The 225,823-nt window shown below is 71.9% G+C and carries 213 protein-coding genes, 2 tRNA genes and 1 pseudogene (2 of these 216 running past the window's edge); 109 read left to right on the top strand and 107 right to left on the bottom strand.

Annotated elements, in window-relative coordinates:
- The 9 genes from Aau02nite_RS26550 to Aau02nite_RS26510 all read right to left on the bottom strand — a co-directional run.
- Nucleotides 1-34: the 5' portion of a phosphotransferase family protein gene (locus Aau02nite_RS26550; RefSeq protein WP_212991266.1), read on the bottom strand. 965 nt of this gene lie to the left of the window's left edge; only the first 34 of its 999 coding nucleotides appear in the window; the start codon lies at nt 32-34; the stop codon falls past the left edge of the window.
- Nucleotides 31-801 (bottom strand): SDR family oxidoreductase, encoded by a 771-nt coding sequence (locus tag Aau02nite_RS26545; RefSeq protein WP_307857957.1) that lies wholly within the window; start codon nt 799-801, stop codon nt 31-33. The genes Aau02nite_RS26550 and Aau02nite_RS26545 overlap by 4 nt, the downstream gene beginning before the upstream one ends.
- A 2-nt stretch (nt 802-803) precedes the next feature.
- Entirely contained in the window at nt 804-1,559 is a 756-nt protein-coding gene (locus Aau02nite_RS26540; RefSeq protein WP_212991264.1) for an SDR family oxidoreductase, read from the bottom strand.
- An 89-nt stretch (nt 1,560-1,648) separates the two neighbouring features.
- Nucleotides 1,649-2,923, bottom strand: a complete 1,275-nt coding sequence (locus Aau02nite_RS26535) for an ABC transporter substrate-binding protein (RefSeq protein WP_212991263.1) — start codon at nt 2,921-2,923, stop codon at nt 1,649-1,651.
- On the bottom strand, nt 2,920-3,966 hold the full coding sequence (locus tag Aau02nite_RS26530) for a branched-chain amino acid ABC transporter permease (RefSeq protein ID WP_212991262.1): 1,047 nt from the start codon (nt 3,964-3,966) through the stop codon (nt 2,920-2,922). Before Aau02nite_RS26530 ends, Aau02nite_RS26535 begins: the two co-directional genes overlap by 4 nt.
- The gene (locus Aau02nite_RS26525; protein WP_212991261.1) at nt 3,963-4,841 is read right to left on the bottom strand and encodes a branched-chain amino acid ABC transporter permease; all 879 of its coding nucleotides are present in this window, start codon (nt 4,839-4,841) and stop codon (nt 3,963-3,965) included. Before Aau02nite_RS26525 ends, Aau02nite_RS26530 begins: the two co-directional genes overlap by 4 nt.
- A 13-nt stretch (nt 4,842-4,854) precedes the next feature.
- Nucleotides 4,855-5,571 (bottom strand): ABC transporter ATP-binding protein, encoded by a 717-nt coding sequence (locus Aau02nite_RS26520; protein ID WP_212991260.1) that lies wholly within the window; start codon nt 5,569-5,571, stop codon nt 4,855-4,857.
- The gene (locus Aau02nite_RS26515; protein ID WP_212991259.1) at nt 5,568-6,293 is read right to left on the bottom strand and encodes an ABC transporter ATP-binding protein; all 726 of its coding nucleotides are present in this window, start codon (nt 6,291-6,293) and stop codon (nt 5,568-5,570) included. Before Aau02nite_RS26515 ends, Aau02nite_RS26520 begins: the two co-directional genes overlap by 4 nt.
- A gap of 160 nt (nt 6,294-6,453) precedes the next feature.
- The gene (locus tag Aau02nite_RS26510) at nt 6,454-7,068 is read right to left on the bottom strand and encodes an alpha-ketoglutarate-dependent dioxygenase AlkB (RefSeq protein WP_212991303.1); all 615 of its coding nucleotides are present in this window, start codon (nt 7,066-7,068) and stop codon (nt 6,454-6,456) included.
- Between the two features lie 100 nt (nt 7,069-7,168).
- Here Aau02nite_RS26510 and Aau02nite_RS26505 point away from each other — a divergent pair, with 100 nt between their 5' ends.
- Nucleotides 7,169-8,005 (top strand): alpha/beta fold hydrolase, encoded by an 837-nt coding sequence (locus Aau02nite_RS26505; RefSeq protein WP_212991258.1) that lies wholly within the window; start codon nt 7,169-7,171, stop codon nt 8,003-8,005.
- A gap of 39 nt (nt 8,006-8,044) precedes the next feature.
- On the opposite strand, the gene Aau02nite_RS26500 is transcribed toward Aau02nite_RS26505, so the two are convergent.
- The 6 genes from Aau02nite_RS26500 to Aau02nite_RS26475 all read right to left on the bottom strand — a co-directional run bounded on the left by Aau02nite_RS26500 (nt 8,045) and on the right by Aau02nite_RS26475 (nt 16,095).
- Complete coding sequence (locus tag Aau02nite_RS26500) at nt 8,045-9,079, bottom strand: succinate dehydrogenase/fumarate reductase iron-sulfur subunit (RefSeq protein WP_212991257.1); 1,035 nt, start codon at nt 9,077-9,079, stop codon at nt 8,045-8,047.
- Nucleotides 9,079-10,968 (bottom strand): fumarate reductase/succinate dehydrogenase flavoprotein subunit, encoded by a 1,890-nt coding sequence (locus tag Aau02nite_RS26495; protein WP_212991256.1) that lies wholly within the window; start codon nt 10,966-10,968, stop codon nt 9,079-9,081. Before Aau02nite_RS26495 ends, Aau02nite_RS26500 begins: the two co-directional genes overlap by 1 nt.
- Before the next feature lie 9 nt (nt 10,969-10,977).
- Nucleotides 10,978-11,784 carry a succinate dehydrogenase subunit SdhC gene (gene sdhC, locus Aau02nite_RS26490; RefSeq protein WP_212991255.1) on the bottom strand — a complete coding sequence of 269 codons (807 nt, stop codon included), beginning with the start codon at nt 11,782-11,784 and terminating at the stop codon, nt 10,978-10,980.
- Between the two features lie 159 nt (nt 11,785-11,943).
- Nucleotides 11,944-12,861, bottom strand: coding sequence for a hypothetical protein (locus tag Aau02nite_RS26485; protein WP_212991254.1), 918 nt, complete (start codon nt 12,859-12,861; stop codon nt 11,944-11,946).
- 427 nt (nt 12,862-13,288) lie between these two features.
- Nucleotides 13,289-14,662, bottom strand: a complete 1,374-nt coding sequence (locus Aau02nite_RS26480) for a TldD/PmbA family protein (protein WP_212991253.1) — start codon at nt 14,660-14,662, stop codon at nt 13,289-13,291.
- Nucleotides 14,659-16,095 carry a TldD/PmbA family protein gene (locus tag Aau02nite_RS26475; protein ID WP_438841174.1) on the bottom strand — a complete coding sequence of 479 codons (1,437 nt, stop codon included), beginning with the start codon at nt 16,093-16,095 and terminating at the stop codon, nt 14,659-14,661. The genes Aau02nite_RS26480 and Aau02nite_RS26475 overlap by 4 nt, the downstream gene beginning before the upstream one ends.
- Before the next feature lie 117 nt (nt 16,096-16,212).
- Between Aau02nite_RS26475 and Aau02nite_RS26470 the strand changes: the two genes are divergently transcribed.
- Together Aau02nite_RS26470 and Aau02nite_RS26465 are read left to right on the top strand one after the other, a co-directional pair.
- The gene (locus Aau02nite_RS26470; protein ID WP_212991251.1) at nt 16,213-17,763 is read left to right on the top strand and encodes a GGDEF domain-containing protein; all 1,551 of its coding nucleotides are present in this window, start codon (nt 16,213-16,215) and stop codon (nt 17,761-17,763) included.
- A 39-nt stretch (nt 17,764-17,802) separates the two neighbouring features.
- Nucleotides 17,803-18,765, top strand: coding sequence for a helix-turn-helix transcriptional regulator (locus Aau02nite_RS26465; protein ID WP_212991250.1), 963 nt, complete (start codon nt 17,803-17,805; stop codon nt 18,763-18,765).
- Here the strand turns inward: Aau02nite_RS26465 and Aau02nite_RS26460 are convergent.
- Nucleotides 18,756-19,673 carry an SDR family oxidoreductase gene (locus Aau02nite_RS26460; RefSeq protein WP_212991249.1) on the bottom strand — a complete coding sequence of 306 codons (918 nt, stop codon included), beginning with the start codon at nt 19,671-19,673 and terminating at the stop codon, nt 18,756-18,758. The genes Aau02nite_RS26465 and Aau02nite_RS26460 overlap by 10 nt on opposite strands.
- A 94-nt stretch (nt 19,674-19,767) precedes the next feature.
- Here Aau02nite_RS26460 and Aau02nite_RS26455 point away from each other — a divergent pair, with 94 nt between their 5' ends.
- Entirely contained in the window at nt 19,768-20,286 is a 519-nt protein-coding gene (locus tag Aau02nite_RS26455; protein WP_212991248.1) for a helix-turn-helix domain-containing protein, read from the top strand.
- Entirely contained in the window at nt 20,283-20,825 is a 543-nt protein-coding gene (locus Aau02nite_RS26450; RefSeq protein WP_212991247.1) for a DUF6036 family nucleotidyltransferase, read from the top strand. The genes Aau02nite_RS26455 and Aau02nite_RS26450 overlap by 4 nt, the downstream gene beginning before the upstream one ends.
- A 63-nt stretch (nt 20,826-20,888) precedes the next feature.
- On the opposite strand, the gene Aau02nite_RS26445 is transcribed toward Aau02nite_RS26450, so the two are convergent.
- Genes Aau02nite_RS26445 through Aau02nite_RS26435 form a run of 3 tightly spaced genes read right to left on the bottom strand, consistent with a single transcriptional unit; the run spans nt 20,889 to nt 23,453 of the window.
- Entirely contained in the window at nt 20,889-21,155 is a 267-nt protein-coding gene (locus tag Aau02nite_RS26445) for a hypothetical protein (RefSeq protein ID WP_212991246.1), read from the bottom strand.
- 25 nt (nt 21,156-21,180) lie between these two features.
- On the bottom strand, nt 21,181-21,699 hold the full coding sequence (locus Aau02nite_RS26440) for a Uma2 family endonuclease (RefSeq protein ID WP_212991245.1): 519 nt from the start codon (nt 21,697-21,699) through the stop codon (nt 21,181-21,183).
- A complete protein-coding gene (locus tag Aau02nite_RS26435) occupies nt 21,696-23,453 on the bottom strand; it encodes a prolyl oligopeptidase family serine peptidase (RefSeq protein ID WP_438841172.1) in 1,758 nt (585 codons plus the stop codon). Before Aau02nite_RS26435 ends, Aau02nite_RS26440 begins: the two co-directional genes overlap by 4 nt.
- A gap of 106 nt (nt 23,454-23,559) precedes the next feature.
- Here Aau02nite_RS26435 and mshB point away from each other — a divergent pair, with 106 nt between their 5' ends.
- From mshB to Aau02nite_RS26415, 4 genes are read left to right on the top strand one after another with little or no spacing between them, the layout of a single operon-like run.
- Nucleotides 23,560-24,408: an N-acetyl-1-D-myo-inositol-2-amino-2-deoxy-alpha-D-glucopyranoside deacetylase gene (gene mshB / locus Aau02nite_RS26430; protein ID WP_212991302.1), complete on the top strand. Its 849-nt coding sequence runs from the start codon at nt 23,560-23,562 to the stop codon at nt 24,406-24,408.
- On the top strand, nt 24,405-24,854 hold the full coding sequence (locus tag Aau02nite_RS26425) for a hypothetical protein (RefSeq protein WP_246595446.1): 450 nt from the start codon (nt 24,405-24,407) through the stop codon (nt 24,852-24,854). Before mshB ends, Aau02nite_RS26425 begins: the two co-directional genes overlap by 4 nt.
- A 52-nt stretch (nt 24,855-24,906) precedes the next feature.
- Nucleotides 24,907-26,640 carry a VanW family protein gene (locus Aau02nite_RS26420; RefSeq protein WP_246595445.1) on the top strand — a complete coding sequence of 578 codons (1,734 nt, stop codon included), beginning with the start codon at nt 24,907-24,909 and terminating at the stop codon, nt 26,638-26,640.
- 19 nt (nt 26,641-26,659) lie between these two features.
- On the top strand, nt 26,660-27,124 hold the full coding sequence (locus Aau02nite_RS26415) for a hypothetical protein (protein ID WP_212991243.1): 465 nt from the start codon (nt 26,660-26,662) through the stop codon (nt 27,122-27,124).
- Here Aau02nite_RS26415 and Aau02nite_RS26410 read toward each other — a convergent pair.
- A complete protein-coding gene (locus Aau02nite_RS26410) occupies nt 27,121-28,101 on the bottom strand; it encodes a GNAT family N-acetyltransferase (protein WP_212991242.1) in 981 nt (326 codons plus the stop codon). The genes Aau02nite_RS26415 and Aau02nite_RS26410 overlap by 4 nt on opposite strands.
- A gap of 82 nt (nt 28,102-28,183) precedes the next feature.
- Here Aau02nite_RS26410 and fdxA point away from each other — a divergent pair, with 82 nt between their 5' ends.
- From fdxA to Aau02nite_RS26380, 6 genes are all read left to right on the top strand, one after another.
- Nucleotides 28,184-28,510, top strand: a complete 327-nt coding sequence (fdxA, locus tag Aau02nite_RS26405) for a ferredoxin (protein WP_125804627.1) — start codon at nt 28,184-28,186, stop codon at nt 28,508-28,510.
- Entirely contained in the window at nt 28,507-29,604 is a 1,098-nt protein-coding gene (dapC, locus tag Aau02nite_RS26400; protein ID WP_212991299.1) for a succinyldiaminopimelate transaminase, read from the top strand. Before fdxA ends, dapC begins: the two co-directional genes overlap by 4 nt.
- A 195-nt stretch (nt 29,605-29,799) precedes the next feature.
- Nucleotides 29,800-30,222, top strand: coding sequence for a hypothetical protein (locus Aau02nite_RS26395; protein WP_212991241.1), 423 nt, complete (start codon nt 29,800-29,802; stop codon nt 30,220-30,222).
- Nucleotides 30,219-31,736: a hypothetical protein gene (locus Aau02nite_RS26390; RefSeq protein ID WP_212991240.1), complete on the top strand. Its 1,518-nt coding sequence runs from the start codon at nt 30,219-30,221 to the stop codon at nt 31,734-31,736. The genes Aau02nite_RS26395 and Aau02nite_RS26390 overlap by 4 nt, the downstream gene beginning before the upstream one ends.
- A gap of 122 nt (nt 31,737-31,858) precedes the next feature.
- Complete coding sequence (locus Aau02nite_RS26385; protein ID WP_212991239.1) at nt 31,859-32,890, top strand: S8 family serine peptidase; 1,032 nt, start codon at nt 31,859-31,861, stop codon at nt 32,888-32,890.
- 126 nt (nt 32,891-33,016) lie between these two features.
- The gene (locus Aau02nite_RS26380; protein ID WP_212991238.1) at nt 33,017-33,664 is read left to right on the top strand and encodes an SIMPL domain-containing protein; all 648 of its coding nucleotides are present in this window, start codon (nt 33,017-33,019) and stop codon (nt 33,662-33,664) included.
- A gap of 131 nt (nt 33,665-33,795) precedes the next feature.
- Here Aau02nite_RS26380 and Aau02nite_RS26375 read toward each other — a convergent pair whose 3' ends face one another.
- Nucleotides 33,796-34,650, bottom strand: a complete 855-nt coding sequence (locus Aau02nite_RS26375) for an aldo/keto reductase (RefSeq protein ID WP_212991237.1) — start codon at nt 34,648-34,650, stop codon at nt 33,796-33,798.
- A gap of 111 nt (nt 34,651-34,761) precedes the next feature.
- Between Aau02nite_RS26375 and Aau02nite_RS26370 the strand changes: the two genes are divergently transcribed.
- Nucleotides 34,762-36,042, top strand: coding sequence for a DUF4407 domain-containing protein (locus Aau02nite_RS26370; protein WP_212991236.1), 1,281 nt, complete (start codon nt 34,762-34,764; stop codon nt 36,040-36,042).
- A gap of 155 nt (nt 36,043-36,197) precedes the next feature.
- Nucleotides 36,198-36,680 carry a 2'-5' RNA ligase family protein gene (locus Aau02nite_RS26365; RefSeq protein WP_212991235.1) on the top strand — a complete coding sequence of 161 codons (483 nt, stop codon included), beginning with the start codon at nt 36,198-36,200 and terminating at the stop codon, nt 36,678-36,680.
- Here the strand turns inward: Aau02nite_RS26365 and Aau02nite_RS26360 are convergent.
- The 4 genes from Aau02nite_RS26360 to Aau02nite_RS26345 form a co-directional block, all read right to left on the bottom strand.
- Entirely contained in the window at nt 36,673-37,368 is a 696-nt protein-coding gene (locus tag Aau02nite_RS26360) for a hypothetical protein (protein WP_246595444.1), read from the bottom strand. The two genes, Aau02nite_RS26365 and Aau02nite_RS26360, sit on opposite strands and share 8 nt — an antisense overlap.
- A gap of 536 nt (nt 37,369-37,904) precedes the next feature.
- Entirely contained in the window at nt 37,905-38,564 is a 660-nt protein-coding gene (locus Aau02nite_RS26355) for a hypothetical protein (protein ID WP_212991234.1), read from the bottom strand.
- A complete protein-coding gene (locus tag Aau02nite_RS26350) occupies nt 38,561-39,007 on the bottom strand; it encodes a hypothetical protein (protein WP_212991233.1) in 447 nt (148 codons plus the stop codon). The genes Aau02nite_RS26355 and Aau02nite_RS26350 overlap by 4 nt, the downstream gene beginning before the upstream one ends.
- 99 nt (nt 39,008-39,106) lie before the next feature.
- Nucleotides 39,107-39,853, bottom strand: a complete 747-nt coding sequence (locus Aau02nite_RS26345; RefSeq protein ID WP_212991232.1) for a hypothetical protein — start codon at nt 39,851-39,853, stop codon at nt 39,107-39,109.
- Between the two features lie 673 nt (nt 39,854-40,526).
- Here Aau02nite_RS26345 and Aau02nite_RS26340 point away from each other — a divergent pair.
- From Aau02nite_RS26340 to Aau02nite_RS26300, 9 genes are all read left to right on the top strand, one after another.
- Nucleotides 40,527-42,029 (top strand): GMC family oxidoreductase, encoded by a 1,503-nt coding sequence (locus Aau02nite_RS26340; RefSeq protein WP_212991231.1) that lies wholly within the window; start codon nt 40,527-40,529, stop codon nt 42,027-42,029.
- A 15-nt stretch (nt 42,030-42,044) separates the two neighbouring features.
- Nucleotides 42,045-43,079, top strand: a complete 1,035-nt coding sequence (locus Aau02nite_RS26335; RefSeq protein WP_212991230.1) for a quaternary amine ABC transporter ATP-binding protein — start codon at nt 42,045-42,047, stop codon at nt 43,077-43,079.
- Nucleotides 43,076-45,064, top strand: a complete 1,989-nt coding sequence (locus tag Aau02nite_RS26330) for an ABC transporter permease (protein WP_212991229.1) — start codon at nt 43,076-43,078, stop codon at nt 45,062-45,064. The genes Aau02nite_RS26335 and Aau02nite_RS26330 overlap by 4 nt, the downstream gene beginning before the upstream one ends.
- Before the next feature lie 58 nt (nt 45,065-45,122).
- Entirely contained in the window at nt 45,123-46,094 is a 972-nt protein-coding gene (locus Aau02nite_RS26325) for an ABC transporter substrate-binding protein (RefSeq protein WP_212991228.1), read from the top strand.
- A gap of 384 nt (nt 46,095-46,478) precedes the next feature.
- Nucleotides 46,479-48,977 carry a sensor histidine kinase gene (locus tag Aau02nite_RS26320; RefSeq protein WP_212991227.1) on the top strand — a complete coding sequence of 833 codons (2,499 nt, stop codon included), beginning with the start codon at nt 46,479-46,481 and terminating at the stop codon, nt 48,975-48,977.
- 45 nt (nt 48,978-49,022) lie between these two features.
- Nucleotides 49,023-49,448 carry a roadblock/LC7 domain-containing protein gene (locus tag Aau02nite_RS26315; protein ID WP_212991226.1) on the top strand — a complete coding sequence of 142 codons (426 nt, stop codon included), beginning with the start codon at nt 49,023-49,025 and terminating at the stop codon, nt 49,446-49,448.
- Between the two features lie 32 nt (nt 49,449-49,480).
- Nucleotides 49,481-49,885 carry a DUF742 domain-containing protein gene (locus tag Aau02nite_RS26310; RefSeq protein WP_246595443.1) on the top strand — a complete coding sequence of 135 codons (405 nt, stop codon included), beginning with the start codon at nt 49,481-49,483 and terminating at the stop codon, nt 49,883-49,885.
- Nucleotides 49,866-50,471, top strand: a complete 606-nt coding sequence (locus Aau02nite_RS26305) for a GTP-binding protein (RefSeq protein ID WP_212991297.1) — start codon at nt 49,866-49,868, stop codon at nt 50,469-50,471. Before Aau02nite_RS26310 ends, Aau02nite_RS26305 begins: the two co-directional genes overlap by 20 nt.
- A gap of 29 nt (nt 50,472-50,500) precedes the next feature.
- Nucleotides 50,501-51,454, top strand: coding sequence for an ABC transporter substrate-binding protein (locus tag Aau02nite_RS26300; protein ID WP_212991224.1), 954 nt, complete (start codon nt 50,501-50,503; stop codon nt 51,452-51,454).
- A gap of 25 nt (nt 51,455-51,479) precedes the next feature.
- Here the strand turns inward: Aau02nite_RS26300 and Aau02nite_RS26295 are convergent, their stop codons facing one another.
- Complete coding sequence (locus tag Aau02nite_RS26295) at nt 51,480-52,220, bottom strand: class I SAM-dependent methyltransferase (protein WP_212991223.1); 741 nt, start codon at nt 52,218-52,220, stop codon at nt 51,480-51,482.
- Between the two features lie 40 nt (nt 52,221-52,260).
- Nucleotides 52,261-52,443, bottom strand: coding sequence for a hypothetical protein (locus tag Aau02nite_RS26290; protein WP_212991222.1), 183 nt, complete (start codon nt 52,441-52,443; stop codon nt 52,261-52,263).
- 120 nt (nt 52,444-52,563) lie between these two features.
- Between Aau02nite_RS26290 and Aau02nite_RS26285 the strand changes: the two genes are divergently transcribed.
- Complete coding sequence (locus tag Aau02nite_RS26285; protein ID WP_212991221.1) at nt 52,564-53,529, top strand: RNA polymerase subunit sigma-70; 966 nt, start codon at nt 52,564-52,566, stop codon at nt 53,527-53,529.
- Nucleotides 53,530-53,553: 24 nt separating this feature from the next.
- Nucleotides 53,554-54,300, top strand: coding sequence for an SDR family oxidoreductase (locus tag Aau02nite_RS26280; RefSeq protein WP_212991220.1), 747 nt, complete (start codon nt 53,554-53,556; stop codon nt 54,298-54,300).
- A gap of 10 nt (nt 54,301-54,310) precedes the next feature.
- Here Aau02nite_RS26280 and egtD read toward each other — a convergent pair whose 3' ends face one another.
- The 5 genes from egtD to Aau02nite_RS26255 form a co-directional block, all read right to left on the bottom strand.
- Nucleotides 54,311-55,276, bottom strand: a complete 966-nt coding sequence (gene egtD, locus Aau02nite_RS26275; protein WP_212991219.1) for an L-histidine N(alpha)-methyltransferase — start codon at nt 55,274-55,276, stop codon at nt 54,311-54,313.
- On the bottom strand, nt 55,273-56,022 hold the full coding sequence (gene egtC, locus Aau02nite_RS26270) for an ergothioneine biosynthesis protein EgtC (protein ID WP_212991218.1): 750 nt from the start codon (nt 56,020-56,022) through the stop codon (nt 55,273-55,275). The genes egtD and egtC overlap by 4 nt, the downstream gene beginning before the upstream one ends.
- Nucleotides 56,022-57,329: an ergothioneine biosynthesis protein EgtB gene (gene egtB, locus Aau02nite_RS26265; RefSeq protein ID WP_212991217.1), complete on the bottom strand. Its 1,308-nt coding sequence runs from the start codon at nt 57,327-57,329 to the stop codon at nt 56,022-56,024. The genes egtC and egtB overlap by 1 nt, the downstream gene beginning before the upstream one ends.
- Nucleotides 57,326-58,564, bottom strand: coding sequence for an ergothioneine biosynthesis glutamate--cysteine ligase EgtA (gene egtA / locus Aau02nite_RS26260; protein ID WP_212991216.1), 1,239 nt, complete (start codon nt 58,562-58,564; stop codon nt 57,326-57,328). The genes egtB and egtA overlap by 4 nt, the downstream gene beginning before the upstream one ends.
- An 87-nt stretch (nt 58,565-58,651) precedes the next feature.
- On the bottom strand, nt 58,652-59,392 hold the full coding sequence (locus Aau02nite_RS26255) for a class I SAM-dependent methyltransferase (protein ID WP_212991215.1): 741 nt from the start codon (nt 59,390-59,392) through the stop codon (nt 58,652-58,654).
- On the opposite strand from Aau02nite_RS26255, the gene Aau02nite_RS26250 reads away from it, so the two are divergent.
- Nucleotides 59,391-60,371 carry a hypothetical protein gene (locus Aau02nite_RS26250; RefSeq protein WP_212991214.1) on the top strand — a complete coding sequence of 327 codons (981 nt, stop codon included), beginning with the start codon at nt 59,391-59,393 and terminating at the stop codon, nt 60,369-60,371. The two genes, Aau02nite_RS26255 and Aau02nite_RS26250, sit on opposite strands and share 2 nt — an antisense overlap.
- 96 nt (nt 60,372-60,467) lie before the next feature.
- Here the strand turns inward: Aau02nite_RS26250 and Aau02nite_RS26245 are convergent, their stop codons facing one another.
- From Aau02nite_RS26245 to Aau02nite_RS26225, 5 genes are all read right to left on the bottom strand, one after another.
- Nucleotides 60,468-60,857 carry an SRPBCC family protein gene (locus tag Aau02nite_RS26245; protein WP_212991213.1) on the bottom strand — a complete coding sequence of 130 codons (390 nt, stop codon included), beginning with the start codon at nt 60,855-60,857 and terminating at the stop codon, nt 60,468-60,470.
- The gene (locus Aau02nite_RS26240; protein WP_212991212.1) at nt 60,854-61,174 is read right to left on the bottom strand and encodes an ArsR/SmtB family transcription factor; all 321 of its coding nucleotides are present in this window, start codon (nt 61,172-61,174) and stop codon (nt 60,854-60,856) included. Before Aau02nite_RS26240 ends, Aau02nite_RS26245 begins: the two co-directional genes overlap by 4 nt.
- A gap of 65 nt (nt 61,175-61,239) precedes the next feature.
- The gene (locus Aau02nite_RS26235; RefSeq protein WP_212991211.1) at nt 61,240-62,094 is read right to left on the bottom strand and encodes an oxidoreductase; all 855 of its coding nucleotides are present in this window, start codon (nt 62,092-62,094) and stop codon (nt 61,240-61,242) included.
- 63 nt (nt 62,095-62,157) lie between these two features.
- Nucleotides 62,158-63,222 carry a threonine aldolase family protein gene (locus Aau02nite_RS26230; RefSeq protein ID WP_212991210.1) on the bottom strand — a complete coding sequence of 355 codons (1,065 nt, stop codon included), beginning with the start codon at nt 63,220-63,222 and terminating at the stop codon, nt 62,158-62,160.
- A gap of 40 nt (nt 63,223-63,262) precedes the next feature.
- Nucleotides 63,263-64,306, bottom strand: a complete 1,044-nt coding sequence (locus Aau02nite_RS26225) for a DNA polymerase III subunit beta family protein (protein ID WP_212991296.1) — start codon at nt 64,304-64,306, stop codon at nt 63,263-63,265.
- 75 nt (nt 64,307-64,381) lie between these two features.
- On the opposite strand from Aau02nite_RS26225, the gene Aau02nite_RS26220 reads away from it, so the two are divergent.
- The 3 genes from Aau02nite_RS26220 to Aau02nite_RS26210 are packed head-to-tail and all read left to right on the top strand — an operon-like array spanning nt 64,382 to nt 65,719.
- On the top strand, nt 64,382-64,903 hold the full coding sequence (locus Aau02nite_RS26220) for a P-loop nucleotide/nucleoside kinase family protein (protein WP_212991209.1): 522 nt from the start codon (nt 64,382-64,384) through the stop codon (nt 64,901-64,903).
- 26 nt (nt 64,904-64,929) lie between these two features.
- Complete coding sequence (locus Aau02nite_RS26215; protein ID WP_212991295.1) at nt 64,930-65,304, top strand: helix-turn-helix transcriptional regulator; 375 nt, start codon at nt 64,930-64,932, stop codon at nt 65,302-65,304.
- A gap of 10 nt (nt 65,305-65,314) precedes the next feature.
- Entirely contained in the window at nt 65,315-65,719 is a 405-nt protein-coding gene (locus Aau02nite_RS26210) for a VOC family protein (RefSeq protein WP_212991208.1), read from the top strand.
- Between the two features lie 11 nt (nt 65,720-65,730).
- Here the strand turns inward: Aau02nite_RS26210 and Aau02nite_RS26205 are convergent, their stop codons facing one another.
- Together Aau02nite_RS26205 and Aau02nite_RS26200 are read right to left on the bottom strand one after the other, a co-directional pair.
- Nucleotides 65,731-68,415 carry an alpha/beta hydrolase family protein gene (locus tag Aau02nite_RS26205; RefSeq protein ID WP_212991207.1) on the bottom strand — a complete coding sequence of 895 codons (2,685 nt, stop codon included), beginning with the start codon at nt 68,413-68,415 and terminating at the stop codon, nt 65,731-65,733.
- A gap of 42 nt (nt 68,416-68,457) precedes the next feature.
- Entirely contained in the window at nt 68,458-69,051 is a 594-nt protein-coding gene (locus Aau02nite_RS26200) for a LysE/ArgO family amino acid transporter (RefSeq protein ID WP_212991206.1), read from the bottom strand.
- Nucleotides 69,052-69,123: 72 nt separating this feature from the next.
- On the opposite strand from Aau02nite_RS26200, the gene Aau02nite_RS26195 reads away from it, so the two are divergent.
- Complete coding sequence (locus tag Aau02nite_RS26195; protein WP_212991205.1) at nt 69,124-69,978, top strand: LysR family transcriptional regulator ArgP; 855 nt, start codon at nt 69,124-69,126, stop codon at nt 69,976-69,978.
- On the opposite strand, the gene dapD is transcribed toward Aau02nite_RS26195, so the two are convergent.
- Nucleotides 69,975-70,922: a 2,3,4,5-tetrahydropyridine-2,6-dicarboxylate N-succinyltransferase gene (dapD, locus tag Aau02nite_RS26190; RefSeq protein ID WP_212991204.1), complete on the bottom strand. Its 948-nt coding sequence runs from the start codon at nt 70,920-70,922 to the stop codon at nt 69,975-69,977. The genes Aau02nite_RS26195 and dapD overlap by 4 nt on opposite strands.
- 60 nt (nt 70,923-70,982) lie before the next feature.
- Here dapD and Aau02nite_RS26185 point away from each other — a divergent pair, with 60 nt between their 5' ends.
- Nucleotides 70,983-71,420, top strand: a complete 438-nt coding sequence (locus Aau02nite_RS26185) for a protease inhibitor I42 family protein (protein WP_212991203.1) — start codon at nt 70,983-70,985, stop codon at nt 71,418-71,420.
- Here Aau02nite_RS26185 and Aau02nite_RS26180 read toward each other — a convergent pair.
- The 3 genes from Aau02nite_RS26180 to Aau02nite_RS26170 are packed head-to-tail and all read right to left on the bottom strand — an operon-like array spanning nt 71,407 to nt 73,612.
- Complete coding sequence (locus tag Aau02nite_RS26180; protein ID WP_212991202.1) at nt 71,407-71,766, bottom strand: hypothetical protein; 360 nt, start codon at nt 71,764-71,766, stop codon at nt 71,407-71,409. The two genes, Aau02nite_RS26185 and Aau02nite_RS26180, sit on opposite strands and share 14 nt — an antisense overlap.
- Entirely contained in the window at nt 71,766-73,316 is a 1,551-nt protein-coding gene (locus Aau02nite_RS26175; protein WP_212991201.1) for a WXG100 family type VII secretion target, read from the bottom strand. Before Aau02nite_RS26175 ends, Aau02nite_RS26180 begins: the two co-directional genes overlap by 1 nt.
- Nucleotides 73,313-73,612, bottom strand: coding sequence for a type VII secretion target (locus Aau02nite_RS26170; RefSeq protein ID WP_212991200.1), 300 nt, complete (start codon nt 73,610-73,612; stop codon nt 73,313-73,315). Before Aau02nite_RS26170 ends, Aau02nite_RS26175 begins: the two co-directional genes overlap by 4 nt.
- A gap of 122 nt (nt 73,613-73,734) precedes the next feature.
- Here Aau02nite_RS26170 and dapE point away from each other — a divergent pair, with 122 nt between their 5' ends.
- The gene (gene dapE, locus Aau02nite_RS26165) at nt 73,735-74,811 is read left to right on the top strand and encodes a succinyl-diaminopimelate desuccinylase (protein WP_212991199.1); all 1,077 of its coding nucleotides are present in this window, start codon (nt 73,735-73,737) and stop codon (nt 74,809-74,811) included.
- Nucleotides 74,812-74,814: 3 nt separating this feature from the next.
- Here dapE and Aau02nite_RS26160 read toward each other — a convergent pair whose 3' ends face one another.
- A complete protein-coding gene (locus Aau02nite_RS26160) occupies nt 74,815-74,982 on the bottom strand; it encodes a hypothetical protein (RefSeq protein WP_212991198.1) in 168 nt (55 codons plus the stop codon).
- Between the two features lie 201 nt (nt 74,983-75,183).
- On the opposite strand from Aau02nite_RS26160, the gene Aau02nite_RS26155 reads away from it, so the two are divergent.
- The 5 genes from Aau02nite_RS26155 to Aau02nite_RS26135 all read left to right on the top strand — a co-directional run bounded on the left by Aau02nite_RS26155 (nt 75,184) and on the right by Aau02nite_RS26135 (nt 85,440).
- A complete protein-coding gene (locus Aau02nite_RS26155) occupies nt 75,184-75,960 on the top strand; it encodes an LOG family protein (protein ID WP_212991197.1) in 777 nt (258 codons plus the stop codon).
- A 1-nt stretch (nt 75,961) separates the two neighbouring features.
- Nucleotides 75,962-76,510: an LOG family protein gene (locus Aau02nite_RS26150; protein ID WP_212991196.1), complete on the top strand. Its 549-nt coding sequence runs from the start codon at nt 75,962-75,964 to the stop codon at nt 76,508-76,510.
- 311 nt (nt 76,511-76,821) lie between these two features.
- Nucleotides 76,822-77,841 (top strand): LacI family DNA-binding transcriptional regulator, encoded by a 1,020-nt coding sequence (locus Aau02nite_RS26145; protein ID WP_212991195.1) that lies wholly within the window; start codon nt 76,822-76,824, stop codon nt 77,839-77,841.
- A gap of 37 nt (nt 77,842-77,878) precedes the next feature.
- A complete protein-coding gene (locus Aau02nite_RS26140) occupies nt 77,879-81,898 on the top strand; it encodes an ATP-dependent helicase (protein WP_212991194.1) in 4,020 nt (1,339 codons plus the stop codon).
- A complete protein-coding gene (locus tag Aau02nite_RS26135; RefSeq protein WP_212991193.1) occupies nt 81,895-85,440 on the top strand; it encodes an ATP-dependent helicase in 3,546 nt (1,181 codons plus the stop codon). Before Aau02nite_RS26140 ends, Aau02nite_RS26135 begins: the two co-directional genes overlap by 4 nt.
- A gap of 8 nt (nt 85,441-85,448) precedes the next feature.
- Here the strand turns inward: Aau02nite_RS26135 and Aau02nite_RS26130 are convergent, their stop codons facing one another.
- Nucleotides 85,449-85,856: a pilus assembly protein CpaE gene (locus Aau02nite_RS26130; protein ID WP_212991192.1), complete on the bottom strand. Its 408-nt coding sequence runs from the start codon at nt 85,854-85,856 to the stop codon at nt 85,449-85,451.
- Between the two features lie 223 nt (nt 85,857-86,079).
- On the opposite strand from Aau02nite_RS26130, the gene cspE reads away from it, so the two are divergent.
- On the top strand, nt 86,080-86,283 hold the full coding sequence (cspE, locus tag Aau02nite_RS26125; RefSeq protein ID WP_015625344.1) for a transcription antiterminator/RNA stability regulator CspE: 204 nt from the start codon (nt 86,080-86,082) through the stop codon (nt 86,281-86,283).
- A gap of 80 nt (nt 86,284-86,363) precedes the next feature.
- On the opposite strand, the gene Aau02nite_RS26120 is transcribed toward cspE, so the two are convergent.
- Nucleotides 86,364-87,095 (bottom strand): lysophospholipid acyltransferase family protein, encoded by a 732-nt coding sequence (locus Aau02nite_RS26120; protein WP_212991191.1) that lies wholly within the window; start codon nt 87,093-87,095, stop codon nt 86,364-86,366.
- 128 nt (nt 87,096-87,223) lie between these two features.
- Here Aau02nite_RS26120 and Aau02nite_RS26115 point away from each other — a divergent pair, with 128 nt between their 5' ends.
- On the top strand, nt 87,224-87,403 hold the full coding sequence (locus Aau02nite_RS26115) for a hypothetical protein (protein WP_212991190.1): 180 nt from the start codon (nt 87,224-87,226) through the stop codon (nt 87,401-87,403).
- Between the two features lie 34 nt (nt 87,404-87,437).
- The gene (locus Aau02nite_RS26110; protein WP_212991189.1) at nt 87,438-88,325 is read left to right on the top strand and encodes a hypothetical protein; all 888 of its coding nucleotides are present in this window, start codon (nt 87,438-87,440) and stop codon (nt 88,323-88,325) included.
- A 37-nt stretch (nt 88,326-88,362) separates the two neighbouring features.
- Here Aau02nite_RS26110 and Aau02nite_RS26105 read toward each other — a convergent pair whose 3' ends face one another.
- The 4 genes from Aau02nite_RS26105 to Aau02nite_RS26090 are packed head-to-tail and all read right to left on the bottom strand — an operon-like array spanning nt 88,363 to nt 91,577.
- Entirely contained in the window at nt 88,363-89,256 is an 894-nt protein-coding gene (locus tag Aau02nite_RS26105) for an ABC transporter permease (protein WP_212991188.1), read from the bottom strand.
- Entirely contained in the window at nt 89,246-90,028 is a 783-nt protein-coding gene (locus tag Aau02nite_RS26100) for an ABC transporter ATP-binding protein (protein ID WP_212991187.1), read from the bottom strand. Before Aau02nite_RS26100 ends, Aau02nite_RS26105 begins: the two co-directional genes overlap by 11 nt.
- 57 nt (nt 90,029-90,085) lie before the next feature.
- Nucleotides 90,086-91,147 (bottom strand): ABC transporter substrate-binding protein, encoded by a 1,062-nt coding sequence (locus Aau02nite_RS26095; RefSeq protein WP_212991186.1) that lies wholly within the window; start codon nt 91,145-91,147, stop codon nt 90,086-90,088.
- Between the two features lie 19 nt (nt 91,148-91,166).
- Nucleotides 91,167-91,577, bottom strand: a complete 411-nt coding sequence (locus Aau02nite_RS26090; RefSeq protein WP_212991185.1) for an RrF2 family transcriptional regulator — start codon at nt 91,575-91,577, stop codon at nt 91,167-91,169.
- Nucleotides 91,578-91,780: 203 nt separating this feature from the next.
- Between Aau02nite_RS26090 and Aau02nite_RS26085 the strand changes: the two genes are divergently transcribed.
- Nucleotides 91,781-92,998: a radical SAM protein gene (locus Aau02nite_RS26085; RefSeq protein ID WP_212991184.1), complete on the top strand. Its 1,218-nt coding sequence runs from the start codon at nt 91,781-91,783 to the stop codon at nt 92,996-92,998.
- On the opposite strand, the gene Aau02nite_RS26080 is transcribed toward Aau02nite_RS26085, so the two are convergent.
- Genes Aau02nite_RS26080 through Aau02nite_RS26065 form a run of 4 tightly spaced genes read right to left on the bottom strand, consistent with a single transcriptional unit; the run spans nt 92,979 to nt 97,124 of the window.
- A complete protein-coding gene (locus tag Aau02nite_RS26080; protein WP_212991183.1) occupies nt 92,979-93,365 on the bottom strand; it encodes a hypothetical protein in 387 nt (128 codons plus the stop codon). The two genes, Aau02nite_RS26085 and Aau02nite_RS26080, sit on opposite strands and share 20 nt — an antisense overlap.
- Nucleotides 93,366-93,422: 57 nt before the next feature.
- Nucleotides 93,423-95,498: an SIR2 family protein gene (locus Aau02nite_RS26075; RefSeq protein ID WP_212991182.1), complete on the bottom strand. Its 2,076-nt coding sequence runs from the start codon at nt 95,496-95,498 to the stop codon at nt 93,423-93,425.
- The gene (locus Aau02nite_RS26070; RefSeq protein WP_212991181.1) at nt 95,495-96,766 is read right to left on the bottom strand and encodes a YqgE/AlgH family protein; all 1,272 of its coding nucleotides are present in this window, start codon (nt 96,764-96,766) and stop codon (nt 95,495-95,497) included. The genes Aau02nite_RS26075 and Aau02nite_RS26070 overlap by 4 nt, the downstream gene beginning before the upstream one ends.
- A 4-nt stretch (nt 96,767-96,770) precedes the next feature.
- A complete protein-coding gene (locus Aau02nite_RS26065; RefSeq protein ID WP_212991180.1) occupies nt 96,771-97,124 on the bottom strand; it encodes an effector-associated constant component EACC1 in 354 nt (117 codons plus the stop codon).
- A gap of 170 nt (nt 97,125-97,294) precedes the next feature.
- On the opposite strand from Aau02nite_RS26065, the gene Aau02nite_RS26060 reads away from it, so the two are divergent.
- The 4 genes from Aau02nite_RS26060 (at nt 97,295) to Aau02nite_RS26045 (ending at nt 101,887) form a co-directional block, all read left to right on the top strand.
- Nucleotides 97,295-98,590 carry a M16 family metallopeptidase gene (locus Aau02nite_RS26060; protein ID WP_212991294.1) on the top strand — a complete coding sequence of 432 codons (1,296 nt, stop codon included), beginning with the start codon at nt 97,295-97,297 and terminating at the stop codon, nt 98,588-98,590.
- Nucleotides 98,587-99,906 (top strand): M16 family metallopeptidase, encoded by a 1,320-nt coding sequence (locus Aau02nite_RS26055; protein WP_212991179.1) that lies wholly within the window; start codon nt 98,587-98,589, stop codon nt 99,904-99,906. Before Aau02nite_RS26060 ends, Aau02nite_RS26055 begins: the two co-directional genes overlap by 4 nt.
- Nucleotides 99,903-100,901 carry an NAD(+) diphosphatase gene (nudC, locus tag Aau02nite_RS26050; RefSeq protein ID WP_438841171.1) on the top strand — a complete coding sequence of 333 codons (999 nt, stop codon included), beginning with the start codon at nt 99,903-99,905 and terminating at the stop codon, nt 100,899-100,901. Before Aau02nite_RS26055 ends, nudC begins: the two co-directional genes overlap by 4 nt.
- A 104-nt stretch (nt 100,902-101,005) precedes the next feature.
- Nucleotides 101,006-101,887: a phytanoyl-CoA dioxygenase family protein gene (locus Aau02nite_RS26045; RefSeq protein WP_212991178.1), complete on the top strand. Its 882-nt coding sequence runs from the start codon at nt 101,006-101,008 to the stop codon at nt 101,885-101,887.
- Nucleotides 101,888-101,928: 41 nt separating this feature from the next.
- On the opposite strand, the gene Aau02nite_RS26040 is transcribed toward Aau02nite_RS26045, so the two are convergent.
- Entirely contained in the window at nt 101,929-102,171 is a 243-nt protein-coding gene (locus Aau02nite_RS26040) for a mycoredoxin (protein ID WP_212991177.1), read from the bottom strand.
- Between the two features lie 81 nt (nt 102,172-102,252).
- Between Aau02nite_RS26040 and Aau02nite_RS26035 the strand changes: the two genes are divergently transcribed.
- From Aau02nite_RS26035 to Aau02nite_RS26025, 3 genes are all read left to right on the top strand, one after another.
- Nucleotides 102,253-104,397 carry an ATP-dependent DNA helicase UvrD2 gene (locus Aau02nite_RS26035; protein WP_212991176.1) on the top strand — a complete coding sequence of 715 codons (2,145 nt, stop codon included), beginning with the start codon at nt 102,253-102,255 and terminating at the stop codon, nt 104,395-104,397.
- A gap of 137 nt (nt 104,398-104,534) precedes the next feature.
- Entirely contained in the window at nt 104,535-104,816 is a 282-nt protein-coding gene (locus Aau02nite_RS26030; protein WP_246595442.1) for a hypothetical protein, read from the top strand.
- 139 nt (nt 104,817-104,955) lie between these two features.
- Complete coding sequence (locus Aau02nite_RS26025) at nt 104,956-105,318, top strand: WhiB family transcriptional regulator (RefSeq protein ID WP_125807464.1); 363 nt, start codon at nt 104,956-104,958, stop codon at nt 105,316-105,318.
- Between the two features lie 297 nt (nt 105,319-105,615).
- Here Aau02nite_RS26025 and Aau02nite_RS26020 read toward each other — a convergent pair whose 3' ends face one another.
- The 3 genes from Aau02nite_RS26020 to Aau02nite_RS26010 all read right to left on the bottom strand — a co-directional run bounded on the left by Aau02nite_RS26020 (nt 105,616) and on the right by Aau02nite_RS26010 (nt 108,558).
- Complete coding sequence (locus Aau02nite_RS26020; protein WP_212991174.1) at nt 105,616-106,962, bottom strand: ABC1 kinase family protein; 1,347 nt, start codon at nt 106,960-106,962, stop codon at nt 105,616-105,618.
- A gap of 166 nt (nt 106,963-107,128) precedes the next feature.
- Nucleotides 107,129-108,157, bottom strand: a complete 1,029-nt coding sequence (locus Aau02nite_RS26015; protein ID WP_212991173.1) for a ThiF family adenylyltransferase — start codon at nt 108,155-108,157, stop codon at nt 107,129-107,131.
- A 239-nt stretch (nt 108,158-108,396) separates the two neighbouring features.
- The gene (locus Aau02nite_RS26010) at nt 108,397-108,558 is read right to left on the bottom strand and encodes a DUF5679 domain-containing protein (RefSeq protein WP_015625326.1); all 162 of its coding nucleotides are present in this window, start codon (nt 108,556-108,558) and stop codon (nt 108,397-108,399) included.
- A gap of 474 nt (nt 108,559-109,032) precedes the next feature.
- On the opposite strand from Aau02nite_RS26010, the gene Aau02nite_RS26005 reads away from it, so the two are divergent.
- Nucleotides 109,033-109,566 (top strand): M48 metallopeptidase family protein, encoded by a 534-nt coding sequence (locus Aau02nite_RS26005; protein WP_212991172.1) that lies wholly within the window; start codon nt 109,033-109,035, stop codon nt 109,564-109,566.
- Nucleotides 109,567-109,653: 87 nt separating this feature from the next.
- Nucleotides 109,654-110,250, top strand: a complete 597-nt coding sequence (locus Aau02nite_RS26000; protein WP_212991171.1) for a hypothetical protein — start codon at nt 109,654-109,656, stop codon at nt 110,248-110,250.
- Nucleotides 110,251-110,420: 170 nt separating this feature from the next.
- Here the strand turns inward: Aau02nite_RS26000 and Aau02nite_RS25995 are convergent, their stop codons facing one another.
- Nucleotides 110,421-111,689 carry a zinc-dependent metalloprotease gene (locus Aau02nite_RS25995; RefSeq protein WP_212991170.1) on the bottom strand — a complete coding sequence of 423 codons (1,269 nt, stop codon included), beginning with the start codon at nt 111,687-111,689 and terminating at the stop codon, nt 110,421-110,423.
- A gap of 89 nt (nt 111,690-111,778) precedes the next feature.
- On the opposite strand from Aau02nite_RS25995, the gene Aau02nite_RS25990 reads away from it, so the two are divergent.
- The 3 genes from Aau02nite_RS25990 (at nt 111,779) to Aau02nite_RS25980 (ending at nt 116,094) form a co-directional block, all read left to right on the top strand.
- Complete coding sequence (locus Aau02nite_RS25990) at nt 111,779-112,807, top strand: YlbL family protein (protein ID WP_212991169.1); 1,029 nt, start codon at nt 111,779-111,781, stop codon at nt 112,805-112,807.
- Nucleotides 112,808-112,914: 107 nt separating this feature from the next.
- Complete coding sequence (locus Aau02nite_RS25985) at nt 112,915-115,902, top strand: UPF0182 family membrane protein (RefSeq protein ID WP_212991168.1); 2,988 nt, start codon at nt 112,915-112,917, stop codon at nt 115,900-115,902.
- Between the two features lie 118 nt (nt 115,903-116,020).
- Nucleotides 116,021-116,094: transfer RNA gene (locus Aau02nite_RS25980), tRNA-Met, on the top strand.
- 558 nt (nt 116,095-116,652) lie between these two features.
- Here Aau02nite_RS25980 and Aau02nite_RS25975 read toward each other — a convergent pair.
- From Aau02nite_RS25975 to Aau02nite_RS25960, 4 genes are all read right to left on the bottom strand, one after another.
- Complete coding sequence (locus Aau02nite_RS25975) at nt 116,653-117,543, bottom strand: alpha/beta fold hydrolase (protein WP_212991167.1); 891 nt, start codon at nt 117,541-117,543, stop codon at nt 116,653-116,655.
- A gap of 65 nt (nt 117,544-117,608) precedes the next feature.
- Nucleotides 117,609-117,682: transfer RNA gene (locus Aau02nite_RS25970), tRNA-Met, on the bottom strand.
- A gap of 32 nt (nt 117,683-117,714) precedes the next feature.
- On the bottom strand, nt 117,715-118,605 hold the full coding sequence (locus Aau02nite_RS25965) for a DUF2199 domain-containing protein (RefSeq protein ID WP_212991166.1): 891 nt from the start codon (nt 118,603-118,605) through the stop codon (nt 117,715-117,717).
- 67 nt (nt 118,606-118,672) lie between these two features.
- On the bottom strand, nt 118,673-119,851 hold the full coding sequence (locus Aau02nite_RS25960; protein WP_246595441.1) for a lamin tail domain-containing protein: 1,179 nt from the start codon (nt 119,849-119,851) through the stop codon (nt 118,673-118,675).
- Nucleotides 119,852-120,060: 209 nt separating this feature from the next.
- Between Aau02nite_RS25960 and Aau02nite_RS25955 the strand changes: the two genes are divergently transcribed.
- Nucleotides 120,061-120,837: a pentapeptide repeat-containing protein gene (locus tag Aau02nite_RS25955; RefSeq protein ID WP_246595440.1), complete on the top strand. Its 777-nt coding sequence runs from the start codon at nt 120,061-120,063 to the stop codon at nt 120,835-120,837.
- Nucleotides 120,838-120,903: 66 nt separating this feature from the next.
- A pseudogene (locus Aau02nite_RS25950) lies at nt 120,904-121,884 on the top strand (TerC family protein); the annotation flags it as partial.
- Between the two features lie 211 nt (nt 121,885-122,095).
- Here Aau02nite_RS25950 and Aau02nite_RS25945 read toward each other — a convergent pair.
- The 3 genes from Aau02nite_RS25945 to Aau02nite_RS25935 form a co-directional block, all read right to left on the bottom strand.
- Complete coding sequence (locus tag Aau02nite_RS25945; RefSeq protein WP_212991163.1) at nt 122,096-124,288, bottom strand: MMPL family transporter; 2,193 nt, start codon at nt 124,286-124,288, stop codon at nt 122,096-122,098.
- Between the two features lie 84 nt (nt 124,289-124,372).
- On the bottom strand, nt 124,373-125,575 hold the full coding sequence (locus Aau02nite_RS25940; RefSeq protein ID WP_212991162.1) for a translation initiation factor 2: 1,203 nt from the start codon (nt 125,573-125,575) through the stop codon (nt 124,373-124,375).
- Between the two features lie 127 nt (nt 125,576-125,702).
- On the bottom strand, nt 125,703-126,554 hold the full coding sequence (locus tag Aau02nite_RS25935; protein ID WP_212991161.1) for a spermidine synthase: 852 nt from the start codon (nt 126,552-126,554) through the stop codon (nt 125,703-125,705).
- A gap of 81 nt (nt 126,555-126,635) precedes the next feature.
- Here Aau02nite_RS25935 and Aau02nite_RS25930 point away from each other — a divergent pair, with 81 nt between their 5' ends.
- On the top strand, nt 126,636-128,078 hold the full coding sequence (locus Aau02nite_RS25930; protein ID WP_212991160.1) for a DUF1800 domain-containing protein: 1,443 nt from the start codon (nt 126,636-126,638) through the stop codon (nt 128,076-128,078).
- A gap of 2 nt (nt 128,079-128,080) precedes the next feature.
- Nucleotides 128,081-129,337, top strand: a complete 1,257-nt coding sequence (locus tag Aau02nite_RS25925; protein ID WP_212991159.1) for a DUF1501 domain-containing protein — start codon at nt 128,081-128,083, stop codon at nt 129,335-129,337.
- On the opposite strand, the gene Aau02nite_RS25920 is transcribed toward Aau02nite_RS25925, so the two are convergent.
- Nucleotides 129,324-132,428: a KR domain-containing protein gene (locus Aau02nite_RS25920; protein ID WP_212991158.1), complete on the bottom strand. Its 3,105-nt coding sequence runs from the start codon at nt 132,426-132,428 to the stop codon at nt 129,324-129,326. The two genes, Aau02nite_RS25925 and Aau02nite_RS25920, sit on opposite strands and share 14 nt — an antisense overlap.
- A gap of 90 nt (nt 132,429-132,518) precedes the next feature.
- Nucleotides 132,519-133,472 carry an anti-sigma factor RsbA family regulatory protein gene (locus Aau02nite_RS25915; RefSeq protein ID WP_212991157.1) on the bottom strand — a complete coding sequence of 318 codons (954 nt, stop codon included), beginning with the start codon at nt 133,470-133,472 and terminating at the stop codon, nt 132,519-132,521.
- A 181-nt stretch (nt 133,473-133,653) separates the two neighbouring features.
- Here Aau02nite_RS25915 and Aau02nite_RS25910 point away from each other — a divergent pair, with 181 nt between their 5' ends.
- Entirely contained in the window at nt 133,654-134,040 is a 387-nt protein-coding gene (locus tag Aau02nite_RS25910) for a hypothetical protein (protein WP_246595439.1), read from the top strand.
- Nucleotides 134,041-134,067: 27 nt separating this feature from the next.
- Here the strand turns inward: Aau02nite_RS25910 and Aau02nite_RS25905 are convergent, their stop codons facing one another.
- The 3 genes from Aau02nite_RS25905 to malQ are packed head-to-tail and all read right to left on the bottom strand — an operon-like array spanning nt 134,068 to nt 136,421.
- A complete protein-coding gene (locus Aau02nite_RS25905) occupies nt 134,068-134,250 on the bottom strand; it encodes an antitoxin (RefSeq protein ID WP_212991156.1) in 183 nt (60 codons plus the stop codon).
- A gap of 54 nt (nt 134,251-134,304) precedes the next feature.
- On the bottom strand, nt 134,305-134,484 hold the full coding sequence (locus Aau02nite_RS25900) for an antitoxin (RefSeq protein WP_212991155.1): 180 nt from the start codon (nt 134,482-134,484) through the stop codon (nt 134,305-134,307).
- Nucleotides 134,481-136,421 carry a 4-alpha-glucanotransferase gene (malQ, locus tag Aau02nite_RS25895; RefSeq protein WP_212991154.1) on the bottom strand — a complete coding sequence of 647 codons (1,941 nt, stop codon included), beginning with the start codon at nt 136,419-136,421 and terminating at the stop codon, nt 134,481-134,483. The genes Aau02nite_RS25900 and malQ overlap by 4 nt, the downstream gene beginning before the upstream one ends.
- Nucleotides 136,422-136,517: 96 nt before the next feature.
- Between malQ and Aau02nite_RS25890 the strand changes: the two genes are divergently transcribed.
- Nucleotides 136,518-136,772, top strand: a complete 255-nt coding sequence (locus Aau02nite_RS25890; RefSeq protein WP_212991153.1) for a hypothetical protein — start codon at nt 136,518-136,520, stop codon at nt 136,770-136,772.
- A gap of 23 nt (nt 136,773-136,795) precedes the next feature.
- On the top strand, nt 136,796-138,031 hold the full coding sequence (locus Aau02nite_RS47470) for a chitosanase (protein WP_281421028.1): 1,236 nt from the start codon (nt 136,796-136,798) through the stop codon (nt 138,029-138,031).
- Here the strand turns inward: Aau02nite_RS47470 and Aau02nite_RS25880 are convergent, their stop codons facing one another.
- From Aau02nite_RS25880 to Aau02nite_RS25865, 4 genes are all read right to left on the bottom strand, one after another.
- Nucleotides 138,032-140,386, bottom strand: coding sequence for a transglycosylase domain-containing protein (locus Aau02nite_RS25880; RefSeq protein ID WP_212991152.1), 2,355 nt, complete (start codon nt 140,384-140,386; stop codon nt 138,032-138,034).
- A 93-nt stretch (nt 140,387-140,479) separates the two neighbouring features.
- Nucleotides 140,480-141,724 carry a family 16 glycosylhydrolase gene (locus Aau02nite_RS25875; protein WP_212991151.1) on the bottom strand — a complete coding sequence of 415 codons (1,245 nt, stop codon included), beginning with the start codon at nt 141,722-141,724 and terminating at the stop codon, nt 140,480-140,482.
- Nucleotides 141,725-141,840: 116 nt separating this feature from the next.
- Nucleotides 141,841-142,899 (bottom strand): carbohydrate-binding protein, encoded by a 1,059-nt coding sequence (locus Aau02nite_RS25870; RefSeq protein ID WP_212991150.1) that lies wholly within the window; start codon nt 142,897-142,899, stop codon nt 141,841-141,843.
- Nucleotides 142,900-142,999: 100 nt separating this feature from the next.
- The gene (locus tag Aau02nite_RS25865; protein ID WP_212991289.1) at nt 143,000-143,392 is read right to left on the bottom strand and encodes an ATP-binding protein; all 393 of its coding nucleotides are present in this window, start codon (nt 143,390-143,392) and stop codon (nt 143,000-143,002) included.
- A 64-nt stretch (nt 143,393-143,456) separates the two neighbouring features.
- On the opposite strand from Aau02nite_RS25865, the gene macS reads away from it, so the two are divergent.
- Complete coding sequence (macS, locus tag Aau02nite_RS25860; protein WP_212991149.1) at nt 143,457-144,587, top strand: MacS family sensor histidine kinase; 1,131 nt, start codon at nt 143,457-143,459, stop codon at nt 144,585-144,587.
- A gap of 31 nt (nt 144,588-144,618) precedes the next feature.
- Nucleotides 144,619-145,248: a response regulator gene (locus Aau02nite_RS25855; RefSeq protein WP_212991288.1), complete on the top strand. Its 630-nt coding sequence runs from the start codon at nt 144,619-144,621 to the stop codon at nt 145,246-145,248.
- On the opposite strand, the gene Aau02nite_RS25850 is transcribed toward Aau02nite_RS25855, so the two are convergent.
- The 6 genes from Aau02nite_RS25850 to aroA all read right to left on the bottom strand — a co-directional run bounded on the left by Aau02nite_RS25850 (nt 145,245) and on the right by aroA (nt 150,904).
- On the bottom strand, nt 145,245-145,802 hold the full coding sequence (locus Aau02nite_RS25850; RefSeq protein ID WP_212991148.1) for a DUF5709 domain-containing protein: 558 nt from the start codon (nt 145,800-145,802) through the stop codon (nt 145,245-145,247). The two genes, Aau02nite_RS25855 and Aau02nite_RS25850, sit on opposite strands and share 4 nt — an antisense overlap.
- 10 nt (nt 145,803-145,812) lie before the next feature.
- Nucleotides 145,813-146,583 carry an ATP-binding protein gene (locus tag Aau02nite_RS25845; RefSeq protein WP_212991147.1) on the bottom strand — a complete coding sequence of 257 codons (771 nt, stop codon included), beginning with the start codon at nt 146,581-146,583 and terminating at the stop codon, nt 145,813-145,815.
- Nucleotides 146,584-146,728: 145 nt separating this feature from the next.
- On the bottom strand, nt 146,729-147,595 hold the full coding sequence (locus tag Aau02nite_RS25840) for a hypothetical protein (RefSeq protein WP_212991287.1): 867 nt from the start codon (nt 147,593-147,595) through the stop codon (nt 146,729-146,731).
- Nucleotides 147,596-147,665: 70 nt separating this feature from the next.
- Nucleotides 147,666-148,481, bottom strand: a complete 816-nt coding sequence (gene hisN / locus Aau02nite_RS25835; RefSeq protein ID WP_212991146.1) for a histidinol-phosphatase — start codon at nt 148,479-148,481, stop codon at nt 147,666-147,668.
- 75 nt (nt 148,482-148,556) lie between these two features.
- Nucleotides 148,557-149,609 (bottom strand): ribosome small subunit-dependent GTPase A, encoded by a 1,053-nt coding sequence (rsgA, locus tag Aau02nite_RS25830; protein WP_438841173.1) that lies wholly within the window; start codon nt 149,607-149,609, stop codon nt 148,557-148,559.
- Nucleotides 149,610-149,611: 2 nt separating this feature from the next.
- Nucleotides 149,612-150,904, bottom strand: a complete 1,293-nt coding sequence (gene aroA / locus Aau02nite_RS25825) for a 3-phosphoshikimate 1-carboxyvinyltransferase (RefSeq protein ID WP_212991145.1) — start codon at nt 150,902-150,904, stop codon at nt 149,612-149,614.
- 68 nt (nt 150,905-150,972) lie between these two features.
- Here aroA and Aau02nite_RS25820 point away from each other — a divergent pair, with 68 nt between their 5' ends.
- The 5 genes from Aau02nite_RS25820 to rsrA all read left to right on the top strand — a co-directional run bounded on the left by Aau02nite_RS25820 (nt 150,973) and on the right by rsrA (nt 154,088).
- Nucleotides 150,973-151,662 (top strand): SOS response-associated peptidase, encoded by a 690-nt coding sequence (locus tag Aau02nite_RS25820; RefSeq protein ID WP_212991144.1) that lies wholly within the window; start codon nt 150,973-150,975, stop codon nt 151,660-151,662.
- 231 nt (nt 151,663-151,893) lie between these two features.
- A complete protein-coding gene (locus Aau02nite_RS25815; protein ID WP_212991143.1) occupies nt 151,894-152,289 on the top strand; it encodes a WhiB family transcriptional regulator in 396 nt (131 codons plus the stop codon).
- 11 nt (nt 152,290-152,300) lie between these two features.
- Nucleotides 152,301-152,900: an alpha/beta hydrolase family protein gene (locus Aau02nite_RS25810; protein WP_212991142.1), complete on the top strand. Its 600-nt coding sequence runs from the start codon at nt 152,301-152,303 to the stop codon at nt 152,898-152,900.
- A 70-nt stretch (nt 152,901-152,970) separates the two neighbouring features.
- Nucleotides 152,971-153,804 (top strand): sigma-70 family RNA polymerase sigma factor, encoded by an 834-nt coding sequence (locus tag Aau02nite_RS25805; RefSeq protein WP_281421027.1) that lies wholly within the window; start codon nt 152,971-152,973, stop codon nt 153,802-153,804.
- Nucleotides 153,801-154,088, top strand: coding sequence for a mycothiol system anti-sigma-R factor (gene rsrA / locus Aau02nite_RS25800; protein WP_433721836.1), 288 nt, complete (start codon nt 153,801-153,803; stop codon nt 154,086-154,088). The genes Aau02nite_RS25805 and rsrA overlap by 4 nt, the downstream gene beginning before the upstream one ends.
- Nucleotides 154,089-154,157: 69 nt before the next feature.
- Here rsrA and Aau02nite_RS48110 read toward each other — a convergent pair whose 3' ends face one another.
- Entirely contained in the window at nt 154,158-154,232 is a 75-nt protein-coding gene (locus Aau02nite_RS48110) for a 50S ribosomal protein bL37 (RefSeq protein WP_372433306.1), read from the bottom strand.
- Nucleotides 154,233-154,366: 134 nt separating this feature from the next.
- Here Aau02nite_RS48110 and Aau02nite_RS25795 point away from each other — a divergent pair, with 134 nt between their 5' ends.
- The gene (locus Aau02nite_RS25795) at nt 154,367-154,582 is read left to right on the top strand and encodes a biotin/lipoyl-binding carrier protein (protein ID WP_212991140.1); all 216 of its coding nucleotides are present in this window, start codon (nt 154,367-154,369) and stop codon (nt 154,580-154,582) included.
- Here the strand turns inward: Aau02nite_RS25795 and Aau02nite_RS25790 are convergent.
- Nucleotides 154,572-156,200: a tetratricopeptide repeat protein gene (locus Aau02nite_RS25790; RefSeq protein ID WP_212991139.1), complete on the bottom strand. Its 1,629-nt coding sequence runs from the start codon at nt 156,198-156,200 to the stop codon at nt 154,572-154,574. The two genes, Aau02nite_RS25795 and Aau02nite_RS25790, sit on opposite strands and share 11 nt — an antisense overlap.
- 197 nt (nt 156,201-156,397) lie before the next feature.
- On the opposite strand from Aau02nite_RS25790, the gene Aau02nite_RS25785 reads away from it, so the two are divergent.
- The 5 genes from Aau02nite_RS25785 to Aau02nite_RS25765 all read left to right on the top strand — a co-directional run bounded on the left by Aau02nite_RS25785 (nt 156,398) and on the right by Aau02nite_RS25765 (nt 162,688).
- A complete protein-coding gene (locus Aau02nite_RS25785) occupies nt 156,398-157,432 on the top strand; it encodes an SIS domain-containing protein (protein ID WP_212991138.1) in 1,035 nt (344 codons plus the stop codon).
- A 39-nt stretch (nt 157,433-157,471) separates the two neighbouring features.
- Entirely contained in the window at nt 157,472-159,019 is a 1,548-nt protein-coding gene (locus Aau02nite_RS25780) for a sensor histidine kinase (protein ID WP_212991137.1), read from the top strand.
- Nucleotides 159,020-159,334: 315 nt separating this feature from the next.
- Nucleotides 159,335-161,029, top strand: coding sequence for a nitrite/sulfite reductase (locus Aau02nite_RS25775; RefSeq protein ID WP_212991136.1), 1,695 nt, complete (start codon nt 159,335-159,337; stop codon nt 161,027-161,029).
- Nucleotides 161,030-161,180: 151 nt separating this feature from the next.
- Complete coding sequence (locus Aau02nite_RS25770) at nt 161,181-161,945, top strand: phosphoadenylyl-sulfate reductase (RefSeq protein ID WP_212991135.1); 765 nt, start codon at nt 161,181-161,183, stop codon at nt 161,943-161,945.
- The gene (locus Aau02nite_RS25765; RefSeq protein WP_212991134.1) at nt 161,927-162,688 is read left to right on the top strand and encodes a sirohydrochlorin chelatase; all 762 of its coding nucleotides are present in this window, start codon (nt 161,927-161,929) and stop codon (nt 162,686-162,688) included. The genes Aau02nite_RS25770 and Aau02nite_RS25765 overlap by 19 nt, the downstream gene beginning before the upstream one ends.
- A 967-nt stretch (nt 162,689-163,655) precedes the next feature.
- Here the strand turns inward: Aau02nite_RS25765 and Aau02nite_RS25760 are convergent.
- Nucleotides 163,656-163,910 carry a WhiB family transcriptional regulator gene (locus tag Aau02nite_RS25760; protein ID WP_203769420.1) on the bottom strand — a complete coding sequence of 85 codons (255 nt, stop codon included), beginning with the start codon at nt 163,908-163,910 and terminating at the stop codon, nt 163,656-163,658.
- A 411-nt stretch (nt 163,911-164,321) separates the two neighbouring features.
- Nucleotides 164,322-165,272, bottom strand: a complete 951-nt coding sequence (locus tag Aau02nite_RS25755) for a diacylglycerol/lipid kinase family protein (RefSeq protein ID WP_212991133.1) — start codon at nt 165,270-165,272, stop codon at nt 164,322-164,324.
- 53 nt (nt 165,273-165,325) lie between these two features.
- Here Aau02nite_RS25755 and Aau02nite_RS25750 point away from each other — a divergent pair, with 53 nt between their 5' ends.
- Nucleotides 165,326-165,715 (top strand): hypothetical protein, encoded by a 390-nt coding sequence (locus tag Aau02nite_RS25750; protein ID WP_212991132.1) that lies wholly within the window; start codon nt 165,326-165,328, stop codon nt 165,713-165,715.
- 65 nt (nt 165,716-165,780) lie between these two features.
- Nucleotides 165,781-166,476, top strand: a complete 696-nt coding sequence (locus tag Aau02nite_RS25745; RefSeq protein ID WP_212991131.1) for a FadR/GntR family transcriptional regulator — start codon at nt 165,781-165,783, stop codon at nt 166,474-166,476.
- A gap of 20 nt (nt 166,477-166,496) precedes the next feature.
- Here Aau02nite_RS25745 and Aau02nite_RS25740 read toward each other — a convergent pair whose 3' ends face one another.
- Genes Aau02nite_RS25740 through sodN form a run of 3 tightly spaced genes read right to left on the bottom strand, consistent with a single transcriptional unit; the run spans nt 166,497 to nt 167,841 of the window.
- A complete protein-coding gene (locus tag Aau02nite_RS25740) occupies nt 166,497-166,910 on the bottom strand; it encodes an ATP-binding protein (RefSeq protein ID WP_377882631.1) in 414 nt (137 codons plus the stop codon).
- A gap of 29 nt (nt 166,911-166,939) precedes the next feature.
- Nucleotides 166,940-167,383, bottom strand: coding sequence for a GNAT family N-acetyltransferase (locus Aau02nite_RS25735; RefSeq protein WP_212991284.1), 444 nt, complete (start codon nt 167,381-167,383; stop codon nt 166,940-166,942).
- Between the two features lie 53 nt (nt 167,384-167,436).
- On the bottom strand, nt 167,437-167,841 hold the full coding sequence (sodN, locus tag Aau02nite_RS25730) for a superoxide dismutase, Ni (RefSeq protein ID WP_203769414.1): 405 nt from the start codon (nt 167,839-167,841) through the stop codon (nt 167,437-167,439).
- 84 nt (nt 167,842-167,925) lie between these two features.
- Here sodN and Aau02nite_RS25725 point away from each other — a divergent pair, with 84 nt between their 5' ends.
- The 3 genes from Aau02nite_RS25725 (at nt 167,926) to Aau02nite_RS25715 (ending at nt 170,639) form a co-directional block, all read left to right on the top strand.
- Nucleotides 167,926-168,234: a S26 family signal peptidase gene (locus Aau02nite_RS25725; RefSeq protein WP_212991130.1), complete on the top strand. Its 309-nt coding sequence runs from the start codon at nt 167,926-167,928 to the stop codon at nt 168,232-168,234.
- 210 nt (nt 168,235-168,444) lie between these two features.
- Nucleotides 168,445-169,596 carry an NAD(P)-dependent malic enzyme gene (locus tag Aau02nite_RS25720; protein WP_246595448.1) on the top strand — a complete coding sequence of 384 codons (1,152 nt, stop codon included), beginning with the start codon at nt 168,445-168,447 and terminating at the stop codon, nt 169,594-169,596.
- A 92-nt stretch (nt 169,597-169,688) separates the two neighbouring features.
- Nucleotides 169,689-170,639, top strand: coding sequence for a zinc-binding dehydrogenase (locus Aau02nite_RS25715; RefSeq protein ID WP_438841170.1), 951 nt, complete (start codon nt 169,689-169,691; stop codon nt 170,637-170,639).
- On the opposite strand, the gene Aau02nite_RS25710 is transcribed toward Aau02nite_RS25715, so the two are convergent.
- On the bottom strand, nt 170,636-171,562 hold the full coding sequence (locus Aau02nite_RS25710) for an alpha/beta hydrolase family protein (protein ID WP_212991128.1): 927 nt from the start codon (nt 171,560-171,562) through the stop codon (nt 170,636-170,638). The genes Aau02nite_RS25715 and Aau02nite_RS25710 overlap by 4 nt on opposite strands.
- 158 nt (nt 171,563-171,720) lie before the next feature.
- Here Aau02nite_RS25710 and Aau02nite_RS25705 point away from each other — a divergent pair, with 158 nt between their 5' ends.
- The gene (locus Aau02nite_RS25705; RefSeq protein WP_212991127.1) at nt 171,721-171,888 is read left to right on the top strand and encodes a hypothetical protein; all 168 of its coding nucleotides are present in this window, start codon (nt 171,721-171,723) and stop codon (nt 171,886-171,888) included.
- Between the two features lie 106 nt (nt 171,889-171,994).
- On the opposite strand, the gene Aau02nite_RS25700 is transcribed toward Aau02nite_RS25705, so the two are convergent.
- Both Aau02nite_RS25700 and pta read right to left on the bottom strand, forming a co-directional pair.
- Entirely contained in the window at nt 171,995-173,101 is a 1,107-nt protein-coding gene (locus tag Aau02nite_RS25700; RefSeq protein ID WP_212991126.1) for an acetate/propionate family kinase, read from the bottom strand.
- On the bottom strand, nt 173,098-175,170 hold the full coding sequence (gene pta, locus Aau02nite_RS25695; protein ID WP_212991125.1) for a phosphate acetyltransferase: 2,073 nt from the start codon (nt 175,168-175,170) through the stop codon (nt 173,098-173,100). Before pta ends, Aau02nite_RS25700 begins: the two co-directional genes overlap by 4 nt.
- Nucleotides 175,171-175,344: 174 nt before the next feature.
- Between pta and Aau02nite_RS25690 the strand changes: the two genes are divergently transcribed.
- The gene (locus tag Aau02nite_RS25690; RefSeq protein ID WP_212991124.1) at nt 175,345-177,288 is read left to right on the top strand and encodes an ABC transporter ATP-binding protein; all 1,944 of its coding nucleotides are present in this window, start codon (nt 175,345-175,347) and stop codon (nt 177,286-177,288) included.
- A complete protein-coding gene (locus Aau02nite_RS25685; protein WP_212991123.1) occupies nt 177,281-179,068 on the top strand; it encodes an ABC transporter ATP-binding protein in 1,788 nt (595 codons plus the stop codon). The genes Aau02nite_RS25690 and Aau02nite_RS25685 overlap by 8 nt, the downstream gene beginning before the upstream one ends.
- Here the strand turns inward: Aau02nite_RS25685 and Aau02nite_RS25680 are convergent.
- The 5 genes from Aau02nite_RS25680 to Aau02nite_RS25660 form a co-directional block, all read right to left on the bottom strand.
- Nucleotides 179,040-179,786, bottom strand: a complete 747-nt coding sequence (locus tag Aau02nite_RS25680) for an AAA family ATPase (protein ID WP_212991122.1) — start codon at nt 179,784-179,786, stop codon at nt 179,040-179,042. The genes Aau02nite_RS25685 and Aau02nite_RS25680 overlap by 29 nt on opposite strands.
- Nucleotides 179,787-179,868: 82 nt before the next feature.
- Complete coding sequence (locus tag Aau02nite_RS25675; protein ID WP_212991121.1) at nt 179,869-180,048, bottom strand: DUF6104 family protein; 180 nt, start codon at nt 180,046-180,048, stop codon at nt 179,869-179,871.
- A gap of 59 nt (nt 180,049-180,107) precedes the next feature.
- Nucleotides 180,108-183,866 (bottom strand): multifunctional oxoglutarate decarboxylase/oxoglutarate dehydrogenase thiamine pyrophosphate-binding subunit/dihydrolipoyllysine-residue succinyltransferase subunit, encoded by a 3,759-nt coding sequence (locus Aau02nite_RS25670; RefSeq protein WP_212991120.1) that lies wholly within the window; start codon nt 183,864-183,866, stop codon nt 180,108-180,110.
- A 150-nt stretch (nt 183,867-184,016) separates the two neighbouring features.
- The gene (locus tag Aau02nite_RS25665; protein WP_212991119.1) at nt 184,017-184,844 is read right to left on the bottom strand and encodes a DUF2705 family protein; all 828 of its coding nucleotides are present in this window, start codon (nt 184,842-184,844) and stop codon (nt 184,017-184,019) included.
- Entirely contained in the window at nt 184,841-185,761 is a 921-nt protein-coding gene (locus tag Aau02nite_RS25660) for an ABC transporter ATP-binding protein (protein ID WP_212991282.1), read from the bottom strand. Before Aau02nite_RS25660 ends, Aau02nite_RS25665 begins: the two co-directional genes overlap by 4 nt.
- Nucleotides 185,762-185,916: 155 nt before the next feature.
- On the opposite strand from Aau02nite_RS25660, the gene Aau02nite_RS25655 reads away from it, so the two are divergent.
- From Aau02nite_RS25655 to Aau02nite_RS25615, 9 genes are all read left to right on the top strand, one after another.
- Nucleotides 185,917-186,681 carry a GNAT family N-acetyltransferase gene (locus tag Aau02nite_RS25655; protein ID WP_212991118.1) on the top strand — a complete coding sequence of 255 codons (765 nt, stop codon included), beginning with the start codon at nt 185,917-185,919 and terminating at the stop codon, nt 186,679-186,681.
- 104 nt (nt 186,682-186,785) lie between these two features.
- Entirely contained in the window at nt 186,786-187,493 is a 708-nt protein-coding gene (locus Aau02nite_RS25650; RefSeq protein WP_246595435.1) for a lysophospholipid acyltransferase family protein, read from the top strand.
- 67 nt (nt 187,494-187,560) lie between these two features.
- Nucleotides 187,561-188,277: a response regulator transcription factor gene (locus tag Aau02nite_RS25645; RefSeq protein WP_023562178.1), complete on the top strand. Its 717-nt coding sequence runs from the start codon at nt 187,561-187,563 to the stop codon at nt 188,275-188,277.
- A 13-nt stretch (nt 188,278-188,290) separates the two neighbouring features.
- Nucleotides 188,291-189,847 (top strand): sensor histidine kinase, encoded by a 1,557-nt coding sequence (locus Aau02nite_RS25640; protein WP_212991281.1) that lies wholly within the window; start codon nt 188,291-188,293, stop codon nt 189,845-189,847.
- Nucleotides 189,848-190,226: 379 nt separating this feature from the next.
- A complete protein-coding gene (locus Aau02nite_RS25635; protein WP_246595434.1) occupies nt 190,227-191,594 on the top strand; it encodes a S1C family serine protease in 1,368 nt (455 codons plus the stop codon).
- A 274-nt stretch (nt 191,595-191,868) separates the two neighbouring features.
- The gene (locus tag Aau02nite_RS25630) at nt 191,869-195,021 is read left to right on the top strand and encodes a M50 family metallopeptidase (protein WP_212991116.1); all 3,153 of its coding nucleotides are present in this window, start codon (nt 191,869-191,871) and stop codon (nt 195,019-195,021) included.
- 306 nt (nt 195,022-195,327) lie between these two features.
- Nucleotides 195,328-196,179: a hypothetical protein gene (locus Aau02nite_RS25625; RefSeq protein ID WP_212991115.1), complete on the top strand. Its 852-nt coding sequence runs from the start codon at nt 195,328-195,330 to the stop codon at nt 196,177-196,179.
- Nucleotides 196,180-196,232: 53 nt separating this feature from the next.
- A complete protein-coding gene (locus Aau02nite_RS25620; protein WP_212991114.1) occupies nt 196,233-197,432 on the top strand; it encodes an ABC transporter ATP-binding protein in 1,200 nt (399 codons plus the stop codon).
- A gap of 82 nt (nt 197,433-197,514) precedes the next feature.
- Entirely contained in the window at nt 197,515-198,906 is a 1,392-nt protein-coding gene (locus Aau02nite_RS25615) for a chitinase (protein ID WP_212991113.1), read from the top strand.
- Between the two features lie 48 nt (nt 198,907-198,954).
- Here Aau02nite_RS25615 and Aau02nite_RS25610 read toward each other — a convergent pair whose 3' ends face one another.
- Nucleotides 198,955-200,283, bottom strand: coding sequence for a serine hydrolase domain-containing protein (locus Aau02nite_RS25610; protein ID WP_246595433.1), 1,329 nt, complete (start codon nt 200,281-200,283; stop codon nt 198,955-198,957).
- Between the two features lie 184 nt (nt 200,284-200,467).
- On the opposite strand from Aau02nite_RS25610, the gene Aau02nite_RS25605 reads away from it, so the two are divergent.
- Together Aau02nite_RS25605 and Aau02nite_RS25600 are read left to right on the top strand one after the other, a co-directional pair.
- Nucleotides 200,468-201,310 (top strand): patatin-like phospholipase family protein, encoded by an 843-nt coding sequence (locus Aau02nite_RS25605; protein WP_212991111.1) that lies wholly within the window; start codon nt 200,468-200,470, stop codon nt 201,308-201,310.
- Nucleotides 201,307-202,365 (top strand): 1-acyl-sn-glycerol-3-phosphate acyltransferase, encoded by a 1,059-nt coding sequence (locus Aau02nite_RS25600; RefSeq protein ID WP_212991280.1) that lies wholly within the window; start codon nt 201,307-201,309, stop codon nt 202,363-202,365. Before Aau02nite_RS25605 ends, Aau02nite_RS25600 begins: the two co-directional genes overlap by 4 nt.
- 55 nt (nt 202,366-202,420) lie before the next feature.
- Here the strand turns inward: Aau02nite_RS25600 and Aau02nite_RS25595 are convergent, their stop codons facing one another.
- Nucleotides 202,421-203,230 (bottom strand): hypothetical protein, encoded by an 810-nt coding sequence (locus Aau02nite_RS25595; protein ID WP_212991110.1) that lies wholly within the window; start codon nt 203,228-203,230, stop codon nt 202,421-202,423.
- A 130-nt stretch (nt 203,231-203,360) separates the two neighbouring features.
- Nucleotides 203,361-204,173: an SCO4651 family lipoprotein gene (locus Aau02nite_RS25590; protein ID WP_212991109.1), complete on the bottom strand. Its 813-nt coding sequence runs from the start codon at nt 204,171-204,173 to the stop codon at nt 203,361-203,363.
- 135 nt (nt 204,174-204,308) lie between these two features.
- Between Aau02nite_RS25590 and Aau02nite_RS25585 the strand changes: the two genes are divergently transcribed.
- Both Aau02nite_RS25585 and Aau02nite_RS25580 read left to right on the top strand, forming a co-directional pair.
- Nucleotides 204,309-204,602 (top strand): 4a-hydroxytetrahydrobiopterin dehydratase, encoded by a 294-nt coding sequence (locus Aau02nite_RS25585; RefSeq protein WP_212991108.1) that lies wholly within the window; start codon nt 204,309-204,311, stop codon nt 204,600-204,602.
- 115 nt (nt 204,603-204,717) lie between these two features.
- Complete coding sequence (locus Aau02nite_RS25580) at nt 204,718-205,863, top strand: FHA domain-containing protein (protein WP_212991107.1); 1,146 nt, start codon at nt 204,718-204,720, stop codon at nt 205,861-205,863.
- Nucleotides 205,864-205,895: 32 nt separating this feature from the next.
- On the opposite strand, the gene rocD is transcribed toward Aau02nite_RS25580, so the two are convergent.
- The 4 genes from rocD to Aau02nite_RS25560 form a co-directional block, all read right to left on the bottom strand.
- Nucleotides 205,896-207,107 carry an ornithine--oxo-acid transaminase gene (rocD, locus tag Aau02nite_RS25575; RefSeq protein ID WP_212991106.1) on the bottom strand — a complete coding sequence of 404 codons (1,212 nt, stop codon included), beginning with the start codon at nt 207,105-207,107 and terminating at the stop codon, nt 205,896-205,898.
- On the bottom strand, nt 207,100-207,912 hold the full coding sequence (ddaH, locus tag Aau02nite_RS25570; RefSeq protein WP_212991105.1) for a dimethylargininase: 813 nt from the start codon (nt 207,910-207,912) through the stop codon (nt 207,100-207,102). The genes rocD and ddaH overlap by 8 nt, the downstream gene beginning before the upstream one ends.
- 302 nt (nt 207,913-208,214) lie before the next feature.
- On the bottom strand, nt 208,215-208,868 hold the full coding sequence (locus Aau02nite_RS25565) for a hypothetical protein (RefSeq protein WP_212991104.1): 654 nt from the start codon (nt 208,866-208,868) through the stop codon (nt 208,215-208,217).
- Between the two features lie 118 nt (nt 208,869-208,986).
- Nucleotides 208,987-209,595 (bottom strand): ATP-dependent Clp protease proteolytic subunit, encoded by a 609-nt coding sequence (locus tag Aau02nite_RS25560; protein ID WP_212991103.1) that lies wholly within the window; start codon nt 209,593-209,595, stop codon nt 208,987-208,989.
- A 146-nt stretch (nt 209,596-209,741) separates the two neighbouring features.
- Between Aau02nite_RS25560 and Aau02nite_RS25555 the strand changes: the two genes are divergently transcribed.
- Nucleotides 209,742-210,557 carry an Fpg/Nei family DNA glycosylase gene (locus Aau02nite_RS25555; protein WP_212991102.1) on the top strand — a complete coding sequence of 272 codons (816 nt, stop codon included), beginning with the start codon at nt 209,742-209,744 and terminating at the stop codon, nt 210,555-210,557.
- Here the strand turns inward: Aau02nite_RS25555 and Aau02nite_RS25550 are convergent.
- The 3 genes from Aau02nite_RS25550 to Aau02nite_RS25540 all read right to left on the bottom strand — a co-directional run bounded on the left by Aau02nite_RS25550 (nt 210,546) and on the right by Aau02nite_RS25540 (nt 214,660).
- On the bottom strand, nt 210,546-212,033 hold the full coding sequence (locus Aau02nite_RS25550) for a polysaccharide deacetylase family protein (protein ID WP_212991101.1): 1,488 nt from the start codon (nt 212,031-212,033) through the stop codon (nt 210,546-210,548). The two genes, Aau02nite_RS25555 and Aau02nite_RS25550, sit on opposite strands and share 12 nt — an antisense overlap.
- A gap of 132 nt (nt 212,034-212,165) precedes the next feature.
- Nucleotides 212,166-213,545: an FAD-dependent oxidoreductase gene (locus tag Aau02nite_RS25545; RefSeq protein ID WP_212991100.1), complete on the bottom strand. Its 1,380-nt coding sequence runs from the start codon at nt 213,543-213,545 to the stop codon at nt 212,166-212,168.
- On the bottom strand, nt 213,542-214,660 hold the full coding sequence (locus Aau02nite_RS25540) for a carboxylate-amine ligase (protein WP_212991279.1): 1,119 nt from the start codon (nt 214,658-214,660) through the stop codon (nt 213,542-213,544). Before Aau02nite_RS25540 ends, Aau02nite_RS25545 begins: the two co-directional genes overlap by 4 nt.
- Before the next feature lie 116 nt (nt 214,661-214,776).
- Here Aau02nite_RS25540 and Aau02nite_RS25535 point away from each other — a divergent pair, with 116 nt between their 5' ends.
- From Aau02nite_RS25535 to Aau02nite_RS25515, 5 genes are all read left to right on the top strand, one after another.
- Nucleotides 214,777-215,064 (top strand): DUF6412 domain-containing protein, encoded by a 288-nt coding sequence (locus tag Aau02nite_RS25535; protein ID WP_212991099.1) that lies wholly within the window; start codon nt 214,777-214,779, stop codon nt 215,062-215,064.
- 63 nt (nt 215,065-215,127) lie between these two features.
- The gene (locus tag Aau02nite_RS25530; protein ID WP_212991098.1) at nt 215,128-215,838 is read left to right on the top strand and encodes a YidC/Oxa1 family membrane protein insertase; all 711 of its coding nucleotides are present in this window, start codon (nt 215,128-215,130) and stop codon (nt 215,836-215,838) included.
- A gap of 90 nt (nt 215,839-215,928) precedes the next feature.
- A complete protein-coding gene (locus tag Aau02nite_RS25525; RefSeq protein WP_212991097.1) occupies nt 215,929-217,323 on the top strand; it encodes a carbohydrate-binding protein in 1,395 nt (464 codons plus the stop codon).
- A 158-nt stretch (nt 217,324-217,481) separates the two neighbouring features.
- The gene (locus Aau02nite_RS25520) at nt 217,482-218,732 is read left to right on the top strand and encodes a chitinase (RefSeq protein ID WP_212991096.1); all 1,251 of its coding nucleotides are present in this window, start codon (nt 217,482-217,484) and stop codon (nt 218,730-218,732) included.
- A gap of 29 nt (nt 218,733-218,761) precedes the next feature.
- Nucleotides 218,762-219,964 carry a carbohydrate-binding protein gene (locus Aau02nite_RS25515; RefSeq protein ID WP_212991095.1) on the top strand — a complete coding sequence of 401 codons (1,203 nt, stop codon included), beginning with the start codon at nt 218,762-218,764 and terminating at the stop codon, nt 219,962-219,964.
- A 40-nt stretch (nt 219,965-220,004) separates the two neighbouring features.
- Here Aau02nite_RS25515 and Aau02nite_RS25510 read toward each other — a convergent pair whose 3' ends face one another.
- The gene (locus tag Aau02nite_RS25510; protein ID WP_212991094.1) at nt 220,005-220,670 is read right to left on the bottom strand and encodes a DedA family protein; all 666 of its coding nucleotides are present in this window, start codon (nt 220,668-220,670) and stop codon (nt 220,005-220,007) included.
- Between the two features lie 94 nt (nt 220,671-220,764).
- On the opposite strand from Aau02nite_RS25510, the gene Aau02nite_RS25505 reads away from it, so the two are divergent.
- The 6 genes from Aau02nite_RS25505 to Aau02nite_RS25480 form a co-directional block, all read left to right on the top strand.
- Complete coding sequence (locus Aau02nite_RS25505; RefSeq protein ID WP_212991093.1) at nt 220,765-221,109, top strand: PadR family transcriptional regulator; 345 nt, start codon at nt 220,765-220,767, stop codon at nt 221,107-221,109.
- Nucleotides 221,106-222,122 (top strand): hypothetical protein, encoded by a 1,017-nt coding sequence (locus tag Aau02nite_RS25500; protein ID WP_212991092.1) that lies wholly within the window; start codon nt 221,106-221,108, stop codon nt 222,120-222,122. The genes Aau02nite_RS25505 and Aau02nite_RS25500 overlap by 4 nt, the downstream gene beginning before the upstream one ends.
- Entirely contained in the window at nt 222,119-223,120 is a 1,002-nt protein-coding gene (locus Aau02nite_RS25495) for a hypothetical protein (protein WP_212991091.1), read from the top strand. The genes Aau02nite_RS25500 and Aau02nite_RS25495 overlap by 4 nt, the downstream gene beginning before the upstream one ends.
- Before the next feature lie 91 nt (nt 223,121-223,211).
- Entirely contained in the window at nt 223,212-223,622 is a 411-nt protein-coding gene (locus Aau02nite_RS25490; protein WP_307857956.1) for a hypothetical protein, read from the top strand.
- Entirely contained in the window at nt 223,619-224,491 is an 873-nt protein-coding gene (locus Aau02nite_RS25485) for an MFS transporter permease (protein WP_246595432.1), read from the top strand. Before Aau02nite_RS25490 ends, Aau02nite_RS25485 begins: the two co-directional genes overlap by 4 nt.
- Nucleotides 224,472-225,823 carry the 5' portion of an alpha-amylase family protein gene (locus Aau02nite_RS25480; protein WP_212991090.1) on the top strand. 295 nt of this gene lie beyond the right edge of the window, so the window shows 1,352 of its 1,647 coding nt (coding positions 1-1,352); its start codon is at nt 224,472-224,474; the stop codon falls past the right edge of the window. The genes Aau02nite_RS25485 and Aau02nite_RS25480 overlap by 20 nt, the downstream gene beginning before the upstream one ends.

Genomic DNA, 225,823 nt, shown 5'->3' with positions numbered 1-225,823 from the left:
GCCTGTCCAGGTCGAGTCCGCGGAGGCCGGTCATGCGGTGGCCGCCGTGTCGAAGCCGCGCTGGATCTTGTTCATCCCGCCCAGCCAGCGGTCGGTGTCGGTGGCGCGGCGCCGGTAGTACTCGGCGACCTCGGGGTGCGGCAGCACCAGAAAGCTGTCGCCCTCCAGGGCCTTGGCGACCACGGCGGCGACCTCGGCCGGATCCATCGCGGTCGCGGCGAGCTGGGCCCGGCTGGCGCTGTCCGAGCCGCTGCCGAGCATGTCGGTGCGGACGCCCTGCGGGCACAGCGCCTGGACGGTGATGCCGCGGTGGGCGTACGTGGCGCGCAGCCACTCGGCGAAGCCCAGCGCGGCGTGCTTGGTGACCGAGTACGGCGCACTGCCGAGCAGGGTCAGCAGCCCGGCCGCGGAGACGGTGAACAGCAGCCGCCCGCCACCGTTCTCCAGCCAGCGGGGAAGCACCGCGCGGGCCACGTACACGTGCGACATGACGTTGATCTGCCAGGCCCGTTGCCAGGCGGCGTCGGGTGCCTCGGCCGACCCGGCGGTCAGGATGCCGGCGTTGGCGCAGAACAGGTCCACGCCGCCGAGCTCGGACCACGCCGTGTCGACGAGCCGGCGCACGTCGTCCTCGCTGCCCGCGTCGCCCGGGACGGCCACGCCACCGATCTCGGCGGCCACGGCTTCGGCGGCGGCCGGGTCCAGGTCGTTCACGACCACCCGGGCGCCGTCGGCCGCGAACCGGCGGGCCAGGGCCGCGCCGATGCCGCTGCCGGCGCCGGTGACCACCACTCGCCGCAGGCTCACTGCACCGCACCCGTCAGGGTGACGCCGCCGTCGATGACCACGGTCTGGCCGGTGATCCAGGCGGCGTCGGCGGAGCAGAGGAACGCGACCGTGCCGGCCACGTCCTCGGGCACGCCGAGCCGGCCCAGCGGATACGTGGCGGCGACCTGTTCCTCGCGGCCCTCGTACAGCGCGGTGGCGAAGCGGGTCTTGATCACGGCGGGAGCGACCGCATTGACCCGGATCTTCGGGGCCAGCTCGACGGCGAGCTCCTCGGTGAGGTGGATCAGGGCGGCCTTGGTCACGCCGTAGAACGCGATGCCGGGGGCCGGGCGTACGCCGGAGACCGAGGAGATGTTGACGATCGAGCCGCCCTGCTCGGCCAGCCCGCCGCGCAGCGCCTCCTGCACCCAGCCCAGCGTGCCGAGCACGTTGACGTCGATCATCTTGCGGGCCGCCCCCAGGTCGAGGGAGCCCAGCGGCCCGTACGCCGGATTGATGCCGATGTTGTTCACCAGCAGGGTGACCGGCCCGAACGCGCCGAGCACGGTGTCGATGACGGCGGCCCGGTGGCCGGCGTCGTCGCCCTTGCCCGCGACGCCGATCGCGACGTCGGGCCCGCCCAGGTCCTTCACCGCGTTCTCCAGGGCGCCGGCGTCGCGTCCGGTGATGCACACCTTGGCACCCTCGGCGACGAAACGCTGGGCGATGGCGAACCCGATTCCCCGGCTGGCCCCGGTCACGACGGCCACGGCGCCGTTGAGCTTCGTCATCCGGCAGAACCTCCTACTAGTGAGTAACTTTCTCGCCGCCAACCCTGCCCGGGCCGGCGGCGAGTCGCAACCGCTCCGACACAGGCAGGCTAGGAGGCCGCCGGGATCCCGTTCGCGGGCGGGGCTGCCGGCGGTGTCGTGTACGCCGACACCGGGCCGTCCCCCTCGTCCGTCTCGAACGGCTGGCCGAAGTAGGTCTGCTTGCCACCTTCGACCCTGGAGAGCTGCATGCCGCCGTACCCGGAATGGTCGTCGGCCGAGAAGCGCAGCGGCGCGAGGCCCGGTCCCTGGAAGCCGTTCTTCTCGATCGCCGAGATCAGCCCTTCGCGGGTCAGGTCCTTGCCCGCGGCCTGCAGGCTCTGCACGAAGAGATAGCCGACGGACATGCCGTAGACGATGTTGTTGTCGAACTCGGCGTTGCCGTTGTGCGCCGCGTTGACCTTCTTGTAGAGCTGGATCCACGGGTTGGCTTCGTCGTTGCTCAGCGGCAGGTAGTTGTCCGAGATCAGGCCCTCGGTCAGCGGTGCCGCCGCGCCCAGCTGCTTGGTCAGGGTGCCGAGGTCGGCGCCGACCTGGGAGACCACGAACTGCGGCTTGAAGGCGATCTTGGCCGCGGTGCCCAGGCTGAGCGCGGTGAAGCCCGGCACGGTCGCCAGCATGACGACCTGGCAGCCGGCCTGCTTGAGCGCGCCCATCTGCGGGCCGACGTTCGGGTTGCTGGTGACGTACGACTGCTTGGCGGCCACCGGGCCGAGGATCTTCTCGATGCCGGCCAGGGCGTCCCGGCCGAAGTCGTCGTCCTGGCCGAGGAAGCAGACCTTCTTGCCGGCCATGGTGGTCTTGACGTGGGTGGCCAGGATCTTGCCCTCGACGGTGTAGTCGACGTTGAAGCCGAAGGTGCCCGGATACTTGTCGGGCTGGTCCCAGCTGCGGCTGCCGGACGCCACGAACAGGTCGGGGACCCGGTTGGTCTTGAGGAAGTCCAGCACGCCGGTGTGCGTCGGGGTGCCCAGCCCGTTCAGGATCGCGAAGACCTTGTCCTGCAGCACCAGCTCGCGGACCACCTGCTGGGTCGTCGCCGGGTTGTAGGTGTCGTCCATGATCTTGTAGGTGATCTTGCGGCCGTGCACGCCGCCGCTCGCGTTGACGTAGTCGAAGTAGGCCTTGGTGGCCGGGGCGATCTTCGAGTAGCCGGCCGCGGCCGGGCCGGTCAGCGGCATGTGCGTGCCGACCAGGATGTCGGTGGCGGTCACGCCGGGAACGCTGCCGCCCCCGCCGCTGCCTCCGCCCCCGTCGTCACCGCTGCAACCGGCGGCGGCAGCGACCAGGGCCGTCACGGCGAGCGCGGACCATATGCGTCTCATGCCTTTCTCCTTCTGAGTCGTAGTGAGGCGATACCGCCGGGTGCGGCGAGCATGACGACGATCAACGTGATGCCGAACAGGGCCAGCGGCAGGTTTCCCTCCAGCCGCTGGGCGACCGCGGGCGACACGTCGATCAGTTCGGTGAGCGAGTGGGTCAGGGCGGGCAGGGCCACCAGCAGGACCGCGCCCCAGACCGCGCCGGCCAGGCTGCCCAGGCCGCCGATCACGATGGCCATCACCAGGAACAGCGACAGCGAGATCGGGAAGGCGCCGGGGGAGACGCTCTGGGCGAGCACGGCGAACAGCGCGCCGCCGAGGCCGGCGCAGGCCGCGCTGACCACGAAAGCCAGGACCTGGGTACGGGCGACGTTCACCCCGGCGATGCGGGCGGCGGCCTCGTCATCGCGTACGGCCCGCAGCGCCCGGCCGAACCGCCCCCGGACCAGCGTCGCCAGCAGGAACACGGTGAGCAGCGCGCCGGCCCAGGCCAGCCACGCCTGCCAGCGCTCGTACGGGAACGTCGCGCCCAGCGCCAGCGGCGGCGGATCGACGTACACGGACAGGCCCTGGTCGCTGTTGAAGGTCTTGTCGAAGGTGCTCGCGATCGCCGGCACCACCACGGCGACCGCGAGCGTGAGGCCGGCCAGGTACGGTCCGCGCAACCGGGCCGCCGCCAGCCCGACGATCCCGCCGGCCACCGTGGCCACGGCGATCCCGGCCAGCACGGCGACCAGCAGCGTCCACTGGCCCCGCCCGGCCAGCTTCTCCTGGACCATCGCGACCGTGTAGGCGCCGGTGGCCATCAGCGCGCCGTGCCCGAGCGACAGCTGCCCGTTGAGCCCGGTGAGGACGGTGAGCCCGGCCGTGACGCACAGGTACGCCCCCACGGTCGCGAGCTGATAGTTGCGGAACGGCGGCAGCGCATAGGTCAGCGCCACGATGAGCACGGCCGCGACGACCGCCCACACCAGGTAGCGGTGCTTGCGGGGCGCGGCGGGGACCCGGGTGCCCGCGTCCACCTTCGGAGCCAGCGTGACGCTCATACGGCTCTCGCCGCCGATCGGGAGAACAGCCCGCCGGGCCGGCCCAGCAGCACCACGACCAACAGGAGCAGGACGGCGATCGGGGCCACCGTGGCACCCAGGTAGCCGCTGACGTAGGAGAGCAGCAGCCCGACGATCAGGCCGCCGGCGACCGCGCCGACCGCGCTGTCCAGGCCGCCGACCACCGCCGCGGTGAACGACGACACGAACACGATGTCCATGGCGTTGGGGTGCAGCCCCAGTTCCGTCGGCAGGACCAGCATGCCGGCCAGCGAGCCGACCGCGGCCGCCAGCGCCCAGCCGAGCGTCAGCATCCCGCCGACGTTCACCCCGAGCAGCCGGGACACGTCGGGCGCGAACGCCGAGGCCCGCATCCGCAGCCCCACCGACGTCCGGGTGAACAGCACCACCAGCAGCGCCACCACCAGGAAGACCGCGCCGAAGACGAACAGGTCGAAGCGGGACAGCAGCGCGATCCCGCCGACGGTGAACGCCTCGCGGCTGAACGGCGCCTCGGCCGGACGGAACTCGTTGCCGTAGATCATGCCGAGCACGCCCTGGATGACGAGCACCAGGCCGAGTGCCACGACCACGCCGTTGAGGTGCGACGAGTGGTCGACTAAACGCATCACCACCCGCTCGGTCACGGCGCCCAGCAGCAGCCCGCCGAGCACCGCCACGGCGAACCCCAGCCAGTACGAGCCGGTCGCCGCCGACACCGAGTAGCCGACGTAGGCGGTCGCGACCGCCATCGCGCCCTGGGCGAAGTTGACGATCCGGGTGGCTCGCCAGATCAGGACCAGGGCCAGGGCGAACGCGGCGTACACCGCACCCCGGCTCAGGCCGTCGAACGTCAGGAACACGAACCGGTCCATCGCCCTCCTTCCGCTAGAAACCGAGGTATGCGTGCCGCATGTCCTCGTCGTCGCGCAGGGTGGCGGCGTCCGCGTTGGCGACCACCCGGCCCAGCGACATCACGATTCCCGTGTCGGCGACCGACAGGGCACTGCGCACGTTCTGCTCGACGAGCAGCACGGTCAGCCCGGTGCGGTCCCGCAGGGTGCGCAGCAGGCCCATGATCTGGGCGGTCACCTTGGGCGCCAGGCCCAGCGACGGCTCGTCCAGCAGCAGCAGGCGCGGCCGGCCGACCAGGGCCCGGCCGAGCGCGAGCATCTGCCGCTCCCCGCCGGAGAGCTGGTGGCCGGGGAAGCGGCGACGACGGGCGAGCGGCTCGAACAGGTCGTACACCTCGTCCAGGGCGCGCTTGGCGTCCACCCGGTCGCGGCGCCACAGGCCGCCGAGCCGCAGGTTCTCGTCCACGGTCAGCTCGGTGACCACGCCGCGGCCCTCGGGCACGTGGGCCACGCCCCGGCGCACCATCTGCTCGACCTTCACCCCGCGCAGGTCCTGCCCGTCGAGCACGACCCGGCCGGTGGCCGGACGGAGCAGACCCGAGAGGGTACGCAGCAGCGTCGTCTTGCCGGCACCGTTGGCCCCGAGAACGGCGGTGATCGAACCCTGGGCCACCGTCAGATCCACGCTGTGCAGCACGGGCGCGGCGCCGTACCCGACGGTGAGCTGCTCGGCCTCGAGCAGCGCGGTCATGCCGCAGCCCCGAGGTAGGCGTCCACGACTGCCTGGTCCGTGCGGATCTCAGCCGGGGTCCCGTGCGCGACCGGCTTGCCGAAGTCCAGCACCAGGATCTCGTCGCAGACCGCCATGACCAGGTCCATGTGGTGCTCGACCAGCAGCACCGCGCAGGGCAGGCCGGTGATCAGCTCGCCCAGCTCGGCGATCTCGTCGGCACCGAGGCCGCCGGCCGGCTCGTCCAGCAGCAGCAGGCGGGGCTGGGCGACGAGGGCGCGGGCCAGGGCGACCCGTTTGCGGACCGCGTACGGCAGGCCGCCGGGCAGTGCGTGCGCCTGCGGGGTCACCCCGCAGCGCTCCAGCGCTTCCCACGCGCTCTCGGGTCGCCGGCCCGCGTGCTCGGCGCCGACCATGACGTTCTCCAGGACCGTCAGGCCGCCGAAGAGGCCGACACCCTGCAGCGTGCGGGCGATGCCGAGCCGCGCCAGCCGGTGCGGGCGGGGCCGCAGCGCCCGGCCGTCCAGCGTGATGGTGCCGGTGGTCGGGGTGACAAAACCGCAGACCACGTTGAAGAGGGTGGTCTTGCCCGCGCCGTTGGGGCCGATGACACCGACCGTACGGCCGGGTGGCACCCGCAGTGAGACGTCGTCGAGAGCGACCAGGCCGCCGAACCGGACGCCGATCCGGTGCAGAGAGAGGCCATCGGAATCGGGGTCGGTGGCGGGCGCGGGTCGGGTCATCGTCACCTCGGCACTGAGGAGCGCCGCACCGTCCTCGATGGAGGATCATGCGGTCGGCAGTTATTACACTTGGAGTGTAAGTTCTTGAGACGCCATGTCAATGCCCGGGAAACATTACCGAAGGTCGATGGTTTGGCAACTATCCGTGGCCGGTCTGCAACTAAGCCACGTTGATCGGGCGGAACTGGACACTGATCCGGGGACCGACCGGCTTGGCCGTCTTCGGGATCGCGTGCTCCCAGGTGCGCTGGCAGGAGCCACCCATCACGATCAGGTCGCCGTGGCCCAGCGGGAACCGCCGCGACTCCGCCCCGCCTGCCCGGGGGCGCAGCATCAGATTGCGCGGGGACCCGAAGGACACGATCGCCACCATCGTGTCCTCCCGCGACGAGCGGCCCAGGGTGTCGCCGTGCCAGGCGACGCTGTCGCGGCCGTCGCGGTAGAGGCACATGCCCGCCGTCACGAAACCCTCACCGAGCTCCGGCTCGTAGTGCGCGGAGAGCTGGTCGCGGGCCTGCGTCAACAGCGGATGCGGGAGGGCCTCGCCGCGGCCGTACCAGCGCAGCAGGCGGGGGACGTCGACCACGCCGTCGTACATCGCGCGGCGCTCGGCCCGCCAGTCGACCTCGGTCAGCAGGGTCTCGAAGACCGGGTCGGAGCCCCGCACCCAGCCGGGGAACACGTCGACCCAGGCGCCCGCGGTCAGCGTGTGCCGGACCAGGCGGCCGGGCAGCGGCTGCAGGGAGGCGGACGGGCCGGCCATGAGGTCGAGCATCGACGGCTGGTAAGCACTCACCCCGGCCACTCTACGCCGACTTCGTACGTGCGTACTAAATCGCTTCCGGGTGGTCGGTGGCGCTGTCAGGCTGCGCGTCATGCCCACCTTCTCAGCGCCGGACGGCACCAGGCTCGCGTACCGCACAGCCGGGGAGGGTGACCCGCTGGTCTGCCTGCCGGGGCCGATGGAGGACTCCGCGTACCTCGGGGATCTCGGCGGCCTGGCCCGGCACCACCGGCTGGTGCTGCTCGATCCGCGCGGCACCGGGGAGTCCGCGACCCCCGCGGACACCGGGTCGTACCGCTGCGACCGCCAGGTCGGCGACGTGGCGGCTCTGCGCGAGCACCTCGGCCTGGACCGGATGGACCTGCTCGGCCACTCCGCCGGCGGCAACGTGGCGGTGCAGTACGCGACCCGTCACCCGGACGCGGTCAGCAAGCTGGTCCTGATCACCCCCAGCCTGGTCGGCGTCGGCATCCCGGTCCCCGCCGAGATGCGCCGCGCGACCGCTCAGCTCCGCAAGAACGAGCCCTGGTATCCGGCTGCCGCCGCGGCTCTGGCCGCGATCGGGGCGGGCAGGGGCACGGACGCCGATTGGGAGGCCCTCGCCCCGCTGCGGTACGGCCGCTGGGACGCGGCGGCGCAGCGGCAGCACGCCGAGTCGAGCAAACGGATGAACCCGGCCATCGCCGAGGCTTTCGCGGCGGACGGCGCGTTCACGCCGGAGGCGACCCGGGCCGCCCTGGCCACCTTCGCGGCCCCGGTGCTGCTGCTGGCCGGCGAGGTCGACCTGAACAGCCCGCCGCCCGCGGTCACCGACTACGCCGCGCTCTTCCCGGACGCCACCCTGGTCGTGCAGCCGGGAGCGGGCCACCAGCCGTGGCTCGACGACCCCGAGCGTTTCGTGGCCGCCGTCGCGACGTTCCTGCAATAGCAGGAACGGCCCGCCGCGGCGGGCCGTTCCCGGTGTTGCTCAGTCCTTGCCCGGCTCCGGATGCCGGTAGCTGATCCCGTCCTGGCGCAGCGGGAACTCCTGGTCGTCGCCGAACGGCGACGGCCCGCCGGCCTGGTGCGACAGCAGCTCGGCCACGTCCAGCCGGCCCTCGGCGTTGACGGCCGGCCCTTCCGGCAGCCGCGAGCCGGAGCTGCCGAGCCCGGACGCCACCCCGGTGACACCCTCGGTGTTGCTGGGTGCCATCGAGTCCCCGCTGGAGCTGCCGGAGCTGCGGCTACCACCGGCGTGGGCCGGGGTGCTCTCCAGCTGGTCCCGGCGGAAGATCTTGCGGCCCAGCCAGACCAGCGGGTCGTAGCGGTTGTCCACGACCCGTTCCTTCATCGGGATGATCGCGTTGTCCGTGATCTTGATGTGCTCGGGGCAGACCTCGGTGCAGCACTTGGTGATGTTGCAGTAGCCCAGGCCCTGGTGCTCCTGGGAGTAGTTCTTGCGGTCCGTCCGGTCGTCGAGCGGGTGCATGTCCAGCTCGGCGGCGCGGATGAAGTAGCGCGGACCGGAGAACGCGGGCTTGTTCTCCTCGTGGTCGCGGACCACGTGGCAGGTGTTCTGGCACAGGAAGCACTCGATGCACTTGCGGAACTCCTGCGAGCGTTCCACGTCGATCTGCTTCATCCGGTAGTCGCCCGGCTTGACCCCGGGCGGCGGCGCGAACGCCGGCGTCTCGCGGGCCTTCTCGTAGTTGAACGAGACGTCGGTGACCAGGTCCCGGATGATCGGGAAGGCCCGCAGCGGCGTGATCGTGACGGTCTCGTCCTCGGTGAAGGTGGACATCCGCGTCATGCAGCCCAGCCGGGGCTTGCCGTTGATCTCCATCGAGCAGGACCCGCACTTGCCGGCCTTGCAGTTCCAGCGGCAGGCCAGGTCCGGGGTCTCGGTGGCCTGCAGCCGGTGGATGACGTCGAGGACGACCTCGCCCTCGTTCACCTCGACGTCGAACTCCTGGAGGTCACCGCCCGAAGCGTCGCCCCGCCACACCCGAAAGTGACGCTTCATCACTCCACCTCCGTGAGCTCTTCGTCGGTCATGTACTTGCTCAGCTCGGTGCGCTCGAAGAGCTGGATCAGCTCCGTGCGCATCGCCGGCACCGGTTTGCGTTCCAGGTGCACGTCGCCCGCCTCGTCCAGCGAGCAGACCAGGTTGACCAGGCGCCACTGCGGACTCATCTTCGGGAAGTCCTCCCGGGTGTGCCCGCCACGCGACTCCTCACGCTCCAGCGCCGCCTTCGCGGTGCACTCGGAGACGATGAGCATGTTGCGCAGGTCCAGCGCGAGGTGCCAGCCCGGGTTGTACCGGCGCCCGCCGGCCGCGCCGACGTTGGCCACCCGCAGCTTCAGCTCCTGGAGCCGCTTGAGCGCGTCGGTCAGCTCACCCTCGCGGCGGATGATGCCGACCAGGTCGCCCATCACGGCCTGCAGATCCTGCTGCAACGTGTACGGGTTCTCGCCGTTCTCCCGGCTCAGCGGGGCCAGCGCGGCGTCCACGGCCCTCTCCACGTCACCGGTGGTGACCTTGGGCCGCTTGCCGAGCGCGTCGGCGTACGCGGCCGCGTGCTCGCCGGCCCGCTTGCCGAACACCAGCAGGTCGGAGAGCGAGTTGCCGCCGAGCCGGTTGGAGCCGTGCATGCCGCCGGAGACCTCACCAGCCGCGAACAGGCCCTCGACCCGGCCGAACGCCGCCGCCGAGTCGGGGTCCACCTCGACGCCGCCCATCACGTAGTGACAGGTCGGGCCGACCTCCATCGGCTCCTTGGTGATGTCGACGTCCGCCAGCTCCTTGAACTGGTGGTACATCGAGGGCGGCCGCCGCTGGACCTCCTCGGCCGGGAGCCGGCTGGCGATGTCGAGCAGGACGCCGCCGGCCTTCGTACCCCGGCCGGCCTTGACCTCGCTGTTGATCGCCCGGGCGACCTCGTCGCGGGGCAGCAGCTCGGGCGGGCGCCGGTTGTTGTCCGGGTCCTTGTACCAGCGGTCCGCCTCCTCCTCGGTCTCCGCGTACTGCTTGCGGAAGACGTCGGGGACGTAGTTGAACATGAACCGCTTGCCGTCGGTGTTCTTGAGCACGCCGCCGTCACCGCGGACCGACTCGGTGACCAGGATGCCCTTGACGCTGGGCGGCCACACCATGCCGGTCGGGTGGAACTGCAGGAACTCCATGTTGATCAGCGTGGCGCCGGACCGCAGGGCCAGGGCGTGCCCGTCACCGGTGTACTCCCACGAGTTCGAGGTCACCTTGTACGAGCGGCCGACGCCGCCGGTGGCCAGCACGACCGCGGGCGCCTCGAGCAGGATGAACTCACCCGACTCGCGGTAGTAGCCGAACGCCCCGGCGATCCGGTCGCCCTCGAGCAGCAGCTCGGTGATCGTGGTCTCGGAGAAGACCCGGATCTTGGCGTCGTAGTTGCCGGTCTCGGCGAAGTCCTCCTGCTGCAGCGAGACGATCTTCTGCTGCAGGGTGCGGATCAGTTCCAGGCCGGTCCGGTCGCCGACGTGCGCGAGCCGCGGGTACTCGTGGCCGCCGAAGTTGCGCTGGGAGATCTTGCCGTCCTTGGTGCGGTCGAACAGCGCACCGTAGGTCTCCAGCTCCCAGATCCGCTCCGGCGCCTCCTTGGCGTGCAGCTCGGCCATCCGGAAGTTGTTCAGGAACTTGCCGCCGCGCATGGTGTCGCGGAAGTGCACCATCCAGTTGTCGCGGCTGTTCACGTTGCCCATGGCCGCGGCCGCGCCACCCTCGGCCATGACCGTGTGCGCCTTGCCGAACAGCGACTTGCTGATGATCGCGGTGCGCTTGCCGGCGAGCCGGGCCTCGATGGCGGCCCGCAGCCCGGCGCCGCCGGCGCCGATCACGACGACGTCGTAGTGGTGTCGTTCGATTCGGGTTGTCATGGGGGCCCTCTAGTTGATGAAGCGCAGGTCGGGCCACCAGCCGGCCGCGAGCGCCATGATGTAGAAGTCGGTCAGGGCGAGGGTGCCGAGCGTGATCCACGCCAGCTGCATGTGCTTGGCGTTGAGCTTCGACACGAAGACCCAGAAGCGGTAGCGCACCGGGTGCTTGGAGAAGTGCTTCAACCGGCCGGCGACGATGTGCCGGCAGGAGTGGCAGGACAACGTGTACGCCCACAGCATCACCACGTTGCCGACCAGGATCACGTTGCCCAGCCCGAAGCCGAACTCGTCACCGGAGCGGAACGCGATGACGGCGTCCCAGGTGTTGATGACCGAGATGATGGCGGCGGCGTAGAACGCGTACCGGTGCAGGTTCTGGAAGACCAGCGGGAACCGCGTCTCACCGGTGTACTTCTCGTGCGCGTCGGGCACGGCGCAGGCCGGCGGCGACAGCCAGAAGGCCCGGTAGTAGGCCTTGCGGTAGTAGTAACAGGTGAGGCGGAAGAGCAGCAGGAACGGCAGGGTGAGCGCCGCTTCCGGGAGGAGCCAGAAGCTCGGCAGCGGGGTGCCGAACAGGGCCGACCCCTCGACGCACCGGTCGGTCAGACACGGTGAGTAGAACGGGGTGAGGTAGTGGTACTCCTCGATGAAGTACCACTTGTGCATGAACACGCGGACGGTGGCGTAGATCACCCACGCCGACAACCCCACGAAGGTGATCAGCGGTGGAAACCACCACCGGTCCGTACGCAACGTCTTCGCCGCGATCGCAGCGCGCGAACGCCCCGGATCCGACCTCGTTGCCGTCGTCGTCATTGACGTCTCCCTGACGGTGCTGACAGTGGCCTGCATCTGCCGGCGGGCGCGCCTGTTTGGGGTGTGCGTCCGCAATGTGTGGCACACGTTACAACGAAGGTCAGCTTCCTGCCGTGTAAGGGAAGGCTTACCGCTCGCGACGAGTCGGACGCCACCCCGCTACAGGTCGGGCGCGGCCAGCCGGCGGATCGGCCCGGCGCAGGCGGCGGGCGACCATCGGGCCAGCTGATCGGCCAGCGCGACCCCGTCGCGGGGCGCGGGAGCGACAAAAAACGCGGGGGCACGGGACTTGGCCTGCGCATCGAGCGCCTCGGCGAAGGCGGTACGCGCATCGAGCAACTCCCGCCACCCGTCACTGCTCCGCTGATCGCCCAATCGGCCCACGTAGATCCGGGTGGCGGCGTTCTCGTCCCGGACGGCGACGGCCCGCGCCTGCGGCGTGGTGGTGGCCCCGGGCGGAACGAGCCGGTTGAGCCGGCCCTCGAGCTCGAGACAGGCCCCGTCCCGCAACCGCCGATCCTCCCGCGCATCGGCGGCGTCATCCTGGAAGCCGGAGACGGCACGCAGCACAGCGAGCCCACCGGCACAGAGCGCAATGACGACAAGGGCGGCGGCCACGGCGATCCCGGCGACGATCAGCCGGCGCTTGCGCCGCTTCTTGACCTCGGCCTCGGCCTCGGTGGACTGCGCGGCGCCGGGACGGGTCCCTGATGTCCGCGTCCTGGCGCGGGGCCTGACCCCGAAGCCGGGCCGGCTGTCCCGCCCGGACGAGGCAGTCCCCGGGCCGGCGTCGTCGTCCCCGCCGGGATCGGATGGTTCGGCCCCGCCCGCCCCGCTTCCGGGCCGGGTCTCAGCCCGCGCTCCTGGCCCGCTCCCGGCTCCCGTTCCTGATCCGGTCCGGGCTCGGGCCCCCGGCCCGCTCCCGGCTCTGGACCCTGCACCGCCCCCGGCCCGGGTCTCAGCCGTCGCGTCGGCGTCGAAGGCGGACGCGGACACAGCACCGGCGGGCGGGCCGGTGGTCGGCTCGTCGCCCGTCCGGTAGCCGTCGGACTCCTGGTCACGCGGCCCGTCACTCATCGATCCAGCGCTCACCGGCCCAGTGAAACACGCCGGTCAATGCCCCGCCCAGTAACGCGAGGCGTCCGTGCCCGGGAGACCCACCAGGCCGTCTGCTTCGCGCGAGGCGCATCCTCACTGGAGTTCGACAGCGAGCGGAGCGCTGCGTCTTGTCGGTCGACTCCTTCTGCGCTCGGTCCACAGGAGAGCAGGCAGGCCCAGCGTGACCGCGCCCGCCCGGCAGGTAGGCCGCCGCCTGCGTGGCCGCGCCTGCCCGCCCGGCCGGCAGGCCACCGCCCGCCCGCCCGGCCGCCGCCCGCCCGGCCGCCGCCTGCGTGCCCGGCCGCCGCGTGGCAACCCGGCCGTTGTGCCCCACCAGCCGCACCCGCCACCCACCGGGCACGGCACGGCACGGGCACGGCTCCGACCAATCCCGCCCGGCGCCGGATCAGCCAGAAGCGTTCCCGGTCAGATTCCACGACTGCAGGTGCAGGGCCGGAGCCGTGTACCGCACCCCCGTCCACCGGTCCGGCAGCGTCTCTATCTCCGTGCCCACCCCGAGCACCGCTCCCGGTCCCAGGGCCTGCGGGTACGACTGCGTGAACCGCATGTTTCCCACCGCCGCCGTCACCTCCCCGTCCTCGACCAGCCAGACGCCGTTCCGGGTCAGGCCGGTGATGACCAGGCTCTTCTGGTCGAGCACCCGGGTGTACCAGAAGTCGGTGATGAGCAGGCCCCGCCGCATGCCGCTGACCAGGGCCCGAGCCGACGCCGCCGTCGGGCCCTCGCCGGTCACCGGAGTAATGGCGTCGCGGCCCGGGGCCAGCGCCAGGTTCGAGGCGATCGGTCCCCAGGAACGGGATGCCGCGCCGGCGTGGCCGGTGGAGGTCGCGCCCGCTTCGGCGGCTGAGGTGCGGTCGTGGCTGACCGCCGTGGTGGTGCCCTGCTGGACCAGGGTCAGGGTGCCGCGGGGGGTGCCTTCCTGGTCGAACGGCAGGGTCGCGCCCAGCGGTTCGTCGCGGATGGTCACCGCCTGGTCGAACTGCTGGGCGCCCAGCTCGGCGAAGGACTGGTGCTGGGCGAAGGCCTTGCCGTTGAAGCCGAAGGTGGCCAGGTTGTCGAGGATGTCGGCGACCGCGGTGGGCTCCAGGACAACCTCGTAGCGGCCCGGGGACAGCTCGATCGGGCGGCCGCCGGCGCGCGCTTTCGCGGCCGCGCGGGTGCCCAGGGCCGTGCCGTCCAGGTCGGTCAGGCGGCTGCTCGCGCGGCGGGCCACGCCGTCCGCGCCGGCGAGGCGGGCGATGCCGTCCATCGCGGCTTCGGCGGCCCGGCCCTCGACGGCCTGGCCGGCGGTGTTCGCGAAGCCGCCCGAGGAGTACGTCGTGCGGCAGAAGCCGGCCGTCTCCAGCCCGTCGGCCGCCCGGACGAAGTCGCGGACGCGGGCGGCGCGTTCGTGCGGGCCCGCCGCGGCAGTGGCCTCGTCGAAGGCGGGGGACTCCCGCAGCGGGGTGGGTGGGGTGAGGCCCGGCCACGCCTGGTCGGGCGGGGACAGGCGGGAGGCCGCGATGGTGCGCTCGACCAGCGACTGCAGGCCCGCGGCGTCGGTCACCGTGGTCGAGCCGCCGGCCGTACGCCCGTCGAGGTGCAGGCGCAGGCGCACGGTTGTGGTGGCGTCGGCGACGTTCTGGTGGATCGCCGAGTTCGCGAAGCGGGTCAGCGCCTCGGCGGAGTGGGCCGCGACCACCTCGGCCTCGGCGCCCGGGCCGGCCAGCCGCCGGGTCAGCTCGACGACCCGGGCCGCGAGATCGAGCTCGGCGCTCATCCCCGCACCCCCACGCGCACGCCGGTGAACCGGGCCGGTGCGGCCGGGTGGCCGGTGTGCCCGATCTGGCCCGGCTGGCCCTTGCCGCAGTTCGGCGTGCCCCAGGCGACCGTCTCCGAGGACAGCATGTCCATCGACTGCCAGAACTTGGGGCCGATCCCCGTGTACGTCGGGTTGCGCAGCATCCGCCCGCGCTTGCCGTTCTTCACTTCGTACCCGATTTCGCAGCCGAACTGGAAGTTGAGCCGGCGGTCGTCGATCGACCAGGACCGGTTGATGTCCATCAGCACGCCGTCGTCGGTCGCCGCGATGATCTCGTCCAGGGTGTGCGGGCCCGGCTCCAGGCCGACGTTGGTCATCCGCACCATCGGCAGCCGCGCCCAGCCGTCGGAGCGCACGCTGCCGGCGTAGTCGAGGCCGGCCATCGCCGCGGAGTCGCGCCCGGCCAGCACGCCCACCCAGCGGCCGTTGCGGACGGCGTCGCGCTTGACCGCCGGCGAGCCCTCGTCGTCGTAGCCGAAGCTGCCCAGCGCGCCCGGGATGGTCGGGTCGATGGTGATGTTCATCAGGTCGGAGCCGTACCGCAGGGTGCCGAGCTGGTCCAGGTCGAGCCAGGAGGTGCCGGCGAAGGCCGCCTCCCAGCCGAGGATGCGGTCCAGCTCGATGGCGTGGCCCACCGACTCGTGGATCTGCAGGGCGAGCTGCTCACCGCCGAGGATCAGCGTGGTCTCGCCGGACGGGCAGAGCGGGGCGGTCAGCAGCGCCCGCGCCTCGTCGGCCATCCGGGCGGCGTTGGCCGTCAGGGCCAGCTCGTCGACCAGCTCCCAGCCGCGGGTGCCGTACTGCCCGCGGTGCGAGGGCCAGGACCGGCGCTGGATCTCGCCGTCGCCGTACGCGCTCGCGGTGATGCCCGCGCCGCACTCGCGGATGTGCTGGTCGATGCGGTGACCGTCGCTGGAGGCGAACCACTTGCGGGTGTCCCAGATCTGGTAGATCCCCTCGGCCAGGTCGGCGCCCGCGTCGCGGGCCGCCGCGGTGGCCGCGACCAGCAGGTCACCCTTGACCGACAGCGGCACCGAGAGCGGGTCGATCTCGCACCGGCTGGCCCAGCTGGCCGTGCCGGCGCCGGTCGGGACCAGGTCGATCGCCGGGCCGGGCACCAGGGCACTGGCGGCGGCGATCCCGGCGGCCCGGCGGCCGGCCGCACGGGCGGCGGCGTCGGACAGATCGGGTACGGCGTAGAAACCCCAGCTGGAGCCGACCAGAGCCCGCACCCCGATGCCCGCGCTCTCGTCGGAACTGAGGTCCTCGACCGCGCCGTCGCGGGCGCTCATGGTCTCGGTGCGCCGCAGCATCACCCGGGCGTCCGCATACCGGGCACCGGCGTCGAGAGCGGCCTGGACCGCCGTGCCGGCCTCGTCGAAGTGATCCACGCTCATGCCCGATGACCCTAGGCGAACCCACCGACATTCTCCGCCCGGAGCGGCGCGGACCCCTCACATCGGGCGGGGATCGGCCGACCATAGGGCCATGGGGAACGGGGAACGACGATGAACCGCCTGCCGGTGCCCGTTTCACCGTACGGTCCCTTCGCGGGTCTGGCCCTGCACGTGCACGACCTGACCATCCGTGGCCACCACGCGGAGACCCTGCTCGCCGCCGACGAGGCGGAGGCGGTCACGCAGCTGCTCGGCGACCGCCGCACCTACCGGGTCAGCCGGCTGGGCCGGATGTACGCCCTGAGCTCCCTGGGCCGGCTCGACGAGGCCCTGGCCATCGCCGAGGAGCTGGTCAGCGACCCGGCCGAGCTGAGTGGCCCGCGGGCCACCGACGCCAAGATCATGGCGGACACCGCGGAGGTGCTGATCCACCTGGGCCGTATCGACGACGGCCTGCACTACGTGGCCCGGGCGATGGCCGTGCTGGACGTGGTGCCGCGCAAGGGCCTGCGGTACTTCTCCGCCATGTCGTCGCTGGGTGAGGCCGCCCGGGGCGCGGAGCTCTTCGAGCTGGCCGACCACGCCATGCGCCTGTGCGTGGAGTCGTTCGATTCGCCGGACGACCTGTACCGGTCCGCCGCCGAGCTGACCCACGCGGAGACGTGGCTGGAGTGGGCCCTGCGGCTGGAGCAGGTGGGCCGGACCGAGGAGGCAGCCGCACTGGTCGACAAGAGCGGGGCAGTGCTCCAGTACTGGGTCGATCACGGCATCGACGCTCCGGTCGGGGCGGCGCTGCTCGCTGTCTGTCACGCCAAGAGCGGCCGGATCGCGGAGGCGTTCGCCCTGGTCGACGTGCTGTTGCTGGAGATGCGCGAGGCCGGTCAGCAGCACGAGGCCCGTCTGCTGCACCTCGCGCACGGGCTGGCCCTGCGGGCCACCGGTCAGTGGCGGGCCGCCCGCCGGGAGTTCCGGGCCGCCCTGGAACTGTCCGTGCTGCGCTCGCAGCGGCTGCTGTTCCAGTACGAGCTGGCGATCACGGCCGTGCAGGAGTTCCCCGGCGACGCGACGCAGGCGGCGCTGGAGTCCCTGCGCAGCCACGTCGAGGCGCTGTGGCAGCTGCGGCTGGACCGGCGCACGATGCTGCGGCAGGCGTACCGCCGGGTGGAGCTGGAGGCGGCGCGTACGACGGCCGACCTGGCCGCCACCTCGGACGCGCTCACCGGGCTGGGCAACCGCCGGATGTTCGACCGCCGGATCGACACGGTCGCGGACGGCGGCTCGCTGCTGCTGATCGACGTGGACCGCTTCAAGGACATCAACGACCGGTTCTCGCACGGCGTCGGCGACCGGGTGCTGGGAGAGATCGCGGCGGTGCTGCGCTCGCACTGCCGGCACGACGAGGTGGCCATCCGCTTCGGCGGCGACGAGTTCGCGATGTTCCTGACCACCGGTGAGGACGAGGCCCGGCAGATCGCCGAACGCATCCGCCGGGTGATCCTGGCCCGGGACTGGAGCACGATCGCGCCGGGCCTGACGGTGACCCTGAGCATGGGCCTGGCGGCCTGGCGGCGCGGCGAACGCGGCCGCGACCTCTACGACCGCGCGGACGCGCACCTGTACGTGGCCAAACGAGCCGGCCGCAACCAGCTCGCCGCCGCCTGAGCCGGCCCGGCACCCGGGTGGCCGGGGCACAATCGGTCCGTGCGTGCCGCCCGGCTGATCAACCTCGTGCTGCTGTTGCAGTCGCGCGGCATGCTGACCGCTGCCGAACTGGCCGCGGAGCTGGAGGTCTCGGAGCGGACCGTCTACCGCGACGTGCTGGCGTTGTCGGCGGCCGGCGTGCCGGTCTACGCCGAGCAGGGCCGCGCCGGCGGGTACCGCCTGGTCGGCGGCTACCGCACCCGGCTGACCGGGCTGAGCCCGGCCGAGGCCGAGGCGTTGTTCCTGGCCGGGCTCCCCGGTCCGGCGCGGGACATGGGCCTGGCCGAGCCGGTCCGGACGGTACGGCGCAAAGTGCTCGCCGCGCTGCCACCGGTCCTGCGCGACGCCTCGCAGAGCGCCGGGCAGCGGTTCCACCTGGACGCGCCGGGCTGGTTCGGTGACACCGATCCGCCGCCGCTGCTGGCCGACCTGGCCCGGGCGGTGTGGCACGACCAGGTCCTGACCGTGCGGTACCGCACCCGTGACGAGGTGACCCGTACCGTCGCGCCGTACGGTCTGGTCCTGAAGAACGGCGTCTGGTACCTCGTCGGCAAGGTCGGCGCCGACCTGCGGGTCTATCGGGCCGACCGGGTCGTCGCGGCGGAGGCGGCCGGGGACACCTTCGAGCGCGATCCGGACTTCGACCTCCCGTCGTTCTGGGCGGCCCGGGCGGCGGACTTCGTCCGGCAGATGCTGCGCGAGACCATCACGGTCCGGCTCAGCCCGCACGGCCGGCGACTGCTGCGGTACGTGGTCGAGCCCATCGCCCGTCAGGAGGCCGAGCAGGCTGCCGGCGAGCCGGATCCGGACGGCTGGGTCCGGACCCGGCTGCCGGTCGAGTCGCCGGACGTCGCGTACACGTACGTCCTGAGCCTCGGCCCGGAGGTGGAGGTGATCGACCCGCCGGAGCTGCGGTCCCGGGTCGCCGCGGCCGCTGAGCGGACGCGCTCGCTCTACCGGTAGCCGGTCACGTCGGCGGGCTTGCCGGGATCCTGCACCTCGACCAGGTACCGCCACGCGTCGGGCCGGCTGCCGTCGAGGTCGGTGAAGCCGTACACCTGGGCCAGCTCGCCGCTGGACACCGAACGGCCGTTCCACCGGGCCCGGTCCTCGTCGGCTGCCAGGGCCGCGACCGCGCGCCCGACGTAGGCCGGAGTCTCCGAGATGGCGAAGTGCGGCTCCCGCTCGGTGGCCTCCTGCCAGGTCTCCTCGGTGACGCCGTAGTGGTCCAGCATCATCTCCGAACGCAGCCAGCCCGGGGTCAGCGCCACCGCGGTCGCGCCGTGCTCCGCCAGATCCTGCGACCAGGCGAAGGCGAGCCGGTTCACCGACCACTTGGCCAGGTCGTAGAAGACCGACAGCCGGTAGTTGGCCGCGTTGTAGGCGGTGGTGCCGTCGCCCATCTCCACGACCAGGCCGCCCGGCGTACGGATCAGCAGCGGCAGCGCGAAGTGGCTGGTGATGATGTGCGTGTCGACCGCCAGCCGGAGCAGCCGCAGCCCCGGATCCAGCGGCTGCTCCCACACGGGTTTGTTCCAGGTGGTCAGCGGGTCGCCACCCCACACGTCGTTGACCAGTACGTCCAGCCGGCCCTGCTCGGTGTCGATGCGCCGCACGAGGGCCTCGACCTGCTCCGAAACCAGATGGTCGACGGGCACCGCGATGCCGGTGCCGCCGGCCGCGGTGACAAGCTCGGCGGTCTCCTCGATGGTCTCGGGGCGGTTCATCTCGGACCGCTTGGCGCGCGTGCTGCGGCCGGTGGCGTAGACCGTGGCGCCGGCCGCACCGAGCTGCACGGCGATCTGCCGCCCAGCGCCTCGCGTCGCCCCGGCCACGAGGGCGACCTTTCCGGTCAGTGGTTGCTTCGTCATACCGCCGATGCTGACGAGAAAACCTGACACATGCTGTCCGGTTTCCTGACATGCTCGGTTTTGTGTTTTTAGCGTTTACGGCTAAGCTCGAACCATGGCGATGACGAGTGGCGGGCTGTTGACCACCGGGGAGGTGGCCAAGCTCTTGGGGACGTCGCGTCAGCAGGTGGTGAACCTGTGCGGGCGGGGGGACCTGCCGTTCGTCATGGTCGGCAAGCACCGCAGGATCGACCGGAGCGCTGTTGAGGCGCTGCTGCGCCCTGAGCGGAAGCTGACGCGCGATCAACTCAAGTCGTTGTGGTTGCATCAGGCGGTCGCCGGCAGCCTGGTCACAGATCCGGAAGCAGTGCTGGGCAAGGCGGCCGAGAATCTCGACCGGCTGTTGGTGCAGCACCAGGGCACCATGGCCGAAGTTTGGCTGCTGCGCTGGCGGGACAAACTCGGTGCGGGCCCCGGTGCGGGCCCCGGCGCGGTCCTCGAGGCGCTGACTTCGCCGGATCCTGAGTCTGTGGAGCTACGGCAGAACTCTCCTTTCGCCGGAGTTCTCTCCCAGCCTCAGCGCCAGCAGGTGCTCGAAGCGTTCACGCGCAGCGGCTGGGGGCAGGCGGCGTGAGGCGCGAGCAACTCGAGCACGTCCTGCGCGCCGCAAGCCAGATCGCCGACGACCCCGACGTCGTCGTGATCGGCAGTCAGTCGATATTGGCGGCTATCCCGGAGGACCGCCTCCCGCGGGCGGCGACGGCCTCCATGGAAGTCGACGTGGCTTTCTTCGACGACCCGGACAACCGCAAGTCCGATCGCGTCGACGGAGCAATCGGCGAGCTGTCGCCCTTCCATGAGATGAACGGCTACTACGCCCAAGGGGTCAGCGTCTCGACCGCGACGCTGCCCCACGGATGGCGCGATCGTCTGGTGCTGGTCGAATCCTCGAGCACGCATCCCGGACGCGGCTACGCCCTGGACCCGCACGACTGCGTCGTCTCCAAGCTGGTAGCCGGCCGGGAGAAGGACCACGCCTTCGCTGATGCTCTGATCGAGAACGGGCTGATCGACCCAGCGATAGTCGCGGCCCGCATCGACACCCTGGAGATCGACCACCGGGTCATGGACCGCCTCCGACGCTGGATCGGCATGTACACGACATCAGACTGACGGACTCGACGACTTCCGGAGCACCGCAGGCACCTGATGACTCAGCGGATTGAGCGACGGTTCCTAATCCGGTGGAAGAAGGTCCACGGGTACGAGATCGGCGATCAGCGGCTCCTCAAGACGCAGCACCTCACCGGGCCTGGTGACGGAACGCAGGTGCCATCCGGGCGCTGCCGCACCGGCTCGCAGAGCGTCCATGATCCTGCCGATGATGAACTGATGCCGAGGGTGGCCCCGGGCGCTCAGATACAAGCTGCCGTCGAACAGCTCGATGCGTTCGTCGGTCTCACCGAGTTCGAGGTAAGCGTCCACGGACATCGGCAGGCGCATGCCGTCGATCGTGCCAGGGCGGGGGTCAGAGATCGAGGCCGGTGACGCGGACCAGTTGCATCACCGACTGTTCCACGTAGCCCTGGGCCGACAGCATGTTGCTGTGCAGCAGCCCGCGTTCCGGTTCTGCCACCAGGTAGCACGGGATCCGGGCCTGGGCGTACGCGTGCATCTTCAGCGTCCAGTCCACCGTTGCGCTCGCCGGCGAGGTGATCTCGCAGACCAGGCGCACCGATTGGGCCTCCACCAGCGGCTGGTCCAGGTCGATGGCGCCCGCGATGATCAGGTCCGGGACCGCGATCCGGCCCGGGCCCAGCCGCACCGGTACGCCGGAGACCACGTTGAGGTCCGTGCGGTTCGCCCGCAGCGCGTTGGCCAGGGCGTTGAGGATCAGCTGGTGGCGTGGCGTGTCTCTGGGACACGTCAGTACGCCGCCGTCCCACAGCTCCGTACGCGCCGACGTCTCGCCGAGCTGGAGGTAGTCGGACTCGGTCGTCGCCAGGGCTTCCATGGGCAGGCTGCGGCCGATCAGGGCTGACGTCATGCACACTCCCGGGTCACGAATGCGAGTTCTGCGGACAGGTCCCCGTCGGGGGAGATCAGGAGCGTCGCCGGTGGGGTGACGCTGTGGTGGTCGTAGACGTCGGAGTTGTCGGTGCGGCTGCCCAGGTAGCGCTCGGCGTACGCGCTCGGCAGCGCGGTCCAGTCGGTGACCGGGTCGCGGGCGACGCCGCAGCGGAACAGGTCGGGCCGGCGGGTCAGGGCCAGCGCCGCGAGCCAGCCGCCGAGGCCGGTGCCGTGCACGGCGACCCGGGTCAGGTCGAGGTCGGGGTGTTTGCCGGTGAGGGCGTGCAGCGCGTCGATCTGGTCGGTGAGGGCCACGTCGGCGAGCCGGCGGTAGACCACCTTCTCGAAGCTGGGCGCCACTCCGGGCGTACCCCGGGAGTCGACGCTGACCACGACGAAGCCGGAGTCGGCCCACCACTGCCGGTCCTGCCACGCGGCCGGATCGGCCACGACGTGCTGGTGGCCCGGCCCCGCGCCCAGGTCCAGCAGCACCGGCAGCCGGGTCCCGGTGACGTGACCGGTGGGATACAGCACCGCGGCGGGCAGCCGGCGGTCGGTCACCCGCTCCAGGAGCGGCTCCGGCCGGAACGGCAGCGGTTCGGCCAGCGAGGGCAGCGTCGCCACGTCCGCGGCGCCGCGGGAGACCGTCAGGTCGAGGACCAGGACGTCGCCGCCGACCGTCGCGGTGTGCCGGCCCGGCGTCGTGCTGAGCCGGCGGGCGCTCGCGCTGCCGCCGCCCAGCGCGGTGCGGACCGCGAAGACGTGCTGCTCGGAGGGCTCGCCGTCGGTGCCCTCGATGATCAGCTCGGGGCCGCCGGACGGGCGCGGCAGCACCCCGGCGACCCGTCGGACGTACAGGCCGGGCGGGGTGATCAGGCTGCCGTCGGCGAAGAGGCAGCGGGCATCGAAGCCGTCGTGCGCCAGCTCGCCGCCGACCAGGACCCGGCCGTCCGGCAGCTGCCGGGGAGTGCCGGGTACGGGCTCCACCCACCGCGCGTCCGCCAGCTCGGCGTGCACCTGGGTCTCGCCGGTGCGCGGGTCGACCGACAGCACCAGGCCGTGCTGCTGGGTCCGGCGCAACACGGTGATCAGGGCGTTACCCGGGCCCCGCCAGTGCACGTCGACCAGGTACGGGTACGTCTCGCGGTCCCAGTGCACGTCGACCCAGCCGCCGTACAGGTCGAGCAGGTGCAGGCTGGACGACGGGCCGGCGCCGCGTACGGCCAGGATCCGGGTCCCGTCCGGGGCCCACCACCAGCCGCGGTCGCGGCCGAACTCGGCCGCGACCGGCCCGGCCACGCCCCACGACACGCCGCTGCCCGGCTCCCCGGCCAGCAGTTCGTCGTGGCCGTCGGTGACCACCCGCAGGCAGCCGTCCGCGGTCACGTAACCGATGTGCCGCCCGGCCGGGTCGGGCCGCGGGTCGAGTACCGCGGCGGCGGTGGCGATCGGGCCCGCGGCGGAGGAGAACAGTCGTCCGTCGTGCGCCCAGGCCAGCACGTCGAGTGACGCCGACCCGGCGTACGAGTCGACCGGTCCCGGCGTCACCTCGGTGAGGGCGGCGGTGGCCACGTTGAGCACCCACAACGCCGGCGCGGGGTCGTACGGGCCGGCGGAGCGCAGGAAGGCGACCCGCGCGCCGTCGTCACCGACCGTCATGGCGTGCGGGGCGCCGAAGCGGAACCGGCCGGTGCGGTCCGCGAGTTCGGGATACTCCACGCTGACCAGCATCGCTGATCAGCGGCCCCTCGCGCCCGGCAAACCGCACACGCGAGGCTGCGGGGCGCTCGCGCGTAGAGTGGCGCGCGTGACGAACGCGCTGCCCGCACGCCGCCTGATGCTCGTGCATGCCCACCCCGACGACGAGGTCACCGGCACCGGCGCCACCATGGCCCGGTATGCCGCAGAGGGCGCCCTGGTGACCCTGGTGACCTGCACGCTGGGTGAGGAGGGCGAGATCCACGTGCCCGCGCTGGCCCAGCTGGAGGCACGCCAGGCCGACCAGCTCGGCGGCTGGCGGATCGTCGAGCTGGAGCGCGCCTGTGCCGCGCTCGGCGTCACCGACCACCGGTTCCTCGGCGGCGCGGGCCGCTACCGCGACTCCGGGATGATGGGGCTGGAGACCAACAACCATCCCCGGGCCTTCTGGCAGGCCGACCTGGAGGAGGCGGCCCGGCAGTGCCTGGAGGTCATGCGGGAGGTACGCCCGCAGGTGCTGATCACCTACGACGAGAACGGCTTCTACGGCCACCCGGACCACATCCAGGCGCACCGGGTCGCGATGCGGGCCGCCGAGCTCGCCGAGGCCGAGGGGTTCGCGCCGGAGAAGATCTACTGGACCGCCATGCCCCGCAGCGTGCTCGAGGGCGGCATGGAGGCGTTCAAGGGGATGGACGACAACCCGTTCGCCGACGTGGAGAGCGTCGAGGACTTCCCGTTCGGCCACCCGGACGACGAGATCGCCGCCCGGATCGACGGCACCGACTTCTACGAGCAGAAGGTGGCCGCGATGCGGGCGCACGCCACCCAGATCCCGGACAACTCCTGGCTGTACGGCATCGCCGGCGACTTCGGCGGCGAGTTCATGGGCGTGGAGTACTTCACCCTGGTCAAGGGCGAGCGTGGCGAGGTGAGTGGCCCGCACAAGTGGGAGGACGACCTGTTCAGCAACGTGGTGGGGCGATGACTCTCGAGGCGCCCTCGGTCTCCTCCACGGCCGAGCAGCTGCCGCCCGCCCCGCCCGGCCGGGCGCTGGAGCTGACCTTCCGGATCGCCGGAGTGCTCATCGCGGTGCTGGCCACGGTGCTCACCGCGGCGCTGGAGATCTTCCTCACCCCGTTGCGGCTCGGTGGTGTGCCGGTAGGCGTCGCCGTCGTGCTGGCTGTGCTGGCCAACGTGGCGCTCTGCTGGTTCGCCGTGACCACGGTGGGCCGGCGGTGGGCGCTGGCGGTGCCGTGGGCGGTCTGGACGCTGATCATGTTCTTCGCGGCGGGCATGCGGACCACCGAGGGGGACTATCTGATCAGTGGCGAGGACTGGGTCGCGCTGGTGATGATCCTGCTCGGCAGCCTGACCTTCGCGGGTTACACGTACCGCATGATCTTGCAGCGGCCGCCTGTCACAAAGCAGTGACGACGGCTCGTGTTGGTTGTCGGTGCCCGGTCCCGGCCTGCACACTTGCGCCGTGTTCGCCTCTGAGACCCCCACCGGCCAGGCCGCCGCGACGGTGACCCTGCCGGCCGTGCCGCCGGCGGACCGCCCGGTCAACCGCAAGCGGATCGTCGTGGTGGGCACGGTGGCCGCCGTGCTCATCGCCGGGGCCGGCGTGGCCGCCTGGGCGTACGGCGGTGACGTCCCCCGCGGCACCGAGATCCTCGGCGTCGATCTCGGCGGCAAGTCCCGCACCGAGGCCGAACGGGCGCTGACCGACGCGGTCGGTCCGCGCACCGGGGAGCCGGTCGCGGTCGACCTCGCCGGGGAGAAGTTCTCGCTCGAGGTGGCCACCATCGCCCTGCGGCTCAACGTCGACCTGAGCGTCGGCAAGGCGATCAAGGGCAGCCCGCGGCTGACGGGGAAGCGGGTGGTGCCGCCGGTGATCGAGCTGGACCGGGCGAAGCTCGAGAAGGTCCTGCGTGAGCGCCTCGACCCGAAGAAGGTCACGCTCAGGAAACCCGGCATCACCTACTCCGGGCTGACGCCCAGGCCCCGGTATCCGGCTCCCGGGCAGGGTCTGGACGTGGCGGCCGCCGCGACCGCGATCCGGCAGGCCTGGCTGGTCGGCGGCACCGCCACGATCACATTGGTGCCGCGGCCGCCGGCCACCACCCGGGAGCAGGTCGACGCGCTGGTCGCGGATCTGGCCGCCCCGGCCGTCGCCGCGCCGGTCACCGTGACGGTGGGAGACAAGTCCCTGACGCTGAGCCCCAAGGCGATCGCCAAGGGCCTGGTCTTCCGGTCCGACGACGACGGCCGGCTCACCCCGGCGATCGACGGCACGAAGCTGCACGCCGCGGCGGCGAAGGAGTTCGCGGCGGTCGAGAAGGAGCCCGAGGAGGCGACGATCACCCTGGCCGACGGCAAGCCGAAGATCGTGGCCGGGACGCCCGGCGACATGGTCGACCTGGCCAAGCTCGGCCCGGCCCTGCTCGCCGTCCTGCCGAAGCCGGCGCCCCGTACGGTCGAGGCGGTGCTCACCCGGCAGGAGGGCGCCACCACCGAGAGCGACCTGGCCGCGCTCGGGGTCAAGGAGAAGGTCTCCACCTTCACCACCTACTTCACCGGCGGCCGGAAGTCTCCGCGCAGCCAGAACATCATGACGATCGCCCGGGCCGTCGACGGCGCCGTGGTCCAGCCGGGCGAGACCTTCTCGCTGAACAAGCACACCGGCGAGCGGACGTACGCGGACGGCTACAAGGACGCACCGGTCATCGTGGGCGGCAAGCTGGAGCCCGGCGTGGGCGGCGGGGCCTCGCAGTTCACCACCACGTTGTTCAACGCCGCCTACTACGCCGGGCTCGAGGACGTCGAGCACAAGCCGCACTCGTTCTACTTCTCGCGCTATCCGGCGGTGATCGAGTCGACGATCTTCTACCCGACCCTCGATCTCAAGTTCAAGAACATCACGCCGTACGGGATCCTGATCGACACGTCGTACACCAGCAAGTCGGTGACGGTGTCGATGTGGAGCACCAAGGTCTACGACAGCGTCAAGACCGTACGCAGCCCACGCCGCAACATCACCTCGCCGCCGACCGTCTACCGCGAGCCCGGCCCGAAGTGCATCGCTACCAGCGGACTCCCAGGTTTCACCCAGGACGCATGGCGCGTCATCCGCAAGGATGGCAAAGAGGTCGAGCGCGAGAAGTTCACCTGGCGCTACGATCCCGAGCCTAGATTCATCTGCGGCGCGAAGCCGTAGCACGTCCGGGGAGGACGCAATGAGGCAGCGTTGGGTGCAGATCGCTTCGTTGGCCGCGGCTCTGTTCGCGATCAACGTGATCGCGCGACTGGTGATCCGCATCGGGTTCAACGAGGACGACACGGCCCAGAACAGGGTCTCCATCGTCATGTTCGCCGTCATCGGCCTGGTGCTGGCGACCGTCACCTTCTTCCGGTCCCAGCGGGTACCACCGAGCCGCTGGCTGCCCGAGGTGGCGGCCGCGGCGATCGGCGGCATGCTGCTGACCATCCTGGTCGGCCCGTTCGTCAGCGGCGACAGCCCGTTCTCCGGCGGCGCCGGGAACTTCTTCTCGCAGGTGTGGCTGTACAGCGGCTTCGCCGTCGTGGGCACGCTGCTCGGCTACTGGCTCGCCACGATGCTGGGCCGCGACTACCGCTCCAAGGCGCTGGCGGCCTTCGCCAAGGCGAAGCTGACCAAGCCGCGCCGGGTCGTCCGCCGCTAGGACGCCGCCCGGAGCGGAGCCTCGCGGGTCAGGTAGGTGTGGTGGGTGCTGAAGCCCAGACCCTGGTAGAGCGCGACCGCTGCGGTGTTGCGCTCTTCCACCTGGAGGTAGGCGCGAACGGCCCCGCGCTGGGTCGCCCACTGCGCCACCGCGCGCATCACGTGCCGGCCCAGGCCGCGCCGGCGGGCCGCGGGTGCCGTCTGCACCAGCGAGACGCCGAGCCAGCGGCCCGGGGCGGGGCCGGTCACCGCGCCGCGGGCGACCCCGAGCAGGCTGCCGTTCTCGTCCTGCACGGAGGCGAAGACCACATCCTCCACGGCGGTGAGAATGTGCCGGGCGGCGGCGGGTAGACGGCCTTTGTGTGCCGAGACCATCGCCAGCCAGGCGTCCGTGGGGGAGTCGGCCAGCTCCACCGGGGGCAGGTCGCGTCGCGCCTCGACGTCACTGATCAGCGACTGCACCGCGCCGGTCTGCACCAGCACCAGCGGGCGGGAGGTCCAGCCGCGGGCGTCGAGGGCGGCGTTGACCGGGGCGGCCAGGGGCATCGGTGTGTTGATCATCGGTTGCTGGCCCTTGGCCGCGTACCACTGCTCGACCGCGTCGATGGCCGCTTCCAGGGTGCGGTCCGGGTCGCCGATCGGCAGCGCCGCGTTGGCCCGTCCGGTCCAGTTCTCCGCCGCGCGCAGGATCCAGCTGCCCAGCCGGGCCTGGGTCGGCGCCGGCCAGGCGTCGTTGGCCGCCAGCTCGAGGGCGATCACGTCGGCGGCGGGCGGCCGGCGGGCGGCCGGCACCCGCTTGGCGCGGTGCACCTCCCGCAGCGGTACGCGCAGAGTGCCCTGGGCGGTGGCCAGAGTGAGTTCCGTCTCGGTCAACTCGACCAGCTCGCCGAGCGCGTCCGTGAAAAGTGGGCGATCCTGGGAAACGCCTACAATTCGGCGAACGACAACCCGGTGTCCCACATCCTGCCGTCGGAGCACGTGTCACCTCCTCCCGGCGAGATACTAGGCTCTGCCCGTAACGCCGCGGTGTCCCGCGGCGTGGCTCTGGAAGGGAAAGACCGTGACCTACATCATCGCTGAGCCCTGCGTCGATGTGCTCGACAAGGCATGCATCGAAGAGTGCCCGGTCGACTGCATCTACGAGGGCAATCGGATGCTCTACATCCACCCCGATGAGTGTGTCGACTGCGGAGCCTGTGAGCCGGTCTGCCCGGTGGAGGCCATCTTCTACGAGGATGACGTCCCGGAGCAGTGGAAGGACTACACGAACGCCAACTACGAGTTCTTCGAGGATCTCGGCTCGCCGGGTGGCGCCTCCAAGGTCGGCAAGATCGACAAGGACACCCCGTTCGTGACGGCGCAGCCGCCGCGCGGGGACGCACACTGACCGTGCTGTCGGCCGCGCTGCCCGATTTCCCCTGGGACCTGCTGCAGCCCGCCAAGCAGGTGGCGGCGGGCCACCCGGACGGCATCGTGGACCTGTCGATCGGCACCCCGGTCGACCCGGTCCCGCCGCTGATCCGGGCAGCGCTGGCCGAGGCCGCCGACGCGCCGGGCTATCCGCTCACCGCCGGCACCCCGGCGCTGCGCGCGGCCATGGCCGACTGGCTGGCCCGCACCTGCGGCGCCACCGGCCGGCTCGGCGTGCTGCCCACGATCGGCTCCAAGGAGCTGGTGGCGTGGCTGCCGACGCTGCTCGGGGTCGGCCGCGGCGACGTCGTGGTCATCCCCCAGGTGTGCTACCCGACGTACGAGGTCGGGGTGCGCCTGGCCGGCGCCGAGGTGGTCCGCTCGGACTCCACGCTCGCCCTGGGGCCCGACCCCCGGGTGAAGCTGGTCTGGATCAACTCGCCGTCGAACCCGACCGGCCGCGTGCTCCCGGCCGGCCACCTGCGCAAGGTGGTCGACTGGGCGCGCGAGCGCGGCGCTGTCGTGGTCAGCGACGAGTGCTACCTGACGCTGGGCTGGGACGAGCAGCCCGTGTCGGTGCTCTCGGACGAGGTCTGCGGCGGCGACTACACCGGCGTCATCGCCGTGCACTCGCTCTCCAAGCGGTCGAATCTGGCCGGCTACCGGGCCGGCTTCCTCGGCGGTGACCCGGCCCTGATCGCCGAGCTGCTGGCGGTCCGCAAGCACGCCGGCATGATCGTGCCCGCCCCGGTGCAGGCGGCGATGGTGGCCGCCCTCGGCGACGAGTCACACGTGACGGCCCAGCGGGCGCTCTATGCGGCCCGCCGGGAGCTGCTGCGCGAGGCCCTGCTCAAGGCCGGGTTCGAGATCGAGCACTCGACGGCCGGTCTCTACCTCTGGTCGACCCGCGGTGAGGACTGCTGGACGACAGTGGACTGGCTCGCCCAGCGCGGCATCCTGGCGGCGCCGGGCGCGTTCTACGGCCCGGCCGCGGCCCGGCACGTACGGATCGCCCTGACCGCCACCGACGAGCGCGTCGCTGCGGCGGTCACCCGCCTCACCGCGGGCTAGCAGTCAGGGCCGCGGCAGGATGCGGTCCAGGTGATAGTCCAGGGTGCGTCGTACATGCGCGCGGGTGCGGCGTCGGTGCAGCAGGTCGAGCCGAGCCCGCCGATGCCGCCGACGGCCCCCGGCTCGGGTACCCGCGTATCGCTCGTGGTCGCTACGCTCATGGCGGTGTCATGACGGGGGTATGGGGGAGGCGTCGTGGGAGATCCAGGCATCAATGTGGAGACCGGCGGGCTGAGCAAGTTCGCCACCGACGTGCGGGCCGATGTCGACAACATCGTCGAGCCCGCGGTGGGCAGGGCCACCCTCCCGCTGGACAGCGTGCCGTTCGGCGCGCAGAACGCCAGCGGTGGCGTCCACGCCGCCAAGCAGCGGTACGCCCGCAGCCTGAGCGCGTCCACCGAGAACCTCAGCAACTTCCTGGCCGCCGCCCGGCTGCTCGCGGCCGCGGCGGAGAAGGTGGCCGCCGAGTTCGAGGCCACCGACGCCCGCTCGGCCGAGGGCACCAAGCGGGTCGAGCAGGCGCTGTTCTCGGCCGCCGAGGACGCCCGGGCCACGCGGATCGCCGCCGAGCAGGCCGCCCACCCGCGGTACCAGAACGGCAAGGCGGTGGCGCTGTGAGCGAGCCGGTCCTGAGCAGCAGCTGGTGCACGGCCTGGGGGTCGTACAACACGCCCCGGCTGTGGGCGATGGTCAAGGACGAGGACGACCCGGAGGCCTGGCGCCAGGTGTCCGCCTGGGGCGAGATCTCGGGCGCCATGAAGGATCAGCGGTCCCTGCTGCTCAAGGCCCGTGAGGCCCTCGTAGCCGCGTGGCCGCCGGAGCAGAACGACTCGTCGGCGGCGTTCGTGGCCGAGGTCGACAAGCTGATCGGCCGGATGGACGCGGCCCGGACCGAGGCCGACGACACGGCCACCGGACTGGCGAACATCCTGGAAGCGCTGCGCCAGGCGAAGAGGAACATCGAGCCGCTCTGGGAGAAGTACAAGCAGAAGAGTGACGACCTGGTCCCGGCGTGGTGGGACAACGCCGAGGACGAGCTGGACCGCGAGGCCCAGGCCCACATGATCACGGCCGAGCAGGTCGTGCAGGACAACGTGGCCCGGCTGCGCGTGCCCGACCCGTACGCTCTCGAGCCGATCGATCCCCGTTACCGGCCGGAGACGCTGACCGGCGACGGCCCGGGCGCCGGATCGTCGGGCGCCGGGTCGTCAGGCGCCGGCGGGGTGACCGGATCGGCCGGGGGTCGCGGCGGCAGCGCGGTGACCGTGCCGGTGCCGCACGACCCGGTGCCGCCCCTGCCCGGTCGCGACCCGATCGTCCCGGAGGGACCCGGCGGCGGGTCCGTGGGCGGCGTCGGTGCCGGTCCGGGGCTCGCGGGCGTCATCAACCCGCCCGTGGTCAACCCACCCCCGGTGAACCCGCCCGGAGTGCTCCCGCCCGGCGGCGGTGGCGGCCCGGGCCTCGTGCCGCCGGTCGCGCCGATCGTCGGCCCCGGCGGCGTGGGTCCGCTCGGCACCGGCGGGTCGCCGGGCCGTGGCGGGGGTGGCGTGCGCGGGATCGAGCCCGGGGTGCGGGCCACCGGCACCGGCGGAGCAGGTGGCCTCGGTGCGGGTGGTCTGGGCCCCGGTGGTCTGGGCGCGGGTGGTCTCGGCCCCGGTGGAGTCGGCCGGGGGGCGCAAGCGGGAGCCGCCGGGCGCCGGGCGCTGCCCTCGGGTGCGGTGATCGGCGAGTCGGTGGCCGGCCAGGGCCGCGGCCCGGCCGGCGGTCCCGGCCGTGGTGGCGCGGGCTTCGGTGGCGCTGGTATCGGTGGAGTCGGCGGACCGGGCGGTGCTGCCCGAGGTGCGGCCGGCCGTGCTCCGGGCCAGCGGCAGGGCGCGGAGCCGGTGCGTCCGCCCCGGCCCGCCTGGCTGCCGGACGAGCCTGTCGGCGCGGCGCGTTCGGCCGGGACGGCCGGCCTGCCGGGGATGGCGGGCGGGGCGCGTGGCGGTCGCCGGGCGGGCGAGGGTGAGCAGCCGCCGTTCGACCCGGACAACCCGTGGGGCGTGGCGGAGGGTGTGAGCCCGGTGATCGCGCCGGGCGCCGACAACGCCAGGCACGACCCGGGCCCGAACGTCATCGGGCGGCACGGGTGACCTCTGCGGGTGGCTGGTCTGCCGATGGCCGGGCTGCGCGTGGCCGGGGTGCTGGAACAAGCCGGGCTGCTCGTGGGCTCCTGGCCGGTCTCTCCGCGCTCGCGGTCGTATTCGGGTCGGCGGTGCCGGCCCGAGCCGACGCGGTGCGGGACAAGCAGTGGTTCTGGAAACCGCTCGAGGTCTCCCAGGCCCAGCAGATCAGCAAGGGCGAAGGCGTCGTCGTCGCCGTGCTCGACAGCGGGGTGGACGGCAGCCACCGGGACCTCGGCGGGGCCGTCCTGCCCGGCCGGCAGGTCGTGCAGAACAAGCCGGTCGGCGACCTGGACACCAACGGGCACGGCACCGGGATGGCCGGCATCATCGCCGGTCGTGGGCACGGCGACGACGCGGGTGTGCTGGGCATCGCCCCACGGGCGAAGATCATGCCGATCGCGCCGGCCAACGACACCTTCTTCGTCGGGCAGGGCATCCGCTGGGCCGCCGACAACGGGGCCGGAATCATCGTCCTGGCCTTCGGGATCGCCGACGGGGAGAGCCTGCGGGCCGCCGTGAGCGCAGCTGCGGAGGCCGATGTGGTGCTGATCGGCACGTCCGGCAACAGCGGTGACAAGGGCAACGAGGTGGAGTTCCCGGGCGCGTACCCGGAGGTGCTCACGGTCGGCGCGGTGGACCGCGACAACAAGGTGGCCAAGTTCTCCAACCACGGGCCGCAGGTCGACCTGGTGGCTCCCGGTGTCGCCATCCCGGCGCCCGCCCCCGACGGCAAGTACGTGACCGGCACCGGTACGAGCGGTGCGGCCGCGATCGTCGCCGGTGCGGCCGCGCTGATCCGGGCGAAGTATCCCGACCTGTCGGCGGCCGAGGTCGTACAGCGTCTCACCGCCACGGCGACCGACCGCGGTGACAAGGGCCGCGACGACTACTACGGCGCCGGTCAGCTCGACCTGCTGGCCGCGCTGACCGCCCCGCAACCCGGCGCTACGGCCACGCCGCCGCCGGTGGCCGAGGCCCCCGTGGCGGTCCCGGACGCCTCATCGGCCGATGAGGACAGTGGCATCCCGCCGCTGGTGTTCGTGGCTGGGGGGCTGGTGCTGCTGCTGGGCGCGGTCGGGGTGGGAATCGCCGTGTTCGCCCGGTCCCGCCGGACCGGGTGACGACCGGCCGGCCCGGTGACCCGCTGCGCCCGAACATCGCCGGGCAGCGGGCCATGGCCGGGGAGAGTCGCCGGGCGCGGGGCTCGCGTCCGGCCGGTTGTCGGACCCGGCGGGTAGCGTCGGGGCATGGCCGAGCAACCGATGATCGTCGTCCGCGGGGAAGCGACCCGGGAGGTGCCGCCCGAGCTGGCGATCTTCTCCGTGACCGTCTCCGCGCGGGACAAGGACCGGCAGACCGCGCTGGCCCGGCTCACCGAGCGGGCCGCCGAGCTGCGCACCCACCTCGATGACTTCCCCGACGCGATCGAGCGGCGCGAGACCTCCGGCGTGCAGGTGCACCCCGAGCTCAAGCGCGGCGGCGAGCGCATCGCGGCTTACACCGGCAACGTCACCACGACCGTCACGGTGACCGACTTCACCGTGCTCGGTGAGTTGCTGCTGCGCCTGGCCGACCGGGACCAGACCTCGCTGTCCGGGCCCTGGTGGCAGCTGCGTCCGTGCAGCCGGGCCGGGGCCGAGGTGCGCCGCGCGGCCATCACCGACGCGCTCGGCCGGGCCCGGGAGTATGCCGAGGCCGTCGGCGCGCAGGTGGATCGGCTGGTCGAGATCGCCGACGAGAACGCCGGCGGGGGCGGTCAGCCGATGATGCGGATGCTCGCGTTCGATGGCGCCCCGGAGGCCGGCCTGGCGTTCGAGGTCGACCCGCAGGTACAGACCGTGCACGCCTCGGTGCTCGTCCGCGTGACGATCACCGAGCCCACCGCCCTCAAGTAGCCGCCCGGAGCATCACGAGCGGAGCCGGCACGAGGTCTACGCGTTCTGCGTAGACGCCCGTGCCCGGCCCAATCCCTGTCGGCGTACACCTGCTGCTCGTGGGTCTGGGCCCAAGGCCCGGACCGCCTCGCTCAGCTCTCCGGCACCCAGTTCATGGTGTCGGGGTTGGCGCCGGTGCGGCCGCGCTCGCCGCGATCCAGCGCCGTGATGGTGCCCATCGCGCCGCCGTCGAGCTCGAAGTCGAAGATCTCGAAGTTCTCCCGAACCCGCTCGGTGGTGTTCGACTTCGGGAAGATGATGTCGCCGCGCTGGATGTGCCAGCGCAGCACCACCTGGGCCGGGGTCTTGCCGGCCTCGTTGGCGATGGTCACGATGGCCGGGTCGTCGAGCACCGCGCCCTGCGCGATCGGCGAGTACGCCTCGTTCGCGATCTCGTGGTCGGTGTTGAAAGCGCGCAGCGCGTCGTTGTTCAGGTACGGGTGGATCTCGATCTGGTTGACCGCGGGCCGCACCGTGGTCTCGGCGAACAACCGGCCCAGGTGGTGCTGGGTGAAGTTGGAGACGCCGATCGAGCGGGCCCGCCCGTCGCGGTAGAACTCCTCCAGCGTGCGCCAGGTCTGGCTGAAGTCGCCGTCGTAGCGGCCCGGCAGCGGCCAGTGGATCAGGAAGAGGTCGACGTAGTCGCTGCCCAGCGCCTTGAGCGAGGCGTCGAACTCGCGCCGCGCGTCGTCCGGCAGGTGCGCGCCGTTGTTCAGCTTGCTGGTCACGAAGAACTCGTCGCGGCTCAGCCCGGACGCGGCGATGGCCGCGCCGACGCCGTGCTCGTTGCCGTACATCTGGGCGGTGTCGATGTGCCGGTAGCCGATCTCGATGGCGGTCTCCACCGCGGCCTGGGTCTCCGCCTGTGGCACCTGGAACACCCCGAAGCCCAGCTGCGGGATGGTACGGCCGTCGTTGAGAGTGATGTCGGGTACTGCGGAAGCCATGCTGCTCCTAGGGACGGTCCGCCGATGCTGTCGCTACCAGGTGTACCCCTGACCCGCCGCGATCCACCCGTTTCGGCCCGCGCGCCGCTGTGATGGGCGAGACTCGGCTCTATGCGTCGTCGCTTGCTGCTCCGGATCGCCAACGTGAACCCGGACAGCGTGACGACCCACTCCGACCGGGTGCTGTACAGCTCGATCGGCGTGTTCATCGTGCTCTACTTCGTGTACGCGACCGCGGGCGGTGCCGCCTTCGTCGACGCCAGCGCGAACTACACCCATCCCTGGTGGCAGTGGCTGGTCGGGCCGCTGGTGGCGACCGGGGTGGTGGCGTACGACCGGGCCGTGGTCGGCCGGGTGGCGATCAACTACGAGCGCCTGGACTCGCCCGATCCCAAGGACCTGCTGCGCCGCCCGACCTTCGGCCTGTACGCGGGCCGGATCACGCTGGCGCTGCTGTTCGCGGTGATCATCACCGAACCGCTGATGCTGGCGCGCTACAAGGGCGAGATCGACAACCGGCTCAACGACGTGCACAACGAGCAGATCAGCGCGATCGAGGTGGGCGGGGCGATCGCCGCGTACGACGCCCGGCTGCAGGAGCTGAAGAAGCAGACGGTGGCCGAGGACCGGGCGGTGCAGGCACTGAACACCCGGGCGGCGGAGAAGCGCCGCGATGCCCGCAAGCTCTACCAGCAGGCCATCGCCGACTCCGAGGGCGACGGCGTGTCCCGTAAGGCGGGCTGCCCGGTGGGCGGCTACTGCGACACCCTGGTCAAGCGTTCCCGAGGGCTGGACGACCAGGCCGCCCGGCTGGACGCGCAGGCCGCGCGGCTGCAGGACACCCAGAAGGCCGCCCGGACCGCGCGGGCCGGTGAGGAGGCCGATCTCACGGCCAAGATCGCCGAGCAGCGTACGGCCAACGCGGAGGCGATCCGGGCCGACGCCGGCTTCGGCGCCCGTACCAAGGCGATGTGGTACCTGGTCACCAGCGACTTCTGGGGCATCGGGATGTTCTACCTGGGCATCGCGATGCTGCTGGTGGCCCTGGACTGCGCGGCGGTCGGGCTCAAGTTCGTCTCGCACGGCAACGCGTACGAGCGCGAGGAAGCCCGCCAGGCCCGGGGCCACGAGCACGAGGCGGCGATCGGCTACGAGCAGGGACTCAAGGACATGCGCCGGTACGCGGAGGCGACCTCCCGGGTGATGGCCGAGGGCATCGGCAAGGCGTCCCGCGACGAGCAGCTCACCGACGTGGCGATCGAACGCGCTCGCGCGCACCTCTACGACTCGGTCACCGGCAGCTCCCTGCCGCCACTGCCCCCGGTCCCGCTGATCGAGCGGCATCCGGCCGCTCCGCGCACGCTGCGCAACGTGGACCGGCTGCGGGCGTAGTGCAAGTTGCAGATCGGCGCTATTATTTCACTCCGGCGTACCGCCTGCCCACGCTCTGTTACCGGTGGTGCGCCGACCGGGCCCCGGCCCGGGTGTCATCAGGTGCGGCGGAGGCGGCGGGTTGATCGCCGCCGCCGCCGTGACACCGTGGCGTGATGCACACGGTTGAGCTCACGGTGGATGACGCCCTCGACGCCCAGGTCCGATCGGTCTGGCAGCGCCTGCACGCAGCGGGTCTGCCCAGCCTGGCCACGCACCGGCACCCCACCAACCGGCCGCACCTGACGCTGGCCGCCGCGGACCGGCTCACTCCCGAGGTCACGGGCGCGCTCGCCGGACTGCCGGTCGAGGCAGTGCTCGACGGCCTGATCTTCTTCGAGCGCGCGGTCGTCTGGCGCGTGATGGCGACCGACGCGCTGCGTGACCTGCAGGCCGAGGTGTGGCGCGCACTGACGGGCACGGAACGTAACCCGCAGCACGCGCCGGGCTCCTGGGTGCCGCACGTCAGCCTGGCTCTGCGGGCCAGGGACCATGCCCGCTACGCGGCCGAGCTGGGGGACCTGCCGGTGGCCCGCGGACGCTTCGTGCAGGCCCGGACCTACGACAGCCAGACGCGTACGGTGACCGAGGTCAACTGACTTCCGCGACCCCGGTGACCAGGACCGGAACGGTGAAGACGGCACCCTCGCAGGCCGGATCGGACTTCGTGGCCATCGCGAGCCCGCCCGGCACGGTGAAAGCGCCGACGTGGTTGCGATCGACCTTCCACCGCACGGCGAACGCATCCTGTGCGACCGTCACGCCGTGGTTCACGCAGCCGTTCTCGCGGTGCTCGTCGTCCGCCATGATGCTGCCGGAGGCGGGCGAGACCGAGGTGATGCGGATCGGGAAGTCGTGGTCGTTGGTCAGCGTCACCGTCAGATTGCCGGTGCTGCCCGGGGTGAGCGGCTTGTTCAGATCGGACCGGCCGCGCAGGTTGAGCTCCACGACCGTGCCGGCATTGGCCCGGCCCGTCTCCGCCCCGGTGATCTGCCAGTAGGCCCAGACCGCGCCGGCATTGACCAGCACGGCAGCGGTCGCGGCGGCGGCCAGGATCGATCGGGTACGCGCGTCGAGCCGGCTCAGGAAACCCCGCGGCCGGCCGGCGCCGAGCACGTCACCGGTGGGCTCGTCGTCGAACGCCGGCATTTCCTCGACGGCCGCGCTTTCCACCCGTACCCGGTCCGGCGGCCGGATCGCGCCCGCCCGCGGGTCCTCCCGCCGGCCGTCGCCCCGTGCGTCATACCGGCCGAACACGTCGCGCCTGGTCAGCTCATCACGGATCACGGCGTCACCTCGCCGGCGCCGAACCTGCGAACAGCGGCGGTCGGAGCGGCGGCGAACCGTCTGCTGAACTTGCGCATACGGAGCATCCTCCTGCGATGGTACGAGCGGTGCATGTGCACTACCACATTCCCGCAAATACCGGCGCGCCGTGATCGGTGATTAGTCCGCCGTTCCCGGCGCATGAATCAACCATGAGGACCTGTCCGGCTTAACCCGCACGAGGGACCCCGGAACGCGAAACCGCCCACCGTGCACATTCACCTACGAGTCGATGAAGCCGCAGGTCAGCAGCGATGCCTTGCTAGCACCGGAACGGCGGCGCGCCAAACCGGCAACCGTCACTGTCCCCGCGGGGAGCCGGACCTGGAAAGCCGTTCATATCCGCCGGTCCACCATCTCGCACAAGGAAGCCGTACGGCATCGGACAACCGTCCGCGGTCGCCGAAGAATGGGCCTAACCCATCCGGGTAAGGGCAGGAGAACGCACGTAGCCCCCGACGCCATGAACGACGCCGAGGGCCACGGGAACTCATGACCTACTTCTTGTCTTCCGCTGGGCTCGATGGTGATGCCGAGGGCTCGGCGGAGGCGCTCTCCTGCGTGGAGGGCGGTGGATCTTCCTTTTTCGCCTCGGGGGCGGGGGACGCCGGAGGCTTGGTAGCCGACACAGTCGGCGCCGGTGACGTCACGACGGCGCGTCCGCCGGCCGGTGCGGTCGAGGGGGCATCCGGTGTCGCCCGCACTGCCGGGGTGGTGGCACTGACCAGCTCGGCCGCGGTAGGTGGCGACTTGGTGAAGGTGAGTGCGGCGCTGTTCGGGCTGTAGTCACCGAGCCAGCTCTTGAAGACGGGCCGCACCTTCCACGTCCAGGTGCCCTGGGGAACGCTCTTGTCCCTGCAGGCGGTGGTGGTGACATGGTCACAGACCACCACCGGGGCACCCGAGCCGAACCGGGTGACGATGTAGCTCTCCGCCTGCACCCCGGCGACGACAGTGCTGCCCTCCCAGGCGATCTCCGCGTTCTTGTTCTTCGCCTCGACGGCCGGGGCGTTCCCGGCCGGCACCTGCGCCACCGTCATCTCGAGCACGGTGGCAGGAGTGTCGATGATCCAGCCTGCGAAGGCGTAGACGCTGCCCCCGAAGGTGACGGCGGCGGCCGTGGCCGCGACCAAGGACAGTTTGGTCAGATGCTTCATCGATGAGCCTTCGTTGCCGTGCCGCGCAGCTGAATGGTGAAGGTCGCGCCCGAGCATGCCTGGGCGGCTCCGGGCGGCATGGCGAGCGGAATGGTCTTGGCGTCGGTCCGGCTGCGGGGCGGAATCAGAAGAGGGAGCTTGCCGGTGTAGCTCTGGGCCACGAGATTGGCGGGCACCGGCTTGCAACCGCGCTTGGAGGAGGACACCACCTCGGCTCGCAGCGACTTGACGCTCAACGCGAAGTCGTAGGGATTTCGCAGCGTCAGCTGCAGCTCCCGCGTGATTCCGGGATACAGGTGCTTCATCGGGCGGCCCTTCACCGTGATCGCGAAGGGTTCCGACCGTCGGTCGTGCACGCGTTCGCGGGAGGCCAGCTCGATCGTGTCGGTGGCCGGCTCAGCCGGGCCGCCGGCGATCGAAGCAGCCAGGGCGGTGGTGATCATCGCCCCGATGACTGTCCGAAGCCTGGCCACGATGCTCCTGTCGAACTCGATGGGGGTCCGCGGGTGGGCGGGGCGCGGAGCCCCGCCCACCGAGGTGGGTCAGACCGTGCTGACACCCGTGAAGGTGTAGGTGACCTTGATGCGCGATCCCGCGCAGGACTGCGGCAGGGTGTTGGCGACCGCGATGTTCGTGGTCACGCCCTGGCCGGGCGATTTCGCCACGATCTTCGGGGCTCCGGCGGGAAATGACGCGACGAGAGTGTTCGGCGCCGCTTCCAAGGCTGCCTGACAGGCCGCAGCGGTCGGGGTGCCGGTGACCACAACGCCGGTCGGCGTGAAGTTGCTGCTGTTGAGATTGACCGGGAAGTCGTTGGCGTTCTTCACCACGGTGTTGACCGTGGTGACGAGACCCGGGTAGACCTTCTTCGCGCCCAGGTCCGCCGATGCCTGCATCTCGACGATGGTCGCGGCGTCGCCCTCGGCGGTTCCGGTGCCCTTGATGTCCCAGCCGTTCGTGGCGGCCCAGGCAGCGCCTCCGCCGATTGCCACGACAGTGGCGCCGATGATGGCAGCGGAACGCTTGGTGATCTTGCGCATGGGGAGTTCCTCCTGGAACGGCTGGTCGTGCGACTTCCGCAACGTCGCGGATGAGTCGACGTCCGGTGCACTCGTTGGTATGTGTGGCGCCGAACCCGTTCCGGCGCTGCGACAAAGATGGCGGATTCGGTGCGCTGCGGCGATAGTGCTTCCGTTTGTCATATGTGAGACGGCTATACCGGCCGTTCCCGCCGTCCGGGCTAATCCCAACGGCTGACCGCAACGTGAAAGATCGAGGTGCTTCATCATTGCCTTCACCTGCGGCTATGCGGCTTACCTGGGAGTCTGCTGTGGCTATCAGCAGCCGCCGTAGATCACAACTCGGCTGGGCGGGAAACCCGCCGGGAAGGGGTCGCATCGGTAATATCCGTAGAGGTACTCAGGCGTTCCGGGCGTGCGTTTCCGGGCGCTTTTTCACCAACGGATTAGGCTGATTGACCGGGGCGTCACCTGAAAGAGGTGTCACGTGGACGCTTCTGTCGGTGGGGAGGTCGCTGCGCGGGCCGGGGTGGGACACCGGCGGGCAGGTCCGGCTCAACGATAGCGGCCGTCCGGCCGGCGGCCGGTGAACCGGCGCGGCGCGGGCGCCCCGGACGCTGCAGCGCCAGGTCGTGATGCGGCGGAGGAAAAATGTCGGCGGGGCTACGGCCGCGGTCGCCGGGCAGCCCCAAACTTCGGCTCAGGCCCAGCTCAGCGGGTGTTTACCGGGCCCGATTCCGGCCTGTTAAGGGCCGAAACACTCATTGCGCTCTGGTAAAACTCTGGCGTCGGCATTGACCACTGTGGGCCGACCCCTCAATCCTATGGCGGCGGTTCGGCGGTTGTGCCGTTTCTCAGCCGTCGATACCCGTGGATCGATGATCCACTGTGAGCGAGCGGCAGGAGCAGGGCACTGGAGACCTCGGCACCACAGGCTTTCGACGTGGTCGTTGTCGGCGGCGGCACGGCCGGCGCGGTCGTGGCGTCGCGGTTGTCCGCCGACCCGGGGATGCGGGTCTGCCTGGTCGAGGGTGGCCCGTCCGACGTCGGCGACGACCGGGTCCTGCAGCTCCGGAACTGGTTGAGCCTGCTGGAGTCGGAGTACGACTACGACTATCCGACGGTCGAGCAGCCCCGCGGCAACTCCTTCATCCGGCACTCCCGGGCGAAAGTGCTCGGCGGCTGTTCCTCGCACAACACGATGATCAGCTTTCTGCCGCCCCCCGAGGACTTCCGTGACTGGGTCGATGCCGGGGCGCAGGGCTGGTCGTACGAGGAGATGCTGCCGCTGTGGCAGCGGCTGGCCGTCCAGATCCAGCCGGTCGCGCCGAAGGACCGCAACGGGCTGACCGAGGCTTTCGTCGCTTCCTGCCACACCGCGCTGGGTGTGCCGGTCCACGACGATTTCAACGCCGAGCCCTTCGCCGACGGCACCGGTTTCTTTCCGGTGGCCTACTACCCCGAGACGGGTGTGCGGTCCTCGTCGTCGGTGGCCTATCTGCATCCGTACCTGGATCGGCCGAATCTGACCGTCCTCACCGACACCTGGGCGTACCACCTCGACACCGACGGCGGGCGGGTCACCGGCGTGCGGGTCCGGGACCGGGACGGCGTCGACAGCACGCTGACCGCCGGGCACGAGTACGTCCTGTCGGCGGGGGCGATCGACACTCCGCGGCTGCTGCTGCTCTCCGGGATCGGTCCGGCCGCCCAGCTCAGCTCGCTCGGCATCGACGTCGCCCTGGATCTGCCGGGGGTGGGCGAGCACCTGCTGGACCATCCCGAGTCGCTGATCCTCTGGGAGGCCGCCCGGCCGGTGCCGCCGGAGACCGCGATGGATTCCGACGCCGGTCTGTTCGTCCGCCGCGACGCCGGCGATCCGCGGCCGGACCTGATGTTCCACCTCTACCAGATCCCGTTCACCACCAACACCGAGCGGCTCGGCTACGACGTGCCCGCGCACGGCTTCGGGATGACGCCCAACATCCCCCGGCCGCGCAGTCACGGCCGGCTGTGGCTGACCAGTGCCGATCCGCAGGTGAAGCCGGCGCTGGACTTCGGGTACTTCACCGACCCGGACGGCTACGACGAGCAGACCATCATTGCTGGATTGCGGATCGCCCGGCAGGTCGCCGCCACCGAGCCGTTCAGGTCGTGGATCGCCCGGGAGATCGCGCCGGGGCCCGAGCTGCAGACCGACGCGGAGCTCTCGGCGTACGGGCGGGCCGCGCACCACACCGTCTACCACCCGGCCGGGACGTGCCGGATGGGCGCCGCCGACGACCCGGCGGCCGTCGTGGATCCGCAGCTGCGGGTGCGCGGCCTGGCCAACGTACGGATCGCCGACGCGTCCGTCTTTCCGACCATGACCTCGGTCAACCCGGTCGTGACCGTGCTGATGATCGGCGAACGCGCCGCCGACCTCATCGCCGAATCCTCTAGTTGAACAGCGAGGCCCGCCATGCCGCCCACCATTGCCGTCGACCACTTGTGGAAAGTCTTCGGCCCCAAGGCGGACAAGGTCGTCGGTACCCCGCTGGCGGACCTGCCCCGGGCCGAGCTGCGGGCCCAGACCGGCTGCCTGGCCGCCGTCCGGGACGTCAGCTTCGCGGTCGAGCCGGGCGAGGTCTTCGTCGTGATGGGACTGTCCGGCAGCGGCAAGTCGACGCTGGTGCGGTGCCTGACCCGGCTGATCGAGCCGACCTCCGGCGAGGTGCACATCGACGGTGAGGCGGTCCGGGCGATGAACCCCAAGCGCCTGCGCGAGCTGCGCCGGCACGGCGTGGCGATGGTGTTCCAGCACTTCGGGCTGCTGCCGCACCGGCAGGTGGTCGACAACATCGCGTACGGCCTGGAGATCCAGGGTGTCGGTAAGGCCGAACGGCACCGCCGTGCCGCCGAGGTCCTGACCCTGGTGGGCCTCGACGGTCACGAGCACCAGTACCCCGATCAGTTGTCCGGCGGCATGCAGCAGCGGGTGGGGCTCGCCCGGGCGCTGGCCACGGACCCGGCGGTGCTGCTGTTCGACGAGCCGTTCAGCGCGCTGGACCCGTTGATCCGCCGGGACATGCAGGCCGAGGTGCGGCGCCTGCACGCCGAGGTCGGCAAGACGCTGGTGTTCATCACCCACGACCTGGCCGAGGCGCTGAGTCTCGGTGACCGCATCGCGGTCATGCGCGACGGCGCCCTGGTGCAGGTCGGCACCCCGGAGGAACTGGTCGGCGCCCCCGCGGACGACTACGTGGCCGACTTCGTCCGCGAGGTGCCCCGGGCCGACGTGCTGAGCCTGCGCTGGATCACCCGGGACGCCGCACCGGACGAGGTGCTCGAGGACCAGCCGTTGCCGGCCGGGACGGTCATCCGCGACACCATCGAGCGGGTGCTGCGCGCCCGGCACCCGATCCCGGTCGTCGACGGCGACGAGCGGATCGGGGTCGTCGACGCCGAGCAGCTGTTGCCGGCGTTGACCGGGCACCGCCCGCCGGTGCCGGCATGAGCACCGCCGTCACGGACGTGACCGTTCCGGCGGAGGCGGTCGACCCGGCACCGGACCCCGCCGCCCCCGGGCCGCGCCGGAAACTGCCCGGCCGCCGGACGCTGATCCTGCTGCTCGTCCTGGCCACCGCGGCCGTGTACCTGGTCGTGCGGACCTCGGCGCCGGCCGACGACGACAATCCCTGGGCGTTCCGGTTCTTCAGCGGGGTGCGGGACTGGGTCGACGCCAACCGGGACACCAGCCCGCTGTTCCTGTACGGCTTCAACTACCTGCGCCTCGGCGTCTCCCTGCTGGTCGACACCGTGCACGGCGCGCTGTACGGGCTCGGCTGGGCCGGTCTCGTGGCGGCGGCCGGGGCGCTCGCCGCGGTGGTGGCCGGGTGGCGCATCGCGTTGCTGGCGGTGGCCGGTTTCCTCAGCTTCGGCGTGCTCGGGCTGTGGGAGGAGAGCGTCGACACGTTGGTGCTGACGCTGTCCGCTGTGCTGCTGGCGGTGCTGATCGGCGTACCGCTCGGGGTGCTCGCCGCCCGGGTGCCCGCAGTCGGCGCCGTGCTGCGGCCGGTGCTCGACGTCATGCAGATCATGCCGACGTTCGCCTACCTGGCGCCGATGACGCTGCTCTTCCTGATCGGCTCGCCCGCGGCCACCATCGCCACCCTGATCTACGCCATCCCGCCGGCCATCCGGATCACCGCGCTGGGCATCACCGAGGTGCCGAAGTCCACCGTGGAGGCGGCCACCGCGCTCGGCTCGACCCGCTGGCAGCTGCTGGGCAAGGTGCGCCTGCCGCTGGCCCGGCCGACCATCGTGCTGGCCGTCAACCAGGCGATCATGATGGCCCTGTCGATGGTCGTGATCACCGCGCTGATCGACGCGCCGGGCCTGGGGCAGACCATCGTGCAGGCCCTGGAACGGGTCAACGTGGGTGCGGCCTTCGACGCCGGGCTGGCGATCGTCGTCCTCGCCGTCGTGCTCGACCGGATCACCACCCACGCCGCGCACCGGGCCGCACCCACCACCCACCGGTCCGTCCGGCTGCGGCTGGCCGGTCCGGTCGTGGCCGTCGTCGCGGTCGTGGCGGCGACGGTGCTGGGCCGGATGTCGTCGTGGGGCGCGGAGTTCCCGGCCGCCTGGCGGGCGTCGTTCGCCGTCGGTGTCAACGAGGCGACGCGGTGGGTCGAGTTCCACTGGTACGACGCGACCGAGGCCCTGAAGAACGTGGTCAGCGCCGGGCTGCTCGATCCGATCGAGACTGTGCTGACCACGACGCCGTGGTGGCTGTTCCTGGTGGTCGTGCTGATCTTCGGCGCGCTGAGCAGCGGTCCCCGGGCTGCCGTGATCGCCGGGCTGGCCGTGGCCGGGCTGGTCGGCCTGGGGCTGTGGCAGCACGCGATGCAGACCCTGGCCACCGTCCTGGTCGCCACCGTCGCCACGATGGCCTTCGGCATCGTCTTCGGCGTACTCGGTGCCCGCCACGACCGTTTCGCCCTGGTCATGCGGCCGGTGCTGGACGCGGCGCAGACGATGCCGTCGTTCGTCTACCTGCTGCCCGCGGTCGCCTTGTTCGGGGCCAGCCGGTTCACGGCCATCGTGGCCGCGGTGATCTACGCCGTGCCGCCGGTGGTGCGGCTGGTCGAGCGCGGCGTGCGCGACGTGCCGGCGACGGTGGTCGAGGCGGCCGTGTCGTCGGGGTCGACGCCGCGGCAGCTGCTGTGGAAGGTGCAGCTGCCGATGGCCCGGCGGGGTCTGCTGCTGGCGGCGAACCAGGGCATCGTGATGGTCCTCGCGATGGTGGTGGTCGGTGGCCTGGTCGGGGCCGGCGCCCTGGGTTACGACGTGGTCGCCGGGTTCGCCCAGCGCGAGGACTTCGGCAAGGGCCTGGCCGCCGGTTTTGCGATCGTGCTGCTGGGCGTCCTGCTCGACCGGCTCACCCAGGGCGCGGGCCGGCGCGCCGACGACAACCGCCTGCGCCGGCCGGCGACCTGATTTGTGTTCTCCCCTCTGCCGCCGTCCGGCGGCAAGCACCATCCGGAAGGAAATCTCGATGAGACACGTGAAATGGATCCAGCTCACCGCGGTCGCCGCGGCATTGAGCATGGCTGTGGCCGGTTGTGGCGGCGCGAAGTCGGACGCCGGTTCCTCGGACGCGCCGGCGGCGGGTTCGAAGGGCACGGTCAAGCTCGCCATCAACCCGTGGGTGGGTTACGAGGCGAATGCGGCTGTGCTCGGCCATCTGCTGGAGTCCAAGCTCGGTTACACCGTGGACAAGAAGAACCTCAAGGAAGAGATCGCCTGGCAGGGCTTCGAGACCGGCGAGGTCGACGCGATCGTGGAGAACTGGGGCCACGACGATCTGAAGAAGACCTACATCACCGACAAGAAGGTCGCCGTCGACCTCGGGCCGACCGGTAACAAAGGCGTGATCGGCTGGTACGTGCCGCAGTGGATGGTGGAGAAGTACCCGGACATCACCGACGGCGCGAACCTGAACAAGTACGCGAACCTGTTCAAGACCTCCGAATCCGGTGACAAAGGTCAGTTCCTCGCGGGCGACCCGTCCTTCGTCACCAATGACGTAGCCCTTGTGGCGAATCTGAAGCTGAACTACAAGGTCGTCTACTCCGGCAGTGAGGCCGCCATCATCAAGGCCGCACAGCAGGCGACGGCGCAGAAGAAGCCGCTGCTGTTCTACTTCTACGAGCCGCAGTGGCTGTTCGCCAAGGAGAAGTACGCCCGGGTGAAGCTGCCCGCGTACACCGCCGGTTGTGACGCCGACCCGAAGAAGGTCGCCTGTGACTACCCGGACTACATCCTGGACAAGATCGTGAGCAAGAAGTTCGCCGACGCCAACAGCCCCGCGTTCCAGCTCATCAAGAACTTCAAGTGGACCAATGAGGACCAGAACCTGGTCTCGGACTACATCACCAATCAGGGCATGACCGCCGAAGCCGCCGGCGAGAAATGGGTCAACGAGCACGAGGCCACCTGGAAGCCGTGGATTCCGGCGACCAGCTGACAGACGCAGTGTCCGACGGGGGCCGTGAGTGTTGTGCTGTGCTCACTCGCGACCCCCGATGGGCCCCCGCCGGAGTGACGACGTCGCTTTGCTTCGTGATCGAAATCTGATTGCAACCTTCCGGCAGGACCCTGATGCCCTTCATCAATGATCCGATCTACCCACCGGACCGCGAGCTGATCTTGCGCCCCGTACATATCCGGGAATTTCGCCGTCATCAGCCGTACATAGTGGACTTACGACTCAGCTCATCGCTACGGTTCCCCCAAATCCGCGGCCGAGAGAGACCGCCGCCACCCGACGAAGGAGATATCGCGTGTCCGCACGGAGTCGTCCGGTCGTAGACCTCACTGCCGGCCGCGTTGCTCCTGGGACGGTTCTCCGATGAAGATTCCCCGTCCGCGCCAGGCACACCACGATGCCGATGTCGTCGCGCCCGCGAGCGAGGCAGTCACCGGCGTCCCGGCCGCTCAGCCGGCCCGCTCCGGCGGCACGATCCGCCGCCGCGTCGTCCGGACGCTGACCCTGCCCGTCGTCGCGGTCCTCGTGCTGCTGGGCGTCATCACCGTCACCGAGGTCGACAACTACCGCACGGCCGCCGCCTCCGCGCGCGCCGTCACCCTCGTCCTCGCCGTGCAGGACCTCGTGCAGGAACTACAGACCGAGCGTGGTCTCACCGCCGGTCTGCTCGGTGGCAACGTCGGCTTCCGCGCCGAGCTGGCCCCGGCCCGCAAGCGCGTCGACGACCAGCGGGCCGAGGTGGAGGATCTGATCTCCTCCGGCGGCGTCGCCCAGGACCGGGTCGCCACCGCCGTCCGCGGGCTCGACGGCCTCGCCGGTGTCCGCGCCGGCACCGACGCCGGAGCCGCCGACCGCGCCCCGACCTTCACCTTCTACACCGGGCGCATCGCCGAGCTGAGCAACGTCGACTACGGCCTGGACAGCTCCGCCGACCCGGCCCTGCGCCGCGGGGTCTCCGCGCTGGAGGCCCTCGGCGATGCCAAGGAGAGCACCGCGCAGGAGCGGGCGTTCCTCAACGGCGTGTTCTCGGCCAGCGGCTTCAACCGCGGCGAGTTCCTGCAGTTCGTCACCATGCGCTCGGCCAAGGACGCGGCGCTCGCCTCGTTCACCCGCTACGCCGACGACACCCAGCGCAGAGCCAAGGACTACGTGCTCAGCACCGGCGCCGCGCAGACCGCCGCCTACTTCGAGCAGGTGGCGCTCAACGCCGGCGACGGCCGCAACCTGCAGGTGAATCCCCAGTCCTGGTGGTCCTCGCAGACCACCGTGCTGGACGACATGCTCCAGTTGCAGCAGCACGTCGGCTCGGTCATCCGGGCCCGGGCGGCCACGCTGCAGGACGAGGCCACGCAGCGGATGGGCCTGCTGCTCGGTGCCGTGATCATCTGCTTCATCGGCTCGGTGTACCTGGCCACGGTCGCATCGCGCTCGATCGCCGCCCCGCTGGCCACCCTGGCCGACGAGGCCAACCGGCTGGCCGGTGAGCGGCTGCCCGAGGCGGTCCGCAAGGCGACCTCCGGTGACGACGACGTGCCGCCGCTGACCGTCGCCGTGCCCGCGGGCGCCAGTGACGAGGTCCGGCTGGTCGCCGATGCGCTGGACCGGGTGCAGGCCACCGCGTACTCGCTGGCGACCGAGCAGGCGATGCTGCGGCGCAGCACCACCGAGTCGCTGGCCAACCTCGGCCGCCGCAACCAGAACCTGCTGCGCCGCCAGCTGGGCTTCATCACCAGCCTGGAACGCGAGGAGTCCGACCCGACCGGGCTGGCCAACCTCTTCGAGCTCGACCACCTGGCCACCCGCATGCGCCGTAACGCCGAGAGCCTGCTGGTGCTGGTCGGCGCGGCCAGCCCGCGGCAGTGGTCCGAGCCGCTGCCCATCGCCGACGTCATCCGGGCCGCCGTCTCCGAGGTCGAGGAGTACCGCCGGGTCGCCCTGCGCCGCGTCGACGACGCGCTCGTGGCCGGCGCGGTCGTCAGCGGTGTCGCGCACATGCTCGCCGAGCTGGTCGAGAACGGGCTCGCCTTCTCCCCGCCGGACGCCGACGTGGAGATCCAGGGACGGCGGATCGGCGACAGCTACCTGATCGCCATCACCGACCAGGGCATCGGCATGAGCCGGGCCGACCTGGAACTGGCCAACCAGCGGCTGCGCGGCGAGGGCGACTTCATCACCGCGCCGACCCGGTTCCTGGGCCACTACGTGGTCGGCCGGCTCGCCACCGACATGGACATCGACGTGCAGCTGGCGCCGTCCCCGGTGACCGGGGTGACCGCGCGCATCGTGCTGCCGCCGTCCATCGTGGCCGGTGTCCAGGCCGTCAGTGCCCCGGCACCGCAGCCCAGGCTGGCCTCCGAGGAACGCCGGCCGCTGGAAACGCCGCGGGCGCTGGAGGCGTCGGACCCGGCGGCGACCCAGGTCCTCACCCTGCCGCCGGCCGCGCCGCCGCCGCCGCCCGCGACGGACGGCCGGATCCGGCCCGGCAAGATCGAGTACGTCACCGTCCCCGGCAGCCCGGCCGTACGGCGGCAGCCGCCGTCTCCCGCCGAGCAGCAGCAGCCGGCCGCGGCGGGCTCGCCGACCGCGCGCTACGAAGAGGCGATGACCGCCTCGACGCTCGGCATGGACATGTACTCCTTCGGGCCCCCGCCGGACCAGGCCGACCGCACCCCGAACGGCTTGAAGAAGCGAGCGCCGAAGGCCCGCAAGTCGGCACCGGCCCAGCCCGCCGGCGCGGTTCCCACCAGGACGGCCGAGCGACCCGCTCCCGTCAGCGACTCGCCGGACGAGGTGCGCGCCCGGCTCACCGCCTTCCGCAGCGGCATGCAGCGCGGCAGCAACGACGCCACCGACCGACCATGACCGCCGCCCCTCCCCAACCCCGCGACGAGGCCGAAAGAAGTTCCCATGAGCGTTGACACGTCTGCCGACCGGCACCAGTTCAACTGGCTGCTGGGCAACTTCGTGCACCAGACCGACGGGGTCCGCGACGCGGTCGCGGTGTCCTCCGACGGCCTGCTGATCGCCAGCTCCGACGGGCTGGGCCGGGCCGAGGCCGACCACCTGGCGGCGATCGTGTCCAGCCTGGCCAGCGTCGCGCGCAGCGCCTCGCGGCGCTACGACTTCGACGGTCTCAAGCTCATCATGATCGAGATGCGGCGGGGCTTCCTGCTGGTGTCGGTCATCGCCGGCGGCAGCTGCCTGGGTGTCGTCGCGGGCGGCGACAGCGACGTGGGTCTCGTCGGCTACGAGATGTCCCTGTTGGCGGAGAGGTTCGGCGCTCTGCTCACGCCGGCGCTGATCTCCGAGTCCCGGCAGTACCTACCCCGATGAGCCACCGGGGGGAGTGGGGGCCGGACCCTCGCATGATCCCGTACGCGGAGCCGGTCGTGCCCTCGCGGCGGGAGCCCCCGCCCGCGCCGGCCCACGCGGCCGCGGAACCGGGCGACGACCTGGTGGTCCGGCCCTTCATGCTGACCGGCGGGCGCACCCGCCCGCTGCATGACGGACTGCGGATCGAGACGTTGCTGCACGCGGCCCCGGCCGCGCTGTCGGCGCCGCTGCGCTTCGAGTCGCGGCGCATCGTCGAGTTGTGTCAGGCGCCGATGTCCATCGCGGACCTCTCGGTGGCCCTGCGGGTGCCGCTCGGCGTGGTCCGGGTGATCGTCGCCGACCTGGTGACGGACGGCTACCTGCGGATCGAGGAGCAGCTCGGGGAGCTCCCCATCGCATTGATCGAGAGGATCAGGGATCGTGTTCGGGCGCTCTAGTGAGCCGGCGCCGCTGCCGCCGGTGGCGGTCAAGATCGTCATCAGTGGCGGCTTCGGCGTCGGCAAGACCACCTTCGTCGGTGCCATCTCGGAGATCGAGCCGCTGGTCACCGAGGCCGAGATGACCGAGCGGTCGATCGGCATCGACGACACCTCCGCGGTGTCGGGCAAGACCACCACCACCGTGGCCCTGGACTTCGGCCGTATCACCCTCGACGACGCCCTGCTGCTCTATCTGTTCGGTACGCCCGGACAGGACCGGTTCGCCTTCCTCTGGGACGACCTGGTCGACGGCGCGCTGGGGGCGATCGTGCTGCTGGACACCCGGCGCATCGAGGACTGCTTCCCGGCGATCGACTACTTCGAGGAGCACGAGATCCCGTTCCTGATCGGGGTCAACACCTTCGACCAGTCGCAGCGTTTCGACCTCGAGGAGGTCCGCGACGCGCTGGGCATCGACCCGAGCGTGCCGGTGCTGGAGTGCGACGCGCGCTACCGGGAGTCGGTGAAGCACATCCTGGTCGCGCTGACCGAGGAGGTCCTGGCCAAGCGGCTGAGCCGGGAACGGCCGGTGCCGACGTGGTGAGGCCGCTGATGACTGTGAAACGGAGAACGATGCGTGCACGCACCGCGGCCGCCCTGGTGAGCGTGCTGGCCCTGACCGCCTGCGGTAACTCGTCCGAGGCGATCGTCGCCCCGCCCGGGGTCGAGCGCACCCCCTGCGGCACCGTGTCGATCGCGGTGAACCCCTGGGTCGGCTACGCCGCCAACGTCGCGGTGGTGAGCTACCTGCTCAAGCAGGAGCTGGGCTGCACGGTGGTGGAGAAGGACCTCACCGAGGACGCCTCGTGGGAGGGCCTGGCCAGCGGTGAGGTCGACGCCATCCTGGAGAACTGGGGTCACGACGACCTCAAGAAGACCTACATCGACGACAAGAAGGTCGCGGTCGAGCAGGGCCTCACCGGCAACAAGGGCGTCATCGGCTGGTACGTGCCACCGTGGATGGCCAAGGAGTACCCGGACATCACGAAGTGGAAGAACCTCAACAAGTACGCCGACGAGTTCAAGACCAGCAAGTCGGACGGCAAGGGTCAGCTGCTCGGTGGTGACCCGTCGTTCGTCACCAACGACGCCGCGCTGATCAAGAACCTGAAGCTGGACTTCACGGTGGTCTACGCGGGCAGCGAGGACGCGCTCATCGCCGAGTTCCAGCGGGCCGAGAAGCAGAAGAAACCGCTGATCGGCTACTTCTACACCCCGCAGTGGCTGCTGTCGGAGATCAAGCTGGTGCACATCCCGCTGCCGATCTACAAGCCCGGCTGTGACGCCGACCCCAAGACGGTGGCCTGCGACTACCAGCCGTACGACCTCGACAAGATCGCCCGCAAGGCCTTCGTCGACTCGGGCAGCCCGGCGGCCGACCTGATCAAGAACTTCCGGTGGACCAACGACGACCAGAACGAGGTCGCCCGGGACATCACCGTCCGGAAGCTGTCCCGCGACGACGCGGCGAAGCGCTGGCTGGACGCGAACCGGGCCACCTGGCAGGAGTGGCTGCCGGCCCGCTGAGCACCGATCGGCCGACGGGGCGGGATCACGTGGTGGCCCGGCCGAGGACGAGGACCGTGTGGATGTCCATCCGCAGGGTCCCGCCCCAGCTGTCGATCGCCGCGCCCAGGTTCGTCATGACGAGCTGCTGATCCTCGGGCGAGTGCTGCCGGTACGTGGAGAACGTCCGCACCAGACTCAGGTACTCCGCCTTGCTGAACACCGGGTGCCGGTGCCACTCGTGCACCTCGGTGCCGGTGAACAGGCCACTGTGCTCGAGGTCGGCCCGCGCCCAGTCCACCGGGCGGTCGTCGACGGTCTGAGCCGGGTCGACGGCTTGCATGATGCCGTCGATGACCTGCTGCTGCGGCGGTTCCGCGTACCCGTGGCGGTTGTGGAAGATCGCCAGCGTGCCGCGCGGCACCAGGGCCTCGTGCACGCGGCGGCAGCGGGTCGCCGGGTCCATCCAGTGCCAGGCCGTCGCGCTGCCGATCAGGCCGACCCCGCCCGGCGGCGGCGACCATTGCTCGAAGGCCGTGTTGACCACCTCGGCGGCGGGGAACTTCCGCGCCAGGATCTCCGCCATCCGCGCGTCCGGCTCGACCGCCGTCACCGGTACGCCCAGCCGGAGCAGCAGCTCGGTGCCCTTGCCCGTGCCGGCACCCAGATCCGCGACCGAGGCGGGGACGCCGCCGTGATAGGCCGTCAGGGCCTCGAGCAGCTCGTCCGGATAGCCGGGACGAACCTCGTCGTACAGGGCGGCGACCTCACCGAAGACTCGCGACATGCCGTCACCATAGTTGCGCGCCGGTCACCCCGGGCCGGGCTCAGGGTGAGGGGCTCGGGGCCGGCCGGGCGGAACCCGGCCGGTCGCAGGCAACGCCGACGGCGAGCAGACCGAGCAGGCTGGTGAGCAGCAGGACGGCGATGGCCAGCTCCACCTTGTCGCGCCGCCGGACGTGGTGGCGCGGCCGGACGGGCGGGGGGTCGTACCATGAGGATTCCGACACCGGTCCAGTTTGGCGGCCGGCTTCCGCCGGCGTCGATCGGTGAAAGAACCAAAAAGATCTGGCCTCTTTCGGCGCCACTCGGGTGGCGGTCCGCTCGTTGTGCTCTGGTTCCATGGCCGGATGGATCAGACGGCCCTGCTCGCGGCCGCCCGCTCGGGCGACGCCGACGCCTTCGGCAGACTCGTCGGCGGCCACCGCGCCGAGCTGCTCGCGCACTGCTACCGGATGCTCGGCTCGCTGCGCGACGCCGAGGACGCCCTGCAGGAGTCGCTGGTGCGGGCGTGGCGCGGGCTGGCCACGTTCCGGGCCGGCGCCCTGCGGCCGTGGCTCTACCGGATCGCCACCAACCGTTGTCTCACGCTGATCGAGCAGCGGGCCCGGCGCGAGCTGCCCGCCGACCTCGGCCCGGGTGCGCCGCTCACCGAGGTTGCGTGGCTCGAGCCGTACCCGGACCGGCGGCTCGGCCCGGAGGCGACCGCCGAGCAGCGCGAGAGCATCAGGCTGGCGTTCGTCGCCGCGTTGCAGCACCTCTCCGGGCCGCAGCGGGCCGCGTTGCTGCTGCGCGAGGTGCTCGGCTTCTCCGCCGCCGAGGTTGCGGCCCAGCTCGACACCACCGTGGCGGCGGTCAACAGCAGCCTGCAGCGCGCCCGCGCCGCCCTGGCCGAGCGGCGGCCCGCGCCGGGTGATCCGGTCGCGGCCGGGGCCGCCCGCCAAGACCTGGCCGACCGGTACGCGGCCGCGTGGCAAGCCGCGGACGTCGACACGATCGTGGCCCTGCTGACCGACGACGCCACGTACTCGATGCCGCCGCTGCCCGAGTGGTACCGCGGTCGGGCCGCCATCCGCGACTTCCTGCTGGCCGGCCCGCTGCGCCACCGGTGGCTGTTCCGGCCCGCGTCCGCGAACGGCCAGCTCGCGTTCGGCACCTACCTGTGGGACGAGAAGCGGCAGGCGTACGTCTGGGCCGGGCTCGACGTGCTGCGGCTCGACGGGCGCGGGATCGCCGAGGTGGTCTCGTTCCTCACCGACGGGCTGCACCGCGAATTCGATCTGCCCGATGAGTTTCCGGCCCCGCCCGGGTTGTAGAGGGGAGAGAGAAGGAGACGGCACATGATGCTCGACGGCAGAACGGCCATCATCTACGGGGGCGGCGGATCCATCGGTGGCGCGATCGCCCGGGCGTACGCGGCCCAGGGCGCCCGGGTCTTCCTGGCCGGCCGGACCCGGGCCACGCTCGCCGCGGTGGCCGGACCGATCGGTGCGGAGATCGCCGAGGTCGACGCCCTGGACGAGGGTGCGGTGGACGCGCACGCCGACGAGGTGGCCGCGGCCACCGGCGGCCTCGACATCTCGGTCAACGTGATCGCCGACAGCGACGTGCAGGGCACGGCCATGGTCGACATGCCGGTCGAGGACTACCTGAGCCCGGTCGTCACCTCCGTACGCTCGAAGTTCCTGACCGCCCGGGCCGCCGCCCGGCACATGAAGCCCCGGCGCTCCGGGGTGATCTTGACCTTCGGTGGCTCCGGCGACCGCACCGCCGCGGGCCGGTACCTGCTCGGCGGCCTGGTCACCGGCTTCGAGGCGATCGAGGCGATGCGCCGGCAGCTCGCCACCGAGCTGGGCCCGTACGGGATCCGGGTGCTCACCCTGCAGACCGGCGGCGTGCCGGAGGCGATCCCGGCGGCCTTCGAGGGCCGCGCGGCGATCGAGGCGGAGCTGACGGGGCAGACTCTGCTCGGCCGCACGGCGACCCTCACCGACGTCGGGCACGTGGCGGTCTTCGCCGCCTCGGACTGGGCCCGCACGCTCACCGGCGCCGCCCTCAACATGACGTGCGGCGCCGTCCTGGACTAGGCCCGCTCGGTCAGGCCGCCTGGATCAGGGACACCGCGAAGAGGTCCGCCGGATCGGTCCAGAAGTGCCGCAGCGCGAAGCCCGCCGCCGCCAGCTCGGCGGACAGCCCGTCCCGGCGGAACTTCGCCGAGATCTCGGTACGCAGTTCCTCCCCGGCGGCGAACTCCACGGTCAGGTCCAGGTCGCGGATGTGCACGCGCTGGGCCGAGCCCGCCCGCAGCCGCATCTCGACCCACTCCTGCTCTGCGTTCCAGAGCGCGACGTGGGCGAACGCGTCCACGTCGAAGTCGGCGCCGAGCCGGTGGTTGACCACCCGGAGCACGTTGCGGTTGAACTCGGCGGTGACCCCGGCCGCGTCGTCGTACGCCGGCACCACGACCGCCGGGTCCTTGACCAGGTCGGTGCCGAGCAGCAGCCACTCGCCGGGTTGCAGCACGGCCCGCAGCCGGGACAGGAACTCGGCGCGTTCGGCCGGGACCAGGTTGCCGATGGTGCCGCCGAGGAACGCCACCATCCGGTTGTCCCCGTCCGGGATGTGCGCCAGGTGCCGGGTCAGGTCGCCGACGACGCCGCGGACCGCCAGCCCGGGGTAGCGCACGGCGAGCCGGTCGACCGCCTCGGCCAGCGCGGACGCCGACACGTCGAGCGGGACGAAGGCGCCCAGCGTGCCGTGCGCGAGCAGCGCGTCGAGCAGCAGCACGGTCTTCTCCGAGGAACCGGAGCCCAGCTCGACCAGGGTCTTGGCCTCGGTGATGCGGGCGATGGCGGCGGCGTGCCCGGTGAGGATCGCGCGTTCGGTACGGGTCGGGTAGTACTCGGGCAGCCGGGTGATGTCCTCGAACAGCTCGCTGCCCCGGGCGTCGTAGAACCATTTCGGGGGCAGCCACTTCGGGGTCGCGGTCAGCCCGGCGGCCACGTCGCTGCGCAGCGTACGGTCGAGGTCCTGATCGTCGAGATGGATCTCCAGCGCGCTCATGATCTCCCTAAGACGGTGATGTCCAGACCGGACGGGGTGGCGACGAGCAGACTGCCGTCCGGCACGGCTCGCCAGGCCGGACCGGGATCGAGGGGTTCGGAACTGACCAGCACGGACGTGCGGTCGGTGCGCACGGACAGGGCGTGGCCGGCCGTGCTGGCGATGATCTGCCGCCCGTCGGTCAGCAGCAGGTTGAGGCGGGAGCCGGGTGCGGCCGCCGAGACCTCGACGACCGTGTCGGCCACCGCCCGCGCGGCCGGCACCCCGGACCGCAGCCGGTCGCGGACCAGCGCCCAGAGCAGCGCCGCGTCGGTCGGGGCGTCGAGGGTGAGCAGGTCGCGCACCGGCAGCCGGGCGGCCGGCCCGGCCACCGAGTCGGGCCAGCCGCGGACGACCCCGTTGTGGCTGAAGAGCCACGGCCCTTCGGCGAACGGTGCCGCCGCGGTCTCGACGACCGGCATGCCGACCGTGGCCGACCGGACCGCGGCCAGCACGCCGCCCGCCACGGTGTGCGCGGCGAGCGCCGGCAGCGCGGCGTCCGACCAGAGCGGGGCCGCGCTGCGGTAGCGCACCGGATCGGTGCCGTCGCCGGGATACCAGGCCACGCCGAAGCCGTCGGCGTTGATGGTGCCGCCGCCGCGCATGTCCTGCGGCGCCCACGCCTGCCGGGCCAGAGCGTGCGGCGCCTCGAACAGCAGGTCCGCCAGCGGTACGGGTGATCCGAGATAGGCCAGGTGCCGGCACATCAGGGGGCGCCGGGCCCGGCATCGCGGGCGCAGCGGAAGCCGCTGAAGATCTGCCGCCGGACCGGGTGGTCCCAGTTGCGGAAGGTGCCCCGGCAGGCGGCCCGGTCGGTGCCGAACGAGCCACCGCGCAGCACCTTGTAGTCACCGCCGAAGAAGACCTGCGAATACTCCTCGTACGGGAACACGGCGAAGCCCGGGTACGGGTGGAAGCCGGAACTGGTCCACTCCCACACGTCGCCGATGAGCTGGTGCACGCCCAGCGGCGAGGCACCGTCCGGATAGGCGCCGACGGGAGCCGGCGACAGGTGGCGCTGGCCGAGGTTGGCGTGCCGGGCCTCCGGAGCCTCGTCACCCCACGGGAACCGCCGGGACCGGCCGGTCGCCGGGTCGAAGCGGGCCGCCTTCTCCCACTCCGCCTCGGTGGGCAGCCGGCGCCCGGCCCACGCCGCGTACGCCTCGGCCTCGAAGAAGCACACGTGCACCACCGGCTCGTCCGGCCGGATCCGCTCGGTACGCCCGAACGCCGTGGCCGCCCAGCCGTCCCCGTCACGCTGCCAGTGCAGCGGCGCGGTCAGCCCGGCCGTCTGCCGGTGCGCCCAGCCCCGCTCACTCCACCAGCGCGGATCGTCGTAGCCGCCGGCGTCGATGAACTCCGCGTAGCGGCCGTTGGTCACCGGGGCCGCGTCGATGAAGAAGGCCGGCACGTCCACGGTGTGCGCGGGTCTTTCGTTGTCCAGCGCCCAAGGCTCGGTATCGGTGCCCATGGCGAACGGTCCGCCCGGGATCAGCACCTCGCCGGAGACGGGCACCCGGGCCGGTGGCGGCGGATCCGCGGTCAGCACCGGCGCGCCGGTCCGCAGCTGATGGGTGGCCAGCATCGTCTCGTCGTGCTGCTGCTCGTGCTGCACGATCATGCCGAACGCGAACCCGTCGGCGAGCAACGGCCGGCTCTGGTCCAGCCGGGCCCGGTCCAGCACGTCGAGGGCCTTGTCGCGCACCTGGGCGACGTAGGCGCGGGCCTCGGCCGGAGGAAGCAGCGGCAGTGCCGGCCGGTCGCTGCGCGGATGCTTGAACGCGTCGTAGAGCTCGTCGATGTCGCGGCGTACCGGCTCGCGGCCGCCGACGTCGCGGACCAGCCAGAGCTCCTCCTGGTTGCCGACGTGGGCCAGGTCCCAGACCAGCGGCGACATGATCGGTGAGTGCTGCCGGACGAGATCGGCGTCGTCCACGGCGTCGGTCAGCAGGGCCGTGCGGGCGCGGGCGCGCTCCAGCTCGGCGGCGACGGTGAGTCGCAGGTCCTGAGTCATCGGTGCGCGTCCTTCCGGGTGCCGGCGCGGTGCAGGCGCCGGTCGACGATGTCGGTGACCACGTCCCGCACCGCGGGAGGCAGGCCGGTGCTGTCGAGGGTGCGGCAGGCCAGATCCAGCAGGTCGGTGGCGGTGCGCCGGATCGCGGGGTCGGTCAGGCCGGCGCGGGCGGCGTTCACCCACTGGCCGGCGGTGGCGGCGGCGGCCGCGCGGGCCGCGTCGGTGGTGGTGTCGTCGGCGAGCAGGGCCGCCACGACCGCGGCCGGGGCGATCCACTCCGTGCCGGGCTGGGCGTCGAAGTAGCGGACCTCGAGGTAACCGCGCGGCCGGACCGGCGGGAACAGCGTGCTGAGGTGGTAGTCGAGGTCGTCCACCCGGGGCGGGCCGGGCAGCGCGCCGTCGATCCAGTCGGCGAAGGTCACCCGGGCCGGCACGTCCCACGACTGCTCACCGCGCCGGATGCACAGCAGCGGTGCCGCGAGGGCGTAGTCGGCCCAGCCGGTGGCCAGGTCGCCCGGGGTGCTGACCGGCCGGGTGCGGCGCGGGTCGATGCCGTACCAGGCGGCCATCCGGGCCGAGGCCCAGCCGGTGTCGCGGCCCGCGTGTCGGCCCGAGGTGGCGAACGCGGCCAGCAACGCCGGGCCCGCCTCGTGCAGGGCTCCCCAGCGGTGCGGTAGTTGCCGTTCGGTGCCGGCGTCGAGACAGATCTGCAGGCCGGCGGTGCTGCACATCATGGTCCGGCCGTGCCGGCCGCGGGCGTCGAAGCTGCGCTGCATGGCGGCGTACCGCGGGGTCTGCAGCATCCGCCGGGGCGCCCGCCACGGATCCAGGCCGGTGTCGCCCAGGACCAGGCCCGAGCGGGCCAGCAGGGCGGAGAGGTGCGCCTGGTCGGCGCTGAGGGATTCGTACAACTCGGTGAGGGAGCCGGCCGGTGCCGAGGAGATCTCGAGCTGGCCGCCGGGCTCGACGGTCACCGCGCCACCGCCGGGCAGAAGTGCGCCGGGGTGGGGATTGCCGAGTGCGGGTGGTGCGTGGGTGCCTAGGGCTGTGCGGAGCTCCGCGGCTTGCAGGTAGGCCGCCGGGGCGTCCGAGCGATGAACGGTCCATTCCAGTTCGACGCCGATGCGCCGGGGTGGGCCGGTCTTGAAGCAGATGCCGGAGATGTGATCGGCGGCCTGGGCCAGATGCCGCAGGACGCCCTCGGTTATCGAGTCGTCACCACTGAAGGTAGCCATGCCCCTCCCCGGAGTAGCCAATCCATCCGGACACTACCCACAACGGATCAGTCGGGATAGGTGGGCTGCGCCACTTTCACGGATTGTTCAGGGGCGGGTCGCCTGCACCAGGAACCGGTGCGCGGCGGCGGTGAAGTGGCCGTGGGTGCGGATGCGAGCGTCTATCCGGCGCAGCGCGCGCTCGTACCGCTGGGGAGTGAAATCCCGGATCTGCCACGGCACCGCGCGCAGCTGATAGACCAGCGCGCCGATGTCGTGGAAGGTCAGCGCCGGACGTTCCTCACGGACGTCCGTCACGATCAGGCCGGCCGCCTCCAGGGCCGCGACCGCATGCGTCGCCGTCCAGCTCGTCGCGTACGGCGGCGGCGCGCCCAGCTCGGCGTTCAGATCCCGCAGGTCATCGCTGCCGACCTGCTGGCTTAGCAACGTCCCGCCCGGCCGGAGCAGGCGGGCGATGTCCTCGGCGGGCAACCGGCCGTGCCGGCTCAGCACCACGTCGAACTCGTTCTCCCCGCCCGGCAGCTCGGTGACCACCGACACCCCGAACGGCGTGAGCCGGTCCCGCGCCACCGGCACGTTCGGTGCCCAGCTCTCCACCGCGACCGTGTGCCCGGGCAGCGGTGTCAGCTCCACCAGCAGCTCACCACCGCCGGTGTCGAGATCCAGCAGGCTGCTCGCGTGCCGCAGCAGGGGACGGGCCAGCTCGGGATAGGACCAGGACGGATCGGAGCCGACCGCGCGGCCGTCGAGCCAAGCGAACTCCCACCCGGTGATCGACACCCCGGCGGCCTCGCCGACGAGGTGGTCGTACTCCGCAGAAGAGCGCATGCCCGACGGTAACCGGGTGGATCCGTGCGGCGCGACCGGGATACGCCCGGTCTACGATCCGGACATGGTGCGCCTCGGCGGTCGAACGGAAGTCGCGGCGATCGATGCGCGACCTTTTCTCGCGGCCCTGCCGGAACTACTGGCCGGGTGGCGTGCGCTGACCTTCGTGGACGGTGTGGTCCGGCATCCGGTCACCGAGCGGGCGCACGCCGGGCTCCAGGTCGTCGACGGCCGGCATCCGTACCCGGGAGTGGCCTACCGGTTGGTGCTGCGCGAGGACCAGGCGCCGGCGCCGACGGCCGAGGAGGCGGCGGTCGCGGCCCGGCTGGTGCACGCCGACGCGATGGCCGCGACCGAGTGGGAGCGCGGGCGGATCGCGGCGGCCCGGGCCACCGGTCGGATGACGACGACCTGGCACACGTACGCGATCACGCTCGAAGCCGACGAGCGGGAACGGACGTGCTTCACGGTGCACCACACCGGCACGGACACCCGGGCGCGGGTCGAGCTGTCCCCGGGGCCGGTCGGCATGCTGCTCGAGGTGCCCGGCTGGCTCGGCGCCCGAGGGCTGCTCAGTGGCGTGGTGAGCGTGCGGATGTCGGTTGATCTGAGCCGGCTGCCGCCGTACGGGAACGAGGAGCCGCAGCTGGTCGCGACGGTGACCCACCCGCGGGGGCTGGCCACCGGGGAGCTGGCGGTGGCCCCGGCCGCGCCGGGCCGCTGGACGGTGACCACCCGGGCGAGTGTGCGCGGGGTGGGGTGGCTGCGGCCGGTGGTGGGTCTGCTGGGGCCGCTGGTGAAGAGCCAGGTGCAGCGGGGGCTGGACGACTTCCTGGGCGGGCTGCCGGTGCGGCTGGAGACTCTGCAGCGGGAGATCGCGGCCCGCTATCCGACGCCGCCGGACCCGCGCACGCTGGCCGGACAGGTGCTGGCCGACCTGATCTCGACCGTCCCGGCGACGGTCCCGGCGCCGGCATGACCGACCTGGTGCCGACTTGATCGGCTGTCCTGGCGCCGGCTTGACCGGCCGTCGCGGCGCCGGCTTGACCGGCGGGCTTGACCCGATCGGCCCGGTTCAGGCCAGGGCGGGCTCGATCCGCCGCAGCAGGCCGGGCCAGCCGCTGCCCATGCCCTTGAGAGAGATGCTGCCCGGCACGAAGCCGGCGTGCCGCAGGAACAGCCGGGTCCCCGCACCCTCGGGCTCGAGCCGCCACGTGATGGTGGTGTCGAGACTGCCCTCGGCGAACGTGTAGACCAGCAGGCGCTCCGGGTCGACCTCGAGCACCTCGCACGGCTGCTGCCCCCAGCTGCCCATGTCCAGGGTGAAGCGGTGGCCCACGATCGGCTTGATGTCGCCGGCGGCCCACCAGCGGGCCAGCAGCTCCGGCTCGGTCAGCGCGCGCCAGACGGCGGCGGGCTCGCGGGCGATGAACTGGTCCAGCTCGATATCGGTCCGGTCGGTCACCGGTCGTCTCCCTTTTCCTCGACGAGATCACGCAGCGCGACGAGACGGTCCCGCCAGTAGCGCTCGAACGGATGCAGCCACTCCTGGACGTCGGCGAGCGGCTCGGCCGCCAGGTGGTAGTAGCGGTGCCGGCCGCGCGGCTCCTCGCGGACGAGGCCGGCGTGCCGCAGGACGGCGAGGTGCTCCGAGACGGCGGGCCGGCTGAGCTCGAAGTCCCCGGCCAGCTCGCCCGCGGCGCGGGGGCCGTCCCGCAGGGCGACCAGCAGCCGCCGCCGCACCGGGTTGGCCAGCGCCCCGAACACATCACCGTCAGGCATGACGCCATAATGCGTCGGAGATCCCCGACATGTCAACAATCTCCGACGCGTTGGCCGCGCGGGCCCTAGTCGCTGATCGTGTCCAGGATCTTGCGGGCGTCGTCGTCGAGGTGGATCCGGCGGGTCGTCATGTTGTCGATCAGGTGGCCCAGCGACGAGGTGCCGGGGATGAGCAGCACGTTCGGGCCCAGCTCGAGCAGCCAGGCCAGCGCCACCTGGGACGGCCGGGCGTCCAGCCGCTCCGCGACCGCGATCAGGTCCGGGTGGGTGAGCAGCCGGTTGACCCCGCCGAAGGCCGAGCCGAGCGGGAAGAACGGGACGAACGCGATGCCCAGCTCCTGGCACTCCCGCAGCAGCGGCAGCGACTCGCGGGCGAGCAGATTCAGCGAGTTCTGTACGCAGACGATCTCGGTGCGCTGGACCGCGTGCACGAGCTGTTCGCGGGTCACGTTGCTCAGGCCGATGCCGGCGATCAGGCCCTCGTCGCGCAGGGCGATCATCGCCTCGAGCTGCGCGTCGAACGCATCCTCGCCGTCCGTCAGCCGCAGGTTGACCGCGTCGAGCCGGTCGACCCCGAGCGAGCGCAGATTGTCCAGCACGCCGGCCCGCAGCTGCTCGGGCTCCATCGCGGGCAACCAGCGCCCGGTCGTGTCCCGGGCCGCGCCGACCTTGCTGACCAGCACGAGATCCTCCGGGTACGGCCGCAGCGCCTCCCGGATCAGGTCGTTGACCACGTCCGGCCCGTAGTACTGGGCGGTGTCGATGTGGTTGACGCCCAGCTCCACAGCCTTGCGGAGGACGTCGATGGCGGTGTCGCGGTCACGCGGTGGCCCGAAGGCCCCGGGTCCGGCGAGCTGCATCGCGCCGAAGCCGATCCGTCGCACCGAACGGTCGCCGAGCGGAAAGGTGTCGTCAGTCACGACCCTCACTCTACGATTCCCACCCGATTCCGCCAGGGGACGCCGAAATGCCCGACCTCATTCTCAGGCGCAGAGCCCGGCGAGGATCTCCGTGATGGTTCCCGGCTTGTGCCGCAGGGTCGCCCGCCCGACGGACAGCTCGCACCGCACCACCTCCGGGTCGCCGGTCTCGACCGCGTTCGGCCACATCCACAGCCCGGTCTCCTCGGAGATCCGCCTCGCGTTCGTCCGGAAGCGCTCCGCCGTGGTCGCGAACAGCAGGTGCATCATCGGCGTCTGCGGCGGGTCGGGCACCACCCGGACCTCCGGCATCCCGGCCAGCGCCGCCGCGATGGCCCGGGCGTGGGCCAGTCGCGCCGGCATCTCGGCCAGCGTCGCGTCGAGCAGCCCGAGCGCCGACGACGCGGCCGGCCACATCGCGAACAACGTCCCGCCCAGCCGTCCCCGCCACTCACGCACCTGGGCTATGTCGTCCTCCGGCCCGGCGACGCAGCAGCCCGGCAGCGCGCCGATGCCCTTGTAGAACGACACGTAGACGGTGTCGAAGAGCGCGGCGATCTCGGCGGGCGACCGTTCGTAGCCGGCCCCGGCCTCCCAGAGCCGGGCGCCGTCCAGGTGCACGGCCGCACCCCGGTCACGGGCCCACGAGGTCTGCGCGACCAGGTCGTCCCACGGCGGCAAGGTCCCGCCGAGATCCCGCTGCGGCAGCTCCAGCAGCAGCGCCGCCACCGGCTCGGCCACGCTGTCCAGGTCGGTGCGGCGGATCAGCCGTTCGAAGTCGCCGACCGGCCGCCCGATCAGCTGGTGCAGCCGCGCGTAGCCCTGCCCCTCGTGCCGTTCGAGGTGCGAGTAGGGATGCCAGACGATCGTGCGGCTGCTGCGCTGATCGGCGTGCACCCGCAGAACCGCGCCCTGGGCCATGGTGCCACTGGGCAGGAACACGGCGGCCGGCTTGCCCAGCAGCGTGGCGACGTGCTCCTCGAGCTCGGCGACCACTCCGCCCTCGCCGTACAGGTCGGGGCGGGCGTCGCGGTCGATCGAGGCGAGCAGCTCCGGCGGCCGGACCAGGCCGTTGCCGAGCAGAGAGTCGGTGCAGGCGGCCCGCCGGGCGCTGATGTCGTCTTCCACCGGGCCAGTGTGTCGTGTTCCCGCCCTCGTGTCAGGCAGGTCAGCGGCGCACCGGCATGAGGATCGAGAAGGTGCCGTTGCCGCGTACGGCCAGGGGTTTGATCGGCCCGTCCAGCTCCAGGACGAGCTGGCCGGCGCCGCCGGCGTCGAGCGCCTGGAGCAGGAACTCGCGGTTGACGGCCACGTGCGCCTGCTCGTCGGCGGCCCACTCCGCCTCGGCCGCGACCCGCAGCGAACCGGCCGGATCCAGCGCCAGAACGGTGAGATCGAACGGCTTGCCGTCGTGCTCGCGGGACACAGCCGGCACCTCCTCGACCGCCGCGCGCAGGGCCGCCACGTCGACTGTCACCTGCCGGCTGCCGGCCGCCCCGAGGTCGACCAGGCGGTGGTGGTCGGGGAAGCCGACGTCCAGAGGCTTGCCCTCGATGCGCCGGCCGCCGACCTCCGCACCGAGCAGCTCAGGGGTCAGCATCAGCGCCACCTCGTCGTCGCGGGTGAGCAGCCGGCGCAACTCGTCGACGAAGGGCAGGGGAGCGACGAGCCTGGCCGGTGGCCCCGAGACGGCGGCGGCAGCCTCGGCGACGGCCAGCCGGTAGCGGTCCGTCGTCACCACGGTCAGCGCGGCCGCCTCGGTCTCGAACAGCACGCCGCCCAGGATCGGCAGCTCCGGGTCGGTGCAGGCGGCGAAGCGGACCGCGTCGAGCGCGGCGGCCAGGGCGGCAGCGGGCAGGGTGATCCGGGTCATGGTGGTCTCCTCGGAATCCAGCAGGGCGTGGACGCGGGAGAGCTCACGACGGGCGTCGGCGAGACCGTCCTCCAGCCGGCGCAGGTGCTCGTCGAGCAGCCTGCGGACCGCCGGGGGATCGCTCAGCCCGGCCACCGCGCGGGTGATCCCGGCGACCGGCATCCCGACCCGGCGCAGGCCGGCCACCAGGCGGGCGGCCCGCAGCTGCTCGTCGCTGTAGCGGCGGTAGCCGGTGGTGGCATCGACCTCGGCCGGCACCAGGACCCCGGCGCCGTCGTAGTAGCGCAGCGCGCTGATGCTCAGCCCGCTGGCCCGCGAGATCTCCCCGATGCCGTACATGTCGTCGCTCTCCACACCTGGAACCCTGCTGCCTCGACCTGCTCGAGGGTCAAGCGCCTGTGCGATCGTGCAGGCATGGCGCGTGACGTGGTGATGGTGAACGGTCTGCCGGGATCGGGCAAGAGCAGCCTGGCGCCCCGGCTCGCCGCCGCGCTGGGCGCCGCCTGCCTGGACCAGGACCGGATCAGGGAGGCCCTGGCCGACGCGGTGGTGACCGAGGTGCCGCAGCTCGGCGCGGTGGCGATGGACACGGTGTGGACCCTGGCCGCCGCGGTGAGCGGGATGGTGGTCGTGGACTCGTGGTGGTTCCGGCCGCGCGATCTCGAGCAGGCCCGCGCCGGCCTCGCCCGCTCGGGTGCGAAGGCGACCGCCGAGATCTGGTGCGACGTCCCCGCCGAGCTGGCCCGCTCCCGCTACATCGCGCGCAAGCGGCACGTGGTGCACGCCGACGCGGAGAAGCTCGCCACCGAGTGGACCGGCTGGGCGGCGGCCGCCGCACCCCTGGCCCTGGGCCCGGTCCTCCGGGTCGACACCGCTCGGACGGTGGACATCCGCGCCCTCGCCGACGAGGTACGGGCGGCCCTGTGGACGAGCTGAGCCTGCTGCGCCGCGCCCGCGACCGGATGGACCGTGACTTCGCCCAGCCACTCGACGTCGCCGTTCTGGCGCGCACCGCGCACATGTCACCGAGCCACTTCAGCCGCCGGTTCCGGGCCGCGTACGGCGAGTCCCCGTACGGCTATCTCATGACCCGCCGCATCGAGCGGGCCAAGGCGCTGCTGCGCCGCGGTGACGTCAGCGTCACCGACGCCTGCGTCCGGGTGGGCTGCACCTCGCTGGGCTCCTTCAGCGCCAGCTTCACCGCCCTGGTCGGCGAGACGCCGTCCGCCTACCGCGCCCGGGACCACCGGGCCGCCGCCGCCATTCCCGGCTGCGTGCTCAAGCAGCTGGGGCGACCTGGTCGGTTTCGAGAAGCGGCCGGCTCCCGGCCCTCCTAGCGTGGTCGGCATGACTGTCTCGCTGTCGCACTGCTTCCTCGTCGTGCACGACTACGACGCGGCACTCGCCTTCTATCGCGACGTCGTGGGCCTGGAGGTGCGCAACGACGTGACCTTCGAGGACAACCGCTGGCTCACGCTGGGCGCGCCCGGGCAGCCGGTGGAGATCGGGCTGGAGATCCCGGGCTACTTCCCGCACACCTCGCCGGAGGACCGGCAGGCGACGGCGGATCTGCTGGCCAAGGGGCTGCTGCCGGGCATCATCTTCCGCACGGACAACTGCGACGAGACCTTCGAGAAGGTCCGGGCGGCGGGCGCGGACGTGATCCAGGAGCCGATCGACCAGCCGTACGGGGTCCGCGACTGCGCCTTCCGCGACCCCTCGGGGAACATGGTCAGGTTCTCCGAGGGGTAGCGGAACGAGCGTCAGTCGGTGACGGTTCCGGTCACCGTGCCCAGCTCGGGCGCGTCCTCTTCGCCGCTGGCCACCCGCAGGAGCAGCTGCACGACCTCGTCCGGCTCGTCCGCGGCGTCGGCCACGGTGGGAATGCTGAGGTCGGCGGTCAGCTCACCGGCCTGCACCCCGGTATACGGCAGCAGATAGGTCTGCGACAGCGGCCGGGACGGCAACGGGTCCTCGCCCGTGTTCTCGGTGAACCAGGTCGGGTCCACGTCCGTGCTCGACAGCTCGGTCCCGGTGGCCGGGGGCTGGATGTCGCCCGTGACCCAGATCGGGGTCTCCGCCACCGTGGAGAGCCGGACCCGCCAGGTGAGCGTTCCGCCCTCGGCGACCCGGTCGGCGACCGGCTCGACGGTGATCTTCGGCGCGGGATCGTCGTTGGCCGCGATGATCCCGCCCTGGTAGTCCCCGATCACCGTGCCGCGGACGGCCTTGGCGCTCAGGATCGAGCCCTCCTCGGCGCCGAACAGCGTGTCACCGGTGACCGCGACCGGCACCCGGATCGTGCTGCTGCCCGGCCGCACCGTCACCAGCCAGGACTTCGTCTCGTACGTGGCCGCGTCGGTGAGGAACAGCTGCACCTGCCCGTTGCCGCGCCCGGTCACCTGGACCGGCACCTGGTACGTCCGGCTGCCCGAGTCGCCCTCGACGACGTTCAGCTCGCCGATGTCGATGCGGGGCAGGGCGATGGGCTTTGCCGCCGGGGTGCCCGGCCGCCAGCCCCACGCGTCGATCAGCCAGGCCTGGCCGGTGGCACTGCGCGGGATCAGCTCCAGCTTCGCCACGCCGCGGACCTGCTTGAGCGGCACCCGCACCTCCTGACCCCAGTGCGAGGTCGTGTACTCGCTGCCCGGCAGGCCGTCGAGGCTGACCTCGCCGAGTACAGTCCGACGGCCGGGGGTGTCGGTGACCGCCACGCCGAACCGGTTGCCGGTCGTGTTGGGCGGCACCACGAGCCGCATCGCCAGCTCCCGCGAGCCGGCGACGCTGACCGGCCGGGTCGGCTGCAACGTGACCGCCTGGCCCGGGGTGGACCACTTCAGGTCGACGGCGTAGCGGCCCGGCTCCCGGGCGAAGCCGAACGGGACGAAGTGCGGCGACGGGCTGGACCAGCTCTCCGTGTTCAGACACGCCTTGGTGGCGTCGTCGGTGACCTGCTCGCAGATCCGGCCGCCGGTGACCTGGACGGACTCGTCGGGGATCAGCGCCGCCGTGCGTCCGGCGCCGATGGCGTGGCTGAGCACCCGGGCCGGGTCGGCGGACGGGGCGCGTACGCCGGTGCCGTCGAGCAGCGGCCGGACCCGGTCGTCCCCGCCGACGAAGAGCCGGGCGGCAGCCGCGATGTACGTCGCCCCGACGGTCTGCTCCTGCTGCGCTGTGAGCCGCGTCGCGGCGCCCACCGAGCACACCGGGTCGGTCTCGTCGAAGAAGTCGTCGAAGGACGGCGCGACCGACTGGCCGGGCGTCCACTCGGTGTTGAAGAAGTTGTGGTTGGCGCCGATCGCGTACAGCGAGCTGTGCAGGGCCTTGCCCCGGCTGACCCCGCGAGTGGCGTCGACGAAGATCTGTCCCTGCAGGTCGGAGACGTCGCCGTCGCAGCCCGGCAGGATCGTCGCGGAGGGCACGTCCGGCACCGGGTTCTGGCCGAAGATCGTCGGGCCGATCAGCAGCAGGCCGCGGATGGTCCAGCGGACCTTGCCGCGGTAGCCGTCCTGGGCCGCGGGCGGCGGGGTGAGGCTGTCCATCGCGGCGCGGCTGACGCCCTCGCCGCCCCGGGAGTGACCCATCAGGAACACCTTGGACAGGTCGGTCCGCGGCGCGGACTTCACGACGGCGGGGGCGCTCGCGCGTCCGGCGCCGGCCCAGTCGGCCCAGCGGGCGAGGTGCTGGCGGACCAGCGAGGAGCGGGCCTGGGCGCCACCGTCGGGGGCGGCGAAGTCCTGGCCGTTGATGCCGTTCGCCGAGATCGACACGGTGACGTAGCCCTGCGAGGCCAGCAGCTGCTGGGCCTGCAGGTAACCGCGGTGGCTCGGGACCGGCTCGGTGCCGGCGCCGCACGGCCAGTCGCCGGTCAGCGCGTTCTCGTCAGCGCCCTTGAAGCAGGTGTAGTGCCGCCCGTGCAGGAACAACGCAAGCGGACGCTTGCCCGGCGCGCCCTGAGGCGCCACCACGACCCCCTGCATCTCCACGGGCTCTGGGAATTCCGGCAGCTTGACCCCGGCCAGCGAGTACTCGCCGGTGACCGTCCGGTACGGGCCCTTGACCCCGGGATCGACCTTGTTCGGGGGGAGCACCGGCGGTGCCGGGACAGCGGCCGCCCGCTTGCGGGTCGTGGCCGGAGCGTCCGCGTCGAGGCGCCGCCCACCCGCGCGGACCTCCAGGTCACGCAGGTCCTCGGCGTGTTCCAGGGGCAACCGGAACGTCCGGTCGTCGTCCACGGCCCGGGGCCGGCCCAGCAGCCGGTCGCCGGCGTAGAACTCGACGGCCGCGTCACCCATCGGGATCCGCTCGGCGGACCGCCAGGTCAGCTGGCCGTCGGTGACGGACCAGCCGTCGTCGGGAGCCGGGGCGGGCGGCGCGGCCCACGCCTGGCCCGCGCCACTCACCACTAATGCCGCGGCCAGCGCCGCCGATACGAGGAGTCTTCGCATGCCCCATGTCTACCGAATGCATGCAAATTGTTCGATTGATTGCTAAACAAGCAGGGTGATACCGACTCCGGCCATGACCACCGCGATCAGACCGTCCAGCACCCGCCAGGCCGCCGGCCGGGAGAGCACCGGAGCCAGCCGGTGCGCGCCCAGGCCCAGTGCGGCGAACCACACCCCGCTCGCCACCGCCGCCCCGATCCCGAACAACCACCGGTACGCGTGCTGCTGGGCCACCGAGCCGAGCAGCAGCACGGTGTCGAGGTACACGTGCGGATTCAGGTAGGTCAGCGCCAGGCAGGTCAACAGGGTCGCGCGCAGGGTCGCCGGGGCCCGGTCGGTCGGCTTCAGTGTGCCGGGCCGCCACGCCCGCTTCGCGGCCAGCGCGGCGTAGGTGAACAGGAAGGCGGCGCCCGCCCAGCGGATAACGGTCACGGCCGTCGGCCGCGCGGTCACCACCGCGCCGAGCCCGGCGATCCCGGCCGCGATCAGGATCAGGTCCGAGACGGCACAGGTCACGACCACCGGGAGTACGTGCTCCCGGCGCAGACCCTGGCGCAGGACGAACGCGTTCTGGGCGCCGATGGCCATGATCAGCACGAGGGAGGCAGCGAAACCGGCGACCGTGGAAGTGAGCACGACATCGACGCTAGGACGGAGGCATGATGTACTCCAGCTAAAGGTTCTTCACGAAGATAAGGAAATCTGAACGTGGACGCGGTGCAGCTCGCGACGTTCCAGGCGGTCATCGAGGGCGGCAGCTTCGAGGCCGCCGCCCGGACGCTGCACGTCACCCCGTCCGCGGTGAGCCAGCGGATCAAGGCCCTCGAGCAGGCCGTCGGTCAGGTGCTGGTCCGCCGGGCCAAGCCGTGCGAGGCCACCGAGGCGGGACAGGCGCTCGTCCGGCTGGCCGGCCAGATCGCCCTGCTCGAACGGGAGGCCCTGGCGGCGGCCCGGGGCGTACCGGGCGGCGGCGGCCGGACCCGGATCTCGGTCGTGGTCAACGCCGACTCGCTGCACACCTGGTTCCTGCCGGCGCTGGCCGCGCTGCCGGCCGAACCGGCGCTGAGCTTCGAACTGCACCAGGACGACCAGGACCACACCGCGGAACTGCTGCGCGCGGGTACGGCGATGGCCGCGGTGACCGCACAGCACGTGGCCGTACAGGGTTGCCGGGTGGAGAAGCTCGGCGCGATGCGCTACCTGGCGGTGGCCGCCCCGGGCCACTTCACCGGTTTCGCCACCACGCCGATGCTCGTCTTCAACCGCAAGGACCGCCTCCAGCACCGCTTCCTGGAGGCGCTGGGCCGCGGCGACCTGGAACCGCCGGTCACCTACGTCCCGGCGGCGCACGCCTTCGTCGAGGCGATCCGGCTGGGCCTGGGCTGGGGCATGATCCCGGAGCAGACAGCCCGCGAGGACATCGCCGCGGGCCGGAGTGTCGACCTGGCGCCGGGCCGGCACCTGGACATCCCGCTCTACTGGCAGTACTGGCGGATGGAGTCGACGGTGCTGACGGCCCTGACCACCACGGTCAAGGCCGTCGCCGCCGGGGCGTTGCGTTAGTCGTTGGCGTGCAGGGCGGCGTTGAGCTCGATGCCCGTACCCATGCGCGGCCGGGCCTCCAGGGCGCCGGTCACCGAATTGCGCCAGAACAGCAGGCCGTTGACGCCGGAGAGCTCGCGGGCCTTGACCACCCGGCCGTCCGGCAGGGTCAGCTTCGACCCCGCGGTGATGTAGCAACCGGCCTCGACCACGCAGTCGTCACCGAGCGAGATGCCGATGCCGGCGTTCGCCCCGAGCAGGCTGCGCTCACCGATCGACACCTTGTCCTTGCCGCCGCCGGAGAGCGTCCCCATGATCGACGAGCCGGCACCGACGTCGGAACTGTCACCGACGACGACACCCTGCACGATGCGGCCCTCGACCATCGAGGTGCCGAGCGTGCCGGCGTTGAAGTTGCAGAAGCCCTCGTGCATGACGGTGGTCCCGCTGGCCAGGTGCGCACCCAGCCGCACCCGGTCGGCGTCGGCGATCCGCACCCCGGAAGGCGTCACGTAGTCGGTCATCCGGGGGAACTTGTCGACCCCGTAGACGGCGAGGTGCCGGCCGGCGGCGCGCTCGATGAAGCGCAGCTCGTCCACCCGGTCCGGCGGGCACGGCCCGGCGGAGGTCCAGGCGACGTTGGCCAGCATGCCGAAGATGCCGTCGAGGTTCTGCTCGTTCGGCCGCACCAGCCGGTGCGACAACAGGTGCAACCGCAGGTACGCGTCCGAGGCGTCCTTGATCGGGTCGGCGAGGGAGCCGACCTCCACCCGTACCTCGACCGTGGCCAGGCCGGCCAGCGCCTTGGGCCCGGTGAGGCCGGCGGGCAGCGTGGGCGCCTGCTCGGGAACGGCACCGAGGCCGAGGAAGCCGCTCGGATACCAGGTGTCGAGCACCTGGCCCTCGGCGGTGACGGTGGCGAGGCCGATGCCCCAGGCAGGCGAGGTCGAAATCGCGGTACTCACGCAGCGAACCCTACTAGGAGGGGACAGCGCCCGGAGCGCCGGTTCAGTAGGGTCCGGCCGGTGAGAAGGGTGTTGTCCTGGTCGCTCGCCGTAGCGATCCTGCTGGCCGGCGGCACCTGGGCCGCCGTGGCCCTGCAGGAGCGCGCGACCTTCGGCACCAAGATCACTGAGGCCGACCTGACCGTCGAGGTGGACGAGGGCGACCGCTTCTCCCTGGCCGTCCCGGACCGCGGCGCCTCCGTCGGCGACGCGTGGTCCGCCACGGTCACCCCGGACGGTGTCGTCGCCGCCGTCGAGGACCGCAAGGTCATGAGCAACGTCCGGGATCGCGTCCTCGGTCCGCAGGCCGGCGGGGGTGCCGGGACCCGCTACTTCATCTACACCGCCGAGGCGCCGGGCACGGTTCGGATCAGGCTGGCCAACTGCTTCCAGGGCTGCCGCGACGATTACTCCCGCGGCCTCTCCCGCGAGGTGACGTGGACGGTCACGGTCGGCTGAGCCGGGCCTCGATGATCGCCGCGACGGCGTCGAGCCAGCGGGCGAAGACCTGATCGTCGCCGTGCGCGACGACCAGCCACGGCCCGACCACCCCGGTCTGCTCCGGCGTCGGCATCGGCTCCGGCAGACCGGCGGCGAAGGCGATGCCGCCGCGCCGCACGACCTCAGCCAGGAACCGCAGGGACGCCGGCTGCACGCCGGCCCGGACCGCCTGCACCGCCGCGGGGGTGGCCGCGCTGATCAGCAACTGCCGGGCCGGGTCGGCCGTGCGCAGGGCGTCGGCCACCACCTCGGCGACGTCGACGGTGAGCAGCTCGTCATCGGTCCGCAGTCCGCCGCGGCTCATCAGCGGGCCGCAGCGGGGAGGCGGACGGCCGTCGGTTCGCGCGGGATCTCCGGGTCGAGGCCGTCGATGTGGCCGTCGGTGAACTCCCGCTCGGTGATCCAGTAGGTGTAGCCCCAGGGGTTGTAGATCTGCAGCCGGTCGCCCGAGTGACCGATGACCAGCAGCTGGTGGCCCTCGCGGCCCTCGTCGACCGAGAGCGGGACCGGCCGGCCCTCGTCGACCGCGCGCTCGATCTGCGGCAGGACGCTCGCCCGCGATGCGGCATCGCGGGTCTGCACGTCCTCGTAACTCACGCCCGTGCGCGGGGCGATCTCCTCGTTGGCGATCGTCTCGGACTGCTCGTCGGTCATCCCCTCGCTGCGCAACGTCTTCTGCCACCAGCCGCGGCCATCGTCGTAGACCTGCACCTGCTCGTCGCGCAGCCGGTCCGCGAACGCGGCGGGATTGTCGAACTGTGGATCTCCGGGATGACCACCGGTGGTGAGCGCCAGCGCGTAGAGCGGGTCGACCTGGGCCCGGGCCGTGACCGTCGACGACGCCACGCACGTCGGCAGCGGACCCTGCTGCCATTCCGCGGCACCGAAGCGGCTGGGCTGCGTGCCCGGAGTCGGGTTCTCGACGTCCATCGACAGCGGGCTCAGATGCTCCCGCAGCCACTCCGGGTCGTCCCCGTGCCCGGCGATCAGCTGGTCGAACCCGGCCACCTCCTCCACCGCATACCCCGCCGCCAGCGTCTTCAGCAGATACGCCCGGTGCTCCGGCGAGTACGCCGCCGCCAGCAACCCGGTCATCCGCTCCCGGTCCCGGTCGCTCAGCGCGGCCAGGGCCTCGGCCGCCCGCTGGTCCATCGCCGGGGTCAGCACCGGCGTCCGCGGCACCATGGTCCGGGTCCAGCCGGCTCCCGCGATCACCACCTCGTCGACCGCTGACAGCGGGGAGTCGCTCAGCCGGCCGGTGCGGGCCTGCGTCCCGACCTCGTGCATGGCCGTCGCGAAGTCCTCGGCCGCGTTGCGCATGGCGATGTGCCGGCCGACCCGGCCGTCGATGTGCGTGATCGCCTGCGCGTGCTGGTCGCGCATGACCTCGCCCTCGTACTCGAGGTTGGGCACCGGGCCCCAGCTCATCGCGCCGACGGTGGCGGCGATGTCGGCCAGTGCGGCCGCGTTCCCGCGGTCGCCGGCCTCCTGCTGGACCTGCTCGGCGTGCCGGCGGACCTGGTCGCTGATCTGCCGGAACGCCGTCAGGGCCCGGAACATGTCGTCGGCGAGTGCCCGCAGGGCGTCGTTCGCGCTGACCTGGGTGTCGCCGGCCCAGACGTCGCTGATGCCGATCTCGCGCAGGGCGTCGGCGGCGTCCAGGGCCTTCTCCACCGACTGGGCCACGGTCCGGCAGTCGTCCGCGATCAGGCGCAGGGCGTCCGGGTCACCGCCGAAGCCGGGCACGGCCGCTGCGGCGGCGCAGGCTTCCGCGAGCTCGTTCGCGCCCCAGGCGCCGTGCGCTTCATGGATGTCGTCCTGAAGGTCCTGCAGCCGGTCCAGCTCGTCGTTCATCGGTTGCCGGCCAGCCGCCCGGCGCTGCGGGCGTCCGACGCGTCGTAGCCGGCGGCGGCCGCGTCGAGCGCGTCGGCCAGCTGCCGGGCCGCCTCGGCCAGGACCTCGGTCTCCTTCTCCCAGGCGGCGATCGCCGACCGGTACGGGCCCGCCGTCGTGTACGCGTCGAAGGCCCCGGCGACCCGGAAGTCCCGTTCGGGCCCGCCGGCCTGGATCCCGGCCCGGCGCAGGTGTTCGGCGACCTCGGTGCGGAGCTTCGTCGCGGCTGCCCGTAGCTGTGTCGTGTCGGCCTGCATCGTCCGTGCGCCTCCCCAGGTTCCGGACCCGAAAGCCTAGTGGGAAAACACCGCCCGTGTGCATCCGGTCTCGCTCCGCGCATCGGCGTACGGCTTCATGTCCGGGCGGTAATGTGCCGCTCATGGCGAACCCGCTTACCCCTGACGTGCTCGTCGATCCCGTCGTGCTCACCCGCACCCTGGTCGACATCGAGTCCGTCTCCCGCGACGAGAAGGTCATCGCCGACTGCGTCGAGGACGTCCTGCGGCAGGCGCCGCACCTGCACACCGAGCGGTACGGCAACACGGTCATGGCCCGCACGGGCCTCGGCCGCAAGCAGCGCGTCATCCTCGCCGGCCACCTGGACACGGTGCCGATCAACGGAAACTTCCCGTCCACCGTGGTCGACGACCTGATCTACGGCTGTGGCACCTCCGACATGAAGTCCGGTGTGGCTCTGGCCCTGCACCTCGCGGCGACCCTGCCCGAGCCCGGCTACGACGTCACCTATCTCTTCTACGAGGCGGAGGAGATCGAGTCGCAGTTCAACGGGCTGCACCTGGTCTCGCAGGAGCATCCGGAATGGCTGCGGGCCGACTTCGCGGTGCTGCTGGAGCCCACGTACGGCGTGGTCGAGGCCGGCTGCCAGGGCACGCTCCGGGCCCGGATCCGGACCCATGGGCGGCGGGCGCACACCGCGCGGGCGTGGCGCGGAGTGAACGCGATCCACGCGGCCGGTGAAGTGCTGCGCCGGCTGGGCGACTACCGGCCGCGCACGGTGACGATCGACGGATGCACGTACCGTGAGGGTTTGAATGCTGTCCGTATCGTCGGCGGCGTGGCCGGCAACGTGGTGCCGGACGAGTGTGAGGTCGAGGTCAATCTGCGCTTCGCCCCGGACCGTTCCGAGAAGCAGGCGCTCGATCATGTGCACGAGGTCTTCGCGGACTTCGACATCGAGGTGACCGACTCGGCGCCCGGGGCGCTGCCGGGACTGGGTGCGGCTCCGGCGCGGGAGTTCCTCACCGCTGTCGGCGCGGAGCCGGCCGCGAAGCTGGGCTGGACCGACGTGTCGCGGTTCGCCGCGATGGGCATCCCCGCACTGAACTACGGGCCCGGTGATCCGGCGCTGGCACACGCGCCGGACGAGCACGTCGAGATCGGCAGGATCCGCGATGGTGCCGCCACGCTGCACCGATGGCTGACCTCGTACGAGTAGGGGTCAGGCCGGGTCGGCAGCCGGCCGGGGTATCTCCACGGTGGTCTCCGGATCGAAGGCCGGGTCCGCGCCCGGTGGTGGCAGGGCGAGGGCCATCCGGCGCTCCTCGACCACCAGCCGGATGCGCCGCTGCATGCGGCGCTGCATCTTCATGCGCTCGTAACGGGTCATCACGGTGGCTCCTCTGCCCAGATGCCCGGCGGACAGCCGGGCGCCGTGCCTGCGCCGTGCGGGGTTCGGTAACTGTACAGACGCTCCAGAGCTACCGTCCGTTGCTTCAATCTGGCAAAAAGGCCGCCGCGTCGCAATCCTCTTGCCGAAACCCAACCGGTTATTCACCGGTTACGGACCGTCCGCACTACCGTGGTTGCCATGACGGACAGCACCAACGGTCGCAGGCGCGTACCCCCGGAGCGTCATCGCGGCGCCGTCACGCTCCGGCGTGAATCGATGCCCTTGAGCACGGCCGACGAGAAACTGCTGGACTCGCACCATCGCGGCGAGTGGAAGACCAAGGACGCGTGGCGGGCGCTGCGCATCCTGTCGGAGTTCGTCGAGGGCTTCGACACCCTCGCCGATCTGCCGCCGGCGGTGAGCGTCTTCGGTTCGGCCCGCAGCACCCCCGACAGTCCTGAGTGTGAGCTGGCCGCCGACCTGGGCGCGGCCCTGGCCGAGGCGGGCTATGCGGTGATCACCGGTGGCGGGCCGGGCGTGATGGAGGCGGCGAACCGCGGCGCGACCGAGGCCGGTGGCATGTCGGTCGGGCTCGGCATCGAGCTGCCGTTCGAGCAGGGCCTCAACGACTGGGTCGACATCGGCATCGACTTCCGCTACTTCTTCGTGCGCAAGACCATGTTCGTCAAGTACGCCCAGGCGTTCGTCGTGCTGCCCGGCGGCTTCGGCACGCTCGACGAGCTGTTCGAGGCGATCACGCTGGTCCAGACGAAGAAGGTCACCCGCTTCCCGGTGATCCTGATCGGCACCGAGTACTGGGGCGGTCTGCTGGACTGGATCAAGAGCCGGCTGCTCGTCGACGGCAAGGTCAGCCCGGAGGACATGGACCTGATCATGCTGACCGACGACGTGGAGGAGGCGGTGCGGTTGATCGTGGACGCCGACGTGGCGCTGGCCGAGAACGGGACCAGGTGACGTGGCGGCGATCTGCGTCTTCTGCGCCTCGTCCAGCACTCTCGACCAGCAGTGGCTCGACCTCGCGACCCAGCTCGGCAAGTCCCTCGGCCCCCGCGGCCACAGCCTGGTCTCCGGCGGTGGTTGCGTCGGCATGATGGGTGCCGTCGCTGACGGTGCCCGGGCCGGTGGCGCCCACACGCTCGGCGTGATCCCGCAGACGCTGGTCGACCTCGAGGTCGCGGACACCCGGTCGGACGAGCTCGTCGTCACCACGGACATGGGCGCCCGCAAGAACATCATGATCGAGCGGTCGGACGCGTTCATCACCCTGCCCGGTGGCCTGGGCACGCTCGACGAGCTCTTCGAGGTCTGGACCACCGCGACCCTCGACCTGCACCGCAAGCCGATCGTCCTGCTGGACCCGACCGGCTTCTATGACGGCCTGTGGGGCTGGCTGTCCGACCTGGCCGACACGGAGTTCGTCCGCCGCACGGCGCTGGCCCAGGTGACCGTGGTGAGCTCGATCGAAGCGGCGCTGGACACGATCGAGGCAGCCGCCCGGTCCTGATCGACGGATCCGGTGGGACGTCACGCCGGGGCGAGCAGACCCGCCCCGGCGTGACCAGGACCTCGGCAGCCCGCCGGGCGACTCGGGGGCACGCCGAGGCACGCCGCTCGCGCGCGGCGCGCGCGCATCGCTCCCCGGGTCCGCGCGGCGACTTCGATGCTGCCGAGGCAGGCCGGTGATCTCCGTGAATCGATTGCTAGATGGGTTTAGCGTGACGTTGCTCCTCCGTCCGCGGCTCGTCAAGAGTCCCGATTTCACCAAAGGCGCGCATCGGCGGCCGTCAGTCGGCCGGCGCGTGGAAGACTTCGGTCATGCCCCCGCAACGGGCGACCCTGCTCCAGGTCGCACAACGGGCCGGTGTGTCCCGCAGCACCGCGTCGTTCGTCCTCGCCGGACGCCACGTGGACATGCGCATCTCCGAAGACGCCCGGCAACGCGTGCTGCGCGCGGCCCAGGAGCTGGACTACCGGCCCAACCTCATGGCCCGGAGCCTGCGCACCAAGGTCACCAAGACCATCGCGCTGGTCTCCGACACGCTCGCCTCCGACCCGTACGCCGGTCGCGCCATCCACGGTGCGCTGGCCGGGGCCGTGGCCCACGGTCATCTGCTGTTCATCGGCGAGACCGAGGGCGAGTCGATGATCGAGGAGAAGCTGATCTCCGACTTCCTGGACCGGCAGGTCGACGCGTTCGTGTACGCGAGCATGTTCACCCGCTACGTGCGCGTGCCCAAGCTGCTCAAGGGCCGTCCCGTGGTGCTGCTCAACTGCCTGACCCGGGCCGCGAAGCCGGCGCACCACTCGATCATCCCGGACGAGGTCGGCGCCGGTTGGAGCGCCGCCAAGGCGGTCATCGAGGCTGGCCACCGCGAAGGCATCCACATGGTCGGCAACCTGGCCCACCACGTCTTCGCCGGCCGCGAGCGCCTGGCCGGGATCCGCGAGGGTTTCGGCGCGGCCGGCATCAAGCTGGCCGGGACCATCGACTGCGAGTGGTGGCCGGACTCGGCGTACGAGGCGGTCAGCGCGGCGCTGGCCGGGGGACCGCCGCCCAAGGTGCTGATCTGCCTCAACGACCGGGTGGCGCTGGGCGCGTACCAGGCGCTGCGCGAGGCGGGCCTGAGTATCCCCGGCGACGTCTCGGTGCTCTCCTTCGACGACTCCGACCTGGCCGCCTGGCTGCGCCCGCAACTGACCAGCATCTCGCTGCCGCACTATCAACTGGGCTGGCAGGCGGTGGAGACGCTGCTGGACGCGGCGGGCCGGACCGAGCCCGCGGTGCGCCGGGTGGAGATGCCGGTCCGGTACCGGGCCTCGCTGGGCAAGCCCTGAGCGGATCTCGTCGTACCCCCGTGGTCTCATTGGTGCCGTGACCTCGACCCCCGCGGCGGTGCGCCGGCCGGCGTACCGGCTCGTCCGCCGTGCCGCCACCCCGGCGGACACGCTGCGCGACGACCCGCTGCAGCGGTATGTCGTCGGCCACACCGACGGGCCGCTGCTGGTCGTCGGCGGGCCCGGGACCGGCAAGACGACGGTGCTGGTCGAGGCGGTCGCGGCCCGCATCGCCGAGGGCGTGGACCCGGAGCGCATCCTGGTGCTGACCTTCGGCCGCCGCGGCGCGGGCGCGCTGCGGGACCGGATCGAGGCCCGCATCGCGGGCCCGACCTTCCACGAGCCACTGGTACGCACGTTCCACGCGTACGCCTTCGGTCTGCTCCGCCGGGCCGCGGCCGAACGCGGGGAGCCCTCGCCCCGCCTGCTCACCGGCCCCGAGCAGGACCTCATCATCCGCGAGCTGCTCGCCGTGGTGGGCGACGCCGACTCCGAGGACACGGTCCGGTGGCCCGACGCGCTGCGCCCGGCCCTGCCCACCCGCGCCTTCGCCCAGCAGCTGCGCGACCTGATGCAGCGCGCGGCCGAGCGCGGCGTCGGCCCGATCGAGCTGGCCCGGCTGGGTGAACGCCTGGGCCGCGACGACTGGCCCGCGGCGGCCCGCTTCATCCGGGAGTACGTCGCGGTGCTGGCCCTGCGCGACGCGACCACCCGCGGATCGACGGCGTACGACCCGGCGGAACTGGTCCGGGCGGCATCCGGCCTGCTGACCGACGACCCGCACCTGCTGGCCGCGGAACGCCGCCGCCTGGCGTACGTGTACGTCGACGAGCTGGCCGACACCGACCCGGCCCAGATCGAGCTGCTGTCCCTGGTCGCCGGCGGCGGCACCCCCCTGGTGACATTCGGCGACCCCGACTCGTCGGTGTACGGCTTCCGCGGCGCCGACCCGCAGGCGGTGAGCTCCTTCCCGCAACGCTTCCGCACGGCCTCGGGAGCGCTGGCCGAGGTCATCACGCTGCACACGAGCTACCGGGCGGAGCCGGCGGTGCTGGCGGCCACTGCCCGCGTGTCCCGCCGCATGCGTGGCGCGTCCCGTCACCGCTTCCTGCACCCACCGGCCCCGCCCGCGGTGCCGGACGGCCCCACCTCCCCGGCCGAAGCGGGAGCGTCGGCGCTCGTTCCCGACCAGCGTGACCCCACCCGCCCGGCCGACCCGAACGTGGCCGGGGCCGAACCGGCCGGTCCAGGGCCCGCTAGCGGGCCGACCGGCCCGGGGCCGGCTGCGGTGGGGCCGACCGACTCGCGTTCGGCTGCGCTGGGAGCGAACGGCCCGGGGTCGGCTGAGACCGGGCCGACCGGCCCGGGGCCGGCTGCGATGGGGGCGACTGGTCCGGGGTCGGCTGAGATCGGGCCGACGGGCATCGAGCCGACGATCGCCGGATCGGCCGGCGGTGGGGTGGCTGGAGCCGGGCCCGTCGATGCTGCGGCGGGCGGCACCCGCGCGGCTGACGGCACGTCGCCCGGCCGCGAAGCGGTGGAAGTCGCGTTCGACGGCTCCCCGGCCGCGGGTGAGCACCCGACCGGTGCCGCCGGTGATGATCAGGCCGCCGGGCGGCTCATCGAGGGCGCTGTCGTGCGGACCTTCCGGTCGCCGACCAGCGAAACCGCCTACGTCGCTCATGCGCTGCGGGAGGCGCATCTCCTGCACGGTGTGCCCTGGTCCCGGATGGCGGTCGTGCTGCGTTCGACGACCTTGCAGCTGCCGTCCATCCAGCGGGCCCTCGCCGCCTCCGGCGTGCCGACCGTCACCCATTCCGAGGATCTTCCGCTGCATCTGCAGCCCGCCGTGGCGCCGTTCCTCCTGCTCCTGCGCTGTGCGCTCGAGCCGGACGTCCTCGACGAGGAAGCAGCCGTCGCCCTGCTGCACTCGCCGCTGGGTGGCGCCGACCCGCTCGCCGAGCGCCGGTTGCGGCAGGGGCTGCGGGCGCTGGCCCTGGCCGCCGGTGACCGCCGGCCGTCCGGTGAGCTGCTGGTCGACGCGCTGCGGGACCAGGCCGGGCTGGACGTCGTGGAACGCCGCTGGGCCGTGCCTGCGCAGACCGTGGCCCGGTTGATCGCCGTCGCCCGGGAGGCCGCCGCCGCGCCGGGTGCCACGGCCGAGCAGGTGCTCTGGTCGGTCTGGCGGGCGAGCGGCCTGGCCGAACGCTGGTACGCCCTCAGCACCCGCGGCGCCCCCACCGAACCCGGGGCCGAGGGCGGCCGGGCCCGGCAGTGGCGCGCGGAGGCAGCCGACCGGGACCTGGACGCGATCGTGGTCCTCTTCGACGCGGCGGCCCGGTTCGTCGACCGGCTGCCCGGCGCGCGCACCGAGGTCTTCCTGGACCACGTCCTCGGCCAGGACCTGCCCGCCGACTCGATCGCCCCGAGCGCCGACCGCGGCGAGGCGGTCCGGCTGCTCACCGCGCATGCGGCCAAGGGACTGGAGTGGGACGTGGTCGTGCTGGCCGGCGTCCAGGAGGGCATCTGGCCCGACCTGCGGCTGCGCGGCAGTCTGCTCGGCTCCGAACGCCTGGTCGACTTCCTGGCCGGCCGCGCCGCCGCGGGGGCGGCAGCCGTCGTCGGCCAGACCTCGGCGCTGCTGGACGAGGAACGGCGGCTGTTCTACGTGGCCGCCACCCGGGCCCGCCGGCAGCTGATCGTGACGGCGGTGGCCTCGGCCAGCGTCGGCGGCTCGGACGGCGAGGAGCAGCCCAGCCGCTTCCTGGCCGAGCTGGCCCGGCCGGACCGCCGCAGCGGCCCGGACCCCGACCAGCCCCCGGACCCCGGCCCCACCGACCCCGACGACCCAGGCCCCGACGACCCAGGCCCCGACGACGACCCAGGCCCACACGATGACGACGGTCCAGGCCCGGCCGACGCGGGCGCCGATCCGGTCGCGCCGGCCCCAGAGCCGGCTAACTGGGAGGACTCCCCGAGCGAGCCCGACGATCAAGCCCCCTGGCCGCACGGCGAGGAAGCCGCGAGCGCAGCGCCGGTGCCGCAGGTCAGCGACGACCACGATTTCGACGTCCCGGTCGGCCGTCCGCCCCGGGCCCTCACCCTCTCCGCACTGGTCGCCGAGCTGCGTACCGCTGTCGTCGCCCCGGACGCCTCGCCCGCCCGGCGGCATGCCGCCGCGGCCGAGCTGGCCCGTCTCGCCGCTGCCGGCGTTCCCGGCGCGCATCCCGACGAGTGGTGGGGTCTGCGCTCGCTCTCCGACGACCGGCCGCTGGTCGACGAGGGCGAGCCCGTCAAGGTCACCCCCTCCTCGATGGAGAGTGCCCTGCGCTGCAGCCTGCGCTGGCTGCTCGAACGCCACGGCGGCGCCGCCCCGGCCGGTCCCGCCCAGGGTGTCGGCAACCTGGTGCACGCCGCCGCGATGCTCGCCGAGGATGCCAACGCCGACCGGGAGCGGCTGGTCGAGTACGTCTCCGCCCGTTTCGACGCGATCGAGCTGGCCGCCCGCTGGCTCGCCGGGCCCGAGCAGGAACGCGCCCAGGGCATGGTCGACAAGCTGTTGCGCTGGCTGGCCCGCAACCCGCGCCGGCTGCTCGCCATCGAGCACGAGTTCACCGTGCGGCTCGACGATCCCCGGCGGCCGATCCAGCTCACCGGGCGGGTCGACCGGCTGGAGGTCGACGAGCAGGGCCGGCTGGTCGTCATCGACCTCAAGACCGGTAAGAGCACCACGGTGTCGACCGGCGATGTCGAGGAGCACGCGCAGCTCGCGGGCTATCAGGCCGCGGTCGATGCCGGCGCGTTCGACGAGTTCGGTGACGAGAGCGGGGGCGCTGCCCTGGTGCAGCTCGGCCCGACCAAGGAGGCCCGCGAGCAGATGCAGCTGCCGCTGGCCGAGGCCACCGATCCGAACTGGGCGTACGCGATGGTCCGGCGCACCGCCGACACCATGGCCGCGTCCACTTTCTCCGCCGTGGCCAACAACAAGTGCCGGGTCTGCCCGGTCAAGACCAGTTGTCCCATCTCCGGTCAGGGCCGGCAGGTCGTCGAACCGTGACCCAGCCCAGCCTCTTCACCGACACTCCCGCCCGGCCGCGCCGCCGGGCCGATTCCGGTCCCCGGTACACCCCGGTCGAGCTGGCGCGGCTGCTGCGGCTGCACGCGCCGACCCCCGAGCAGGCCGCGATCATCGCGGCGCCGGTCGAACCGGTCCTGGTGGTCGCCGGGGCCGGGTCCGGCAAGACCGAGACGATGGCCTCGCGGGTGGTCTGGCTGGTCGCCAACGGGTACGCCCACCCGGACGAGATCCTCGGCCTCACCTTCACCCGCAAGGCCGCCGGTGAGCTGGCGCACCGGGTCCGGACCCGGCTCGGCCAGCTGGTCCGCCGGCTGGGCCAGCAGGACGCCCTGGCCGGGGAGCCGACCGTCTCGACCTACCACTCGTACGCGGCCCGGGTGGTCACCGAGCACGGCCTGCGCGCCGGGTACGAGCCGTCCGCCCGGCTGCTCACCGAGGCGGCCCGCTGGCAGATCGTGGACTCGCTGGTGCGCTCGTACACCGGCGAGATGACCGGGCTGAACCGCGCACCCGGCACGGTCACCGACGACGTGCTGGCGCTCTCCGGCGAGCTGGCTGAGCACCTGGTCACCCCGGACGACCTGGCCGCGTGGACCGGCCGGTTCTTCGCCGACGTGCAGTCGCGGCCCGGCCGGGTCTACAAGGACGTCAACGACATGCTGCTGCGCCAGCGCCACCGGCTCACCCTGCTGCCCCTGGTACGCCTCTACGACCAGCGCAAACTCGACATCGAGGCGATGGACTTCGGCGACCAGATGGCCCGCGCGGCGCGGGTCGCCCGGGACCATCCCGAGGTCGGCGCGATCGAGCGCGGCCGGTTCAAGATCGTGCTGCTGGACGAGTACCAGGACACCAGCCACGCCCAGGTGGTGCTGCTCAACGCGCTCTTCGGCGGCGGCCACCCGGTCACCGCGGTCGGCGACCCGTGCCAGTCGATCTACGGCTGGCGGGGCGCGTCCGCGGGCACCCTGGACAGGTTCCCGACCGAGTTCACCGGTCCGGGCGGCCGTGAGGCGTGGGTGCTCAACCTGACCCGGAGCTGGCGCAACCGCCCCGAGATCCTGCAGGTCGCGAACGCGTTGTCCCGGCCGCTGCGGGCTGCCGGAGCCCGGGTGGCCGAGCTGATCCCGGCGCAGCGGGTGGCCGACCGGGTGGGCGGGCGCACGGTCGCGTGCGCGCTGCTGCCCACGTACGCGGACGAGGCCGCCTGGATCGCCGACTCGATGCTGGCCGCCTGGCGGGCCGCGGCCCGGTTGCCCGACGCCCTGCCCGGTGACATCCCGCTGGAGAAACGTCCGACCAGCGCGGTGCTGGTCCGCGTACGCAGCCAGATCGCCGCGATCGAGGAGGCGCTGCGCGCCCGCGGGCTGCCGGTCGAGGTGGTCGGCCTGGGCGGCCTGCTGGACACCCCGGAGGTACGCGACGTCGTCTGCACGCTGCGGGTGCTGGCCGACCCGACCGACGGCGCCGCGCTGCTGCGCCTGCTGACCGGGGCCCGCTGGCGGATCGGCCCGCGTGACCTCGTCGCGCTGCATCGCCGCGCCCGGGCGATCGCCGCTACCCGGGTGTCCGCGACGACCGGCGACGAGCCCGAGGACATCGTCGCGGACCGGCTGGACGACGCCACCCTGGTCGAGGCGATGGCTGACCTGGGCGCACCCCAGCAGTACTCGCAGGAGGGGTACGCGCGGCTGCGGGCGTACAGCAGGGAGCTGGCCGAGCTGCGGCACCGCCTGGACCAGCCGCTGCCCGACCTGGTCGCCGACATCGAACGCACGATCGGTCTCGACGTCGAGGTGGCCGTCCGCGGCTGGGGCGCGGGCGACGCCGGCCTGGCCCGCGGCCACCTCGACGCCCTGGGTGACGTGGCGGCCCGGTATGCGGGGGACACCGACGGCGGCACGCTCGCGGGTTTCCTGGCCTTCCTGGCGGCGGCCGAGGAGGAGGAGCGCGGCCTCACCCCGGGTCAGGTCGACGTGGTCGAGGGCGCGGTGCAGATCCTGACCGCGCATGCGGCGAAGGGCCTGGAGTGGGACGTCGTGTCGGTCGCGGGCCTGGCCAAGGGCGTGTGGCCGGGGATGACCCGGGGTTCCGACCACTACCTGATGGGCATCGGGGTGCTGCCGTTCCCGCTGCGGGGCGACTCCGACGGCCTGCCGGTGCTGGACCTGTCCGGGGCGGCCGATCAGAAGGACGTGGCCGCGGCGCTGACCGCCTTCAGTAAGGCGTGGCGTGAGCACGACGAGCGGGAGGAGCGCCGGCTGGCGTACGTGGCGGTGACCCGGCCCCGGCGGCTGTTGCTGTGCTCCGGCTACTGGTGGGGCGACGGGGTGAAGAAGCCGCGCGGTCCATCGGTGTTCCTGCAGGAGATCCGGGCGACCTGCCTCGACGGTGCCGGCGTGGTCGAGGAGTGGACGCCGGAGCCGGCGGCCGACGCGAGCAATCCGAGCGCCGAGCTGGTGGCCACGGCGGAGTGGCCGTCGGATCCGCTGGGGGCCCGCCGGCCGGCGATGGCAGCTGCCGCGGATCTGATCCGCCGGATGATGGTGAGCCCGGACCCGGCGGCGGCCGAGGCGTTCGTGGAGCTGGCCGGGACCGACCCCGAGATCGCCGCGCGAGCCGGGCTGGCCGCCGACCTGATCGGCCTCCCCGCCCCCAGCGGCGTCCCGCCGGAGAGCGACAGCGGCGTCCCGCCGGTGGCCGACAGCGGCGTCCCGCCGGTGGCCGACAGCGGCGGCCGGCCGGTGGCCGAGCCGTCGGCGAGCCCTCGGCCAGGCGCGCCGGCCGCGCCGACGGGCGGGGAGGGCAGCGATCAGTTCGCGGACGATCCGGACATCGCCCGCTGGCGGCGCGAGGCCCGGATCCTGCTCGCGGAACGGGACGAACGGGCCCGCCACGACGGCCCCCTCGAAGTGGCCCTGCCGCCGCACATCTCGGTCTCCCAGCTGGTCGTGCTGCGCCGCGATCCGCAGGCCCTGGCCCGGTCGCTGCGGCGGCCGCTGCCGCAGCGGCCCACTCCCTACGCGCGGCGGGGCACGGCGTTCCACGCCTGGCTGGAGCAGCGGTTCGGCTCGGCCCGCCTGCTGGACGTGGACGAGCTGCCCGGCGCGGCGGACGACGACGCGGCCGCCGACGAGGAGCTGACCGCGTTGCAGGAGGCGTTCCTGGCCGGCGAGTGGGCTGAGCGCACCCCGATCGAGGTCGAGGTGCCGTTCGCGACCACGGTCGCCGGTGTGGTGGTCCGGGGACGGATGGACGCGGTGTTCGCCGACCCGGGCGGCCGGTACGACGTCATCGACTGGAAGACCGGTCGCCGGCCCACCACCGCGGACGCTGCCGCCGCCGCGGTGCAGCTCGCGGCGTACCGGATCGCCTGGGCGGCCCTGGCCGGCGTGCCGCTGTCGCGGGTCCGGGCCGGCTTCCACTACGTCCGCGACGGGGTGACGGTCCGGCCGGCCGACCTGCTGGACGCGCAGGGCCTCGCCGCCCTGATCGAAGAGGTGCCCGAGCCGGAGAACTGAGCGGGGGTTCAGGTCGTGGCGGCCGCCAGCAGGTGCAGCAGGGCGGCCGCGTACGCCGCCTCCGGCGTGGGCGCGGTGAACGTCCGGTCCTCACCCAGCAGGGTGATGTCCACTTCCCAGCCCCGGTCCGTGCGCCGCAGGGCCCGCAGCGTCCCGCCGAGGAGCTCCCGGAGCTGGTCCTCGCGGGGCAGCCAGAGTGCCTCGTCCAGCTCCACGTCGTCCATCGCCCACTCCGTGGTGCCGTTGAAACCGATCACCCGGCCCTCCGGCAGCGAGTACACCTCGATGGTCATATTGCTGAGCACGAACACGTCTTCGTCCAGGTCACGATCGGGGATCGCGAAGCGGTCACCCGGCCCCGGCTTCCAGATCAGGCCGGCTTCCCTGAGCTCCTGTGCCACTTGCACGCCGATCACCGGTCCGCTCCCTTCGTCGTGCTAGGCTCCATCGCGTTGTCAGTTTGGTTCCCAAGTACCTAGGAGCGCCTGTGGGGATTCTGCCCCAGGCGCTCTTTGTCGTAACCCGGGTTTCTCCGGTACGGGCGATCAGTACGGCGACACGAGTCCCGCGAAGTGCGGGTCTTACTACCTCGTTCCTGGCCATAATGGACGGGAACGATCGACCGTCGAGGAGACGAGCATGGTTACCGGCGTAGTGAAGTGGTTTAACGCGGACAAGGGCTTCGGGTTCATCACCCCGGACGACGGCGGCGCCGACGTCTTCGCCCACTTCTCCGCCATCCAGACTTCCGGCTACCGCAGCCTGGACGAGAACCAGCGGGTTGAGTTCGAGGTGACCCAGGGCCAGAAGGGCCCGCAGGCCGCGAACATCCGCCCGCTCTGATCTCAGCCCCGCGCTGACCACCGGCGCCGGTCCCCTCGGGGATCGGCGCCGGTGACGTTTCCGCCCCGGCGAGGTGGCCCTCAGGCCCCCGCCGGGGTCGCGTCACCGACGCTGTCGGGCCGGGGCGCCGTGCCACCGAGGTGTGCCGGCAGCCACCAGCGGTCGTCCGGACCGGACGGCTTCTCCGGGTACTCGCGCTGGGCCGCGTCCAGCAGGGCGCTCAGCCGCTGCCGCAGGACGACCGTGGTCGCCTCCGCAGTGGCGCCGGCCGCCACCTGGATCGGCTCGCCGATCTTGATGATCACCGGTACGTGCCGCTTGGTCAGATCTTTCGGGTGCCCCTTGGTCCAGAGCCGGTGCGGTCCCCAGACCGCCATCGGGATCAGCGGCACCGCCGCCGCCTGGGCCAGCCGGGCCGCGCCCGACTTCAGCGCCTTCACCGTGAAGGACTCGCTGATCGTGGCCTCCGGGAAGACGCCGACCACCTCGCCGTTCTTCAGCGCCTTCTCGGCCTCGTTGAAGGCCGCGGTGCCCGCCCGGCGGTCCACCGGGATGTGGTGCATGCCGCGCATCAGCGGCCCGCTGACCTTGTGGGTGAAGACCGACTTCTTGGCCATGAACCGGACCAGTCGCTTGGCCGGCAGGGCGCCCAGGCCGCAGAAGATGAAATCGAGGTAACTGGCGTGGTTGCTCGCCAGCACCGCCCCGCCGGTGGCGGGGATGTGTTCCGCCCCTTCGACCTTTATCCGCAGGTCGAGGACGCGGAACATCGTCTTGGCGAGACCGACGACGGGGGGATAAACGATTTCCATCCGATTACGGTACCGGGGTGGGGTGAAGGTTGCCTGGCAGGAATGCAACCGATCCGGCCTCAGCGGCGTCTTAGAGATGACTGTGCCGGATCCCGGGAGGGGTCCGACTTCGCTGGGGAGGCTTTCGCATGCAGACCGTGTCCGCCCGTCGGGAGCTGGGCCTCGTGCTGGCGTTGGCCGTCTTCGGGCTCGCTCTGGTCCTCGTCGTCGCATTCGCCCCCTGGTACGGCCCGGTCGTGCCGGGCGATGCCGGGGCGTCGGTGGTGCAGACGCTGCCGCCGGAGGCGAGTGCCGCGCTCGGCCGGTAACCCATGACGCGTCCCGGTGGTGTTCACTGGGATGATGTCCGAGAGCACACAGCCCCCCGCCGTCTGGTCGCGGCCGGGTGGTGCTTGGGGTTCGGGCACCGTGACCGGCCCGGGCGTACCCCCGCTGGTGCCGCCGCCCGCCCCGCCGGAGTCGCCGCCCGTCGATGGCCCGCAGCGCCGCCGGCGTCAGATGTTGATCTTCGGCGGCATTGCCGGCGCGATCCTCGCGGTCGGCCTGGTGGTGATCCTCATCGTGGCGCTGAGCTCGGAGGGCAACCCGTTCGACCGCAAGGCCTCGGCCCCCACCGATCTGCGGCCGCCGCTGGCGCAGATGTGTCCCGCACCGACCGTGGCGCCCAGCGCGGACCCGACCGGGCGGCCCAGCGCCCCACCGCCGGCGGCTCCCGGGGAACGGACCACCGACCCGGACGCGGGCATCTCCTACAAGAAGTACGGCGCGCCGTGGGTCCCGTGGGACACCACCTGGCGGGCCGGCACGCTCGAGGTGCCCTACCGGGTCGGCCAGCACTTCGTGACGGAGCAGTACAGCGGCGGCTCGTACCACGCCTCGATCCTGTCGGCGGCGGTCCCGGCGGCCGACAACGACGCGGTGACGGTTGATCTCAAGTGCGTGGGCCGGCAGGTCGCGGCGGACGTCCGCGCGGAGTACTACCCGCAGCCCAACACGGTCGAGCCGGTGCGGGACGAGATGACCACGCTGGGCGGGCGGCCGGCCTGGGTCAGCGAGTTCCGGCTGCACTTCAAGGCGGCCGGGCTGACCGCCACCGACGAGCTCTCGGCGGTGGCGGTCATCGACGTCGGCAAGACGACCGCGGCGGTGCTGTACGTGTCGATCCCCGGCACGCACAAGCAGTTCGACTCCGTGATCGACGACGTGCTGGAGTCGGTGCGGCCCCTCTGATCTGTCTTTTGGCCTGGGTTTTCCGCTGCGGGTGAACTCAGCTCCCGGTCAAACCCCAGCGCCTGCGCAGCGCGTTGTCGGCGGCGTTGAAGAGCACGTCGATCAGGATGCCGATCACCAGTACCACGATGATGAACGAGATGACCAGGCTGGACTCGCTCAGGTCGCGCGCCTGCTGCATCCGTACGCCGATGGACAGCGCGCCCGGCACGATCACCAGCAGCTCACCGGCCATCAGGCTGCGCCAGGAGAACGCCCAGCCCTGCTTGAGCCCGGAGATGAACGAGGGCAGCGAGGCCGGCAGGATCAGGTGGCGGTACTTGGCGAAGCCCTTCATGCCGAGCACCTGGCCGACCCGCAGCCAGGTCCGCGGCACGTAGTCGATGCCGCTGATCAGGCCGTTGGCCACCGAGGGCGCGGCGCCGATGATGACCACGAACATGATGGCGCTCTCGCTGATCTGGAACAGCAGGATGGCCAGCGGGAACCACATGATCGACGGCATCGTCTGCAGGCCGGTGATCAGCGAGCCGATGGCCGCCCGCAGCGGTGCGAAGCGGGAGACCGCCGCGCCGACGACGGTGCCGATGAGGACGGCCAGTGCGAAGCCGGTGAGGGCCCGGATCATCGTCACCCGGACGCCGTCCCAGAAGTCCCCGGTGGTGATCAGGGTGCCCAGGTCGCCGAAGACGGTGGCCGGGCCGGGCAGCACGTACTCGGGCTTCCACTGCGCCCAGACCACGATCTGCCAGGCCAGGATGACGATCGCGATGGCCAGCAGCTTGGGCCACGCGCTGCGCCAGATGCGGCCGCCGAGGGCCGCCTTGCTGCGCCGGGGGCCGAGCTCGAGCGCGTCGAGCCCGGTGATCCGGTCCGCGGCCGCGGCGTCCGAGGCCGTGCGGTTGTCCTGAACGGGGACCTCAGCTTGCATGGCGGGCGACCTCCGCGCGGAGCCGGTCGGTGATCTCGGCTGCCTGGCCGGAGACCTCGGGGGAGTCGATGCGCCGGGGGCGCTCGTGGGTGATCGGGTAGTCCTCGATGACCCGGCCGGGGCGGCTGCTCAGCAGCACGACCCGGTCGCCGAGGCGGACGGCCTCGCGCACGTTGTGGGTCACGAAGAGCACGGTGAGCTCCTGCTCGCGCCAGATCCGCTCCAGCTCGTCGTGCAGGATGTCGCGGGTCATCGCGTCGAGGGCGCCGAACGGCTCGTCCATCAGCAGCACGTCGGCGTTCTGGGCCAGCGACCGGGCGAGGGCGACACGCTGGCGCATGCCGCCGGACAGCTCGTGCGGGCGCTTGTGCCCGAAGCCCTCGAGCCGGACCACCTCGAGCAGCTCCTCGGCCCGTTGCCGGCGTTCGGCCCGGCCGATGCCCCGCAGGCGCATGGGCAGCTCCACGTTGCCGAGGACGGACAGCCACGGGAACAGGGCTGCCTCCTGGAACATCAGGGAGACGTGCCGGCCGCCGATGTCGAGGGTGCCGCCGCTGATCTGGTCCAGCCCGGCGACGAGCGACAACAGGGTGCTCTTGCCGCAGCCGGAGGCACCCAGCAGACACACGAATTCGCCCTTCGCCACGGTCAGGGAGACCCGGTCGAGGGCGAGCAGGGTATTACTGCCGGAGCCGTACTGCTTGGAGACGCTGTCCAGGCGGACGACGGCGTCCCGCTCGGTCCGGGTCTCCGTCGCTTGCAGAATGCTCATGGGATCTCCCAGGTCGAGCCGGCCGGGCCCGCGTCGGCGGGCCCGGCCGGAGGCGGGTCAGGAGGCTGCGGCGTCACTGACCGGCGGCTGGCCGTCGGCCTTGAGCAGCTCGTTGAGCGGCCCCAGGTCGTAGATGCCCTTGAGCTCGACCGGCTTGAGCAGGCCGACACCCTGGGCGTGCCCGGCGCTGGTGTACAGCGACGAGGCGATCGGGTCGTTGGTGAACGACAGGTTCTTGAACGCCGAGGCGAGGATCTCGTCCTTGAGCGGCTTGCCGGACAGGGCGCCGAGCTGCTCGTTGGCGGCCTTCTGGGCGCCGGCGCCGTCGGTGGTGATGAACTTGACCGAGGCGAGGTGGCCCTGTAGCAGCTTCTTGACCGTCGCCGGGTACTTCTTCAGGAACTCCTGCTTGACGATCAGGTGGGTGGTGACGAACTGCCCGTTGGGCCACAGGTCCTTCTCGTTGACCAGCAGCTTGCCCTTGGACTCCAGGATCATCCGGCTCAGGTTGGGCTCCGGCACCCAGGCGCCGTCGATCGCGCCCTGGGCGAAGGCCTGCAGCGCCGTCGCGTTGTCCTGCGGCAGCACGGAGACGTCACCGCCGCCCTGCTGGTCGGCGTTGAGGCCGTTCTCCTTGAGCCAGTGGCGCAGCGCGACGTCCTGGGTGTTGCCCAGCTGCGGGGTGGCGATCTTCTTGCCCTTGAGGTCGGCCGGGGTGTTGATGCCGTCCTTGACCACCAGGCCGGCGCCGCCCGAGGTGCTGCCCGCGATGATCTTGATCGCGGTGCCCTTGGACGTGGCCCAGGCGTTGATGGCCGGGTTCGGGCCGATGTAGGTCGCGTCGACCGCCCCGGAGAACAGCGCCTCGACCGCGGCCGGACCGGCGTTGAAGGTCTTCGGCTCCAGCTTGGTGCTGCCCAGGGACTGCTGGTACAGGCCGTTCTTCACCCCGATCAGGGCCGGCGCGTGGGTGATGTTGGGGAAGTAGCCGAGCCGCAGCGCGGCGGCCTCGCCGGACGCGGAGGCGGCGTCGTCGCTCTTGCCGCAGGCGGCCAGGGCGGTGGCGGACAGCAGGGCGGTGGCGGCCAGGGCAAGCGCACGGACTGTGCGGGAGCTCATGCTCACTCCTAGTTCGTTCTCAAGTGGGAATCGCGGAAACAGTGAGTTCGGCGAGCGTGCGGTGGTTCACCACGCCCTCGATGGCTTCTTCCACGGCGAGCCAGACGTCTTTGAGCCCGGTGGCGACACCGTGGTACGTCGTGGTCGTGGTGGGCAGGCCGCGCACCGTGGTGAGGGCGCCGCCGACGGAGCGGACCACGTCCCCGACCGTGATGTCCTCGGCCGGGCGGGCCAGGGAATAGCCGCCGTCGACACCGCGGTGGCTGTGCAGCAGGCCGGCGCGGCGGAGGTCGAGCAGGATGCCCTGGAGAAAGCTGAGCGGGATGTCCTGGGCCGCGGCCAGGGCGGCCGCTTTGACCAGATGGGGGTGGTCGGCGGCGATCGCCAGCATGGCCCGGACGGCGTAGTCGGTGCGTGCCGAGACGTACACGGGGCATGTCCTCTCGGTCCGGCGGAGTCCAAACTCTGCTTTCTCTATCTGATGGATGGGAATAGTGGACGAGGTAGGTGAGGGGCGTCAAGCCCCAACCGGATGGTGAGAAGCCGCCGACCCCCCCGGTAGTGGCTCGGCGCCGCGCACACGTGACGGTGCGGCGAAACATGAACGACTACTGAGTGTGGCAATATCGCCCCGTGTTCGCCCTGTCCGAGCGCCGCCGTACGTCCACGACCGTCCGCCTGGCGCCCGGCGTACGCGTGCGGGACTCCATCGCGTACGTGCCCCGGCGCGACCACTTCTTCGCGCTCGACCCGGCCCATCTGCGCGCCCTGCGCCAGGTACGGGCCGGCCGTCCCGGTGGCGCGGCCGAGACCCGGGCCCTGGCCGAGCTGGGCATCTGCGAGACCGACCCGGACACCCCGCGCCGCGCGTTCTTCGGCCGGTCGGTCGTCGGGCAGCTGGACACCCTCCCGGAGATCACCGCGCCGCTGGTGGTGAACTGCTTCGCCACCGCCTACTGCCCGCTGCGCTGTCTCTACTGCCACGCCGACGATCTCATGGCCGGCTATCGCGAGCAGGAGAACGAAGCCTGGTTCGCGCGGGTGCTGCGGGCCGCCGCGGCCACCCCGGCAATGGTCGGAGTGGTCACCGGCGGGGAGCCGCTGGCCCGGGTCGAGCGCGCCGAACGGCTCATCGCCCGGCTGGCCGAGACCGGCAAGGCGGTGGTGCTGGACACCTCCGGCGTCGGTGACTTCAGCCGGCTGGTGCCCACCCTGCGGCGCCACCAGGTGCACGTGCGGGTGTCACTGGACAGCGCCGACCCGGCCGGCAACGACGCCCTGCGCCCGGCGAACCGGCAGCACCTGCCGCCCGGGACCAGCTCGGCCGTCTACGCCGAGGACGCGATCCGGCGCGCGGTACGGGCGGACGTGCCGTGCAGCGTCCAGACGGTCGTCACTGCCCGCAACAGCCAGCTGGCCGCACTGCTCGCCCTGCGTGATCGGCTCGTGGGTCTCGGCGTCACCACGTGGGTGTTGCACGTCGTGGTGCCGGTCGGCAAGGCGGCGCGGCCCAACCGGGCCGCCCTGCTCGCGCCGGCCGGGGTGCAGGACGTTCTCGACGACCTGGTCCGGCGGACCGCGGCCGAAGGGGTGGCGATCGACATCCGGCTGACCAGCACCCACCGGGCGCCCAACTCGACGCTGCTGATCAGCGCCAAGGGCGAACTCGCGGTGGAGAACGTGGCGGACGGCGGGAAGAGCCTCTTCGCGTTGCCCCGGATCGGGGTCCGCGGTGCCGTGCTCAAGCACTTCCGTGCGCATGTGGACCTGGCCGGGCATGCCGGCCGCTACCTCAACGGGTCGCAGGCGCCGTGGGCCGAGGCGATCGGCGCTACTCTCCCGCGGGCGTGAGGGCCCAGATGGCAGCCGCCTCGAGCAGGGACTTCATGCCGGCCTCGTCACCGGAGGCCAGGCGCAGCACCCGGGCCGGCACGTAACCGGTCGGGTTCATCTCGCGCAGCCAGGCCGCGGCCAGGGCGCTCTGGTTGGCGGCCTCGAAGACGCTGACCAGCTCGGCCGCGACAGCCAGCCGGCGCCGGACGAGCCAGCCCGGGGAACGCCCACCGGCGAACCACGACTCGAACTCCGCGACGGAAGCTGCGCCGGCGACGTACGCCGTCAGCTCCGCACCCAGAGCCGTGACGCACAGTGCGGCGTCGTCCTCGACGGACGTGGGGACGGAGGTGTGCCCGACGCGCTCCACAACTGTGGCAGTCATACCTGAGACGCTAACTCGCTCGCGCCAAGACCGCGACCTCCGAACGGGCAACCGTGCTCATGGCCGTAGAAACAGGTCGGTCACCCGGGCCGCCAGCAGGTCCAGCACCGGGCGCCCGTCCTCGATCGCCGCGACGAACGCCGCCCACGAGTCCAGCGGGAAGTCCTCGGTCTCCGGGACCGGCTCGTTGTTGAGGTAGCCGGGCAGCAGCAGCGCGTTCTGGAACAGCCACGGCACATAGCTGCCCTCCGCGTCCCAGCCCGGCAGCTCCCGGGTCCGAAGCAGGTGCCGGCGCAGCTCCTCCTCCGACGACCAGCGCAGCATGTGCGCGTCGTGCTTCAGGCTCTTGATGTACGGGTTGTAGAGATGCCCCGGCCCGAAGCCGAAGGTCTGACGCCACTGCGCCCACAGGATCGCCTCGTCGCGCCCGCCGAGCGTCATCACGTCGTTGGTCGCGCTCTCCAGCAGCATGCTGTTCAGGTACGGCCACAGCGTCAGCGGCGTCAGCAGCCTGTTGGCGTCCGTGCGCAGCACCGACTGCACGATCGGCCAGGCGTTCTTCTCCAGCTCGTCCCAGGACGTGAGGTTCGGCACCGCCTTGACCGCCGCGAGCAGGCTGTACAGCGACGGGTTGTGCTCGCCGTAGAAGGTGCGGGCCACCGACCAGGGGTCCGTCGGGCGCAGCAGGGACTCCGGTGACGTGTCCGCCGGGTGCCGCTGCACCTGGTCCAGGAACTCCGACAGGCTGACGAACTCGCGGACCGCGCCGTGCCCGGTGTGGTCGATCCAGCGTTCCAGATCGGCCCGGAACGCGGCTGCCGCGTCGATGTCCCGGGAGCCCACGTCGTCGATGCAGACCCGTACCTCGACCCCGAGGCGGGCCAGCGCACCGGCCACGAAGGCCTGCACCATGTGGATCACCGAGGCCCGCGAGCGCAGCCGGACCGGCCAGAGCAGCCGGATCGGGCCGACCGTGCCGCGCTGCTGGTTGATCCAGCCGAACCGGCGTTCCAGCTGCAGCAGCAGGCCCGGCACGTCGCGCGGCGGATGGGTGCCGGGTTGCGAGACGAGCTGGCGTTCCCAGCTGTGGTGCCGTACCCGGTGCCGCAGGCCGGTCGCCCGCGGCGGCACCGGCACCTGCGCGCGTTCGGCCAGGGCCGGGAAGAGCCGCTCGGAGTCCACGCCGGGGAAACACTCGACCGGCAGGCCGGTCGCCTCGCGCAGGCGCTCGGCGGTGCTCAGGGCGCCGGCCGCGTCCGGGTCGTTCAGGGCCCAGAGCACGCGTACGGGCCGGGTGCGGGCCGCCGCGGCGATCGCCGCGGTCAGGGCGCCCGACCAGTCGCTGCTGCCGATCACGCAGACGGTGTCGCCGCGGATCAGGTCCGCGGTCGCCGCGATGAGGAGTTTGTTCTCGGTGATCCGGGCCGGGTCGTGCAGCAGCTGCGGGCCGCGGACGTGCAGCGTCGGGCGCCAGAAACCGTGCAGGTGGAAGACCCGGACCGCGCCGTCCGTGCCGCGGGCGGTGCCGAACGTGCCGCGCGGGTCCATCGGCAGGCTCACCGCCCGGCCGCCCGCCGAACGGATCGCGATCTCCAGCAGCGGGTCGAAGTTCGTGGTCAGCACCCGGTGGTCGAACGCCTCGGGGACCTGGGTGAGCAGGTGGCCGAGCGCCTCCACGCCGCGGGGCAGCTGCCACGAGAAGCGGTCGTTCTCCACGCCTTCGCCGACACCGCGTTCGAGCCGCTGGCCCAGGCCGTGGGTGGCCAGCGGGGACTCCATCGGGTCGGGCGCCGCGTACGCCTTCAGCACGGCCTGCTGGGCGATCACGTCGAAGGCCCCGGCGGAGACCCAGTCGGTGAAGACCCGCCGGTAGCCGCGGTACACGTCGATCGGGCGGGCCCCGACCAGCTCCGAGCGCGCCTGCTCCAGCGCCCGTTCCAGGGCGCCGTCGTCGTTGCGCCCGGCCGCGAAGCTGTCCGCGATCTCCAGGACGCCCTGCACCCGCGGGATGACGCCGGCCGTCACCCCGGAGCCGAGCAGCAGGGTGATCTGGTCGACGTCACGGAGCCCGGCGGTGAGCCGGTCCAGCAGCAGCGCCTCACCCGCGCTGAGTCCTTCGCCGGGGTCGGTCATCGGGCCGCCTGCAGGGACTGCCACAGCTCGCCGGGCCGTTCGGTGAAGACCTGCCGGGCGGTGTGCCGGCTGGCGATCAGCGCGCCGCGGTCCAGGAATTCCTCCAGCTCGCCGGCGCGCCAGCCGAGATAGCCGACGAACACGCGCATCGTGTCCACCGTGGCGGCGACGTCCTCGGGCACCGCCGACAGCGCGAGAGTGCCGAGCCGCTCCCGGACCGGGGTGAACCGCAACGGCTTGGGCGCGCCGGCCCGCAGCAGCGTGACCACGATGTAGCCGTCGCGGGCCACCGGACCGCCGTGGAACAGCATCGCGGGGTGCCGCAGCAGCGGTCGCCAGGCCTCGGGGAACTCGTCGGGGATCTCGCCGGCGGGCTGGGTGATGCACACGCCCAGCGCGCCGGTCTGGTTGTGCCGCAGCACCAGGATCGCGCGCTGGCCGAGGTCCTCGTCGACGAACCAGGGCGCCGCGTAGAGCACGCTGCCGGCCAGGTTGTGCCGGGGTGCGGCCGGGTTGTACACCAGCGCGATCTCGCCGCCGGAGTCGCGGGCCCGCAGCTCCGGACGTTCGAAGCCGCGGCGCAGCATCGCCCGGCGCGCCGTGCGCCAGACGGTGTGGACGGTCAGGGTGGCCGGCGTGGGCTCCGGCGGCGGCGGTCGCAGGCCGTCGCGCAGCAGCCGGATCAGCTCGCCGGTGAACGCGGTGTGCACCTCGCCCCGCGGTGCCATGGCCGGCCGGTTGGCGGGCGCCGAGACCAGCAGGCAGGTGCCCTCGGTCTCGGCTTTGTCGGCGACGGCGTCCGTGCCGCTGCCGTCGCCGCCGAGCTCCGAGCCGGCCCGGCCGGAGTAGCAGCAGTCGAGGATCACGACCCGGCGGCGGGCCCGGGTGTCGGCGACGGCCCGGCGGATCCAGTCGTACGGAACCCCGCGCTCGTAGGGCACCTCGGGGTCGCAGCCGGGCAGCCCGAGGATCAGGTTGTCGTCGTCGGCGTCCACCAGCCCGTGCCCGGCGAAGTAGACCAGCAGCATCCCGTCGCTGCCGGCCGCCGCCGCGGCCCGCCGGATCGCCCGGCTCACCTCGGCCGGGGACTCCGGGTCGAGCAGCACGTGGCAGTTCTCCGGCGGCACTCCCCACAGGTCCTCGTGCTGAAGGAGATCGCGCAGGTCCGTCACGTTGCGCCGGGCGGCGGGCAGCTCGAAGAGCCGCCGGTAGGCCGAGACCCCGATGAGGACGACCTGGGCGGCGGCCGGATCTGTGACATCACTCATGTGGCTACTTCTGTTCGCGCTGCTCGAGCTCGGTCAGCGCGACGGCCAGCGACGTGTGGTCGGCCACGTCGATCCGGGTGACCGCGCCGTCCGCGGCGGTGTGGGTGATGGTCACCCTGGGCGGGGGCCGGCGCGAATCCCGCCAGCTGGCCACGGCGAGAGCGAGCTGACCGGCGGACAGCCCGCTGCCGATGACCAGCGTCAGCACGTCGAGCAGGGTGCCCATGTGCTCGGGATCGCCGGCGCCGCCCGGCGCCAGTTCGCCGTCCACGCGGACCGCCTGCTCCCGGCGCAACCAGCGATGCAGCGACTCCGCGTCGGCGGTCGAATCGCATTCCAGGCGCAGCCGTACCGGCACTGTGCTGTCTCCCCGTCGTGGTGGTGGATCGGACGCGACAGGATATCGAAGCATTTACCTCGCGTCACGGACTCACTACGCGAAAGCTAGCACCGCCGATCGAGGGCGCCGGACCACGGATCGGACACGCGCCGCTCCGGGGGGTTAGATTCTCTGGTGTGGCGCGCAAAATGAAGATTCCCGCGACGAAGTATCCGGTGGAACGCTTCACCCTCGACAACGGTCTGCGGGTGGTCCTCACGCCCGACCGCAGCGCCCCGGTGGTCGGTGTGGCGGTCGTCTACGACGTCGGTATCCGCTCCGAACCGGAGGGACGCACCGGCTTCGCCCATCTCTTCGAGCACCTGATGTTCCAGGGCTCGGAGAATCTGGAGAAGCTGGCGCACTTCCGGCACGTGCAGGGGGCCGGCGGCAGTTTCAACGGCTCGACCCACCTGGACTACACCGACTACTTCGAGGTGCTGCCCTCCGGCGCCCTCGAACGGGCGCTGTTCCTGGAGGCCGACCGCATGCGCGGCCCCCGCCTGACCGAGGAGAACCTGCGCAACCAGGTCGACGTGGTCAAGGAGGAGATCCGGGTCAACGTCATGAACCGGCCGTACGGCGGTTTCCCGTGGCTGCGGCTGCCCCCGGTGATGTTCGAGACCTTCGCCAACGCCCATGACGGGTACGGCTCGTTCGGCGACCTGGACCACGCGACCGTGGCCGACGCCGAGGAGTTCTTCGACAAGTACTACGCCAGCGGCAACGCGGTGCTCGCGGTCGCCGGTGACTTCGACGTGGCCCAGGCGACCACGCTCATCCAGCGGCACTTCGGCGACGTGCCGGCCCGGGGCAAGCCCGACCTGCCCGACTTCGCCGAGCCCGACATCGACGGCGAGCGCCGGGAGGCGTACACCGACCGGCTCGCCCCGCTGCCCGCGGTGGCCAGCGGCTGGCGGCTGCCGGACCCGATCGCCGAGTTCGAGGCCTACCTGCCGTACGTCGTGCTGGCCGAGGTGCTGACCGACGGCGACGCGTCCCGGCTGGTCGAGCGGCTGGTGCAGCGCGACCGTACGGTCACCAGCGTCGGCGGCTACATCGGCTTCATGGGCGACGAGTACCAGGTCCGCAACCCCACGGCGATGCTGCTGCAGGCGCACATGCCCCCGGGCGGTGACGCCGACAAGGTGCTGCGCACCATCGACGAGGAGCTGGACCGGCTGGCCACCGGCGGCATGGCACCGGGCGAGCTGGCCCGTACCCAGGCCCGGATGGCCACGCACCTGCTGCGCGACACCGACGCCGTGCTCGGCCGGGCGCTGCCGATGGCCGTCCTGGAGACGCAGCGCGGCCGCCCCCAGCTGCTCAACGAACTGCCCCGGCTGGTCGGTGAGGTCACCGAGGCGCAGATCGTCGCCGCCGCGGCCACCCTGCGGCCGGAGCGCCGTTCCACCATCGAGGTCCTCCCGGGAGCCAACCAGTGACTGCGCGCGAACTTCCGGAGCTGATTCCGGACTCCAAGCTCAAGCTGCCCAAGCAGGCCGAGCGCAAGCTCAGCAGCGGCCTGACGGTCATCGCGATCCGACGCCAGGCGGTGCCGCTGATCGAGATGCGGTTGCGGGTGCCGTTCGGTCGGGCGCCGCTGGCCCGGGCCACCCTGCTGTCCCAGGCGCTGTTCACCGGCACGGCCACCATGTCCAGCATCGACATCGCCGCCGAGCTGCAGGCCGTCGGCGGCGGGCTGTCGGCCGGGCTGGACCCGGACCGGCTGCTGGTCACCGGCAACTCGCTGGCCGCCGGCCTGGACCGGATGCTGGAGATCCTGGCCGCGGTGCTGACCGACCCCACGTACCCGGCCGAGGAGGTGGCCACCGAGCGGGACCGCCTGGTCGACCACATCCAGGTCGCGCAGAGCCAGCCGGCCCACCTGGCCCGTACGGCGCTGCTGCACCGGATGTACGGCCGGCACCCGTACGCGGTGCAGACGCCGGAGCCGGAGCAGGTCAAGGGCGTCCGCCCGGCACAGCTGCGGGCCCTGCACGCCGACCGGGTCCGCCCGGACGGCGCGGTGCTGGTGCTGGTCGGCGACCTCAACCCGGAGAAGGCGATCGACGCGGCCGAGAAGGCGCTGGGCGGCTGGATCGGCCCGAGCCGCGACGGCAACGTGCCGGCGACGCCTGAGCTGGAGCCCGGCCCGCTGCTGCTGGTCGACCGGCCCGGCGCGGTGCAGTCGTCGCTGCGGATGGCGCTGCCGGCGGTGTCGCGCACCGACCCGGAGTATGCGGCGCTGCAGCTGGCGAACATGGTCTTCGGCGGCTACTTCTCGTCGCGCTGGGTGGAGAACATCCGCGAGGACAAGGGCTACACGTACGGCCCGCACAGCTCGATCGAGCACTTCGTCGCCGGTTCCGCGCTGGTGGTGGCGGCCGAGGTGGCCACCGAGGTGACCGGCCCGGCCATGCTCGAGACCCTGTACGAGCTGGGCCGCGTGGCCAGCCTGCCGCCGGGCGAGGAAGAGCTGGAGCAGGCCCGCCGCTATGCCCTGGGCACCCTGCGGCTCGGCATGTCCACCCAGGCCGGGCTGGCCGGACTGGCCAGCATCTACGCGAGCTTCGGCCTGCGGCTGGACTACCTGAGCGAGCACTCGGCGGCGCTGGCCGCGGCCACCCGTGAGCAGGTCACCGAGGCGGCGGCCAAGTATCTGGCGCCCTCGCAGGCGGTCACGGTGGTGCTCGGCGACGCCGACAAGGTCGAGGCACCGCTGGCGGCCCTCACCGCGGTGGAACGCGGCCCCGCGTGAGCGAGTCCGTCGCAGCGTCCGGCTCCGGCGAGCAGCCCGACGTGGGCGAGCAGCCGGGGCCGGCCGTACCGCCGCTGGCCCGGACCAGCCTGGACCGGGCGGCGCACCACCGCACCGACGGCGACTGGCTGGCCGAGGCGTGGAAGACCGGCCTGGTGCTGATCATCGACATCAGCCAGGGCGGCCGGGCGCTGGTCACCGAGCGCCCGGACGGCACGCCGACGCTGGTGCTGGTCAGCGCCGACGAGGCGCCCGAAGGCGAGCGCCTGTTCCTCGGCGTCGACCCGGCCGGGGTGCCGATCTTCGCGATCGACGCCCCGCTGCCCGCGGCCGCCGCTGCCGAGGCGCGCACCCTGCGCGACATCGGTGACCGCCTCGACCCGCGGGACGCCGGCATCCTGACCACCGCCGCGGCCCTGGGCAACTGGCATGCCAGCCACCGCTTCTCGCCCCGCAACGGCCAGCCCACCACGGTCATCGAGGCGGGCTGGTCCCGGGTGGACGCCGAGGGCCGGGCCATGTGGCCGCGCACCGACCCGGCGATGATCGTGCTGGTCCACGACGGCGTAACGGGCGCGCAGGGCAGCTGCCTGCTCGGCCACAACGCCGCGTGGCCGGAGATCGGGGGCGTGCGCCGGTTCTCCTGCCTGGCCGGTTACGTCGAGCCGGGCGAGTCCGCCGAGGCCGCCGTCGTGCGCGAGGTCCAGGAGGAGGTCGGCGTCCGGCTGCGGTCCTGGCAGTACGAGGGCAGCCAGTCCTGGCCGTACCCGGGCTCGCTGATGCTCGGCTACACCGCGGTGGCGGACCGGGACCAGCCCATCTCGGTCGACCCGGACGAGATCGACGAGGCGCGCTGGTTCACCCGTACGGACGTCACGAGAATGATCGCCGGCGACTACGTGGAGCCGGAGAGCGGCGTCCGGATGAGTCTGCCGATGCGGTCGTCGATCGCCTTTTATCTCGTTGAGCGATGGTTGGGCGATTTCCCCCGTTAAGGGATTCACATCTCTCTAATCAAAGAATTCTTCACACTGACTTAGCAACGCCCGGGGCACACTCCAGCGTCTGGTAGAGCAGACACGGAGGAAGAGGTATATAGATGTCCCTGCTTGCTGAGCAGACCTGGACGCCCATGACGGCCGAGGAACGCGCGCGGTTCGACCGCGACGGTTTCCTGGTCATCCCGGCGGTGCTGACCGAGGACGAGGTCGCGATCGCGCGGACCGCCATCCTGCGGACCAAGGAGAAGGTGGCCCGCGAGGGCGGCCTCGGCGCGAACGGCGCGCTGCACCAGCTCTCCGCGGTGACCAACAACCCGGAGCTGGCGTTCCTGCTGGATCACCCCAAGGCGTTCAAGTACATCTGGTCGATCCTCGGCTGGAACGTGCACGTCTACCACTCGCACGTGGATGTGCACCCGCAGATCCACGAGCAGCAGAAGGAATGGTGGCACTGGCACCAGGACGGCGGCCGGCAGAACCGTGAGCTGGAGACCGACCCGCGCCCGCGGATGTCGGTGAAGCTGGCCTACTGGCTGTCCGACGTGAGCGAGACCGGCCGGGGCAACTTCACCGTCCTGCCGGGCAGTCACCTGACCAACTGGCTGCCGGGCCCGCCGTCGCGCGGCGTCCCGTGGCCGCAGCCCGAGGGCGCGCTGCAGATCACCGCCAACCCGGGCGACCTGGTCGTCTTCGACCGGCGGCTGTGGCACGCACGCTCGGACAACTACTCGCCGATCACCCGCGTGGGTGCCTTCTTCGGCTACACCTACCGCTGGGTGGCCGGCCGCGACGAGGTTGCCGACCTGCCCAACACGCCCGAGTGGGCGTCGTTCACGCCGGTGCAGCAGCAGCTGCTCGGCGGGGCCGGCGACGGCAGTGGCGACCACGCCTGGGGCCACTACCCCGAGACCACGCCGCTCTACGGCGAGCTCAAGCGCCAGGGCCTTCTCGACTCGAGCATTCCCGCGCTGATCCCGTGACGCGGACGGGGCCGGCCGCGACGCGACCGGCCCCGGCTCCGCTAGGCGGAGATGGCGGCCAGGCGCTCCTTGACCTGCACGATGGACGGGTTCGTCAGCGCGGACCCGTCCTCGAAGCGCAGGGTGGGCACGGTCTGGTTGCCGCCGTTGACGCCCATCACGAACTCGGCCGAGGCCGGGTCCTGCTCGATGTCGATGACGTCGTACTGGATGCCCTCCCGGTCGAGCTGCGACTTGAGCCGGTGACAGTAGCCACACCAGGACGTCGAGTACATGGTCAACATCGCGCGGGATCCTTTCGGAGACATCACATGGCGGTACGCCATCCGGTGAAACGTCGGACCGGGGTGCCATGATTCCCGGTTGTGACAGCCGAACGCGTGCTTGCCGGGCTCGACCCCGATCAGCGGCGGGCCGTGACCGCCCCCGCCGGGCCGGTCTGCATCCTCGCCGGGGCCGGCACGGGTAAGACGCGGGCCATCACCCACCGGATCGCCTACCGCACGCTCAACGGCGAGATCAGCCCGCGGCACATCCTCGCGGTCACGTTCACCGCCCGCGCGGCCGCCGAGATGCGGGCCCGCCTCACCGCGCTCGGGGCCGGCCGGGTGCAGGCCCGCACGTTCCACGCGGCAGCGCTGCGCCAGGTGCGCTACTTCGCGCCCCGGCTGCTCGAGGGCCGGGCCATGCCCGAGCTGGTCGAGAGCAAGGCCCGCCTCGTCGCGCTCGCGGCCAACCGGGTGGGCATCCGCGCCGACCGCACGGCGGCCCGGGACCTGGCGGGCGAGATCGAGTGGGCCAAGTCGTCGCTGGTCGAGCCGGGGGAGTACGTCGTCGCCGCGGCCAAGGCGCTGCGTGAGCCGCCGTACGAGGCGGCCAAGGTCGGCGAGGTCTTCGCTGCGTACGAGGCGCTCAAACGTCGTCAGGGCGTCATCGATTTCGAGGACATGCTGCGTGCCGCCGTCTGGGGCATCGAGGAGCACTCCGACGTGGCCGAGCAGGTCCGCTCCCAGTACCGGCACTTCGTCGTCGACGAGTACCAGGACGTCAACCCGCTGCAGCAGCGGCTGCTCGACGCCTGGCTGGGCGGCCGCGACGACATCACCGTGGTCGGCGACGCCAGCCAGACGATCTACTCGTTCACCGGCGCCACCTCGGCGTACCTGGTCGACTTCCCCCGCCTGCGCCGCGACGCGGTCGTCGTGCGCCTGGTCCGCGACTACCGCTCGACCCCCCAGGTCGTCGGCCTGGCCAACGCGGTCATCAAGCAGGCCCGCGGCACCGAGGCCAAGCTGCGCCTGGAGCTCGTCGGGCAGCGCCCGCCCGGCGCCGAGCCCGACCTCAAGATCTTCCCGGACGAGCCGGCCGAGGCCGTCGCGGTCGCCCGCCGGTGCCGCGACCTCATCGCCGCCGGCACCCCGGCAAGCGAGATCGCGGTGCTCTTCCGCACCAACGCCCAGTCGGAGGCGTACGAGAAGGCGCTCGCCGAGCTGGAGGTGCCCTACGTCGTGCGCGGCGCGGAGCGCTTCTTCGAACGCACCGAGGTGCGCCAGGCGATGGTCGCGCTGCGCTCGGCCGTGCGCTCGACGCCGGGCGAGACCCCGCTGGTCCAGGCCGTCGTCGAGGCGCTCTCGGCCACCGGCTGGGCTCCCGACCAGCCCCCGCCGGGCGGGGCCCAGCGGGAGCAGTGGGAGGCCCTGGCGGCGCTGGTCGCCCTGGCCGAGGAGTACGCCCGTACGCCCGACCTGCTGCCACTGGGCCAGGCGGGCGCGGTGCAGCACGACGTGTCCCTGGCGGCGTTCTGCGCGGAGCTGGCCCACCGCGCCGAGCAGCAGCACGCCCCGACGGTCGAGGGCGTGACGCTGGCCTCGCTGCATTCGGCCAAGGGTCTGGAGTGGGACGCCGTGTTCCTCGTCGGGCTGGCGGAGGGGACGTTGCCGACGACGTACGCGAAAACCCCCGAGCAGCTCGAGGAGGAACGCCGCCTGCTCTATGTCGGGGTGACCCGGGCCCGGCAGTGGCTCTGGCTGTCGTACGGCCAGAGCCGGTCGCCGGGCGGCCGCGCGCGCCGCCCGTGCCGTTTCCTGCCGCAGCTCGGCACCACCCGCACCGGGCTGGAAAAGGCAAGCGTCGCGGGCGGCAGTCGGAAAGCCGTCAATAGGCGCAGCACAGTGGTCTCGTGCCGGATCTGCGGGGCGACGCTGATGGCCGGCGCCGACCGCAAGCTGGGCCGCTGCCCGACGTGCCCGTCGGACCTCGACGAGGAGCTGTACGAGCGCCTGCTGGCCTGGCGCGCGAGCACCGCGGCAGAGCAGAAAGTTCCTGCATACGTGGTGTTCACCGATGCCACGATCGTGGCGATCGCGGAACGCAAGCCGGCCACCCCGCCGGAGCTGCTGGCCATCGCCGGAATCGGCCCCCGCAAGCTCGGCCAGTACGGCGCCGCGGTGTTCGCTCTGGTGGGTGGCGAGAGCCTCGCGGAGCCGGCGTCAGAAAACTCTGAAAACTAGTCCGTTAATTCGTTTGCCCTCGCCCCGCGGCCGGGCTTAGCCTCAGTGCACACCTTGACGAGCACGGGTTAAAACCATGCTCATCAAGGGTCTGAAGAGCACGACTCGAGCGCAAGGCGATGGAGGAGGTGGCACCGGTGAAGCTCAACTACACGATCGAGCGACCGTCGACGCTGCTTGCTGCTGTCTGCGCTCCGTCCGTCTCGTGGCTGCCGGCATCCGCCCCCGTGGCGCTGCTGACCGCTGAGCGGGCTCCCGTTTCGCAGGCGCACCAGGTCCAGATCCAGGCCGAGCTGGTCCGGATCCTGGTTGATGTCGACGGAAGCAACGGGACCACTGGGTTCGTGGGCAGCAATGGCGTCGCCAAGCGCATGACGGCTGGTGCCAGCGGTGTCCCGCCTCGAGGAAGGCCGGTCTGAAAAGACCATCCGGCTCACCTCGAGGCCGCGGAACCCGTAACCGGGATCCGCGGCCTACTTTTTTGCCGGCTCACCGGCCGGTGCACGACCTGTATCGCGATCCAGAAGATCGAGAAGAAGAGAGAGGTGACCGGGCTTTATGAGTCTGGCGCTGGCCCCACTCGACGTGAGCGTCGAGCTCGAGGCAAACCTGCCCTGTCGGAAGTTCGACCCGGACCTTTGGTTCTCGGACTCCCCGGCCCAGCTGGAACTGGCCAAGTCGCTCTGCGGGGACTGCCCGCTGCGCGTCGAGTGCCTCGCCGGCGCGGTCGAGCGGAACGAGCCCTGGGGTGTCTGGGGAGGCGAGATCTTTGAGCGTGGCGCCGTCGTGCCGCGCAAGCGGCCCCGTGGCCGTCCCCGCAAGGTCGACGTCGCTCGCGACGCCGAGCTCCAGGTCGAGGTCGAGGAGCGGCTCGCCGCGAACGGCCTCGAGTCCCGCAACTCGGTCCGCCTCGCGGCCTGAGACTTCCACCCGCCGAACCCTGACCAGAGACGGAAAAAGACAGTCGTGAACACGAATGGAACCTCGAAGGTGAAACTCATCCACGAAGCGCTCTCACGCGCACGAATGCGTCGGCCTCAGGCCGACCTTCACCCTGAGGCACACCGACCCGCCCGTCAGATCGCGATGGAGGCCCGGCACCGGGCTGCCCGTGAACTGGGTGGACGCCTCTGAGCAATGAACCCGATGGGCCCGTCCGCGCAAGCCGCGGGCGGGCCCCCTTTCTTTTGCCGGGCTTCGCCGGGCTCTTGGGCCGGGTTACGCGACCGGGGCGAAGCCGGGCAGCCATTTCTGCAGGATCGACCGGTACGGCGCCTGCGCCTCGAGCTGGCACAGCACCCCGATCGAGCCCAGCGTCACCCGGTGGATCAGCAGGTACGACGGCGGCAGGTTGAGCTTGCGGCTCAGCTGGAACGCCGGCGACTTCGGGCTGGACAGGCGGGTCGCCTCGCCGCGGATCCAGGCCCGGGTGAAGCGGAACTCGTCGACCGCCACCGGCTCGATCATCGGCCGCAGGAAGGCCAGCACCGCCTCGGCGTCCAGCTCGTCGTCCGGCTTGATGAAGCCCTCGTCCCGCAGGCCCTCGGCCACCCCGTGGGCATCGCCGTCCAGGGCCAGCCGGACCAGGCGGCCGATCGGCTCCGGGTGGCCGCCGGGCAGCCGGGCCACCGCACCGAAGTCGATGACGCCGAGCCGCCCGTCGGGCAGGATCCGGAAGTTGCCCGGGTGCGGGTCGGCGTGCAGCAGACCGGTCCGGGCCGGAGCCGAGAAGTGCAGGGTCGCCATCAGCCGGCCGGCCTCGTCGCGTTCCTCCTGGGTGCCGTCGCTGATCACCTTGGACAGCGGGATGCCCTCGACCCACTGGGTCACCAGCACCCGGGGCGCGGAGGCCACCACCCGCGGCACGAAGATCTCCGGGTCGTCGGCGAAGCCCGCGGCGAACGCCGTCTGGGCCTCCGCCTCCAGGGCGTAGTCGAGCTCCTCGGTGATCCGCTCCCGCAGCTCGTTGAGCAGCGGCTTCATGTCCATGCCGGGCTGAATGATCTTGAACATGCCGGCCAGCCGGCCGAGCTGCTTGAGATCGGCCAGCAGAGCCTCGCCGGCGCCCGGATACTGCACCTTCACCGCGACATCGAGTGTCTTGGGCTTCGCGCCCTTGCGGCTGGGCGGCAGCTTCCACACCGCCCGGTGCACCTGACCGATGCTGGCCGCGGCGGCCGGGCTGTCGTCGAACTCGGCGAACTTGTCCCGCCAGTCGGCGCCGAGCTGCTCGGCCAGCGCCTTGTGCACGCTGGCCACCGGCATCGGCGGCGCGGCCTCCTGCAGCTTGGTGAGCGCCTGCCGGTACGGCCCGGCCATCTCCTCGGGCATCGCGGCCTCGAACACCGACAGCGCCTGCCCGAACTTCATCGCCCCGCCCTTGAGCTGCCCGAGAACGCTGAACAGCTGCTCGGCGGTGCGCTGCTGGATGTCGGCGGAGATGACGTCCGTCGCGATGCCCGTCACCCGCTTGCCGAGGCCGAGCACGGTGCGCCCGGCGAAGCCGAGAGGCAGCGAGGCGAGCTTGGCGGTGCGGGACGCTGCACGACGCGGGATGTCGGTCACCAGATCATTGTGACCGACACAGCGCGGATCAACCGCTCCCGTGGCTCTTGTTCGCGCTGGGACGTGCCAAAAGTCCGATCACTGCCCATCAATGACGGTGCCGCTGTGACGCGTGCCTCCTTTCAGCGACGAGTGGGGGGTGGGCCGAGGAGGGGAGTGGGTCGGGTCAGCGGGGGCGGGTGCAGTGACAGGAGGGGTGGGGTGGCCAGGTGCGGCGGCGGGTTTGGCCGGGGGTGGAGATTGCTACTTCTGCCCCGAGGGTTTGCGGGGTGCCTTCGTCCAGGTGGGTCAGGGCTTCCGCGGTTATGTAGGCGATCGCCGCCAGGAGGGTGGTGACGCTGCAGGGCTCGAGGGTGGCCGGCGTCGGATCGGGGGCCGTTGGGGGCCAGGTGGAGTCGCGGTCGGCTCGGTGCAGGGCGATGCAGTTCGGGCATGGTGTGGCGGCCGGCAGGACCAGGGGGCCGACGATCACCGTGCCTTCGCGGATCGTTGCCGTGAGGTTGGGGCGGTTGCGGTGGATGCCGGTGTTGAGCAGGTGGGTGGACGGGTGGTCGCGGGTCAGGTGGATGACCAGGGATGCTGCTCCGCGCCGTACCGGTCGGGTCTGCGATCTGGGGGCCGAGCGTTCGACGGCGGCCGCCACCGCCTCGGCCCGGGGTCTGCCGAGGTCGGCTTCGGTGAGCGGGCTGCCCGGGAGCTCGTGGCTGGTCACCGTGCCCGACAGGTCGGGATGGACGTGGTTGACGCCGGCCGTGGCCAGGGCGACCGCGACTCCGGCAGCGAGGCGGCCAGGGCCGGTGACCACGACCCTGGCTGCGGCGCGCCGGCGCAGTGTGCGGGCCGGTGAGGTGGTCGACCCGGAGAAGGCCAGGGCGGCGGCCTCCGCGGTCAGGCGGGCCGGCATCGCGGGTGGGAACAAGCTCTGGCCGGAAACCACCAGGCCGGCCGCGTGCAGAGTGTCGAGCAGGGCAACGGCCTCGTCGGGGCGCATGCCGAGGGCTCCGGCCCGGGCCACGGCGAGGCGTTCCGAGCGGGATCCGTCGAGCAGATCGAGCAGGCGGGCCGCTCTGGGCTCCGGCAGATCGAGGAGTACGGCGCGGGCCGGATCGAGGCCCAGCTGCAGCGTGTGCGGGGTGCGCCAGATGCGGGGGAGGCCCGGTAGCAGGGTGGGCCGGGGAAGCGGCGTACGGCTCATGACATGACACGGTGTCACGGCCCTGACGCACAGCGGATTCGTTGTCCACAGGGTCCGCCCGCCTGAGCGCAGGGTTATCCACAGGATTCTGCGAGTTATCCACAGGCGGGTGGGGAGAGCGGCCAATCACTTAACGTGGTGATGCGGTCACTGGTTACCACCCGTACGGGTGACCCGAGGTCGGAAAGCCGACGGGGGCGACCGTCATGGTCGCCCCCGTCCTTGCTGGTCCGGCGCGATCAGGCCTTCGCCTTGCCCAGGATCCGGTTGACCGTCGTGCCGCAGACCGGGCACTTGCCCTTGGCCATGTTCATGCCGGTCTTCGAGACCTCGACGGTGCCCTGGAAGTCGCGCTTCTCCTTGCACTTCACGCAGTAGCCGTTGTACGTGTTGTCGGCCACGATTCCTCCTCGTCATGTTGTCAGCCGGGTCGGCCCGGCGCCTTGCTCGCGGCGTCAGGCCGCGATCTGTGTTCGGCGCTGGACCGCTCCGCGACCACGTGAATGTGGCCACCCGCTCGGGGCGGTCACTACCCAGGTCGGGCCCTTTCCATGTCAGCGCAGCGTCGACTGTGTCGTCGACGGCCTGAGTGTGCCGGGCGAGATGATCCTTTTTGGGCACATACGGGTAGACACGCCGACGATTTACTTCAGATCCCCTGAAACAGGACGTTTGGCTCGACCGGAGTATGGGCGTTTCTTCGGATACCGTGGGTGCCTGCGGCGGCCCCGGCACGCGCGGAGAAATATTTTTCGGATTTACTGGGGCGTAGGTCACATTTTGGGCGCGTGTCGTTTCTCGTACCCTTGCGCTGACCTGGCCCTGACACATTAACGTCGCAATGTGAACCCCAGTCTGGGCCGCGCGAGCCGGTAATGGCCAGGACGCGCAAGCCTGTCGTCGAAGTGCGGCGCAGCCAGCGTCGGCGTCGCACGGTGTCCGCATATCGCGAGGGCGAGCGCGTCGTCGTCCTGATTCCCGACCGGTTCTCCCGTGCCGAGGAGACCGAATGGGTGGCGCGGATGCTCGAGCGCCTGGCCGCCCGCGAGGAACGCATCCGGCGCACGGACAGCGAGCTGCTGATGCGGGCCCGCCGCCTGATCTCCCGCTATCTGCCCGACCACGCCGGCGACATCGTGCCGGCCAGCGTCCGCTGGGTGACCAACCAGAACGGCCGGTGGGGCTCGTGCACCCCGGACGACGCGACGATCCGGATCTCGCACCGGATCCAGGAGATGCCGGACTGGGTGATCGACTACGTCCTGCTGCACGAGCTGACCCACCTGGTGGTGCCCAGCCACAACGCGCAGTTCTGGGAGCTGGTCAACCGCTTCCCGAAGGCGGAACGCGCCCGCGGCTACCTGGAAGGCATCTCCGCGGCGACCGGCCTGGTCCTGGCCGACGACTGACCACCCACCGCGCCAGTTCACGGCGGGTGTCGGGTGCGCGGCTGCCGTGCCGCGGGCGTCCGGGCGGGGCGCGGATAGCCTTCGGGCGTGACCAAACGTGTGGTGGTGGCGCTGCTCACCCCGGTGACCTGGAGCCCGCCCGGAACAGAGCTGAGCGGGTGGCGTGCAGCTCTCGCCGAAGACGTCGTCGATCTGCTCGCCCGGCTGGCCCAGGCCGAGCCGGCCATCGCTGCCACCGCCGACGACCTGAAGCTGGCCCGGGACATCGCCTGGCCGGGCATGCCGATCTACGAGGTGCCCACGGCCACCGTGCTGCCCGTGCTCAGAGCGGCCGAGAAGGACGGCTTCGACCAGGCTGCGGTCCTGGCCGCGGACGCCGCCGACGTGCCGGGCATGATCCTCGGCAAACTCCTGCGCCCGCTGAGCAGCAAGCCGGTGGCAGTGGCGCCCACCGGCCAGGAGAGCGGGCTGCTCGCCCTGGCAACGCGCCTACCGGTGCCGGAATGGCTGACGGACACCGACCTGGACACGGCGACGCCGATGACGGTCCGCAGAACCGCACCCCAACCCAGCCTCGTCGAGTCGACCGCGGAGTGGCGCCGGCTACGCGGTCCCTACGACCTGGCAACCCTGGACCCGGCCCTGGAGGGCTGGGAAAACACCAGAGCCCTCCTGGGCGGCTGAAAAGACGGCCGAGGCGAGGGAGCCGCCGAGAAGGACGGCACCGATCAAGCGGGCCCCCAAGCCCCACCATGCAACCAGCCAAGCCGGATGGCAGCCATGCAACCACCCGGCAATCGGCGGGAGCGACGGTCAGTGCCATGCAACCAGGCACGACCTCATGCTTTTCCTTGTTATTCGCTCTTATCGGAACCCGGGCCGGAACCCGAGCCCGGCTCGTCCGTCCCGCCCAGGTTGTCCAGCTCGGAGATGTCCCAGTCGAGCTGAGCCCGGGCGAACTTCTGCGGGTCGGCGAAGTCCTCGTCCGTCGGCAGCAGGTCCGGGTGGTCCCACAGGGCGTCCCGCCCCGCGACCCCGCGGTGCTCGGTGACCGCGGCCCACAGCGCCCCCGCCTCGCGCAGCCGGCGCGGGCGCAGCTCCAGGCCGACCAGCGCCGCGAACGTCTGCTCGGCCGGGCCGCCCGCCGCGCGCCGGCGCCGGAACGCCTCGCCCAGCGCGGCCACCGACGGCAGCCGGTCGCCCGCCGCGCTGTCCACGACGTGACCCACCCAGCCCTCGATCAGCGCGAGCGCCGTCTCCAGCCGGGCCAGGGAGGCCTTCTGCTGCGGCGTGTCCTCGGGCGTGAAGATGCCCTCCAGCGCCATCTGCTGCATCGACTCCGGGTCGGACGGGTCGACGCGGCTCATCGCCTCTTCGATCGCCTCCCGGTTGACCGTGATGCCGTTCGCGTACGTCTCCACCGCGTTCAGCACGTGGGCGCGCAGCCACGGGACGTGCTGGAACAGGCGCTGGTGGGCTGCTTCGCGCAGCGCTACGTACAGCCGGACCTGGTCCTCCGGCAGCTCGAGGCCGTCGCCGTAGGTCTTGATGTTGGCCGGGACCAGCGCCGCGGTGCCGGCCGGGCCGAGCGGCAGGCCGATGTCGCCGGCCGAGAGCACCTCGGCCGCGAGCTGGCCGAGCGCCTGGCCGAGCTGGCCGCCGAAGAGGGCACCGCCGAGGGTGGCCACCATCGACTGCATCGGGCCGAGCTGGGCGCGGGCCTCCTCGGGCACCAGGTCACCCATGGCGCCCACCATGCGGCCCGCGATCGGGTCGCACAGCTTCTTCCACACGTCGAGTGTGTTGTAGACCCACTCGTTTCTGTTCCACGCGGTGGCGTCGCGGACGCCGGAGGGCAGCGCGGACGCGGGGTCGAGCCACAGGTCAGCGAGGCGCAGGGCCTCGGAGACGGCATTGTGCTCGTACATGTTCACCGCGGGATCGCCGGTGGCGCTCAGCTGGCTGGCCGCCACCTGGCGGGCCAGATCCCAGTTGACCGGGCCACTGCCGGGCGCGGCGAACATCTGCTGCAGCTGATTCATGAACTGCTGCATCTGCTGCGGGTCGGAGGGGTCGGGCGGCTGGGCGCCCGGCAGGCTGAAGCCGAACGGGATATCAGGCACACCCCAACCGTACGCGCGTCAGCGGCCTTCGTGACCATTGCCGGTGTCAGCTCAGAGAGAACTCAGGGTCGGTTGGTACGGTCACGCGCATGAGACGTCGCGGTGTCACGGTCATCCTCGGCGCCCTGATCACCGCACTGCTGGCAGTTGGTGTCATGGCCCTGCCCCTGCCGTATGTCGTGCTGAAGCCGGGACCGACCGTCAACACGCTCGGTTCGGACAACGGCAAAGAGGTCATCCAGGTGACGAAGGCGGACACCTCGACCTCGGCGGGGCAGCTCCGGCTGACCACCGTAGGGGTCCAGCCCAGCGTCGAGCTGGTCTGGGCGATCCGTGGCTGGTTCAGCGACGAGCAGGCCGTCGTGCCCCGTGACCTGATCTACCCGCCCGACCAGAGCGAGCAGCAGGTCGAGGAGCAGAACGCCGAGGAGTTCAAGTCTTCGCAGTACAGCGCGGTGACCGTGGCGCTGCGCGAGCTCGGCTACCCGGTGCAGACCTTCGTGACCGAGGTGACCGGGGGCGGCCCGTCGGTCGGCGTGTTGCAGAAGGACGACGTCATCACGACCGTCGACGGCACCGCGGTGACCAGCCCCGACAAGCTGACCCAGCTGGTGCAGGCCAAACCCGCCGGCACGGCGCTGACGGTCGGCTACACCCGGGCCGGCAAGGCCGCGACCGCGACCATCAAGACCAGGGCCGCCGAGGGCAGCAACACCCCGCGCATCGGCGTGGCCATCGACAAGAAGCAGCCCCACCCGTTCACCGTCGAGATCGACCTGGACGAGATCGGCGGGCCCAGCGCCGGGCTGATGTTCACCCTGGGCATCATCGACAAGCTGCGGCCGGCCGATCTGACCGGTGGCAGGATCATCGCGGGTACGGGCACCATCGACGACGAGGGCAACGTCGGCCCGATCGGCGGTATCCCGCAGAAGCTGGTCGGCGCGAAGGACGCGGGCGCCAAGCTGTTCCTGGTCCCCGCGGACAACTGCGCCGAGGCGATGCGCAACGCTGTGCCCGGCCTGACCATGGCGGGGGTGGCCACGGTGGACGACGCCCTGACCGCTCTGCAGACCTTCACCACCGGCGGCACGCCGAAACCCTGCACCGTGAAGTAACAATCGGCGCAGCTGCCCCGGACGGAACAGCGCAACAACGTAATGTGAAATACCGGTCCGATTTTGTGGGGTTCACGTTGGTCATGCGTAACAGTCCTCTACCGAGGATGAGCCGGCGCGGTCGCGTGACCGTCGGCGTCCTCGTCGGGGTCTTCCTTCTCTTCACACTGCTCGGCTGGGGCATCGACGCGTACACCGAATACCTGTGGTTCGACGAGGTCGACTACACGGGTGTGTTCTCGGGCGTACTGGTGACCCGGCTGCTGCTCTTCCTCGCCATCGGACTCCTGATGGCGCTGGTGATCGCAGCGAACCTCTACCTGGCCTACCGGCTCCGGCCGCTGCTGCGGCCGCACTCGGCCGAACAGGCCACCCTCGAGCGCTACCGGATGGTGATCCAGCCGCGGCTGGGCACCTGGATCACGGTCGTCGCGGTCGTCATCGGCTTCTTCGCCGGTCTGTCCGCGCAGAGCCGCTGGAAGGACTGGTTGCTCTTCCAGAACTCCCAGCCGTTCGGTGTCCGGGACCCCGAGCACAACGTGGACGTCGGCTTCTACATCTTCGAGTACCCGCTCTGGCGGTACGTGCTCGGCGTCGGTTTCACCACGATCGTGCTGTCGGTGCTCGGCGCGCTGGCCGTGCACTACATCTTCGGCGGCGTGCGCCTGCAGGGCGTCGGGGACCGGATGACGGCGGCCGCGCGGGCCCACCTGACCACCCTGGTGGCGTTCTTCGTGCTGCTCAAGGCGGTCGCGTACATCCTGGACCGGCGGGCGCTGCTGCTCGAGCAGCACGTCTCTCCCGGGCTGTACGGCGCCGGCTACACCGACGTCAACGCGCTGATGCCGGCCAAGGAGATCCTGGCCTACATCTCCATCGTGGTGGCGATCGCGATCGTCGTGTTCTCCAACGCGGTGATGCGCAACCTGGTGTGGCCCGGCGTCTCGCTGGCCCTGCTGGCCATCTCCGCGGTGGCCATCGGCGGCATCTACCCGCTGGCGGTGCAGAACTTCCAGGTCCAGCCGAGCCTGGCGGACAAGGAGGCGCCGTACATCGCCCGGTCGATCGAGGCCACCAGGGCGGCGTTCGGGCTCGCCGCCACGGAGATCAGGCCGTACGCGGCGTCGACCACGGTGCCACCGGCGACGATGGCGTCCGACACCAGCGCGCAGAACGTGCGGCTGATCGACCCGCAGCTGGTCTCCGAGGCGTACACCCAGCAGCAGCAGGTCCGGGGTTTCTACGACTTCGGCCCCAAGCTGGACGTGGACCGCTACACGCTGGCCAACAACAAGCCGCAGGACTACGTGGTCGGCGTCCGTGAGATCAACGACAACGCGCTGACCACCCAGCAGCAGAACTGGCTGAACCGGCACACGGTCTTCACCCACGGGTACGGCATGGTGGCGGCCCCCGCCAACCAGGTCGTCTGCGGTGGCCTGCCCTACTTCGTCTCCGGCTTCCTCGGCGACGACCAGCAGCCCGGCTGCGCCTCGGACACCGAGGAGATCAAGGTCGACCAGCCCCGGGTCTACTTCGGCGAGCAGTCCTCCGAGTACGCCATCGTCGGGCAGTCGGACCCGAACAAGAAGACCGAGTTCGACCGGCCGCAGCCGAACAACAACAACGCCGAGGAGCGCTACACCTACGAGGGCAGCGGCGGCGTGCCGATCGGCTCGTTCTTCCGCCGGCTGGTCTTCGCGATCAAGAACACCGAGAGCAACTTCCTGCTCTCCGACGCGGTCAACAACGACTCGCGCCTGATGTACGAGCGTGACCCGCGCTCCCGCGTTCAGAAGGTCGCGCCGTTCCTCACCATCGACGGCGACCCGTACCCGGCCGTGGTCGACGGGCGGATCAAGTGGATCCTCGACGGGTACACGACCGCGGCGACGTACCCGTACGCGCAGCGGATCAACCTGCAGGAGGAGACGACCGACGAGCTCACCAACCGGGGCACGGTCGCACTCGCCCGGGACAACATCAACTACATGCGCAACTCGGTGAAGGCGACCGTCGACGCGTACGACGGCACGGTCACCCTGTACGAGTTCGACGAGCAGGACCCGGTCCTCAAGGCCTGGAACAAGGCGTTCGGCGGCAAGCTGATCACGCCGAAGGGGCAGACGCCGGCCGCGCTCGCCGCGCACTTCCGCTACCCGGCGGACATGTTCAAGGTCCAGCGCAACCTGCTGGCCCGGTTCCACGTCACCGAGCCGCGGGAGTACTTCAGCGGTCAGGACTTCTGGCAGGTGCCGAACGTGCCCGACGACCCGGACAGCGGGGTCAAGCAGCCGCCGTTCTACCTGAACGTGCAACTGCCCGGCCAGGACAGCACCCGGTTCCAGCTCACGTCGGCGGTCACCCCGAACAACCGCGACAACCTCGCGGCGCTGATCTCCGGGTCGTACGTCGACAACAAGCCGGTGCTGGAGGTGCTGGAGCTACCGGACCAGACAGCGATCCAGGGCCCGGTCCAGGTGCACCAGCGCATGACGAACAACGCGACGGTGCGCTCGGAACTGACCCTGCTGTCCAACAGCAACCAGTCCCAGGTGCTCTTCGGCAACCTGATCTCGCTACCGGTCGGCAACGGCATGCTGTACGTCGAGCCGGTGTACGTCAAGAGCGGGCAACAGGACGCCGTACCCCTGCTCCAGAAGGTCCTGATGTCCTACGGCGACGGCGGCACGTACGTGGTGCTGGCCAACAACCTCAAGGACGGCCTGGACAAGCTGGTCGCCCAGGGCAAGAGCAACCAGCCACCGGCCAACACGCCACCGGCCAACCAGCCGCCCGGCACCAATCCCCCGGCCGGGGGTGACAGCCAGCCGCCGGCGGTGACCGGCCAACTGGCCCAGGCGGCGGCGGCGCTGGACAAGGCGATCGCGGACGTGAAGACGGCCCAGGCATCCGGCGACTTCGTCCGGTACGGCCAGGCCTTGCAAGCTCTGGACACGGCGATGACCAACTTCCAGAACGCGCAGAAGGCGGCGGGCACGACGGCCACCCCGACGACAGGCCCCTCGGTCCCGGCGTCGGCACCACCGTCCGGCACACCACCATCGGCGCCGGCCCCGACACCCAGCGGCTGATCGGGTGACACGAGGCGCGGCCCGCCGGGTTACCGGCGGGCCGCGCCCATGTGTGGGGCAGGTTACGGGGGGTCGTTTTGCATGCGGAGCAGCCCGCACGCTAGGGTTGAGCTACCGACGCGGGGTGGAGCAGCTCGGTAGCTCGCTGGGCTCATAACCCAGAGGTCGCAGGTTCAAATCCTGTCCCCGCTACGAGTCAGGGGTCCCCTATCCGCGGAAAGCGCGGATGGGGGACTCTTTCGCATGTCTGCCTGGGGGGCCGAGCCCCCCAGACCCCCACGGTGCGGTGGTTGCTCTTTGCGCGGCGGTGCGGGCTTTGCTGGGGCGTTGCCCCTAGGCCCCCACGGTGCGGTGGTCGCTCTTTGCGCGGCGGTGCGGGCTTTGCTGGGGCGTTGCCCCTAGGCCCCCACGGTGCGGTGGTCGTTCTTTGCGCGGCGGTGCGGGCTTAGCTGGGGCGTTGCCCCCTAGACCCCACTAGGTGCGTTTTGCGGCGGGTCCTGGCGGTGAGGCGTACTCATCAAGGCGGTCCGTGACTGGTGCGCCGGTGCGGCGTCGCCGCCACGATCCCGCGAATCGGCGATCAGGAGGCCCACGGCGACGCTGCGGCAGCCGCGGTGGGCGGCCCCCGCCTTCGGCGAGTACCCATACCGGCTGCGCAGCGTCGCGGCACGCTGCATCAACCGCCTCAGACGAGGGCGCGGCCCGGGCCTGCGGACCGACAAACGCCGTGCATTGCCGAGCCGCGCGCCTTCAGGGGAGGGTTTTGCGGATGTGGTCGACGATCGCTTCGCGGCCCTGCTCGGCTTCTGGGACGGGTAGCAGGGGGTAGACGTGGATTGCGTCGGGTTCTTCGTGGTACGTGATCGGGGTGCCGGGGGCCACGCGGTCCTTCAGGGCTCGGCAGTCCGGCAGGGTTATGTCGCGGGTGCCCACGAGGATCTGGAGCGGCGGTAGGTCGTCCAGGCGGCCGTAGAGGGGGCTCAGGCGGGGGTCCGTCAGGGGAGTCTCGCCGGCCCAGGAGGCGGCGATGGGGTGCAGGCCCGCTCGGGTCAGCCAGGGGTCGGTGCGTTCGACCGCCGGGATCTCCGGGTTGGACATGGTCAGGTCCAGCCAGGGGGCGATGGTGGTCAGGCCGGCCACCGGACGTTGCGGGTCGCCGGCGAAGGCCTGGGCGGCCAGCAGGGCCAGGCCGCCGCCGGCTGAGTCGCCGGCCAGGTAGCAGCGGCCGCCGGCTCGGGACAGGCCCTTGATCAGGTCGGTGACCAGGTCGAGGGCTTCCAGGGCGTGGTGCTGCGGGGCCAGGCCGTAGATCGGGACGTGGACGTCGTGGCCGGTCTGCTCGGCCAGGTGCGCGACCAGGGCCCAGTGTTCCTTGACGATCTCGCTGGTGTACGCCCCGCCGTGCAGGTAGATCACCGAGTGCTCGGACGGTCCGGTGGACCGGCGGGAGCGCAGCACGTACACGTCGCGGCCGTTCACCTGGCGGTGTGTCACCGTGCAGCGTTTGCGGATGCCCGGCGGCGGAGCCGATCGTCCCTTCGCCTTGGCCAGGACCGATCGGCCGGCGGCCGCGGTGGCGAATCTGCGCTTGTAGGCGAGGCGGACGAACGCCGACACGCCTTTCATCTGCCAACTCGACATGCCGACTCCCGGGGGTTCATGCGAAACGGCCCGCCAGATGATCTCTGACGGGCCGTTCTGCTTCGTAGCGGGGACAGGATTTGAACCTGCGACCTCTGGGTTATGAGCCCAGCGAGCTACCGAGCTGCTCCACCCCGCGTCGGCTGTGTAACGCTAGCACGGGGGCGGCCGTCAGCCTTTCTCGGGGCGTACCGAGCGCCAGACGTGCTGGGCCCAGGTCAGGTCGGCCGGGTCGTCGTAGACGCAGACCAGGTGCAGCACCTGACCCGGTACGGCGACGAAGCCGTGCAGGTTGTGCACGATGCGGCCGTCGCCCAGGGCGGGGCGCCAGAAGGCGTACCGGTGCACCTGGTCGTTCGTCTCGGTGAGCTCGCCGTCACGGTCGGCCGGCGCGTCCGCGGTGAGGTCGCGGATGACCGCGGCCGGCGCCGTGCCGGCGGGCGGGCCCAGCGGGTCCAGGTGGACCGTGCGGCCGGGGCCGCCGAAGGAGATCCGGTCCTCGTGCCGGCGCAGCTCCAGGCCCGCCGAGCGGTCCAGCGACCAGTGCGGGGTGATCCGCTGCCGGACCGGGGTCGGCAGGGCGTACGTGAGCCGGCTCAGCACGTCGTCGCGGTCCCACTCGTCGTGCAGGACCCGGTGCATCAGGGTGCCCTCGTCGGCGACCAGGTACGGGATCGACTCGGGATCGCGGACCTCGGCCCGGGCCGGCGCGCCCAGCATGTCCGGCCAGGGCTGTACGGCGTTCGCCACGGTGCCTTCGAGGCGCAGGTCCGCGTACTCCGGGGCCTCCCAGATCGTCCCCGCGTGCCGCAGCATCTCCGCGGGGACCCGCAGCCAGACCGAGTATTCGAGGGTGCTGCCGCCGGTCAGCCGCACCGGCATCAGGCAGCGGACGAACGCGCCGATACCCCCGGCCGCCCGCAGGTGCTCGTTGCCCCAGGTCGCCTCGCGTTCCGCCGGGGAGAGCGCGAGCATCGGGTCCGGCCAGGTCGAGCGGACCGCGAAGTCGACCGGGGACAGCGCGCCCCCGCAACAGGGGCAGTCAGGCAGATGATCAGGCACTCGGGCACCCTACCCAGCACGACGGCCCTCCGGCGGGAAGCCGGAGGGCCGTCAGCACACAGACGTCTCAGCAGGAGGTCTGGTTCTTGTTCTTGGTCCACCGGCAGGAGTCGATCGACTTGCCGGCGGGGCTGCGCAGGTACGCGGTGTCGCCGGAGTTGTTCCAGACGTAGCCGGTCCGGTTCCAGTAGCGGTGGGCGCTGTCCGGCCGGCCGTTGGTGCCCTTGCCGCTGTGCACGTAGACGCTCTTGCCGGAGCCGATCCGGTGGTCGTTCGCGATCTTGTACACGTGCCCGGCGGCGTCGCGGACCGTCCAGCCCTTCAGGTTGACCGTCTTGGCGGTCCGGTTGGTCAGCCGGACGTACTCGGCGTTGAGGCTGGTGTTGCTGCGGTTGTCGGCGCCCGGCGAGTTGTAGACGATCTTCGTGAACTGCACGTCGCCGGCCTTCGGTGCGGGCGCCGCCGGGGTGGTGGGCTTCGGAGTGGTCGGCTTCGGCGTGGGGGTGGTCGGCGTCGGGGTGGGGGTGGTCGGGGTCGGGGTGGGCGTGGTCGGGCTCGGGCTCGGGGTCGGGGTCGGGGTGGACCCGCCGCCGCTGCCGCTCCCGCTGCCGACGTTGATCGACACCGTCTCGGTGCGCCCGGCCAGCAGGTTGTTGTCCGGCTCGGCGTCGATCACCGCGCGGTACGACTTCGTCCCGGTCCCCTGACCGGGCAGGGTGGTCGTGTAGACCGAGGCGTCGCCGACGGTCTGGCCGCCCGCGACGTCCGTCCAGGTGCCGTCGTTGTTGCGCTGGATGTGCACCACCAGGCCCGGCTGGGTCGGGTTGGCCGACACCGAGACGTCGACGGTGCCGTTCGAGGCGGTCATCGTCATCGTCGGCACGATGCCCATCGCCACCGAGATGCGGTTCGACGCGACGCCGTCGGCCACCACGTAGAAGCGGAACCCGGAGTCCAGGATGCGGCTCAGCTGGTACGTGCCCGAGCCGGAGGCGATGGTCGAGATGTAGCCGCCGTGGTCGTAGTCCGGCGACTTGTAGAAGTCGTTGAAGACGTACGCCGATTCGTAGAGCTCGACCGTCGAGCCCGCGGGGGCCGTACCGGTGATGGTGATCGGACCGTAGCCGTTGCGGCTGGCCGGTGCCGAGATCGTCGGCGCCGCGTCGGCGGCGCTCGCGGGCGCGGCCAGGCCGAGGGCGGCGACGCAGCCGATCGCGGTCATGACCGCCGTCTTCCGTGCACGCATCAGCAAGTTCTCCTCGTAGCTGTGGGGATGTACGCAGCGTAGTGATAGTGACGAAGCGTAGTCACCCGTACGGACGGCCCTGCTTATCAGCTGGACGTATGAGTGGGGCGGCAACTCTGAGTTACTTCCGGGCAAGTAGCGCAGTGACGGCACGTAACCGCCATGTCGGACTCCGCGGCCCAAAGGCGGCTCGGTATACGGTCGGAGCCGTGTTGACTTCCGAGCAGCTGCGGGCGGACTGCGGGCGGTGCGCCGGCCTGTGCTGCGTCGCGCCGGCCTTCGCCAGGTCGTCCGACTTCGCCATCGACAAGCCGGCCGGCCGGCCGTGCCCGAACCTGGCCGAGGACTTCCGCTGCGGCATCCACGACCGGCTCCCCGAGCGCGGGTTCCCCGGCTGCGTCGTGTTCGACTGCTTCGGCGCCGGCCAGCAGGTCACCCAGGTGACCTTCGGCGGCCGCGAGTGGTGCGGCACGCCCGGCATCGCCGGGCAGATGTTCGCGGTGCTGCCGGTCATGCGCCAGCTGCACGAGCTGCTCTGGTACGTGACCCAGGCGCTCGAGCTGACAGCGGCGCGCCGGCTGCACCCGCAACTGCGCACGGCACTCGACGAGACCACCGCACTCGCCGCCGGCACGCCGCAGGAGCTGCTCGCGTTGGACGTCGACGCGCATCGGCGGCGGGTCAACCCGCTGCTCCAGCAGGCCAGTGAGCTGGCCCGGGCCGGGGCCGGCGGACGCCGCCGCGACCACCGCGGCGCCGATCTCACCGGCCGCCGCCTCCGGGGCGCCGATCTGCGCGGCGCGAGCCTGCGCGGAGCTCTGCTGATCGGTGCGGACCTGCGCGGCGCCGACCTGCGCCTGGCCGACGTCACCGGAGCCGACCTGCGCGGGGCGGACCTGCGCGGCGCCGACCTGACCGGGACGCTCTTCCTCACCGAGTCCCAGCTGAAAGCCGCCGTGACGGACGCCACGACCAAGATCCGGTGACGCCGCTGGTGCCCCCTAGGATGATGGGTGTCGCCGTTCGACCGAGACTCCGTGGAGCGTGGTGGCATGCAGGTGTCCGGTCTGGTCTGGACCTTGACCGTGGTGGGGATCCTCGGGCTCGTCGTCTTCGACTTCTACTTCCACGTCCGGCGCGCGCACATCCCGTCGCTGCGTGAGGCAGGGGCCTGGTCCGCGGTCTACGTCGGCCTGGCGATCGTGTTCGGCATCGGGGTGCTCATCTTCGGCGGCCGGGACATGGGCGCCGAGTACTTCGCGGGCTGGGTGACCGAGAAGGCGCTGTCGGTCGACAACCTCTTCGTCTTCCTGGTGCTGCTCAACAGCTTCAAGGTGCCGCGCGCCGACCAGCAGAAGGTGCTGCTCTTCGGCATCGTCTTCTCGCTGATCGCCCGGACCGGTTTCATCTTCCTGGGCGCGGCGCTGATCAACTCGTTCGCCTGGGTCTTCTACCTGTTCGGCCTGATCCTGCTGATCACCGCCGGCAACCTGCTCAAGGGCAACGAGAGCGAGGGCCGGTCGGCGGACAACGTCATCATCCGGCTCGCCCGGCGCTTCCTGCGCACCTCGGACGACTACGACGGCGACAAGCTGTTCACCGTCCAGGACGGCAAGCGGGTGCTGACCCCGATGCTGCTGGTCATGGTGGCGATCGGCGGCACCGACATCCTCTTCGCGCTGGACTCGATCCCGGCCATCTTCGGCCTGACCCAGAGCGTCTACCTGGTCTTCACGGCCACCGCGTTCTCCCTGCTGGGGCTGCGCCAGCTCTACTTCCTGCTGGACGGGCTGCTGGACCGGCTCATCTACCTCTCGTACGGGCTGGCCGCGATCCTGGCGTTCATCGGCGTGAAGCTGATCCTGCACGCGCTGCACGAGAACAACGTGCCGTTCATCAACGGCGGCGAGCACATCGACGTGGTCGAGATCAGCACCGGGGTCTCGCTCGGGTTCATCATCGGCGTGCTGATCATCACGGTGATCGCGTCGCTGCTCAGCCCCAAGGGTCGGGCGCAGACCCACGTCGCGGCGGCGCGGCGGCATGCGACCGAGTTCCTCGACATCGAGACCGACCCGCGCTACTGCGACGAGATCTACCACAAGCTCCTCGACGAGGAGGCCCGCATCAAGCGCCTGCCGGAGAAGTACCGGGCCCGGATCCGCCAGGAGGACGAGCTCATGAACCTCCTGCGCCGGGCCCACCGGGTGCACGACGAGCGGGTCGCCGCCGGCACCTGCTTCGTCAGAGTCTGACCAGCTCGGGTGCCTCGGCGGGCTCCGGCCGGCGCAGGGTGTCACCCTCGATGTCCACCCGCGGCGTGATCCGGTCCAGCCAGCGCGGGAAGGCCCAGGCCCGGCGGCCCAGCAGGGTGAGCACGGCGGGCACCAGCGTCATCCGGACGATGAACGCGTCGATGAGCACCCCGAGCGCCAGCCCGAAGCCGATCGCCTTGATGGTCGGGTCGTCGATCAGCACGAAGCCGCCGAAGACGGCCGCCATGATCAGCGCCGCGGCCGTCACCACCCGGGCGCCGTGCCCGACCCCGGCCACGGTGGCGGCGGTCGCGGTGGCGTCGCTCGGCGGCCCGGCGTGCACGAAGTCCTCGCGGACCCGGGAGACGATGAACACCTCGTAGTCCATGGCCAGCCCGAAGAGCACGCCGGTCATGATGATCGGCAGGAAGCTCACCAGCGGCCCCGGCCGGTCCACGCCGAACAGGTCCGCCGCCCGGCCGAGCTGGAACACCGCCACCGTGATGCCGAAGGTGGCGCCGGTGGTGAGCAGGAAGCCGGCCGCCGCCTTCAACGGCACCAGCACCGAGCGGAACGCCAGCAGCAACAGCAGGAACGACAGCCCGATGACCACACCCAGGTAGCGGGGCAGCGCCGCGGTGAGCTTCTGCGACACGTCGACGCCGACGGCGGTCGCGCCGGTGACCGCCACGCTGGTGCTGCCGCCGGCCATCAGGGTGACCGAGTCGCGCAGGTCGCGGACCAGCCGGGCGGTCTCCGCGCTGCTCGGGCCGCTGGCCGGTGTGACCAGCACGACCCGGGTGGTGCCGGCGGCGTTGGCCGGTCCCGGGCTGACCGCGGCGACGTCCGGCAGCTTGCGGACCGCGGCGGTCACCCGGCCGGCCAGCGAGGCGACGGTGTCCTTGCGCGGGCCGCGGATGACCACCAGCAGCGGACCGTTGGCGCCGGCCCCGAAGGCGGCGGTGGTCAGGTCGTACGCGACCCGCTGGTGGGACCCGGCCGGCGCGGTCCCGTTGTCCGGCAGCGCCAGCCGCATGTCCCGGACCGGCACGCTGAGCACCCCCAGCCCGCCGACGACCACGATCACGACCGGGATCCGGAACCGGGTCACCCAGCGGGCCCAGGTGAAGCCGAAGCCGTCCTCGGCCGCCCGCCGGGCGTGCGCGCCGCGGTTGCGCAGACCGCGGGGCAACACCCGGCCGCCGGCGAAGCCGAGCAGGGCGGGCAGCAGAGAGAGCGCCACGAGTACGGCGGTGAGCACCGTCCCGGCGGCGGCGAGACCCATCGCGGTGAGGAACGGGACACCGACCAGGCTGAGCCCGGCGAGCGCGATCACCACCGTGGCGCCGGCGAAGGTCACCGCCGAGCCCGCGGTCGCGGTGGCCCGGGCGACGGACTCCTCCGCGGCCATCCCCGCGGCGAGCTGCGTCCGGTGCCGCGACCCGATGAACAGGGCGTAGTCGATCCCCACGGCCAGGCCCAGCATCAATGCGAGCACCGGGGCGGTCGACGACACCTCCACCACGGCGGTCACGAGCAGCAGCCCGCACATGCCGGCGACGACCCCGACGAGAGCGGTCAGCAGGGTCATCCCGGCCGCGACCAGCGAACCGAAGGTCACGACCAGGACGAGGGCCGCGACCGCCACCCCGATGATCTCGGTTGCGCCGATCTCCGGTCCGCCGCCGCTCACCCCGCCCGGAACCACCCGCGGGCGCTGATCCGTGCCGTCGGACGCCAGCGTGTCGAAGGCTTCCCGGTCGGCGGCGCTCAGATCGTCCGCGCCCTTGGTGTACTGCACGCTGATCAAGCCGATCGTGCCGGTCCGGTCGATCCGCTTCGAAGCGTAGGGATCGACCACGGCGACGACACCGGGCAGCGCGGCCGCCTGCTCGACCACGTCGGCGACGGCGGCCCGGGTGATCGGGTCCGGCAGCCGCGTGCCGGCGGGAGCCTGGACGACCACGGTCAGGGAGGCGCCTCCGGCATCGGGCAGATCCCGCTTGAGCGCGTCCAGGGCCTCCTGGGACTCGGTGCCCGGGATGGTGAACGTGTCCACGGTCCTGCCGCCGAGCGTGAGCGCCCCGGCGGCGAGCAGGAGGAGAACCAGCGCCCACAGGCCGGCCACCAACCGCCGGCGCCGGAACGAGAAACGGCCGAGGCGGTACAACAGCTGGGCCATGGCGACGCTGTCCGATCTTCGCTGACAGGCATGTCTGTCCTGGTCAGGGTAGCGATCGGTGGGGGCCGGGGCGGCGAATCAGGTTCAGCGGGGGCGCTGGCCCCGGGTGTTCGAGCCGATCTCGGGCTCGGGCCGGCGTACCCCGGCTTTGCCCTTCGCCGCGTTGGTCGCGAAGCGGGCGGCGGCGCGGCGGACGTGGGCGGCCCGGGCCGTGAGGTCGGTGGTCGGCACCTCGGACAGGTCGACCTCCTCCACAGCTCGCACGCGCTCGGCGGCGGCTCGCTCGGCAGCGGCTTGCTCGGCTGCGGCCCGGTCCGCGACGGCCTGGTCGGCGGCCCGGTCGTCGGCGGTGGAGACCAGGCTGGCGATCCGGGCGGCGAGGTCGGCCGCGCGGGACGCGAGATCCGGCTGGTTGACGTGGGTGGCTTGCTCGGCCGCAGCCGCCCGCAGGGCCCGCGCCTCGTCGGCGGCCAGCCCTGGCCGGTTGCCCGGCAGCCGCATCCTCGTGCCACTGTCCGCTGGCGAAGAGGCGCTGTCCTGGGGCTGGGGCTCGTAGCGCGGCGGGATGTCCTGGTGCAGGGAGGCGAGGAGCAGGCTGTCGTGGTCCGCGTCGTCCATCGCCAGCCTGCGCGGCTCGTACACGGCGACGTCGAGCTCGGGTCCGGCCGCCGGTCCGGGGTCGGCCGGGCGGTGCACCGGCAGGGCGCCGAGCATGGTGACCGTCTGGCCCTCGCCGCCCTGGAAGTTGCTGAACTCCGGGCCGATCAGCAGCCGGGACAGCATCCGGGCCTGCGGGGTCGACAGGCCCAGCTGCTCCGCGTGGTCGACCCGGAACCGGGCGATCGCGTGCCGGATCAGGTTGGCCAGCTTGTCGGCGTCGCCGATCGTGCCCAGATCGCCGCCCGCGAACACCAGCGCCGGGAACGAGTCGTCGGAGGCGGCGCACACGAGCTGGATCTGCGCCGCGGCGGCCGCGCGGCCCGTGGTGCGGGCGCCGGGCTGCACCCGCAGGTGCTGCGGGTAGAGCCAGCGCAGCTCACCCGAGGTGACCTCGAGGTCGTCGGGCGACTCCGAGCGGGTGTACGCGTACAGCACCCGGTTGTCGGTGACGAGGACCTCGGTGCTCTCCGGGAGTGCCCAGCGTGGCAGGGACGCCGCCGCGGCGAAGGCGTACTCGGCGACGGCGCACCGGCCCTGCCACAGGGGGCGCTCACCGCCCGGCAGCGGGCCGAAGACGTCGGAGTGGCCGGTGGGAAGCGCAGTGGGGAGGAAATGCGAATCCGGCATGTCTCGATTAGATCGATCCAGCCGGGGCCGGACAAGTCGCGGGGACGTGAAATTGGCTCATCGTGGAACGACGGCACCCCCGGCCGGGAGCCCGTGAACCTTCGGTCGACGGCGTCCGTACTGCTGTCTAGGGCCGCGCGCTGAACAGTCCCTCCGGAGGGGCCGGAGAGGGAAGGGCGTCGATATCCGTCGCCGGGTGCTGACCGGACGTGAATCGATCGAGGTCAGTCTCGACCCGGCCCGGGAACCAGTCCCCGGCCGCGCGCCGGCTCAGCTCGGGGACCGGCGGCGGGGTCCGCCCGGCGAGCACGACGAGATTGCCGAAGCGCCGCCCGCGCAGGACCGCGGCGTCGGCGACCAGGCACGCCTGCGGCAGCGCGGCCCGGATGGTGGCGACCTGGGTACGGGCATAGCGCAGCGGCGGCCCGTCCGCCACGTTGGCGATCAGCCAGCCCGGCGCCGCCAGCACCCGCGCCACCTCGCGCATGAACTCCACCGAAGCCAGGTGCGCCGGGGTGCGCGAGCCCGCGAAGACGTCTACGACGACCACGTCGTACCCGTCGTCGCGCATGCCGGTGACGGCCTCACGGGCGTCGCCCACGCGTACCCGGATCTTGGCCTTGGCATCCCAGGGCAGTTCGCGGCGCACCAGCTCGACCAGCGGCCCGTCGATCTCCACCACCCGCTGCGGCGACCCGGGCCGGGTCGCGGCCACGTAGCGCGGCAGCGTGAGCGCGCCGCCGCCGAGGTGCAGCACGCGCAGCGGCGCACCGGCCGGCGCGATGAGGTCGATGGCGGCGGCCATCCGGCGGATGTACTCGAACTCCAGGTGCGCCGGGTCGGCCAGGTCGACGTGGGACTGCGGGGCACCGTCGAGCAACAGCGTCCAGCCCGACGCCCGGTCCGGGTCCCCGACCAGCTCGGCGACGCCCGAGCCGACGGTCTCGACCCGCCGCTCGCCCCGTCTGCGCTGCGCCATGGCAGCAGTATGTCGGTTGCGATCCGGTAGCACGGCGGCGGGAACCCTGGGAATCGGCGTTCGCGGGCCGACGTCGAGGTCGTGACGGCGACTGCGGATTTCCTCCCCGGTGACCCGTTGCTGCACCTGCTGCGCCGCGCGACGTACGGTCCGACCCCCGAGTCGACGGCCGAGATCCGCCGCCTCGGCGCGCCGGCCTGGCTGGAGCGGCAGCTCGAGCCGGCCGCGATCGCCGACCCGGTCGCCGACGACCTGGTCGCCCGGCTGCCGCTGAGCCGGCTCACCATCGACGGTGTCCGGGCCCGGGTGCGCAGCGGCGCGCTCAAGATGTACGGCTGGGACACCATGTTCGAACTGGGCTGCGCCACCATGGCCCGGGCGATCTGGAGTGAGCGGCAGCTGTTCGAGGTGATGGCCGACTTCTGGTCCAACCACCTCAACGTCACCAACCCCTCCGGCGACGTCTGGGACAGCCGGCAGGACTACGACCGCAGCGTGATCCGGCCGCACGCGCTGGGCCGGTTCGCCGACATGCTCAAGGCGTCCGCCCAGCATCCGGCGATGCTGACCTACCTCGACAACCGCTTCTCCACCAAGGCCGCGCCGAACGAGAACTACGGCCGCGAGCTGCTGGAACTGCACACGGTCGGGCTGGGCTACACCGAGTCCGACGTCAAGAACGCCGCCCGGCTGCTCACCGGCATGACGGTCAGCTGGGACAACGGGCGCTACCGGTACGACGCGGGCCGGCACGCCACCGGCGCGGTCAAGGTGCTCGGCTTCCGGCACGCCAACACGAGCGCCACCCGGGGTGAGGCCGCGGCCCTGGCCCTGCTCGACTACCTGGCTCTGCACCCGGCGACCGCCAAGCGCATCGCCACCAGACTCTGCGTCCGCTTCGTCGCCGACGAACCGCCGCCCGCGCTGGTGACCAGGCTGGCCAAGGTCTACCTGGACAACCGGACGGCGATCGCCCCGGTGCTGCGGGCGCTGTTCGGCTCGGCCGAGTTCGCCGCCTCCGTCGGCGCCAAGACCCGTACGCCGCTGGAGGACATCGTCGCGACGGTCCGCACGCTCGGCTACCAGCCCGAGAAGTCCGGCACCCAGGCGCTCAAAGCGCTGTACTGGATCACCGAGTCCGCCGGGCAGGCGCCGATGGCCTGGGCACCGCCGAACGGCTACCCCGACGTCGCCGCCGCCTGGGCGTCCCCGTCCGGGCAGATCGTGCGCTGGAACGCGCACCTGAACATCGCCGCCGGCTGGTGGCCGGGCACGTTGCAGCGGCCGGCGTCGCTGGTCACCGCCTTCGCCGGTACGGTCCCGGCCACGTACGGCGCGCTGATCGACGCGGTCGCCACCCGGCTGGTCGGCCGCACCCTGGCCCCGGCGCACACCACGGCCATCGCCGCGTACTACGGCAAGACGCCCGCCTCGGCCCTGAAGGCGAACGACGCCGCGGTCGGCTGGGCGTTCCCGTACCTGGCCGCTCTGCTGCTCAACTCTCCCTACTTCGCCCTGAGGTGACCATGTCCGTTGTCGAGGCCTGTGACTGTGTTCCGGTCACCCGTCGCAAGGTGCTCGCCGCTGGCGCCGCCGGTGCCTTCGCCGGGCTGGTCGGTGAGCAGCTCGCCACCCAGCTGGCCTTCGCGGCCGACAGCTCGTACGCCGGCGACGTGCTGGTGCTGCTGTCGCTGCGCGGCGGCTTCGACGGGCTGTCCGCCGTGGTGCCGGCCGGCGACCCCGGGTACTACGCCGCCCGGCCGGGTATCGCCGTGCCGAAGTCCCAGCTGATCGGGCGCGGCTCGTACTTCGGGCTGAACCCGGCGCTGGCGCCGCTGCTGCCGTTCTGGAGGGCGGGCACGCTCGGCGCGGTCCACGCCGTCGGCCAGCCGGCCCCGAACCGCTCGCACTTCTCCGCGATGGAGGAGCTGGAACGCGCGGCGCCCGGCACCACCCTGCGCACCGGATGGCTGGACCGGATGACGGGCCGGCTCGGCGCGGACCATCCGTTCGACGCGGTGTCGGTGGGCAGCGCGATGCCCGCCCGGGTCCTGGCCGGCCCGGCGCCGAACCTGGGGCTGACCTCGATCGACGACTTCGTGCTGTCCGGCGAGGACCCGAAGCGCCCGATGGCCGCGACCATGGCCGCCCTGTACGCCGGCGCACCGCAGGCCCTGGCGCAGACCACGGCCATGACGACCGGGGCGCTGGCCACGGCGGGACAGCTGAAGGCCGCCGGGTACCAGCCGGCCAACGGGGCCGCGTACCCGGACACCGAGCTGGGGGCCGCGCTGCGCGACGTGGCCCGGCTGATCAAGGCGGACGTCGGCCTGCTCAGCGCGACCGTCGACTCCGGCGACTGGGACATGCACGAGAACCTGGGCGCGGCGGCCCCCGGCAAGAAGATGTACGACCACCTGGCGGATCTCGCGAAGGCGCTGGCGGCGTTCGCCACGGACCTCGGCCCGGCCGGGCTGGGCCGGGTCACCCTGGTCACCATCAGCGAGTTCGGCCGGCGGGTACGCCAGAACGGCTCCGGCGGCCTCGACCACGGCTACGGCAACGCCATGCTCGTGCTCGGCGGGGGCGTCCGCGGCGGCAAGGTGCACGGCCGCTGGCCCGGCCTGGCCGCCGCCCAGCTGGTGGACGGCGACCTGGCCGTGACGACCGACTACCGCGCGGTCATCGGGGAGATCCTGCGGGCCCGGTGCGGCATCAGCGACGTGGCGAGCGTCTTCCCCGGCGTCAGGCCCAGCAGTCTGGGACTGGTCAGCGCCCGCTGAGCGGGCCGGGCGGGGCGGTGAACTCGATGCCCAGCAGCTCGGCCCAGAGCTCACCGTCCGGGCCGACCAGGGCCGCGTCGCAGCGGGCACCGCGGTCGTCGTGGTGGCCGTCGGCCACGATGCACAGCGCCGGGCCGGGCAGCCGGCCCCAGCGGTGGATGCGGCACTCGGCCACGCCCATGGGCAGCACCGGACGATGCTCGTCCATCGCCCAGACGCCGCTGAGCTGCAGCGCACCGTCCAGGGCAGCCAGGTCCACCGGCAGGTCGTCGTCCGGCCAACCCATCGCCCGGGCGCCGAGAACCGTGCCGACGACCCCCTCGGGACCGATCTCGCCCAGCGAGCGGACCACGTGCAGCCGCGGGCCGTGGAACAGCGGCCGGCCCGCGTAGACCGAGCTGCCCGGGAAGCGGGCCGGGTCGCCGGCGGGCCGCCACTCGCGGTCCGGCCCGGGCGCGCCGAAACCGGCCCGGAAGCACGGTTCGCCGGCGTCGTTGCTCAGCCACACCTCCCGGCCGAACACCGTCACCCCGATGGTCTGCGGATGCTCGGTCGCCACCGGGCGCAGCACCCGGACACCGGTCAGCACGGCGTCCTGCTCGCGGACCCGGGCAGCCGCGGCCATCCAGCCCAGCCCGGCCGCCAGCGGCAGGATCGCGACGTCCTGCGGCCGGTGATCGGCGAGCCAGGGGTGGGTGCCGGCGTCGACGGCGACGCTGGCCGGCTGGGCCCGGTCCGGGACCGTCGAGCGGGGCGTCAGCACGATGTGGGCGGGACCGTCGACGGCCAGCTCGGCGACGAACGCCGCGGCGCGCGCGTGGACCGGAACCGTCCCGGCATCACCCGGCACCGGGCCGGCCTCGCCGGCCGGATCCCAGGCCAGCGCGCGGACCAGGCAACCGGGGCGGCGGCGCTGCTCCGCCTCGGCGATCCGGTCCAGGGTGGCACCGATCAGGGCCTGGGTGCCGTCGCCGAGGTCGCCGGACCAGCCGGCCACCGAGGAGAAGAGCATCAGGGTGTCGAGCGGATCCTGCGCGGTGGCGGCGAGCAGCGCCGGCAGGCCGGCCAGGTGCGTGCTCAGCGCCCGGTCGGCGTCGGCCGCGGACTTCTCACCGGGGCGCCGGTCGGCGACGACCTCGGCGCAGTGCAGCACTCCGGTGATCGGGCCCCACTCCGAGCGGACCAGGTCGAGTTCGGCCATGAGGCGGTCGGCGTCGCGGTCGTCGGCGTGCACGTACCGGGCCTCGGCACCGGCAGCCACGCAGGCGGCGATCGTCTGCCGGATCTCGCGGGTGGCCAGCACCGCCCGGGCCCGCAGCCGCATCCCGGCCAGCCCGTCCGGCCCGCCGGTGCCGGCCGCGAACTTGCGCATCAGCGACACCTCGTCGGCCGCGCCGGCCAGGTGCTCCGGCTCGGCGGCCAGCGGGGTACGGCCGAGCAGCACCAGCCGGCACCGGGCCGAGCGGGCCAGCTCGACCAGCGCCGCACCGCAGAACCCGCGGGCCTCACCGGACGCGACGATCACCGAATCCGGCCCGATGATCCGCTCGCGCGGTGCCCCGGCCCCGGCCGACACCAGCCGGCCCACCGAGCGGGTGCCGTCCGCGGCGACCCGCACCCGCTGGGCGCCCGCGCCCCGGGTGAGCTCGTCGGCGATCAGCACGGCCACGGCCGCGGGATCACGATCGCCGCGCTCGCACTCGATGGCGATGGCGGACGCCGAAGGCCGGTCCCGGCCGACCGCGCCGACCAGCCCGACCAGACCGCCCAGCCAGGCGCCGGCCCGGCCGCTCACGGTGTCGGCGACGGTCACGAAGATCCCGCGGTCCTTGCCGTTGCGGGCCAGCCACAGGGCGGTGAGCTGCGCCTGGATCGCCTCCTCGGTGGAGGCGGGACGGGCCATGCCGCCGAGGAAGATGACGCCGCCCAGGCCCGGATGGGTGGCGACCTCGGCGGCCAGGCCGCGCGCGGTGAGCTCGGCGGCCACGGCGGTGGCCAGGCCGCTGCCGCCGTCGACGACGTGGACCGGGCCGGCGTGCAGGCCGGGCGGAGCGAGCCCGCCGAGCGGGGTCTGCGCCCACGACATGGTCAGCCGGACCACGTCGACTTCCTGTGGCCCGGTCTGGGTGAGACCGGACGGCCTGGTCCGGAGGAAGCCGGCCGGGTCGGCGTGGGTGAGGCCGGCCGGGTCGGCGTGGGTGAGGTCGGCTGGGTCGGCTTGGGTGAGGTCGGCCGGGTCGGCCGGGGCCGCGCCGAAGTCGAAGCCGGCCAGGCCCGGGAAGGTGGGCTCGATGAAGCCGGTGTCGGCCGGGTCGGGATCCATCGGGTCACGCTCGGTGGCTTCGCCGGGCCCGGTGGCGTCCGTGGCGGTTGTCCCGTCGGCCGGAGCGGTCCGGGCGGCCTCGGCGGTTTCGGCTGCCGGGGCGGCCTCACCGGGGTCTCGCTCGGTGGTCGCATCCGGCGCGACTGTCTCGGTGGCTGTTCCCTGGCGGTCCGGCTGAGCCGGGACGGCGGTGGGCGACGTCGCCGGGCCTTGCGGCTCGGCCGGCAGCCCGGTCCGGCGTTCCGTGTCCGGGGTCGGCGGGACCGGCCCGGCGCGGTGGTCCACCCCCGCGGCGGGAGGCATCGTGCCGGCCCGCTGGTCTGTCCCGGCCGCCGGGGGCAGCGCCCCGGCCCGGGGGTCTGGCCCGGCGGTCGGGCGCAGCGTGCCGGTCCGGTGCTCGGCGCCGGTCGCCGGTGGTTGCGGTCCGGCCCGGTGCTCCGCGCCCGTGACCGGCTCGGCCCGGCGGTTGGTGCCGGCCGCGGGCCAGGCCCGCCGGTTGGGGCTGGTCGCCGGCGCGGCCCAGCGGCCGGCCGGCGTGTTGGCCGGTGCGCGGGTGGGACGGTCCGGTTCGGCCGGGCGGCCGGTGAGGGCTTCGATGACCCGCAGGTACTCCAGGTGTGCCTCGGTCATCAGCCGCTGGAAGGTCGCGTGCGCTTCCGCGCTGTGCCGCGCCAGCTCCAGCGTCTCCCAGCCGGGAGGGTCGGGGGACTGCGCCGGCGCCGCCGATACGGGCGCGGCGGACTGGGGGACGTGCGGGGTAGAGGGCACGGGAAGTCTCCTCGGATAGGACGGCTTGATCCGTACTATTCGGACACAGGGCGGCGCGTCGTGCCCGGGAAACGGCGGGGGTTACCCCGGTCAGGCGGGGCTGCGGCGCAGCGCGAAGCGGGCGCGGGTCAGCCCGTCCACCGAGCGGATCGCCATCGCGTCGCAGAGCTGCTGGACCAGCCACAGGCCCATGCCGCCGATCCGGCCCGGCCGCGGGGGCAGGTAGCCCGCCAGCGGCCCGGGCGGCACCCGCCCGTCGTCGGTGACCTCGCAGACCACCGCGTCGTCGGTCAGCCAGACGCGCAGCTCCCGATGCTCACCGCCGTGCCGGATGCCATTGGTGGCGACCTCGCTCAGGGCCAGCAGGAGGTTCTCCACGCGGTCGGCCGGCAGCCAGCCCTCCGCGGCGGCCCGCGCCCGGACCTGCGCGCGCAGGCCGGCGACGGAGTCGTGCACCGGTACGGCGATGACCGGCTCCCCGGTGACCGGGTACGGCGGCTCGGGCAGCTCGGTCAGCAACCGCTCCGGCGGCTCGTAGCCCGCGCTCTCCAGCCAGCCGTCGTCGTACAGCCGGGGGTGGGTGAGCTCCGCGGTCCGTACGGTTGCCGCCGGCAGGTTGCTGCGGTCGTACGGGCACAGCAGATGCCCACGCAGCCCGGCCAGCGAGCTGTTCAGTGCGGATTCGAAGCGGACCCAGCCGCGCGCCCCGTGGGCCGGGGTGGTGTGCCCGATCAGGCGCATGGACGACCGGCCGCTCGACGCCGCGGCCCGCAGCAGCTGGGACCAGCCGGCGATCGTGCGCACCGGGCGGACGTACCACTCCTCAGCCGGCAGGAACCGCACCTCGGCGGCGTCGGCGGCGAGGGCGTCGCGCAGCAGACCGGTGCAGTGGGCGTTCGCCGCGACCGCGACGGCCTCGTCATGGGCCAGCCCGTCGCGGATGAAGGCGGCCAGCGTGCTGCCGTACGCGGTGTCGGAGTCGTAGAAGAAGGCCGAGTGGGTGAACGCCGGACGCGCGTCGGCGGCTACGCCGCTTCCCTGCACCTGGCCCACCTCCGAGCACCGCCGATCGACCACGGTAACACCGGGGACACGGGCCGGAGGAAGCTGAGCGTTCCCGGTGCACCACTGCGAGTGAACGGAGCCGCTCTTATACGTGAAACCTGTCTGCCGGCGGTGGGCCGCGGTCCACACTGGGCCCGACCAATCAACGTGGAGGTGAGTGGTGTCGGGTACGGGGACCAGCGCGCTGGCCGAGATCATCGGTAACGGGCCGACGCGGGCCGCCGGGCCGCCACCGGCCGACGACATGGCGGCCATCCTCGCCGCCGCCCAGCACCGCGCGGGACCGCCGCTCAAGATCCGGCGTCACGAGTCGGAGGACGGGCCGGCCTACTGGCGCTGGGACTGTGACAGCTGCGGCGAGTACGGCGGAGGCCGGCACCACAGCGACGCGATCACCCGCGCGATGCGGCACTGCGGGGAGCACCCGGAGCACCGCTCGTCCCTGCTGCCGCCGTCGCGCTGCCGGGAGCGGGATCACCGGCTGGCGGTGCATCCGATGCTCTTCGCGCTCGACGACGACCCGCCGCCGGAGCCACTCGCGAACTGAGCTGCGAGCGGCCCCGGAAGGCGAAGGTCACTGCTGGGACGTGTCGCCCTGACCGGTACGGGTCTGAGCCTGGTCCACGCCCTTGTCGATCTGGTCCGAGTACTTGCTGCCAGTACGGTCGTCGACCTGGTCGCCGGCCTTGTCAAGGCCCTTGTCGACCTGCTCGTCGTGCTGGTCGGCGAAGTCCTTGGCCTTGTCCATGAAGCCCATGTCAGTCCCTTCCGTTGGTACGGAGAGGTTGCCCGGGCTCGGTGGCAGCAAACCTCAGGCCCGGGTGTCTCCCTCGCCGGTGCGCTTCTGCGCCTCGTCCACGCCCTTGTCGATGTGGGTCGTGTACTTGTGACCGGTGCGCTTGTCGACCTCGTCACCGACCTTCTCCAGGACCTGGTCGACCTGCTTGTCGTGCTTGGCGGCGAACTCCTTCGCCTTGTCCAGGAAGCTCATCGGGTCCCCTTCTTCGCGCTCAGCACCTCGGCGATCCGGGCCACCCGCGGGTCGGCGAGGATCTCCTCCAGGCTAGCTGTGAGGGGGATCCGCCAGTTGGGGTACTCGTCCGTGGTGCCCGGCAGGTTGGGCTGGCGCAGCTCGCCCAGCACGTCGTAGAGCGACGCGGTGATGAGCCGGCACGGCGTGCGGGCCAGGAACTCGTGCATCGCCACGATGATGTCCTGGGCCGGGGTGTCCGGCGTGATCAGGCCCTCCTCGGTGAGCCGGACGAGCAGCTGGGCCCGGTCCTTGTCGGCGAACTCCTGCTCGTCCTCGACCGGTCCGGCCAGCTGGCCGAGCTCCGCGCGCACCCGTACCTGCTCGCCGACCAGGAAACCGGCCGCCGTCGGCAGGTCGTGGGTGGAGATGGTGGCCAGCGCGTTGCGGGGGTAGTCCGCCGCGCTCAGGTAACCCTCCGCCGGGTCGTCGTAGTCGCGGGTGAACCACAGCACCGCCGAGCCGAGCATGTTCATGCGTTCCAGCGTCTCGGTGACCACCGGCAGCACCGTGCCGAGGTCCTCGCCGACCACGACCGCGCCGGCCCGGTGCGCCTCCAGCGCCAGGATGCCCAGCATCGCCTCGGGGTCGTAGTGCACGTACGTGCCCTCGGCCGCACCCATGCCCGGCGGCACCCACCAGAGCCGCCACAACCCGGCCACATGGTCGACCCGCAGGCCGCCCGCGCGCCGGAAGATGCGCTGCAACATGTCCCGGTACGCGGCGTACCCGGTCTCGATGAGCTGGTCGGGACGCCACGCGGCCAGCCCCCAGTCCTGCCCGAGCTGGTTGAACGCGTCCGGTGGGGCGCCGGTGTGCACCCCGGCGGCGAGCACGTCCTGCAGCAGCCAGCCGTCGGCGCCGCTGGGGTCGATGCCGACGGCGAGATCGTGCACGATGCCGACCGGCATCCCGGCGTCCCGGGCGGCCTGGTTGGCCGCGCCGAGCTGGTCCTCGAGCAGCTGCTGCAGCCACACGTGGAAGGCGACCCGGTCGCCGGTGCGGGCGGCGAGCACCGCGGGGGAGTCCGGGCGCTGGAACTCGGCCGGCCACTGCTGCCAGTTCGGCCCGTGCACCTCGGCGAGCGCGCAGAAGGTCGCGAAGTCGGTCAGCCCGGGGTCGGCGGTCAGGTCAACCTCGCCGGCCAGCGGCCAGAGCAGCTCCAGGGCGGCGCTCTTGGCCTGCCAGACCGCGGTGTAGTCGATGAGCCCGTCGGCGGCCGGCGCCGGGCGCAGGGCGTCGACTTGCTCCCGCAGTGACGCGTCGGCCCGGCGGTACGCGTCGGTGTCGGCCACCCGCAGATACAGCGGGTTGGCGAACCGGCGGCTCGACGGCGAGTACGGCGACGCCGGCACCGGCACCGTCGGGGTGATCGCGTGCAGCGGGTTGAGCAGCACCATCCCGGCGCCCTGGCTGCCCCGGACGAAGCTGCGCAGGTCACCGAGGTCGCCCATGCCCCAGGAGGCCGCCGAGTGCAGGGCGTAGAGCTGGAGCATCCAGCCCCAGGTCTCCGGCGGCTCGGGCAGCTCGGTGGGGACCACGACCAGCGTCACGTCCTGGTCGCCGGTCACCAGCCGGTGCCAGCCCAGCGGCAGGTCGCGGGGGAGCTCGCCGTCGGCCTGGACCCGGGTGCCGTCCTCCAGCTGGATGGTGCCGGTGAGCGGCTGGGTGTTGCCCTGCCGGACGACCACGGTGCCCGGCAGCCTGTGCTGCTCGCGGGCGGTCCGGATCTCGGCCAGCCCGGCGGCGATCGACGCCGGGGAGGTGGCGTCGACTCCGAGCAGGCCCAGCACGCCGACCACCGACTCCGGCGACACGTCCTTGCGCTCGCGATGCCAGTCCTCGTACCAGGTGGCCACCCCGTGCGCCTCGGCCAGAGCAGTCAGATCCGCGTCCATCCCCGTCCCCTCATTCGTTTCCGCTGGGTCATACCCTGCCCTGCCGGTGGTAGTCCGGTCATGCGGGTCTTGCGGTTGTCGGCCAAGATGGAACGCATGTCTTCTGCAGTGAAGTGGTGGTCACGGCTCAGCGCCGCCGTGACAGGCGCCGTCCTGACGCTGGTCATCCCCGTGCATGCCTGGGCGGCGAGCAACGGCACGGCCGAGCTCGCGGTGGAGGCGGCCCGTTCGCGCCGGCGCCGTGGCGGCATCGGTTTCCTTCCCATCTTCGGTGGCCTGTGCTGCCTGCTCGTGGTCGCCGGCATCGTGCTGGCGTTCGTCCTGATTTCCCGGAACCGCAAACGTCGCTGAGCCCGCCCCCCTAGCTTGATGGGGTGGGTATCCGGGCGAAAGCGATCGCGCTGGGCACGGGGATCGCCGCGGTCTGCACCGTGCCCCTGGTCATCACCGTCACCGCCGACGCGGCGCCGGACGTGCTGCTCTCCAAGGGCCGGCCGGTCGTCGCGTCGACGGTTTCCGGCACTGGTCAGGACGCCACCAGAGCGGTGGACGGCTTCGGGAGCACCCGCTGGACGGCCGGGGCGGCCGGCTCGCAGTGGCTGCGCATCGACCTGGGCCAGGCCCAGGACGTCAGCCGGGTCCGGCTGCGGTGGCACGACGGGTACGCGAAGTCGTACCGGGTCCAGGTCTCGGGTGACGGCGCGAGCTGGCGGGATCTCTACCGTACGAGCAGCGGCGACGGTGGCACCGACGACCTCAAGAAGCTCAACGGCACCGGTCGATTCCTGCGGGTGCTCGCCACCCAGCCGGGCCCGGCGAGCGGCTACTCGCTGTACGAGGTGCAGGTCTTCGGGCCCGGGCCGGCCGCACCGGTCGTGGAGAACGCCTCCCCGGTGGCGGCGTCCGTGCTCGCCGCCGGACTCGCCGAGCCCCGCAAGAAAGCCATCGCGCTGCAACTGGTCTCCAGTGCGGAGAACTCGACGCTGAACTGGCGCGGCGAGTTCGGCTACCTGGAGGACATCGGGGACGGGCGCGGGTACACCGGCGGCATCGTCGGCTTCTGCTCCGGCACCTCGGACATGCTCGCCCTGGTGACCGAGTACACCCGCCGGGTGCCCGGCAACAAGCTGGCCCGGTATCTGCCGGCTCTGCGTACCGTGGACGGGTCGGACTCGCACGCCGGCCTCGACCCCGGCTTCCCGGCCGCCTGGAAGGCGGCCGCCGCCGATCCCGCCTTCCAGAAGACGCAGGAGGACGAGCGCGACCGGATGTACTTCGCGCCCGCGGTCGCCCTGGCGTCCGCGGACCGGGTACGCGCACTGGGCCAGTTCGCCTACTACGACGCCGCGGTGATGCACGGCCAGTCCGGGCTGCGCAGCATCCGCGCCGACGCCATGCGCAAGGCGAAGACGCCGAAGCAGGGCGGCGACGAGCTGGTGTGGCTCAACGCCTTCCTGGACGCCCGGGTCAGGGAGATGCGCACCGAGGAGGCGCACAGCGACGTGACCCGGGTGGAGACGGCGCAGCGGCTGTTCCTCAAGGCCGGCAACCTGGACCTGAACGGGCCGCTCAGCTGGCGCGTCTACGGCGACAGCTTCACGACCCGCTGATCAGTCGTCGCCGGGCTTGTCGTCCTTCTTCGCGTCGTCCTTGCCCGCGCTGATCTGGATGCTCACGTAGCTGCCCTTGATCGTCCGGCCCTCCGGCGAGGTGCCCGCCGCCTGGCCCTTCGGGCAGTCCGACGCGACCTCCGAGCCCGGGCCCACGAGGAAGCCCGCACCCTTGACCTTGCTGGTCGCCGCGGCGACGCTCAGGCACTTCACGTCCGGGATCCCACGCTGCTCGCCCTGCGGGATCTTGTCGCCGGAGGGCTTCTTGAACTGCTCCTTCGGCTTGCCCTTCATCAGGTCGTGCATCGTCTCCCAGACCGCCGGATTGACGATGGAGTGGCTCAGCCGGTACGGGTGGTCCTGGTAGTCCGGGTTCACCAGGTAGCCGGCCACGACCATGGACGTCGTCCCGATGATCAGTGACGCCGTCTTGTCGTCGTCCGTGGTGCCGGTCTTGCCGAAGATGGGGTGGCCCACCTCGCTGCGGGCGGAGCCGGCCGTGCGGCCCTTGCAGCTGCCCAGCTGCGCGTAGTCGCCGACCGGGCAGCGGGCCGCATCGATCGCCATCCGCGCCACATCGGGCTTGGTGACCTGCCGGCAGTTCGGCTTGCCGACGTCGAGCTTCTCGCCCTTGAGCGTGGTGATCTGCTGGACCGGGGTGGGGGAGCAGAACTTGCCGTCGGCGGCCAGGGTCGCGTACGCGTTGGCCATCTCCAGCGGGGTCGAGGCCGACACGCCCAGGGTGAACGCGCCCCAGTCCTTGGCGTGCTTGGTGGCCATGTCCTTCTCCTGCGGGGACCGGAACTGCACACCGAAGCGCTGCGCGACGTCGACCACCTTGTCCGCACCGACGCTCTCCGCCAGCGGCACGAAGTACGTGTTGACCGAGGCGCCGAACCCGGTCCACATGTTGTACGGGCCCTTCTCGCCCTTCGACGCGTTCGTGGGGCACCAGTACCCACCGCAGGAGGCCTGCCCGTTGTCCCGGTAGCCGGACCTGTACTGGTACGTGGTGTTGATCGGGTACGACGGCGGGTAGCCGTTCTCCAGCGCCGCGACCATCGTGAACATCTTGAACACCGACCCGGCCTGGTAGCCGGTGATGTCGCCACCGCCGCTGAGTAGCGGGTTGGTGGTGTTGGGGTAGGTGCCGCGGATGTTCTTGGCCGCCTTCTTCGGGTCCGAGGACATCTTGTTGTTCTCGACGTCGAGCTTGTAGCGGCGGTTGGCGGCCAGCGCGCGGACCCGCCCGGTGCCCGGCTGGACGGCGGCGAGCAGCAGGGCATCGCGGTTGTTGATGCTGATCCGGTCGCTGACGTTCTTGCGCGTCGCCGCCTGCGCCTTGATGTCCAGCGAGCTCTGGATCCGGTAGCCGCCGCTCTTGAGCCGCCGTTCGCGGTCGTACACGGTCCGGCCGAACTCGGGCCGGCTGAGCCACCACCGGTAGAAGTAGTCGCAGAAGAAGCCCCAGTGGTTGGTCTGCACGGACGCACAGCCGTTGCCGGTGCGCTGCGTGGTCCGGCCGAGCTTGACCTTGATCGCGGCGGCCGCCGCCTCGGGGGTGATGTAGCCGAGGTCGCGCATGTTGCCGATCACCCAGTTACGCCGGTCCAGCGCCTTGGGGTAGCCCTTGACCGTGGTCGGGTCGAAGCCGCTCGGCGCCTTCACCATGCTGGCCAGCAGGGCCGACTCGGCCACGGTGAGGTCCTTGGGGTGCTTCTTGAAGTACACCTGGCTGGCCGCGAAGATGCCGTACGAGCCGTTCCCGAAGGGCGCCGCGTTCAGGTAGCGCTCCAGGATCTGCTGCTTGGTCATCTCCTTCTCCACCTGCATGGCGTACTTCATCTCGGTGACCTTGCGGGTGGTGGTGTCCTCGGTGGCGTCCACGACCTCCTGCGGGGTGGTCGCGGAGTACCACAGGGACATCTTGACCATCTGCATGGTCAGGGTCGAGGCGCCCTGCTTGTCGCCACCGCGGTTGTTGTTCACCAGGGCGCGGACGGAGCCCTTCACGTCGACGCCGTTGTGCTTGTAGAACTGGTGGTCCTCGGCGGCGACGATGGCGTTCTGCATGTTGACCGAGATGTTCTTGAGCGGGACGTCGCTGCGGAGCTCGTCGTAGAAGACCGTGATCAGGGTCTTGTTGTCGGCCGCGAAGACCCGGGTCAGCTGGGGCGCGGTGGCCTGCCGGAGCTGACTGGGCAGGCTCGCGAAGGCCTCGCCGCCGGCCTTGGCCGCCAGCCCGGACATGGCCACGGCCGGGAACGCGGCCGCGGCCACGGCGACCCCGGCCAGTAAGCCGCATACCAGCAGCGAGGACACGTTCGTGACGAAGTGGTGGTCGCGTCCGCGCATCAAGGAGATCCGTTCCCGGTGAGAAGACAATCAATGCCGCCCGGGTCGCCGAAGCGGCCCGGGCGGCAGAGTAACGGTCGTACGCAAACAGGGTCAGACCTTGGTCCACTTCTGGTTCGTGGTGCCGCCGCAGTCCCACAGCTGCAGCTGGGCCCCGTTGGCGCTGTTCCAGTCCTTCACGTCGACGCATTTGTTGGACGAGACGTTCACCAGGTCACCCGCGGCCGACAGGGTGAACCGCTGCACCGGGTTGCTGTTGCAGGTGACCAGCTGGATCGGTGTGCCGTTGGTCAGCGCGCCACCGGCCGGGTCCATGCACTTGCCCAGCGCGCGCAGCGTGCCGTCGCCGTTGGGGGCCCACTTCTGCGCGCCGCTGCCGTTGCACTCCCACAGCTGCAGCCGGGCGCCGTCGACGGCGTTGCCGCCGGGGATGTCGATGCAGCGGTTGCTGAAGTTGGAGCGCAGGGCGTTGCCGCCGGTGGCCGGCGGCGGGGTGGTGCCGCCGCCGTCGGTCCACGAGGAGACGCGGACGTAGTCGACCAGCATGGTCTGCGGGAACTGCGTGGTGCCGTCCGGGTAGCCGGGCCAGTGGCCGCCGACCGCCAGGTTGAGGATCATGAAGAACGAGTGGTCGAAGACCCACCGGTCGCCGCCGAGGCTGGCCGGCGTGACCCGGAAGTACTCCGAGCCGTCGACGAACCAGACGATCAGGTTGGGCGACCACTCCACGGCGTAGGTGTGGAACGCGTCACTCAGCGGGACACCGAGATTGCGGTTGCCGCCGACGCCCTCGGCACCGGAGTAGCCGGGGCCGTGGACCGTGCCGTACACGGTGGTCGGGTCCTTGCCGACGTGCTCCATGATGTCGATCTCGCCGGTGGTCGGCCAGTTGTTGCCGCCGAGCATCCAGAAGGCGGGCCAGATGCCCTGACCCCGGGGAACCTTGATGCTGGCCTCGAACCGGCCGTAGGTCTGGCTGAACTTGTCCGCGGTCAGGATCCGGCCCGAGGTGTACTGGCAGGTGCCGTAGTGGCACTGGTAGTTGGCCGGGTTCTCCTTGCGGGCGGTGATCGCCAGGTGACCCTGCCCGTCGTGGCGGACGTTGCTGGTCGAGTTGGTGTAGTACTGCTGCTCGTTGTTGCCCCAGCCGCTGCCGCCGATGTCGAACTTCCACTTGCTGGCGTCGATCGGGCTGTTGGCCGCGCCGTTGAACTCGTCCTGCCAGGTGATGCCGCCGATGGCGGCGTCGGCGGTGTCGTTGCGGGAGCCGGCGACCAGGGCGCTGGTGAGGGTCGCGGCGACGACGGCCGCCGCGAGGAGTATGCGGGTTTTTCGCATGGGGGATGAGCCTCCGGGGGAGAGGTTGTTAACACTTTAAACAGTGTTTACAGATTGACCGGTGCCAGTCAAGGGAGACTGGTTCCGGAACCCCCGATAACGCTTTTCCCCGGCGGCTAGATCTTTTTGAACAGCGCCGGCAGCGCGGTCGGCTCCCAGCCGGGCAGCGACGTGTGCGTCTCCAGCACCTGGTATTCGACCTTCTTGAAGGTGACCAGCTGCCCGGCGACGTAGTCGGTGAACGGCGCCCACTCCGCGGCGGCCGGGGCCGGCGGGGCCGGCGCCGAGGTGGCCGGCGGTGGGGTGGTGGTGGGTGCGGTCGTCGGCTCGCTGGTGGGCGGCTCGCTGGTGGGTGCGTCCGTCGGCTCGGTGGCCGGCGGAGTCGTGGGCGGGGTGGTGGGCGCCTCGCTCGTCGGCGGCGTCGTGGCGGGCGGCTCCGCCGAGGCGTCGGCCCCGGAGAAGCTGACCGAGTCCACGACCATCCGTGCCGGGAGGTCGGCGTCGCGGCGGTTGTCGCCGACCGTGAGGCTCAGCGCCAGCCGGAAGGGCTGCCCGGTGTCCACGTTCCGCAGCGTCTCCTGCCGGACCTGCCGGCCGTCGACGGAGAAGGTGACCTCGCCCGGCTTCCAGTCCACCGCGTACGTGTGGAAACCGTCGTCGGTGACCGGCTCACCCAGCACGTCGAGCGCGCCCGTGTTCGTCCGGGTCGCGCTGACGAGCTCGAACGTGGGCCGCAGGCCTTCGCCCGCGGGCGCCTTGATCCGCGCCTCGACGTGGCCGGTGGTGCCCCGCAGCGTTCCGCGGGTGTAGAGCCGGGCCGTGGAGAAGGCGTCACGGTCCTCGCCGCGCAGCACGATCACGAGGTTGCCCCGGCCGTCCAGCCGGGCGTTGCGGACGCTCTGGCTGAACTGCACGCCGTCGCCCGCCCGGTCGGTGCGCAGCGCCCACTTGCCCGGGTCCACCGTGCTGCCGCGCCGGCCGGAGAAGTCGTCGGCGAAGGCGGGCAGCGACCGGCTCAGGCGATCGGTGCTGCGGTTGCGCTCCGCGGCGTCCGCGCTGTCGTTGCGGGTCGGCAGCCAGACGGCGGTCACCAGTCCGGCGGTCGCGACGACGAATGCGACGACCAGTCGGGGGCGCAGCCACGTGGGCTGCTGCGGCGCGCTGTGTCGCGGCACGGGGAAACCTCCGGGGGGCAATGATGCTGAAGCGTCAGCAGAGACATAAGAAGATCTGCGGCCAAACGTCAAGTCGGGACGACCGAATTTAAAAAAAGATTCAGGATTTCGGGTCGGTGCGTCGGGAAATGCGTACGGCCGTACCGCCGGGTCCGGTTTTGATCGCACATGTGTCCGTCAGTTCCCGGACCAGCCAGAGGCCCCACCCGCCCGGTTGGTCCGGCGGTGGTCGTTGCGGGGTCACCGACTCCAGACCGGTGCCGTGATCGGTCACGTCGCAGAAAACGGCACCGTCCTGCGCCCAGAGAGCGAGGTGCCCGGTGCCACCGCCGTGCCGTACGGCATTGGTCAGCAGCTCGTTGACCGCCACCACGAAGTCGTCCAGCCCTTCCCCGGTCACGCCCGCCTCCTCGGCCCGGGCCGCGACGGCATGCCGCAGCGCGGTGATCCGGCTACGGTCGAACGCCTCGGAGATCAGTGGTTCCGTACCGATGACTCGACCGTAGGCGACGTCTGATCATTCCGCTGGGCGAGCGGCTGTGTGGGATCGTCTGGCCATGGCGCAATCGAGCGGGCTGCAGAACCCGCTGTGGCGGGCGATCGCGGTGTACCGGATCGCCGCCCTGGTCTACGTGGCCGTGCTGGTGGTCCGCAACGTCGGCGCCTACCAGCGGCCGATGCTGGCCTGGCCGGCGCTCGCGGTGGTCGCCGGGTGGACCGTGTTCACCACGTACGCGTACGCCGTACCGGCCCGCCGCCGGCCCCCGCTGCTGGTGACCGACCTGCTGGTCACGATGGCGGTGATGGCCGCCAGCCTGCTCGTGGTCGGCCGCGCCGGGCTCGAGGCGGGCCTGCCGACCCTGGCCGTGGCCTGGCACGTCGCCCCGGTCATCGCCTGGGCCGTGGCCGGCGGCCGGCGCTGGGGCATCGTGGCGGCGCTCGCCATGGGCGCGACCGACCTGACCGTGCGCGCGCACTACGACCAGGCGGCATTCACCGGCACGGTGCTGATGGTGCTGGCCGCCACGGCGGTCGGCTACCTCGTCGGCATCGCCCAGGTGTCGCAGCGGCGCCTGGAACGGGCCATCCAGCTGGAGGCGACCATCCGCGAGCGGGAACGGCTGGCCCGCGACATCCACGACTCGGTGCTGCAGGTGCTCGCCCTGGTCAAGCGGCGCGGGGCCGGCCTGGACGGGGAGGCCGGCGAGCTGGCCCGGCTGGCCGGTGAGCAGGAGGCGGCGCTGCGCACGCTGGTCACCGGGCGTACGGCGGAACCGGTCGACGAGCACGCCGAGGTCGATCTGATGACGTTGCTCGACCCGTACGCGTCGGCCACGGTGTCGGTCGCCGCCCCGGCCGGCGCGGTCCGCCTGCCGTCCCGGGTGGCGACCGGGCTGGCCGCCGCCGTCGGCGCCGCCCTGGACAACGTGGTGCGGCACTGCGATCCGGGCACCAAGGCGTGGGTGCTGGTCGAGGACGAGCCCGCCGAGGTGACCGTGAGCGTGCGGGACGAGGGCTGCGGCGTGCCGCCCGAGCGCTTCGCCCAGGCCGAGCAGCAGGGGCGGCTCGGCGTGGCCCAGTCGATCCGCGGCCGGATCGCCGACCTGCACGGCACGGTACGGATCACCTCCGCACCGGGGCAGGGCACCGAGGTGGAACTCAGCGTGCCGCGCGCCTCGATAGGCTGAGCCGGTGACAGAGGCACCCAGGACCCGGGTCATGGTCGTCGACGATCATCCGATGTGGCGCGAGGGGGTCAGCCGTGACCTGACCGCGGCCGGCTACGACGTGGTCGCCACCACCGGCGAGGGGCGGCAGGCCGTCCGGATCGCCGCGGCGACGCGCCCCGACGTGGTGGTGCTCGATCTGCAGCTGCCGGACGTGTCCGGCGTCGAGGTCATCAACGGGCTGCTGGAGGCGGTGCCCGGCGTCCGGGTGCTGATGCTCTCGGCGAGCGGTGAGCAGCAGAGCGTGCTCGACGCGGTGAAGGCCGGGGCGAGTGGCTACCTGCTCAAGTCCGCGGCCCAGGCGGAATTCCTGGACGCGGTGGGTCGCACGGCCGCCGGGGACACCGTCTTCACGGCCGGGCTGGCCGGGCTGGTGCTCGGGGAATTCCGGCGGCTGGCCGTCGAGCCCCCGGCCGCGGACGGCATGACACCGAAGCTCACCGAGCGCGAGACCGAGGTGCTGCGGCTGGTGGCCAAGGGTCTGTCGTACCGGCAGATCGCCGACCGGCTCGTCCTCAGCCACCGCACCGTGCAGAACCACGTGCAGAACACGCTCGGCAAGCTCCAGCTGCACAACCGGGTGGAGCTCACCCGCTACGCCATCGAGCAGGGGCTCGACTAGCGATAGTCGGGCGCGTTGGTCTCGTGCATGGCCAGCTCTTCCGCGCTGGCGCCGCCGCCGGCCGCACCGGCGTCGTAGGCGATGCTGTCGGCCTCGTCGTCGGTGCCGTAGCCCTCGTCGGTCTCCACGAGCCGGCCCACGGGCTGCGGGTTGTCCGCGTCGAGCTGGCCGTCGTCGTAGAGCGACACCGCGGAATTCGGGTCGGAGGTCGGGCTCTCGCCCCACACGTCCGCGTCGAACCGCCGCTGCTCGGAGGAGTCGACGGTCTCGTCGATCGGGTCCCGGTCGGCCGGCAGCGGGTCCTCGGCGCCGACGTCGGGCTCCTCCTGGCGCAGCCGGTAGTCGAGCGGCTCGCCCTGACGGGCCTCCTCGGCGGTGTCGCCGTAGCGGTTGGAACCGCCGGGGCCGACTCCCGCGAGCGCTGCCGGGTCGGCGCCGTCGGCCCACCGGGTGCTCTCCACCGAGTCGTACGCGTTCGAGTCGTCGTCCGCCGTCTCGGGCAGCCCCGAAGCTTCCGGGTCGGACACCTCAGCCGGGTAGTCGTTGTCTCGCATGTTCCGCAATCTACCCGTGGGCCCGGCCCGCCAAGCCTGTGCTGGGCAGTTGGGTGGCGGACTCGCCGGCGTCCAGCACGGCCCACACGACCTTGCCGTCCTCCAGGACCAGGCTGCCCCAGCGCTGCGCCACGGAGTCGATCAGCAGCAGGCCACGGCCGCCGTACGAGGTCACCGGGACCGGGCTGCCCGTGAAGCGCGGCACGTGCGGGGACTGGTCGCGGACGGCCACCGACATGCTCTCGCCGCGCAGGGCGAGCAGCACCGTCATCGGGGTGTGCGCGTGCGCGACCACGTTGTTGACCATCTCGGTGACCACGATGCAGGCGGGCCCGGCCAGCTCGGGCAGGTCCCAGCGGCCGCACGCCTCGGTGACCAGCTCCCGCGACCGCCGGGCGGCGCCGACGACGGGCTCGAGCGGGGCCCGCAGGAAGCGCCGGGGCTCCGGGGCGCCCAGGGCCGCCACGGCCTCCTCGGGGGTGGGCCAGACCGGCAGGCCCGTGTCGCGCCAGGCCGCGGCGTCGGCACCGGCGCCCAGCAGCAGGTGACAGCCCGGCCAGTCGGCCGCGTCACGGGCGATCCCGGCCAGTACGGCGACCGCGGCCGGCTCACCGACGGTGAGCTGCCGGACGTCGACGACCACGGCCTCGGGCTGCCCGGCGAGCAGATCGAGCAGGCAGAACCGGACCGTCGGGGCGGTGACGGTGTCGAGCACCCCGGTCACCCGGACGACCGGATAGGCCTGTCCCGCGTCGACCTGTAGTCGGACCTCGCTCGCCATGATCGCTCCATTGTGCCTAACGCGGGTGGGGTTCGCATTCCGGCACGGGGCCGCCCGCGGGTGCGTTGTGACCGGTTATCTGCACTATTCGGGGCAGATGGGCATGGGCTTGGGGGTTACCCCGTGAGCGGCGGCTCATGCACGCTCATCGTCCGGCAGGATGCAGCCGGGCGCCGTCCGGGCGCCGGCCCGATGCCGGGCGGGCGGTGGCGTGGTGGTGCTGGGGCTCGGCGTAGCGGGTCATGGCGATCACCGCACCGAGCGTCACGACGAAGCCGACCGCGGCCAGCCACTCGCGGCCGGGATGGATCCGGTCGCCGAGCAGCAGCAACCCGACGATCGCGGCCGGCACCGCGCCGGCGGCGTCCATCGCGGCCACCGCGGCCGTGGTCGACCCCCGCTGCATGGCCAGGCCGAGCAGCAGCTGGCCGACGATGGAGTGGGCGATGAGCAGATAGAGCAGCGGGTTGCTGAAATAGCCGCCGGCCGACTGCTCCATGGCCAGCGGGCGGGCGGCGATGGCAGCGGCGGAGAAAGCGATGCCGGCCAGCGAGCCGAGCGCGACCGAGCCGAGGGCGCCGTGCAGGCGTACGGCGAAGAAGCCCAGCACGCCGATGACCGCCATGGCGACGGCCAGGCCGACCACGCCCTCGGTCCCTAGCTGGCGGGAATGGGCCGGCTGGGCGGAAAGCACCAGGGCGGTGATGCCCCCGAGCAACAGCACCAGCAGCGCGACCTCGGCGACGGGCAGAGTCCACTTCAGCACCAGGACACCCAGCAGCGCCGTCACTCCCAGCCCGGCCGCCACGCTGGCCTGCACCAGGAACAGCGGCAGGTCACGCCGGGCGACGAAGGCCAGCACGAAGCCCAGAACCTGACAGACCAGCCCGAGCAGATACGTACGGTGACAGGCGAGACGGACCAGCAGCTGCGGGTCGAAGGTGTGATGCACGGTGGTCCGGGCCGCCGCCATCGACTGCAGCAGGTTGGCGACCCCGTACGCGGCAATCATCGCGGCGAGGTAGAACCAGCCCGGCGACATCACCCGGCGAGAATAGACCAGCTGTGGCGGCGCCCGGAGACTAACGGTGCGTCGAGGCGATCCCAGCAGCCAGCCGACCGAGAATTTCCTCGTGCAAGTGACCGTTGGTAGCGATGGCGCTGCCGTCACCGGGCGCCCGCTCACCCGCGAGGTCGGTGAACGCGCCACCGGCCTCGGTCACGATCGGGATCAGGGCGGCCACGTCCCACAGCGACAGCTCGGGCTCGACCATGACGTCCACGGCGCCCTCGGCGAGCAGCATGTAGCCGTAGAAGTCGCCGTAGGCCCGGCTGCGCCAGGAGTCCCGCATGATCTGCAGCATCGGCTCCAGCCGGCCGGCCTCCTCCCAGCTTGGCAGGCTGGCGTAGCAGAAACTGGCGTCGGCCATCCGGCGCACGGCCGAGACGGAGATCCGGGCGGCGGCCCGCTGGTGCTTGCCGGCCCAGGCCCCGTGGCCCAGCGCGCCCCACCAGCGGCGGCCCAGCGCCGGGGCGGAGACCAGCCCGGCGACCGGCCGCTCGCCCTCCAGCAGGGCGATCAGGGTGCCCCAGACCGGCACCCCGCGGATGAAGTTCTTGGTGCCGTCGATCGGGTCGATCACCCAGTGCCGGTTGCCCTGCCCGGCCGGCGGGGTGGACATGCCGAACTCCTCGCCGAGCACGCCGTCGCGCGGGCGGGCCCGGGCCAGGGTCGCGCGGATCGCCTGCTCGACCGCCTTGTCGGCGTCGGAGACCGGGGTGAGGTCCGGCTTCGACTCGACATGCAGGTCCAGGGCCCGGAACCGGGTCACGGAGATCGAATCCGCGGCGTCGGCGAGCAGGTGGGCGAGAGCGAGGTCATCGGCATACGAGGCCATGCGGGCACGCTAGCCGATCGCGCGGCCCGGCCTCACCGGGCCGCGCCGCCGGTCCCACGGCCGCCGATCCGGGTGCTACTCGCCCTGGTCGCGCGAGTTGTCCTCGCCGGCGCGCGAGCTCAACAACCGGCGGTACGACGCCAGCCGCCGCGGATCCGCCTTGCCGGCCGCCACCCACGCGTCCAGCCGGCAGTCCCCGTCGGCCGCGGTGTGCCCACAGTTCGGCGGGCAGTCCACCGTGCCTTCGACCAGGTCGGGGAAGCCGTGCAGCAGGCTCTCCGCGCTCACGTGGGCCAGCCCGAAGCTGCGAATGCCCGGCGTGTCGATGATCCAGCCGGGGTCGCCCTTCTTGCGGACCCGGGGCAGGCGCAGCGCGACCGCGCTGGTCGAGGTGTGCCGGCCCTTGCCGATCGCGCTGACCACGCCGACGGCCCGCAGCGCGTCCGGCACCAGCCTGTTGACCAGGGTGGACTTGCCGACGCCGGAGTGGCCCACCATGACGGAGAGGCGCCCGGCGAGCCGGTCGCGCACCTCGGTCAGGTCACTCTCCGGCTTCACCAGGACGTACGGCAGGTCCAGCTCGGCGTAGTAGTCCAGCACCCCGGCCGGCCCGGCCAGGTCGGCCTTGGTCAGGCACAGCAGCGGCTCGATGTCCGCGTCGTACGCCGCCACCAGGCAACGGTCGATGAAGCCGGTGCGCGGCTGCGGGTCGGCCAGTGCGCTGACGATGACGAGCTGGTCGGCGTTGGCCACCACCACGCGTTCCAGCCGGCCCTCGGGGGTGGTGTCGTCGTCGTCCGCCGTCCGGCGCAGCACCGAGGTGCGCTCGGCGATCCGCACGATCCGGGCCAGCGCGCCGGGCGCCCCGGAGGTGTCGCCGACCAGGGCGACCCTGTCCCCGACGACGACCGACTTGCGGCCCAGCTCACGGGCGCGCATCGCGGTGATCAGCTCGTCGAGGTGCTCGGCGTCCTCCCGGATGCAGCCGTACCGGCCGCGGTCCACGGTGATCACGAGCGCGTCGACGGCGTCCTCGTGCTTGGGCCTGGTGCGGGTACGCGGACGCGACGACCGTCCCGGTCTGATCCGGACGTCGTCCTCGTCGTACTCGCGCTTCTTGCCCGGCAGCTTCAGCTCCCTGTCACGAGGTCTGCCCAGAGCTCGGGGAACTCCGGCAGAGTCTTGGAGGTACACGCTACGTCGGTGAGCCGGATGCCCTCGACGGCGAGTCCCAGCACCGCGGCGGCGTGCGCCATCCGGTGGTCGGCGTAGGTCTCGAGGGTGGCCGCCCGCAGGGGCCCGGGGGTGATCTCCAGGCCGTCCGGGTGCTCGACGACGCCCGCGCCCACCTTGCCGAGCTCGGTGGCGAGCGCCGCGATCCGGTCGGTCTCGTGGCCGCGGATGTGCGCCACCCCGCGCAGCTCACTGGGCCCGTCGGCCAGCGCGGCCAGCGCGGCGACGACCGGGGTCAGCTCGCTCACCTCGGACAGGTCGGCCCGGATGCCGTGCAGCGCGCCGGTGCCCCGCACGGTGAGCCCGGCGTCGTCCTGGCTCACCTCGGCGCCCAGCGCGGTCAGCAGCTCGGTGAGCAGGCCGACCGGCTGCCAGCTGTCGCGCGGCCAGCCGGCCAGCGTGACGGCGCCGCCGGTGACCATCGCCGCCGCGAAGAACGGCGCCGCCCCGGACAGGTCCGGCTCGATGTCCCACGACCGTCCGCGCAGGCCGCCGGGCTCGACGGTCCAGACGTCCGGCACGCTCTCGTCCACCGACGCGCCCGCGGCGCGCAGCATGTGGGTGGTCATCCGCAGGTGCGGCGCGGAGGGGACCGGCGGGCCCTCGTGCCGCAGCACCAGCCCTTTGGCGAAGCGGGGGGCGGAGAGCAGCAGCCCGGAGACGAACTGGCTGGACCCGGACGCGTCGATCACCGCCTCGCCGCCGGTGACCAGGCCGGTGCCGCGGATCACCAGCGGCAGCCCGCCGGTGGGGGAAGCGTCGATGTCGGCACCCAGCGCGCGCAGCGCCTCGACGATGGGCCGCAGCGGCCTGTTCCGGGCGTGCGGGTCGCCGTCGAAGGTGACCGTGCCGTCGGCTAGCGCGGCCACCGGCGGTGCGAAGCGCATGATCGTGCCGGCGAGCCCCACGTCCACGCGGGCGGGTCCGCGCAGCGGCCCGGGCTCGACCGTCCACACCTCGTCGGCCGTGGTGTCCACCGCGACGCCCAGGGCCCGCAGCCCGGCGGCCATCAGCGTGGTGTCCCGGGCCCGCAGCGGGCGGCGGATCGTGGACGGCCCGCCGGCCAGCGCGCTCAGCACCAGCGCCCGGGCGGTCATCGACTTGGACCCGGGCAGGCCGAGGGTGGCCGTCACCGGCCGGCTGCTGACGGGGGCCGTCCAGGGGCGCGCTTGAGCTGTCACGGCACCCATTCTGCCGTTCGGGTACGACAGCTCGCGCGGGGCAACACGATCGGCGCGCCGGGCGTAGGGTCGGCGCTATGTGTGGGCGGTACGCGACGACGCGGAGCGAGGCCGACCTCAGCCTGCTCTTCGACGCCACGAGCGTCGCGGAGGCGCCGGGGCCGAGCTGGAACGTCGCTCCCACCGATCCCGTTCCCCTGGTCCGCATGTCGCAGCGGCACGACGGCCGGGTGCTGGACACCGCCCGCTGGGGCCTGGTCCCGCCGTGGGCGGACGACCCGCGCGCCGGCGCCCGGATGATCAACGCCCGGGCCGAGACCGTGGCCACCTCGCGCGCCTTCGCCTCGTCGTTCCAGCGCCGCCGGTGCCTGGTCCCGGCCGACGGCTGGTTCGAGTGGGTCCGCGACGGCCGGAGCAAGCGGGCGTTCTACCTGACCCCGCGCGATTCCTCGGTGCTGGCCTTCGCCGGCATCTGGACGATGTGGCGCGAGCAGCTGCTGACCTGCAGCGTGCTGACCACCGCCGCGCTGGGCGAGCTGGCCGAGGTGCACGACCGGATGCCGCTGATCCTGCCGCGGGAGCGCTGGCCGCAGTGGCTGGCCGGCGGTGGTGACGCGCCCGCTCTGCTGGAGCCGATGTCGCCCGCCGAGCTGGCGGCGATCGAGGTCCGCCCGGTCCGTCCGGACGTCGGGAACGTGCGCAACAACGGCCCACATCTGCTGACCGCTCCGGAGCCGGTGACCGCCGCGGAGGTGACGCTGTTCTGAGCCCCGAGAATGGGATCATTTCGGGTGTCCGAATTGCCGCTTCGCTGACAACCGCGAAGCGTTATACCCCCATATGCTGGGGTTCTAATCAGGAAACTTTGTTGCGAGATAGATAAGACCCTTGTTCTGATCTTCCTCCGTGCGATAGAAACCAGCGCCGGTGTGATGTCGATCCGTACGGTGCGGACCGCCCATCACGGCTCTACCGGTACCCACGGGGGAGGTGGGCTGATGACACGTGCTCGAATGCCGCGTCCACATGAGGTCGCCATTGCCAGGCGCGACCCAAGGTTGCTCAGCGCGATCGAAGACCGTCGTAGTGATGAAGCGTGGCGCACCCGCGGCGCCTGCCGCACGGTCGATCCGGAAACGTTCTTCCCGGCTCCGAACGAGCCGTCCGAGAGTGCGGTCGCGCTCTGCGGCAGCTGCGAAGTCCAAGGGCCGTGCCTGGCCTGGGCTCTGCAGGTGGGCGACTGCCACGGCGTCTGGGGCGGGACGACACCTCGCGAACGGCGCGCCATGCTGGTCGCCTGGCGCGAACGGGTGCGGCCGGACGGCGAGGAAGTCGACGACGGGCCGGACGAGGAAGATCGCCGCCTGCTCACGCTGGTGCCGGTGAGCCGCTAGACATAGGAGCTGTGCACAGCTTCTCGATCGACACACCGCGCGGGCCGGCGGGGATCCGGATCACGGACCCGGCCGGCCCGTCGCTCTGTCAGCTCGTCCTCGGCCACGGCGCGGGCGGTGACGTCGACGCGCCCGACCTGACGGCCGTGCATGACGCCGCCGTGGCCGCCGGAGCCCGAGTGGTGCTGGTGACCCAGCCGTACCGCGTCGCCGGGCGCCGGGCGCCGGCCCCCGCCGGCCACCTGGACGAGGCCTGGACCACGGTGGTGACGGAGCTCGGAGGCGAGCTGCCGTTGATCCTCGGCGGCCGTTCCAGCGGGGCCCGGGTCGCCTGCCGGACGGCGGAGCAGCTCGGCGCGGCCGGGGTGCTCGCGCTCGCCTTCCCGCTGCACCCACCCGGCAAGCCGGAGCGCAGCCGCGCCGGTGAGCTGCCCGTCCGCATCCCCACCCTGGTCGTCAACGGCGACCGTGACCCCTTCGGCGTGCCCGAGCCGGGCGGTGTCGTGCAGGTCGCCGTACGCCCCGGCGCCGTCCACGATCTGCGCCGTGATCTGCCCGGCACCGCCGAGATCGTGATCGCCTGGTTGCGGGCGCACAGGTGGGCCCGCTGATCCGGAATGCGGGCACCCCCGCCGCCGTTACACCACCCGGAAGGCTGTACGTCGGAAGGGGTACCCCAAAGTGCAAGCCGGAACCGGATTCATCCAGCGCGGCGGCCCGCAGGTGCGCAAGGTGCAGCAGCTGCTGCACGCGCCCGAGTGGCCGGCGGCTGTCACGGGGCCCGTCACATCATCGGTGAGCGTCACATCACCGGCGGTTTTTGAATCTGCTGACGGGGCACTACCCGTATCCTCGGCGGGGCGGTCGAGGGGAGACGTGCGGGTGACGCCAGCAGAGCGGACGGAAAGAACCGAACGCAGCGAGAAGACCGAGGAGCGCCGGGCGCGCTTCGAGCGGGACGCGCTGCCCTTCGTGGACCAGCTGTACGCGGCGGGCCTGCGCATGACGCGCAACCCCGCCGATGCCGAGGACCTCGTGCAGGAGACCTTCCTCAAGGCGTTCTCCGCGTTCCACCAGTTCGAGGAGGGTACGAACCTCAAGGCCTGGCTGTACCGCATCCTCACGAACACCTATATCAACTCGTACCGGCGCAAGCAGCGTCAGCCCGTGCAGGCTCCCACCGAGGAGATCTCGGATTGGCAGCTCGCCTCGTCCGAGTCGCACACGTCCGCGGGTCTGCGCTCGGCCGAGACCGAGGCGCTGGACCGGCTGCCCGACAGCGACATCAAGGACGCGCTGCAGCAGCTGCCCGAGGAGTTCCGGCTGGCCGTCTACCTCGCCGATGTCGAGGGTTTCTCGTACAAGGAGATCGCCGACATCATGGGTACGCCGATCGGCACGGTCATGTCCCGTCTGCACCGCGGCCGGCGGAACCTCCGCAAGCTGCTCGAGCAGTACGCCGTCGACCGTGGCATCACCCGCACCTCCGGCGCGCCCGCCGCTCAGGAGGCGTGAGCGACGTGAACGACGAAGCCCAGAAGACCGACTGCAGCGTCGTGATCAGCGAGGTCTACCTGTATCTCGACCTGGAGTGCAGCGACGACCGGCGCGAGCTGATCCAGCGGCACCTCGACGACTGCTCCGACTGCCTGCGCGAGTACGGCATCGAGCACGAGGTGAAGGCGCTCGTCGCCCGCTGCTGCGGCGACGAGACGGCACCCAAGGAGCTGCGCGAGCGGCTCCGGGTGAAGCTCAGCGAGTACGTGGTCGAGGCGGAGAGCCACGAGTTCCTGCCCTGACCCGCGGGGGCGTCAGACGTGAAGAAGGGCCGGTAGCGCGTGCTACCGGCCCTTCTCGTCGTCCACGGCTCAGGAGTTGGGGCGCTTGCCGTGGTTGGCGGCGTTCTTCTTCCGGGCCTTCTTCTTACGAGACTTCTTCGCCATCTCGATCTCCGTTCGTCCTCGCGGTCAACCCGCCGATGGTAGACGGCCCGCCCGGCCCGCCCCGTATGCCCCCGCGGCCGGAGCATGATTGGATACCGTCACCGGAGCAGCGCCGCGACGAGGAGGACTTCATCATGGCCGACGAGATCCGAGCCGAAATGGTGGCCAACGTGTGGAAAGTCGTGTCCGCCGCGGGAGCCGAGGTGGAGGAAGGCGACACCCTGGTGATCCTCGAGTCGATGAAGATGGAGATCCCGGTGCTCGCCGAGTCGGACGGGGTCGTGGCTCAGCTCGCGGTCAACGAGGGTGACGTGGTCCAGGAAGGCGACCTGATCGCCGTCATCGAGTAGTGCGGCCCGACAGCCAGCGCCGCAGGCGACCACCGCGGCGGCGCTGACGGGGCAGCATCGGCGCCGCGTGATCCTCCTCGGCGCGCACCACCTCCGCGGCCCGCAGCCGCACCGGCGCCCCCAGCTCCGGGGTGGCCAGCGCGAGCTGCGCCACCGACCAGGCCAGCGGCTGCCGCGTCGCGGTGATCTCCGCCAGCCGGCGGGTGACCAGCTCGGCCACGTCGGCCCGGGCCGCCGGGTCCACCCAGGCCGCCGTGACCAGGGCGAAGAGCGCGGCCTCGGTGATCTGGTCGGTGCCCCCGGTGGCCAGCTCGACCAGCAGCCGGCGGCGCACCGAGCCGGCCCAGGGCTCGTCCGTGCGCTGGTGCAGCAACCCCAGGCAGGCCCAGACCTGCGCGCAACGCTCCCACAGCGCCGGATCGTGGGTGGCCAGCGCCTGTCCCACCTCGTTGTCCGGGGCCGGCGGCGGGTAGGCGATCAGCGCCAGCAGATCCTCCGGCTCGACCAGCACCAGGCCCAGGGCCGCGTCGTAGGCGGCCGGTGGATGCGGCCACAGCGGGTGGGCGACCCGGTGCAGGCGCTGCACGGCGGCGTCCGTCGGGCGGCCCGCCACGAACGGCTCCCGGGCCGGGTCCGGCGTCGTGCCGGGCGCGGACGGCACCCGGCTGAGCCAGGGCTGGTCGGCGCAGCAGTCGGCCAGGTCGGCGTGCTCGTGGGTGTCGTCCGGGTGGTCGCGCTGGAAATCGGCCAGGCGGATCAGGTGGGTCAGATCGCCGTCGGCGCGGTAGCGCAGCCGGTGCGCGGTGTGCACGGCGCAGTCGAACTCGGGATCCTTGGCCAGCGCCCGGTCGGCCCAGGCCAGCGCGTCGTCGAGGCGGCCGTGGTCGGCCAGGGTGCCGGCGATGTCCGCGTACACCGAGAGGTCGTCCGGGTCGTACATGACCGCGCGGCGCAGGGCGGCGAGCGACTCGGGGATGCGGTCCGCGCTGCGGTAGGCGTACCCGAGCCAGATCTCGGCCAGCTTGGACGGGCGCAGCCGGGCGCCGCGGACGGCCCACTCCACCGCCAGGGTGGGCTCACCGAGCCGGCGGGCCAGGGCGGAGCCCGCACCGAGCAGCATGGCCTGCTCCGGGTGCGCCTCGACGGCGTGCCGGACCAGGGTCAGATACGGCAGCAGGGACTCGCGGCCGGCTTCCGGAGCCGGGTCGCCGATGGTGGTGCAGAGCTGCATCACGATCTGCGCCAGCAGCGCCGGGTCGATCCGGGCGCCCAGCGCCGGGTCGCTGACCCAGGGCACCCCGGCCCAGTCGGCCCCGGGCGTGTGCCCGCTCGCGGCGACCAGCAGCGGCAGGCCGTCCTCGGGCCGGCCGGCCGCGGCGAGCAGGTGGGCCCGGGCGACCACTGTGCCCACGAAGGCGTGCTGTTCCAGCGGGAAGAGCTCCAGGCCGCCGTCGGCACGGGCGGCCAGCCGGCTGAGCAGCTCGTGCGTCTCCGGCAGCGTCGGCGCGTGTGCGATGGCGCCGGCCAGGTGATCGGCGGCGTGGTGCATCTCGCCACGCTCGAGGGCCGCGCGGGCCTGCTCGAGGTCGCGATCGGCGGAGCGCCGGGGGTCTTCCATGGCCACGCCTTCCTTCGATGGCACGCCGTGTGCCACCGCACGCGAGCCTAGGCGACGAATCTCGATATGTCAGGCCGCAATCCCTGCGCATCTGTGCTCGAAACGTTGCGTTTTCTCGTTCAAAAGTGCAAGACTGCGCACCGATCGAGCTGTACCGCGCATGAGGGAGAAGGCCAGTGACGCAGCGAGGCCAGGGAATGGCAGCTGACATCGCAGAGCAGCCGGAGGGTTACGCACGGCTGCTGGAGGGCGAGCCGGCGAAGGCGATCGCTGACGCCGCGGCCCGGGTGGCCGAGCGGCGCCCCCGCCATGTGGTGTTCGTCGGCCGGGGCACCTCGGACCACGCCGCGCTCTACGCCGCGTACCTGACCGAGATCAGGCTCGGCCTCCCGGTCGGTCTCGCCTCGCCCAGCGCCATCACGCTCTACGGCGCCCGCCCGGACCTCAAGGACGCGCTGGTCGTGGGGGTCAGCCAGAGCGGCGGCTCGCCCGATCTGACCGAGGTGCTCAAGGTCGCCCGGGAGAGTGGCGCACTGACCCTCGCGGTGACCAACAACCCCGAGTCCACGCTGGCCCGGACGGCCGAGCTCTCGGTGGACGTGGCCGCCGGTCACGAGCGCGCCGTCGCCGCCACCAAGACCTACACGGCCGAGCTGTTCGCCCTGCTCCTGCTGGTCGAGGGCATCCGCAGCGGCGACGGCACGCTGCCGCCGGAGGAACGCGCCGCGCTCGAGAAGCTCCCGCAGCTCGCCGAGGACGCGCTGGCCGCTCACGGCGCGGACGAGCTCGCGCAGCGCTACCGCTTCGCGTCGCGCCTGGTCACGACGGGCCGGGGGTACGCATACCCGACCGCCCGGGAGACCGCCCTCAAGCTGATGGAGACGTCGTACCTGCCGGCCCTCGCCTTCTCGGGCGCCGACCTGCTGCACGGACCGCTGGCGATGACCGACCCCGACGTACCGGTGCTGGCCGTCGTCGGCACCGGACCCGGCGGCGCGTCCATGGCCGACGTGGTGACCCGCCTGGGCGAGCGGCGCGCCGACGTCGTCACCGTCGGGGCCACCGACATCCCCGGTGCCGCCGGCCGGCTCGCCGTCCCGGCGGTCGACGAGCGCTACGCCCCGCTGCTCGACATCCTGCCCCTGCAGCGCCTGGCCCTGGCCCTGGCGCTGGCCCGCGGCGAGGACCCGGACGCCCCGCGCGGCTTGAACAAGGTCACCTCCACGCTCTGAACGTGTGAGCCGGCAACACGGGCATGGCAGGCTTGTGCGGTGTCCACCCTGCGCGATCTCGCCGAAGAGCACACCGGCCTCGGTCCTGACGACATCGACCACCTGACCCGGCTCGCCGGCGACTGGCAGTTGCTCTCCGACCTCTCGTTCGCCGACCTGCTGCTCTGGGTGCCGCTGCGGGGGGAGGAGGGCACGCCGCGCGAGTTCCTCTGTGTCGCCCAGGTCCGGCCCAACACGTCCTCGACGGCGTACCAGGACGACCAGGTGGGCAAGAAGGTCGGCGGGCCGGAGGTGGCCCACCTGGACATCGCGTACACCCAGGGCCGGATCTGGCGCGAGGGCGACCCGGTCTGGTACGGCGACACCCCGGCCCGGCACGAGGCGATCCCGGTACGGCTGCGCGGCGCCGACGAGAACATCGAGGTGATCGCGGTGATCGGCCGCGACACCAACCTGTCCACCGCGCGCACCCCGAGCCAGCTGGAGCTGAACTACCTGACCACGGCCGACGACCTGGCCCAGATGGTCGCCGACGGCACCTTCCCGCCACCCGCGCACCCGGGCGAGACCACGTCCGCCCCGCGCGTCGGTGACGGGCTGATCCGCCTCGACGCCGGCGGCAAGGTCACCTACGCCAGCCCGAACGCGCAGTCCGCGTACCGGCGGCTCGGCTTCAACGCCCACCTCGTCGGCGAGGAGCTGTCGGTGCTCTCCAGCCGGCTGGCCGCCGACCCGCTCGAGGGCACCGACGCGGCCGAACGCATCCTCACCTCACTGCGCGGCGAGGCGCCACCCCGCAAGGAGGTGGAGGCCCGGGGCGCGACCGTGCTGATCCGGGCGCTGCCGCTGATGCCGGCGGGCGTGCCGATCGGTGCGCTGGTGCTGGCCCGCGACGTCACCGAGGTCCGCCGCCGCGACCGCGCCCTGATGACCAAGGACGCGACGATCCGCGAGATCCACCACCGGGTCAAGAACAACCTGCAGACGGTCGCGGCGCTGCTGCGCCTGCAGGCCCGGCGGGTCAACGCCCCGGAGGCCCGGGTGGCCCTGCAGGAATCCGTACGCCGGGTCGCGTCGATCGCCCTGGTGCACGAGACGCTGTCCATGTCGAGCGACGAGGCGGTCGACTTCGACGGCATCGTGGACCGCGTCGCCACGGCGGCCACCGAGGTCGCCGCCACCGAGATCACCGTCAAGATGCGCCGCGAGGGCACCTTCGGCGTGCTGCCGGCCGAGATCGCCACCTCGCTGGTGATGGTCCTCAACGAACTGCTCATCAATGCGGTCGAGCACGGCTTCCCGGCCCCGGACGAGGACGCCCCGCCGCCCGAGCCGTCGCTGACCCCGCCGGCGCCGACCGGCGAGGTCGTGGTCTCGGCGCACCGGTTCCGCAAGCAGCTGCACGTGACGGTGGCCGACAACGGCCAGGGGCTGCCGGCGGACTTCCACGCGGACGCGAGCGGCCGGCTGGGCCTGCAGATCGTCCGCGCGCTGGCCACCGGCGAACTGCGCGGCAGCATCGAGCTGCGCAACCGGGCCGGCGGCGGTACCGAGGCCGTCCTGGTGGTCCCGCTCGGCAAGCGCTGACGCGCCACCGGAACCTCTGACGCACGGTGTTCGCCGCCACACTCCCGGAATCTGGACCGCACTGGCCGTAAAGGGTCCCGCGTGAGAGGCTTACCGGCATGACCGCTGCAGTTGACCGCCGCTTCGTGGCTCGTCGCCACGTCGATTACGGCCGTGTCCGCAGCGCGATGTGTCCGGCTTCCTGACGCCGCCCGATCTCTTTTTTCGGGCGCGCACGACGCGCCGGCCCTCGCCAGACATCGAAGTCGCGAGCCCTCACAGGAGCCGACCGCGTACAGCGCGCCCACCGGCAGAATTACCTGGAGGAACGCCGACATGGCGCTGGACAGCACCCCGGCCACCAAGCCCGCCGCCCGCCCCCGCAAGGCGCGCGGTGAAGGCCAGTGGGCGCTCGGACACCGCGAGCCGCTGAACCCGAACGAGCGGATCAAGAAGGACGACAACCCGCTCAACGTCCGGGCCCGGATCGAGAACATCTACGCCCACACCGGCTTCGCGGGCATCGACCCGCAGGACCTGCGCGGGCGTTTCCGCTGGTGGGGGCTCTACACCCAGCGCAAGGCGGGCATCGACGGCGGTCGCACCGCGGTGCTCGAGCCGCACGAGCTCGAGGACGAGTACTTCATGCTCCGCGTCCGCATCGACGGCGGCACGCTCAACCTCGCCCAGCTGCGGACCATCGCCGACATCTCCACCGAGTTCGCCCGCGGCTCCGCCGACATCACCGACCGGCAGAACATCCAGCTGCACTGGATCCGGGTCGAGGACATGCCGGAGATCTGGCGCCGCCTCGAGGCCGTCGGCCTGCAGACCACCGAGGCGTGCGGCGACTGCCCGCGCATCGTGCTCGGCAGCCCGGTCGCCGGGGTCTCGCCGGACGAGGTCGTCGACCCCACGTGGGCCATCGACGAGATCCTCCGCCGCTACATCGGCGACCCGCGCTACTCGAACCTGCCCCGCAAGTTCAAGACCTCGATCTCCTGGCTGCCGGACACGCCGCACGAGGTCAACGACATCTCGCTGCTGGGTGTGGTGCACCCGGTGCACGGCCCCGGCTTCGACCTCTGGGTCGGCGGCGGCCTCTCCACCAACCCGCGGCTGGCCGAGCGGCTCGGTGTCTGGGTCCCGCTCGAGGACATCCCGGACGTCTGGGAGGGCGTGGTCGGCATCTTCCGCGACTACGGCTACCGGCGGCTGCGCAACCGGGCCCGGCTGAAGTTCCTCCTGGCCGACTGGGGCGTGGCCAAGTTCCGCGAGGTCCTGGAGAAGGAGTACCTGGGCCGGGCGCTGATGGACGGGCCGCCGCCCGAGCTGCCCGCCAAGCCGATCGACCACATCGGCGTGCACAAGCAGCGGGACGGCCGGAACTACGTGGGTGCGGCGCCGGTCGTCGGCCGGTCGTCCGGCGTGCAGCTCAGCAAGCTCGCCGATCTGGTGGCGGCGCACGGGTCCGACCGGGTACGGCTCACCCCGTACCAGAAGCTCCTGGTCCTGGACATCGCCGACGACCAGGTCGAACCGCTGGTCGCGGGCCTGCGCGGGATCGGGCTGGAGGCCCGGCCGTCGGCCTGGCGCCGCGGCACCATGGCCTGCACCGGCATCGAGTACTGCAAGCTCGCGATCGTCGAGACCAAGGCCCGCGGCGAGGAGCTCGTCGCCCGGCTGGAGGAGCGGCTGCGCGACTTCGACGCCGACATCTCGATCCACATCAACGGCTGCCCCAACGCCTGCGCCCGCACCCAGGTGGCCGACATCGGCCTCAAGGGCATGCTCGTCATGAACGAGCACGGCGAGCAGGTCGAGGGCTTCCAGATCCACCTCGGCGGCGGCCTCGGCATGGCGCAGGGCCAGACCGCCGGCTTCGGCCGCAAGGTGCGGGGCCTGAAGGCCACCGCGGAGGAACTCCCCGGGTACGTGGAGCGCATCGCCCGCAACTACCTGGCCGGTCGCGGCGACGGCGAGACCTTCGCCGACTGGGTCATCCGGGCGGAAGAGGAGCTCGTGAAATGAGCGACGCCAGATCGGCCCCGCTGTACTGCCCCTACTGCGGTGAAGAGGACCTGCGCCCCAACGAGGCTTCGCACGGCGCCTGGGAGTGCCACTCCTGTGCCCGTGTTTTCACGGTCAAGTTCAACGGACTGCTCGCCAAGGGAGTGAACCGATGACTGTGGTGACCGCCGCCGGTCTGGGGCTGGTGTCCCTCGGGGCCCCCGCCGCCCCGGCCGATCCGACCCGCCGCAACGCCGTCGAGTTGAAGGCTCTGGCCGATGCGGCCGGCGTCGCGCTCGAGGGTGCCCCCGCCGAGGAGATCGCCCGCTGGGCGACCAGCACCTTCGGCGACCGCTTCTGCGTGACCAGCTCGATGGCCGACGCGGTCGTGGCCCACCTGTTCTCCCGGGTCGCGCCCGGGGTGGACGTGGTGTTCCTCGACACCGGCCTGCACTTCCCGGAGACCCTCAAGATCCGCGACACGGTGGCGCGCACGATGGACGTCAACGTGCGCTCGATCCGCCCGCGGATGACGGTCGGCCAGCAGGACGGCGAGTTCGGGCCCCGGCTCTTCGCCCGCAGCCCCGACGAGTGCTGCTTCCTGCGCAAGGTGGAGCCGCTCGAGCGCGCCCTCAGCGACTACGACTCCTGGGCCACCGGCCTGCGCCGCGACGAGTCCCCGACCCGGGCCAACACCCCGGTCGTGGCCTTCGACGCCAAGAAGGGCAAGGTCAAGGTCAACCCCATCGCGGCCTGGACCCAGGCCGACGTCGACCGCTACATCGCGCGCTGGAACGTGCCGGTCAACGAGCTCTTCAAGAAGGGGTACGGCTCGATCGGCTGCTGGCCGTGCACCCGGCGCACGAAGGCGGGCGAGGACCCCCGCGCCGGCCGCTGGGCGATGTTCGAGAAGACCGAATGCGGCCTGCACGTCTAGCCGTCACGCTGACCGCCCACGGCAGCCGTGACCCCCGCGCGGCCCGGGCGACCGAAGCGCTGACCCGGGCGGTCGCGGTGCGGCACCCGGGCTGGGAGGTGCGAGCCTCCTATCTGGACCACGCCGGCCCCCGGCCGCGGGAGGTACTGGCCACCTTCGCCGAGGCCGGCCACCGTCGTGCGGTGCTGGTGCCGCTGCTGCTGACCTCGGCGTACCACGGCCGGGTCGACGTCCCGGGCGAGATCACCGCGGCCCGAGCCGAGCACCCGGGCCTGGATGTGTCGCAGGCGGAGGTGCTGGGACCGGTCGGCGGTCGCGTTCCCGGGCTGCTGCTGGACGCGCTGGTGAGCCGGCTCGGCCCGGTCACGGCTGACGCGCTGGTGCTGGCGGCGGCCGGGACCCGCAACGCTGCCGCCCGAGCGACGGTGGAGCAGGCCGCGGCGGCCCTCAGCGCCCGCCTGGGCGTGCCGTGCCGGGTGGCCTATGCGTCGGCCTCCCCACCGCTGTCCGGGGACGTCGTTCGTGATCTTCGTGGTGCGGGGTACGAGCGGGTTGCCCTGGTGTCGTACTTCCTTGCGCCCGGGTTGCTGTGGGATTCGACGTTGGGGTCGGCTCGGGAGGCGGGGATCAGTGCGGCGGGTGAGCCGCTGACGGATGTTCCGGCTGTTGCGGAGTTGGTCGCTGGGCGGGTGCTGGACGCTACGGCCCCTCGGGTCGGTGCGGTCGCCGCGCTCGCTGCCTGAGGGAGTGGCTCATGGTTTGTCCCGGCTGGTTGACCCGCTCGGGCTCGGCCGCTCAGGGAACGGCTCGTGGCTGGTCCTGATCGGATCCTCGGCTCCGGGCTCGGCGTGACCTCGCCCGGCCTTTGCTGCGACGGTGTCGTCGCACTCGCCCGCCCGGGCCGGTCGAATCCGGGGTGCTCCGGCCGGTGTTCTCCGGCACTCTGACCGACATGGCACACCAGCTTCGGTTTCGCGATCCAGGGACCCGGATCTATCACCTCGCCACCGAGGACATCGACGTCGTCTGTCCGCGGTGTGGTGGCCGGGCGTTCGTCATCGCTGAGCCGGTCGACGGCGTGCTTGCGCTCTCCTGGCCGCGCCGGTTCGTGTGTCCCGGCTGTGGGCGCTCGGCTCTTCCTGAGGCGGCGCGGCGGGGTCGTGCTGGGGTGGGCCGGTCGACCCGTACTTCGGGCTGCCGCTGTGGTTGCGGACGACGTGTTGCGGCGGGCGGACCCTGTGGGCCTTCAACCGCGCGCATCTGGAGCTGCTGGAGGGATACCTCGCCGCCGGGTTGCGGGAGCGGGGGACCACGGACCGCGGCATGACTTTGATCGCCCGGCTGCCGGCGTGGCTCAAGTCCGGGCGGCACCGTGGCGAGGTGCTCGGCGCCCTCGTCCGGCTTCGCCGGTCACTCGATGGACACGGTCACGGGCCGTCACGCTCGGGGGTGACCACATTGAGTGATCGTCCGGCTGCGCGATCGTCCACTGCGGAGGGTGCGCGGGCATCGACGAATAGTCGCTTCGATAACGATAATTTCGAGATCATTTCGCAAGCGTCCGTGATCGCATTCATGCCCTGTGTCACCATTGCGTGGCGTAATCACATCGAAACTACCGATGATCGGATGCGGCCGGCGGCGGGTCCGGACAGCACGACGCCCCGGAGCCGAAGGTGGCCCGGGGCGTGAATGCTGTGAGGGGATTGTTCAGGCGGTGGGGGCACTGACCCGGAGGCCGCCGCGACGCTTGACTGCGCGCCGCTCGTCCTCGCTCATACCGCCCCATACGCCGGCGTCCTGTCCGGACTCGAGCGCCCAGGCGAGGCACGACTCGGTCACGGTACACCGCCGGCAGACGGCCTTGGCCTGCTCGACCTGCAGGAGTGCGGGGCCAGACGTCCCGATCGGGAAGAACAGCTCCGGGTCCTCGTCGCGGCAGATCGCATGGTGACGCCAGTCCATGGCGGCAACACTCCTTGTTTCTGGATTGGGTAGAGAATGGTGCTACTTACTCTTATCTGCATCCGCGCCGGGACCGACGGACAGCGTTCGTCAGATCACCGGTGCGTGAGCAAGCTTTGTGCGCGATGCCGTTCCGTGCCTTCTGGATTAAGGAACGTGCACGAGCGGCATCGGGTTACTTCTTATCGCTTGTGAATGCTTTCACGAACTCCCGCGATGTCAAGGGTAGCGCTCGGAAATTCTCCCAGCGGGTGAGCTAGCTCACCACCCCTTTGTCCGGTTCTGGGGGTTCTTCCAGGACCGGCGGACGACCGCCCCTATCAATGTAGTACGGTACGCGCCGCCTTGCCGACCTTTTGCCCGTCTTTCTGTAACAGATCGTAAGGACGATCCGATCGGCGTACCCGATCCTCAGCAGATCACACGTAGCGCGTCGGGAACGGACAGGAAGTGCACCTTCTGGCGTTCGCCCAGGTAGTCCCCGTCGAGCTGGAAGGGCTGCGGGCGGCTGGCGATCACGGTGAACTCGGCCTGGTCGTGCAGGCGCAGCACGTGTTTGCCGTGCGGATCCGCGTTGCGGGAGACCATCTGCGTCACTGTCCGTGTTGTGCTGGTGATGTATAGGTTACGAACGGCCAGCAGGTCAAGTCCCCGGTCGAACGAAGCCTCGGGGTTCGGGTTGATCGCGCGGTCGCCGACATAGGTCCACGGGGCCGTGTTCTGGATGATGACGGTGCCCAGACCCATCTCCGGTTCCTCACCGGGTCGCTCGATCGAGAGCGGTGGCGACTTGCGGTCCTCGCCCGAGAAGATCTGCCCGATCATCGACCGGACATAAAGCGACGGCGTGGACGTCCGGCCGCGCAGGCGCGCCTGCTCGACCCGGCGCACCACGGCCGCGTCCAGCCCGAGTCCGGCCGTGAAGGTGAAGTAGCGGTCGTCGGCCCGCCCGAGCCCGATGACCCGGTGCCGGCCGGAGCGCAGGCCGTCGAGGATCACGCTGGTGCCGTCGGCCCAGTCGCGGGGCAACCCGAGCGCGCGGGCGAAGACGTTGGTGGAGCCACCGGGGACGACGGCCAGAGCCGGCAGGCGGAAGGCCGGCGCGGTGCCGCGCGCGGCCAGGCTGGGCTGGGCTGTCATCAGGCCGTTGACGGCTTCGTTGACCGTGCCGTCCCCGCCGAGCGTCACCACCAGGTCGACGCCGCTCTCGGCCGCCGCCCGGGCCAGACCCGCGGCGTGACCGCGTTTCATGGTGTATTCGACCGTCAGGTCGACCTCGCTGCGCAGGGCCCGGACCAGGACGTCGCGGCTGCGCTCATTCGTCGTGGTGGCTTTGGGATTAACCACCAGTAACGCTCGCATGGGCGGCACTGTACCTCTCAGGAAGGCTCTGAGCTGGCCGGTATCGTACAGCGGTGACCCCCCGAGAACTCGATTCCCCGGCAACGCTGGTCTGGGCGGTACGCCTGCTCTTCGCGGAGGCCGTCGCGCTCGCGGTGCTGACCGCGTACCTGTTGGTGCTGGACTTCACCGCCGATGCCGCCAGCATCGCGGTGGCCGTCGCACTCACGGTTTTCACCGCCGTCGCGGCCGTCGCTGTGGTGTTCGTCGCCCGCGCGCTGGCCCGGCGCTCCTCGCACGCCCGCGGCCCGGCCATCGTCGTGCAGCTCTTCGTGATCGCCTCGGGCGGCTTTCTGCTGCAGACCGGTACGGCCTGGATCGGCGCACTGTTGATGGTGCTCGGTGTCGGTGTCGGACTGCTCTGTGTGCTGCCGCCGACCACCCGCGCCCTCGGACTCGACTGAAGCCCCCTTCCCACCCGCGTCTGACGGCCTACTCTGAGTGGGCGGATCACAAGGGGGTGAGGGCAGTGGCCGGACCGACGGTGCGCCCGCCGGCGTACCAGCTCCTGGCGGACGAACTGCGCGACGAGATCACGTCGGGACGGTTGCAGCCCGGCGAGCGGCTGCCACCGGAGCCCGAGCTGTGCGTCCGCTCCGGCGTGAGCCGCAGCACGGTCCGCGAGGCGCTACGCCTGCTGGCCAGCCAGCACCTGATCGTCACGACCCGCGGCGTCACCGGCGGCAGCTTCGTCGCGCACCCCGACGCCGAGCAGCTCTCCGAGGCTCTCTCCACCGGGCTCACTCTGCTGAGCAACTCCGCCGAGGTCGGTATGGCCGATCTGCTCGAGCTGCGCCGCGCCCTGGAGGTGCCCGCCGCCGGGCTCGCCGCGCAGCGCCGTACCGATGCGAATCTGATCGAGCTGCGCGGCGCGATGTTCGATCCGGACCTGGACGAGCTGGACACCATGCTGGCCGCGCACGCGGCCTTCCACGCGGCGATCGCCTCGGCCACCGGCAATCCGCTCTTCGAGCTGGTGACCCGGCCGCTGTACCACGTGACCTACGGCGAGGAGATCGTCGAGAACCTGCCCGACGACTACTGGGCACGCATCGACGCCGACCATCGTGATCTGCTGATGTGCGTGAAGGCGGGTGACTCCGGCGCGGCCATGGAGGTCGGCCGGCGTCACCTGGACTACATCATGGTGGCCACCGCGCGCTGAAAACGCGGACGGCTCCGGGGTCAGATCTCGGTGCGGCGGGTCAGCAACCGGATCGTGGCGTGCCGGCCGGTCGCCTCGGCGGACGCCGACGTGGTCAGCGCGGTCAGCACCTTCCACGCGAAAGAGGACTCCGAGGGCAACCGGGCGCCCCGCACGGTCGACACCGTGACCTCGACCGTGAGCGCGTCGTCGGTGACCGCGAAGCGGCACTCCAACTCCGCCCCGCGGGTGGCGATGGCCAGCAACATGGCGCAGGCCTCATCGACCGCGATGCGCAGATCCTCGATCTCGTCGAGCGCGAAGTGCAGGCGGGCCGCGAGGCCGGCCGTGGCTGTACGGAGCACGCCGAGGTACCCGCCGTCGGCGGGCACGGTCAGCAGCACGACGTCGTCACCGAACGCCGGCTCCGGATGCGTTGTCTGCAGCTGAGTCACCGAACCCATCCTCCCAATGGAGGAGAACTCTAGCCCCTGACGGGGGAGGCGCGCTCGGCGAGTTGGCTCAAGGCGGCCCCGGAGAGCCGGTACGGCAGCCAGTCCGCCACGACCTCGGCCCCGATCGCGGCGTAGAACTCCGCGGCCGGATTCCAGTCGAGCATCACCCACTCGAGACGCTGGTAGCCGCGCTCCACGCAGATCTGCGCCAGCGTGGCGAGCAGGGCGGCACCCGCGCCGGTGCCCCGGGCGTGCGGGCGGACGTACAGGTCCTCCAGGTGGACGCCGTGCGTTCCCTCCCACGTGGAGAAATTGAGATACCAGAGCGCAAAACCGTACGGAGTGTCGTCGGCGTCGACTGCGACGTGGCCGAACACCGCCGGGTGGTCGCCGAACAACGCCGCGCGCAACTGCTCCTCGGTGAGGTGGCAGGACTCCGCGGCGCGCTCGAACTCGGCGAGCTCGTGCACCATCGCGACAACGGCCGGCACGTCGTCATGACGTACCGGCCGGATCGTTGCGGGACTCACGCCTGCTTGGTCTCCCAGAAGATCTTGGAGATCTCCTCGATCTTGGCCAGCAGCTGCTCGCCGACCGCGGGGTCCATCGAGCCCTTGGCGCCGGACGCGCCGGCGAGCTTGGTGGCCTCGTTGAACAGCTGGTTCAGGTTCGGGTACTTCTCGAAGTGCGGCGCCTTGAAGTAGTCGGTCCAGAGCACCCACAGGTGGTGCTTGACCAGTTCGGCGCGCTGCTCCTTGATGAGGATGGCGCGGGTGCGGAACTCGGGGTCGGTGTTCGCCTGGTACTTCTCAGCGATGGCCTTCACCGACTCCGCCTCGATGCGTGCCTGCGCCGGGTCGTACACCCCACAGGGCAGGTCGCAGTGCGCGCTGACCACAGTGCGCGGCGTGAAAATACGCGGAAGTCGCATCAGGACCCCTCCATACGTTTGCGATGATCCGAGTCGACACTACCCCTTACCGGAACACCGAACCTCGACCCCGGGATTGATGCCATGACTTGGCAATTGCCGCTCTTCGCCGTACTGGTGCGAGGGCCGTCCATGGCACCCACCCTGCACGGCGGAGATGCCCTGCTCGTACGGCGTGTCCACCGGGTCAGGCCGCAGTCGGTCGTGGTGGCCCGGTTCCGCAGCCGCCCGGAACTGCTCGTCGTCAAACGGGCGATCCGGCCGCACGAGGGTGGCTGGTGGATCGAGGGTGACAACGAGTTCGTGACCGACGATTCCCGCACCCACGGGGTGGCGGATGTCATCGGACAAGTGGTGTTTCGCTACTGGCCGCGTCCCGGTCGGCTAAGTTAACCTGCGTTAACCGCAGCACACCTGAATCTTGCGGTTGCTTGTCCCGGGTGACCCCCGCATCGCACGTCGGACCGCGCAGACTCGCGCGCGTCCCGGCTGGCACACCGACGTTCCGATGCGTTGTCTGGAGTCCCTGTGTCCTTCTTCAGTTTCGAGCTCGACCCTGCCCTGGCCGCCGACCCCGTCTTCGACCTGCACAAGCGGGGCAAGATGGAGATCTCCTGCACGGTCCCGCTGTCCAGCCGGGACGACCTGTCCCGGGCCTACACCCCGGGCGTGGCCCGGGTCTGCGAGGCGATCGCCGCCGACCCCGAGCTCGCCGCCGACTACACCTGGACGGCCAACACGGTCGCCGTCGTCACGGACGGCTCGGCCGTGCTCGGCCTGGGCAACATCGGCCCGAAGGCCGCGATGCCCGTCATGGAGGGCAAGGCCGTGCTGTTCAAGCAGTTCGGCGGCGTCGACGCCATCCCGATCTGCCTCGACACCCAGGACGTCGAGGGCATCATCGCCGTGGTCAAGGCGCTCGGTCCCTCGTTCGGCGGCATCAACCTCGAGGACATCAGCGCGCCGCGTTGCTTCGAGATCGAACGCCGGCTCGACGAGGCGCTGGACATCCCGGTCTTCCACGACGACCAGCACGGCACCGCGGTGGTCGTGCTCGCCGCGCTGCGCAACGCGGTGGCCCTGCTCGGGCGCCGCTTCGCCGACCTGCGGGTGGTGATCAGCGGCGCCGGCGCGGCCGGAGTGGCCATCACCAACATGCTGATCGCGGCCGGCCTCCAGGGCGCGAACGTCATCGTCTGTGACTCCCAGGGCATCATCCACGCGGACCGCCCGGGCCTGACCGGGACGAAGGCCGCGCTGGCCCAGGGCACGAACTACTCCGGGCGTACCGGTGGCATCAAGGAGGCGCTGATCGGCGCCGACGTGCTGATCGGGGTCTCCGGCGGGCAGATCGGGGAGAGCGCGCTGGCCGGCATGGCGCCGGACGGCATCATCTTCGCCCTGGCCAACCCGACGCCGGAGGTGCCGCCGGCGCTGGCCCACAAGTACGCGGCGATCGTCGCGACCGGCCGCAGCGACTTCCCGAACCAGATCAACAACGTGCTCGCGTTCCCGGGGATCTTCCGGGGTGCCCTGGACGCCCGGGCGACCCGGATCACCGAGCGGATGAAGGTGGCGGCGGCCGAGGCGATCGCGGAGGTGGTCGCGGACGAGCTGCGGGCCGACGCGATCGTGCCGTCGGCGCTGGATCCGCGGGTGGCTCCGGCGGTGGCCGAGGCGGTCGCCCGGGCGGCTGAGGGCGACGGGGTGGCGCGGTTCGTCGCGCGGCCGGCCGTGCCGGCGGCGCTGGTCTGAGCTTCGCGGTCGGCGGGGCAGGGCGTCCGTGCGTCCTGCCCTGCTGCGTGAGGCCACGACAGGATCGGCGGGACCGGCCTAAGCTGCGGGGTATGCGAGCCGCCTATGCCAGTGCGACGAAGCCCGACGAGCCGCTAGCCGGACTGACCGTCGGTGACCTGCCCGAGCCGTCCCCACCGGACGGCTGGGTGACCGTCGATGTGCGGGCGAGTTCGCTCAACCACCACGAGATCTGGTCGCTGCGGGGCGTCGGGTTGCCGGCCGACCGGCTGCCGATGATTCTCGGCTGCGACGCGTCCGGTGTGGACACCGCCGGCCACGAGGTCGTGGTCTATCCGGTGATCAAGGACCCGGCGGACCCGCGGGGCTTCTCGTTGCTGTCCGAGCGCTGGCCGGGCACGCTGGCCGAGCGGGTCGCCGTACCGGCGGAGAACCTGGTGCCCAAGCCCGCCGGCATCTCGTTCCTGGATGCGGCCTGCCTGCCCACGGCCTGGCTGACCGCGTACCACATGCTCACCGCGCGCGGCCGCGTGGCCGACGCCGGATCGGTCCTGGTGCAGGGCGCGGGCGGCGGGGTGGCCACTGCCGCGGTCGCGCTCGCGACCGCGCTCGGCAAGCGGGTGTACGCGACCAGCCGCGACGCCGCCAAGCGCGAGCGGATCGCCGAGCTGGGCGCCACCGCGGTCGAGCCGGGTGCCCGCCTGCCCGAACGGGTGGACGTGGTGATCGAGTCGGTGGGTGCGCCGACCTTCGAGCACTCGCTGAAGTGCTCGGCGCCGGGCGCCCGCATCGTGGTGTGCGGCGCGACCGGCGGCCCGTTCCCCAAGGTCGACCTGCGGCGGGTCTTCATGATGCAGCTCGAGATCCTGGGCAGCACCATGGGTACGGCCGAGGAACTGGCCGCCCTGCTGGACCTCTGTGTCGAGCGCGGCATCCGCCCGGTGATCGACTCCACCTACGGCTTCTCCGCGGTGAGCGACGCCTTCGCCCGGCTCAACTCGGGGGAGATCTTCGGCAAGGTGGCCGTCGACCACCTGCACTAGAAGTCGCTGTCGAGATTGTCACGCCGTTCCAGGCGCCGCCCGGCGCCGGCATCGCCGTAGAGGCTCCAGCGCCAGAAGTCGGTCGTCGCGTCGGCCACCAGGTCGAACTCCTCGCCGCTGGTGACGACGTGGCCGGCGTCCGGCAGGGTCAGCAGGGCTTTGGGCCACGGCACGGCGCTGAAGGCGGCGCGGCCGTCGGCGTACCGGACGGTCTGGTCGAGCTCGCCGTGCACGAAGAGCACGGGAAGCGCCGGGCCGGTGAAGGTCCCGGGCAGCACCTGCCGTCCGGCCAGGACCACCGCGGCGGTGAGCCGTTCGTCCCGGTTGCCGCTGAGCATCCCCAGCGTGGTGACGCCCCCGCCGGAATGCCCGGCGGCGGCGACGTGGTCCCGGTCGAGGCGCCCCCGCAGCGGGTCGCCGGCCTCGCCGTCGAGGGCGAGGATCTGGGTGAGCACCGACGACGCGTCGGCCGGCTGGTTGAGCAGGTCGATGACGTTGAAGTCGGCGACCCCGGCGGAGGTGTGCGGGTAGGCCGGCGCGGCGACGACGAAGCCGGCCCGGGCCCAGCGGGCGAGGATGCCGGCGTAGTCACCCGGTCGGGCGGTGAGGCCGTGGCTGAAGACGACGACCGGGAACGGGCCGTCGCCGGTGGCGGGATACCAGACGGTGGTGGGCAACGGGCGGTCGTTGCCGCGGCTGAGCTTCAGCTTGCGGGTCTCGACCTCGAAGGGGCGGCTCGGGGCCCGGCCGCGGGTGGGCGCGGGGCTGCTCTCCAGGGTGGGCGCGGGGCTGCTCTCAGGGACCGGTTCGGCACTCGCCAGGGGAGACGGCGGCGCTTCGCGGGCCGGCTCGGCGGAGCATGAGGTGAGTGCGCCGGTCGCGCAGACGGCGGCGAGCAGAAGCGCGACGGTACGGCGTCCCATCCGCCAAGTGTGCCCGGCTCCGGTGGCAGCGGGCGTCGGCGCGGGCGGCCCCGGACACACCCACGAACGGGTGATATCTCGGCGGACGGGACGAACGCCCTGCTAGGAGGCCGGGACGCACTGTCGCGGGGGTGCCGGGCTTCGCTATGGTCGTGCGCATGCCTGACAACACCGTCGACCCGAGCGGCAACACCGAGGCGTTCCGCGCCTTCACGCAGAGCACTCCGCAGGAGCCGCCAGCCGCCTCCAAGACCCCGCTGATCATCGGCGCCGCCGCGGTCGCGATCGTTCTGATCGCGCTGATCGCCTGGCTGGCCCTGGGCTGACCAGGACCGTGCCGACCTACCCGGGCTGAGCGCGGGCCGGGACGCGAGCGGGTCACCGCCCGTGGCACCCGGCCCGCCCGGCTTCATCCCACCGCCGCAGGCCCTCTCACTTCTGGAGCTCGGCGGTCACCTGCTGGGCGATCTCCAGCTCCTCGTCCGTCGGGACCACGCAGACCCGCACCCGCGCACCTTCGGGCGAGATGATGCGCTCGCTCCGCTCGTTGCGGGCCGCGTCGATCGTGATGCCCAGCTCGGCCAGGCCGGCCAGCGAGGCGGCGCGGACCTCCGGGGAATTCTCGCCGACCCCCGCGGTGAACACGATGGCGTCCGCTCCGCCCAGGACCGCCAGGTACGTGCCGACGTACTCCTTGATCCGCCGGCAGTAGACGTCGAAGGCCAGCGTCGCCGCCGGGTCGCCATCCGCCCGGTGTTGCTGCACCGTCCGCATGTCGTTCTCGCCGGCCAGGCCCTGCAGACCGGCGAAGCGGGTCAGGGAGCGTTCGATCTCCTCGATCGGGAGGCCGGCGACCCGGTGCAGGTGGAAGATCACGGTCGGGTCGACGTCACCGCTGCGGGTGCCCATCACCAGGCCGGACTGCGGGGACATGCCCATCGACGTGGCCACGCTGCGGCCGCCCGAGACCGCGCAGGCGCTCGCGCCGTTGCCCAGGTGCAGGGTGATCACCCGGGCCCGGTCGGCGGGCAGGCCGAGCAGCTCAGCGGTCTTACGGGCCACGTACGCGTGCGAGGTCCCGTGGAAGCCGTAACGGCGGATCTGCCAGCGCTTCGCCAGCGACGCGTCGATCGCGTACGCCACCCCGTCCGGGGGAATCGTCTGGTGGAACGCCGTGTCGAAGACCGCGACCTGCGGGACGTCGGGCAGCAGCTTGCGGGCCACCGCGATGCCGCTGAGCGCCGCCGGATTGTGCAGGGGCGCGAGCGGGACCAGCCCTTCGATGACGGCGAAGAGCTCGTCGTCGATCACGGTGGCCCGGCCGAACTCACTGCCGCCGTGCACGACCCGGTGCCCGACCGCGCCGAGGCCGTCGAGGTCGACCGCGGCCATCACCTGCTGCAGGGCGGCCTCGTGGTCGCCGGCGTCCCCGCCGGACTCGCCGATGCGTTCGATCAGCCCTTTGGCCAGGGTGTCGGTGCCGTTGAAGAGGCGGTACTTGACCGAGGAGGAGCCCGAGTTGAGCACCAGGATCTTCATGAGCGGGCCTGGATCGCGGTGATCGCCACCGTGTTGACGATGTCCTTGACCGTCGCGCCGCGGGACAGGTCGTTGACCGGGCGGCGCAGGCCCTGCATCACCGGTCCGACCGCCACCGCGTTCGCCGAGCGCTGCACCGCCTTGTAGGTGTTGTTGCCCGAGCTGAGGTCGGGGAAGACGAAGACGGTCGCCTTGCCGGCCACCACGCTCTCCGGCAGCTTGGTCGCCGCCACGCCCGGATCGATCGCCGCGTCGTACTGGATGGGTCCCTCCACGGGCAGGTCGGGGCGGCGCTCGCGGACCAGCTTCGTCGCGGCGGCCACCTTCTCCACGTCGGCGCCCGCGCCCGAGCTGCCGGTCGAGTAGGACAGCATGGCCACCCGCGGCTCGATGCCGAACGCGGCCGCCGTCTGCGCCGACGACAGGGCGATGTCGGCGAGCTGGTCCGCGTCCGGCTCGGGGTTGACCGCGCAGTCGCCGTAGACCAGCACCCGGTCGGCCAGCAGCATGAAGAAGACGCTGGAGGCGACGGAAACCCCGGGCACCGTCTTGATGATCTCGAAGGCGGGCCGGATGGTGGCGGCGGTGGTGTGGTTCGCCCCGGAGACCATGCCGTCGGCCCGCCCGGTGGCGACCATCATCGTGCCGAAGTAATTGACGTCGCGGACCACGTCGTACGCCAGGTCGAGGGTCACGGCCCGGTGTTTGCGCAGCTCCGCGTACTCCTCGGCGAAGCCGTCGCGCCACTCGCTGGTGGCCGGATCGACCAGCCGGGCCGCCCCGATCTCGACGCCCAGCTCGCGGGCCCGCCGGGTGATCTCGGCCGGGTCGCCGAGCAGGGTGAGGTCGGCGACACCGCGGCGCAGCAGCGTCTCGGTCGCCCGCAGGATCCGCTCGTCGGTGCCCTCGGGCAGCACGAGATGCCGGCGGTCGGCCCGGGCCCGCTCGATCAGGTCGTTCTCGAACATCAGCGGCGTCACCCGGCTGGACCGGGTGACGTCGAGCAGCCGGGTCAGCTCGGCGGTGTCCACGTGCTTCTCGAAGGCGCCGAGGGCCGCCTCGACCTTGCGCGGGGTGGCCGGGCTGAGCTTGGCCTCGATCCGGCCCGCCGCGCTGATCGTGTGGTAGCTGTCGGACTGCACCACCAGCATGGCCAGCCCGGTGTTGAGCCGCTCGATGACCCGCACGGCGCGCGGATCGGGGAACTCGCCGATGGTCAGCACCAGGCCGGCGAGCGTCACGTTGCCGGCGGCGTGCGCGGCGCTCGCGGCGACCAGGAGATCGGCCCGGTCGCCGGGAGTGATGATCAGAGCCCCGTCGGTGAGGTGGTCCAGCACGGCCGGCACGTGCGCCGCGCCGACCACGTAGTCGAGCACGTCCCGGTCGAGCGCGGCCTCGCCACCGGTCACCACGGTGGCGTCGAGGGCGGCGGCGACCTCCGCGACGGTGGGGGCGGCGATGGCGGGGATCTCCGGGATGGCCCAGACCGGCACCGGCAGCCCGGCCGGGGCCGGGGCCGGGACACCCTCGGGAACCCGGTTGGCGATCACGGCCAGCACGGTCGCGCTCAGATCCACAAGCGAGTGGTACGCCGAGCCGACGGCGGCCTGCAGATCGGAGCGCCGGCCCTGACCGCTCACGACGGGCAGCACCACACTGCCGAACTCGTTGGCCAGGCGCGCGTTGAAGGCCAGCTCGCGGGGGAGCTCGTCGTGACCCTCCTCCTGGCCGTCGGAGAAGTCACTGCCGATCACCACCACGGACGCGCACTGCCGCTCGACCTCGCGGTAGCGCTCGACGATCCGGGAGATGAGCTCCTCGCGCCGGCCGTCGGCGACCAGCGCGGCGGCCTCGGCCACGGTGACGCCGAAGGAATCCGCGTAGGGCGCGACCGCCGGGTAGCGGGTGGTGAGCAGGGTCAGCAGCGGATCCTCGCCGTGGCCGGGGACCACCGGACGGAAGACGCCTATCCGCGCGACCTGCCGGGACAACAGCTCCACCAGCCCCAGCGCGACTGTGCTCTTACCGACGCCGGGGCCCACCCCGGCCACGTACACGCTGCTCGCCACGCCTTCAACGTACCGGCCGGGCGGCGATCCCGCCCGGGGTCGACAGACCCTGTGGACAAGGCCGTCCGGCCCGGGAACGCCGGTCCGCTGAGAGCGAACGGCGGGAAAACGGGGCGACGCCCGCGCGGGCGCCTCGATAGGTTCACCGTGATCAATAGCTACGGGGGTGGAGTGATGGCCGGCCAGGACATGGGCGCCGGGGCCGACCGGTCGGTGTGGAACGAGTTCACCGCGGGGATGCGCGGCCGGTGGGTCCAGCGCCGGGCGATGCTGCGGCTCCTGCCCGGCGGCGGTACGGCCGTCGTCACGACCGCGGTCCTGCTACAGGTCGTCGCCGGGCTGCTGCCCATCGGGTTCGTGCTGGCCACCGCCTGGGTCATCGCCGGGGTGCCGGCCGCGGTCGCCGGGGGCGTGGAGTCGCCGGCCTGGCTCGACCTGCGGGACCACCTGATCACCGCCGCCGCGCTCTTCTTCGCCATCCAGCTGTCGCTGCCGGTGCAGGCGTTCCTCGGCGAGCTGATGCGGCGGCGCATCGACGACCGGATCCGGGACCGGCTGATGGCCGATTCCTTCACCGGATCGGGCATCGCCGTCCTGGAGGATCCCGAGGTGCAGGACCAGGCGGCCGACGGGGTCTCCATGCTGCGGTTCGCCGACTGGACGCCGGGTGCCGCCTGCGCCGGGTTCATCGCGCTGCTCTCCCGTTACCTGCAGACCGTCGCGGCCGTGGTGGTCGTCGGCGTGGTGTGGCAGTGGTGGGCGGCCGGCGCGGTGCTGCTCGCCGGCCTGATCATCCGGTTCGGTTACCGCGTGGGCCTGTCCGTGTTCGGCCGCATCTACATGTCGCACCAGCGCACCCGGCGGCGGCGCTTCTACTTCCGGGACCTGTTGTTCACCGCGGTCGCGGCCAAGGAGATCCGGGTCTTCGGCCTGCTCGACTGGGTCGGCGACCGCTACGCGGACGCCTTCATGGCCAGCTCCGTCCCGGTCTGGCGGCAGCGCCGGCGGATCTTCTACGGACCGTACGTGCTCTACACGCTCGTGGCCTTCGTCCTGCTCGGCGGGGCCCTGGCGCTGGCCGCCCGGGACGCCGCGGCGGGCGTGCTGGGCATCGGCGCGTTCCTGATGGTGATGCAGGCGGCGCTCTCCTCGGTACGGATCGGCGCCTTCATCGCGGAGTCCGACGTGCAGACCGAGTACGGCCTGAACGCCCAGCAGGCGTTGCGCCGCCTCGGCGAGCTGACCGCCGCGGCCGCCGGCCCGGGTGGCGGTGAGCTGCCCCCGCCGGAGCTGCCGGTCCGCGAGATCCGCTTCGAACAGGTCACCTTCCGCTATGCGCCGGAGTCCCCGGCGGTGCTCGACCGGCTCGACCTCGTCATCCCCGCGGGTGCCTCGCTGGCGATCGTGGGCCTCAACGGCGCCGGCAAGACCACGCTGGTCAAGCTGCTGGCCCGCCTCTACGAGCCGGAGTCCGGCCGGATCACCGCCGACGGGGTGGACATCCGCAGCTTCGACGGCGCCGCCTGGCAGCGCCGGGTCGCGGCGATCTTCCAGGACTTCGTGCACTTCGAGCTCCCGGTCCGCGACAACGTCGGCTTCGGCGCCGGCGAGCTGAACGACGACGCGGCGATCGAGGACGCGTTGCGCCGCGCCGGTGCCCTGGACTTCGTCCGGCGGTTGCCGATCGGCCTCGACACCCCGCTCTCCCGGCAGTACACGGATGGCGCCGATCTCTCCGGCGGGCAATGGCAGCGCATCGCGATCGCGCGGGCGTTGATCGCGGTGCAGGGCGGCGCCCGGGTGCTGGTGCTGGACGAGCCGACGGCGAGCCTGGACGCGCGCGCCGAGGTGGCGTTCTTCTCCCGCTTCCTGGACCTGACCCGGGGCGCGACCAGCCTGGTGATCTCCCACCGGTTCTCCACGGTCCGCCGGGCCGACCGGATCGCGGTGCTGGAGCACGGCCGGGTGCTGGAGTCGGGCACCCACGACGAGCTACTGGCCGGCGGCGGCCGTTACGCGGAGTTGTTCACTCTGCAGGCGGCCCGCTTCGCCGAGGACGAGGTGCCGGGAGCGACGGCCGCCGGTGACGAGCTGATCGAGGAGCCCGCTGATGCGTGACCTGTGGCTGGGCATCACCGGCGTGCTGGGCTCCTCGTGGCGGGCGAGCCGAGGGCGGCTGCTCATCTCCGCCTTCCTGATGCTGCTGGGCAACGTGAGCGCGCCCCTGATCGCCGTCTTCCTCGCGGTGACCACGGATGCGGCGCTGGCCCGCGACACCTCCGCGGCGGTCTGGGCGGCGGCTGCCGTGGCGGTGGTCGCGCTGCTCAGCCTCACCATGGAGCACTTCGCGCACATCTTCTTCTTCGAGCTCGCCGACCTGCACCACCTGCGCATCGAGCGGGAGATCGGCGACCTCGCGCACGGCACGGCCGGGCTGGACCAGCACGAGCGGCAGGACTACGCCGACCGGATGGAGCTGCTGCGCAAGGAGAGCTGGGAGGTGGCCGCGGGCGTGCAGACCGTGCTCACCGCGATCACCCTGTCCGTGCAGATCGCGCTGACCGGCGTGCTGCTCGCGCGGCTGGAGCCGTGGCTGCTGTTGTTGCCGCTGTTCGCCGTACCCCCGCTCATCGCCGGCCGGATCGGTGAGGCCCGCCTCGAGCGGGCCGAGCTCGCCACCGCCGAGTCCCGCCGGCTCGGCTGGCACCTGCTGGAGCTGGCCGTGAGCCCGGCCGCGGCCAAGGAGATCCGGCTGTTCGGGCTGCAGCGCACGCTCCGGGAGCGGCAGGCCGCGGCCCGCCGCCGGGAGGAGATCCCGCTGCGCCGGGCCGAGCTGGCCGGTCTGGGACTGCGGCTGGCCGGGCAGTTGATCTTCGCGGTCGGGTACGTGGCCGCGGTCGTCTTCGTGGTCCGGTCCGCGATCACGGGGGAGCGGTCGGTCGGCGACGTGGTCCTCGTCATCACCCTGGCCGTGCAGACCAACGCCCAGGCGGCCGGGGCGGTCGCGGTCGCCGGAGCCCTGCAACGCAACGCCCGCGCGCTGGCCCGGGTGCGGTGGCTGCGTCGCGAGTCGGCCGGCTCCGCGGATCCGGTCGTGCCGGACCACCCCGTGCCGGCCACCCTGCGGGACGGCATCACGCTGGAGGGTGTCGCGTTCCGCTATCCCGGCACGGACACGGACGTGCTGCGGGACGTGACGGTCCGCATCCCGGCCGGCGCCACCGTGGCCGTCGTCGGTGACAACGGCGCGGGCAAGTCCACGCTGGTCAAGCTGCTGTGCCGGTTCTACCGCCCGACGGCCGGCACGATCAGCGTCGACGGTGTGGACCTGCGCCGCATCGACCCGCAGGGCTGGCGGGAGCGCATCGCGGCCGGCTTCCAGGACTTCGTGAAGCTCGATGCGCCGGCCCGGGAGAGCATCGGGGTGGGCGATCTGCCCCGCATCGCCGATCCGGTCGCGGTCCCGGCGGCCGTGCACCGGGCGGACGCCCAGGTGGTCGTCGACCGCCTGCCGAACGGGCTGGAGTCCCACCTCGGCAAGTCCTACGAGGACGGTGAGGAGCTCTCCGGCGGCCAGTGGCAGCGGGTGGCCCTGAGCCGGGCGATGATGCGCGACGAACCGCTCCTGCTGCTGCTGGACGAGCCGACCGCGGCGCTGGACCCGCTGACCGAGCACGCCCTCTTCGAGCGCTACGCGCGCTCGGCCCGGGAGGTGGGCGGGCGCACCGGGGGCATCACGGTCCTGGTCTCGCACCGCTTCTCCACGGTACGGATGGCCGACCTGATCCTGGTGGTGGCGGACGGCCGGATCGCCGAGGCCGGCAGCCACCAGGAGCTGATGGCCCGCAACGGCCTCTACGCCGAGCTGTTCATGCTGCAGGCGGCGGCGTACCGCTGAGCAGCGCGTGCAGGTAACCCTCGGGCCGGTCCAGGAACCGTTTCCAGTGCGCGACGATCGCCAGCTCGTCCCACCTCATCTTGCGGATGCCCTGCCCGCTCAGCTCGAGGATCGTCGCCCCGGGCAGGGCGGTCAGCAGCGGCGAATGGGTCGCCACGACGACCTGGGCGCCGTCCGCGCGCAGCGTGTCGAGCCGGGACAGCAGGCCGAGCGTCGAGGTGAACGACAGCGGTGCCTCCGGCTCGTCCATCAGATAGAAGCCGTACCCGTGGAACTTGCGGTCCAGCAGCTCCAGAAAGCCCTCACCGTGGCTGCGCTCGTGCAGGTCGGTGTCCGGCCCGCCCCCCAGCCCCTCCAGGTACGTGTACAGCCCGTGCATCGTCTCGGCGCGCAGGAAGTACGAGTTCACCATCCGGCCCGGGGTGCGGATCACACGCAGCACCGACCCCAGCTCCGACTCGGTGGCCCGGGTGCTGTGCCGCGCCGACCGCGAGCCGCCCTCGGGGTTCAGGCCGTGCACCGCGGCCAGCGCCTCGATCAGGGTCGACTTGCCCGACCCGTTCTCGCCGACCACGAACGTCACGCCGGCTGGGAGGTTCAGGCCGTGCTCCAGGATGGCGGCAATCGCCGGGATCTGCGCCCACCAGGCGTCACGGTCGATCTCGGCGCCGGGATCCGCCTCGACCCGCCGGATCGGCCGGCCCGCATCCCTGCCCACCGCGACCACACCTCAATCTAGCTGCCCGGCACCACGGGCGAAGCTTCGCGCGACCACAGGAGATCATGGTGGGTCGACCCCGCTACTCGTCGTCGTCCTCGTCGTCGCGGGCCAGCCAGGTGGCGAAGCGCTCGATGGCCGTCTCGAACTCCGGGTGGGCGTCGACGAAGTTCTTCAGCTGGTCGCCGACCCATTCCAGGGTCACGGATTCCTCGCCGCGCCGCTCGACCAGTTCCTCGATGCCACGATCGGTGAAGTACATGACCGGATAGTAAGCGGGGGCGTTCCGCCGCAGCGAAACGCCCCCGACTGCTCACTGCGTCAGGGCCGGGGCAGAGCCGCCTCGACCAGCGCCGACTGCTCGGCGTCGTGCAGCTTCGCCGAGCCGACCGCCGGGGCCGCCGCGGCGGGCCGCGAGATCCGGCGCAGGCGTACACCCTCCAGGTGCTCCAGCAGGTTGAGCGCCACGAACGACCAGGCGCCCTGGTTGGCCGGCTCCTCCTGCACCCACGCGAAGTCCTCCGCGTTCGGGTACTGGTTGAGCACCGCCTTGAGCTCCTCGACGGGCAGCGGGTAGATCTGCTCCATCCGGATGATCGCCGTGTCGGTGCTGCCGCGCTCGGCCCGGGCCTGGAACAGGTCGTAGTAGACCTTGCCCGAGCAGAGCAGGACCCGCTTGACCGCCGCGGCGTCCAGCGGCGTGCCGTTGATCCCGGCGTCGCCGATGATCGGCTGGAACCGGCCGTTGGTGAAGTCGGCGACCGGCGACACCGCCAGCTTGTGCCGCAGCAGCGACTTCGGCGAGAAGACGATCAGCGGCTTGCGCTTGGGCGACAGGGCCTGGCGGCGCAGCAGGTGGAAGTAGTTCGCCGGGGTCGTCGGGTTGGCCACGCGCATGTTGTCCTGCGCGCAGAGCTGCAGGAACCGCTCCGGGCGGCCGGACGAGTGGTCCGGGCCCTGGCCCTCCTGGCCGTGCGGGAGCAGCAGCACCAGCGACGACTGCTGGCCCCACTTGACCTCGCCGGAGGAGATGAACTCGTCGACGATCGACTGGGCGCCGTTGACGAAGTCGCCGAACTGCGCCTCCCAGAGCACCAGCGCCTCGGGGTTCTCGACCGAGTAGCCGTACTCGAAGCCCATCGCCGCGTACTCGCTGAGCAGCGAGTCGTGGGCGAAGAAGCGGGCGTTGCCGGTCGCCAGCGTGGAGAGCGGCAGGAAGTCGTTGCCGGTCTTCGAGTCGACGATCGCGGCGTGCCGCGACGTGAACGTGCCGCGCCGCGAGTCCTGGCCGGCCAGGCGCACGGTGACGCCCTGGCTCAGCAGCGAGCCGAAGGCGATCAGCTCACCCATGCCCCAGTCGATGCCGCCGTCGGTGGCCATCTTGGCCCGCCGGTCCAGCAGCTGCTGGACCCGCTTGTGCGGGGTGAAGCCCTCCGGCAGGTCGAGGTGGGCCTGGCCCACCGCCTGCACGCCGGCCGCGTCGATGGCCGTGTCGACCTGCGGCTCCGGCTCGTCGGTGGCCGAGCGCCGCGCCCGCGGCGGGGAACCGGCGGTGTCCCGGGTGTCCTTGAAGACCTTCTCCAGCTGCGCCTGATAGTCGCGCAGCTGCTCCTGGGCGTCGTCGACGGTCAGGTCGCCGCGGCCGATCAGCTCCTCGGTGTAGAGCTTGCGGACCGAACGCTTGGTGTCGATGATCTGGTACATCCGCGGGTTGGTCATCGACGGGTCGTCGCCCTCGTTGTGCCCGCGGCGGCGGTAGCAGACCAGGTCGATGACGACGTCCTTGTTGAACGCCTGGCGGTATTCGAAGGCCAGCCGGGCCACCCGGACCACGGCCTCGGGGTCGTCGCCGTTCACGTGGAAGATCGGCGCCTGGATCATGCGGGCCACGTCGGTCGAGTAGAGCGACGAGCGGCTGTACTCCGGGGCGGTGGTGAAGCCGACCTGGTTGTTGACGACCACGTGCACCGTGCCGCCGGTGCGGTACCCGCGCAGCTGGGAGAGGTTGAGCGTCTCGGCCACCACGCCCTGGCCGGCGAACGCCGCGTCACCGTGGATCAGGACCGGCAGCACCGTGTAGCCGTGCAGGCCCAGGTCGAGGCGGTCCTGCTTGGCCCGGACGATGCCCTCCAGCACCGGGTCCACGGCCTCCAGGTGCGACGGGTTGGCCACCACGCTGACGGTCGTCGCGCTCTCGCCGTCCGGCGTCGTGTACTTGCCGGTCTGGCCCAGGTGGTACTTGACGTCCCCGGAGCCGTGCGCCGACCTCGGGTCCATCTGACCCTCGAACTCGTTGAAGATCTTCCCGTACGGCTTGCCGACGATGTTGGCCAGCACGTTGAGCCGGCCGCGGTGCGCCATGCCGATGACCATCTCGTCCAGGCCACCCTCGGCGGACGCCTGCAGCACCTCGTCCAGCAGCGGGATCAGCGACTCGCCGCCCTCGAGCGAGAAGCGCTTCTGCCCGACGTACTTGGTCTGCAGGAACGTCTCGAACGCCTCGGCCGCGTTCAGCCGGTTGAGGACGTGCTTCTGCTCCTCCGGCGACGGCTTGGTGTACTTGATCTCGATCCGGTCCTGGATCCAGCGCCGCTCCTCGGGGCCCTGGATGTGCATGTACTCGATGCCCACGCGCCGGCAGTAGGTGTCGCGCAGCACGCCGAGCACGTCGCGCAGCTTCATCTTCTGCTTGCCGGCGAAGCCGCCGACCGGGAAGGTGCGGTCCAGGTCCCACAGGGTCAGCCCGTGCTGGAGCACGTCCAGGTCGGGGTGCCGGCGGATCTCGAACTCGAGCGGGTCGGTGTCGGCCATCAGGTGACCGCGGACCCGGTACGCGTGGATCAGCTCCACCACCCGGGCGGCCTTGTCGATCTGCCCCTCGGAGGTGCGGGCCACGTCGCGCACCCAGCGCACCGGCTCGTACGGGATCCGCAGCGAGGTGAAGATGTCGTCGTAGAAGGCGTGCTCGCCGAGCAGGAACTCGTGGATCGCCTTGAGGAACTCGCCGGACTGCGCACCCTGGATGACCCGGTGGTCGTAGGTGCTGGTCAGCGTGGTGACCTTGCTGACGCCGTGCTCGGTGAGCGTCTCGTCGGACATGCCGGAGTAGGGCGCCGGATACTCCATCGCGCCGACGCCGATGATGGCGCTCTGCCCGGCCATCAGGCGCGGGATGGAGTGCACGGTGCCGATGCCTCCGGGGTTGGTCAGCGAGATCGTGGTGCCGGCGTAGTCGTCCATGGTCAGCTCGTTGCGGCGGGCCCGGCGGACCACGTCCTCGTACGCCTGCCAGAACTTGCGGAAGTCCATCTGCTCGCAGTTCTTGATGGACGGCACGACCAGCGTGCGGGTGCCGTCCTTCTTGGCGAGGTCGATGGCGATGCCCAGGTTGACGTGCTCGGGCTGGACCATGGCCGGCTTGCCGTCCACCTCGGCGAAGGAGTTGTTCATCTCCGGGTGGGCCATGACCGAGCGGACCAGCGCCCAGCCGATCAGGTGGGTGAAGCTGACCTTGCCACCCCGGCCGCGGGCGAGGTGGTTGTTGATCACGATGCGGTTGTCGACCAGGAGCTTGGCCGGCACGGCGCGCACCGACGTCGCGGTGGGCACCTCCAGCGAGGCGTCCATGTTCTGCACGATCCGGGCGGCGACCCCGCGCAGCGTGGTGACCTTGGCGCCGGCCGCGGGGGCCGGCGCCGGGGTCTGCTTGGCCGGGGCGGGCTTGGCCGCCGCGGGCTTCGCCGGGGCCGGCGCGGCCGCCGGTGCCGGCTCGGCCGGGGCGGGCTTGGCCGGGGCCGGCTTGGTCGGCACGGTCTGCTTCTCGGGCGCGATGGACGCGGCGGCGGGAGCGTCGGTGCCGGCCTTGGCGGCGGTGGCCTTCGCGTTGGCCGCGGTGGCCTCGTCGGGTGTCGCGATCGACCCCGAGGCCATCGCCGGCTTGTAGTCGGCGAAGAAGTCGTGCCAGGCGGGGTCGACGCTGGACGGGTCGGCCAGATAGCGCTGGTACATCTCGTCGACGATCCACTCGTTCGGACCGAAGTCCGCGAGCGGATTATCTTGCGAAGTCTGCTGGGTCGACACTTCCGTGTTCGCCTCTTTCACCAAGTTGTCAGCACGCGACGTTCGTCACACGGGACGGAAAGGAAATCGCCGTCAAGGCTACGCCGTGAGATTTACGTGACCATCCGGACGTCCGGTCTGTGACTAACTTCCCGAGGGCGAGAAGGACGCTCAGGCGATGTCGCGCCGCTTCATGAGCCACGTGCCGAGCCCGCCGGCGACCACCGCGTAGCCGATCAGCACCACGGCGCCGACCCAGCGGGGCGGGTTGCCGGGCAGCTCGGTGCCGGAGACCATCAGCTGCGAGGCCAGCGGCGGGACCAGCACCTGCAGCTTGCTGAACCAGTCGCCCAGCCGTGGCCCGAGGATGAAGAAGATCGTGGTCGCGCCGAAGTAGCCGATCACGTAGACCGTGCTCAGGGTGATGGTGGCGGCGATCTGACTGCGGATCAGCACCCCGGCGCCCACGCCGAGGATCGCCCAGAGGGCGTACGCCAGCGCGTTGAGCCCGAGGGCCCGCCAGATCGCCGGCTCGCCGAGCTGGGAGCCGACGTTGAGCGCGTCCAGGATGAACGGCACGAAGATCAGGTTGAGCACGGTGGTGATCAACCAGAAGGTCAGCCCGAGCAGGGTCGAGGCGATCAGCTTGGCGAGCACCACGGACTGCCGGCGCGGGGTCACCAGGAAGGTGGTGGTGGCCGTCTGGTGGAAGAACTCGTTGGTCACCACGATCGCGGCCAGCAGCATCACCATCAGCACGCCGAAGAACTGGCCGCTGGTGTAGAGGTTCGAGGCCACGTTGACGGCCTCGTTGGCCACCCGGACCTGTTCCGCCTGTTCCGCGGTCAGGCCCTCGGTGGATTCCGGGCTCGAGTTGATGGAGCTGCCGGCCCAGTTGATCAGCAGGGTCAGCGCCCACAGCACGAAGGTGACCAGGCCGAGGATCCACCAGGTCGAGGTGGACCGGATCTTGAAGAGTTCGGATTTCACCAGGTTCATCGGATGCCCGCCTTTCCGGCCGTCAGCTGCAGGAAGACCTGTTCCAGATCGGCGCGCTCGCCGGCCAGCTCGTGCAACTCCACCGAGCTGGTGAAGGCGGTGTGCCCGACCGCGGCCGCGTCCAGGCCGGTGACCAGCAGGGCGCCGTCGGGCAGCGGGGTCACCGTGGCGTTGCGCGCGGAGAGCGCGGCCGTCAGCGCCTCCACCTGCGGGGTGCGCACGCGCACCTGGGTCATCCCGGCCATCGAGCCGAGCACCTCGCCGACCGGGCCCTGCCGGACGAGCCGGCCGGCCGCGATGATCACCACGTCGTCGGCCAGCTGCTGCATCTCGCCGAGCAGGTGGCTGGAGACCAGCACCGTACGGCCCTCGGCGGCGAGCGCCTTGAGCAGGTCACGCATCCAGCGGATGCCCTCCGGGTCGAGCCCGTTGGCCGGCTCGTCGAGGATCAGCACGCGCGGGTTGCCCAGCAGGGCCGCGGCGATGCCGAGCCGCTGCTTCATGCCCAGCGAGTAGCCCTTGAACTTGCGCTTGGCGGCCGGCGTCAGCCCGACCTTGGCCAGCGCCTCGTCGGCCGCCTGCCAGGGCAGCCCGGCCGCGGTGCAGATCATCCGCAGGTGGTTCAGGCCGGTACGGCCCTTGTGCGCGCTGGACGCCTCGAGCACGGCGCCGACGTGCCGGATCGGCTGGTCGAGGTCGTTGTAGCGGACGCCGCCGAAGGTGGCCGTGCCGCCGCTCGGCGTGACCAGGCCCAGCAGCATGCGCAGGGTGGTGGTCTTGCCGGCGCCGTTGGGCCCCAGGAAGCCGGTGACCCGCCCGGAGTGCACGGTGAACGACAGATCGTCCACGGCCCGTAGCTGCTTGTAGTGCTTGGTGAGGTGGGAGACGACGATCTCCTCGGACCCGGCCGTCACGATTGCTCCTCACTGATCGACTGAGCGCTCAACCTACCGGTTAACGGCAATCCCGGCCGCCCCGCCCGGGGAACGCGCACAGAGGCGTTCACGTGAGTGTCATCCGGCGCCACCTGTGGCGACACGCCGTCGGCAGACGCGAGCCTTACACAGTCCTCATGACGGTACTCATGACCGCTGCCGCACCCACCGGGACCAGCGGCTACTCGCTCCTCATCGCCGACGACGCCAGTCAGGTCGCGGCCGCGCAGCGCCTGCGCCACGACGTCTTCGCCAGCGAGCTCGGCGCCACGCTGCGCGGCGCCACCCCCGACGGCCGCGACATCGACGAGTTCGACGACTTCTGCGACCACCTGATCGTCCGGGACGACGCGACCGGCCTGGTGGTCGGCACGTACCGGATGATGACCCCCGCGGCGGCCCAGCGCGCCGGGCGCCGGTACGGCGACGGCGAGTTCGACCTCAGCGGCCTGAGCCCGCTGCGCGACCAGCTCGTCGAGACCGGCCGCTCCTGCGTGCACCCGGACCACCGCTCGGGCGCGGTGGTCAACCTGATGTGGGCGGGCATCGCCCGCTACCTGCACCTGAACAACCTGCGCTGGCTGGGTGGCTGCGCCTCGGTCGGCCTCGAGGACGGCGGCGCGACTGCCGCCGGTGTCTGGGCCCGGGTCTCGGCCAAGCACCTCGCGCCGCCGGCCCTGCGGGTGCGGCCCCGCAACCCCTGGCTCGCCCGGACCGATCAGGTCGGGGACCCGAAGACCCAGGCGCCCCCGCTGCTCAAGGGCTATCTGCGGCTGGGCAGCTGGGTGTGCGGCGAGCCGGCCTACGACCCGGACTTCGACTGCGCGGACTTCTACGTGCTCTTCTCCATGGACCGGATGGACCCGCGGTACCGGCGCCACTTCCTGGGCGCGACCCGATGAGCGCCGCTCCCGAGCTCGGCCTGGGATTTCCGCCGCGGGTGAACACAGCTTGGCAGCCGGTGTCGGCGTGCGGACCGCAGTGCCGGCCGGCCGGTGCGCAGGCTGTGCGCGCCGGGACCGTGGTGGTGCGGTTGGCGGCGCTCTTCGGCGTACTGCTCAGCGCCTTGATCCTGGTGCCGCTGCTGCGGCACGTCGCCGCACGGTTGATCTCCCGCGGCATCCTCGCGGCCCTCGGGGTCGGGCTGGTGTGGCGCGGCCCGGCGCCGCGGCCGGGCAGCCTGCTGGTGGCCAACCACGTCTCCTGGCTGGACGTCGTCGCGCTGCTGGCGGTGACGCCGGTCCGGCTGGTCGCCAAGCACGACGTGCGGGCCTGGCCCGCGGTGGGCGCGCTGGCCGCCCGGACCGGGTCGATCTTCGTCGACCGGACCCGGCCGAAGCGGCTGCCCGCGACGGTGGCCGAGGTCACCGCGGCCCTGCGGGCGGGCCGGTCGGTCGCGGTCTTCCCGGAGGGTACGACGTTCTGCGGCGCCGAACGGGGCCGCTTCCGGCCGGCGGTCTTCCAGGCGGCGGTGGACGCGGGCGCCCCGGTCGTGCCGATCGCGATCCGGTACGGGTCCCCGCAGGCGGCCTTCGTCGGCGACGACACCCTCTGGTCCTCGGTCCGCCGGGTGGCCGGTCTGCGCGGGCTGACGGTGACCTTGAACGGCTCGGCGGCGCTGCGCCCGGAGCCCGGTGCCGACCGGCGAGCGCTGGCCCGTGCGGCTCAAGCATCGGCCGGACTGCGGTCCACCACCTTCGATCTTGCTGCCTAGCAGGCTCACAGAGAACTTTCAGGCACTGTGCAGCGCAAGCGCAGCGACCTGGACGAAGATGGGTGGCATGGCCGCTACCCAGACCCAGGGAAAGCAGAGCGAGGCGAAGCTCCTCGTCGTCGAGGACGACGCGAACATCCTCGAGCTGCTCTCCGCCAGCCTGCGCTTCGCGGGGTTCGACGTCAGCACCGCGACCAGCGGCAGTGCCGCCGTCAGCGCGGCCAAGAACGCCACCCCCGACCTCGTCGTCCTCGACGTGATGCTGCCCGACCTCGACGGTTTCGAGGTCATCCGGCTCATGCGCGAGGGCGGCGCCCGTACGCCCGTGGTCTTCCTGACCGCCCGGGACGGCACCGATGACAAGATCCGCGGCCTGACCCTGGGCGGCGACGACTACGTGACCAAGCCGTTCAGTCTCGAGGAGCTCACCGCCCGGATCCGGGCCGTGCTGCGCCGCACCACCGCCGGTGACGAGGAGCCCTCGCGGCTGGTCTTCGCCGACCTCGAGCTGGACGAGGAGACGCACGAGGTCTACCGGGCCGGCCAGCGCGTACAGCTCTCGCCGACCGAGTTCAAGCTGCTGCGTTATCTCATGCTCAACGCCAACCGGGTGCTCTCCAAGGCGCAGATCCTCGACCACGTGTGGAAGTACGACTTCCGGGGTGACGACAACATCGTGGAGTCGTACATCTCGTATCTGCGCCGCAAGGTGGACAACGTCCAGCCGCGACTGATCCACACGCTCCGCGGCGTCGGCTACGTGCTGCGCAAACCCGCGGCATGAGCCGACCGTGTCCCTGACCCTCTCCGACCGGGTCCGCAGCCACGTCCCGGAGACGAACCTGCGGCGGGTCCCGCTGCGCACCAAGCTCGTCGCAGCGGTGCTTGCGCTCGTCTTCGCGGCGCTGTCCCTGATCAGTGCCGCGAGCACCTATGCGCTGCACAGTTACATGATCAGCCGGCTGGACGTGGGCCTGGAACGGTTCACCGACACCCTGGAGAACCTCAAGGGCAACGAGACGCTGATCCTGCCGGCCGACTACTACGTCAACGTCACCACGGTCGACGGCATCGGTGACCCGGACTACCCGAAGTACGACCCCGCGCTGAAGCCGAGCCAGCTGCCCCCGGTGCTCAAGGGCGTGAACGAGGTCAACAAGCGCATCGGCAAGCAGTACACGGTCAAGTCCGCCGACGGGACCGTCATCTGGCGGATGCTGGTCACCTACGTCAACGGCGGCACGGTGCTGCACGCCGGTCAGCGGCTGCGCGGCATCGACGAGGCCATCGGCCGGCTCATCTGGGTCGACATCCTGGTCGGCGCCGGGGTGCTGTTCGCCCTGGCCGCGGTGGGTGCGGCCATCGTGCGGCAGAGCCTGATCCCGCTGGGTCAGATCGAGCGGACCGCCGCCGCCATCGCGGCCGGCGACCTCACCCAGCGGGTGCCCGATCCGGAGCCCGACGAGGGCGAACCCAAGACCGAGCTGGGCCGGCTGTCCAGGGCGCTGAACGCGATGCTGGCCCAGATCGAGGCGGCCTTCACCGCCCGGGCGCTGTCCGAGACCGCGGCCCGCGCCGCGGAGAGCCAGGCCCGCGACGCCGCCGAGGCCGCGCAGATCTCCGAGGCCCGCGCGGTGCGCTCGGAGCAGAAGATGCGCCAGTTCGTCGCGGACGCCTCGCACGAGCTGCGCACCCCGCTGACCTCCATCCGCGGATTCGCCGAGCTCTACCGCCAGGGCGCGGTCGCCAACCCGGAGGACACCGCCAAGCTGGTGCGCCGGATCGAGGACGAGGCCGCCCGGATGGGTCTGCTGGTCGAGGACCTGCTGCTGCTCGCCCGGCTGGACCGGGAACGCCCGGTGGAGCTGTCCCCGGTGGAGCTGCCGGTGCTGGCCATGGACGCGGTCCAGGCCGCCCAGGCCACCGCGCCGGAGCGCAAGATCGAGCTGGACGTACGGGAGTCACCGGAGAAGCTGGTGGCGTACGGCGACGACGCCCGGTTGCGGCAGGTCATCGGCAACCTGATGACCAACGCCCTGGTGCACACACCGGCCGATGCCGCGGTGACGCTCTCGCTCTATCCCGAGTCCGGCAACCGTGCGGTCATCGAGATCGCCGACACCGGGCCCGGCCTGTCACCGGAGCAGCGCGAGCACGTCTTCGAGCGCTTCTACCGCGCCGACGAGGCCAGGACCCGGCACACGGACCGCGCGGCCACCGGCACAGGGCTGGGCCTGGCCATCGTGGCGGCGATCGTGCGGGCCCACCACGGCTCCGTGGAGGTGTTCAGCGAGCCCGGCGAGGGTGCGACTTTCCGGGTCACGCTGCCCGCTCTGGAACCGGACGACATCTGACTCGCCCGGCGCCATCGTGGAAAAAATCCCTAAATTCGGGACGAGCCATTCACAGAAAACGTCCAGGGCCAACACAGGTGGGTCGGAGCGGGCAGGGGCAATGTAGTCCGCATGAACGAGTACGAGACCGACCCGCAGCGGCACGAAAGCTCACCGTCCGAGGAGCTGTCGCACCGGCCCGCGGACGCCTCCCCCGCGACCGGCCCGGAGCGGGGACAGTCCGACACCACGGCGCAGCAGCCGACGCTGAGCCAGCCGGCCGCCCCCCCAGTCCGGTGCTCCCCAGGCCGGCATTCCGCAGTCCGGCATTCCGCAGTCCGGTGCGCCCCAGCAGGGCGCCTGGGTTGCGTCGCCCTGGCAGCGCGGCGTCCAGCACCCGGTGCAGCAGCACGGGCACGGAGGCCAGCAGCACCCCACGCAGCCACTGCCCTACGGCCAGCCGCCGTACGGCACGGGACAGCAGCAGTATCCGGGCCAGCCGCAGCCGCCCTACGCGGGCGCCTACGCCGGCCAGCCCCACCCGCAGTACGCGACCCAGGGAGCGCCGGGTCAGCCCGGTCAGCCCGGTCAGTGGACGCCCGGCGGCGGCGTACCCCCGCAGTCGGAGGCCCCGGCATGGGCCCAGGCCGTCGGGACCGACCAGCGTGACCCCGAGCGCGCCGGCCGTGGCCGCAAGATCTTCGTGGCCGGCGCGGCCGCGGTCCTGATCGCCCTGGGCGCCGGTGGCGTCGGCGCGGCCACCGCGCTCGCCTTCGACGACGACAACGGCTCCCGGACCGTGCAGACCGCCGACGCCTCGGTGAACCGGGTCGTCGACCGCTCCTCGCTGGCCCAGATCGTCTCCGCGGTCAAGGACAGCGTCGTTTCGATCACCACCCAGACCGGTGAGGGCTCGGGCGTGGTGATCAGCACCGACGGCTTCATCGTGACCAACAACCACGTGGTCGCCACCGCCGCCGGCAGCTCGGTCACCGTCATCTTCGCCAACGGCAAGAAGGCGCAGGCGAAGATCGTCGGCACCGACCCGCGGACCGACCTCGCGGTGATCAAGGCGGACGGCGTCTCCGACCTGGCCGCCGCGAAGTTCGGCGACAGCTCCAAGATGCAGGTCGGTGACACCGTGCTCGCGCTGGGCAGCCCGCTGGGCCTGGAGGGCTCGGTCACCGAGGGCATCATCAGCGCCAAGGACCGCACCATCCGGGCCGGCGGTCAGGACGAGCAGACCCCGCAGAACCCGTTCGGCGGCCAGCAACAGCAGCAGAGCGGCGGCGCCACCTCGATGTCCGGGCTGCTGCAGACCGACGCCCCGATCAACCCCGGCAACTCCGGCGGCGCCCTGGTCAACACCAACGGTGAGGTGATCGGCATCAACTCCGCCATCGCCACGTCCGGTCAGGGCTCGGGCAACATCGGCCTGGGCTTCGCGATCCCGAGCAACAAGGCCAAGGACGTCGCCGATGCGCTGATGGCCGGCAAGAAGGTCAGCCACCCCGCGCTCGGCGTCAGTGTCACCGAGGCCGAGGGTGGCGGCGCGCTGGTCAGCTCGGTCACCGGGAACAGTGCGGCCGCCAAGGCCGGCCTGGAGCAGGGTGACGTCATCAACTCGGTGAACGGCAAGGCCGTCAACGACTCCGACGACCTGATCGGGATCATCCAGTCGGCCAAGGTCGGCGACAAGGTGACCGTCGTCTTCACCCGCAACGGCCAGCAGCAGACGGTCAGCGCGACGCTGACCGAGGCTTCCTAAACCAACCTGGTGCCGCTCGGGCCATCGGGCGGCACCACCTCCCCACGGCGGTGGGTGGTCGCGATCAAGGGGGTTGATCGCGACCACCCACCGCACCTTTATGTCCACTGTGTGAAATTTCGGCGGGCGATCGGCTTATCGGGGGCTCGCCTTCCGCCGGGCTGACCGCCTAGTCTCCATTCGCCATAGCCGCCGGAAAGGCCGAACCCCTGTTGAACGGACTGAAGGCGTCCCATCCGACCACCCCACCACCACCCCTGAACGGACTGAAGGCGTGACCTACGTCGAGACCCGGACGAGTGTCTGGGAAGCCCTGGCCGGACGCGCGCCGGGTGAGCCGCTCGGACCCGCCGACCCCGGTCTCTGGGGCGCGGTGGTCGACCGGCTCAATCCCGCGCGGGCCCGGCCGGTGCTGCGCGCCGGGATCGAGGCCGTCGAGCTGACCAGCGTGCGCGGTTCGGCGTACGTCATGCTCCGCTCGCCCGACGACGGCGGCCGGGCCTGCTACCTGCGGCTGACCCCGGACGAGTGGCAGCTCGCGCTGATGATGGACGGCACCCACACGGTCGCCCGTCTCGTCGCCGAGTTCGCCCGGCTGGCCGGCCGGCTCGCGCCCGACCAGGTCCGCCGGGTGGTGGCCGACCTGGCCGGCAACCGGATGCTCGACGAGCTGCCGGTGGACGCCTTCCGCCCGCTGCAGGAGCTCGAGCGCCAGCCGCTGCCCCGGCGGGTCGGCAGCGGAGTGCTGGCGGCGGCCCGCGGCCGCCGGATGCTGGTCTTCGACATCGACCCGGTGATCTCGGTGCTCTACCGCGCCGGTGGCCGGTTCCTGTTCACCAGGGCTGCGGCCATCGTCATGGCCGTCTTCGCGGTGGCCGGGCTGGGCCTGTTCGTCACCACCTGGTGGCGCGGCAGCCAGGCGGTCTTCCTCTCCGGCGGCTCCTACCTGCTCGGCGCTGTCGTCCTGCTCCTGCTCAACCTGCTGGCGCTGGCCAGCCACGAACTGGGCCACGCGCTGGCCACCAAACACGCCGGGCGGGAGGTGCCCGCGGCCGGCGTGCTCGTGTACTTCGGCATCCCCTCGGTCTTCGTCGACACCACCGACGTCTGGATGGCCGGGCGCCGGGCCCGGATGCTGGTCACCGCGGCCGGGCCGGCCACCGGCCTGGTGCTCGCCGGGTCGATGCAGCTCGTCGGGCTGGCCGTGCCCGCGCTCGGGCCGCTGGCCTTCAAGCTGGCCTTCGCCTGGTATCTCAACGTGCTGTTCAACCTCAACCCGCTGCTCGCGCTGGACGGCTACTACCTGCTGATGGACTGGCTGGAGATCCCGAACCTGCGCGGGCGGGGCCTCGCCTGGGTGTCGGGCCGGCTGCGCGGTCGCCCGCCGGCGTGGGCGGGGCTGGACCGGGAGGGCCGCATCGTCGCCCTCTACGGGGTGCTGGCTCTGCTGTGGGTGGCGATCGCGGCGAACCTGGCGTACCGGATCTGGGCCGACCGGGTCTCCGGGCTGGTCACCGGTCTGTGGCACAGCGGTTTCGCCGCCAAGCTGTTGCTGATCCTGGTCGTGGCCGGGCTGTGCGCCCCGCTCATCTACCTCGCCGTCGGCCGGCTGGCCCGCTGGTGGCGGCAGCTGCGCGAACGGTCCGCCGAGAAGCGCCGCGAGGCCGACGCCCCCCGCCGGCTGGCCGCCCTGCGCGCCTCCGACCTGGGTGGTCTGCCGGAGCACGCGCTGGCCGGCCTGGCCGCCCGGGCCCGCTGGATCCGTCCGCACTCCGGCACCCAGCTCGTCGTCGCCGGCACCACCCAGCAGGCCGTGTACGTCGTCGTCGACGGCGCGGTCCAGGCTCGCAAGCCCGGTGACCCCGGCGGCACCATCCGCCACCACGTAGGTGCCGGTGGCGTGGTCGGACTGGCCAACGCGCTCACCGGCCGGGCCACGTCGCTGGACTGGCACACGGCCGGCACCACGCTGCTCGCCGTGCCCACCGCCACCGTCGCCACGGTGGTCGGCCCACTGCCCGGCCCGCCGCCGGCCGACCGGGCGGAGGCCGAGGCGCTGTTCGCCGACACCCCCGCGCTGGCCGGGCTGGCCGGGGACGAGCGGCTCGCGCTGATCGCTTCGGCGCACCCCGTGGACCTCGAGCCCGGCGCGCCGGTGGAGCTGCAGGGGCCGACGCACGCGGTGGTCGTGGAGTCCGGCGTGATCGCCATGCCCGACGGCGTCGAGCTGCGTCGCGGCACGCTGGTCGGCCCGGTGGGTGACGGCATCCCGGGCATGGTCGCGCAGACCCGCACCCCCGTACGCCTCTGGGTCATCCCGGACGCCTCCGACCTGCCGCCGCTGGTGGGCACACCCGGTCAGACGGCCGGCGGCCCCGCGGGCAGCGGGCCGGCCGCCGACGGTGTGCACTCCGCCGGTGTCTACCCGCCGCTGGCCGTGCCGCCCGGTCCGCCGGACGGCACCGAGGACCCCGAGGTGGACCGCCGCTTCGAGCGCCGGATGTGGTGGCTCGTCCTGCTGCTGCTCCTGCTGTCGCTCCTGCTCACCGCGATCAACTTCGCGCCCGGCCCGGCCTGGGCCGAGATGCCCACCGACCGCGCTCTGCTCACCTCGGACCGGGGCACGATCGTGGCGACCATCAACGGCCGTAACGTCCGGCTCGAGGAGGGCGACCGGCGTTACCTCGACGAGGGCGCCCGGATCATCGTCCCGGCCGGGACCACCGGGCGGCTGACCTTCCAGGGCGGCTCGGCCACCCTGTTCTGCGCCGGCTCCCAGGCCCAGGTCGGCAAGCTGTACACCGACGCCGGACGCCGACGGGTGCCGCACGGTGCCCTGGCGCTGGAGGCCGGCCGGCTGCTCGCCGACACGGCCGGCACCAGCGGCGCGTACCAGCCGCTCGCCCTGACCGTCTCCCGGCCCGGCGGCCTGGTCACCAACGAGGGCGCCGCCTGGTACGCGGTCGAGCCCGAGGGCCTGACCGCCGCCACCGGCCGCGTCTTCGTCGCCGGCACCCCCAGCCCGGCCACCGGTACGGACCTGAGCTGCGGTGACGGCGTCAAGGTGGAGCCGCCGGCCGGCTCGCCCAGCCCGTCGCCGAGTGACCAGCCGCTGCCCTCCGACCTGCCCAGCGTGGTCACCCCGTCGCTGACCTCGGCGCCGCCGACCGAGGCGACGACCGTGCCGGAGCCGACCGCCGACCCGGTCGATCCGACGACGCCGGACGACCCGGACCCGACCACCACCCGGCCGAGGCCGCCGCGCACGACGCCGCCGCAGACCACGCCGCCGCGTACCCCACCGCCGACCACTCCGGTGCCGACGACCACCACGCCGCGGCCCAATCCGACGACCCCGCCGCCGACCACGACGGCGCCCGTGCCGAGCACGACGACCACCACCAGCGAACCACCCACCATCGGCTGACGAGGGGAACACACGTGCTCTGCTGGTTCTGTGCCAAGGCGGCCCGGGGGACCTGCCGGTTCTGCGGCCGGGGGGTCTGCGAGGACCATGCCCGTTTCGGGCCGTACCTCCTTCAGGTGAGCCGGTCGGCGCAGCGGGACCGGGCCGAGGCCCTGGTGGTCGAGGACGCCGTCCAGTGCGGCACGTGTCGTCCCAGGCCACAGCCGGTGCCGATGCCGGAGCTGGACTGATCGGTGCGGCCGGTCGGCCGGGACTGACCACCTCACCGATGGCGGTCGCTGGACGCGGGCTCCTACCGTGGGCGCCATGAGTGACTTCGACGCGGTGCTGGAGCGGCTGCTCACCGACCCGTCGTTCCAGGCGCAGCTGGCCGCCGATCCGGTGGGTGCCCTGGCCGGCTACGTCCTGGACGCCGCGGAGGCCGACCTGCTGCGCCAGCAGGTCAGCACCGATGCGGGCGCGCACACCGCGGTCGTGGAGGACCGGGTCACCAAGTCGAGCACGTTCGGGTTGTTCTCCTCGTTCGGCGTCGGCGAGGTGGCCGGCTCGGTCGGGCACGGCCTGGTCGGCCAGGGCGTCGCCGGACAGGGCATCGGTGCGGCCCCGGCGGACGGTCCGGCCGGGCTCGGCGAGTGGTCGGAGTTCGGCAGCGCGACCGGGACCGCCACGGAGGGATTCGGCTCGGCGCCGCCGGCCTGGGGGACCGGCGGCATGTCCGCCCAGTCCGGCCTGGGCACGGCGCCGGAGTATTCCGCCCGGTCCGGCTTCGGCTCGGCGCCCGGTCCCGACATGGACGGTCTCCCGGCGGTCTCCGCCCTCGGTGACGCGCCCCGCAGCGGTCTCGGTGACGCCGGCACGGCCCGGAGCGGTCTGGGGGAGCCCGAGCAGATCGCGGCGCCGAAGGGCTACCACAACCGGGTCGACGCGGACGGCGACGGCAGCCTGGACAAGGCGACCTACCGGGGGCGCGAGGGCGGCGGCGCGGAGATCCGGGTGGACCTCGACCGCGACGGGCGGGCCGACTTCGTCGGGGTCGACAAGGACCTGGACAACCGGGTCGATTTCGCCGACTACGACAAGGACCGCGACGGCGTCTTCGAGAAGCGGATGTTCGACGACGACGGCGACGGATTCCTCGATCGGACGGTCTGGCAGTAGCCCGGTCCGCAAAGCTCTGGCATTGATGGTCACCGAAGCCGCACCATGGGTGCATGGTGGCGATCGCCGCACGCGGCCTCACGAAGATCTTCGACGATGTCGTCGCGGTGGACGACGTCGACCTGGAGATAAAACCCGGTGAGTTCCTGGTGGTCCTCGGGCCGACCGGCTGCGGGAAGTCGACGCTGCTGCGGCTGCTGGCCGGCTTCGAGGAGCCGACCAGCGGCACGGTGACCTTCGACGGCGTGCCGGTGGCCGAGATCGAGCCCCGCGAGCGCGACATCGCTGTGGTGTTCCAGAACTACGCCCTCTACCCGCACCTGACGGTCGCGCAGAACATCGGCTTCCCGTTGCGCGCGACGGCCGCCCCGGCCGCCGACATCGGGGCCCGGGTCGCCGCCGTGGCTCGCAACGTCGGGATCGCGGACCTGCTCAGCCGCTATCCCGAGCATCTGTCCGGCGGTCAGCGCCAGCGCGTCGCGATGGCCCGCGCCCTGGTCCGGCAGCCCGCGGTCTTCCTGCTCGACGAGCCGTTGTCCAACGTGGACGCGGGCGCCCGGGCGGCGCTGCGGGGCGAGATCGTGGCGCTGGCCCGGCGGCTGGCGGTGACCACGATCTACGTGACGCACGACCAGACCGAGGCGATGAGCATGGCCGACCGGATCGCGGTGCTGCGGCTGGGCGTGCTGCAGCAGGTCGGGCCGCCCGTCGACGTGTACGCGGACCCGGACACCCTGTTCGTGGCAGCGTTCCTCGGCATGCCGCGGACCAGCCTGCTGGAGGCGGCGGTGTACGCCCAGGACGGTGGGGTGGTGCTCGACCTCGGCTCCCAGGTGCTGGAGCTGCCGCCCGGGGATCCGCGTACCGCGCGGCTGGCCGAGCACCACACCGAGCGGGTCACGCTGGTGTTGCGGGCGTTGCCGTTGCAGGAGCGCGACATGTCGGTGCGGGGCACGGTGTGCGCGGTGGAGAACCTGGGGCACGAGCTGCTGGCCCACGTCGACGTCGGCGGGGTGCCGAGCGTCCGGCTGGACGCGCCGGTGGCCCCGTCGCGGGCGGTCGCCCAGAGCACGCCGTACGGCTTCTATCCGGCGTATGACCTGGTGGACGCGCCGCCGACGGGTGAGGTGATGGTCCGGATCCCGGTTCCGGTCCAGGTGCGGATCGGCGACGACCTGGACGTCGGGGTGGGCCTGACCGACCTGTTGCTCTTCGACCGGGCGGGCCGGCGGATCAGATTCGACCCGGTCTGAAAAAAACGTTCACTGGACAGGAACAGTTAACAGTCCTAATAATTGGCCAACTGTCGATACACCGACGTGGAGGCCACCCCCCATGCGCCGTTCACTCATCCTCGCCGTCACTGCCGCACTCGCAGCCACCGGCTCCGCCGTCTACATAGCCTCGTCCGCGAGCGCTGCCGCCGCCTGTGCCCCGGCCTGGAGCGCCTCGGCGGTGTACGTCAAGGACAACTCCGTCTCGTACCAGGCGAAGAACTACACCGCCAAGTGGTGGACGCAGAACGAGGTGCCCACGGCCAGCGGCCAGTGGGGTGTCTGGGCCGACCAGGGCGCCTGCGGTGGCACGACGACGCCGCCGACCACCCCGCCGCCCACCACGACCCCGCCGACCACCCCGCCGCCGCCCACCACCCCGCCCCCGACCACGCCGCCGCCGACCACGCCGCCCCCGGTCTCCGGGCTGCCGAAGCACGCGCTGATCGGCTACCTGCACTCGAGCTTCGCCAACGGCTCCGGCTACCTGCGGATGGCCGACGTCCCGGCGGACTGGGACATCATCAACCTGGCCTTCGGCGAGCCGACCACGGCGACCTCCGGCGACATCCGCTTCACCCTCTGCCCGGCGGCCGAGTGCCCCGGCGTGGAGAGCGAGGCCGACTTCATCAGCGCCATCCGGGCCAAGCGCGCGGCCGGCAAGAAGGTGCTGCTCTCCATCGGCGGCGCGAACGGCCAGGTCCAGCTGACCACGACCGCGGCCCGCGACAAGTTCGTCAGCTCGGTCAGCGCGATCATCGACAAGTACGGCCTGGACGGCGTCGACGTCGACTTCGAGGGCCACTCGCTGTCGCTGAACACCGGCGACACCGACTTCAAGAACCCGACGACGCCGGTCATCGTCAACCTGATCGCCGCGCTGAAGTCGCTGAAGGCCCGCTACGGCGCGAACTTCGTGCTGACCATGGCCCCGGAGACGTTCTTCGTGCAGCTCGGCTACCAGTACTACGGCTCCGGGCCGTGGGGCGGGCAGGACCCGCGCGCGGGCTCGTACCTGCCGGTGATCTACGCGATGCGCAACGACCTGACGGTGCTGCACGTGCAGGACTACAACTCCGGCTCGATCATGGGCCTGGACAACCAGTACCACAGCATGGGCGGGGCCGACTTCCACATCGCGATGACCGACATGATGCTGGCCGGCTTCCCGGTGGCGGGCAACACGGCCAACATGTTCCCGGCGTTGCGCGAGGACCAGGTCGCCTTCGGCGCGCCGTCGTCGGTCAGCGCGGGTAACGGCTACGTCGCCCCGGCCGGGGTGCAGCAGGCGGTGACCTGCCTGGTGAAGGGCAGCAACTGCGGCGGGTACACGGTCCGCAGCGGCACGAACCCGAACTTCCGGGGCCTGATGACCTGGTCGATCAACTGGGACAAGTTCTACAACTGGGAGTTCCGTACCAGCCACGAGAGCTTCCTCAACGGGCTGGGCTGATCCCGCTGTTCGCCGGGGCGGTGGTCAGAACTTGACCGCCGCCCCGCTTCACGCGATGGCGTTGTGGACCGCGACGCGGTGGGTGTCGGGGTTGGACCAGGACCAGTTGGGGTGGGCGCGGTTGGTCAGCAGCACCACGACGGTCTTGCGGGCCGGGCTCACCAGCAGCGACGTGCCGGTGAAGCCGGTGTGGCCGTAGGTGGTGGGTGCGGCGAGTCTGCCCATGAACCAGGGCTGGTTGAGCTCGAAGCCCAGGCCGTGGTCGGCGGTGCGGTTCGGGCGGTCGGCGTCGATGGCTTTCCTGCCCTTGTTGACGTTGGTCAGAGCTTTCTTGAGCACGTCGGCGGAGAGCAGGCGTTTGCCGTTGTGGGTGCCGCCGTTGAGCAGCAGTTGGCCGATGACGGCGACGTCCTTGGCGGTGCCGAAGATGCCGGCGTGCCCGGCGATGCCGCCGAGGTGGTTGCAGACGTCGTCGTGGACGGTGCCCCGCAGCAGGCCGCGCGAGGAGCGGGCGTCGGTGGCGACGAGTCGTTTCTTGTCGGTGACCCACTTCAGAGGCTGGAAGCCGGTGTCCTTGAGGCCGAGCGGGGTGAGCAGGTTGTCGCGCAGGGCCTTGTCGAGGCTCTTGCCGGTGAGCTTCTCGACCAGGCGGCCCAGCAGCATCAGCCCGACGCTGGAGTAGCGGAAGGTGGTGCCGGGCACGCCTCCTTTGACCAGCGGCGTGGTGAGCACGGCTTTCCAGCGGGCGGCGTTGTCGGGCAGGCCGGTGACTTTCGCGCCGACCGGCAGGGCGCTGGTGTGGGCCAGCAGCATGGCGATGGTGATCGTGCCCTTGCCGGTGCCGGTGAACTCGGGCAGGTACTTGCGCAGCGGCGCGTCCAGGTCGATCTTGCCCTGGTCGACCAGTCGCAGCACCAGCAGCGCGGTGTAGACCTTGGTCAGCGAGGCCAGGTCGAAGATGGCGTCCGGTTTCATCACGACGCGTTTGCTCGCGGGCAGCTCGACCGGCCCGGCCTTGTAGCGCAGGGCGTGCCCGACGGCGGTGTGCAGCGTGGTCTTGCCGTCGACCATGACCAGCGCGACGGCCCCCGCGTACCCGGGACGTTTCGGATTGTCCGGCGTCGGCTTCAGATACTTCGTCAGCACGTTCTGCACCCGAGCCGCATACGGCGGCGGCGCCGCGGCCCGAGTCTGTGCCGGGGCGGGCCTGATCGCGGCCGAGGTCCTCGACGGGGCGACGGAAACCTGATCCGCCACGGGAACGGCGCCCGGGCCCGGCTCGTTCCAGGTGGCCGCGCTGGGCTTCCCGCACCCGGCGAGCGTGGCCGCGGCGGCGGCAAGCCCGCCCCCGAGCAGGGACCGGCGACGAATATCCACGCCGCCGATGATGACACGCCCGAGCCGCGCGCAGGTACCCGTGCGTGACCCGCACGGTCTTGCGAGCACGCAGATGTCATCGGCGGGAGCGACGGTCAGCACCATGCAACCAGCCACGACATCGCCTTGAACTTGCCCTTGATCTTGCCCTTCGGTCTGCTCACCTCCCCGCTACCCTGGGCCGATGAACACCCCGGTTGCTTTTGTGCTCGGGGGCGGTGGCGTGCTCGGCGCCGTGCAGGTGGGCATGCTGCGCGCCCTCTTCCGGGCGGGCTACCGGCCCGACGTCGTGGTCGGCACCTCCATCGGCGCGGTCAACGGCGCGCTGGTCGCCGCCGATCCCACCGAGGCGGTCACCGAACGCCTGGTCCGGCTCTGGTCGTCGCCCGAGGCCGCCGAGGTGTACGGCGACTCGCTCGCCCGCCAGCTCCGCCGGTTCGCGGCCCGCACCCACCTGCACTCGCCGCTGCCGTTGCGCCGCCTGCTCAGCGGCGAGCTGGGCGACCAGGCCACCTTCGCCGACCTCAAGGTGCCGTTCCGCTGCTGCGCGGCCAGCATCGAGCGCGCGGCCGAGCACTGGTTCGACAGCGGTCCGCTGGTCGACGCGGTACTGGCCTCCTCGTCGGTGCCCGGGCTGCTGCCGCCGATGGAGATCGCCGGGGAGCACTTCGTCGACGGCGGGATCGTCAACTCGATCCCGATCGGTGAGGCCGTGCGGGTCGGCGCCAAGCAGATCTTCGTGCTGCAAGTGGGCCGGATCGAGCGGCCGCTGGTGGTCCCGAAGCGGCCCTGGGAGGTGGCGCAGGTGGCGTTCGAGATCGCGCGGCGGCACCGGTTCGCCCGGGATGTTGCGTCGTTGCCCGACGATGTACGGGTGCATGTTCTGCCGACCGGCGGTGGCGACAGCCGCGACGACTCGCCGTGGGCATACCGCGACATGGCGGCCGCGGGTCGCCGGATCAGCCGCGCCTACACCGCCTCACGCCGCTACCTGGCCGCCAACGTGACCCCGGCCGACGGCGCCTGATGCTGCCTCCCGTCTGGGTCCGCCGGCTGATCATCGCCCCGGCCGTGGTCGTGCTGTCCGTCGTGCTGCTGGCCACGCTGCCGGTGTGGCTCATCCTGGCGCTGGCCGCGTCGCCGCTGGCCCCCGGGCATCTGCGGGTGCCACGGCTGGTCTTCCTGGCGATCGCCTACCTGATCTGGGACGCGGCCGCGCTGGTGTGCCTGGCGGTGCTGTGGGTGGCGTCGGGTTTCGGGTGGAAGATCCGCAATGCCGCCTTCCAGCGGGCCCACTACGTGCTCACCGGGTGGTTCCTCGACGCGCTGTTCTGGCTGGCCCGCTGGTCGCTGCACCTGAGCATCGACGTGGTCGGCACCGATCCGGACACCGGGATGCCGGGGCGCCCGGAGGTCGTGGTGAGCCGGCACGCCGGTCCGGGCGACTCGTTCGTCCTCATCCACGGCCTGGTCAACTGGTTCGACCGGGAGCCGCGGATCGTACTGAAGGCCACCCTGCAGTGGGATCCGGCCGTCGACATCCTGCTCAACCGTCTGCCGAACAGGTTCATCTCGCCGGGCCACACCCGCACGGTTTCGCTGGAGCAGGAGATCAGCGACCTGGCGACCGGGCTGGACCACAACGACGCCTTCGTGATCTTCCCGGAGGGCGGCAACTTCACCCCCCGCCGGCGCACCAAGGCCATCGCGTTCCTGCGGGACAAGGGCATGGAGGACATGGCGGTCAAGGCCGAGGGCCTGCGCCACGTGCTGCCGCCCAAACCGGGCGGGCTGTTCACCGCGATCGACGCCGCACCGGACGCGGGGGTCATCTTCGTGGCGCACACCGGGCTGGACCGGATGATCACCGTCCGCGATCTCTGGCGCGAGCTGCCGATGGACAAGCAACTGGTGATGCGGTTCTGGAGCGTGCCGCCGGAGGAGGTGCCGGCCGGTGAGGAGGAGCGGGTGGCCTGGCTCTACGACTGGTGGGCGCGTATCGACGCCTGGATCGAGGAGAACCGTCCGCGTCCGCGCCCGTTGAGCACCGACTGGTCCGCCCGGCGCACTCCCACCGCCTGAACGGGAGAGGCCCGGACGCTCGCGCGTCCGGGCCCCGTCGGTTCGGTGGTGCCGATCAGCCGCCCAGGCTGCTGTACAGGCTGGCCGGCGCCTCGGTGATCTCCGCGGCGGCCGGCTTCTGGGCCTCGACCTTGGTGCCGTAGTCGGTGTAGAGCACCTCGAGCGGCTGGGCCTGCTGGCCGTTGACCGCCGGGAGCTGGATCGTCAGCGCGGACAGCCGGCCCTGCTCGTCCAGGCCCGCGGTGAACGGCACGTTCTGCGCCTGCGCACCCCAGGTCTTGACCAGCGTCTGATCCACGCCGGCCACACCGGCCGCCTTGGTCAGATCGAGCGTGCCCTGGTAGCTGCGCGCGTCGACCTGCTGCACGTCGGTCGTGGAGGTGAGCAGCTTGGCGGTGTTGGCCGGGTCGATCTGGCCCGGGCGCAGGCCCACGTTGGCGCCTTCGGGCAGCCGGGACACGTCGACGTGGGTCCAGGTGTTGCCCTTGGTGACACCGGGGACCTTGAGGTAGAGGTCCTGGCCGACCAGCAGGGTCTGCACCTTGATCTCGGTGTTCGGCCCGGTGGCGGTGAGGTCCGCGGTGCCGGTGCCGTTCGGGGCGTCCATCAGGCCGGTCAGCTTGAGGCCGGGACCCGAGGTCATGGTGACCTTGAAACTCGTGGTGCCGAGCGCGGCGGTGGCCGTGGCCAGCGCGGCGGCGGCGGTCGGATCGGGGCTGCCCACGCTGGCGGACGCGCTGGGAGTGTCCGTCACCGGGGCGCTCGCGCCGGGGGTGCCGTCGCTGTCAGCCGCGCAGCCGGTCACCGCGAGAGCGACCGCGGCCATCGATGCGAGGCCGAGTCCGGCGAGTCGTGGCGTCCGCATGTCGGTCCTTCCTTGCCCTGCCGCACGTCCGGGGGTGACGAACGGTCGGGGGGTGGAATGCCCGATGGGACGCGAACGCAAACGGACCCCGGGCCGGGCCGGAGGGACACCGGCCCGGCCCGGGGACGCGTCAGTTGTTGAGCATGCCGGCGAGCTGCGACGGGAGCTCCTGGACCTGCGCGGCCGGCGGCGCCGCGACCGAGACCTTGGTCCCGAAGTCCGAGTACGTCGTCTTGACCTTGCCGCCGCCGGGCACGGCACCGGCGCCCGAGGAGGCGCCCAGCCCGCTCATGTCCAGCGTCAGCTCGACGAGCCGGCCCTGGGCGTCGGTCTCGGCGGTGAACGGCACCAGCGTGTTGCCGCCCAGCGCCTTCAGGGCATCCTTCTTGTTGTACGTCGGCGACTTGGCCAGGTCCAGCGAGCCCTGGTAGCCGTTCGCGCCGGTCCGCTCGACCCTGGTCATCGCGGCGACCATCGCCTTGGTGCCGGCCGGGTCGTCCGGGGACATCACGTTGAAGCTGCTGCCCGCGGGGAGCTTCGCCGCGTCGACGTGCATCCACTCCTTGCCGCTGCTGCTCTGGCCGCCGAGCATCTGGCCCACCGCGCCGCCGAACTTCAGGTAGACGTCGGTGCCGACCTTGCGCAGCTCGATCTTGTTGCCGTCACCAAGTGAGCCCATGTCCATGGTCATCCGGGCGTTGCCCGCCTTCGGGTCCGCCTCGCCGGAGGCGGTGATCGCGCCGACCATCTCCATCTCGAAGCGCAGGCTCTGCTCACCCAGCTTCTGGGCCGCGGCAGCCAGCTCGGCCGCCGGATCCGCCTGCTGGGCGGCCGCCGGGGCGTTGCCGCCCGGCTGGGCCTGGCCGTCGGCCGGACCGCAGCCGGTGAGCCCGAGAGCGGCGACCAGGGCGAGACCAGCGATCGCCGGTCGTCGATTCCTCATGGGTTTCCTCCCCGTTGTGCCCGCCCCGGTCTCCCGGGAGCCGGGCGTCAATTCGGCGCTCACGGTAGCGAACGGGTGCGACATCCTGGTTCGAGGCGCCGTGGCCGGGGGGCGCGCGGGCATTAAGGTTGTCTCATGGCTGACCTGCTCGACGCCGATTCCGTACGCAGTGCCGTGGCCGTCCTGGACGGCTGGGAAGGCGGGACGGACGCGATCGTACGCACCGTGGGCCTGCGCAGTTTCCCGGCGGCGATCGCCGTCGTCGACCGGGTGGCGAAGGTCGCCGAGGAGATGGACCACCATCCCGACATCGACATCCGGTGGCGCACGCTGACCTTCCGCTGTGTCACGCACGCGGCGGGCGGCGTCACGACCCGCGACATCGCGCTGGCCAACCGCATCGACCGGATCGTCGCCGACGCGTCCTGACCCCCGGACCCCATAGCCCCCTTCCGCCCGGACCGGCGGCCCTGATTGGCCGCCCGGTGGCCCCAGACGGCATGATGGCCGGAGGTAGCCGCACGCGCACGTACAGGGAGGCCCCGTGAGATTCGAGGTCAGCAAGGTCCTCGACGCGATCGAGGCCCGGCTCACCACCGACCCGGCCCTGGCCCGCGCCGTGGTCGACCTGTCGGAGATCGTGCGCTACGCCGATCTCGACGGCGGTCGCCCGGCCAGCATGCTGCGCCTCGGCCTGGTCATCGACGCGCTCGGCCGGCACGTCTCGGAGGAGAACGTCCCGGTCTACGCCGTGGTGCCCCGGGGCCTGCTCTCCGACGCGGATCTGACCTCCAACGAGCGCATGGTGGTCCGCCGCTGGGCCGACGACGGCGTGGTCGAGGTCGTCCCGCAGCTCGACGACCGGGTCCTCGAGGTGGCCGAGCTGCTGGGCCTGCCCGTGCTGACCCGCACCCGCGCCGAGCAGTTCCGCGACCGCCGTCCCTGGGTCGAGGAGCCGGGCCGGCTGCTCGCCGCGGTTCCCGGCGCCGGTGGCCCGGTGCTGGTGGCCCGGATCGGCCGCGGGGAGGTTCCCGCGGTGGCCGAGCCGTCCCCGATGGGGGCCAAGCTGCTGGCCCGGGTGTGGAGCTGCCCGGAGGCCAACTGCAACGCGTACGGCTCCGGTGGCGATCCGGACAGCCCGTTCGCCGACATGCGCAAGACGACCGCCCCGGTCGCCCAGCCGCCGCCGTCGCTGCGGTCCGGCGCGCCGACCTGCCCGGTGCACGGCACCCGGCTGCGGGACGCGGGCCCGCGCCCGGCGGTCGAGGTGCTGTCGGTCCGGATCGACGGCGTGGTGCGCCAGCGCTTCGCGGTCTCGACCGACAAGCCCGTGGTGGTGGGGCGGGCGCCCGAGGGCGGTGGCGTGATGCTGGGCCAGTGGCTGACCGACGACGCCCGGAAGTGGATCAGCCGCGGTCACGTGCGGCTGGCGCTCAACGGCGGCGAGCTGACCGCTCAGGACGTCAGCACGAACGGCACGGGGATCCGCCCGGGCGGCTCGCTGGACGACGACGACCGGATCACCCTGAACCGCGACGAGACCCGCACGCTGGCGGCCAACGACGTGGTGGAGCTGTACGCGGGCGTGAACGTCGGCCGCGCCAAGCTCTGGGCGACCGGTGGCGTGACCCAGCCGTCCTCGGTCATGGCCGAGGCCCCGACGATGGCGATCCGCAAGTTCGAACGCTGAGGGGAGGCGGGACCCCGCCTCCCCCGTCACACTCAGGCCAGGATCGCGGCCAGCTGCGCCACCGCGTGCTCCAGGTCCTCCTCGGTGACCACCAGGGGCGGGGCCAGCCGGATCGTTGAACCGTGGGTGTCCTTGGCCAGTACGCCCCGCTCGGCGAGCCGCTCCACGGCCTGCCGGCCGGTCATCAGGGCGGGGTCGATGTCGACGCCGGCCCACAGTCCGCGGCCGCGGACCGCCAGCACCCCCTTGCCGACCAGTTCGGCGAGGCGCTCGTGCAGCAGCGCGCCCAGCCGCGCGGAGCGCTCCTGGAACTCCCCGGTGGCGAGCAGCCGGACGACCTCGGCGCCGACCGCGCAGGCCAGCGGGTTGCCACCGAACGTCGAGCCGTGCTCGCCCGGCTTGAGCACGCCGAGCACGTCGCGGTTCGCCGCCACGGCGGACACCGGCACGATGCCGCCGCCGAGCGCCTTGCCCAGCAGGTACACGTCCGGCACGACACCTTCGTGCTCGATCGCGAAGGTCTTACCGGTGCGGCCGAGGCCGGACTGGATCTCGTCGGCGATGAAGAGCACGTTGTGGTCGTCGCACAGCGACCGGACGCCGGCGAAGTAGCCCTCACCCGGGATCAGGACCCCGGCCTCGCCCTGGATCGGCTCGAGCAGCACGGCGACCGTGTTCGGGGTGATCGCGCCGGCCAGCGCGGCCAGGTCGCCGTACGGCACGATCTTGAAGCCGGGGGTGTACGGCCCGAAGTCGTTGCGCGCGTCCGGGTCGGTGGAGAAGCTGATGATCGTCGTGGTGCGGCCGTGGAAGTTGCCGTCCGCGACGATGATCTCCGCCTGCCCGTCCGGCACGCCCTTGACCTGGTAACCCCACTTGCGGGCGACCTTGATGCCGGTCTCCACGGCCTCGGCGCCGGTGTTCATCGGCAGCACGAGGTCCTTGCCGCAGAGCTCGGCCAGCCCGTGACAGAAGCCGGCGAACTGGTCGTGCACGAAGGCCCGGCTGGTCAGCGTGAGGCGGTCGAGCTGCGCGTGCGCGGCGGCGATCAGGCCGGGGTGCCGGTGGCCGAAGTTCAGCGCCGAGTAGCCGGCGAGGAAGTCCAGGTAGCGGCGGCCGTCGACGTCGGTGACCCAGGCGCCCTCGGCGTCGGCGATCACGACCGGCAGCGGGTGGTAGTTGTGCGCGGTCCAGCGCTCGGCGTCGGCGAGCGCGGCGGGTGTCCGCAGATCGAGATCAGTCACGGGTACGAACCTCCAGGGTGCAGCACTTCGGGCCGCCGCCGGCCTTGCGCAGCTCGGAGACGTCGACTCCGACGGTGGCGTAGCCCCGCTCCCGCAGGGCGGCGGTGAGCGCGGTGGCCTGCACCGGCAACACCACGGTACGGCCGTCGCTGACCGCGTTGAGACCCAGCACCTCGGCGTCGGCCGGGGTGGCGATGACCGCGTCCGGGAACAGCCGGCGCAGCACCGCCTGCGAGCCGGGGGAGAACGCCGACGGCAGGTAGGCGATGTTCCGCTCGTCCAGCACGCACAGCGCGGTGTCGAGGTGGTAGTAGGCCGGGTCGACCAGCTGCAGGGTGATCACCGGGCGGCCGAAGATCTCCTGGGTCTGCGCGTGGGCGGCGTGCGAGGTCCGGAAGCCGGTGCCGGCGAGCAGCACGTCGCCGGCGAGCAGGATGTCACCCTCGCCCTCGTTGGTGTGCTTGGACTCGAAGACCTCGAAGCCGTTGCCGGCGAACCAGCCGGCGTACGCCGGGGCCTCGTCGGCCCGCTCGGCGTCGCGGAACTGCACGGCGAGCACCTTGCCGTCGACCACGGTGGCGCCGTTGGCGGCGAAGACCATGTCGGGCAGGCCGGGCAGCGGCTCGATCAGCTCGACGGTGTGGCCGAGGTCGAGGAACGTCTGCCGCAGGTGCTCCCACTGGCTGACGGCCAGAGCGTTGTCGTACGGCGCCGTCGGGTCCATCCACGGATTGATCCGGTACGTGACGGCGAAGTGGGTCGGCCGGCACATGAGATAGCGGCGCGGGGTGGCGGTGGGCGTCATGCCGGCAACGCTATGCGTGAAGTGCCTGCGTACGCCCCGGAACAACCATGCGCGCGGCGGCGGATCGTTGCGTGATCCGGGCCCGGTGCGAAGATTCGTTGCACACGCGTCGGGGGCGGCGAACCGCCGCCCCCGCACAACGATGCGGTCCCGTCCCGAACCGGTCGACGTGATCGCCGATCGGAGATGTTTCCGCGCTCTCCGGCGCACCGCCGGATGATTTCGGGGCGGGACGGCTGGTGACCGTCCCGGTTCCGAGATTCACCGGCTGCGCATCGCCGCCGGTGAATGTCTGATACCCGTCAGAAGCGGTCGATAAACTGTGCGTCAAGCCACTCTCGGACACTGGTGACCGGCTGCATGTCGGTGCCGAGCCAGGAGAGCGAGCCGGTGAGCGCCAGCACGCCGACCACGATCGCGCCCAGCGACAGGACCATGCCGATCAGAGCGTCGGTCTTGCCGGCGATGTGCCGCTTGCCGGTGGCGTGGATGCCGCTCAGCGAGAGGATCAGGCCCAGCACGGCCAGGCCGATCCCGTAGCCGAGCAGCGGGCCGGAGAGCACGAGCAGGGCGGCCACGACGCTGACGATCAGGCCCAGGGTGGCGAGCAGACTGGCCCGCGGCTTGGGCCCGGCGACGACCGGCGGCTGCTCGATGGTCTTCTCATCGGCGTGGTCGAAACGGTCGCCCCGGTCGGTGCGGGCGGCCACGGGCCGGGGCGCCTGCAGGTCGCGGCTCTTCAGGTCGTCGCGGGTCTTCGGCTCGTGGCCGACGGCCTGCTGGTTGACCAGGGTGTCCTCGTCGGCGGGCCGGCGGCGCTCGACCACGGGCGGCGCGGCCGGCGGCGGTGTCACGCTGGCGTCGGTGCGCGGACGCACCGGACTGGTCGCGCCGGCCGGACGCGCTTCGGTTTCGGCGGTGGTGTCGGACTGGCGCGAGAACGTCGGAAGTCTCATCGTCAGCACCTCCTTCAACCCTCGGGGATGCCTTCGCTATACCCCGAGGGCCGGATCGCGACACAAACACGACGGCGGCGGGCGCCGGCAGAGCCGGGCACCCGCCGCCGGGAACGCGTCAGACCAGGGCGGACGTCGCGTTGACGTCGGTCGCCTTGGAGATCACGTGGTCGACGATTCCGTAGTCCTTGGCCTCCTGGGCGGTGAACCAGCGGTCCCGGTCGGAGTCGCGGCCGATCTCCTCCGGGGTGTGCCCGGTGTGGAAGGCGATCCGCTCGTTCATGACCGACTTGATGTGCAGCATGCTCTCGGCCTGGATGGCGATGTCGGCCGCGGTGCCGCCGATGCCGCCGGACAGCTGGTGCATCATCACCCGGGCGTGCGGCAGGGCGTACCGCTTGCCGGCGGTGCCGGCGCAGAGCAGGAACTGGCCCATCGAGGCCGCCATGCCCATGGCGATCGTGGCCACGTCGTTCTTGATGTACTGCATCGTGTCGTAGACGGCCATACCCGCGCTGATGGAACCACCCGGCGAGTTGATGTACAGGGCGATGTCCTTCTCGCTGTCGGCCGAGGCGAGCAGCAGCATCTGGGCGCAGATCCGGTTGGTCACCTCGTCGTTGACCTCGCTGCCGAGGAAGATGATGCGCTCCCGGAGCAACCGCTCGAAGACCTGGTCGTCAAAGGATGCGCCACCCGCCCGCATCGCGATCTCGTCAACTCTCATGGACCCACCCTCTCGCACGAGCCGGGAGTCTGTCGCACCCACCCGGCATTCGACCTCTCCCACCTTCCCCGGTAACGGGCGCGGAACCCAGCGATTCTCCTCAGGGCGAAAGCCGGGGGCGAAGATTCCCCGGCTAGGGTTCCCGGGTGCCAGAGGGACACACGATTCATCGGCTCGCTGCGCGGCATCGGGCGCTCTTCGCCGGTCAGGTCGTGCGGGTGGCCAGCCCGCAGGGGCGGTTCGCCGCCGGGGCCGCGTTGCTCGACGGCCGGACGCTGGTCGACACCGAGGCGTACGGCAAACACCTGCTGCACCACTTCGACGACGAGTCGGCGATGCACATCCATCTCGGGCTCTACGGCAAGTTCGCCGACGGTGAGCTGCCCGCGCCGGCGCCCGTCGGGCAGGTGCGGCTGGCCCTGTCCGGTACGCGCCACTGGCTGGAGCTGCGCGGCCCGACCGCCTGCGAGGTGCTCGACCCCGTGCGGGTCGCGGCGCTGCGGGCCCGGCTCGGGCAGGACCCGTTGCGCGACGACGCCGATCCGCGGCTGGCGTACGCCCGGGTGGTGGCCAGCGGCAAGCCGGTCTTCGCCCTGCTGCTGGACCAGACGGTGGTGGCCGGGTGCGGGCTCATCTACGCCAACGAGGTGCTGTTCCGGGCCGGCCTGGCTCCCACCACGCCGGGGCGGGAGATCAGCCCGCGGTGCTGGGAGGAGCTCTGGGACGACCTGCGCGCACTGATGAAGGAGGGCGTCGTCCGCGGGCGGATCGACACCGTCCACACGGCTCACACGCCGGAGGCGATGCAGCGGGCCCCGCGGGTGGACCGGCACGGCGGCGAGGTCTACGTCTATCGCCGCACGGGTCAGCCCTGCCTGGTCTGCGGCACGGCGGTCATCCGCGGCCCGATGGCCGGGCGCAACCTCTACTGGTGCCCGGCCTGCCAGCCGTCAGAGGGCTGAGGCCGGGCTCACGGGTGCGGTGGGGGCAGCCGTCGGCGCCGGCGGCACGTCCGGGATGCCCAGCTCGAAGTTCTCGGCCAGCCAGGGCAGCAGCCGCTCGTACGCCAGGATCGTGTCCGGCTGGTTGAAGTCGTGGGACAGCACGATCGCGCCCGGCCGGACGTCCTTCTGCACGCCCTTGACGATCTTGGCGACGTGGGCGGTGTCGTCCTCGTTCTCGGAGTGCTCCCAGTCGCGGGGGTCGACCTCCCAGTACAGCGACACCATGCCGTCGGCGTACGCCGTCTGCACCAGCGCGTCGGTGAAGTTGCCGCCCGGCGCGCGGAAGAACGGGATCGGCGCGCCCGGCACCGCGGCCCGGATCGCCTCGTTCGTCCAGCGCAGGTCGGCCTGGATGCGCTCGGGCTTCTTCTTGCCGATGGTCAGGCTGTGGTCCCAGGTGTGGTTGCACAGCGTGTGCCCGGCCGCGGCGATCTGCCGGACGATGTCCGGGTGCCGCTGGACCTGGCTGCCGACCACGCAGAAGGTCGCCTTGACCCGGTACTGCGCGAGCAGGGCGAGGATCTTCGGGGTCTGCACCGGGTCGGGGCCGTCGTCGAAGGTCAGCGCGACCGTGGCCGATCCGGTGGTGACCAGCGAGAAAGCCGGACCGGCGCCGGCCGGCACCAGAACCGCGGGCGGCGCGCCGGACGCGGGCGTCGTCGGCCGGGCCGGGTCGGTCGGCCGGGCCGCGGGCCTCGCCGGCGTGCTCGGGGCCGGCTTGACGGCCGCGGTCGGCTCTGCGGCGTTGCGCGGCGGGGCCTTCTCTTCCTTCTCCTTCTTGGCGGGCGCCTTGGTCGCGGTGGCGGCCGCGTGGTCCGCGGCGTTCACCGGATTGACCGCCGGGTCGCTGCTGCTCTGCTGGATGGGCACGAACAGCAGCAGACCGACCGCCACCAGGGCGGCCAGCAGCACCTGCTGCCGGCGCCGGCCGATGAGCAGCCAGGACTCGAGGGGCAGGGTGCCGGGTGCGCGGTGGTTGCCGGTCACGGGCGGCCGGCCGCTGTCGGCCAGCGCCCAGCCGCGGACCGCTTCGGCCGCGTCGCGCACGACGGGCAGCGGGCGCACGGTGATGGCGAGCGGATCGGCGGCCTTCGCGTGCTTGCCGCGGGACGAGCCGCCGGTGGCGGTCGCCCGCCGGGCCCGGGTGGCGGTGCGGCGCTTGTCGTCCCTGTTCCGGCGGGGAGCCAGGTCCAAGGAGGTACGGCGACCGCCGGCCACCCTGGTCGTCGTCGGTGGACGCAGCACCGTGGCGTCGGCCAGTGACTCGGGGCGCCGGTGCCGCCCGTTGGCGGTCTCGCCCTCGAGGACCTGGACGTGCGGGAAACCGCCGGTCGTCGCGGTCAGTGCGTTGCCGCTGCGGGCGCGCGCCGCCGGCTGGGCAGCGTGCCGCGGCCCGTTCTCCGGCGCCGAACGAGGTGAGGGGAGCGACGGCATTCGTCATGCCTACCGGTTTACAAGATCAAAGACGATACCGCTTTCGTGATCACCGTGTGACCGGAAGTGATCGCACCTGCTCACAGCCGTGCGGGCAGAGCGGATTGATGACGACACATCGGACGATAAGCATCACCCCGCCGCGTGGACGGCGTCCGTCGCCTTACGCGCGGCGATCAGCACCGGATCCCACACCGGCGAGAATGGCGGTGCATAGCTGAGATCGAGAGCCGTCATCTCCTCGACGGTCATGCTGTTCCAGACCGCGACAGCCAGCGAGTCGATGCGCTTGGCCGCCTCCTCGCGACCCACGATCTGCGCGCCGAGCAGCATCCCGGTCCGCTTCTCGGCGATCAGCTTGACCACCATCGTGCCGGCGCCGGGGTAGTACCCGGCCCGGCTGGTCGACTCGACCGTGGCGGTGACGAAGGCGAAGCCGGCCGCGGTGGCCTCCTTCTCCGTCAGCCCGGTCCGGGCCACCTCCAGCTCGCACACCTTGGTCACGCCGGTGCCGATCACACCCGGGAACGTGGCGTAGCCGCCGCCGATGTTGATGCCCGCGACCCGGCCCTGCTTGTTGGCGTGGGTGCCGAGCGGCACGTGCACCGGCTGACCGCTGACCCGGTGCATGGTCTGCACGCAGTCACCGGCCGCCCAGATGCCGTCCAGGTGCCCGTGCGGCCCCACCACGCGCATCCGCAGATCGGTACGCAGCCCGCCGGTCACCCCGATCGGGATGCCCGAGCGCACGGCGAGCGCCGTGTTCGGGCGTACCCCCAGGCCCAGCACCACGATGTCGGCCGGCAGCGTCCCCTGCGGGGTGACCACCGCGGAGATCCGGCCGTCGGTGGTCTCCAGGCCCTGCACGTGGGTCCGGGTGCGGACCTCGATGCCCAGCCCGCGGATGGCCTCACCGACCCGCTCGCCCATGTCCGGATCGACCGTGCCCATCGGCTGCGGCGACTTCTCCAGCAGCGTCACCGCCAGGCCGCGCCGGACCATCGCCTCGGCCATCTCCACGCCCACGTAACCGCCGCCGATCACCACCGCCGTGCGCGGCTGCGGCTCGCGGTCCAGCCAGGCGTGGATAGCCGTGCCGTCGTCCAGCGTCTGCACGCCGAAGACGCCCTCGCCGTCGATCCGCGCCCAGTCCGGCGTCACCGGCACCGCGCCGGTCGCGTACATCAGGTGGTCATAGCTCTCCCGCCGCTCGCCGTCGCCGTCCAGGTCCTGGACCACGACCTCGCGGGCGGCCAGGTCGATGGCGACGACCTCGTGGCGGGTGTGCACGCTGATCCCGGCGTCGTGGAACTCCTGCGGGGTACGGGCGATCAGCGCGTCGCGGTCCTTGACCGCCCCGCCGATCCAGTACGGGATCCCGCACGCCGAGTACGACGTGAAGTGCCCCCGCTCGAACGCCACGATCTCCAGCTCGTCCGGCCCGAGCCGCTTGCGGGCCTGCGACGCCGCGGACATCCCGGCCGCGTCACCGCCGACGACGACCAGCTTCACCGCTCGCCCCGGGTGGTGGCCGCGAGCCAGTCCACGACGGCGTCGACCGATCCCTTCTGCGCCAGCAGCGCCCGCTGCCGGGCGGCGCCGGTGCCGTGCGCGCGCAGCCGGCCCAGCAGGACGGTGGTCATCTCGAGGTCGCCGTGGCGGTCGAGCTCCGGGCGTACGTAGTCGAAGAGCTGGCGCATCAGTTTCCAGGCCGGCCGCGGCTCGCGGGTGGCCATGTCGATGTTCAGACCTTCCAGCCCGTCGTGCGCGGCGCGCCAGTGCGCGGCCATCAGCAGCGGGTGCGGCACGTTCGGCGCCACCCGGCCGTCCCCGACCTCGCGCAGCAGGGTGGCCACCAGGGCGCGGGCCAGGGCGGCCAGCAGCATCGCGTCGTCCGGGGTGGGGCAGACGTCGCCCATCCGGATCTCCACGGTCGGGTAGTTCGCCGACAGCCGGGCGTACCAGTAGAGCATTCCCTCGTCGAGCATCGCGCCGCTCGCGACCAGATCCGAGATCATCGTCTCGTACTCGTCGTGGGAGTGCAGGTACGGCGTCGGGCCGACGGTGGGCCAGCGCTCCCAGAGCATCGAGCGCCAGCTCGCGTACCCGGTGTCGCGGCCGTCGAAGAACGGCGAGTTGGCCGTCGCGGCCTGGAAGATCGGCAGCCAGGGGCGCAGGTGGTTGAGCACCTGCACGCCGGTCTCCGGGTCCGGGACGCTGACGTGCACGTGCATGCCGTTGAGGCCGCCGCCGGGGGAGAGGTCGCCGAAGCGCTCGCGCATCCGGTGGTAGCGGGGCCGGTCGACCACCCGGGAGTCCTCGCCGGAGGCAGGGCTGGCCCCGACCGCGACCAGCCGGGCGCCGGCGCGTTCCGCCGCGGCGGCCAGCCCGGACCGCAGCCGGGTCAGCGACGCGGAGAGGTCGCGCAGCTCCAGCTGCGGCGGGCTGGCCGTCTCGATCTGGCTGCGCACGAACTCGTGCTGCACCGAGTCGCGGATGTCGTCGCCGAGCTGGTCGAATACCTCCTCGACCCGGTCGACCGCGCAGGGCGTGGTGGCGTCGACGAGCAGGTATTCCTCTTCCACGCCGAGGGTCAGCAGTCCCTGGGCTTCCGCCTCGTCGGCCATCTCCTCGGAGATCGTTGTCGCCGTCGCCGTACCCTCCGAAGTCGCCATGACCGCGAAGTTACCCGGCGGCGGTCACCGGAAAACGGGGGTTGCGCCGCGCGCGTAGCGTTCGAGGCATGCTGCTGCTGGGGTTCTGGGTGTTCGCCGCCCTGTCGAGCCCCGCGCCGGGATCGTCCACCCAGCTGGTGCTGGGCCTCGCCGCTGTCGCCGCCGCGCTGCTGGTGGTGCTGGCGGCCGCCGCGGTCATCCCGGTGCCTTCCCTGCGTCCCGCCTCGGCCGGCGTCGGCCTGGCCGTGCGCGCTCTGCGGCGGCGACTGCCCCGTCTGCTGGATCCCGACGCGGCCGGGCGGCCGCGTCCGCGAGCTCCGTCGGCGTGCCCGGCGGTCGTGCTGCCCGCGCGCTGACGCGCACGGGTCCATCGGCCGTCTCCGCGTCCTTCTTCCTTCTCGGACCGCAGGGGTACGCCCATGTCCTTCTCCGCTGCGCTGGATGCCGTCGTCGGCGTCGCGCACTCCGCCCTCGAGGGTCTTGCCGCCCTCCTGACCCCGGTCGCCGGTGAACTCTCCGCCGCGCTGGCCATCGTTCTGTTCACCGTCGCCGTCCGCCTGCTGATCAGCCCGCTCACCTGGCTCCAGGCCCGTTCCGCCCGGCGCGGTGCCGCGCTGGCCCCCGAGCTGGCGGCCCTGCGCGAGCGGCACCGCGACGATCCGGTGCTGCTGGCCACCGAGACGCTCGCCCTGCAACGCGCCAACGGCACCGGCCCGTTCGCCGCGATGCTGCCCGCGCTGGCCCAGGCGCCGTTCTTCATGCTCATGTTCCACCTCGTCCAGCCCGGCGCGGGTACGCCGGCCGGCGTACTGGGCGGCCACCTGCTCGGCGTGCCGCTGACCGCGCACCTCGCCGCCGGCCTGCCGGTCTTCGCCGTGCTGCTCGTGCTGGCGACCGGGCTGGCCTGGTGGTCCTCGCGTCGTACCCGGCTGCTGCTGCCCGCCCCGGCCGATCCGGCCCAGCCCGGCGCGACGCTGCTGCCCCGGATCATGTCCGCGTTGCCGTTCCTGACGGTGGTGATGGTGGCCTGGCTGCCGCTCGCCGGTGGCCTGTATCTGGTCACCTCGGCCGCCTGGACGGCGCTTGAGCAGGCGATCTGGCGTCGTCCAGCACCGGCGGTCAATCGGTAGTCATGCATATTGACAATGTTCCGTAACACCCTGGAAACTTCCAGAGAGCGCTCTCAGCGGCTCCTCCCCATCCCCCGAAAGGCCGTTGTCATGAGAAGCACCCCGAACAAATGGCGCCGGCGGTTGCTCGCTGCCGCCGCTGTCGTGATCGCCGGAGGCGCCTCGGCCGTCTTCGTCGCGCAGGCCGACGCGGCCGTGCCGCCCGCCCCCTCGGGCATGACGCTGATCTTCAGCGACGACTTCACCGGCGCCGCGGGCACCGGGCTGAACCGCAGCAACTGGCTCTACAGCCTCGGCACCGGATATCCCGGCGGCGCCGCGAACTGGGGCACCGGCGAGATCGAGCGGATGACCGACTCGACACAGAACGTCTACCACGACGGCAACGGCAACCTGGCGATCAAGCCGATCCGCGACGCCGCGGGCAACTGGACCTCCGGCCGGGTGGAGACCCAGCGCACCGACTTCGCCGCGCCCGCCGGCGGCAAGCTGCGCATCGAGGGCCGGCTGCAGCAGCCCAACGTCACCGGGGCGGCGGCCGCCGGCTACTGGCCGGCGTTCTGGACGCTGGGTGACGCGGCCCGGCCGGTGGGCGCGACCAACTGGCCGAGCATCGGCGAGTGGGACATCATGGAGTCGATCAACGGCCGGCCCTCGGTCTTCTCGGCCCTGCACTGCGGCGTCAGCCCGGGCGGTCCGTGCAACGAGACCACCGGCCTGGGCAGCGGCGAGAAGTCCTGCCCGACCTGCGGCACCGCCTTCCACACGTACGCGGTGGAGTACGACCGCAGCGTCGCGCCGGAGCAGCTGCGCTTCTACCTCGACGGCGTGCAGTACCACCAGGTCAGCGCGAACCAGATGGACGCGACGACCTGGAACAACGCCACCCACCGCGGCGTGTTCATCATCCTGAACGTGGCCATGGGCGGTGGCTTCCCGGCCGCGTTCGGTGGTGGCCCCACCGCGGCGACCCGGTCCGGCGTGCCGATGCTGGTCGACTACGTGGCCGTGTACCGCTCGGGTTCCGGTGGCACCACGCCGCCGACCACGCCGCCCACGACGCCGCCGGCCGGTGGGGTGCGCAACGCGTACGCGCAGATCGAGGCCGAGTCGTACAACGCGGCGTCGTCGGTGATCAAGGAGACGTCGTCCGAGGGTGGCCAGAACGTCGGCGCCATCGGCAACGGGGACTGGCTGCAGTTCGACAACGTCGACTTCGGCACCGGCGGGGTGCGGGACTTCGTGGGCCGGGTGTCCTCGGGCGCGGGCGGCGGCGTCAGCGGTCTCGTCGAGGTCCGGATCGACAGCCGCGGCAACGCGCCGATCGGCAGTTTCGCGCTCGCCAACACCGGCGGGTGGCAGTCCTGGCGGTCGATTCCGGCCAACGTGGCGAACGTGTCCGGGCGGCACACGGTTTTCCTGACCTTCACCAGTGGACAGCCCGCGGACTTCGTCAACGTGAACTGGCTCCAGTTCCGCAGGTAGCGACTTCGTTCAATACGTAGGCATAAGGCCGGGGGCGTGACCAGCGCCTCCGGCCCGACCACCTTAAAGAACTTTAAGGTGCCGGGGGTCTGGACTAGTTCTGTTAACAGTCCTAATAATCAATGAACCTAACTGTTCGACGTGGAAGGCCCACCCCCATGCGCCGATCCCTGGTCCTCGCCGTATCCGCCGCGCTCGCGGCCACCGGCTCCTCTGTCTACATAGGATCTTCCGCGAACGCCGCTGTGGCCTGTGCCCCGGCGTGGAGCTCCTCGGCGATCTACGTCAAGGACAACTCCGTCTCGTACCAGTCGAAGAACTACACCGCGAAGTGGTGGACCACCAACGAGGTCCCGACCGCGAGCGGCCAGTGGGGCGTCTGGGCCGACAAGGGGGCCTGCGACGGCGGCACCACCACGCCACCGACCACGCCCCCCACCACCCCGCCCACGACGCCACCCACCACGCCCCCGACGACACCGCCGACCACGGTGCCGCCGAGCAACGGGTCGCTGCCGGCGCGCTTCATCACCGGCTACTGGCAGAACTTCGACAACCCGGCCAACGAGCTCAAGCTCGCCGCGGTGCCGAACACCTACGACCTGATCGCGGTCGCCTTCGCGGACGCCACCAGCACGCCCGGCGCGGTCTCCTTCACCATCGACCCCGGCCTGTCGGCCTCGGTCGGCGGCTACACCAACGACCAGTTCAAGGCCGACATCGCGACGCTGCACGCGCGCGGCAAGAAGGTCATCATCTCGGTCGGCGGTGAGAAGGGCTCGGTCGCCGTCAACGACGCGGCCGCCGCGACGAACTTCGCCAACTCGGTCTGGTCGCTGATGCAGACGTACGGCTTCGACGGCGTCGACATCGACCTCGAGAACGGCCTGAACCCGACGTACATGGCCCAGGCGCTGCGCAGCCTGCGCGCCAAGGCCGGGTCGAAGCTGATCATCACGATGGCTCCGCAGACCATCGACATGCAGAACCCGGCCGGCTCGTACTTCAAGCTCGCGCTGGACATCAAGGACATCCTCACGGTCGTCTTCACGCAGTACTACAACTCCGGTGCGATGCTCGGCTGCGACCAGAACGCCGCGTACGGCCAGGGCACGGTCAACTTCCTGGTCGCGCTGACCTGCATCCAGCTCGAGGCCGGACTGCGCCCCGACCAGGTCGCGCTCGGCCTGCCGGCCACCACCAGCGCGGCCGGCGGCGGCTACGTCGCGCCGTCGGTGGTCAACCAGGCCCTCGACTGCCTGGCCCGCGGGACCAACTGCGGTTCCTTCCGCCCGCCGCGTACCTACCCCGGCATCCGGGGCGCGATGACCTGGTCGATCAACTGGGACGTGACCGCCGGCAACGGCTGGGCCAACACCGTCAAGCCGCACCTGTCCACCCTCCCCTGATCACCAGCCCCCACTGGAGACATCCCCCCATGAAACTGAAGAAGAGATACGTCGCCGCGCTCGCGGTGGTCCTGGCCGCGGCCGGGGCCGGCACCACCGTGCTGCTCGCACCGGGCGCCTCGGCCGCCGTCGCCTGCGCCCCGGCGTGGAGATCCTCGGCGGTCTACGTCAAGGACAACACCGTCTCCTACCAGGCGAAGAACTACACCGCGAAGTGGTGGACGCAGGGCGAGGTCCCGACGGCCAGCGGGCAGTGGGGCGTCTGGGCCGACAAGGGCGCCTGTGGTGGCGTCGTCGACCCGACCACCCCGCCCACCACCCCGCCGACCACGCCCCCGACCACGCCCCCGGTCACCGGCACCAAGATGGCGGCCGCGCCGTACATCTACCCGGGCTGGGGTAACCCGCCGGCGCCGGCGACGGTCATGAACGCCACCGGCATCAAGGCCTTCACCATCGCGTTCGTGCTGGCCAACGGCTGCAACCCGGTCTGGGACGGCGAGAGTGGCCTGACCGGCGGCGTGCACGCCAGCACCATCGCGGCGATCAAGGCGGCCGGCGGCGACGTCGTCCCGTCCATCGGTGGTTGGAGCGGCAACAAGCTCGGCCCGAACTGCGCCACGCCGGAGCTGCTCGCCGGGGCGTACCAGAAGGTGATCGACGCGTTCGGCCTGAAGGCGATCGACATCGACATCGAGAACACCGACGAGTTCGAGAACTACACGGTCGCGGACCGGATCGTCGGCGCGCTGAAGATCGTCAAGCAGAAGAACCCGTCGGTGAAGACGATCCTCACCTTCGGCACCACGCCCACCGGCCCCAACGCCCACGGCATCCGCCTGATCAACCAGGCCAGGGCGATGGGCGCCGACATCGACATCTTCGCGCAGATGCCGTTCGACTTCAGCGGCGGCGCGGACATGTACGCCAGCACGGTCGGCGCCTCCGAGGGCCTGAAGAACCAGCTCAAGTCGACCTTCGGCTGGACCGACGCGCAGGCGTACTCGCACATGGGCATCTCCGGCATGAACGGCCTGTCCGACCAGCAGGAGCTGACCAGCACCGACACGTGGACGCGGATCCGCGACTACGCGAAGAACAACAACTTCGCCCGGTTCACCTTCTGGGCGGTCAACCGCGACCGCGGCTGCGCCGGTGGCGGCGTGGTCTCCAACTGCAGTGGCATCGCGCAGTCCGACTGGGCCTTCACCAAGATCAGCGCAGGTTTCTAGGCACCGTCTCTCCCCTGTTACAAGCGCGCGGCCGTGGATCTCACCGATCCGCGGTCGCGCGCCGCCGTTTGCGCAGCTTCTTGAGCACCCAGCTGCCGATCGCGACCGCGAAGAACGCCATGATCGCGTAGTCGAAGTAGCTGCTGTACTTCTCGAGCTGCTGCCACCGCGAACCGAGCGCGTAACCGCCCCCGATGAACAGGCAGTTCCACAGCCCGCTGCCGAGCGTGGTGAGCAGCGTGAACATGCCCAGCTTCATGTGGTTGGCGCCGGCCGGGACGGACACCAGGCTGCGGACCACCGGTGCCATCCGGCCGAAGAAGACCGCGCTCTTCTCGTGCCGCTCGAACCAGCGGTCGGCCAGGTCGAGGTCGTCGGCGTCGACCAGCGGGATGCGGTCCAGCCAGCGGCGCAGCCGCTCCTCGCCGAGCGCGTGGCCGAGCCAGTAGAGCGCCAGGGCGCCCAGCACGGAGCCGGCGGTGGCGGCGATGGTGACCAGGACCAGGTTGACCCGGCCGGAGCTGGCCAGGTAGCCCGCCATGGACAGCACGATCTCGCTGGGGACGGGCGGGATCAGATTCTCCAGGGCCACCAGCAGGCCCACTCCGACCTCGCCGAGCGACTCGATGACCGATGCCACCCAGCCGGTCAGGCCACCCAGCTTGCTGGGCTCGGTCTCCGCGGCCAGGTAGTACGGCACGCTCATCCGGCGCTCCTTCGTGTCGGTGTCAGATGGTTACCCGGATTCCAGCGTACGAACCGCTTGGCGTATATACCTGTCATCGGTATATGCTGCTGCCATGACCGACACACCGATGCGCGAGCCGACCTTCCTCGTGCTCACCGCGCTGGCCGCTGGTCCCCAGCACGGTTACGCCGTGATCGAGGACGTGGCCCGGATGACCGACGGCCGGGTCCGGCTGCGGGCGGGCACCCTCTACGCCGCGCTGGACCGGCTGCGCACCGACGGCCTGATCGAGGTCGACCGCGAGGAGGTCGTGCAGTCCCGGCTGCGCCGCTACTACCGGCTCACCGGAGTGGGGGAGACGCGGCTGGCCGCCGAGAGCAGCCGCTTGCGCCAGCAGGCCACCCTCGCCGAGGGCCGGCTGCGTGCCCGGCACGACCTGGGAGGGGCGCCCGCGTGACCGCACCGCTCGAGATCCAGTACCGCCGCCTGCTGGCGGTCTATCCGTCGGCGCACCGCCGTGCCTACGAGGAGGAGATGGTGGGAGTGCTGATGGAGGGAGCCGAGCCGGGTCAGCGCCGGCCCGCCCTGGGTGAGGCCGCCGACCTGCTGCGGGCCGGCATCCTCGCGCGTCTCGGCCGGGGCGCGCAGGCCCTGCGCACGTCCGCCTGGCGCGACGCCGCCGCGGTGGCCGGCCTGATCGGCGCGGTGCTGCTCACGGCGATCGCCTGCCGCCGGCTGATCTTCGGCCTGCTGTACGCCCGGGAGTCCGGCGATCCGATGCGCGCCTTCGGCGTGGACGGTGGCCTGCTGATCGACGTGGCCGCCCGTTCGGTGGCGTGGCTCGCGGTCGTGGTCGCCGTGCTGCTCGCCGCCCGGCGTACGGCCACAGCGCTGGCCGTCGTGGCGGTGCTGGTGGAGATCACCGCCGTCGCGGTGTGGCTGCCGAGCCAGGAGTTCCGCGCGATCCGGATGTCCTGGGCGCTGGCTCTGGCCCTGCTGACGGTGGCGTTGCTGGTGCTGTCCCGGCACGGCCGCCCGGCTGTCGCGATCCTGGGCCGGCGTGGTGGCGCGGTGCTCACCGGCGGCCTGGTCCTGGCCGCGGTGAGTGCACTCCTGCTCCCGTTGTGGCCGACGCCGCCGCAGATTCTGGGCCTGGTCACCGTGCCCGACGCCCTGCTCCTCGCGGCCGGCGCGATGCTGCTGGCGGGCCTGCAGCGGATCCCCGCCGGGATCCGGCGCCGCATCCTGGTGCTGCTCGCGCCGCTGCTCGCGGTGCCGGTGGCGCAGCGGCAGCTGGAGCAGGCCATCGACATCACCTTCGCGCGGTCCGTGACGCCCGGCATCGTCGTGGTCGACGTGCTGATGATGGCCGGCGTCCCGCTGCTGGCGTTCGCCCTCGCGGCCGCCGCGTTGCACCTTCGGGAGGGCATCACGGTCACGGTCACCCGGACGCCGGAGCAGGCCGCATGACGTCCGAGGCGATGCTGGAGCGCCGTTACCGGCAGCTGCTGAGGCTCTATCCGCGGGAGCACCGCCGCGAATACGAGGAGGAGATGATCGGGGTCCTGCTCGCCGGCGTCGCACCCGGCCGGACCCGTCCCGGTCCCCGCGAGGTGCTCGATCTGGTGACCTCCGCGCTCACCGTGCGGTGGTCGCGACGCGCGCACAGCTCGGGAGACGGCCACCGGGCCGCGCGGGCGGTGCAGCTGTTCGGGGCGATCCTGCTGCTGGCCGTGAGCCTGCGCCGGGTCGTCATGGGTGAGGTGGCCGCGCTGCGCTACGCCGACTTCGTGCCGCACGTCGCCGCCCATGAGCTGGTGCGACCGGGGGCCTGGGCGCTCGTGCTGCTGCTGGTGCTGGCCGGGTGGCGCTGGGCCGCCGTGCCCGCGGCGCTGGCCGGGTTGATCGCGGAGGTGCCGCCCCTCGCGCTCTACCGGGACACGCCGGCCCGGGTGCTCGACGTCTACTGGATCCTGGTCGCGGCCGCCGTGGTCACCCTGGCCGGCCTGCTGGTCGCCACGGCCGGCCGGGGACGTCCTGCGGGAGAGGGCAGGCTGCCCCGGGGGACGGCGGCCGTGGTGTCCGGCGGTCTGCTGGTCGTCGCGGGCGGCGCCGGTTCGGTGCTCGTGGGCGGCTCCGGTCTGCTGCTCGGCGGACGGCTCGTGCCCTTCCCGGTGCTCGCTCTCTATGCGGTGGCCGGTCTGCTGGTCGTGGTCGGCGTGCTCCGCCTGCCACCGCCGGTCGTCCGCCGGGTCGTGGTGGCGGCGGTGCCCGTGGTCGTCGCCTGGCCGTTGATCCGGGTGGGCTTCGGTGACCTCGTCGCGACCAACATGCGCTCAGCCGAGCCGGCTCTGCTGGGGCCGGTGCAATGGACCGCGCTCGCTGTGGTGCCGCTCGCCGCGACCTGGGTGGCCGCCACCCTGAATCGCCGCTTCGAGCGGAGCCGGACGGGGTCGCCGTCCGTGTGAACGGGGCCGCCGCGTCGCGCCGGGATGGTCCGGGGTGGCGCGGCGGCGGTAGTGTCCCGGCGCGATGGAAACGTTGAGTACGCGCGGGCGGATGACCCGGGTCGCGGTGACGGTGGCCGGCCTGGTGCTGTTGCTGCTGGGCACCTTCTGGGGGCAGGACGACGACTTCCCGTTCGGGCCGTTCCGGATGTATTCCACCGCACCCGATCCGAACGCCGACGCGCCGGACACCCGGGTCGAGGGGGTCGACACCACCGGGCGCACGGTCGTGCTGACCGAGGCCAACAGCGGGCTGCGCCGGGCCGAGATCGAGGGCCAGCAGCAGGCGTACGTCGACGACCCGGCCCGGCTGCGGCAGGTGGCCACGGCCTACGCGGAGAAGAGTCCCGGGGCCGCGCCGCTGCGCACCGTACGGATCGTCATCCGCTGGGAGGGCATCGAGGACTCCCGGCCCACCGGCACCAGCCGGGACGAGATCATCGCCACCTGGACCGCGCCGTGAAGCGGCTCGGCCAGTGGCTGACCGCGCCCGTCCCGCTGGGCCGGGTCGCCGCGTTCCGCACGCTGATCTACCTCTTCGTCGCGGCCGACCTCGTGATCTTCACCCCCTGGGTGCGCCACCACGCCAGCACCCCCGGTGACCTGTACAAGCCGCTGCTGGTCGGCCGGCTGCTGCACCTGCCCACCCCGACCCCGCTGCTGGTGCACGGCATCTTCTGGACGCTGCTCCTGCTCGCTCTGGCCGCGGCCACGGGGCGGGCGCCCCGGCTGCTCGGCTGGACCGTCTTCGCGCTCTACTTCGAGTGGATGATCATCGCGATGAGCTACGGCAAGGTCGACCACGACCGGGTCGGTCTGCTGGTCGCGCTGGCCGTGCTGCCGACCGTGGGCCGGGCCCGGCACGGGGATCCGCGGGGCACGGAGGCCGGCGGCTGGGCGCTGCGGGTCACCCAGATAGCGGTGGTCTGCACGTACTTCCTGGCGGCCTGGGCCAAGCTGCGCTTCGGCGGGCTCGACTGGGTGACCAGCTCGGTGCTGGCGCGGGCCATCGTCCGGCGCGGTACGGAGCTGGCCGACCTGATCGCCGGCGTGCCGTACCTGCTCATCCTGGCCCAGTTCGGGATCGTGGCGTTCGAGCTGGCCAGCCCGGCGATCTTCTTCCTGCGGGCGCGATGGCGCAACTACGCGGTCGCGTTCTTCTACTCGTTCCACGTGGTCACGTTCGCGACCATCACCATCTCGTTCGCGCCGCACCTGGCCGCCATCACCAGCTTCCTCGCGCTGGAGAAGGTCCGGCCACTGACGTGGGCCCGGGGTTTCCTGAAGCGGAGCCGGGGACAAGTAAGGGGGCATGAGCGACCGGTGGTATGAGAAGGCCGTCATTTACTGTGCCGACATCGATACGTTCGCCGACTCCAACGGCGACGGCGTCGGTGACATCAGGGGGTTGATCGGGCGGCTGGACTATCTCGCCCGGCTGGGGATCACCTGCCTGTGGCTCAACCCGATCCACCCGACGCCGGACCGCGACGACGGTTACGACGTGTCCGACTTCTACAACGTCGACCCGCGCTTCGGTAACCTCGGTGACTTCGCCGAGCTGGTGCACCAGGCCCGGGACCGGGGCATCCGGGTCATCATCGACCTGGTCGTGAACCACACCTCCGACCAGCACCCGTGGTTCCAGTCGGCGCGCTCGTCGCCGGACTCGCCGTACCGCGACTGGTACGTCTGGTCCGACACCGAGCCGGACGACCGGCACCAGGGCATGGTCTTCCCCGGTGAGCAGGCCGAGACCTGGACCTACGATCGCACCGCCAAGCGCTGGTTCTACCACCGGTTCTACAAGTTCCAGCCCGACCTCAACATCTCCAACCCCGAGGTCCGCGAGGAGATCAAGAAGATCTGCGCCTTCTGGCTGCAGCTGGGGGTCTCCGGGTTCCGGATGGACGCCGTGCCGTTCATCGTCGAGCAGACCGAACCGGGCAACCCGAACTCGCCCAAGGACATGGAGTTCCTCAGCGAGCTGCGCCAGCACATCCAGTGGCGCCACGGCGACGCCGTGCTGCTCGCCGAGGCGAACGTCGAGCCCGAGCAGCTCAAGGACTTCTTCGGCGACGCCGGCGGCTCGGCCAACCGGATCCACATGCTGTTCGACTTCATGCTCAACGGCCGGCTCATGCTCGCGCTGGCCCGCGGCAACCCGGAAGTGATCATCGACGCGCTGCGCGACACCCCGCAACTGCCGGTCGGCGGGCAGTGGGCCACGTTCCTGCGCAACCACGACGAGGTCGACCTGTCCCGGCTCACCGCCGAGCAGCGCAACGAGGTGTTCAGCCAGTTCGGCCCGGACGAGAACATGCAGCTCTACGGCCGGGGCATCCGCCGCCGGCTGGCCCCGATGCTCGGCGGCGACCGCCGGCGCGTCGAGCTGGCCTACGCGCTGCAGTTCAGCCTGCGGGGCACCCCGGTGCTGCGCTACGGCGAGGAGATCGGCATGGGTGAAGACCTCACCCTGGACGGGCGCAACGCGATCCGTACGCCGATGCAGTGGTCGCTGGACGCCAACGGCGGCTTCTCGACCGCCCAGCGCGACCAGCTCGTCCGTCCGGTGATCAGCGGCGGCGACTACGGCTTCGAGAAGGTCAACGTCACCCGGCAGCGGCAGAGCCCGCAGTCGCTGCTGTCGTGGTTCGAGCGGAT

The organism is Actinoplanes auranticolor, assembly GCF_018332655.1.
Lineage (GTDB): Bacteria > Actinomycetota > Actinomycetes > Mycobacteriales > Micromonosporaceae > Actinoplanes > Actinoplanes auranticolor.
This window is presented reverse-complemented; position numbering and strand designations above follow the sequence as displayed.

Coding starts and splice junctions, on each gene's coding strand:
- Aau02nite_RS26540 (WP_212991264.1), bottom strand. CDS start 1,559: ATGACGAAGCTCAACGGCGCCGTGGCCGTCGTGACCGGGGCCAGCCGG.
- Aau02nite_RS26535 (WP_212991263.1), bottom strand. CDS start 2,923: ATGAGACGCATATGGTCCGCGCTCGCCGTGACGGCCCTGGTCGCTGCC.
- Aau02nite_RS26530 (WP_212991262.1), bottom strand. CDS start 3,966: ATGAGCGTCACGCTGGCTCCGAAGGTGGACGCGGGCACCCGGGTCCCC.
- Aau02nite_RS26525 (WP_212991261.1), bottom strand. CDS start 4,841: ATGGACCGGTTCGTGTTCCTGACGTTCGACGGCCTGAGCCGGGGTGCG.
- Aau02nite_RS26520 (WP_212991260.1), bottom strand. CDS start 5,571: ATGACCGCGCTGCTCGAGGCCGAGCAGCTCACCGTCGGGTACGGCGCC.
- Aau02nite_RS26515 (WP_212991259.1), bottom strand. CDS start 6,293: ATGACCCGACCCGCGCCCGCCACCGACCCCGATTCCGATGGCCTCTCT.
- Aau02nite_RS26510 (WP_212991303.1), bottom strand. CDS start 7,068: ATGCTCGACCTCATGGCCGGCCCGTCCGCCTCCCTGCAGCCGCTGCCC.
- Aau02nite_RS26505 (WP_212991258.1), top strand. CDS start 7,169: ATGCCCACCTTCTCAGCGCCGGACGGCACCAGGCTCGCGTACCGCACA.
- Aau02nite_RS26500 (WP_212991257.1), bottom strand. CDS start 9,079: ATGAAGCGTCACTTTCGGGTGTGGCGGGGCGACGCTTCGGGCGGTGAC.
- Aau02nite_RS26495 (WP_212991256.1), bottom strand. CDS start 10,968: ATGACAACCCGAATCGAACGACACCACTACGACGTCGTCGTGATCGGC.
- sdhC (WP_212991255.1), bottom strand. CDS start 11,784: ATGACGACGACGGCAACGAGGTCGGATCCGGGGCGTTCGCGCGCTGCG.
- Aau02nite_RS26485 (WP_212991254.1), bottom strand. CDS start 12,861: ATGAGTGACGGGCCGCGTGACCAGGAGTCCGACGGCTACCGGACGGGC.
- Aau02nite_RS26480 (WP_212991253.1), bottom strand. CDS start 14,662: ATGAGCGCCGAGCTCGATCTCGCGGCCCGGGTCGTCGAGCTGACCCGG.
- Aau02nite_RS26470 (WP_212991251.1), top strand. CDS start 16,213: ATGAACCGCCTGCCGGTGCCCGTTTCACCGTACGGTCCCTTCGCGGGT.
- Aau02nite_RS26460 (WP_212991249.1), bottom strand. CDS start 19,673: ATGACGAAGCAACCACTGACCGGAAAGGTCGCCCTCGTGGCCGGGGCG.
- Aau02nite_RS26455 (WP_212991248.1), top strand. CDS start 19,768: ATGGCGATGACGAGTGGCGGGCTGTTGACCACCGGGGAGGTGGCCAAG.
- Aau02nite_RS26445 (WP_212991246.1), bottom strand. CDS start 21,155: ATGCGCCTGCCGATGTCCGTGGACGCTTACCTCGAACTCGGTGAGACC.
- Aau02nite_RS26440 (WP_212991245.1), bottom strand. CDS start 21,699: ATGACGTCAGCCCTGATCGGCCGCAGCCTGCCCATGGAAGCCCTGGCG.
- Aau02nite_RS26435 (WP_438841172.1), bottom strand. CDS start 23,453: ATGCTGGTCAGCGTGGAGTATCCCGAACTCGCGGACCGCACCGGCCGG.
- mshB (WP_212991302.1), top strand. CDS start 23,560: ATGCTCGTGCATGCCCACCCCGACGACGAGGTCACCGGCACCGGCGCC.
- Aau02nite_RS26425 (WP_246595446.1), top strand. CDS start 24,405: ATGACTCTCGAGGCGCCCTCGGTCTCCTCCACGGCCGAGCAGCTGCCG.
- Aau02nite_RS26415 (WP_212991243.1), top strand. CDS start 26,660: ATGAGGCAGCGTTGGGTGCAGATCGCTTCGTTGGCCGCGGCTCTGTTC.
- Aau02nite_RS26380 (WP_212991238.1), top strand. CDS start 33,017: ATGGCCGAGCAACCGATGATCGTCGTCCGCGGGGAAGCGACCCGGGAG.
- Aau02nite_RS26375 (WP_212991237.1), bottom strand. CDS start 34,650: ATGGCTTCCGCAGTACCCGACATCACTCTCAACGACGGCCGTACCATC.
- Aau02nite_RS26370 (WP_212991236.1), top strand. CDS start 34,762: ATGCGTCGTCGCTTGCTGCTCCGGATCGCCAACGTGAACCCGGACAGC.
- Aau02nite_RS26365 (WP_212991235.1), top strand. CDS start 36,198: ATGCACACGGTTGAGCTCACGGTGGATGACGCCCTCGACGCCCAGGTC.
- Aau02nite_RS26355 (WP_212991234.1), bottom strand. CDS start 38,564: ATGAAGCATCTGACCAAACTGTCCTTGGTCGCGGCCACGGCCGCCGCC.
- Aau02nite_RS26350 (WP_212991233.1), bottom strand. CDS start 39,007: ATGATCACCACCGCCCTGGCTGCTTCGATCGCCGGCGGCCCGGCTGAG.
- Aau02nite_RS26345 (WP_212991232.1), bottom strand. CDS start 39,853: ATGATGAAGCACCTCGATCTTTCACGTTGCGGTCAGCCGTTGGGATTA.
- Aau02nite_RS26335 (WP_212991230.1), top strand. CDS start 42,045: ATGCCGCCCACCATTGCCGTCGACCACTTGTGGAAAGTCTTCGGCCCC.
- Aau02nite_RS26330 (WP_212991229.1), top strand. CDS start 43,076: ATGAGCACCGCCGTCACGGACGTGACCGTTCCGGCGGAGGCGGTCGAC.
- Aau02nite_RS26325 (WP_212991228.1), top strand. CDS start 45,123: ATGAGACACGTGAAATGGATCCAGCTCACCGCGGTCGCCGCGGCATTG.
- Aau02nite_RS26320 (WP_212991227.1), top strand. CDS start 46,479: ATGAAGATTCCCCGTCCGCGCCAGGCACACCACGATGCCGATGTCGTC.
- Aau02nite_RS26315 (WP_212991226.1), top strand. CDS start 49,023: ATGAGCGTTGACACGTCTGCCGACCGGCACCAGTTCAACTGGCTGCTG.
- Aau02nite_RS26310 (WP_246595443.1), top strand. CDS start 49,481: ATGATCCCGTACGCGGAGCCGGTCGTGCCCTCGCGGCGGGAGCCCCCG.
- Aau02nite_RS26300 (WP_212991224.1), top strand. CDS start 50,501: ATGCGTGCACGCACCGCGGCCGCCCTGGTGAGCGTGCTGGCCCTGACC.
- Aau02nite_RS26295 (WP_212991223.1), bottom strand. CDS start 52,220: ATGTCGCGAGTCTTCGGTGAGGTCGCCGCCCTGTACGACGAGGTTCGT.
- Aau02nite_RS26285 (WP_212991221.1), top strand. CDS start 52,564: ATGGATCAGACGGCCCTGCTCGCGGCCGCCCGCTCGGGCGACGCCGAC.
- Aau02nite_RS26280 (WP_212991220.1), top strand. CDS start 53,554: ATGATGCTCGACGGCAGAACGGCCATCATCTACGGGGGCGGCGGATCC.
- egtD (WP_212991219.1), bottom strand. CDS start 55,276: ATGAGCGCGCTGGAGATCCATCTCGACGATCAGGACCTCGACCGTACG.
- egtC (WP_212991218.1), bottom strand. CDS start 56,022: ATGTGCCGGCACCTGGCCTATCTCGGATCACCCGTACCGCTGGCGGAC.
- egtB (WP_212991217.1), bottom strand. CDS start 57,329: ATGACTCAGGACCTGCGACTCACCGTCGCCGCCGAGCTGGAGCGCGCC.
- egtA (WP_212991216.1), bottom strand. CDS start 58,564: ATGGCTACCTTCAGTGGTGACGACTCGATAACCGAGGGCGTCCTGCGG.
- Aau02nite_RS26250 (WP_212991214.1), top strand. CDS start 59,391: ATGCCCGACGGTAACCGGGTGGATCCGTGCGGCGCGACCGGGATACGC.
- Aau02nite_RS26255 (WP_212991215.1), bottom strand. CDS start 59,392: ATGCGCTCTTCTGCGGAGTACGACCACCTCGTCGGCGAGGCCGCCGGG.
- Aau02nite_RS26240 (WP_212991212.1), bottom strand. CDS start 61,174: ATGCCTGACGGTGATGTGTTCGGGGCGCTGGCCAACCCGGTGCGGCGG.
- Aau02nite_RS26225 (WP_212991296.1), bottom strand. CDS start 64,306: ATGTACGGCATCGGGGAGATCTCGCGGGCCAGCGGGCTGAGCATCAGC.
- Aau02nite_RS26220 (WP_212991209.1), top strand. CDS start 64,382: ATGGCGCGTGACGTGGTGATGGTGAACGGTCTGCCGGGATCGGGCAAG.
- Aau02nite_RS26215 (WP_212991295.1), top strand. CDS start 64,930: ATGGACCGTGACTTCGCCCAGCCACTCGACGTCGCCGTTCTGGCGCGC.
- Aau02nite_RS26210 (WP_212991208.1), top strand. CDS start 65,315: ATGACTGTCTCGCTGTCGCACTGCTTCCTCGTCGTGCACGACTACGAC.
- Aau02nite_RS26205 (WP_212991207.1), bottom strand. CDS start 68,415: ATGCGAAGACTCCTCGTATCGGCGGCGCTGGCCGCGGCATTAGTGGTG.
- Aau02nite_RS26180 (WP_212991202.1), bottom strand. CDS start 71,766: ATGAGCCGCGGCGGACTGCGGACCGATGACGAGCTGCTCACCGTCGAC.
- Aau02nite_RS26175 (WP_212991201.1), bottom strand. CDS start 73,316: ATGAACGACGAGCTGGACCGGCTGCAGGACCTTCAGGACGACATCCAT.
- Aau02nite_RS26170 (WP_212991200.1), bottom strand. CDS start 73,612: ATGCAGGCCGACACGACACAGCTACGGGCAGCCGCGACGAAGCTCCGC.
- dapE (WP_212991199.1), top strand. CDS start 73,735: ATGGCGAACCCGCTTACCCCTGACGTGCTCGTCGATCCCGTCGTGCTC.
- Aau02nite_RS26160 (WP_212991198.1), bottom strand. CDS start 74,982: ATGACCCGTTACGAGCGCATGAAGATGCAGCGCCGCATGCAGCGGCGC.
- Aau02nite_RS26155 (WP_212991197.1), top strand. CDS start 75,184: ATGACGGACAGCACCAACGGTCGCAGGCGCGTACCCCCGGAGCGTCAT.
- Aau02nite_RS26145 (WP_212991195.1), top strand. CDS start 76,822: ATGCCCCCGCAACGGGCGACCCTGCTCCAGGTCGCACAACGGGCCGGT.
- cspE (WP_015625344.1), top strand. CDS start 86,080: ATGGTTACCGGCGTAGTGAAGTGGTTTAACGCGGACAAGGGCTTCGGG.
- Aau02nite_RS26120 (WP_212991191.1), bottom strand. CDS start 87,095: ATGGAAATCGTTTATCCCCCCGTCGTCGGTCTCGCCAAGACGATGTTC.
- Aau02nite_RS26115 (WP_212991190.1), top strand. CDS start 87,224: ATGCAGACCGTGTCCGCCCGTCGGGAGCTGGGCCTCGTGCTGGCGTTG.
- Aau02nite_RS26110 (WP_212991189.1), top strand. CDS start 87,438: ATGTCCGAGAGCACACAGCCCCCCGCCGTCTGGTCGCGGCCGGGTGGT.
- Aau02nite_RS26105 (WP_212991188.1), bottom strand. CDS start 89,256: ATGCAAGCTGAGGTCCCCGTTCAGGACAACCGCACGGCCTCGGACGCC.
- Aau02nite_RS26100 (WP_212991187.1), bottom strand. CDS start 90,028: ATGAGCATTCTGCAAGCGACGGAGACCCGGACCGAGCGGGACGCCGTC.
- Aau02nite_RS26095 (WP_212991186.1), bottom strand. CDS start 91,147: ATGAGCTCCCGCACAGTCCGTGCGCTTGCCCTGGCCGCCACCGCCCTG.
- Aau02nite_RS26080 (WP_212991183.1), bottom strand. CDS start 93,365: ATGACTGCCACAGTTGTGGAGCGCGTCGGGCACACCTCCGTCCCCACG.
- Aau02nite_RS26075 (WP_212991182.1), bottom strand. CDS start 95,498: ATGACCGACCCCGGCGAAGGACTCAGCGCGGGTGAGGCGCTGCTGCTG.
- Aau02nite_RS26070 (WP_212991181.1), bottom strand. CDS start 96,766: ATGAGTGATGTCACAGATCCGGCCGCCGCCCAGGTCGTCCTCATCGGG.
- Aau02nite_RS26060 (WP_212991294.1), top strand. CDS start 97,295: ATGAAGATTCCCGCGACGAAGTATCCGGTGGAACGCTTCACCCTCGAC.
- Aau02nite_RS26045 (WP_212991178.1), top strand. CDS start 101,006: ATGTCCCTGCTTGCTGAGCAGACCTGGACGCCCATGACGGCCGAGGAA.
- Aau02nite_RS26040 (WP_212991177.1), bottom strand. CDS start 102,171: ATGTTGACCATGTACTCGACGTCCTGGTGTGGCTACTGTCACCGGCTC.
- Aau02nite_RS26025 (WP_125807464.1), top strand. CDS start 104,956: ATGAGTCTGGCGCTGGCCCCACTCGACGTGAGCGTCGAGCTCGAGGCA.
- Aau02nite_RS26015 (WP_212991173.1), bottom strand. CDS start 108,157: ATGAGCCGTACGCCGCTTCCCCGGCCCACCCTGCTACCGGGCCTCCCC.
- Aau02nite_RS26005 (WP_212991172.1), top strand. CDS start 109,033: ATGGCCAGGACGCGCAAGCCTGTCGTCGAAGTGCGGCGCAGCCAGCGT.
- Aau02nite_RS25990 (WP_212991169.1), top strand. CDS start 111,779: ATGAGACGTCGCGGTGTCACGGTCATCCTCGGCGCCCTGATCACCGCA.
- Aau02nite_RS25985 (WP_212991168.1), top strand. CDS start 112,915: ATGAGCCGGCGCGGTCGCGTGACCGTCGGCGTCCTCGTCGGGGTCTTC.
- Aau02nite_RS25975 (WP_212991167.1), bottom strand. CDS start 117,543: ATGTCGAGTTGGCAGATGAAAGGCGTGTCGGCGTTCGTCCGCCTCGCC.
- Aau02nite_RS25960 (WP_246595441.1), bottom strand. CDS start 119,851: ATGCGTGCACGGAAGACGGCGGTCATGACCGCGATCGGCTGCGTCGCC.
- Aau02nite_RS25945 (WP_212991163.1), bottom strand. CDS start 124,288: ATGGCCCAGCTGTTGTACCGCCTCGGCCGTTTCTCGTTCCGGCGCCGG.
- Aau02nite_RS25940 (WP_212991162.1), bottom strand. CDS start 125,575: ATGCCGGATTCGCATTTCCTCCCCACTGCGCTTCCCACCGGCCACTCC.
- Aau02nite_RS25935 (WP_212991161.1), bottom strand. CDS start 126,554: ATGGCGCAGCGCAGACGGGGCGAGCGGCGGGTCGAGACCGTCGGCTCG.
- Aau02nite_RS25925 (WP_212991159.1), top strand. CDS start 128,081: ATGTCCGTTGTCGAGGCCTGTGACTGTGTTCCGGTCACCCGTCGCAAG.
- Aau02nite_RS25905 (WP_212991156.1), bottom strand. CDS start 134,250: ATGGGCTTCATGGACAAGGCCAAGGACTTCGCCGACCAGCACGACGAG.
- Aau02nite_RS25900 (WP_212991155.1), bottom strand. CDS start 134,484: ATGAGCTTCCTGGACAAGGCGAAGGAGTTCGCCGCCAAGCACGACAAG.
- malQ (WP_212991154.1), bottom strand. CDS start 136,421: ATGGACGCGGATCTGACTGCTCTGGCCGAGGCGCACGGGGTGGCCACC.
- Aau02nite_RS25890 (WP_212991153.1), top strand. CDS start 136,518: ATGTCTTCTGCAGTGAAGTGGTGGTCACGGCTCAGCGCCGCCGTGACA.
- Aau02nite_RS25880 (WP_212991152.1), bottom strand. CDS start 140,386: ATGCGCGGACGCGACCACCACTTCGTCACGAACGTGTCCTCGCTGCTG.
- Aau02nite_RS25875 (WP_212991151.1), bottom strand. CDS start 141,724: ATGCGAAAAACCCGCATACTCCTCGCGGCGGCCGTCGTCGCCGCGACC.
- macS (WP_212991149.1), top strand. CDS start 143,457: ATGGCGCAATCGAGCGGGCTGCAGAACCCGCTGTGGCGGGCGATCGCG.
- Aau02nite_RS25855 (WP_212991288.1), top strand. CDS start 144,619: ATGGTCGTCGACGATCATCCGATGTGGCGCGAGGGGGTCAGCCGTGAC.
- Aau02nite_RS25850 (WP_212991148.1), bottom strand. CDS start 145,802: ATGCGAGACAACGACTACCCGGCTGAGGTGTCCGACCCGGAAGCTTCG.
- Aau02nite_RS25845 (WP_212991147.1), bottom strand. CDS start 146,583: ATGGCGAGCGAGGTCCGACTACAGGTCGACGCGGGACAGGCCTATCCG.
- Aau02nite_RS25840 (WP_212991287.1), bottom strand. CDS start 147,595: ATGATTGCCGCGTACGGGGTCGCCAACCTGCTGCAGTCGATGGCGGCG.
- hisN (WP_212991146.1), bottom strand. CDS start 148,481: ATGGCCTCGTATGCCGATGACCTCGCTCTCGCCCACCTGCTCGCCGAC.
- aroA (WP_212991145.1), bottom strand. CDS start 150,904: ATGGGTGCCGTGACAGCTCAAGCGCGCCCCTGGACGGCCCCCGTCAGC.
- Aau02nite_RS25820 (WP_212991144.1), top strand. CDS start 150,973: ATGTGTGGGCGGTACGCGACGACGCGGAGCGAGGCCGACCTCAGCCTG.
- Aau02nite_RS25815 (WP_212991143.1), top strand. CDS start 151,894: ATGACACGTGCTCGAATGCCGCGTCCACATGAGGTCGCCATTGCCAGG.
- Aau02nite_RS25795 (WP_212991140.1), top strand. CDS start 154,367: ATGGCCGACGAGATCCGAGCCGAAATGGTGGCCAACGTGTGGAAAGTC.
- Aau02nite_RS25790 (WP_212991139.1), bottom strand. CDS start 156,200: ATGGAAGACCCCCGGCGCTCCGCCGATCGCGACCTCGAGCAGGCCCGC.
- Aau02nite_RS25785 (WP_212991138.1), top strand. CDS start 156,398: ATGGCAGCTGACATCGCAGAGCAGCCGGAGGGTTACGCACGGCTGCTG.
- Aau02nite_RS25775 (WP_212991136.1), top strand. CDS start 159,335: ATGGCGCTGGACAGCACCCCGGCCACCAAGCCCGCCGCCCGCCCCCGC.
- Aau02nite_RS25770 (WP_212991135.1), top strand. CDS start 161,181: ATGACTGTGGTGACCGCCGCCGGTCTGGGGCTGGTGTCCCTCGGGGCC.
- Aau02nite_RS25765 (WP_212991134.1), top strand. CDS start 161,927: ATGCGGCCTGCACGTCTAGCCGTCACGCTGACCGCCCACGGCAGCCGT.
- Aau02nite_RS25760 (WP_203769420.1), bottom strand. CDS start 163,910: ATGGACTGGCGTCACCATGCGATCTGCCGCGACGAGGACCCGGAGCTG.
- Aau02nite_RS25755 (WP_212991133.1), bottom strand. CDS start 165,272: ATGCGAGCGTTACTGGTGGTTAATCCCAAAGCCACCACGACGAATGAG.
- Aau02nite_RS25735 (WP_212991284.1), bottom strand. CDS start 167,383: ATGGTGCACGAGCTCGCCGAGTTCGAGCGCGCCGCGGAGTCCTGCCAC.
- sodN (WP_203769414.1), bottom strand. CDS start 167,841: ATGCGACTTCCGCGTATTTTCACGCCGCGCACTGTGGTCAGCGCGCAC.
- Aau02nite_RS25725 (WP_212991130.1), top strand. CDS start 167,926: ATGACTTGGCAATTGCCGCTCTTCGCCGTACTGGTGCGAGGGCCGTCC.
- Aau02nite_RS25720 (WP_246595448.1), top strand. CDS start 168,445: ATGGAGATCTCCTGCACGGTCCCGCTGTCCAGCCGGGACGACCTGTCC.
- Aau02nite_RS25715 (WP_438841170.1), top strand. CDS start 169,689: ATGCGAGCCGCCTATGCCAGTGCGACGAAGCCCGACGAGCCGCTAGCC.
- Aau02nite_RS25710 (WP_212991128.1), bottom strand. CDS start 171,562: ATGGGACGCCGTACCGTCGCGCTTCTGCTCGCCGCCGTCTGCGCGACC.
- Aau02nite_RS25705 (WP_212991127.1), top strand. CDS start 171,721: ATGCCTGACAACACCGTCGACCCGAGCGGCAACACCGAGGCGTTCCGC.
- Aau02nite_RS25700 (WP_212991126.1), bottom strand. CDS start 173,101: ATGAAGATCCTGGTGCTCAACTCGGGCTCCTCCTCGGTCAAGTACCGC.
- Aau02nite_RS25690 (WP_212991124.1), top strand. CDS start 175,345: ATGGCCGGCCAGGACATGGGCGCCGGGGCCGACCGGTCGGTGTGGAAC.
- Aau02nite_RS25685 (WP_212991123.1), top strand. CDS start 177,281: ATGCGTGACCTGTGGCTGGGCATCACCGGCGTGCTGGGCTCCTCGTGG.
- Aau02nite_RS25675 (WP_212991121.1), bottom strand. CDS start 180,048: ATGTACTTCACCGATCGTGGCATCGAGGAACTGGTCGAGCGGCGCGGC.
- Aau02nite_RS25665 (WP_212991119.1), bottom strand. CDS start 184,844: ATGAACCTGGTGAAATCCGAACTCTTCAAGATCCGGTCCACCTCGACC.
- Aau02nite_RS25655 (WP_212991118.1), top strand. CDS start 185,917: ATGACGGTACTCATGACCGCTGCCGCACCCACCGGGACCAGCGGCTAC.
- Aau02nite_RS25645 (WP_023562178.1), top strand. CDS start 187,561: ATGGCCGCTACCCAGACCCAGGGAAAGCAGAGCGAGGCGAAGCTCCTC.
- Aau02nite_RS25625 (WP_212991115.1), top strand. CDS start 195,328: ATGAGTGACTTCGACGCGGTGCTGGAGCGGCTGCTCACCGACCCGTCG.
- Aau02nite_RS25620 (WP_212991114.1), top strand. CDS start 196,233: ATGGTGGCGATCGCCGCACGCGGCCTCACGAAGATCTTCGACGATGTC.
- Aau02nite_RS25615 (WP_212991113.1), top strand. CDS start 197,515: ATGCGCCGTTCACTCATCCTCGCCGTCACTGCCGCACTCGCAGCCACC.
- Aau02nite_RS25605 (WP_212991111.1), top strand. CDS start 200,468: ATGAACACCCCGGTTGCTTTTGTGCTCGGGGGCGGTGGCGTGCTCGGC.
- Aau02nite_RS25595 (WP_212991110.1), bottom strand. CDS start 203,230: ATGCGGACGCCACGACTCGCCGGACTCGGCCTCGCATCGATGGCCGCG.
- Aau02nite_RS25590 (WP_212991109.1), bottom strand. CDS start 204,173: ATGAGGAATCGACGACCGGCGATCGCTGGTCTCGCCCTGGTCGCCGCT.
- Aau02nite_RS25585 (WP_212991108.1), top strand. CDS start 204,309: ATGGCTGACCTGCTCGACGCCGATTCCGTACGCAGTGCCGTGGCCGTC.
- ddaH (WP_212991105.1), bottom strand. CDS start 207,912: ATGACGCCCACCGCCACCCCGCGCCGCTATCTCATGTGCCGGCCGACC.
- Aau02nite_RS25565 (WP_212991104.1), bottom strand. CDS start 208,868: ATGAGACTTCCGACGTTCTCGCGCCAGTCCGACACCACCGCCGAAACC.
- Aau02nite_RS25560 (WP_212991103.1), bottom strand. CDS start 209,595: ATGAGAGTTGACGAGATCGCGATGCGGGCGGGTGGCGCATCCTTTGAC.
- Aau02nite_RS25550 (WP_212991101.1), bottom strand. CDS start 212,033: ATGCCGTCGCTCCCCTCACCTCGTTCGGCGCCGGAGAACGGGCCGCGG.
- Aau02nite_RS25540 (WP_212991279.1), bottom strand. CDS start 214,660: ATGGCCGACGAGGCGGAAGCCCAGGGACTGCTGACCCTCGGCGTGGAA.
- Aau02nite_RS25535 (WP_212991099.1), top strand. CDS start 214,777: ATGCTGCTGCTGGGGTTCTGGGTGTTCGCCGCCCTGTCGAGCCCCGCG.
- Aau02nite_RS25530 (WP_212991098.1), top strand. CDS start 215,128: ATGTCCTTCTCCGCTGCGCTGGATGCCGTCGTCGGCGTCGCGCACTCC.
- Aau02nite_RS25525 (WP_212991097.1), top strand. CDS start 215,929: ATGAGAAGCACCCCGAACAAATGGCGCCGGCGGTTGCTCGCTGCCGCC.
- Aau02nite_RS25520 (WP_212991096.1), top strand. CDS start 217,482: ATGCGCCGATCCCTGGTCCTCGCCGTATCCGCCGCGCTCGCGGCCACC.
- Aau02nite_RS25515 (WP_212991095.1), top strand. CDS start 218,762: ATGAAACTGAAGAAGAGATACGTCGCCGCGCTCGCGGTGGTCCTGGCC.
- Aau02nite_RS25510 (WP_212991094.1), bottom strand. CDS start 220,670: ATGAGCGTGCCGTACTACCTGGCCGCGGAGACCGAGCCCAGCAAGCTG.
- Aau02nite_RS25505 (WP_212991093.1), top strand. CDS start 220,765: ATGACCGACACACCGATGCGCGAGCCGACCTTCCTCGTGCTCACCGCG.
- Aau02nite_RS25495 (WP_212991091.1), top strand. CDS start 222,119: ATGACGTCCGAGGCGATGCTGGAGCGCCGTTACCGGCAGCTGCTGAGG.
- Aau02nite_RS25490 (WP_307857956.1), top strand. CDS start 223,212: ATGACCCGGGTCGCGGTGACGGTGGCCGGCCTGGTGCTGTTGCTGCTG.